The sequence below is a fragment of the Pseudomonas sp. H1_A03 genome, assembly GCF_054685145.1.
In genome coordinates this window covers 970,325-1,197,691 of record NZ_CP162829.1, presented here as the reverse complement: position 1 = coordinate 1,197,691, position 227,367 = coordinate 970,325, and the positions used below count along the sequence as shown (strand labels likewise).

The window sequence follows — 227,367 nt, the reverse complement described above, 5'->3', positions numbered from 1 at the left end:
GGGTATAGAAGGAAAGCTGCGCGCCCACCGCAACCGGCACAAGGAACGCCATGCGATCAATCGCCACGGTGGCGACACGCCCGCCTGCGACCTTGCTGGCCATGGCGGTGCCGGCGAGGTCCATCTGCGCGACCAGCCAGCCGCCGAAGATATCGCCGAAACCGTTGGTTTCACGTGGAAGCGCGGTGATTTGCAGGGCGAGATCGCCTTGCGGGATTGGATCTTCTTGTTCGAGTTCGATCATGCCGAGGGCCTCTGACCCGTGACGCTTCATGGGTATTTCAAGTGGATAGCCGTCTTATGGAAAAACGTTTCAGCACCAACATACACCGCGTGATGCGTTTCTCGTAAGGCGTACTAAAGGGAAACTCTGCCAAATCGGCTGGACGGCACCCAACAACGTTTTGGCACAGCAGCCCCTCAAGACTGCGGTTCTTGCGCCTGTAAGGGCCGAGTATATCGGGACCCTGGCGCCACGACGACCTCTGGGGGCTCATTTGGTCGGCAATTCGCGGCTGTATGGGGGCTTTTTGTGGCAACTGTGCTTCTGGTGTGCTTTTCCGGGCGATTTGCTATCTTGCCGAACCTGCTCCGGCCCTGCCAACACCTCGGGCTTGCCGTTCTGACTAATAAGAGAAGCCTTGCCATGTCCTCCGTGCCCGCAAGCAGTGCGCAACCTTCGCGCCCGCTGACCCGCAACGACTACAAAACCCTGTCGCTGTCTGCCTTGGGCGGGGCGCTGGAATTTTATGATTTCATCATTTTCGTGTTTTTCGCCACCGTGGTCGGAAAACTCTTCTTCCCCGTCGACATGCCCGAATGGCTGCGCATGATGCAGACCTTCGGCATCTTCGCCGCGGGCTACCTGGCACGCCCGTTGGGCGGCATCATCATGGCGCACTTCGGTGACCTGCTGGGTCGCAAGAAGATGTTCACCCTGAGCATCTTCATGATGGCCGTGCCGACCCTGATCATGGGCCTGCTGCCGACTTACGCACAGATTGGCCTGTGGGCCCCGGTCCTGCTGCTGTTGATGCGCATCATCCAGGGCGCAGCCATTGGTGGCGAAGTACCAGGCGCTTGGGTGTTTGTCTCCGAGCACGTACCACCACGCCATATCGGCTATGCCTGCGGCACCCTGACCAGCGGCCTGACCGCCGGCATTTTGCTGGGTTCGCTGGTGGCCACCGCCATCAACACGCTTTATAGCCCGGAGCAGGTCTCGGATTACGCCTGGCGGATCCCGTTCCTGCTTGGCGGTGTGTTCGGCCTGCTGTCGGTGTACCTGCGCCGTTGGCTGCATGAAACACCGATCTTCGCCGAAATGCAGCAACGCAAGACCCTGGCCGCCGAGCTGCCATTGCGCGCCGTGCTGCGCGACCACCGTGGCGCCATCGTCTTGTCGATGCTGCTGACCTGGCTGCTGTCGGCCGGCGTCGTGGTGGTCATCCTGATGACCCCGACCGTGCTGCAAACCGTCTACCACTTCAGCCCGACCGTGGCGCTGCAGGCCAACAGCCTGGCCATCGTCACCCTGAGCCTGGGTTGCATCGCCTCGGGCGCCCTGGCCGACCGCTTCGGCGCTGGCCGCGTGCTGATCAGCGGATGTGCGCTGTTACTGGCGACTTCCTGGACGCTGTATCACAGCCTGATGGCCCACCCGGACTGGCTGTTCCCGCTGTACGCCTTGACCGGCCTGTTCGTAGGCACCATCGGCGTGGTGCCATACGTGATGGTCAAAGCCTTCCCGCCCGTGGTGCGCTTCAGCGGGTTGTCGTTCTCCTATAACGTGGCCTACGCCGTGTTCGGCGGGCTGACGCCGCTGGCCGTGTCGCTGTTGATGAAAGAAAGCCCGATGGGCCCGGCCTACTACGTTGCCGCGCTGTGTGTGATGGGGATGGTAGTGGGTGGGTATCTGTGGAAGCGCGCCCGCTGATTGTTTGATAACGATCGCTCCCACGGCCTGCGTGGGAGTGATGGCCGTTCCTCGCTTTATCCCCTCCCTTGCCAATAGTGGCCTTTCATCTAACTGTCACATTCCCGACATAGAGTGTTCACACGGCCTCCTGATACTTGGCCCCGATCCAATTATCCCTATCTGCTAGGAGCAAGGCATGAAACTGAAACGTTTGATGGCGGCAATGACTTTTGTCGCTGCTGGCGTTGCGACCGCCAACGCGGTGGCCGCTGGTGTTGATCCGGCAATCCCGGCTTACATTAAGACCACTGGTGTGTCGGGCAACTTGTCCAGCGTTGGTTCCGATACCCTGGCTAACCTGATGACCCTGTGGGCCGAGGGTTACAAGAAGGAATACCCGAACGTCAACATTCAGATTCAAGCTGCCGGCTCCGCTACTGCGCCACCTGCGCTGACTGAAGGCACCTCCAACCTGGGCCCGATGAGCCGCAAGATGAAGGACACCGAACTGGCCGCCTTCGAGCAGAAGTACGGCTACAAGCCAACCGCTATCCCGGTTGCCGTGGATGCCTTGGCTGTATTCGTGCACAAGGACAACCCGATCCAGCACCTGACCATGGAACAAGTCGACGCCATCTTCTCCTCGACTCGCCTGTGCGGTGGCAAAGCCGACGTGAAAACCTGGGGTGACCTGGGCGTGACCGGCGACCTGGCTAACAAGCCAGTACAACTGTTCGGTCGTAACTCGGTGTCCGGCACCTACGGCTACTTCAAAGAAGAAGCCCTGTGCAAAGGCGACTACAAGCCAAACGTGAACGAACAACCAGGCTCGGCTTCGGTCGTGCAGTCGATCAGCTCCTCGCTGAACGGCATCGGTTACTCGGGCATCGGCTACAAGACCGCCAGCGTGAAAACAGTGGCCCTGGCCAAGAAAGGCAGCACTGAGTTCATCGAAGACAGCGAAGAAAACGCCCTGAACGGCAAATACCCGCTGTCGCGCTTCCTCTACGTTTACGTCAACAAAGCCCCGAACAAGCCTCTGGCTCCGCTGGAAGCTGAGTTCGTGAAGCTGGTGCTGTCCAAACAGGGCCAGGAAGTTGTAGTGAAAGACGGCTACATCCCACTGCCAGCCAAAGTCGCCGCCAAGGCACTGGCTGACCTGGGTCTGAAAGAAGGCAACTGATTGCCTCTGCGGGGCCGGCCTGCCGGCTCCGCATCCGAATTTTCCAATCCGCTGCCAGCTATGCTTCGCGGCGGATTTGTTGCGTCACTGCACTGTCATCTTTCTGTCATACAGGATCGCTAGGGTGTGCGCATGAATGATCTGGCCAATTCCACCATGACGACGACTTCTCCCCCCAAGCGCATTGATTTCAATACGCCTGAGCTGCAACGCAAACGCCGCATTCGCGCGCTCAAGGACCGACTGACCCGTTGGTATGTACTGGTCGGCGGCCTCGCTGTCCTCGGCGCCATCACCCTGATTTTCTTCTTTCTTGCTTATGTCGTCGCGCCCTTGTTCCAGGGCGCCTCATTGACCAAGGAAGACGCACTGACCCCGGCCTGGATCCAGGACGCCGGCAAGCCGCTGATGATCTCCCTCGAAGAACAGAACCAAGTTGCCATGCGGGTTTCCGACAAGGGCCAGGCGCTGTTCTTTGATGTGGCGACGGGCGCCGAACTCAAGCGTGTCGACCTGCCGCTGCCCGCCGGCACCAGCGTTGCGTCCATCGGTGAAGACCAACCCGGCAGCCCGCTGGTGATCCTGGGTTTGTCCAACGGCCAATCCCTGGTGTTCCGCCACACCTATAAGGTGTCCTACCCGGACGGCAACAAAACCATTTCGCCTGCAATCGAATACCCCTACGGTGAAACCCCGATCGTGCTGGATGACGCCGGCCGTCCGTTGGAGCACGTCGCCCTCAATGCCACGGACTCCACCTTGGTAGTCGCCGGTTCGGCCGGTTCGCACTTGAACGTGCTGTCCCTGAGCCGCGAAGAAAACATGATGACTGGTGAAGTCACCAGCGAGCAGAAGCGTATCGAGCTGCCGCAAATGACTGAGCCCGTGAAGGCGATCTTCATCGACCCACGCCAGCAGTGGCTCTATGTGATTAACGGCCGTGCCCTCGCCGATGTATTCAGCCTGCGCGACAACAGCCTCAACGGTCGCTACAAGCTGCTGGAAGACGGCAACGCTGAAGTCACCGCCAGCACTCAGTTGGTGGGTGGTATCTCGCTGATCATCGGTAACTCCAAGGGCGGCCTGGCCCAGTGGTTCATGGCCCGTGACCCGGATGGCGAGCAGCACCTCAAGCAGATCCGCACCTTCCAGATGGGCACCACGCCTATCGTTGAAATTTCCGCTGAAGAGCGTCGCAAAGGCTTCACTGCCCTCGATGCCTCCGGCAAGTTTGGCGTGTTCCACAGCACCGCGCACCGCACGCTGCTGGTTGACCCGGTCGTCGACGGACAAGGCGTGTATGGCCTGTCGCCCCGCGCCAACCGCGTGATCGTGGAAGCCGGCGGTAAGTTGCAGCCGTTGATGCTGGACAACCCGCACCCGGAAGTCTCCTGGAGCGCGTTGTGGAGCAAGGTCTGGTACGAAAACTACGACGAGCCTAAATACGTCTGGCAATCGACCGCCGCCAACACCGACTTCGAACCCAAGATGAGCCTGGCCCCGCTGACCTTCGGCACCTTGAAGGCTGCGTTCTACGCCATGCTGCTGGCTGCGCCGCTCGCCGTTGCCGCGGCGATCTACACCGCTTACTTCATGGCTCCGAGCCTGCGCCGCAAGGTCAAGCCGGTGATCGAGCTGATGGAAGCCATGCCAACGGTGATCCTCGGCTTCTTCGCCGGCCTGTTCCTGGCGCCGTATGTGGAAGGGCATCTACCGGGGATTTTCAGCCTGCTGATGCTGTTGCCGATTGGCATCCTGGTCGCCGGCTTCGTGTTCAGCCGCCTGCCTGAGTCGATCCGCCTGCGCGTTCCCGATGGTTGGGAAAGTGCGATCCTGATCCCGGTGATCCTGTTTGTGGGTTGGCTCTCGCTGTACATGAGCCCCTACCTGGAGACCTGGTTCTTTGGCGGTGACATGCGTATGTGGATCTCTCACGACCTGGGCATCACCTACGACCAGCGCAACGCCCTGGTGGTCGGTTTGGCCATGGGCTTCGCGGTGATCCCGAACATTTACTCCATCGCCGAAGACGCTGTGTTCAGCGTGCCGCGCGGCCTGACCCTGGGCTCCCTGGCCCTGGGCGCCACCCCGTGGCAGACCATGACGCGCGTGGTGATTCTGACCGCCAGCCCGGGCATCTTCTCGGCGCTGATGATCGGCATGGGCCGCGCTGTCGGCGAGACCATGATCGTGTTGATGGCCACCGGTAACACCCCGGTGATGGAAATGAACCTGTTCGAAGGCCTGCGCACGCTCGCGGCCAACGTCGCGGTGGAAATGCCCGAGTCGGAAGTCGGCGGCAGTCACTACCGCGTGCTGTTCCTCTCGGCGCTGGTGCTGCTGTTGTTCACCTTCATCATGAACACCCTCGCCGAGCTGATCCGTCAGCGTCTGCGCAAGAAATACTCGTCGCTTTAAGAAAGGTAGAAGTCTGTGAAACAGAACTCCCTGAATGGATGGTTCAAGAGCGGCGCCCCGGGCGTCTGGATCAGCGGTGGCGCGGTGTCCATCGCGGTCATCATGACCATTGGTTTGCTGGCTGTGATTGCGGTGCGTGGTTTGGGCCACTTCTGGCCAGCCGACCTGATCCAGGCCAACTACACCGTACCGGGCCAGGCCAATCACATCGTCATCGGCGAAGTGGTGCAGAAAGAAGAAGTACCGCGTGAGCGCCTGAAAAGCGCTGGCCTGCCCGTGCCGGACCAAGGCCCGGAATTCATGACCCGCGAGCTGATCAAGGTCGGCAACCGCGACCTGAACGGCAACGACTTCACCTGGATCGTCGGCGAGTGGCTCAAGGACCAGACCACGCCTGCGAACCTGATGACCATCGAGCGGCGTGAGTGGGGCAACTTCTACGGCACGCTGGTCAACGTCAAACAGGATGGCAAGGTCATCGCCGAAGGCGAAGCTGCGTGGCCAGAGCTGCAGGCCCGTGTCGACCGCGTCAACAAGCTGGCTGTCCAGCTCAAGACCCTGGAGAAGTCCGACATTGGCGCGATCAACGCCGGCCTTGAACGCATCCGCCTGCACGGTCGCAAACTGGAGCTGGAAGGCAAGCTCGACGCCGCCGCCCAAGCCGACATGGACGCTGACCGCGCCGAACTGAATGCCCGTTACCAAGACATCGAAGCACGCTTGGCCGACCTGCATGCCCAGTTCAACCGCGACTCGCTGACCGCCCGTGACGGCAACGGCAAGGAAGTGGAAATCGGCATCGGCAAAGTGGTGCACGCCTACCAGCCTAACGCCATGGGCACGATGACCAAGATCGGCTTCTACTTCAGCAAGGTCTGGGAATTCCTCAGCGATGACCCGCGGGAAGCCAACACCGAAGGCGGGATCTTCCCGGCCATCTTCGGCACCGTGATGATGACCCTGATCATGGCAATGATCGTGACGCCGTTCGGCGTGCTGGCGGCGGTGTACCTGCGTGAATACGCCAAGCAGAACACGTTGACGCGCATCATCCGTATCGCCGTGAACAACCTGGCCGGCGTACCGGCCATCGTCTACGGCGTGTTCGGCCTGGGCTTCTTCGTGTATGTATTGGGTGGCTCGGTTGACCGCCTGTTCTTCGCCGAAGCCCTGCCGGCGCCGACCTTCGGTACGCCGGGCCTGCTTTGGGCTTCGTTGACCCTCGCGCTGCTGGCGGTGCCGGTGGTGATCGTGGCCACCGAAGAAGGCCTTGCGCGGATTCCTCGCACCGTACGTGAAGGTTCCTTGGCACTCGGCGCGACCAAGGCGGAAACGCTGTGGAAGATCGTGCTGCCGATGGCCAGCCCGGCGATGATGACCGGCATGATCCTCGCCGTGGCCCGCGCCGCCGGTGAAGTGGCGCCGCTGATGTTGGTCGGTGTAGTGAAGCTGGCCCCGTCGCTGCCGCTGGACGGCAACTATCCGTACCTGCACCTGGACCAGAAGATCATGCACCTGGGCTTCCATATTTATGACGTCGGCTTCCAGAGCCCTAACGTCGAGGCGGCACGGCCACTGGTGTACGCCACCGCCTTGTTGCTGGTGCTGGTGATCGCCACGCTCAACTTGTCGGCGGTGTGGATCCGTAACCACCTGCGCGAAAAATACAAGGCGTTGGACAGCTAAGCGGGCCGGACACGGTCAATGTGGGGGCTGGCTTGCCTGCGATGCAGACGACTGGGTTTAGCAGGTACACCGCGGTGATGCCATCGCAGGCAAGCCAGCTCCCACAGGGGCCAGCGCCAGACACAGATTTTTGAGTAAACCGCCCCGGCGGTTCAACGAAACGAATTGGTAGCACAGGGAGCATCCCATGCAACAAGACACCCATTCCCACGGCATCAACATGTCTGCCCTGGGTCGCGACAAGCAGAGCCTGAGCCTGGCCCAGGAAACCGTGGCCATCGAAGTGCCGGGCCTGAGCCTGTACTACGGTGAAAAGCAGGCGCTGTTCGACGTCAGCATGAACATCCCCAAGCAGCGTGTGACCGCCTTCATTGGCCCGTCGGGCTGCGGCAAGTCGACGCTGCTGCGCACCTTCAACCGCATGAACGACCTGGTCGACGGTTGCCGCGTGGAAGGTGCCATCAACCTCTACGGCACCAACATCTACCGCAAGGGCGAAGACGTGGCCGAGCTGCGTCGTCGCGTGGGCATGGTGTTCCAGAAGCCCAACCCGTTCCCCAAGACCATCTACGAAAATGTGGTCTACGGCCTGCGCATCCAGGGCATCAACAAGAAGCGCATTCTCGACGAAGCGGTTGAGTGGGCACTCAAGGGCGCGGCGCTGTGGGACGAGGTCAAAGACCGCCTGCACGAGTCGGCACTCGGCTTGTCCGGCGGCCAGCAGCAACGTTTGGTGATCGCGCGCACCATCGCGGTGGAACCGGAAGTGCTGCTGCTCGACGAACCTTGCTCGGCACTCGACCCGATTTCGACGCTGAAGGTTGAAGAGCTGATCTACGAGCTCAAGTCCAAGTTCACCATCGTCATCGTGACCCACAACATGCAACAGGCGGCGCGGGTTTCCGACTACACCGCGTTCATGTACATGGGCAAGTTGGTGGAATTCGGCGATACCGATACCCTGTTCACCAATCCGGCGAAGAAGCAGACCGAAGACTACATCACCGGTCGCTACGGCTAGGACGCTGTGGTTCTCATCGCACTGACGCTGCGGTTCTCCGCACCTTACCGGACGCTCCAAGGACGCCAACATGATTAGCAAAGAAGGCCTTACCCACCACATCTCCGCGCAGTTCAACGCCGAGCTCGAGGAAGTGCGCAGCCACCTCCTGGCGATGGGCGGGCTGGTGGAAAAGCAAGTCAACGACGCCGTCACTGCGCTGATCGAGGCCGACTCGGGCCTGGCCCAGCAAGTGCGGGAGATCGATGACCAGATCAACCAGATGGAACGCAACATCGACGAAGAATGCCTGCGCATTCTCGCCCGTCGCCAACCGGCAGCGTCCGACCTGCGTTTGATCATCAGCATCTCCAAGTCGGTGATCGACCTGGAGCGCATCGGCGACGAAGCCACCAAGATCGCCCGCCGTGCCATCCAGCTGTGCGAAGAAGGCGAAGCACCGCGTGGTTACGTGGAAGTGCGTCATATCGGCGACCAGGTGCGCAACATGGTGCGTGATGCACTCGACGCGTTTGCGCGCTTCGACGCTGACCTGGCCCTGTCGGTGGCCCAGTACGACAAGGTCATTGACCGCGAGTACAAGACCGCGCTGCGCGAGCTGGCGACCTACATGATGGAAGACCCGCGCTCTATCTCGCGGGTCTTGAGCATTATCTGGGTACTGCGCTCCCTGGAGCGGATCGGCGACCACGCGCGCAATATCTCGGAATTGGTGATCTACCTGGTGCGCGGCACCGACGTACGGCACATGGGCCTCAAGCGCATGAAGGCCGAAGTTGAAGGTTCAGTCGATCAAATCCCTAATGTTCCGGGCGTAACTGACGATAAGTAAGGTTGCCCGAGAAATTAACGCCCGGCCTTTGGTCGGGCGTTTTCGTTTGCGGCAGCTGAATTTATTACGTTTCGGATGAAAGATAGTCCGAACGTGACTGCAGAGTTTTGGCAAAATGCCATCAGTCAGGCGTCTTGCGTGCCGAAGTTTTTATAGGATGAAGGGTCGATGAGTAAAGTCAGTGTATTGGTGGTGGATGACGCCTCGTTTATCCGCGACCTGGTGAAGAAGTGCCTGCGCAACTACTTCCCCGGGATCAAGCTTGAAGACGCGGTGAACGGTAAAAAGGCCCAGGCCATCCTGATGCGCGAATCCTTCGACCTGGTGCTGTGCGACTGGGAAATGCCGGAGATGTCCGGGCTTGAGCTGTTGACCTGGTGCCGTGAGCAACCTCACCTCAAGGCCATGCCATTTGTGATGGTGACCAGCCGTGGCGACAAGGAAAACGTGGTCCAGGCCATCCAGGCCGGGGTTTCCGGCTACGTCAGCAAGCCGTTCACCAACGAACAGCTGCTGAGCAAGGTCAAGCAGGCGCTGCATAAGGTTGGCCGCCTCGACGCCCTGGTCGCCAGCGCACCCACCAAGATGAACTCGGCCTTCGGCAACGACTCCCTGAGCGCCCTGACCGGCGGCAAACCCGAAGCGGTCAAGTCGGCACCAGTGGCTGCTGCTCCTGCTCCGAGCCGAGGCCTGCTCAACAGCCCAGCGGCTCAAGCGCCTGCCGCGGCATCCCCGGCCGGCGGTCGTGGTCAAGGTCAGTTGCGCCTGTCCAGTGGCACCCAACAATGCGTGATCAAGGCGTTGAGCATCAAGGAAGCGCTGTTGGTGGTCCGTCGCGGCGAAGTCCTGCCTCAGGTACTGGAAAGCGCCGTGCTCGACCTGGAACAAGGCGACAACGCTGAAGTGGCGCGCCTCAACGGCTACCTGCATGCCATCGTCGCCTTCGAACCCAAGCCTGATAGCGACTGGCTGCAACTGACCTTCCGGTTTATCGACCAGGACGCGCAGAAGCTCGACTACATCTCCCGCCTGATTGCACGCGGTACGGCGCAGAAGCATTTTGTGCCGGGTGCGTGATTTGTAGTGAGCGGGCTTGTCCCGCGCTGGGTGGCGAAGCCGCCCCAAAACCAGACGACGCGTTTCATCTGAAAAAATGCGGTGGCTGCATTAGGGCGGCTTCGCCACCCAGCGCGGGACAAGCCCGCTCACTACAGACTGTAACGATCGCTAGCTAATCTCCCGTGCAGTCATATCGGCAGGTTCACGCCATGCTCATGCGCTTACTACTGTGCTGCGGGCTGGCAGCGGTCGTCACTTCGACCCAGGCCATGACCCTCTACAAATCCACCGATGCCAATGGCGAGGTGTTTTTCAGTGACCGGCAAACCCCGGGTGCCCAGGCGTTTGTGATCCAGGAGCGTAGGGTCGAACGCGTGAAACCGCTGATGCCCCTGGCGCCCCAACCGCGTTATTCACAACAAGCCTACCGCTATCCCTTGCCCTGGCGCGGCGGCCCGTTCCGCCTGAGCCAAGGCCCCAACGGTAGCTTCAGCCACACCGACGCCAAGAGCCGCTACGCCATGGACATCGCCATGCCGGAAGGCACGCCGATCATTGCGGCGCGCAGCGGTGTGGTGGTGAAGACCGAGACTGAGCAGGAGGGGCGTGGCAGTGATGCCTCAGGCAATTTCGTGCGGGTGCGTCACGATGACGGCACCGAGGGCGTGTACCTGCACCTCAAGCAAGGTTCGGTGAGTGTCAGGGCAGGGCAGCGTGTAGCGGTGGGAAGCCCGCTGGCGTTGTCGGGCAATACCGGCAACAGCAGCGGGCCGCATCTGCATTTTGTGGTGCAGCGCGCCAGCGAGGCGGGGCTGGTGTCGATCCCGTACGAGTTCAACCAGCCAGTGGGTGCATTGCCCAACTTCGCGTTGGGCAATTGAGGGTTCAATCCAGCAGCAGCACCTTGGCCAACACGATTTTCGGCCCTTTCATCTTCTTGATGATGATGCGCAAGCCTTCCACCTCCAGCACTTCTTCCTCTTCCGGCACCCGCTTGAGGGTGTCGTAGATCAGCCCGGCCAGGGTTTCGGCTTCGATGTGGTCCAGGTCGACACCCAGCAGGCGCTCCACCTTGAACAGCGGGGTATCGCCGCGTACCAGTAGCTTGCCCGGTTGATAGGCCAGGATGCCGCGCTCGGCCTTACGGTGTTCGTCCTGGATATCGCCAACCAGTACTTCCAGCACGTCCTCCATGGTGAGGTAGCCGATGATGTTGCCATCGGCTTCCTCCACCAGGGCGAAGTGCGCGCCGCCTTTGCGGAACTGCTCCAGCAACTGCGACAACGGCATATGCCGCGACACACGCTCCAGCGGGCGGGTCAGCTCGGCCAGGTTGAAGGATTCGGGGATGTGGTCCAGGGCGGCCAGCTCCAGCAGCAAATCCTTGATGTGCAACAGGCCCACGAACTCGTTGCGCACCGCGTCATATACCGGGTAACGGCTGAATTTGTGACGACGGAACAGCGCGAGGATTTCCTTGAGCGGGGCGTTGAAGTCCAGGGTCACCAGGTCTTCCCGGGAGTTGGCCCAGTCCACCACTTCCAGCTCGCCCATTTCCACGGCGGAGGCGAGTACGCGCATGCCTTGGTCGCTCGGGTCCTGGCCACGGCTGGAGTGCAGGATCAGTTTGAGTTCTTCGCGGCTGTAATGGTGTTCGTGGTGCGGGCCAGGCTCGCCTTGGCCGGCGATGCGCAGGATGGCGTTGGCGCTGGCGTTGAGCAGGTAAATCGCCGGGTACATGGCCCAGTAGAACAGGTACAGCGGCACCGCAGTCCATAGCGACAGCAGCTCGGGCTTGCGAATTGCCCAGGACTTGGGCGCCAGTTCGCCAACCACGATGTGCAGGTAGGAAATCACGAAGAAGGCGGCAAAGAACGACACGCCTTTGATGACTTCCGGGGACTCGACGCCCATCGCGCCCAGTAGCGGCTCGAGGATGTGTGCGAAGGCCGGCTCACCGACCCAGCCCAGGCCCAGGGAGGCGAGGGTGATACCCAGCTGGCAGGCCGACAAGTAGGCGTCGAGCTGGCTGTGTACGGTGCGCAGGATCTGCCCGCGCCAGCCGTTGGTGTGGGCGATGGCCTCGACCCGAGTCGAGCGCAGTTTGACCATGGCAAATTCCGCCGCAACGAAGAAACCGTTGAGCAGTACCAGGACCAGTGCAAAAAGAATCATGCCGAAGTCGGCGAAGAGCGTAGCGAGGGTGATACCAGGGGAAGGGTCCATGATGGGGTTTTGCAGGTTCCGTGTTCAATAAAGGGTGGCAGGTGAGCCTGAAGGGCAGGCGCAAGTCGGCCAATGTAGCGGCTGACGGGGCGCTTGCCTAGTGCCCACTGCCGGGCGGGGCAAGGAATACAATCTCCAAAACAACTCATATCCCTGTGGGAGCGGGCTTGCTCGCGAAAGCGGTGGCTCAGTCAACTCATTCGTAGCTGACCCACCGCATTTGCGAGCAAGCCCGCTCCCACAGTTAGTCCAGCGTCGTTTTCGAGTTACTCGTCTGTGCCAACCACCCGCGAACGCGTCATCTGCGCCGGCGGAAAATGGCAGGTAAACGTACTGCCATGCCCCAGCACGCTACTGATTTCCAGGCGGGCGCGGTGGCGCAAGAGCACGTGCTTGACGATCGCCAGGCCGAGCCCGGTGCCGCCGGTGTTGGAGTTGCGGCTGGAGTCGACGCGGTAGAAACGCTCAGTCAGGCGCGGCAGGTGTTTGGCGTCGATGCCGATGCCGGAGTCCTGCACGCTCAAGTGTGCACCCTGTTCGTCGGCCCACCAGCGGATGCGGATATTGCCTTTGTCCTGGGTGTACTTCACGGCGTTGAACACCAGGTTGGAAAACGCGCTGCGCAACTCGCCTTCGCTGCCTTTGAGCAGCACGGTGGGGTCGGCTTCCAGGGTGATCTGCTGCCCGCGTTGACCGGAGAGGGCCTGGGCGTCGTTCTTGATGGTCTGCAACAGGCTTTGCACCGCCACCGGATGGTTATCCGACGGGTAGTCAGTTGCCTCAAGCTTAGCCAGCAAGAGTAGGTCGTTGAGCAGCGTCTGCATGCGCGAACCTTGCTGCTGCATCTGCTGCAGGGCCCGGCTCCAGCGCGGGTTGATCTCGTCGACGTTGTCCAGCAGCGTCTCCAGGTAACCGCAGATCACGGTCAGAGGCGTGCGCAGCTCGTGGGAGACGTTGGCGACGAAGTCTTTGCGCATCTGTTCCAACTGGTGAATGCGGGTCACGTCGCGCACCAGCATCAGGTGTTCGTTGTTGCCGTAGCGCGTCAGGTACAGCTGGATGCGTACGCGGTCATTGGTGGGCGAGGGGATTTCCAAAGCTTCTTCGTAGTTCTCCTGTTCGAAGTACTCCTTGAAGCGCGGGTGGCGCACCAAGTTGGTGACCGGCTGGCCGCTGTCCTGGGGCGTCTTGAGGCCCAGCAGGGTTTCGGCCGCGCGGTTCCACCATTCCAGGTTGCCGTCGCTGTCGAGCATGATCACCGCGTCTTTGAGCGCGGCGGTGGATTCCTGCACCCGGTCGATCACCGCCTGCAGGCGCCCGCGCACCCGTTGGTCGCGGCGTTGCAGGTGGTAGATGCTGTCGAACACCTCACCCCATAGACCGTAGCCATCGGGTGGTGCTTCGTCGGGTTTGTGCTGGCGCAGCCATTCGTGCAGACGCAGCAATTGCTTGAGGGTCCAGCCCAGGTACAAGGCGATGCCGACGGCCAGGCTCCAGCCGTAATAACCACTGACCAGGCCTACCAACAGGCAGCCGGTGATCAGCAAAAGCATGTGGCGGATCAGGGTGCCATGCCAGTTTTGATTCACTTGAACATGCGTCCTTGTCAGCTGTTAAGTCGGGCTCTTAAAAAGATGGCAGGCTCAGCCCTTGGTGGAAAACCGATAGCCAGTGCCGCGCACGGTTTGTACCAGATTCTCGTAGGCCTCGCCCAAGGCTTTGCGCAGGCGGCGGATATGCACATCCACGGTGCGCTCCTCCACATACACGTTGCCGCCCCACACTTGGTCGAGCAGTTGGCCGCGCGTGTAGGCACGCTCCTGGTGGGTCATGAAGAACTGCAGCAGGCGATATTCGGTAGGGCCCATCTCTGCCGGCGTGCCGTCGATGGTCACGCGGTGGCTGATCGGGTCCAGCAACAGGCCGCCGACTTCAATCGGCGCTTCGCCATCGGTGGGGCCGGCGCGGCGCAATACGGCTTTCAGACGAGCGACCAGTTCTCGTGGGGAAAACGGCTTGGTGATGTAGTCATCCGCGCCGACTTCCAGGCCCTGAATCTTGTTGTCCTCTTCGCCCTTGGCGGTGAGCATGATGATCGGGATGTCTCCGGTCAGCTCGTCACGCTTGAGACGGCGGGCCAGCTCGATGCCGGAGGTGCCGGGCAGCATCCAGTCCAGCAGGATCAAGTCCGGCTTGCGGTCGACGATAATGGCATGGGCCTGCTGGGAGTTCTCCGCCTCCAGGCAGTCATAGCCGGCCATTTCCAACGCAACGGCGATCATCTCGCGGATGGGCGCTTCGTCGTCAACAATCAGAATGCTCCTGCCAACCATGCTCAAAAATCCTCTTGTCATTTAACTGTCTTGCGCCGCATTAGATAACGGAATTATTGCAGTCGTGTGACAGTAATTTAGTCGCTCGGGCAATTCTCGCCTCTGTGGACTACGCTGTGGGTCCGAATCCTGACAACCAAAATAGGAAGGTTCCGATGACTTACAGCACGATTTCCTGGAAAGCCCTGCTGGTAACGGCCGTGTTAACGCTGCCGACCCTGGCGTTCGCGGCGGAGCCGGCGATGACTAAAGATGGGATGCTGGTCGACCACAAGGGCATGACCCTCTACACCTTCGACAAGGATGCTGACGGCAAGTCAGTGTGCAAGGACCAGTGCGCGACCAACTGGCCGCCGCTGAAGGCTGAGTCCACCGATACCTCCATGGGCAAATGGACCGTGATCACCCGCGACGACCAGACCAGCCAGTGGGCTTATGACGGCAAGCCGGTCTACACCTACAAGGATGATAAAAAGGCCGGTGACAAGACCGGTGATGGCAAGGGTGGGGCGTGGCATGTGATCAAGCCCTGACCACGCGGTGCTTCTGACGCCTTCGCGAGCAAGTCGAGGGCGTCAGTTCGATCACCACGAAAAACGGCGCTCAGCGAAACGCGTAGTCCGCCACAATTCCGACAAAAATCGCCAACCCCGCCCAGTGGTTGTGCAAAAACGCCTTGAAGCACTTCATCCGATCCTTGTCGCGGGTGTACCAGAACTCCCAGGCAAAACATCCAGCCGCCGCCAGCAACCCCAGGTGGAACCAGCCGCCCAGCTCAAACCGTGTACCGGCCAGCAACAGGCACACCAACGCCAGGCCCTGCAGGGTAAGGATAATCACGCGATCGGCATCACCGAACAGAATGGCGGTGGATTTCACGCCGATCTTCAAGTCGTCGTCACGGTCGGTCATCGCGTAATAAGTGTCATAGCCCACCGTCCAGAGCAGGTTCGCGATGTACAGCAGCCAGGCAGCGGCGGGCAAGCTGCCGGTCTCGGCGGTAAACGCCATCGGCATGCCCCACGAAAACGCCGCGCCCAGCACCACTTGAGGGTAATAGGTGTAACGCTTCATGAACGGGTAGCTCGCCGCCAACGCCAAACCACCGAGGGACAGCAGGATGGTGGTGGCGTTAGTCAACAGCACCAGCAGGAAACTGATGCCCATCAGCACTGCAAAAAACACCAGCGCTTCCTTGGAACTGATCTTGCCGCTCACCAGCGGGCGCTGCTCGGTGCGCTTCACATGGCCGTCGACCTTGCGGTCGGCCCAATCATTGATCACGCAGCCGCCTGCCCGGGTCAGCACCACGCCCAACACGAAAATCACGATGTTGATAAAGGACGGCGAACCCTTGCCGGCAATCCAAAGCGCCCACAGCGTCGGCCACAGCAGCAGGTAGATGCCAATGGGTTTGTCCATCCGGGTCAACTGAATGAAATCCCAGGCCCTCGGGTTAAGGCGGTTCAGGGATTTGAGCAGGCGTTGATACATCAGCAGTTCTCCGGATGGGCATGCAGCGCGTGCCAGAAGCTCGGCAAAAAGATCTCCGCCACCAGCACGCTCAGCGCACCGCGATCAAAGCGTGAGCGGCGTGCCCACAGCCCGTCGGCCTGGTCCGCCGTGGGCAACCACTGCCGCGGGTAATGGCACACCTCGATCGCCTGGCGGGTGAAGGCCTGGTCGCAAAACAGCAATTCGCCCAGTGATCGGCTGCCCAACTCATCCATGTGCAAGCCGTCGCCCTGCAAGGCACTGCGCGCCGCCACACTGCGCGCGAACACCCACGGCTGGCCCTGCCCACGCAAATACACTTCACGCACCCAGCCGATACTGGCCGGCGCCAGCGCCAGGGCAGCACATTCATCATCGCGCAGTGGCTGCCAGCCTTCGAACAGTGGCGTCACGCTGAAGCCGTCGTCCGACAGCCATGTCAGCCGCCGGGTGAGCGAGTCTTCGTTGAACAGCCAGTTGAGGGTCAAGGGCGCGGGCGCAGGGATCAAACGGCTCTGGGTCAGCCACTGGCAAGCATCGGGAAGGTCGATTGAGTGCGGCACGGTGAGTCAGTATTGGCAGCAAAAGAGGCGGCGAGCTTACCATGGCACCTTGGACTTTTGCCGCGCTGAACCGGTGCCTTGCGTCGATCGTGCTTGCATCTGCCGGCCCCGATCAGTACAAAACGCCCTGAGCCGCACGGCAACGCTGGATCCATCGACCGTCGGCCAAACTGCCTGGACCCTGAGGAAGCAAGTAATGAAGAAGTGGCAATGTGTAGTCTGCGGCCTGATCTATGACGAGAAAGACGGCTGGCCGGATGACGGAATCGCTCCGGGCACCCTGTGGCAGGACGTCCCGGAAGACTGGCTGTGCCCGGACTGCGGCGTGGGCAAAATGGATTTCGAAATGATCGAAATCGGCTGATCTGCAAATTTAAGAACCGTACTACAAGGAGAAAGGAATGAACGCACCTGTCGTGATCATCGGCACAGGATTGGCCGGTTACAACGTGGCCCGGGAGTTTCGCAAGCTCGACAGCGAGACCCCATTGCTGCTGATCACCGCGGATGACGGGCGCTCCTACTCAAAACCCATGCTCTCCACCGGCTTTGGCAAGAACAAGGAAGCCGATGGCCTGAGCATGGCCGAACCGGGCGCCATGGCCGAGCAACTCAAGGCCGAAGTGCGCACCCACACCCGCGTCAGCGGCATCGACCCCGGCCACAAGCGCCTGTGGATCGGCGAGGAAGCGGTGGCCTACCGCGACCTGATCCTGGCTTGGGGCGCAGAAACCGTGCGCGTACCGGTTGAAGGCGATGCGGCTGAACTGATTTTCCCGATCAACGACCTCGAAGACTACGCACGCTTCCGCGCTGCCGCTGCCGGCAAACGCCGCGTGCTGCTGCTCGGCGCAGGCCTGATCGGCTGCGAATTTGCCAACGACCTGATCCTTGGCGGTTATGAAATCGACTTGGTGGCGCCGTGCGAACAAGTCATGCCGACCCTGCTGCACCCGGCAGCGGCCGCGGCGGTGCAAGCCGGGCTGGAAGGCCTTGGTGCACGCTTCCACCTGGGCCCGGTGCTCAATCGCCTGCTGCGTACCGCAGGCGGCCTGGAAGCGCACCTCTCGGACGGTGAAGTGATCGCCTGCGACCTGGTGGTCTCGGCCATCGGCCTGCGCCCACGTGTCGACTTGGCCGCTGCTGCCGGCTTGCAGACCAATCGCGGGATCATGGTGGACCGCCACCTCAAGACCTCCCACGCCAACATCTACGCCCTGGGCGACTGCGCCGAAGTCGACGGCTTGAACCTGCTGTACGTGATGCCGCTGATGAGTTGCGCCCGCGCCCTGGCCCAGACCTTGGCCGGCAATGCCACGGCCGTCAGCTACGGCCCGATGCCAGTGACCGTCAAGACGCCGGTCTGCCCGCTGGTGGTTTCACCCCCACCACGGGGCACCGAAGGCGTGTGGAGCGTTGACGGCGAGGGTGCCGACATCAAGGCCCTGTGCCGCGACGCCAGCGGTCGCCTGCTGGGTTACGCACTGACCGGCACCGCCGTGATGGAAAAACTTGCCCTCAACAAAGAACTTCCGCCACTGCTGGCGTAAATACCGGTCGTTCTGTCGGAATAAGCACGTTTTTCACCCTAGAAAGGTCGCCGCGAGACTGGCGGAGCGTGCGAGGGCATGCCATCCTCACTCCCGTCTGCCGCAGAGTAGAGCCTGCGGCGCTTTGGGCGTTGCTCCAACGATGAGCAGCACGGACATAACAACAAAAAACCGTCAAAGAGGCTTCACTTATGCGTAAACCAGAACTCGCAGCCGCCATCGCTGAAAAAGCGGATCTCACCAAAGAACAGGCCAACCGCGTCCTCAACGCCGTTCTCGAAGAAATCACTGGCGCCCTGCACCGCAAGGACAGCGTCACCCTGGTTGGCTTCGGCACCTTCCTGCAACGCCATCGCGGCGCCCGCACCGGCAAAAACCCGCAAACCGGTGAGCCGGTGAAAATCAAGGCGAGCAACACTGTCGCGTTCAAGCCGGGCAAATCGCTGAAAGACACTGTTAACGCGTAATGGCGTTACCGTCTCGAAGGGGGCGGGGTGGTAGGAAAAATGGGCACGCCGACTGGATCGGGTGCCCATTTTTTGTTTAGGCTAGCAATCAATGGCTCTTTTTCTTTTCATCCAAATAAAAATTCAGATATTTCTTTGGTCTTTCTTGAAAGGCCCGTGCCTGACCGAACCCATACGCCTCATCAAAGGCTTTGTAAGCCTCGGCCTTTTTTCCCAATTCGAGAAATACCATTCCGACGTTTATCAGTGGGCCGGTATCAATATCTGACTCTCGGCCATCAAGCGTCTTTTGTGCCCATGACTCAGCTGCCTGGAAATCGCCGCTGTCGAAGTGAAGGTTGAAGAAAGAACCTGTAACCCACGACGATAAGGGCGCCCACTCAAGCTTTGGCTCAGGCAGTAAATCCCATGCCTGTTGGTACAGGACCTGCGCTTCAGTTTTTTTGTTTTGCTCATCGAGATCATTGCCCATCGCCATGACAGCCATGATTTTGTCTGCCAGTGTTGGATTTTCGTCTGCCAAGTCTTTCATACATAATCCTTACTAATATTTAGGCTTTTCTGCCGGGCCGATAAAGTCGCCGGGGTCCTTGTACCGGTCCGTCAGCAGTGCGCCTTTTGATCGGTTGTGGGAATAGTATTCCAGCTCATAGTTGTCAGGATCGCGCATCCAACCTCTCACTTCCTTGGTTTTAGCTCCGTGGTAACCACCTTTGCTGTTCCAATATTTAACAGCATCGGTTTTATGAGCCATATCAGCATCTTTGATCGAGTACCACTTTTTATCAGTGCTCTGGAACCGCATGTTTTTTCCGGAGCCAACTATTTTCCCTTCGGCTCTCATCCGCGCTATCACCGCTTTCCCTGTACGGCTGGCTTTGCCTGGTGTTCTACCCACGGAGTTCAGACGGCAGGACAAGCCGAGTGGGTCGATCCAACCGAACGGATTGGACGCGTACGCATAGAAATTCAAACCTCCGTGTAAACCTATCGGATCCGGCGTTGTAAACCGCCCCACATCCGGATCATAAAACCGGAACGTGTTGAAATGCAGCCCCGTCTCCCGGTCCAGATACTGCCCCTGAAACCGCAGGTTCTGCTCTTCAATGTAATAAGGCTCGCGCACTTCCTCCAGCGTGTTGCCCCACACCCGATAAGTCGCCTGCCAGACGCTGTGCCCATCGGCCTCGGTCAGTTGTTCGGGCAACCCGTTCAGGTCGTTGTGGTAGTAGCGAATCTTCTGCAACGGACCAGTACCGTCGACGCGGGCAAGGGGTTCATAGCCGTCATTGTCGTAAACATAAAGACTGGTCTGACTGTGCTTATGCTCCTGCAATAACCGCAGTCCGTCCCAGGTGAATCGAGTTTCTCCCAGCGGATAACCATCACTGCCATGCTCAGTTTTCTCGATGCGTCGACCCAGCGGGTCATAGGTCATCCTGACCACGCTGCCTTTTTCATTACGCACTTCGATCAGTCGGCTTTCGGCATCGTAGGCAAAACGTTGCAACCCGCGCTTGGCACTGCGCTTTTCAATCATCCGTCCAAACGCATCGTAGCGATAACGCTTGTCCTGATAAGTCAGCAGCTTGTTATGCACCACCAACCCGGCACCGGCCTGGGGACCGTCTAGCAAGTTGGCTGCGGCGTCGTAGGCGAAGGTTTCACGCTGGCCGTGCAGGCTGTCCTGGCTGGCGATGATGCGGCCGGTGGCGTCGTAGTGCAGCAACTGGCGGTGTTGCGCAGCGGGTTGTTGGTCGAGTTTGCCGATCAGGTTGTCGGCGGGGTCGTATTCAAACTGTTTTTGCGCCGCAGCGGGCAGCAAGGTTGACTGACTGGCGTGACGGCGCTGGCGTGAACGCAGGCGGCCGCTGCGGTCGTATTCGCTGCGGGTGCTGAGCTGGCCCTGGGTGCGCAGCACTTCGCGGTGCAGGCGGTCACGCTCGAAGTCGCTGATGACCTGGCCGTCCAGGTTGACCTGGTGCAGGTGGCCGCTGCCGTAGTACAGGCGGTTGAGCCAGCGGCCGTCCGGCAGTTGGGTTTGGATCAGGTTGCCAAGTTCGTCGTAGTGGTGTTGCAGGTTGCCTGCCGAACTCTGCTCGCAAAGCAGTTGGCCGAGTGCGTCGTAGGCAAAGCCCAGGGCTTGGGCGTTGCCCTGCGAATCGGTGAAGGTGACAGCCGTGAGCTGGTCCACCGCATCGTAGCTGTAATCGGTACGGCCATCGTCGGTGGTTTTGGCGATGAGCCGGCCAACCGCATCACGTTCCAGCCGATGAATGATGGGTGCGGGCGGCGTTTCGGGCACCAGGGCCAGCCCGTTTCCGTAAGGCGCCGGCACAGCAGTCACCGCCGTGACATTATCCAGCGGGTCATAGCTGTAGTGCTTGGCGCTGCCGTCGAGGTCTTGCTGTTCAGTCAGCCGATCCCCGGCGTCCCACGCAAAACGATAGCGTTCGCCGTTCTCGTTGATTAGCGCTTGCAGCCGTCCATAGCTGTCATAGCCGAACTGCACCTGCCGCCCATGTGCGTCGGTGCGTTGGCGCACTTGGCCACGGCGGTTGTGTTGGTAAAGCGTGGTGTGTCCGGCCGGGTCGGTGTAACCCACCAACTGACCGCTGACATCGCGCTGATAGTGCTCGGTGCGGCCGTCCGGCAGTTGGGTACTGAGCAAGCGCCCCTGAGCGTCGTAGATAAATTGAGTGCGCTCGCCAAGGGCGTCGGTGATGACCTGCAAATACCCCCGCTCGTCGTAGCTGAAGCGCGTTGGATAACCTGAGCAGTCGATGTGCTCGGCCAGTTGCCCGAACGGATTCCAGCGCAGTTTTTTGCTTTTGCCGGTGGCGTCAATAATTTCCACGGGCTGGCCATGAGCGTCATAGCGGTAGCGCGTGACGTTGCCCAGCGGATCGGTTTCGGCAATGCAATTGCCGCGCGGGTCGTAGCGATACTGCCAACTGTTATCGGCGGCGTCGGTTTCTACCAGCGGCAGCGCCCAGTGTTCCAGCCACAAAGTCGAGTCGCTGCGGCCCAGCGGGTCGGTCTCGTCTATCAGGTTGCCGCTTTCATCGTAGCTGTACTCATAGCGCCCACCCAGGGGGTCGGTGGCGCTGAGCAATTGGCGTTCGTCGTTCCACTCGAACAGCCAGGTCTGACCGAGGTTATCGCGGTACTGAATGATCTGGTGCTGAGTGTTCCAATGGCGAGTGCTGACGCGCTGCAAACCATCGGTGATGCGAGTGAGGCCAGCCTTCAAGTCATAGTCGAACTGGTAAGTGTCACCCTCATCGGTCCAGTGCCGAACCACGCGCCATTCCAAATCCTCAATCAAGGCCCATTCATAGAAGCAGCGCAACCCGGTGGGCAATTGATGCTCCACCATTCGCTGACCGATGTCGTAGGCAAAACGCCGTTGCACCTGGCCGGTTGCGTCACGCACCTCAGCCAGATTGCCGGCCGCGTCGTAGCCGTAACTGACGAGCACTTCGCGGCGTTGGTCGGGGTACAGGCGCTCAATCTGGGTCAGATGGTCTTGGTCACGTATCAGCTCAACCTGCACCAAGTCGAAAGTATCGCGCAGACGTACCAGGCGCCCTACTTCGTCATAGTCAATATGGATGCGGTTGTCGTTGCGATCGCCCAGTTGGCTCAGACGCAGCAGTGAGGGATTGGCCGGAGTGGGTTCGAACAAGCGGTATAGGCCGTCGTCGCTTTCAATCAACAACTGCCCATTGAGGTGTCGCCGCACGGCGAGCCCTTCACCGGGGCTGAATACCGCGCCGCCCAACGGGATCGAACCCATGTCAATCGGGCGTCCCTGCTCGTCGGTATAGATCAGCGTCTCGCCGCCTTCGGGATGCGGACGGATCTCTACGCACACTTCATAGGGCACGCTCCAGCCAGCGCCAAACAGGCTGCCCGAGCGTTCGTCGCGGCTGTTGTAGAAGCGTTGCCAGTCGATCGGCAGGATGCCGGGTAAGACGAAGTCCAGCTCTTCGACGTCGCCCAGTACCTTCGCGCCTGTCGCCGCATGTACCGGATTCGACGAACCCATCGCCGCGTTGGCCATCGCCCCCATCGCACTGCTGACCGCCATCGAAGTGGCTCCGCCGATCAGCATGCACGGCAACTTGCTGAAGAACTTGCCCTTGCCACCCTTGAGCATCAACAACGCCGTGACCGCCAACCCCACACCCGGGGTCTTGCCGCTGCGAATTTCCCGCACCACCACCGAACCACCGCCAATGGTCACGTTGGAAGAAATCAGGCCCGACGACACCACGGTTGCATCGCAGGTACTGCGATCACCGCTGCGCACCGCCGGCTGGCCGTTGACCGTGACCTTGTCCGACCCTTCGGCAAGAAACTGCGGCGGCATCGGTGGGTGCTTCATGCACACCACCAGGTCGAGCGGCTTGGGCACGGCGCCGGGCGCGGGAGTCGCAACCGTAGGGCGCCACATCTGCGAGAAGAAGCTCCCGGCCATGTCCAGGTAACTGGCTTCTGGCTCGGGCGCGGGCTCTTCTAACTCGGTCCCAGCTGGCGCGACATGGGAACTGATCGCCCCGGCGGCGCGGGCGGCGGGGATGTTGTTGGTCAGGGTGTTGGTGGAGCCGGTAAGAATATTGGCCTGCACCGTGGGCGGAAACAGCGCGTTGGCGAACGTGTCGCATAAATTCGTCAGGCCTTTGTCGGCCCCGGTCTTGCTCATGGCCAGGCCGACAATCGTGCCCACCACGGCACCCAGCAGGAAACAGCCAAGCCCACCGGTCGCAACGGTAATGCCAGTGGCGGCAACCACCGCAGCGGTTGCCACGGCGGTGATCGCGATATTGGCCGCTACCTCCAGCACCCCGCCAAGGATGTCCGCCATCATCGAGGTGTGGGAGAGCGCATCGCCCATCCGGGCAGCCCAGAGTGCATCAGACAAGGACTGCACTTCCGTGCCTGATTGAATTGAACGCACAACTTTCCATAGTCGCCGTGTCCTTGAGTGTCATGGCATACGCATCAGTGCTGTCTTCAACCGTTTTATCAGCGTGGGACTTTCCAGGCATGCCAGTGGGGTGATGTTGTCCAGTGCCGGAACCTTTTGCCCGATCCACCACAACCCCTCCTCAAGGCCCCGTTTCCCGCGCAGTATCACTGCCATGTCGAGATGGCCGCCCAAGGCCTTGGCCAGTTCACGCGCATCGTCGTCAAGGTAGTCTTCTTCATACAAGGCCACTGTGCTCTGCCAGTCCGCGTCACCCGGGTATTCGTTTTCCAGTCGTTCCATGTTCAAAAACCTGCAAAGGAGATCAAGTTGCTGCCGGTCGGGTTGCGTGCCGATGGCGCCAGGATTCCATCATAGCCGTTGGCCTTGGCCCAGTTGCCGATCTGATGGGTCTCGGTGTACTTCGAGCCGGTGATGCTTTTAAGGCTGACCCCTAGCTGTTTGCGCACATCGGCGCGGGTCAGGTCCAAGACATTATTGAGCTGCACTTTCTTGCTGACCAACACCCGTTTGGACAGGTCGACCTTCCAGTGCGTGACCTCGCCCAGCGCGGTTTTCCGTGAGTTCGCGCCATACACCCCGCCGACGCCTTTGGTGGTGTAGCGGTGTGTGGACTCCACATTCCACTTGTGCGCCTGCCAAGTGGTCCCGATGCGCCCCGGTTCCTCGAACCGATACACGGTGCGACTGACCTTGCGCCCCTTGGGTGGGCTGGAGCATTTCATCAGGCCCAGCGGGTCAATCCAGCTCAGCGGGTTGGGCGCATATTGATAGAGATTCAGGCCGCCGGCCAGACCGATGGGGTCGGGTGTGGTGAAGCGCCCGATATCCGGGTCATAAAAGCGCAGAGTGTTGTAGTGCAGCCCCGTTTCCCGGTCCAGATACTGGCCCTGGAAGCGCAGGTTCTGTTCTTCGATGAAATAGGGTTCTCGGCTTTCCTCGACGGTATTGCCCCAGACTTCATAGCGCGCTTGCCACACCGTATGGCCGTCGCTCTCGGTGAGGCGTTCGGGCAAACCGTTGAGGTCGTTGTGGTAGTAGCGGATTTTTTGAAGGTCACCTGTGCCATCGATACGGGCCAGTGGTTCGTAGCCCTCGTCGGCATAGATATAGAGGCTGGTCTGCTGATTGCAGTGCTCCTGCACGAGTTGCAGCGCGTCCCAAGTGAAACGTGTCTGGCTCCGCTGCACACCGTTGCGGTCGTAGGTGGTCTTGGCGGTGCGCCGGCCCAGCGGGTCATAGGTCATGATGACCCAGGAACCGTCCTCGTTGTGCACCTGTGCCAGCCGTTGCTCCGCGTCGTAGCTGAAGCGTTGGGTGCCGCGCCGAAGGCTGCGCTTTTCAACCATCCGGCCAAAACCGTCATAGCGGTAATGTTTGTCCTGGTAGGTCAGCAATCGGTTGTTGGCGACCTGTCCTGAGCCGTCCAGCAGGTTAGCCGCCGGGTCGTAGCGGAAGGCTTCCCGTTGGCCCAAGAGGTTGTCCTGGCTAGCCAGAATGCGGCCGGTAGCGTCGTAATGCAGCAATTGGCGGTGTGCCGCGCCGGGCTGGCTGTCGTAGCGTTCGACCAGTTGGTCGCTGTCGTCATAGCCCAAGCGTGTCTGCGCCGGTGGATGTAACAGCGAGTGGTCCGGTTGGCGGCGCTGGCGGACACGCAGACGTCCACTGCGGTCATATTCGCTACGCGTACTGATACGGCCCTGGGTGCGCAGCACTTCGCGGTGCAGACGGTCCCGCTCGAAGTCACTGATGACCTGCCCATCCAGGTTGACCTGATGCAAGTGCCCGCTACCGTAGCGCAGGCGGTTGAGCCAGCGGCCGTCGGGAAGTCGGGTCTGGGTCAGGTTGCCCAATTCGTCGTAGAGATGCTCCAGGCAACCGGCGGCGCTTTGTTCGAGGGTCAGCTGACCGAGGGCGTCATAACCGAAGCCCAGGGTTTGCTGCTCGCCATCGTGCCCTGTAAAGGTGATGGCTGTGACTTGGTCGAGTTCATCGTAGCGGTACGTCGTGCAACCATCTACGGTGCGCTTGGCGATCAGCCGGCCTGCTGCATCCCGCTCCAGATCATGAATGATGGCGGGCTCGGCGTCGGACGATGCGAGGGTTTCTACCTGTGTGACATTGTCCAGCGGGTCGTACGTGTACCGTTTTCGACAGCCGTCCAGGCGCTGTTCGAGCGTCAGGCGATCACCGTCGTCCCAGTCGAATCGGTAGTGCTCACCATTTTCGTTGGTCAGGCTGTGCAGGCGGCCATAGACGTCATGGCTCAACTCCACACGGCGGCCATGGGCGTCGATGCGCTGGCGCAACTGGCCGTTCGACGAATGCTCGAAGCGCGTGGTGTGGCCGGCAGGGTCGCTGTAGCCGATCAACTGGCCGCTGGCGTCACGCTGATAGTGCTCGCTGCGCCCATCGGGCAACTGCTTGCTGATCAGTCGGCCCTGATCGTCATAATTGAAGGTGGTGCGTTCCCCGAGCGCGTCGGTACTGGCCAGCAGCAAGCCTCGCTTGCAGTAGCTCAAACGGGTGGTAAGGCCCGTACAGTCGGTGTGCTCGCTCAATTGACCCAGTGGGGACCAGCGCAAGGTCTTGCGCTTGCCGCTGGCGTCGATGATCTCCCTGACTTGGCCGTGTCCGTCATAGTGATAGACCGTGCGGTTGCCCAGTGGGTCGGTTTCGCGAATGCAGTTGCCCCGCGAGTCGTAATCGTACTGCCAGGTATTGCCAGCGGCATCGGTCTCCGCCAGTGGCAGCGCCCAGTGCTCCAGCCACAAGGTCGATTCACTGCGCCCCAGGGGGTCGAGGGTCTCAGTCAGGTTGCCGGCATCGTCGTAGCTGAACTGATAATGCCCACCGAGAGGGTCGGTTGCGCCCAGCAGTTGGCTATCATCATTCCACCGGAAGGCCCAGGTTCGCCCCAGTGCATCGGTGGACGCGATGATCTGGTGTCGCTCATCCCAGTGTCGACTGCTGACGCGCGCCAGCCCGTCGGTGATACGGGTGATGCCTGTATCCAACGCATAGTCGAATGTGTAGGTGTTCCCGGCCTCCGTCCAATGCCGGACAACACGCCATTCAAGGTCGTCAACCTTGGCCCACTGATAGAAGCAACGAAGGCCGGTGGGCAATTGATGCTCGACCATGCGCTGCCCGGCATCATAGGCAAAACGGCGCTTCACGTGCCCGTCGGACTGGCGTACAGAGGCCAGGTCGCCACGGGCGTCGTAGGCGTAATGCATCAGTACTTCACGGTGTTGGTCGGGATACAGGCGTTCGATTCGGCTGACGCGATGGGGCCAAGTGTTGTCGTACGTCAGCTCGACCCTCACCAGGCCAAAGGTGTCACGCAGGCCCTGCAGGCGACCATCGTCGTCATAGTCGAGGTGGATTCGGTTGTCGTTGCGATCTCCCAGTTGGCTCAGGCGTAGCAACGATGCGTCCTGTGGCGCCGGATCGAATAGCCGGTACAAGCCGTCTGCGCTTTCGATCAGCCACTGGCCGCTCAAGTGACGCTTGACGCTGAGGCCTTCGCCAGCGCTGAACACGGCACCCCCCAAAGGGATCGAACCCATGTCGATACGTCGACCCTGCTCGTCGATGTACAACGCGTAGTCGCCCCCTTCAAGGTGAGGCAGCAGCTGCACGCTGACTTCATAGGGCACACTCCAGCCGGCACCAAACAAGCCATCGCGGCGTTCATCCCGGCTGTTGTAGAAGCGCTGCCAGTCGATGGGCATGATCCCGGGCAAGGCGAAATCCAGCTCCTCGGGGCCGCCCAGCACTTTGGCCCCCGTGCTCGCGTGCACCGGATTGGAAGAGCCCATGGCGGCGTTGGCCAGCGCGCCCATGGCCTGACTGACCACAAACGAGTTGACGCCTGCCAGCAGCATGCAGGGAAGATTGCTGAGGAACTTGCCTTTACCCCCCTTGAGCATCATCAGCGCGGTGACGGCCAGGCCAACGCCCGGCGTCTTGCCGCTGCGGATCTCGCGCACCACCACTGAGCCCCCGCCGATCGTCACATTGGGCGAAATCAGCCCCGACGACACCACGGTGGCGTCGCAGGTGCTCCGGTCACCGCTGCGTACCGCCGGTTGACCGTTGACCGTGACCTTTTCCGAGCCTTCGGCCAGAAACTGCGGCGGCATCGGCGGGTGTTTTGTGCAGGTCACCACGTCCAGCGGTTTAGGGACTGCACCGGGCGCTGGCGTGGCGACGGTGGGGCGCCACATTTGCGCAAAGAACCCTTTGGCCATGTCCAGGTAGCCGGGCTCTTCGCTGTGTTCCAGTGCTGGCGGCGTTGTTTCGGTTTCGGTGCCCGCAGGTGCAACGTGGGAGGGCACGACGCCGGCCGCGCGCGCAGCGGGCAAGGCGTTGATCAGTGTGTCGGTGGACCCGCTGAGGATTGTGGCCATGACCGAGGGAGGGAACAGCGCGTTGCCGATTCCCTCGCACATGGCGCTCAACCCCTTGTCGGCCCCGGTCTTGCTCATGGCGATGCCGACGATGACGCCGACTACCGCCCCCAGCACGCAGGCTCCCAGTCCACCGGTCGCGACGGTAATGCCGGTAGCCGCCACTACCGCAGCGGTTGCCAGCGCGGTAATCGCCACGTTAGCCGCCACTTCCAGCACGCCGCCGAGGATGTCCGCCATGACAGAGGTGTGGGACAGCCCATCGCCCAGGCGCGCAGCCCAGAGCAGTGCGTCAGACATGCAAAGGCCGCTTCACTGGGGGACGTCGAACACGAGCGAGCTCTTGATCGTCGACCAGTGCGCCGCCTCGGCGTCCCCAAGCTTGTCAGCCTTCACATAACTCAACGCAAGCATCTTGCGCGTACCCGGCAACACCAGCGCCAGTTGGTACTGGAACACCTTGTCATTGCCCTTATTGAACTGGCTGCGCAGCTCAATGCCTTCCACTTCTTGAGCCGCGCCCAGGCGCACGTCCACACCCGGTTGATAGCGCAAATCCTGCACCTGTTTTTCCAGGCGCTGGAGTTGGTCATTGAAGTTGCTGTGCAGGGTTTCACCCTCGGCGAGCAGGCTGCGGCTGACGATCAGGGACGTGCCCAATTCAGGGAACTTGAGGATATTGATCGTCGCGTCCTGCAACTCACTGGCGGGCAGCTGAAACTGAAATTCGTTGATCCGGTACGTCATGGCAAACAGGTCTCGTCAGGAACTTTTAGGCGCGGGGAACGCGGCTTTGATGTTGGCATCGATAGCGCCTTTCTGGCCTTGGCCATCGGGCGTGGCACCGGGGCCGCCGCCGTTGTTCAGGTGCAGCACGCCGCCGGTGTTGAACTCGGCGTCGCCGCTGGCGTAGAAGCTGATTTGCACGCCGGTGAGGTTGATCTGCCCGCTCGCATTCAACTCCAGGATGCTTTCACCGCAGACCAGGCGCAGGTTTTCGCCCACTTCGATGACGTAGCTCTGGCTGATGCTGTCGGTCTTGCGCTGGCCCACCGAGAGGATGTCTTCCTGCTTGACGATGCGCAGGCGGTTATTGCCGATGGTCACCGTCTCGTTATGCCCAATGCTCTTGTTGCGGTCATGCCCCACCGAATGGCTCTCATCCACCTCCACCACGATGTCCTGATTCCGCTCGGCATGGATATACAACTGCTCCAACCCCTTCTTATCCTCCATGCGGATTTCATTGAAGTTGGCCGGCGTGCCGCCCTTGCTGGAGCGGCTTTTCATACCGCTCTGGGTCGCATTTTCCGGCAGGTCGTAAGGCACTGTCTGCTCGGCGTTGTACACGCGGCCGGTGATGATCGGCCGGTCCGGGTCACCTTCAAGGAAGCTCACAATCACTTCCTGGCCGATCCGTGGAATCTGCATCGAGCCCCAGTTCTTGCCGGCCCAGGATTGCGACACACGAATCCAGCACGAGCTGTTCTCGTTGGATTGGTCGTGACGGTCCCAGTAGAAGTGCACCTTCACGCGGCCGTACTGGTCGGTCCAGATTTCTTCGCCTTTGGGGCCGACCACCAGCGCGGTCTGCGGGCCTTTGACGATGGGCCGATGTGTGTTCGCCAGCGGCCGAAAGCTCTGTTGGGCGTCGATGCAGGTGAGGCTGCTTTCAAACTGCGCCGAACCCGAGCCACCGCCGCTTTCCAGGCTTTCCTGGACGATGTAGTAGCGGCACCCGACGATCAGGTATTCGCGGTTCTGGTCCTGGCGGCTGAAGCCGGTGAGGCTGAACAAATGCCCCGAACCCAGGCCACGCGCATTGCCGCTGAACTCGATCTGCTCGTGCAGGGTTTGCAGGGCTTCGATGCGGGTGCGCGCATAGTGCTCGCCGTCTTCGCTTTGCACGTAGGTGCCGGGGTAGTCGTACAGCGGGTAGTCGCCGGCGGTGTGCGGGCGTGGCATGGCCGAGCGCACGTCGATGCTGGCGCTGGGGCGCTGGAAGTCGTAGTCGTTGAGCTCCAGCGAGCCTGGCTGCACTTCCTGCGCCAGGTGCCAGTTGTGCATGTGGTCGCGTTCGCGCTGCTGCTCGTCCTTGGGGTAGTACGGGATCGACGCGTAGCCGGGCACGGTAGTGTGGGCGCCATAGGCGTCGGCCAGCACCAGCACATGGCGGTCCTGTTCGTGGCGGAAGAAGTAGTAGATGCCTTCCTGTTCCATCAGGCGGCTGACGAAATCGAAGCTGGTCTCGCGGTACTGCACGCAGTATTCCCACTCGCGGTACGGCCGGCTCAGGGCGTCTTCGAAGTCGGAAAAACCCAGGTCGCGAAGCACCTGCTTGATGATCTGCGGAATGCTCAGGTTCTGGAAAATCCGGCAGTCCGACGTGCGGCTGAGCAGCCACAGCCACGGGCGCAGCGTCACCTGGTAACTGGCGAACTGGCCCTGATCGATGTTCTGGCTGCACCGCGCAACGATGCCGTGGAAATGCCGCTCGCCGCCGTCCGCCAGTTGCAGGCCCACGCTCATGGGTTTGCCGAGCAACTGGTTGAGGTCGATGTTGGCGTCCAGGGACGTCAGTTGCAGTTCGTAGTTGAACAGCCTGCCCAGCTCTTCACCGCCGCCCATTTCATTGAGCAACAGCACATCCGGCCCGAGGGGGCTGGTGATCTTGGCCAGGCGTGAGGCTTGGTTGAATAGCATTGGGCGTCCTGTAAAGGTCTTGATTACTGAAGGAACCGAATCCAATGTGGGAGCTGGCTTGCCTGCGATAGCAATTGAACATTCAACATTTATGTTGACTGATACACCGCTATCGCAGGCAAGCCAGCTCCCACATTTTGACCGTGTTCCGTCAGGTCAATCTGCGTCGCTGAAGTCGTAGTGCAATTCATTATCCCGACTGCTGATCCGCACCCCCGCCAACGCCTTGCCTTCGAGCATGCGCGTGAGGAATTCACGGCTCATGTCCGGCAGCAGGCTGTTGGTCAGGATGGTGTCGATCATGCGCCCGCCGCTTTCGGTTTCGGTGCAACGCGAGACGATCAGGTCGACCACCTCGTCGTCGTAGACGAAGGCGACTTTATGGGTGTTCTCCACGCGCTTCTTGATGCGGTCGAGTTGCAGGCGGGTGATCGCCTTGAGCATTTCGTCGCTCAGCGGGTAGTACGGAATCGTCACCAGTCGGCCGAGCAGCGCCGGCGGGAAAATCTCCAGCAGCGGCTGGCGCAGGGCCTTGGCGATTTCTTCCGGCTCCGGCACGTTCGCCGGGTCTTTGCACACCCGGGAAATCAGCTCGGTACCGGCGTTGGTGGTCAGCAGGATCAGGGTGTTCTTGAAGTCGATCACCCGGCCTTCGCCGTCTTCCATCACGCCCTTGTCGAACACTTGGAAGAAGATTTCATGCACGTCCGGGTGGGCTTTTTCCACCTCATCCAGCAGGACCACGCTGTAGGGTTTACGCCGTACCGCTTCGGTCAGCACGCCGCCTTCGCCATAGCCGATATAGCCCGGTGGCGCGCCCTTGAGGGTCGACACGGTGTGGGCTTCCTGGAATTCGCTCATGTTGATGGTGATGACGTTCTGCTCACCGCCATACATGGCTTCGGCCAGGGCCAGGGCAGTTTCGGTCTTGCCCACGCCGGAGGTACCGGCCAGCATGAACACGCCAATCGGCTTGCTCGGGTTGTCGAGGCCGGCGCGCGAAGTCTGGATCCGCTTGGCGATCATCTGCAGGGCATGGTCCTGGCCGATGATGCGTTTTTTCAGGTGCTGGTCGAGGTTGAGCACCGTTTCCAGTTCGTTGCGCGCCATGCGGCCGACCGGGATGCCAGTCCAGTCGGCGACCACCGAGGCCACGGCCTGGTAGTCCACGGTCGGCAGGATCAGCGGGGTTTCGCCTTGCAGTGCGCTGAGGCGCTGTTGCAGGTCGACCAGTTGCTCGCGCAAGGCGTCGTCGCCACTGTCTACGGCGCCGGCTTTCTCGCGCAAAGTCGCGCGGGTAGCGAGCAGTTCGTCCACCAGGGTTTTCTCTTCGGCCCAGCGGCTTTCCAGCGTGGCGAGGCGCTCACGTTCAGCGCTCAGCAGCGCTTCGCTGTTGGTCTGGCGCGCACCAATCGCAATACCGATGGCATGCTCGCGGGCGATGATTTGCAGCTCGGTTTCCAGCGCTTCGATGCGACGGCGGCTGTCGTCCACTTCCGCCGGCACCGCGTGCAGGCTGATGGCGACGCGTGCGCAGGCGGTGTCCAGCAGGCTCACGGATTTGTCCGGCAACTGACGCGCCGGGATGTAGCGGTGGGACAGCTTGACCGAGGCTTCCAGCGCCTCATCGAGGATCTGCACCTGATGGTGTTTCTCCATGGTCGAAGCCACGCCGCGCATCATCAGCAGCGCCTTGTCTTCCGACGGCTCGGCAACCTGCACTACCTGGAAGCGGCGGGTCAGGGCCGGGTCTTTCTCGATGTGCTTCTTGTACTCGGCCCAAGTTGTGGCGGCCACGGTACGCAAGGTGCCGCGCGCCAATGCAGGCTTGAGCAGATTGGCCGCATCGCCAGTGCCTGCAGCACCACCGGCACCCACCAACGTGTGGGCTTCGTCGATAAACAGGATGATCGGCTTGGGCGACGCCTGCACGTCCTCGATGACCTGGCGCAGGCGCTGTTCGAACTCGCCTTTCATGCTGGCGCCGGCTTGCAGCAGGCCCACGTCGAGGCTGCGCAGTTCCACGTCTTTGAGTGCAGGCGGCACGTCGCCGGCGACGATGCGCAGGGCGAAACCTTCGACCACGGCGGTCTTGCCCACGCCAGCTTCGCCAGTAAGGATTGGGTTGTTCTGGCGGCGGCGCATCAGGATGTCGACCAGTTGGCGGATCTCTTCGTCACGCCCCACGATAGGGTCAAGCTTGCCGCTGCGTGCCTGCTCGGTCAGGTCGACGGTGAAGCGTTTGAGCGCTTCCTGCTTGCCCATCGCGCTCGGCGCCATGGCACCGCTGGCTTCGCCCGGCACGGCGCCGGCATTGAAGCCATCGCTGGCGCTCAGGGCGTTTTCCGGTGAGTCACCGACGTATTCGTCAAAGCGTTCGCTCAGGGCTTCGGCCTTGATCTTGTCGAACTCCGACGACAGGCCCAGCAACGCATTGCGCAGGCTCGGCGTCTTCAAAATACCCAGCACCAGGTAACCGGTACGCACCTGGCTTTCGCCAAACATCAGGCTGCCGTAGACCCAGCCGCGCTCCACGGCTTCTTCCACATGGGACGACAAGTCAGTGATCGAAGTCGAGCCGCGCGGCAGGCGGTCCAGGGCTTCGGTCAGGTCACGGGCCAGGCGTGCCGGTTCCAGGTTGAACTGGCGGATGATGCGATGCAGGTCCGAGTCCTGCAGTTGCAGCAATTGATGAAACCAGTGAGCCAGTTCCACATACGGGTTGCCCCGCAGCTTGCAGAACACGGTGGCGGCTTCGATGGCCTTGTAGGCCACGCTGTTGAGTTTGCCGAACAGTGCGGCGCGACTGATTTCACCCATGCTCTGGATTCCTTGAGGTGGTGGCCTGATCGGCGTAATGCCGGGCCAGGATTAGGTCGTTGGCGTCGTGCGCAGGGCTACCGAGCCAGGTGTTGAAGCCCAGGCGGAACTGGCCGTTGAGTTGCAGCGCCGGGACTTCGGGTTGTTGCAAAACCAGGTTCAGGTCCCAGTCCAATTCATGGCCCAGGTACTCGGCCACCCACGCCACCAGCTCGTTGAACGGCTGATGGCCGGGCAGCATGCCCATGTAGTCATCCAGCTTGAGCGGACCCAGGCGGATACGGAATTTGTGCTGGCGGTCCCACACGAAGCTGCCCAGGCAAAAGTCCACACCCAGCCTGTTGGCGCTCACGCCCACGCGGCTGCGTTCGGGCAATTCCAGCCATTGGCCGACGTATTCTTCTATCTCCACCGGCAGGCCGAAATACTCGCCGAGGATCGCCTTCAAACCGTCCGGGTAACGGGTTTGCGCCGATAGGTGGCCGCTGTAATGCAGCTTCGCGGTATCAGGGATGAGTCCCTGATTGAGCAGGCTCGGCATCCCACGACCGCTCAAGGCCGCCAGGCGTGCAGACCAGTAATCATCGTCCGGGCGGTCGTGGCTGACCGTCGGCCGTGCCTCGGCCCAGGCCCGGTAAAACAGGCTCAGCAGGCGATGGTGGAACACATCCAAAAACTGCTTGCTGGTGCTGTCAGCGTTGTTGCGCTGGCGTTCGCGTACGTATTCGGTGATATGCAGCGGCAACGGGCCGTTGGGGCCGCCGAGGCCAAAGAAGAATTGCTCCAGTCGCGCCGGCTTGCCATCGCCACCCGGATCGACCGAGGCCAGTGTGGCCGGGGCGAAGGTGCAATCAGCCTGCTGGCCCAGGCGCAACGGGTCATCCGCCAGGCGCAGGGAATGGCCCAGGCGCGGCAGCTCGGGCGATTCACACTCGATACGCCGCAGCGCCTGGAAGAAATCGTATTCCCAGGGCGCCTGATGCATCGCATCCAGGGTACTCACAGGGTCGGACGACGTCCGGGCTTGGCTTTCCATCGCATGATCTCGCCGCGTTCGGTGGTACGGATCACCGTCTCGGTAAAACTGTTGATCGACACGTAGCGTGCCAGGAAGCGTTCCAGTACTGCACCCAGCAGGAACACGCCGGTGCCGCGAAACGCGTTTTCATCAAATTCCAGGGTGATTTCCAGGCCACGCCCAAACACAATCGGGCCGGGCATGGGCAGGCGTCGGGTCACGGCTTTGCTGCTGACTTCGCGCAGGCCTTCGATCTGCAATTGCAGGGCTGCGTCGTTGCTGTCGCCATACAGGCGCAGCAGTTCGCGCAAGGCCGCCGCGCCTTGGCCCTGTTCGCTCAGGGACAGATAGTTGAGCGAGAGTTGGCTGATCAGGCGCCAGGCCTTGGCGTCATGGGCATGGCTGGCGCGAGGGCGGCTTGGGCCTGCCACACACCGCACGGACAACACTGGGGCGCTGTCGGCCAGGGTGAAGTCGGTCTTGCCGTTGCCCACGCTCATGAACAACGGCAAATCGCGGTTGGTGCACAGCGCCGTCACGCCGAGTTGGCGCAGGTCATGGCGGTACGGCGACTGCCGGCTGTCCACCAGGCTGACAAAGGTTTCGCTGCCCACGTACGTGGAGCGCGGGCCGTTGCGGCGCTGGTCGCTGGACAGCACGCGCGGCTCACGGCGCACCGTGTAATAGGCCTGGTCGCGGCCGTAGCGGGATGGATCGCGTACCGCGTAGAACGGCAAAAACGGCTGTTCCGGCCCGGTGCCGTGGCCGGTGATGCCGCTCAAGGAGTGAATCTCGAAATCCATCGGCCGCGTGCGGTCAGCGATCACATGGTGTTCGTTGACGCGGTCAGACAGGTGAATACGGTCCACCCGTTTCGGGAACAGGTTGATCGCCGGGGTGCAAAACGGCAGGAACTGCGCCGCGCCGACGCTGCCTTCCAGGCTCGGTTCGTGGCGGTCAAACAGTACGATCAGTTCCAGCTCCTGGCCGTCGCAGCGCTTGACCGCACGGCTCAGTTCGGCGAATTCGACGAACAGGAAGCGATGGGGCAGGGCGAAGTATTCCTGCAACAGGCGATAGCCCTGGAACGCGCGGGCAACCACCGGCATGGCCGCGTCGGCATCGTCAAAACCACGGGAACGCAGCGCGTCTGGCGGCAGGCGCTCGACCCAATCGCCACCGGGTTTGCGCGCGAACACCGCGCAGGCGTTGCCCAGCAACTGTTCGTAAAGGCGAAACGGTTGCTCATCGGCACCGCTGAGGTACAGCGGCAGGTTATCCAGGTCCAGGCTGTTGAACGGCAACTCGGCGCCGGTGCGCAGGGTCAGGCGTAAGCCCGCTTTGGCCTTCGGCTCGCTCGCAGCCAGGCGCCCGAGCACGGCGGCGGGGTTGCCGAAGTACTCGGCGTTGCTCACCTGCAACGGCCACAACGTCACCGGGTGGGCGGTGCGGTACTCGCAGCAAGTCTGGGTTTCACGGCCCAGCGCGGCACGCAATACCGTGTCGCGGGGCAGGGGGAAACCGCTGGCCAGCGAGCCTTCGTCCGGGTCGGTCTGCAATTGCACCACGGTCATCGACGGCGTCGGTGCCAGGTAGTGCGGGTAGGCGATTTCCAGCAGGTTATGCGTGAAGGTCGGGTACTCGGCGTCGAGCTTGAGCTGCACGCGGGCCGTGAGGTAGGCAAAGCCTTCGAGCAAGCGTTCGACGTACGGGTCGGCGCAGTCCATACCGGACAGGGTCAGCCGACTGGCGATCTTCGGGTATTCCTTGGCGAACTCGGCGGCGCTTTCGCGCACGTGGTGCAGTTCCTGGTTGTACAGCTCCAGCAGGCGCGGGTTCATGGGCGTCTCCGCTGGTCGGCGTTGACCACACGTACATGGCCGGACTCCAGGTCCAGGTCGGTTTGCAGCAACAGGCGCAACGGCACCGGCTGCGCCCACAGGTCGCCTTCGATCTCGAAACTCAGCGCGTTGTGGTTCATCTCGCCATGGCCGACGCGGGCTTTGACGCGCAGGGTGTGGCGCAGAATGCGTGGCTCAAAAGTGGCAATAGCCTGGTAGATCAAGGCTTCAAGCGCCTTGATGTCCACGCTGGAAACGCTGTTGCCCGCGAGCGCCGGCAGGCCGTAATTGACCACCGAGGTACCGGCCGGGGTGTGCAGCGTGGCGTCGGCATCCAGCAACGACGTGGTGTTGAGCAGCCACGCCAGGTCGCGCAGCACCGAGGCTTTTAATTGGGTCAGGGACAGCACGCGTTTGTCGGCGCTTTCCTTGGGGTTGGTTGGGTCGTCGTCAGTCAGCCGGTCCAGCAGGGACGGTTGCAGACGGTCGCGGGAAGCGATTTCAGTTACCACCAAAGCAGCTCCACGGACGGGTTGTGAGGGGACGGTTTTTCAGCGGGGCGGATGCTTGTGGCCATGGCGCGAAGCCATGGCCACAAGGGCTATCAGCGCTTGGTGTTGGAACGGATGTTCCAGCCAAACTTGATCGCGCCGCCGTCTTTGGTGCCGTCGGCTTTCTGCGGCTGGTAATCAACCATTACTTGGGCGAAGTTCAGGGTGACGTTCTCGGTCAAGCGGTCATCGGTGCCCGAACCGCCGGTGCTCAGCGAGGTGACCAGCACTTCTTCCAGGTTGATCACCATGTACTCGACCTGGCTTTCGCCACCGGCCTTGCGCACGGTCAGCTTGACCTTGTCGATGTGCTTGCCGCTGGCGCAGTGCATCATCAGGTTCGGCGAAGCCTTGTCGACGTATTTGGTCAGCGACAGGTCCTGGATATTCACCTTACCCGCGCCGCCGCCACCGCCAACGTGCATGTTGCCGGACTGGGCCATGCCCCAGCTCCAGTTCAGTACGTCGATTTCGTCCTTGTGGGCTTTGTCCATGGACTCGCCCTTGATGTCGCCGATCTTGATGAAAATATCAACAGCCATGTTTTCTCCCTGTGTGGCCCAAGCCACGAAATTTGGTTAAGCCCAATGGGGCTTTGCTTTTCTGTGGGAGCTGGCTTGCCTGCGATTGCATCACCGCGGTCTGACTGGCAGACCGCGTCGCCTGCATCGCGGGCAAGCCCGGCTCCCACAGAGGAGCCGGTTCATGAGTCAGTTAGGCGCTTTTAGCGGAAGGCAGCTTCGATACCAGGCGCAGCGACACGGTCAGCCCTTCGAGCTGGTAGTGCGGGCGCAGATAGAACTTGGAGTTGTAGTACCCCGGGTTGCCTTCCACTTCTTCCACGATCACTTCGGCGGCAGCCAATGGGTGCTGGGCCTTGGTGGTTTCGGTGGAGTGCGCCGGGTCACCGTCCACGTAGTTGAGGATCCAGTCCTGCAACCAGCGTTGCATCTCGTCCTTCTCTTTGAAGGAGCCGATCTTGTCGCGCACGATGCACTTCAAGTAGTGAGCGAAACGGCAGGTGGCGAACAGGTACGGCAGGCGCGCGGCCAGGTTGGCGTTGGCGGTGGCGTCCGGATCGTCGTATTCGGCCGGTTTCTGCAACGATTGCGCGCCAATGAACGCGGCGAAGTCGGTGTTTTTCTTGTGCAGCAGCGGCATGAAGCCGTTCTTCGCCAGTTCCGCTTCACGGCGGTCGCTGATCGCGATTTCGGTTGGGCACTTCATGTCCACGCCACCGTCATCGGTCGGGAACGTGTGGGCCGGCAGGTTTTCCACTTCGCCGCCGGACTCGATGCCACGGATGCGCGAGCACCAGCCGTAATGTTTGAACGAACGGTTGATGTTCACCGCCATCGCGTACGCGGCGTTGGCCCAGGTGTACTTGGAGCTGTCGGCACCGTCGGTGTTTTCTTCGAAAGCGAAGGCTTCTACCGGGTCGGTCTTGGCGCCGTACGGCAGGCGTGCCAGGAAGCGCGGCATGGTCAGGCCGATGTAGCGCGAGTCTTCCGATTCACGCAGCGAGCGCCAGCCCGCGTATTCCGGGGTGGTGAAGATCTTGGTCAGGTCGCGCGGGTTCGACAGTTCCTGCCACGAGCCCATGCCCATCACGGTCGGCGAAGCCGCAGCGATGAAAGGGGAGTGCATGGCGGCGCAGACTTTCGACAGCTCGCCCAGCAGCTCTACGTCGGGAGGCGACTGGTCGAAGTAGTAGTCGCCCACCAGGCAACCGTACGGTTCGCCGCCGAACTGGCCGTATTCTTCTTCGTACATCTTCTTGAAGATCGGGCTCTGGTCCCACGCGGTGCCCTTGAATTTCTTCAGGGTCTTGTGCAATTCGGGCTTGGAGATGTTGAGCACGCGGATCTTGAGCTGCTCATCGCTCTCGGTGTTGTTGACCAGGTAGTGCAGGCCACGCCAGGCGCTTTCCAGCTGCTGGAAATCCTGATGGTGGATGATCTGGTTGACCTGGGCGGTCAGCTTGGCGTCGATGGCGGCGATGATCGATTCGATCGACTTGATCGCGTCATTGGACACCAGGTCGGTTTGCGCCAGGGCCTGTTCGGCCAGGGTGCGCACGGCCGTTTCGACGGCTTCGCGGGCACGCTCGGTCTTTGGCTTGAATTCCTGCAGCAGCAGGTTCGCGAACTCGCTGGCTTCTTCGGTCTGGGTACCCAGGATCTGGGAGCCTTCGCGGGCGGTATTGTCAGTCATGATTACTGGTCCCCTGCAGGCTTAGGCGCGCTGGCAAGTGCCTGAAGCAATGCCGGGTCCTTGATCGCCTTCATGATGATTTCTTCAGCGCCGGTCTTGCCGTCCATGTAGGTCAGCAGGTTGGCCAGCTGGGTGCGGGCTTCGAGCAGTTGGTTCAGCGAGTCGACCTTGCGTGCCACGGCGGCCGGGCTGAAGTCGTCCATGCTTTCGAAGGTGATGTCCAGGCTCAGGTTGCCTTCGCCGGTCAGCTCGTTCGGTACGTGGAAGGCCACGCGCGGCTGCATGGCCTTGAGGCGTGAGTCGAAGTTGTCGACGTCCACTTCAAGGAACTTGCGGTCAGCCACCGCCGCCAAAGGCTCGGCAGGCTTGCCGGCGAGGTCGGCCATCACACCCATCACGAAGGGCAGCTGGACCTTTTTCTCGGCGCCGTAAAGCTCGACGTCGTACTCGATCTGCACTCGAGGCGCGCGGTTGCGCGCGATGAATTTCTGAGAACTTTGCTTCGCCACGTTGCTGCTCCTGGTCGCTTGAGCGACGGTGTTGTTACTGGACTGCCGGGCGGCTTACTCGCCGTCCGGGCCGCGCAGGTTTTCAAATTGGGACATGCCGTCGGGAATCAGATTGCGCACGATGGCCGCGAAGTCGGCGTGCACCAGATGCTTCGCCCGGTTCAACAGCACCGGCAACGGGCTCGAAGGCTCGTGCCGGGTGTAGTACGCAAGGATCTTGTCGAGGCTGCGCAACACATCGTCGCGGTTGGCGATATCGCCAGCGGGGCGCGGTGCTGCGGGGGCGGCGGCGAAGTCGACCGAGGGGGCATTGTCGTCACTGACGGCCTCGGGTTCGCTGCTGCTGTCGGTGCCAGGCACCGCTTGATTGAGTATCTGCAACGCCTGTTTAAGCGGCTGCTTCAAGGCACTGAGGTCCACGCCCTGGGCGGAACCGACCTGATCATTGACTTGCTGTTCGATGGCTTCGCACGCCGCACGCGCTGCAATCAGGGCGTCACGGGTGGCTTGCAGTTGCTCGGGGTCGCTGTCGAGGAACGCGGCGGTGAGTTGCTGGGCGCCGAGTTGTTCATCGGGGAAACTCAGCAGGCCGCTGGCGTTGAGCGCAGCGCGCAGGCTCACGGGGCCGAAAGTGCGTGAACGCGTGAGGATGCTTTCGCGCAGCAGGCGAATGTTGGTGTCGCAGGTCAAGCCGGTGAGGGCGTTGATGCGCACAGTGGGGTCGTTATCGTCGTCGGCATCCAGACGCGGGTGCAGGTCGGCCCAGTAGTCGCGCAGCAACGCGTTGATCAGTGTCAGGACTTCGGCTAAGCCAGCCACGCCCTGCAGGGCGAGGGAGCTTTGCAGCAGGAAATGGGTGATGCGCAGGTCTTTGCTGCGCGCCAGCAAGTCGAGGCTTTGCTGCTGGATGCTGCGCCATTCCGGCGGTTCAGCGGGCAGGGTGGAGTCGCCCATGCTGCGCTCGGGTTGGCCCTTGGCATCACGCTCCAATTGCAAAAATTGCGCGTCATATTCCATGTCTTCGCCACACGGCGAAGTCGTAGAAACGGCGGTGAGCAGCAACGGCACATCCACTGAAATCGATCTCCCTATCAGCCCGTTAGATGACGGGCAATTCATGCGTTAGTTGCGCGAGGAACTTTGCATGTTTTCTTGGTCATATAGGCGCACTGCTATTAATGTGCCATTACTGGTATTCAAGAAGTTGTGCATTTTTGGTGTAGTACTTATGCCTTGTCAAGGTAAGCTATTCGCCCTCTGTGACAGATGTGCGGTGCTTAACAACCTGGGCGACTGGTGGGTCGAACGACGCACCGGGGCAGGATTTTTGTTACAGAGCCCAGTTAAGATCAGCGATCATGCTGGCATTGGCAGGTTATAGGGTCGGTTGCTCGACCTGATGAGGATATCCCGGAGGCGCAGTTCCGGGAATCGACCGCGCGCGAAGTATCAGCAAGGAGGCAAGATGTCGCTGTGTTTGACTATCACTAGTTATCACAAGATTACCCCTGGGCAATGCTCCGAAAAGTCCATGAACCAGGGCGCGATTGCTATCGGCCGCAGCTCGGAAAATGACTGGATCCTGCCTGACCCTGAGCGCCTGGTTTCCTCGCAACACTGTGTTATTCAATACAAAGACGGCCGTTATTACCTAACCGATAACAGCACTAATGGTGTGGAGTTGGTTAAAGCGGGTGTTCGTATGCGCCGGGGTAACAGCGAGCCGCTGCAAGATGGTGAGTTGATCCGTATCGGCGATTACGAGATCCAGGCACGTATCGATTTCAACGTGCAGGCCGTCGAGAGCCAGCCGTTTGCCGGTGATTCGCCGAACAGCTTTGAAGCGCTGCTGGGCGCCGTGGTGAGCATGCCCACGCCAATCCCAGCACCGGTTATCGCGCCCCAGTTCCAGGGCGCTTCGTCGATGGACACCCTGCCGGACCTGTTTGACTTCCTCAGTCCCACCGCCGTGCCGCCGCCGACCGTGGCGGATCACGTGCCCTCTGAACAGCATGACTTCCGCCCGCCGACGCCCGTCACCGTGCCAGTGGTCGAGAAACCTGTGGTGTCAGGTTCGGTGATTCCTGAGGATTGGGACCTGCTTGGCGATGCGCCGGCGCCGGTGGTCAGCGCACCACCCACTCCACCGCCCGCGCCGGCGATCCAGCCGCCACCCGTGGTCGAGCCTGTGCGCCCAGTGGCAGACAGCCAACAACCCGATCTCCTGCAAGCCTTCCTGCGCGGTGCTGGTCTCGATCAACTGAGCCTCGATAAAACCCAGGCGCAAGCCCAGATGGAAAGCATCGGCCGCAGCTACCGTCTGATGGTCGAAGGCCTGATCGACGTGTTGCGTGCCCGCGCCAGCCTCAAGGGCGAATTCCGCATGCAGCAGACGATGATCCAGCCTGCAGAAAACAATCCGTTGAAATTCGCCCCGAATGCCGACGAAGCGTTGCTGCTTTTGCTGCGTCACGGTAACCAGGCGTTCATGGCACCGGACCTCGCCGTACGCGACAGTTTCAACGACCTGCGTGCCCACCAACTGGCGGTGATGGCCGGCGTGGAGGCGGCGATCAAGCACCTGCTCAGCCGTTTTGAACCCGCGCAATTGGAAGAACGCATGGGCAAGCCCGGCGGGCTGTCGAGCATTTTCAACGGCTCGCGCCAGGCCCAGTACTGGCAGCAGTTCACCGAGCTCTACAGCAATATTTCCCGCGAGGCCCAGGAAGATTTCCAGGACCTGTTCGGCCGCGAATTCAGCCGGGCCTACGAAGAACACAGCGCACGACAGCGTCGCTAAACCCGCGCCGCAACACATGGATTAACGGATAGCTAAGTACGTCATTGAGGACGCAGGATGATTCCCAGGTTTTTACTCGCAGTCGCCACCTTGCTACTGCTGACGGCGTGTGCCAAAGACGCCGCGAAACCCGAAGCGGTGGCAGAAGCAGAGGCCGATACAGCTGCTGTCGAGCTGCACTTCCACGCGATCAACGGGCTTAACCCCGGCGCCAACGGCCAGGCCGCCCCGGTGCGGGTGCGTATTTTCGAGCTGAAAAACGCCGCCACCTTCGCACGCGCCGATTACTTCGCCCTGGCGGATCGCGCGCAATCCACCCTCGGCCTGGACCTGCTGGACCAGGACGAAGTGATGGTGCAGCCCGGCGAGCAACTGAGCATCCAGCGCGACCTCGACCCGTCCACGCGCCAGATCGGGCTGTTGGTGGGCTATCGAGAGTTGGACCGCGCGCAATGGCGCACGGTGATCAACGTGCCCGCGCGCCAGTACACCGAATACCAGATCAGCCTCGATGTACGTGCCGTGCGCGCCGACGTCGTGGTCTCCCCATCCAGCCCTGCCCAATAAGAAGCAATCGGAGCCCCCATGTCCTGGAACAATCGCGTGGTCTGGTCGGAAGGCATGTTCATTGGAACGCAGCACTTCCAACAGCATGACCGTTACCTGGAAAACCTGATCGACGCCCGCAGCCGCCCGTTGTCCGCAGGCGCCTGGGGGTTTTCCGAGTTGCTGATCGATCAGGGCCTGCTGGCCCAGGGCAAACTGGCAATCGTCTCGGCGCGCGGCCTGTTGCCCGACGGTACGCCCTTCAACATCCCCCATGATGACCTCGCGCCGAGCCCGCTGAATATCGACGACAACCTGCGCGACGGCCTGGTGTACCTGGCCTTGCCGCTCAAGCGCGCCGGCGCCCGCGATACCGTGGACGAAGGCGAGGCCCTGGAAGCCGCGCGTTATGTGAGCCAGGTGCGGGAAGTACGTGACGACAACGCCCCCTTCGAAAACCGTGCGCCAGTGGCTGTCGGCTCTCGCGCCCTGCGCCTGTTGACCGCCCAGGATGGCGTCAGCGATTACGCCGCTATCGGCCTGGTGCGCATCAAGGAAAAACGCGTCGACCGTGCGCTGGTGCTCGACGACACTTACATCCCGCCCGTACTGGACGTGGCCGCAAGCAAACCGCTGACGGCGTTTCGCAGCGAGCTGCTCGGCCTGCTGCACCAGCGCGGCGAAGCCCTGGCCGGCCGCGTAGTTGCCTCGGGCGCGGGTGGTGCTTCGGAGATTGCCGATTTCATGCTGCTGCAATTGGTCAACCGGGCCCAACCGCTGATCCAGCATTTGAGCCAGTTGAGCCCGCTGCATCCTGAACGCTTCTTCAGTGAATTGGTCAGCCTGGCCGGCGAGTTTTCGACGTTCTCGACCTCGGGCCGGCGCCCTCAGGAATACCCGCACTACCAGCACGACGACCTGGTGCTGAGCTTCGCCCCGGTCATGGCCGCGCTGCGTGAAGCGCTGTCGATGCTGATCGACAGCAAAGCCACGCCGATCCCGATTGTGGAGAAAGCCTATGGCATCCACGTGGCGATGCTGGCCGACAAAACCCTGATCGACAGCGCCAGCTTCATCCTGGTGGTGCGCGCCGATGTGCCCGGTGAAACCCTGCGCGCGCGCTTCGGCCAGCAGAGCAAAGTCGGTTCGGTGGAGCACATCCGCGACATGGTTAACCTGCAACTGCCGGGGATCGGCCTGTTGCCGTTGCCGGTGGCGCCACGCCAACTGCCGTACCACGCAGGCTCGACGTATTACGAGCTGGATCGTGGCAGCGAGCATTGGCAACAGCTGAGCAATTCCGGCGGTTTCGCTTTCCACATCGCCGGGCAGTTCCCGGGCTTGAACCTGGCCTTCTGGGCGATCCGAGGATAATCCGCGATGCATCCCAATGATGATGACCGCACCCAGTTCATGCCGCGCCCCGGTGGCCGCGCGCCGGAGCCTGTGCGTGCTGAACCCTCGCCGCTGGCGATGCCGGCTGCGCCGATGCTCACTGGCAAGAGCCAGGGCCTCAACCCGCTGGAAAGCGCCGCCGGCCCTTTGCTCGCCTTGCTGACGCGCCTGCGCAACACCATCGCCCACCCGGCGCCGGCCAGCCTGCGCGCGCAATTGCTGGCCTACCTGCGCCAGTTCGAAGAGCGCGCAGAGGCGGCCGGCATCGCCCGCAACGAAGTGCTGTTGGCGCGTTACGCGTTGTGCACCGCCCTTGATGAAGCGGTGTTGAGCACGCCTTGGGGCAGCACCAGTGATTGGGGCAAGCAAAGCCTGTTGATCACCGTGCATAACGAAGCCTGGGGCGGGGAAAAAGTCTTCCAGTTGCTTGATCACTGCTTGCAAAGCCCACGGGAACGCCTGTATCTGCTGGAGCTGTTATACCTGTGCATGTGCCTGGGTTTCGAAGGCCGCTACCGCGTGATGAACGACGGTCGCAGCCATTTGGAAACCCTGCGTGAACGCACCGCCGCCGCTATCCGCAGCGCCCGTGGCGAACATGAGCGCGAGCTGTCGCCGCACTGGCGCGGCGTGACCGTGGCACGGGATCGCCTGGCGCAATTCATGCCGCCGTGGATCGCCGTGGCCATCGGCGTCGCGCTGTTGCTGGCGTTGCTGTTTGGCCTGCGCCTCAAGCTCGCTTCGGATGCCGAGCCGGTGTTCAAGAATATCCATGCACTGGGCGAAATCCCGGTGCAGGCCATCGACCGTCCCGTGGCACAGCCGAAAGTGATCGAACGCCCGCGCCTGGCTGGCTTCCTGGTGGAAGACATCAAGGCCGGCCGCGTTGCCGTTGAAGATGCCGTCGACCGTTCCGTGGTGACCATCCGTGGCGATGAACTGTTTGCGTCCGCCAGCTCAAGCATCGTGGATGACTACCAGCCGCTGATGCTGCGCATCGCCGACGCCATCCGCAAGGTCAAGGGCCAGGTGCGCGTTACCGGGCACAGCGACAACCGCCCGATTGCCACGCTGCGCTTCCCGTCCAACTGGGCGTTGTCCGAAGCACGGGCCAAGTCAGTGCTGGAGATCCTCGCGGCCAAGACCGGCCAGGCGGATCGCTTCAGCGCCGAGGGCCGAAGCGACACCGAGCCGGTAGCCACCAACGCTACAGCCGAAGGCCGCGCCCGTAATCGTCGGGTTGAAATCACCGTATTGGCGGAGGGCGTCGAGTGAAGGCGTTTTTCAGTTTTATGATTCGCTGGGTGATCCCCGTGCTGGGCCTGATCGCCCTGAGTTTGATCATCTGGTTTGTCGGGCCGTTGCTCGACGTGCTGGTGCCGGAAGGGCGCCGTTGGGCGCTGATCATCCTGGTGTTTGCGCTGTGGATTGCCTACCGCGTGTTCCGCATCATCCAGGCCCGCCGCCAGGCCGCCGAAGTGATGCGCAGCCTGGCCGCCGAAACCCCGGCCGACCCCAACAGCGTCGCCACGGCCGAAGAACTCACCACCTTGCGCCAGCGCATGGACGAAGCGCTGACGCTGCTGAAAAAGGCCAAGCTCGGTGGCGATGAGCGCCGCAATCTTTACGAGCTGCCATGGTACGTAATCATCGGCCCACCGGGTTCGGGCAAGACCACCGCGCTGGTCAATTCCGGGCTGCATTTCCCATTGGCCGCGCAGTTGGGCGCGGGTGCCGTGCGTGGTGTTGGTGGTACACGTAACTGCGACTGGTGGTTTACCGACCAGGCCGTGTTGCTCGACACCGCTGGGCGCTACACCACCCAGGACAGCAACTCCACGGTGGATAAAGCCGCGTGGCTGGGCTTCCTCGACCTGCTGAAAAAGCAGCGCTCGCGTCGGCCTATCGATGGCGCTTTTATCGCCATCAGCCTGTCGGACTTGCTGCTGGGCACCGATGCTGAACGTGCCGCCCACGCCGCGGCCATCCGCCTGCGTATCCAGGAGCTGTACACCCAACTGGGCGTGCGTTTCCCGATCTACCTGATGCTCACCAAGCTCGACCTGGTGCCGGGCTTCATGGAGTTCTTCGACAACCTGAGCAAGGAAGACCGCGCCCAGGTGTGGGGCATGACCTTTGCCCTGGACGATGGCAAGAACAGTGACAGCCCGCTAGCGCACCTGCAGAGCGAATTCTCCGGCCTGGAACAGCGCCTCAACGAACGCCTGGTCGAACGCCTGCAACAGGAACGTGACCCAGCGCGGCGCGACCTGATCTACGGTTTCCCGCAGCAGTTCGGCGCGTTGAAGGATTGCCTGCAAAGCTTCCTCGAAGGCGTGTTCAAGCCCAATGCGTTTGAGGAGCGCGTGTTGCTGCGCGGTGTGTATTTCACCAGTGGTACCCAGGAAGGCAGCCCGATTGATCGCTTGATCGGCGCGATGGCCCAGAGCATGAATCTGGACCGCCAGCACCTGGCACGCCAGAGCGGCACCGGCCGCAGTTACTTCATCGAAAAACTCTTCACCGCCGTGGCGTTTGCCGAGCGTGGCCTGGTGGGGGTGAACCCCAAGGTCGAGCGGCGGCGCAAGTGGATTGCTCGTGGTGTCCTCGCCGCCACCGTTGCGTTGGTGGTGGTGGTCAGCAGCCTGTGGTGGGTGAGTTATCGCGCCAACCAGGCGTATATCGCCCAGGTCGACCAAAAGGTCGCGCCGCTGGGCCAGACCGTCCAGAACCTGAGCCCGGCGCAGCGCGAAGTGCTCGCCGTGCTGCCGTTGCTCAACGCCGTGAAGAACCTGGCAGGCGACTCGCCGAGCTGGTCCGAAGGCCTGGGGCTGTACCAAGGCGACATGCTCGAAGCCGAATCCGCCAGCGTCTACCGCAAGCTGTTGATCGCCGTGTTCGCGCCACGCCTGGTGACGCGTATCGAAGAGCAACTGCACGGCGGCGGCAATTCCGACTTCCTCTACGAAGGCCTCAAGGCCTACCTGATGCTCGCTGACACCGAGCATTACGACCCGGACTTCATCAAGGCCTGGATCGCCCTCGACTGGGACCGCAACCTGCCGCGCGACCTGCCGGCTGATCAGCGCCAAGCATTGGCCGGGCACTTGCAGTCGTTGTTCGAGCGCCATCCGCCAAGCGCGCGCCTCGACCCACGTTTGATTGATGACCTGCGCCGCCAGTTGCAACAACTGCCGGTGGCCCAGCGCGTCTACGACCGGGTCAAGCGCCAGAAACTGCCCGAAGGCATTCCGGATTTTCGTATCAACGAAGCCGCCGGCCGTGACGCGGCGCTGGTGTTCAGCCGTAAAAGCGGCAAGCCGTTGGGCGAGCCGCTGAGTGGGTTCTTCACCGCCAAAGGCTATCGCCAGGCGTTCCTGCTGAGCAGCCTGAACCAGACCGGCACCCTTGCCGAAGAGCAATGGGTGCTGGGCCATGAACAGGCCGACCAGCAGAACGTGGTGAGCCTGGCCGCCGATGTGCGCCGCTTGTATTTCCAGGACTACCAGCGCCAGTGGGATGCCTTGCTGGCGGACATCGACTTTGTGCCGATCACCAGCGTGGCCCAGGCGGCCGACGTATTGCGGGTGATATCCGGCCCGACCTCGCCGCTGAAAAAACTGCTGGTGGCGGTGGCCAAGGAAACCGACCTGCAAGCCGAAGAACGCCAGTTGGCCGCCAAAGGCGTGCCGGTAGAAGGCGGCGTCGACAAGCTCAAGGAGCGCCTGGGCAGTCTGCTCGGCCAGGAACAACCGACCCCCAATGCACCGCAAGCAGCGGATGATCCGGTGACCGCGCACTTCGCCGAACTCAACAGCATCGTCAGCAAGGGCGAAGGCGAACCGGCGGCCATCGACGGCCTGCTCACGGACATGAACGCGCTGTATGTGCAGGTCAGCGCCATGGTCGGCGCCAGCGGCGATGCGTTGCTGGGCGAGGCGAAGAACCAGGCGGCGGCTGCGGCCACGCGGGTCAGCCTGAATGCCGAGCGCCAGCCGCCGCTGGTGCAGGGCATGGTCAAGTCGGTGGTCAATTCCACCACCAACAGCATGATGGGCGGGGTGCGTAACCAACTGAACGCGGCGTGGGTCAGTGAAGTGGTCAACGTGTATCGCCAGTCCCTGGCTGGGCGTTATCCGATGTCGCCGGGCAGCGCGCGCGATGCCACCTTGGACGACTTCGGCCAATTTTTCGGCGTGGGCGGGGTGATGGACAACTACTTCCGCAAATACCTGCAGCCTTACGTCGACACCTCCGCACAAACCTGGCGCTGGCAGCCGGGCGCGGCGCAGAAACTCGGGATTGCACCGGGCGTGCTGCAAACCTTCCAACGTGCGGCGACCATTCGTGATGCGTTCTTCAGATCGGGGGGCACGCAGCCCGTCGTGCGTTTCGAACTCAAGCCCGTGTCGATGGACCCGACCATCACCCAGTTCCTGCTCGACCTCGATGGCCAGCAATTGAGCTACGACCACGGCCCAAGCCGACCGGTTGCGATGCAATGGCCGAACCCCGGCAGCATTGGTGTGGTGCGTATTTCCATCATGCCGCCGTCGGCCAGTGGCCGCTCCGGTGTGACCCTCGACGGGCCGTGGGCGTGGTTCCGTTTGCTGGAGCAATCGGACCTTACCGCCGGTAATTCGCCGGACCGTTTCAACCTGCGCCTGCGGGTCGACGGCGCGAGCATCGCCTACGAGTTGCGCGCCAACAGCGCCTTCAACCCGTTCAAGAGCCGCGTGCTCAGCGGCTTCAGCCTGCCGGAGCGGCTATGACGACGCTGGGTTTCTACGGCAAGTTGGCCAGCCGCGGCGACTTTGTCAGCCGCGCCTTGCCCCAGAGTTTTATCGGCCCGTGGGACAGCTGGCTGGCGGCAGGCTTGCTCGCCAGCCAAAACAGCCTCGGCGGTGATTGGCTCAATGTGTACCTGGTCAGCCCGTTGTGGCGTTTTGTATTGGCGCCGGGCGTATGCGGGCCGGATGCGGCGGCGGGTGTGGTGATGCCGAGCATTGACCGGGTCGGGCGGTATTTCCCGCTGGCCGTGGTGGCGCTGCTTGATCACGACACCAATCCAGCGTCCCTCGTGGGCGGGCCGGACACCTGGTTCGAGCAGGCCGAAGAACTGTTGCTCAGTACCCTGGATGCCGGCGCCACCTTTGAGCGTTTCAATGACGGCCTCGACACCCTGGGCTTGCCGGCGACTGAGCCGCGCGCAGTGGACAGCCGCTTCGCCGGCCTGCAGCGCGTGAGCGCTACCGTGCCCCATGGGCGCATGACCGCACTCGCCGAACAGGCCTGTGAAGGCGCGAGTTTGTGGTGGGGCCGTGGTTCGCAACAGATTTCCCCTGGTTTATTGCGGTGTCAGGGCCTGCCTGCCGCTGGCGATTTTGCGCAGTTTTTGCTCGGACAAGAAGGTGTGGTGTAGATGGGGTCGACGTACAAATCCGCGAGCAAAAGCCATGTGGGCATGGTCCGCCAGGTCAACGAAGACGCCTGCCTGGACCTGCCGGAAAACCGCCTGTGGGTAGTCGCCGACGGCATGGGCGGGCATGCGGCGGGGGATTATGTCAGCAGCCTGATCGTCGACAGCCTGCGCGGTGTGGCGCTGGGCCGTTCCCTTGAAGAATATTGCGCGGCCTTGCGCAATGACCTGATTCGCATCAACGCTGCCGTGCGCGAAGAAACCGCCAACCGTGGCGTGACCATGATGGGCAGCACCGTGGTGTTGCTGGCGGCGCGAGGCTTGCGTGGCGTGTGCCTGTGGGCCGGTGACAGCCGCTTGTATCGCCTGCGTGACGGCGTGCTTGAAGGCATTTCCCGCGACCACAGCTACGTGCAGGACCTGCAAGACAGCGGTCTGCTCAGCGAAGCCGATGCGCGCACGCATCCGCGCGCCAACATCGTCACCCGCGCGGTGGGCGTGGAAGCCCAGCTGGAGCTGGCGGCGGTTGACCTGCTGATCGCTCCCGGCGACAGCTACCTGCTGTGCAGCGATGGGCTGAACAAGACCGTCGAAGACCATGAAATCCGCGAAGTCCTCAGCCATGACACACCGGATGAAATCGTGCGCAGCCTGGTGCACCTCGGGCTTAGCCGGGGCGCGCCGGACAACATCACCGCCATCGTCGTGAAGGTATCGTCATGAACATCGTCATCCCGGGTTATGACATCGAAGGCGAGATCGGCGAAGGCGCCATGGCCAGCGTGTACCTGGCGACCCAGCGTTCGCTGGAACGCAAGGTGGCGTTGAAGGTGATGGCGGCGGCACTGGCGGCCGACCCGAGCTTCTGCGAGCGTTTCCTGCGCGAGGGCAAGACCCTGGCGCGCTTGTCGCACCCGCACACGGTGACCATCCATGACATCGGCAATGTCGGTGAGCTGTATTACATGGCGATGGAATACCTGCCCAACGGCACGCTCAAGGAGCGTATTGCCGCTGGCCTGACGCCGGAGCAGGGCGTGACGCTGATCCGCCAGATCGCTTCGGCGTTGGGCTATGCCCACGCTCAAGGCCTGGTGCACCGCGATGTGAAGCCGGCGAACATTCTGTTTCGCGCCGATGGCACGGCGGTGCTGTCCGACTTTGGTATCGCCAAGTCGTTGGATGACCGCACTCAATTTACCCAGGCCGGTTTTGCCGTGGGCACGCCGAGCTATATGAGCCCGGAACAGGCGCGGGGCCAGGAGATCGACGGCCGCGCCGACCTGTATGCGCTGGGCGTGGTGCTGTATGAAATCCTTGTCGGCAAGCTGCCCTACAGCGGCACCGACGCGCTCTCGACGGCGCTCGCACACCTGACCGAGCCGTTGCCGGAATTGCCGGTGCACCACGGCCGTTATCAGGGCGTGCTGCGCAAGCTGTTGGCCAAGGACCCGGCGGAACGTTTCCCGGATGCGGCGGCGTTGTTGCTGGCGCTGGACCAACTGCCGGCGGACTCACCGGAAGCCACGCTGGTGCGGCCGCTGCCGATCCCGCTGAGCTTTGATCTGGCGGGCATGACCCCGGTCACCATCGATATTCCGACCGATAAACCACAGCCGCAACCTGCAGTGCGCCAACCTGTGGTGACTCCGACGCAACACAAAGCCGTGTCCGAGCAACGCCGTGGGCCGGTGTTGGCCCTGGCCGCTGTTGCGGTAGCGGTTGCATTGGCCATTGGTGGCGCCAGTTATTGGTGGTTGAGCGGCAGCGATGAGCCGGCCAAACCGCCTGCTGCGGTGGTGCCCAAGGTGACGCCACCACCACCGCCAGTCGCTGAAGTGGATGGCGGTCAGCGCCCGCTGTTGATGGCGGGTAAGAAGACCCTGTTCCAGCGCGTGCTCAGCAAGCCCGGTGCGAAGCTTTCAACGGACGCCGGCAGCGCGCCAGGAAAGGCGCTGCCGGCGTTTTCCGTACTCTATGTTTACCAGCGCAAAGACGTCGACGGCAGCCCGTGGGTACGCGTCGGCGCGGCCACCGATGGGCGCAGCGATGGTTGGTTGCCGGCCGCGCAGGTCAGCGACTGGAAGCAGAGCCTGGTGCTGAAATTCACCGAGCGCTCGGGCCGGGCGCCGGTGATGTTCCTGCGCCAATCGGGCGAAGTGGAAAAGCTGTTGGCTGACCCGGCCGCCGCCAAAGGCGTGCTGGCCAAGGCGCAGAAAAACAGCGAAGACAATGGCCAGGTCCTCGCGTTGGAACCGACTGCCAGCGCTGTGCCGCAGAACCAGTTCTACCTGTTGCCGATCTTCGATTCCAAAGAGAGCTTCGACGAAAACGGCCAGCCGGTGCAGTTGCTCAATGTCGCTTCCATCGACCCAGGCACCAGTGCGGTTAAACCGGCCACGCCTGTGATCAAGGCGAATGCCGACGCCTTCCGCACGGCCGTTGTGCTGGTGGTCGACACCACCGTGTCGATGCAGCCCTACATCGACCAGATCCGTGACGTGGTGCACGAACTGCAAACCCGCATCGGCGAGCGCGGCGAGTTAGACAGTGTCAGCTTCGGCATGGTGGGTTTTCGCAGCAGCATCAAGAAAACCCCTGGCCTGGAATACGTCGCCAAGACCCTGATCAGCCTCGATCAAGGTCGCGACCCGCAACGCTTCCTCGACATGGCGCGCCAGGTCAAGGCGTCCACCGTGTCCAGCCATTCGTTCAACGAAGATGCGTTCGCCGGGGTGATGCAGGCGGTGGACGGCATGGATTGGTCCGGTTACGGCGGGCGCATCATCCTGCTGGTCACCGATGCTGGCGCACTGCGCAAGAACGACCCGTTTGCCGCCACCCAGATGAACGAGGCGGAAGTGCGTCAGGCCGCGCTGGGCAAGCAGATCAAGATCTACGCCCTGCACCTGCGCACCGATGCCGGCAAGAAAACCCACGCCGGCGCCGAAAGCCAGTACCGCATCCTCACCGCCGACGCCAACCCGCAGATCGGCGACCTCTACACGCCGGTGCCGGGTGGCGACGTGCGCAAGCTGGGCGAGCGCGTCGACGAGATCGGTACGGTGTTCGCCAACCTGGTGCACCAGGTGCGCAGCAATACGCCGCAGCCGGTGCCGTTGCTGAGTTCTGCACCAACCTTGGCAGACAAATCCGCAGCAGTCGGCTATGCCATGCACATGGATTTCCTGGGGCGCAAAACCGCAAGCCAGGCGCCGCAACTGGTCAGCGCATGGACCGCCGACCGCGACCTTACCAACCCGGCGCTGCCGGCGTTCCAGGTGTGCGTGATGCTGACCAAATTGCAGCTCAACGACCTGCAGCAGTCGCTGAAACTGATCGTCGATGCAGCGCGCAAGACCCAGACCTCACCCAAGGATTTCTTCCAGGAAATTGCCAGCGCCTCGGCCTACATGAGCCGCGACCCGCAAGCCTTGCGCAAGGGCGGCAACCTCGCCGACGGCGGCATCCTCGGCGAATACCTCGAAGGCCTGCCGTACCGCAGCAAATCGCTGAACATGACCCAGGACCTGTGGTTGTCGTTGAGCGTGGCCGAGCAGGAAGACTTTATCGACGAGCTGGATTCGAAAATCCGCCTCTACGAGACCTTCCACAATGACGTGGCCAATTGGGTCCGTTTCGGCGATGCCGAGCCGGGTGATGCGTTGTACCGCGTGCCGTTGTCGACGCTGCCGTGATGCTGAACCTGAACGCGGTGCACAAGAGCCGGGGCGTCGGCAGCCAGCGCTATAGCCTGGTGATTCCGGCGCTGGCGCTGCGCGCGGGTGAGCAATTGGCGATCGTCGGGCCCAGCGGGTGTGGCAAAAGCACGTTGCTGGACCTGTTGGCGCTGGTCCTGGCGCCGGATCAGGTCGGGCAGTTTGAATTCAATCAGCACGATATCCGTGGGCTGTGGCGCAGCGATCAGCAATCCACGCTGGCCGCATTGCGCAGCCAGCATTTGGGCTATGTGCTGCAAACCGGTGGCTTGCTGGGCTTTCTCGATGTGCGCGGCAATATCGCCCTGTCGCGGCAACTGCTGGGTTTGAAGGATGACGGCAGCGTGGCACGCCTGGCCGAGCAGCTGGAAATCAGCGACCAGTTGGCCAAGAAACCGGCGGCGCTCTCCGTGGGCCAACGCCAGCGCGTCAGCTGTGCCCGTGCGCTGGCGCATGCACCGCAACTGGTGTTGGCAGACGAACCGACGGCGTCGCTGGACCCCTTGAATGCCGAGCGCGTGATGCAGGCGTTGCTGGCCCAGGCTCGCGAACACCGCGCGGCGTGTGTGATCGCCACCCATGACGAGCCCCTGGCGCGCGCCAGTGGCTTGCAGGTGCGGCATATCAGTTGCCGTCGCGACACCGACGGCGGCGTCACCGCCACCCTTGGGGAGGCGTGCTGATGCGCATCGGCCTGGTGGCATCGCTGGCCTGGCAGGATTACCGCAACGATGCGTGGCTGTCGGCCTGTTCGGTGCTGGCGCTGGTGGCGGTGATCGCGCCGTTGCTGGTGTTATTCGGCCTGAAATTTGGACTGGTTAGCAGTTTGACCGAACGTTTGCAGACCGACCCCGCCACCCGTGAAATTATTCCGTTGGGCGGTGGTCGATTCAGCAGTGCATTTATCGAGCAGCTCAGTCAGCGCAGTGACGTGGCGTTTGCCGTGCCCCGTACGCGGCAGATTGCAGCGACGGCGCAAGTGGGTACGCTGAGCCTGGAAATGCTGCCGACCGCGGCGGGTGATCCGTTGTTGGGCGGTCTGCCGGTGCCAAAGGGCCTGGAGCAGATCGTGCTGAGCCACACCGCTGCTGAGAAGCTCGCGGCGCGGCCCGGCGATTGGCTGGAGACCAGCTTTGCTCGGCAAGTGGCAGGGCGCGTAGAAGCCCAGCGCATGCGCGTGCAGGTGTTGGCGGTATTGCCGCTGGAAGCCTTTGCCCGTGACGGTTTGTTTGCTGAATTGAGTTTGCTGGAAGCGGTTGAAGATTACCGCGATGGCCGTGCAGTGCCGACGTTGGGTTGGGCCGGTGATGAGGCGGGCGTGAGCGAACAGCGCGTGTATCCCGCGTTTCGGCTGTATGCCCGCAACCTCACCGATGTGGAGCCGCTGCGGGTGTATTTCGCCGGGCAGAATGTGTTGGTGTCGACCCAGGCGCAGACCATTGCGCAAGTGCAGTCGTTAAGCCGCAACCTGTCGATCGTATTTTGGGTGATCTGCGGGCTGGCGTTGGCGGGAGCGTTTGCGGCGATCTTTGCCGGAGCGTTGGCCGCCGTGGCGCGCAAGCGTCGAGAGTTATCCGTGTTGCGCCTGTTGGGGTTTTCCACGGGCGGGCTGTTGGTGTTTGTGGTGGTGCAGGCGCTGTACAGCGCAGGTTTTGCGGCTGCGCTCAGTGCCGGGTTGTACGGCCTGGCCGAGGCCGCTTTGAATCAATTATTCGTGCAGGTGCCGGGCGAATACGCCAGCCATCTGCTGGCGCGTCATTACGGCCTGGCCCTGGCTGCTGTGCTCGGCGTAAGCGCCGTGGCGGCGGTGTGTGGCGGTTGGCGAGTGGCGCGTATCCAGGCTTCTGAAGGAATCAGAGATGTATAAGTTACTGGGCGCCGCCGTGGCGCTGAGCCTGGCCTCAATGGCCTGGGCTGATGAAGCGAGTGACAAACTCGACAACCCCAAGCCGTTGCCGGATGACGTGAGCCTGCCGCTGCCGTGTGAAGGCAACATGGTGTTTCGCTACGCCTACGTGCTGGCCCAAGGCACCCTGGACGATCGCGAAATCAGCCTCGGCTACCCCTTTGCCGAAGGCGAGGCGGGCTATCAGCAGTCGTTTATTTCCGGTTACCGCCGCGACTTCATCAACGGCCAGTTCACCCTCAAGGACTTGCCCAAAGACTGGAACAAAGTCATCGCGCCATTGATGCCGAAGACTGACGCCAAGACCCCGCTCAAGCCCATGCTGTATTTCATCGGCAAGTACGAAGTGACTGCACGCCAATACGCCCAAGTGATGGCCCAGGCGCAGTCACTGGCCAGTGGCGAACCGGCGCCTGCGTGCGACGCGCCCACCGGCATGGCCGGGCGCTTGCCCAAGGTGAAACTGTCGCGCTTTGAAGCCGAGCGCTTCTCGGCGGTGTACAGCGCCTGGCTGATGAAATACCACCGCGAGTTGCTGCCGGTCAGCGGGCGCGGTTCGTCAGCGGAGGATGGCGGGCTGGGCTTTGTGCGCCTGCCCACCGAAGTGGAATGGGAATATGCCGCGCGCGGTGGCCAAGCCGTGAGCCGTCAGGACCTTGAAGGGCGCCTGTTTCCGCGCCGTGTCGAGGGCAGCGAAAGCGACGGCCCGCTCGGCGATTACGCCGTGTTCAACCAGGTCGCCGGCGGCACTGGCCAGGCCGCACGCCTGATGCCCATCGGCACCAAATTGCCTAACCCGATTGGCCTGTTCGACGTGATCGGCAATGCGGCGGAAATGGTCCAGGAATCCTTCCAGCTGGTGCATGCCGGGCGCCGTCAGGGCACCTATGGCGGCTTTGTGGTCAAGGGCGGCAACTATTTGGAAGGCGAGGGCACGCTGTTCACCGGCATGCGCCGCGAGTACCCGCTGTTTGCGGCCGACGGCACCGAGCAAAGCAACGAGACCACCGGCTTTCGCGTGGCGATTGGCGCATTGTCGGCGCCGCGTTCGCGCTACAAGGAACTGTTCGCGCAGTGGCAAAAGGAGGGCCGCCTGGCTTCGCTGACTGACGCCATCGACGACGCCCAGGACCCGACCAAACGCCTGGACAGTATTATCGCTGCCAGCGTCGACCCCAAGCTGCAAGCCGAGCTTGGGCTGGTCAACGAAGAACTTAAGCGCAACGTCTCGCTGATCGCCCAGCAACGCGAAGAAGCGGCGGGCAACCTGATTCAGTCCGCCGCGTTGGTGGCCGAAACCATCAGCAACTACAACATTCGCTTGGCCAATCTGCAAAAGAGTCGCCAGCAGGCTATCGACAACAAAGACGAGGCCAGCGCGCAGCTGTTTGACATGGCGATTGCCAACGGCCGCAGCGCGCTGGATGGCGCAGTGGCGATCTATATCGACAACCTGGCCACCGGCACGCGCTATACCGATGCGGTGATCCAGGCGCAGTTTCAACGGATCAAGGAAGAGTTGGATCGCAAGCCTGTGCTCGGCAAGAGCCTGGTGACGCGCGCAACACTGTTCGTTCGTCATGTCGGCAACTACCGCAAGCAACAGCGGGCCGACCCGGCGACGATCTTGAAGGAATTGCTCGCAGCGAGCGGTCAGCGATGATCGCTGGCTGTATGGCGAGCTTGGAAGGGACTCAGGCGGCGGTGGGCCGTGCTGGGCAAGTCAAACTTAAAAGAGAACACACCTATGCTTTTTTCCCGTAAGGCGGTTTCCAAGCGTCACTTGCTGCTGATCGCGGCCGGCTTCAGCACTGTGCTGACCGGTTGTGCCACGTCGCCGGCCTCCAAGGTCGCGTCGAGCACCAAGGTCGAGTACTACCCGAACTGCTACGAGCCGGTGCAGCACCTGCGCGCGACTGATTCGGACATGACCAAGTCGGTTGTCACTGGCGCGGCCATCGGCGCTGCCGGCGGTGCACTGCTGGGGGCTTTCACTGGCGACAAGGAAAAGCGCGGCCGCAACGCCGCGATTGGTGCTGCGGGCGGCGCCCTGGCTGGCGGCGCGGCGGGTTACTACACCGAGCGTCAGAAGCAGATCAGCGATGACAACCAACGCATTGCTTCCTACTCCACAGACTTCAACAAAAGCGCGTCCGACATCGACCGCAGCACCGCTTACGCCAAAGCCTCGCAGCAGTGCTACCAGAGCGCATTCACCAAGCTGGTGGCCGACCGCAAGGCCAAGACCGTCAACGACACCGAAGGCCGCAAGCGCCTGGCGGAAATCGTTTCGGGTCTGAAGGAATCCAATGACCTGATCGTCGCGGTCAACGGCAAAGCCAGCGAAGACCTGAACAACTACACCCAGGCCTACGAGAAAGACCTGCAGCAAGTGGGCGTGCAGCGTAATGACGTGGTCACCGTGGCCCAGGCCGACGTGGCGCCGCCGGTTGTACCGGCCAAGAAAGGCAAGAATCCGCCAAAAGTCGCGAAGAAGAAGGACTTGCCGGTCGTGCCTAAAGAAGCGGTCACTACCGAGAAGAGCATCCAGACCGTGCAGGCCAAGCAAGCTGAAAGCAAGCAGGTCGCCAGCGCCGGTAAGGCTCAGATGGAAGGCGCCTGCCGCGATCCAAACCTGGTCGACTGGGCACCGGTACCTTGCCCAAACGTTTAAGTAACATGCTGCTATAAGCGTCAAACGCCAGCCGATCTTCCGCTAATGCGCAAGATCGGTGGCGTTCTCTTTGCAAATCGTTAAACTGCTGCGGCCACTCAATAATTACACCGAGGCCGTGTGCATGAAATTTCGTCTTCTGCTGTGGGTGCTTGGCCTGATGATGGGCAAAGCCAGCCGCACCAATCCTGCCTTTCAGCAGCAACTGGGTGATAAAGACCTGGCTTTCCAGCTGCAAACCCTCGACGGCAAGGTTGCCCGTCACTTCATCGTCAAAGACCAGCGCATCACCAGCCGCTCAGGTGTTCACCCTGCGCCGGCGTTTGCCATTGCCTTTAAAGATGCCGCCTACGGCTTCGCCACGATGCAGGCGAAGAACAAGCAACTGGCGTTCATGACGGGGATTCAGGACAAGTCGATCCAGATCAAGGGCAACCCGGCGCTGGTAATCTGGTTCCAGGGGTTGACCAAGTATTTGAAGCCGAAGAAAAAGAAGTAGTCTTACAGGTAGACCGAGGTGGATTCATCGCAGGCAAGCCAGCTCCCACATTCGACCGCATTCCAAAGAATGTACTCGGTCAAAATGTGGGAGCTGGCTTGCCTGCGATAGCGGAGTAACAGGCAATAGACTCAGCCCTGGCTGAACTGGGAAGCCAGTTCGCGGAGCAACACCTCGGCATCCAGCACTTTGCCGACTACCTCTTCAGCCTTGTCCCGCGTCAGCCCCAGGCGCTCAAGCAGCGCATCCGGAATCGTCTCATCCGGCCCGGAACCAATCCCCCGGCTGCGCAACAAGCGCACGGCCAAACACACCAGGTTCGGATACTCAGCGTATTGCCCGTCATAAGTCGGGTCGTGCTGGAAGCGCAGCGCGGTGGATAACTCATCCGGCATGTCCCAGTAGCGCATCAGCCAGGCACCGATCTGCTCGCGGCTGATGCCCAGCAGGTGTTGCTCGACATAGCTGTGGCACAGGTGCGGGTTGACCTCCAGGTGGCGGCAGATCAGCGAGAAGTGCGGCGGGAACACGTGCGCCAGCAGCAGGTAACCGAAGTTGTGCAACAGACCCGCGAGGTAGGTCAGGCCGGCTTCCGGGCGCTGGGCGCGCGGCATGGCGCGGGTCAGGCCCTCGATCACGGCGGCGGTGTAGATCGACTGATGCCAGTACGGCGTGGCTTGGTGCGGGTTGTCCTTGGGCAGGCTCAAGGTCTTGCCCAGCGCGAGGCCCAGCGCCAGGTTGATCACCAGGTCAAAGCCGAGCACGCGCACGATGGCGTCTTCAACGGAGCGGATCTTGCCCGGCGACGCGTAGTACGGCGACGCGGCCCAGCTCACGACTTGCGCGGCCAGGGCCGGGTCGGTCTCCACTACGCCGGTGATGTCATCGATGGTGGCGTTGGGGTCGACACGCAGCTTGATAATCTTCTGCGCAGTGTCGGCCAGCGGGGGAATCTCGATGGTCGCTTCCAGGCGCTGCTGGATGCGGCGCGCGGTGAACGCCTGCATGGCCTGGGTGATTTCCTCACGGTCATCATTCGGGCGGTCAAGGTTGGGGCGGATGTTGCTCAGCGGCTCGCCGAAGTGGCCGGCGCTGGCCTTGGTGAGCATGGTCTTGAAGGCGTCGCTGGAGATCTCCAGCAACAGGCCTGCTTCACCCGAATGCACCAGCAGGCTCGGCTCGTTGAGCAGGCTGCCTTCGTACAGGCACGGCGAGCTGGTAAGCGGCGGCAGGCCCGGCAACAGGCTCAGCTCATGTTTGCCGAGCATGCGTGCGACGCGGTCCGGCGACACGGCGATAAGGCGGCGGCCAGTGAGCTCGGCGAGGCGGTTGAGGTCGAGCAGCTGGTTCTGCGGGAACAGCACCATCAGCGCGCCCACTGCATCTTCCAGCAGCACCGCCTGGACCTTTTGCGCAGGATTCAGGCCCGGTAGATCGCTGACTTCCGTGTAGGGGATGGCGAGTTTTGCGAGCAGAGCCCGAATGACCGGCGGGGCGGTCAGTGGGGCTGTGGCGAGGGCGACTTCTGACATGGCCTGATCCAATTTCGTACAGTCATCGAAGTATAACCAGCTTGATACACCTGTAGGTCGGTTAAGTGCGTCGCACCTTACACTTGACCGTATTGCTGCCCGTGCCTGAGCCAGCGATCCAGCAACGGGCTGACGTGTTCCGGCCAGCGTTCCATCAACGCTTGCGCCGCATCGCGCACGGCGGGGAGCAAGTCGGCGTCGCGCATCAGGTCGGCAACCTTGAATTGCAGCAGGCCGGTCTGGCGAGTGCCGAGCATTTCGCCGGGGCCGCGCAGTTCGAGGTCTTTTTCGGCGATGATAAAACCGTCGTTGGTTTCGCGCATGATGCCCAGGCGCTGACGGCCGATCTGTGACAGTGGCGGGTGGTAGAGCAGCACGCAATGGCTGGCGGCGCTGCCCCGGCCAACACGGCCGCGTAACTGGTGCAGTTGCGCCAGGCCAAGGCGCTCGGGGTTTTCGATGATCATCAGGCTGGCGTTGGGCACGTCCACCCCCACCTCGATCACGGTAGTGGCCACCAGCAGTTGCAGGTTGCCGGCCTTGAATTCGGCCATCACCGCGGCCTTTTCCGCAGGTTTCATGCGCCCGTGGATCAGCCCGACCTTGAGCTCACCCAAGGCGCTGGTGAGGTCTTCAAAGGTGGTTTCGGCCGCCTGGCAGGTCAGTTCTTCGGACTCCTCGATCAGGGTGCACACCCAATACGCCTGGCGGCCTTCGGCACAGGCACCGCGTACGCGCTCGATCACTTCGACACGGCGGGTGTCGGTGACCAGCACAGTGTTGACCGGGGTACGGCCGGGCGGCAATTCGTCTAGGATCGAAGTGTCGAGGTCGGCGTAGGCGCTCATGGCCAGGGTGCGCGGGATCGGCGTCGCGGTCATGATCAACTGGTGCGGGTTCATCCGGCCACCCACGCCTTTCTGGCGCAGGGCCAGGCGCTGTTGCACGCCGAAGCGGTGCTGTTCGTCAATGATCACCAGGGCGAGGTTCTTGAACTTCACTTCGTCCTGGAACAGTGCGTGGGTGCCCACCACCATCGGTGCGCCACCGGCGATTTGCTCCAGCGCGGCCGCACGCACCTTGCCCTTGAGCTTGCCGGCCAGCCACGCGACTTCCAGGCCCAGCGGTTCGAGCCAGCGCTTGAAAGTGATGAAGTGCTGTTCGGCGAGAATCTCGGTGGGTGCCATCAGCGCTACCTGGTAACCGGCTTCCAGTGCTTGCAAGGCAGCGAGGGCGGCGACCACGGTCTTGCCCGCGCCCACGTCGCCCTGGATCAGCCGCAGCATCGGCTCTTTCTGGCTGAGGTCGTAGGCGATTTCATTGCCGACGCGCTGCTGGGCACCGGTCGGCGCGAAGCCGAGGTTGGCCAGGTATTGGGCAGGCAAACGCGTGGCCTTGGGCATCGCCGGCGCGCGCAGGGAACGCATGCTCTCGCGCAGGCGTTGCTGGGACAGTTGGTGGGTCAGCAGTTCTTCAAAGGCCAAGCGGTGCTGGGCCCAGTGATGACCCAGCGCCAGTTCATCGACATCGGCGTCGGCGGGCGGGTGATGCAGGTAGCGAATCGCATCGTCCAGCGGCGCCAGTTGATAGTCGCGGGCCAGTTCCAGGGGCAGCCAGTCGGGCAGGCTCTTCGGGCCAAGCATCGCCAGGGTCTGCATGCACAGTTGGCGCAGGCGCTGCTGGGTCAAGCCTTCGGTGAGGGGGTAGATCGGGGTGAGTGTGGTGTCGACCGGCGGCGGTTCGTCGCCAGTGATGGCGCGGTATTCCGGGTGGTAGATCTCCAGGCCCGACGCGCCGGGCCGCGCTTCGCCATAGCAACGCACGCGGGTGCCGCGTTTGAGGCCCTCCTTCTGCGCGTTGCTGAAATGGTAAAAGCGCAGGCTCAGGCCGCCGGTGCCGTCCTGCAGGCGCACGACCAGGCTGCGGCGCTTGCCCATCACCACGTCGGCGCCGCTGACGGTGCCTTCGACCACCGCATCCTGCCCAGGGCGCAGATGGCCGATGGGCACCACGCGGGTGCGATCCTGGTAGCGCAGGGGCAGGTGAAACAGCACGTCCTGGAGGTTCTCCAGGCCGACCTTGGCCAGCTTCTCGGCCATGGCCTCGCCGACACCCTTGAGTGCCGTCACCGACACCTGCGACAGCTCTGTCATACCGTTGCTCAGCTCGCGGCAGGCGGCTTGGCCACCGAACACAGGCGAATCGAGTCGGCGAGGATCTCAATCGCTTTGGGCCGTGGGAAGCTGGCGCGCCAGGCGATCGCCACGGTGCGGAACGGCACCGGCGGCGTCAGTGGGCGCACTGCGATTACGCCGGGGGCGTAGTGATGGCTGTCCACTGCCGACAGCGGCAGGATTGAAATGCCCAGGCCGGAAGCGACCATGTGGCGAATGGTTTCCAGGGAACTGGATTCCACCGTGGTGTGCTTGGCGCCGTCGTTGCCTTTGGTCAGCGTCGGGCAGGCTTCCAGCACCTGGTCGCGGAAGCAGTGGCCTTCGCCGAGCAGCAGCAGGCTCTTGTCGTTGAGCAGGCCGGCATCGATAGTGTCTTTTTGTGTCCACGGGTGGGAGGCGGGCATCAACACGTAGAACGGCTCGTCGTAGAGCGGCAGGGTCAGTACGTCTGCTTCGTTGAACGGTAAGGCGATGATGATCGCGTCCAACTCGCCGTTGCGCAGTTTGTCGCGCAATACGTGGGTGAAGTTTTCTTCGATATACAGCGGCATCTGCGGCGCGACGCGATGCAGTTGCGGGATCAGGTGCGGAAACAGGTACGGGCCGACGGTGTAGATGGCGCCGACTTTCAGCGGTGCAGTCAGCTGGTTTTTGCCGGCCTGGGCCAGTTCGCGAATGCTTTGCGCCTGCTCCAGTACCTTCTGGGCCTGGGCCACGATGCCTTCGCCCACCGGGGTGAGGCGCACGGCGCTCTTGCTGCGCTCGAAAATCAGCACACCGAGTTCGTCTTCAAGCTTTTTCACGCCCACCGACAGCGTCGGCTGGCTGACGTGGCAACGCTCGGCCGCGTGGCCGAAGTGCTGCTCTTGGGCGAGGGTAACGATGTAGCGTAATTCTGTAAGAGTCATAGCGGGCGTCCATGAAGTTGCGGGCCAAGCATACCGGCTGCAATCGATAGACGCACGTTATCAGAACTTTGCTGGGGATTGAGCGGGGAGTGCGGAGGATTTAGCTAAAAACGGATTTTTTGAGGCAGTGAATTCAAATGTGGGGCTTGCCCGCGATGCAGGCACCTCGGTCTATCAGTTGCACCGAGGTGATGCTATCGCAGGCAAGCCAGCTCCCACACAAGCTGACTCCTGCAACCTTTAGCGACGGCGTTTCTCGATGTTGTACACGAACGGTGCAACGATCTCGATGCTGCCGCCTTTCAACATATCGGCTGGCGGCTTGGGCAGCGGCTGGGCACGACGGATCATGTCCAGGGTTGCGCGGTCCAGGTCAGCGTTGCCGGAACGGCCCACCAACTCGTAGGACAGCACGTTGCCTTCGGCATCCACCACAAATTTCAGGCGGTTCAAGCCTTCTTTGCCACGGGCCTGGGCACCTGGCGGGTACTTTTTGTACTTCTGCAAGTGCGCCAACAGTGCGCCTTCCCAGGACGCTTTGGCGGCGACCTGTTGCGGCGACGGGCCAGGTACGGGCTGGGCCGATTTTTCCGCTGGCGTGTTAGTCGGTGGAGCGTCGCTCGGCGGTTCCTCGGAGGGTTTCTCCTTGGGTGGCTCGATCTTTTTCTCCACAGGCTTGGGCGGCTGCGGTTTTGGCTTGGGCTTGACGGGCTTGGGCACCTGGATCGTCGGCTTGGGTGCCTCGGCCAGTTTCGGCAGGGGCAGCTCTTCGACCGGGGCAGGCGGTTGCGGCGGCGTGACCACCTTGGGCGGTGCCGGCGGCGGTGGGGCTGGCATCGGTGCCAGGTCGATGACCATGGCAGCCGGTGGCAACTGCACCGTACGCGGCGCTGACCAATGAAGCGCGATAGCGATCGCGACGGCATGCACGCCCAGTACGACGGCGAGGCTGGTGCCATAACGCGTCAGTTTGTGGCGCGTTGTGATCATTTCTTGGCTGCCGTCTCAAGTCCGACCAGGCCTACCTTGAGGTAGCCGGCTGCCCGCAGGGCATCCATCACGCTCATCAGGTCGCCGTAGTCCACGCCTTTGTCGGCCTGGAAGAAGATCGTCGTGTCTTTCTTGCCTTGGGTCTTGGCGTCGAGCACCGGCCCCAGGGTTTCAGTCTTGACTTCTTCTTCACCCAGGAACAGGCGTTGGTCCGCCTTGACGCTGAGGAAGATCGGCTTCTCCGGCCGCGGCGCAGGCTTGGCGCTGGACGCGGGCAGGTCGACCTTGATGTCCACGGTCGCCAACGGTGCGGCCACCATGAAGATGATCAGCAGCACCAGCATCACGTCGATAAACGGCGTGACGTTGATTTCGTGGTTCTCGACGAGTTCGTCGTCGCCTTGATTCAAATGCAGGCCCATGGCCGATTACCCCACTTTCACCATGTGCGGTTGCGAGCTGCGCTCGGTAGGCAGGTGATCGAGGTCGCGGCTGACCAGCAGCAGGACTTCTGCCGACGCGTCCGATACCTGGGCCTTGTAGCCGGCAATCGAACGGGCGAAGACGTTGTAGATCACCACCGCAGGAATCGCGGCAACCAGGCCCAGGGCAGTAGCCAGCAAGGCTTCGGCGATGCCGGGGGCAACGACGGCGAGGTTGGTGGTCTGGGTTTTAGCGATGCCGATGAAGCTGTTCATGATGCCCCACACGGTACCGAACAGGCCGACGAAGGGCGCGGTGGAACCGATGGTTGCCAGCACGCCGGTGCCGCTGCTCATGTTTCGACCGCAGGCCGCCACCAGGCGCTCCAGGCGGAAGGCCACGCGTTCCTTGATGCCTTCTTTCTCGCGGGCGTTGGCCGACAGGCGCATTTCTTCCAGCGCGTCGTGCACCAGGGTGTTGGCCAGGGTGCCTTTCTTGGTCGCGCTTTCGCTCGCTTCCTTAAGGGTGGTGGCCTTTTTCAGGTGGACGATTTCAGCGCGCAGGCGACGCTTGGCGCCCAGCAGCTCGAAGCCTTTGGCGATCCAGATGGTCCAGGTGATGATCGAGGCAATGGCCAGGCCGATCATGACGGCTTTCACTACAACGTCGGCGTTCTGATACATGCCCCACGGCGACAGGTCGTGGGCCATGCCCAAGGTGTTGTCTTCTTCCAGAACTACGCCGGTGTCGTCGGTGGAGGCTGGGTCAGCAGCCTGGGCCGGGTCGGTAGCGGCTGGCGCGGCGGGTGCGGCAGCAGCAGGCGGGGTCGTCGGCGCGGTGGCATCAGCAAAGGCGGCGGTCGGTGCCAGCAGAACGCTGAACAGCAGCGCAGCAATCGCGCGCCAGGCGCGGGACGGGCTGTGAAGCTTGGTTGGCGAAGCGGGGGTTGTATTACGTGTCATGCTGGCCGGACCTGAGTAAAAAAATGAGTGATCGTCCTTCCAGACCCAAGGGGTCGAGGACAAATGGGCGGTTATTATTGCAAGTAATTCTTGTTAACAGAAGTAATACAGTAACTTTATTTGTGCTTTTTCTGGCCGTCGGTCTACCGCGACGGCTAACCTAGACCTTTCAATACGGAGTTTTGTGATGTCAGCGCCTTCTGTTGTGATTGCCGGATGTGGCGATGTGGGTAGTCGGCTGGCTAGCCAATTGCTCGCCTCGGGATGGGAGGTGCACGGCTTGCGGCGGGATATTTCGCGGCTGCCCGCCGGCGTGATTGGCATTGCCGGCGACCTGTTCAACAAGGATTGCCCTGACACCTGGCCGATCGGCGGGGTGGATTACCTGGTGTATTGCGCCGCTGCGACAGATCACGACGAAGCCGGCTATCGCGCCGCTTATGTAGAAGGGCTGAAACACGTACTGGAGTGGTTGGGCGACTACGGTCAGGAGCCGAAACACTTGCTGTTTGTTTCCAGCAGCAGCGTCTATGGGCAGCAGAATGGAGAGTGGGTCGACGAAACGTCGGAGACTCAAGCCAAGGGTTATTCCGGGCAAGTGATGCTGGAGGCTGAGCAAGTGGCGCTCAATAGTGGCATCCCGGCCAGCATCGTGCGTCTGACCGGTATTTATGGCCCAGGCCGCGAATGGCTGCTGACCCAGGTTCGCCAGGGCTACCGTGTCGCAATCGATCCGCCTTTATATGGCAACCGCATTCATGCGGATGACGCGGCGGGCTTGTTGGCGTTTTTGTTGCGGCATGTGGAGCAGGGTGGCTCGCTGGATAAGGTCTACATCGGCGTCGACGATGCGCCCGCACCGCTGGCGGAAGTGGTGGCGTGGTTGCGCGAGTATCTGGGTGTGACGGAGTGGTCCGAGGATGCGAGTGTGCGTCGTGCCGGCAGCAAGCAGTGCAGCAATGCGCGAGCGAAGACGCTGGGCTGGGCGCCGACCTACCCAACTTACCGCGAAGGCTACGCGGCGATCCTCAAAGGCTGAAACACAGTCAAAAAATGTGGGAGCTGGCAAGCCAGCTCCCACATTTGGATCTGTGTTTGGCTACCTAATTACTTTTCCAGCAACCACTGCCGCGGTCCGGGCGTAAACGAAGGCACTTCATCCGCTCGCGCAGTATTGATCGCCTGGAAGATTTCCAGCTGCTTGCCTTTGCGCACGAAAATCCACGGGTTGCCCTGGCCGTTGAGTTGCAGCCAGATGCTGTCATAGCCGCCGCTCATGGAGGCGCAATCACCTGCCAGGCACAGCGAGTACCGATCAACATTAGGCAAGCCGACAACCTTGCCGTCAGCCTGGAACTGCACGATGGCGCCGCTACCGAAGCCGTCGCTGATCTTCCAGTCGCCGCCCATGTAGGCCGCGTACAGCGCACGCTCAAAGTTGGCGCCTATGGGGGCACCTTCCGGCGCGGGGTCCTTGGCGCGGGCAAACAGCTGTTCCGGCTCGTTGTCGTTGGCCGATTGCAGCAGTTGTTTGCCTTTGCGCTTCAGTTCGGTAGCTGAGCTGCCGTAGAAATCCACGCTCCAGGCGCCGGATTTTTCACCCAGCAATTTGCCTTCGGCTACTTCAAAGCCGTTGTAGTAGCGCGCCTGCGAAGCCTTGGTATTAACCTCCCATTCGAGGTTAGGGCCATAGCTTTGCAAGGCTTCACGCAAAGGGCCGCCTTTGGCTGCCGCATCGATGGCGACCTGGTTGATCCAGGTGCCGCTCACGTCCAGGTCGGCAGGGTTGCTGGCGCAGCCGCCGAGCAGCAGGGCGAGCAGTGATGAGGCTACAAGCGCTTTGCGCATCATGAAATCCTTTTAAAACGAAGTCGGCGCAGCCTATGGGAGGGCCGCGCCGGGTGTTTTACTCGATGACCAGAATCGCGTCCATCTCAACCTGTGCACCCTTTGGCAGGGCAGCAACGCCGATGGCAGCGCGGGCTGGGTACGGCTGTTCGAAGTACTTGCCCATGATCTCGTTGACCTTGGCGAAGTGGCTCAGGTCGGTGAGGAAAATGTTCAGCTTGACGATGTCCTTGAACGAACCGCCAGCAGCTTCAGCAACCGACTTGAGGTTTTCGAAGACCTGCACGGTCTGTGCTTCAAAGCCTTCCACCAGTTCCATGGTCTTTGGGTCCAGCGGGATCTGGCCAGACATGTAGACGGTATTGCCCGCCTTGATCGCCTGGGAGTAAGTGCCGATCGCGGCCGGGGCTTTATCGCTGGTGATAACGGTCTTGGTCATTTATGACTCCTTGTAAGAGGTGATGACGTATTTGAAGGCCTATGCCCGCATACGGGTGATGCGGATCACACCGATCAGGGCGCGCAGTTTCTTGATCACGCGGGCGAGGTGCACACGGTCGTGCACGCTGACCACCAGCTGGACCACGCTGATGCGACCATCGCGCTCGTCCATGCTGATTTTCTCGATATTGCCGTCGGCCGCGTTGACGCTGCTGGCCAGCAGGGCGATCAGGCCGCGTTGGTGTTCCAGCTCGACGCGCAACTCGACGTTGAATTCGCCGGTGACATCCTTGGCCCACGAGAGCTGGATGCATTTTTCCGGATTGTGACGGACTTCGGTGATGTTGCGGCAGTTGTCCAGGTGCACCACCATACCTTTGCCCGCCGACAAGTGGCCGACAATCGGGTCGCCCGGGATCGGCGTGCAACACTTGGCGTAGCTGAGCACCAAGCCTTCGGTGCCGCGAATCGCCAGTGGGCCTTCCGGGCTTGGTAGCTGCTCACCTTCGCCGAGCAAGCGGCGGGCGACGACGTAGGCCATGCGGTTGCCCAGGCCGATATCTTCCAGCAGATCTTCGATGGTTTCCTGGCGATACTCGTGAAGCATCGCTTGCACACGCTCTGTAGGAACTTTGTCTAGGGCACTGTCGAAACCATTAAGTACCTTGTTCAGCAGGCGTTCGCCGAGGCTGATGGATTCGGAGCGGCGCTGTAGCTTCAGGGCGTGACGGATATGTGTGCGCGCTTTGCCGGTGACCACAAAGTTGAGCCAGGCTGGGTTCGGGCGTGCGCCCGGCGCGCTGACGATCTCGACCGTGGAGCCGCTTTGCAGCGGTTCGGACAGCGGCGCGAGGCGGCGATTGATCCGACAGGCAATGCAGCTGTTGCCCACGTCGGTGTGCACCGCGTAGGCAAAGTCGACCGCCGTGGAGCCTTTGGGCAGCTCCATGATCCGGCCTTTGGGCGTGAACACGTAGACCTCGTCCGGGAACAGGTCGATCTTCACGCTTTCGATAAATTCGAGGGAGTTGCCGGCACGTTGCTGCATTTCCAGCACGCCCTTGACCCACTGGCGGGCGCGGGCATGGGTGCCTTTGGGCTGCTCGTCGCCGCTGGATTTGTACAGCCAATGGGCGGCGATGCCGTTGTTGGCCATCTCTTCCATTTCGCGGGTGCGGATCTGGATCTCGATCGGCACACCATGCATACCGAACAGCGTGGTATGCAGCGATTGGTAGCCGTTGGCCTTGGGAATCGCGATGTAGTCCTTGAAGCGGCCGGGCAGGGGCTTGTACAAATTATGTACAGCGCCGAGCACGCGGTAGCAGGTGTCAACCTTGTCGACGATGATCCGGAACGCGTACACGTCCATGATCTCGTTGAAGGCCCGACGCTTGCCGCGCATCTTCTTGTAGATGCCGTAGATGTGCTTCTGCCGCCCGCTGACTTCGCCTTCGATCTCGTCGATCGCCAGGCAATGGCTCAGCGACTCTTCGATCTTGTTGACGATTTCCTTGCGGTTGCCCCGGGCGCGTTTCACCGCCTGGTAGATGCGCGCCGAACGCATCGGGTGCATGGCCTTGAAACCGAGGTCTTCAAACTCGATACGGATGGCATGCATGCCCAGCCGGTTGGCGATGGGCGCGTAGATTTCCAGGGTTTCCTTGGCGATGCGCCGGCGTTTTTCGCCGGACAGCACTTCCAGCGTGCGCATGTTGTGCAGCCGGTCGGCCAGCTTGACCAGAATCACCCGAATGTCGCGGGCCATGGCCATGGCCATCTTCTGGAAGTTTTCCGCCTGGGCTTCGGCCTTGGTCTCGAAGTTCATCTGGGTCAGTTTGCTGACCCCGTCGACCAGTTCGGCCACGGTTTCACCGAACTGCGCTTGCAGCGCTTCTTTGGCGATACCGGTGTCTTCAATCACGTCATGCAGCATTGCGGCCATCAGGCTTTGATGGTCCATGTGCATGTCGGCAAGAATATTTGCCACCGCAAGGGGATGCGTGACATACGCCTCGCCACTACGGCGGCGTTGGCCGTCGTGGGCTTGTTCGGCGTAGAAATACGCTCGGCGGACCAGGTTGACCTGGTCTGGGCCGAGGTAGGCCGATAAGCGATCGGCGAGGGCGTCTATGCTCGGCAAAGTGTGAACTCCTGCCGTTGGCTGTGACCCCGCGCCGTGCTACGTCGACCAGGCATAGGCTTAGACGGCCTCGTTGGACTCGTCCTCGAACGCTGCAAACAGCGGTTCGTCTTCAACGATTTCGGCGTTGGCGATGAACTCGTAGCTCATCAGGCCTTCAGCGATTTCACGCAGGGCTACAACGGTAGGCTTGTCGTTTTCCCACTGGACCAGGGGCTCTTTGCCGCCAGTGGCCAGTTGACGGGCACGCTTGGTAGAGAGCATGACCAGCTCAAAGCGGTTATCCACGTGTTCTAGGCAGTCTTCAACGGTTACGCGGGCCATGGTATTCCTCGGAGCGAATGCAAGATGCGCGCTGCCCGGTTGGGCGAGCGGACTAAACAGTTTAAAAAATCACCAGCGTTTAGGGAAGCGCTGATTTTTCGCAGGCCCTCGCAAAACCGCTACAAGCGCCAATGTAAAGCCCTTGCAGCGGTTTTGGGAAGAGCCAATCAGCCGAGCAGTTCGGCCAGTAATTTGCCGAAACGCTGTTGTTGGCGCTTTTGCTGGAGCTGGTTGGTGCGAAAAATCGCCTTCAAATCGTCCAACGCGTGGGCAAAATCGTCGTTAATGATCAGGTAGTCATAGTCGACGTAATGGCTCATTTCGCTGACGGCCTCACGCATACGGCCTTCGATGATCTCGTCGCTGTCCTGGCCGCGATTTTTCAAGCGCTGGTGCAAGGCTTCAAGCGACGGCGGCAGGATGAAGATCGAACGCGCCTTGGGCATCAGTTGGCGCACTTGCTCGGCGCCCTGCCAGTCGATTTCCAGAATCAGGTCGTGGCCTTCGTCCAGGGTCTGCTGCAAGTGGCTTTGCGACGTGCCGTAGAGGTTGCCGAAGACTTCGGCGCGCTCGAGGAAGTCGCCGTGCTCGATCATCTTGACGAACTCGGTGCGTTCGACGAAGTGATAGTGCACGCCGTTCACCTCACCCGGGCGCATGGCGCGGGTGGTGTGGGAAACCGAGATGCGGATCTGCTCGTCAGCGTCGGTCAGGGCCTTGACCAGGCTGCTTTTGCCCGCGCCCGAGGGGGCGGAAATGATGTAAAGGGTGCCGGTGCTGTGGGTCATGGAGGTTGCCTTACTCAATATTCTGTACTTGTTCGCGCATCTGCTCGATCAACACTTTGAGGTTGACCGCAGCCGTGGTACTACGCGGATCGAACGCCTTGGAGCCCAGTGTATTGGCTTCGCGGTTGAGTTCCTGCATCAGGAAGTCCAGGCGCCGACCGGCGGCACCGCCCGATTTGAGCACGCGGCGCACTTCAAGGATGTGGGTGCTCAGGCGGTCGAGTTCTTCGGCGACGTCGCTCTTCTGCGCCAGCAACACCATTTCCTGTTCCAGGCGCACCGGGTCGAGGTCGGCCTTCATGTCGGTAAAGCGGTCGAGCACCTTCTGGCGCTGGGTGGCGAGCATCTGCGGCACCAGCTCGCGCAGGGTGACCACGTCTTCTTCGATGGAGGTAAGACGCTCGCTGATCAGGCGTGCCAGCTCGGCGCCTTCGCGCTCGCGGCCGGCCTTGAGCTCCTTCAAGCCCTGGTTGAACAGGGCGAGGGCTTCGGCGTTGAGGGCTTGCGGGTCGGTGGCGTCGGCCACCAATACGCCAGGCCAAGCCAGCACTTCCAGTGGGTTGAGCGCGGCAGGCTGCTTGATCAGGCCGGCGATGGTCTCGGCGGCGGCCACCAATTGTGCCGCGCGGTCGCGATCAACCTGCAGCGGCTTGCCGGTGGTTTCTTCGGTAAAGCGCAGGGTGCATTCCAGCTTGCCTCGGGAGATGCCCTGGCGCAGCGCCTCACGCACGGCGCCTTCGAGGTCGCGGAATGACTCCGGCAGACGCAGGTGCGGTTCCAGGTAGCGGCTGTTGACCGAGCGCAGCTCCCAGCTCAGGGTGCCTTGTACGCCGGCTTTTTCGACGCGGGCGAAGGCGGTCATGCTGTGCACCATGGAGGTACCTCGCGTTGCAGTCCCGCAAACACGGGCTGATGGTTAAGAAGGCGCAGGATTGTAGCGCAGTGGGCGAGCACGCCCAAACTCGACCATTCGTAACCGGATTTTTTAGCAGTGCCCCGAATCGGCTCGCGGCTCTATAATGCTCGGCAGTTTTTCGTCCTCAGTACAGGTGTCTCCCTATGAAACGTCCAAGTGGTCGCGCTGCCGATCAGCTCCGCTCGATCCGCATCACCCGCAACTACACCAAACACGCCGAGGGGTCTGTACTGGTCGAGTTTGGCGATACCAAGGTGATCTGCACCGTCAGCGTCGAAAACGGCGTACCGCGTTTCCTTAAAGGCCAGGGCCAGGGTTGGTTGACCGCCGAGTACGGCATGCTGCCGCGCGCCACCGGTGAGCGTAACCAGCGTGAAGCCAGCCGTGGCAAGCAAGGCGGCCGCACCCTGGAAATCCAGCGCCTGATCGGTCGTTCCCTGCGCGCAGCCCTGGATATGTCCAAGCTGGGCGACGTGACCCTGTACGTCGACTGCGACGTGATCCAGGCCGACGGCGGCACCCGCACCGCGTCCATCACCGGCGCCATGGTCGCCCTGGTTGATGCACTCAAAGTGATCAAGAAGCGTGGCGGCCTGAAAGGCGGTGACCCGCTCAAGCAAATGATCGCTGCCGTATCGGTAGGCATGTACCAAGGCGAGCCTGTGCTGGACCTGGACTACCTGGAAGACTCGGCCGCCGAGACCGACCTGAACGTGGTGATGACCAGCACTGGTGGCTTCATCGAAGTGCAGGGCACTGCCGAAGGCGCGCCATTCCAGCCGGCTGATCTGAACGCCATGCTGGCCCTGGCCCAGAAAGGCATGACCGAGATTTTCGAACTGCAGAACGCCGCCCTGGCTGACTGAGTCGGCCTCAAGGAGAAACGCCATGAATGACAGCCAAATGCCGGTGCCTACGCCTTCCTACGAAGTGCGTCAGGGGGCAATGTTGTGCCATCTCGCGGCGTTTCTGGGGTTTGTGTTCCCTTTCGGCAGTGTCGTAGGGCCGCTGATCCTGTGGCAGATGAAGAAAGAAGTGGACCCGTTCATTGATGATCAGGGCAAGGAAGCCCTGAACTTCCAGATCACCGTGGCCATCGCCTGGATGGTTTGCATCGTGCTGGCCTTTGCGGTGGTTGGGTTTTTCCTGATGTTTGCGCTGGCGATTGCCACTGTGGTGCTGACGATCATCGGCAGTATCAAGGCTAACAAGGGCATTGCCTATCGCTACCCCTTGACCTGGCGCGTGATCAAATAATGAGCAGGCACAAAAAAACCGACAGCGATGCCGGTTTTTTTGTGCCTGGAAAAAGACCTCAGATGGTCAATGTCCAGTCGTAGTCCACGATCAGCGGCGCGTGCTGCGAGAAGCGCGGCTGGCGCGGCAGGCGTGCGCTGCGAACGAACCGGCGCAGGCCTGGGGTCAGCAACTGGTAGTCGAAACGCCAGCCCAGGTTGAGCATCTCAGCCTGTTCGTTGTCCGGCCACCAGCTGTACTGGTCGCCTTCGCGGCTGACTTCGCGCAGGGCATCCACGTAGCCCATGTTGCCGACAATCTCGTCCATCCAGGCGCGTTCTGGCGCCAGGAAACCAGGGGATTGCTGGCTGTCGCGCCAGTTCTTGATATCCAGCTTCTGTTGCGCCACGTACAGCGAGCCACAATAAATGTACTCGCGACGTTTGCGCCGCTGTTTATCCAGATAACGGGCGAAATCGTCCATTAGCTTGAACTTCTGGTTCAAGTCTTCATCGCCGTTCTGCCCCGAAGGAAGCAGCAAGGTCGCGATGCTGACCTTATCGAAATCGGCTTGCAGGTAGCGCCCGTAGCGGTCGGCTGTCTCGAAGCCGAGGCCGCTGATGACCGCCTTGGGTTGCAACCGCGAATACAAAGCCACGCCACCTTGGGTGGGCACTTCGGCATCGCAGGCATAAAGGAAGTAGCCATCCAGTTGGAAGGCTGGGTCGTCCAGTTCAAAGGCGGAGGCGCGGGTATCCTGCAGGCAGATGACGTCGGCATTCTGGGCTTGCAGCCAACTGAGCAAACCACGCTCGACTGCAGCCTGAATACCATTAACGTTCACACTGATGATCCGCATAAATGGCCCCAAAAATCGCGTGCGTGTATGATACACGCCGTCTACCTAATTAGCTAAATCCGTGGTATCTGAGGCTTTTTTCATGCAGGCGTATCAACGCGATTTCATTCGTTTTGCCATCGATCGCGGCGTTTTGCGCTTCGGTGAGTTCACTCTAAAGTCCGGGCGCACCAGCCCGTACTTTTTCAATGCGGGCTTGTTCAACTCGGGTTCGGCCCTGGCTCAGCTGGGTCGTTTCTACGCGGCAGCCATCGTCGAAAGCGGTATTTCCTTCGACGTTTTGTTCGGCCCGGCCTACAAAGGCATTCCCCTGGCGGCTGCAACTGCCGTGGCCCTGGCTGAACATCACGGGCAGGACCTGCCGTGGTGCTTCAACCGCAAAGAGGCCAAGGCCCATGGCGAAGGCGGTAGCCTGGTGGGCGCGCCGCTGACTGGCGATGTGTTGATCATCGATGACGTGATCACGGCCGGTACTGCTATCCGCGAAGTGATGCAGATCATCGCGTCCCAGGACGGCGCCAAGGCCGCCGGCGTGCTGATCGCGCTGAACCGCCAGGAACGTGGCAACGGTGAATTGTCGGCGATCCAGGAAGTGGAGCGCGACTTCGGTATTCCGGTGGTGAGCATCGTGTCGTTGAACCAGGTGCTGCAGTTTCTGGAAGATGATCCGCAGCTCAAGCAGCACTTGCCGGCTGTGCGTGCGTACCGCGAACAATTCGGCGTCTGACACAGATCTCCTGTGGGAGCGGGCTTGCCCGCGATAGCGGTGTATCAGGCAATAGAATTGTTGAATGTGTCGCCGCCATCGCAGGCAAGCCAGCTCCCACAGTGGGACTGCGTACAAACACGAAGGCCCCCGCTCAATTGAGTTAAGCGGGGGCCTTTTTGTTTGCAGCTACGGACGCTTGCGGTTACTGATCAGCGTGCCCACACCCGTGTCGGTGAAGATTTCCAGCAGGATCGCATTCGGTACCCGGCCATCCAGGATCAACGAGCTGCCCACACCGCCTTGCACCGCTTCCAGCGCGCAACGGATTTTAGGCAGCATGCCGCCGTAGATGGTGCCGTCGGCGATCAACTCGTCCACTTGTTGAGTGGTCAGGCCAGTCAGCACCTTGCCTTCCTTGTCCATCAGGCCAGCGATGTTGGTCAGCAGCATCAGCTTTTCAGCCTTCAGTGCTTCAGCCACCTTGCCGGCCACCAGGTCGGCGTTGATGTTGTAGGACTCGCCGTTTGCACCCACGCCGATCGGCGCGATCACCGGGATGAAGTCACCTTTCACCAGCAGGTTCAGCAGGTCGGTGTTGATGCCGATGACTTCACCCACTTGGCCGATGTCGATGATTTCCGGCTGGGTCATCTCTGGCGTCTGGCGGGTCACCGTCAGTTTTTTTGCGCGGATCAGCTCCGCGTCCTTGCCGGTCAGGCCGATGGCGCTGCCGCCGTGGCGGTTGATCAGGTTGACGATGTCCTTGTTGACCTGGCCGCCGAGGACCATCTCCACCACGTCCATGGTTTGCGCGTCAGTGACGCGCATGCCATCGATGAAGTGACTCTCGATCGACAAGCGCTTGAGCAGATCGCCGATTTGCGGGCCGCCACCGTGGACTACCACCGGGTTGATCCCCACGGCTTTCATCAACACGATGTCGCGGGCAAAGCCGGTTTTCAGCTCTTCGCTTTCCATGGCATTGCCGCCGTACTTGATCACCAGCGTCTTGCCGACGTAGCGTCGGATGTAAGGCAACGCTTCGGAAAGGACCTTGGCAGTGTTGGCAGCGGCTTCGCGTTCGAGGGTCATTCAGGGCTCCGGTTAAAAATCAGAACGGTAATTGGAGATCAGGGGCAACACGTTTCAACTGGGCGTGGAACACGTCCTTGATGCGCTGCAACTCAGCCTCGGTATCCGCCTCGAAACGCAGGACCAGCACCGGTGTGGTGTTGGACGCGCGAACCAGGCCCCAGCCTTTGGCGTAATCGACTCGCACACCATCAATGGTGGTCAGGTTGGCGCCTTCGCCCCATTGCGCATCGTGCAGTGCGTCAATGATGCTGAATTTGCTCTCCTCGGTCACATGGATATTGATCTCTGGCGTAGAAATATCATTCGGGAAGGTCTGAAACAGCTCTTCGGCCGTGGATTTTTCCTTGCTGAGGATCTCCAGCAGGCGTGCGGCACTGTAAATCCCATCGTCAAACCCGAACCAGCGTTCCTTGAAGAACACATGGCCGCTCATTTCGCCGGCCAACAGCGCGCCGGTTTCCTTCATTTTCTTTTTGATCAACGAGTGACCGGTCTTCCACATTAGCGGGCGACCGCCATATTCCTTGATCAGCGGCGTGAGGCGGCGGGTGCACTTCACGTCGAAGATGATCTCGGCGTTGGGGTTGCGCGCGACCACGTCGCGGGCGAACAGCATCAGCAGGCGATCCGGGAACACGATTTCACCGGTTTCGGTCACCACGCCTACGCGATCGCCGTCGCCGTCGAAGGCCAAGCCCACATCAGCCCCGGTTTCCTTGACCTTGGCGATCAGGTCCACCAGGTTTTCAGGCTTGCCCGGGTCCGGGTGATGGTTCGGAAAGTTGCCGTCAACGTCGCAGAACAATGGGATCACTTCGCAGTTCAGGGCTTCGAGCAGCTGCGGCGCGATCACGCCGGCCGCGCCGTTGCCACAGTCCACCACCACTTTCAGGCGGCGCGCGAGTTTGACGTCACGGGTGATTTCATCAGAGTAGCGTTGCAGGATGTCGACTTTGGTGACGGTGCCCTGGCCGCTGGTCAGATCGTTGGTCTTCAGGCGGTTGTGCAGGGCCTGGATCTGTTCGTTGGCCAGGGTGTCGCCAGCGATGACGATCTTGAAGCCGTTGTAGTCCGACGGGTTATGGCTGCCGGTGAGCATCACCCCGGACTTGCCGGCCAGTACGTTGGCTGCGTAGTACAGCGCAGGCGTCGGCACCAGGCCCACGTCGCTGACATGGCAACCGCTGTCGGCCAGGCCCTGGATCAGTTGTTCCACCAGCTCCGGGCCGGACAGGCGACCGTCACGGCCAACCGAGACGTTGGGCTCGCCCTGGGCCAGGCTCTGGGAGCCGATGGCGCGACCAATCCAGTAGGCCGTTTCGGCAGTCAGGGTCTTGGGCACCACGCCACGAATGTCATAGGCGCGAAAGATGCTGTCGGGGAATGTCGGGGCTACGCGGGCTGCGGTACTCATCGCGGGGGGAAACTCCATCTGAAGGGGGCAAGGCTGGCCTTAATGTGACTGACCGGCAGGCTCAAACTGAAGGGTATGACGGTGTTTTCGGCAGAGAGTTCGTGGTGCAAAAATGCCATCGGAGTGCTGGCCCCGACTTGTTGTCTGCGTAATGCGTTGATTTCTATGGAGAAAACTCGCTGATAAAATCCGCGCATTCTTCGTCCTGAAAGCCCAGCGGTGGCGTCGGGCCGGGCAACGGCGCCCGGCCAGATTCAGCTTAGTCAGTGGCTGCCGGAATGCCCGAACCCGCCCGCGCCGCGCTGGGTTTCGTCGAATTCCTCTACCAGTTCGAAATGTGCCTGTACGACCGGCACCAGTACCAACTGGGCAATGCGCTCGCCGACGGCGATGTTGAACGCGGTCTGGCCACGGTTCCAGCATGACACCATCAGCTCGCCCTGATAGTCCGAGTCGATCAGGCCCACCAGGTTGCCCAGCACGATGCCGTGTTTATGACCCAGGCCGGAGCGCGGCAAGATCAGCGCAGCGAGGCCAGGGTCGCCGACGTAGATCGACAGGCCCGTGGGAATCAGAATGGTCTGGCCCGGCTCAAGCACTGTGTCTTGCTTGAGCATGGCGCGCAGGTCGAGGCCGGCGGAGCCCGGGGTGGCATAGGCTGGCAGCGGGAATTCGTTGCCGATGCGTGGGTCGAGGATCTTGGCTTGCAAAGCGTGCATGGACATTAAACCTGGTTCAGCCGTTGGGCGATAAAAGAGATCAGTTGGCGGGCAATCTTGCCTTTGCTGGTCTGGGCGAAAAGGGTGGCGTGCAGCTCGCGGTCGATCACGCTGCAGGCGTTTTCCTCGCTGTTGAAGCCGATGCTCGGGTTGGCGACATCATTGGCAACGATCAGGTCGAGGTTTTTGTCTTTCAATTTGCGTGCTGCGTAGTCCAGCAAATGCTCGGTCTCGGCGGCGAAGCCGACACTGAACGGGCGGTCCGGGCGCGTGGCGATGGTGGCCAGAATGTCCGGGTTGCGCACCATTTGCAGGAGCAGGCCGTCACCGCTCGTAGGGTCTTTCTTGAGCTTTTGCGGGGCGACGACTTCCGGGCGGTAGTCCGCAACCGCTGCCGAGGCGATAAACAGGTCGCACGGAATGGCCGCCTCACAGGCCGCGAGCATGTCGCGGGCGCTGACTACGTCGATTCGCGTGACCCGATCCGGGGTCGGCAAATGCACCGGGCCGGTGATCAAGGTAACGCGTGCGCCTGCCTCGACCGCCGCTTCGGCCAGCGCAAAGCCCATTTTTCCTGAGCTATGGTTGGTGATGTAGCGCACCGGGTCGATGTTTTCCTGGGTTGGGCCAGCCGTGATCAGCACATGCTTGCCAGTGAGTGCCAAGTGCTGGAAGCACTCGGCGGCGCACTGGGCCAGGTCGGTGGCTTCAAGCATGCGACCCATGCCGACGTCGCCGCAGGCCTGGCTGCCGGAGGCCGGGCCGAATACCTTGAGGCCACGGCTTTGCAGGAGTTGGGTGTTGGCCTGGGTGGCCGGGTCGCGCCACATGGCCTGGTTCATGGCCGGGGCGATGGCGACGGTGGCGTCGGTGGCCAGTACCAGGGTGGTCAGCAGGTCATCGGCGATGCCTTGGGCCAGGCGCGCGATCAGGTCGGCGGTGGCCGGGGCGATCAGCACCAGGTCGGCCCATTTGGCCAGCTCGATATGGCCCATGGCGGCTTCGGCCGCCGGGTCCAGCAGATCCAGGTGAACCGGGTGCCCGGACAAGGCCTGCATGGTCAACGGCGTGATGAACTCACTGCCGCCGCGAGTCATGACCACGCGCACTTCGGCGCCTTGGTCCAGGAGCCTGCGGACCAGCTCTGCGCTCTTGTAGGCGGCAATGCCGCCGCCAACGCCGAGAACGATGCGTTTCCGATACAGACGCTGCATTGGTTTGCCTTTCCAGTTCAGTGATGCCAGTTCAGTGGCGCCTGCGATGCCCCCTCCCCAGGGGAAATCGCGGCAAAAAAGAGGGCCTACGATAACACAGCGTCCGCGAGGCAACAGCGGTGCACGTGGCGCATAGGACGCATAGGGAAAGGGAGGCGGGATGAGTATTCGCGATTGGCCAGCAGCAGAGCGGCCGCGAGAGAAGCTTTTGGAATGGGGCGCGGCGAGCCTGTCGGATGCCGAGCTGCTGGCGATCTTCCTGCGTACCGGGGTCGCTGGCAGGAGCGCTGTGGACTTGGCGCGCCATCTGTTGGCGCAATTCGGTGGCTTGCGCCCATTGTTGGAGGCCAGCCAGGTGCTGTTCAACCAGCAATTGGGCCTTGGGCCGGCGAAATTTGCCCAGTTGCAGGCAGTGCTGGAAATGTCCCGGCGACATATGGCCGAGCGCCTGCGTAAGGATTCGGTGCTGGAAAGCCCGGTAGCCGTGCGTGATTACCTGAAGGCTTTGCTGCGCCATGAGCCTCACGAGATCTTCGGTTGCCTGTTTCTCGACTCAAAACACAGGGTGCTGGGTTTCGAAGCGTTATCCCAGGGCACCATTGACGCGGCGATGGTTTACCCCCGGCAAGTGGTCAAGCGCGCCCTGGCGTATAACGCGGCGGCCTTGATCCTGTGCCACAACCATCCTTCCGGCAGCGCAGAGCCCAGTGCGGCTGATCGAAAATTGACCAAGTTGCTGCAAAAGGCCTTGGAAGTAGTGGACGTGCGGGTACTGGATCACATCATTGTGGGCGATGGCGATCCGTTGTCGATGGCGGAATACGGGTGGATGTAAGCCCGCCCATGGGGGCGGGCTTGGTTGTCAGGGCTTGACGCTGACCTTGGAGAAGTCCTGGCGCCCGAACGGGCTCACCTGATAGCCCTCGACATTCTTGCGGGTCAGGGCAAATGCCGTAGGGTGCGCCAGCGGCAGCCACAACGCTTGCTGCTGGATCTGCGCCTGGGCCTGCTGATACAGCTTGCTGCGTACTCCCTGCTCGCTGGTGGTCTTGCCGGCGCTGATCAGCTTGTCCAGGGCGGGGTCGCAGTAGCGGGCGAAATTGGTGCCGGATTTGACTGCCGCACAGGAGAACTGCGGGGTAAGGAAGTTATCCGGGTCGCCGTTGTCGCCGGCCCAGCCCATGAACAGCAAGTCGTGCTCGCCGGCTTTGGCGCGGCGAATCAACTCGCCCCATTCGATCACGCGGATCTCGGCCTGGATGCCGACCTTGGCCAGGTCAGCCTGCAGCAGTTGTGCGCCGAGGTTCGGGTTGGGGTTCAGCAGGCTGCCGGTGGGGCGGGTCCAGATAGTGGTCTTGAAACCATCCTTGAGCCCGGCACGGTCCAGCAGCCCCTTGGCCTTGGCGAGGTCCTGTGGATAACCGGGCAGCTCTTTGGCGTAGCTCCAGGTGTTGGGCGGGAAAGGTCCGTTCGCGGCTTCGGCAGTGCCTTCAAACACGGCCTTGAGGTAACTGCCCTTGTCGAAGGCCAGGTTGATCGCCTGGCGTACTTCGGGCTTGTCCAGGGGCGGGTGCTGGCTGTTGATGGCCACGAAGGCGGTCATGAAGGCGGCGGTTTTCTCCACCTTGAGCGCCGGGTCCTTTTCGGCCTCGCCCACGTCCAGCGGCTTGGGCGAAAGGGCAATCTGGCATTCATTGCGGTGCAATTTCTGCAGGCGCACGTTGGCGTCCGGCGTGATCGCGAAGATCAAGTTATCCACAGCCGGTTTGCCGGCGAAGTAGTCCGGGTTGGCCTTGTAGCGCACCACGGCATCTTTCTGGAAGCGGCTGAAGATGAACGGCCCGGTGCCGATGGGCTGGCTGTTGAGCTTCTCCGGCGTGCCGGCCTTGAGCAGTTTGTCGGCGTATTCGGCCGGGTAGATCGAGGCAAAGCCCATGCTCAGGGCGGCGAGGAAGGTGGAGTCGGCGTGATCCAGGGTAAAGCGCACGGTCAGCGGGTCAAGAGCGTCGATCTTCTTGACCAGTGCGGGCAACTGCAGCGACTGCGCATGGGGGAAACCGCTCTGGGCGATCTTGTGCCACGGGTTGGCCGGGTCGAGCATGCGTTCGAAGCTCAAGCGCACGTCTTCCGCGGTCAGGGTACGGCTTGGGGTGAAGTATTCGGTGCGATGAAACTTCACATCCGGGTGCAGCTTGAAGGTATAGGTCAGGCCATCCGGCGAGACTTCCCAGCTGTCTGCCAGGCTTGGCACCAGCTTGCCGCTGGCCGCGTCGTAGTCCACCAGGCGGTTCATCAGCACGTCGGCTGAAGCATTGGTGGTGGTCAATGAGTTGTATTGCACCACATCGAACCCTTCGGGGCTGGCCTCGGTGCAAACGCTCAGATTGGTGGCAGCAACAGCCGCCGGAGCGATAAATAGAGGGGCAAGCAATAGCGGTAGGGCAGCGAGGCGCATGTTCGGTTTCCTTTGCAGATCGAAGGCCCATCTGCGAGTGCAGTCTGGAAAAGTCCTACCGTAGAGGTCTGACAGATAAATGACTAGCCCATTTTTGCCTGTGCTTTTGCCTGAAATGCTGTTTTGATGGCGCCTCAGCGCGTTCCGCCGTGCGCTTCACTGCGCGCGCGGGCGCTGTAAATCATTCTGTGCGACGAGTGGTCGATTGTTACTGCGGCCCCTATTAGCAACGGTTCAGGCGTTTGCCGCCGAGATTTACGCCGGTAAAAACACACGGGCTGTTGTTGCACTAGGGTCTTTCTGGTATAAAGCAGCGCTCTTTTCTAGGGGCCCGGTTCCTTCGCTTGTAGGTGTAGCCGGTAAGACCCTAAAGAAACGCGGCGCCTGGCGCCAAATGACTGAGAGATTAAGCGGCCAACCCATGCCGGGTTGGGCATGTGGTTTTAGAGGGCTGAGGCATGTCGAGAGTATGTCAAGTTACCGGTAAGGGTCCGGTGACTGGGAATAACATTTCCCACGCAAATAACAAAACCCGTCGTCGTTTCCTGCCAAACCTGCAGCATCACCGCTTCTGGGTTGAAGAAGAGAAACGTTTTGTCCGTCTGCGCGTATCTGCTAAAGGCATGCGTATCATCGACAAGCGTGGCATCACTGTCGTGCTGGCCGAAATTCGTGCCGCTGGCAAGATTTAAGGAGCTATATCATGCGTGAATTGATTCGAATGATCTCTAGCGCCGGTACTGGTCACTTCTACACTACCGACAAGAACAAGCGTACTACCCCGGACAAGCTCGAAAAGAAAATGTTCGACCCGCGCGTTCGCAAGCACGTGATCTACAAAGAAGGCAAAATCAAGTAATTGGTTTTCTTCAATGTGAAAAAAAGCCCGTCTCTCACGATTCGGGCTTTTTTTTGCCTGCAATTTGCTGATCAGGCTTTCTGTTCAAACACTACGTAGATCTTGCGGCACGGCTCCAGCACTTCCCAGGTGCCGCTGAAACCGGCCGGGATCACGAAGCGGTCACCGGCGCGCAAGGTCTTGGCGTTGCCGTCGGCATCACGCAGGACGGACACGCCCTGCACAATCTCGCAGTACTCATGCTCGCTGTAGTTGACCTTCCAGTGCCCGACCTCACCTTCCCAGACCCCGGCGCTCATTTGGCCGCACGGGCTGTTGTAGTGGTTGTAGACCGTTTGCTCGGGATCGCCCTTGAGGATTTTTTCGGCAGCAGGGCGGTAGCGCTCGGCGGCGGTCTTGGCTTGGCTGAAGTCGACGATGTCCTGGATGCTCATGTGCGGTTCCCGTCTGGCCTGCGGTTGGAGAGCCCAAAGTCTATGTTTATTAAAATGAACATCGCAAGGGCGTTTACTGGCGTTATGTCAAATATATTGAAACACCCCCAGCCGCTGGTTTAGGGTGGCAGCTGCCTTGAGCCGAACAGATGGCTGGCGGGGCAAGCATTCTTTGAGGCTGCCGGGGGACATCGCCTGGCCCTCGTGTTCAATAAGAGGAGGACACTCGCATGACCACCCTGACCCGTGCCGACTGGGAACAACGCGCCAAGGAACTGAAGATCGAAGGCCGCGCCTACATCAATGGTGAGTACACCGCCGCCGTTTCCGGTGACACCTTCGAATGCATCAGCCCGGTCGATGGCCGCCTGCTGGCCACTGTTGCCAGCTGCGACGCCACCGATGCCCAGCGCGCTGTGGAAAACGCCCGCGCCACGTTCAATTCCGGTGTGTGGTCGCGCCTGGCACCGGCCAAACGCAAAGCCACCATGATCCGTTTCGCTTCGTTGCTCAAGGCCAATGCCGAGGAGCTGGCGCTGCTTGAAACCCTGGACATGGGCAAGCCGATCAGCGACTCCCTGAACATCGACGTACCCGGCGCGGCGAATGCCCTGAGTTGGAGCGGCGAGGCCATCGACAAGATCTACGACGAAGTTGCCGCCACCCCGCACGACCAACTGGGTCTGGTGACCCGCGAGCCTGTCGGCGTGGTGGGCGCTATCGTGCCGTGGAACTTCCCGCTGATGATGGCCTGCTGGAAGCTCGGCCCGGCGCTGTCCACCGGTAACTCGGTAATCCTCAAGCCGTCCGAAAAGTCCCCGCTGACCGCCATCCGTATCGCGGCCCTGGCCGTTGAAGCCGGTATTCCAAAAGGCGTGTTCAACGTGCTGCCGGGTTACGGCCACACCGTGGGCAATGCGCTGGCGCTGCACATGGACGTCGACACCCTGGTGTTCACCGGTTCGACCAAAATCGCCAAGCAACTGTTGATTCGCTCCGGTGAATCGAACATGAAGCGCGTGTGGCTGGAAGCGGGCGGCAAGAGCCCGAACATCGTGTTCGCCGATGCGCCGGACCTGCAAGCGGCCGCCGAATCTGCCGCTGGCGCCATTGCGTTCAACCAGGGCGAAGTGTGCACCGCGGGTTCGCGTCTGCTGGTGGAGCGTTCGATCAAGGACACTTTCCTGCCGCTGGTGATCGAAGCCCTCAAGGGCTGGAAGCCCGGCAACCCGCTGGACCCAGCCACTAACGTGGGCGCGCTGGTGGATACCCAGCAAATGAACACCGTGCTTTCGTACATCGAAGCCGGCCATGCCGATGGCGCCAAGTTGGTAGCTGGCGGCAAGCGCACCCTGGAAGAGACGGGCGGCACGTACGTCGAGCCGACGATTTTCGACGGCGTGACCAACGCGATGAAGATCGCCCAGGAAGAGATCTTTGGCCCAGTGCTGTCGGTGATCACCTTCGACAGCGCAGAAGAAGCGATCAAGATCGCCAACGATACCGTCTACGGCCTGGCTGCCGCGGTGTGGACGGCAGACATCTCCAAGGCGCACCTGACCGCCAAAGCCCTGCGTGCCGGTAGCGTGTGGGTCAACCAATACGATGGCGGCGACATGACCGCGCCGTTTGGTGGCTTCAAGCAGTCGGGCAATGGTCGCGACAAATCGCTGCATGCGTTCGACAAGTACACCGAGCTGAAGTCGACCTGGATCAAGCTCTAAGCAACACCGCAGTCCAAATGTGGGAGCGGGCTTGTGTGGGAGCTGGCTTGCCTGCGATGCAGACACCTCGGTATGTCAGTCATACCGAGGTGATGCGATCGCAGGCAAGCCAGCTCCTACACAAACTCAGCTCCCACACTGTTTTGTATGACCTTAAGAATTATCCACAGGAGCGGGACATGCGTTGGGCGACCTATTTCGCCGTCTTGGCCTCGGTGCTCAGTGTCGGCCTGGCGCTGGGCGTCAGTATGCCGCTGGTGTCCCTGCGCCTGGAAAGCTGGGGTTATGGCAGTTTTGCCATCGGCGTGATGGCGGCGATGCCGGCCTTCGGTGTGCTGCTCGGCGCGAAGGTGTCCAGTCGCATGGCCTCCTGGCTCGGAACCGCCAACCTCATGCGCCTGTGTTTGTGGGCGGGCGCGGTGTCCATCGGCTTGTTGGCGATCCTGCCCAGCTACCCGGTGTGGCTGGTGCTACGCCTGATGATCGGGGTGATCCTGACCATCGTATTTATCCTGGGCGAAAGCTGGATCAACCAGTTGGTGGTGGAGCAATGGCGCGGCCGTCTGGTGGCACTGTATGGCTGCACGTATGCCCTGAGCCAACTGTCTGGCCCATTGTTGCTGGGCTTGATCGGCACCGACCATGACTACGGTTTCTGGGTCGGCGTCGGTCTGTTGGTGGTGGCGCCGTTGCTGTTGCTGGGACGCTCCGGCGCACCGACTGCCGAGTCCTTCAGCGTGACCTTCGCTGACTTGTGGCGTTTCTGTCTGAGCCTGCCGGCGATTGCGTGGGCGGTGGCGTTATTCGCTGCGTTCGAGGCGATGATTCTGACGTTGTTGCCGATTTACTGCCTGCAACAAGGCTTTACCGCCGAAATCGCCTTGGCCATGGTCAGTACGGTGGTGGTCGGCGATGCGTTGCTGCAGTTGCCCATTGGTGCACTGGCCGACTACCTGCCTCGGCGCACGCTGTTCCTGAGTTGTGCGGTGCTGTTGCTTGCGTCGAGCCTGGCGATTCCGTTGTTGATGCATACGTCGTTGATCTGGCCGATCTGGGTGTTGTTCGGCGCGAGTGCTGGAGGCTTGTTTACCCTGTCGCTGATCCTGATCGGCGAGCGTTATCGCGACGATGCCCTGGTGCGCGCCAATGCCCACGTGGCGCAACTGTGGGGCATCGGTTGCCTGATCGGCCCTTTGGTGGCAGGGGCGGGCAGCCAGTGGATCAGCGGGCATGCACTGCCGCTGCTAATGGCAGCCGGTGCGTTGGGATTGGTGGTGCTGTTGCTGCGCCAAGGCGCGTTCGGCGTGGCGCAACCGGCCTGACCCTGAAATGCGATCAATATGTGGGGGCTGGCTTGCCTGCGATAGCGGTGGGTCAGCAGTTTATCCGTTGCCTGGCACTCCGCCATCGCAGGCAAGCCAGCTCCCACAGTTGATCTCCTCTGGCTCTAGAGCATGCGTTCCAAGCCAACTGACGTTGCAAACCACGCATTGAACCGTCGCCACCAACTGCCCGGCTCGCGGGTCAGGGTGTGCAGTTGGCCGTTATCCTCGGTCACCCACACTATTTGGCCATCCTGCAATTTCGCCTCATAGCTCAAGGCCGGTGCCATGCCTTGCAGCGCTAGGTTGCGCACGTGCTCCGCCAGCTCGGGGCTGTCGACCAGCACGCCGACTTCGGTATTCCACAGCACTGAGCGTGGGTCGAAGTTGAACGAGCCGATAAACGATTTCTGCCGGTCAAAGATCATCGCCTTGCTGTGCAGGCTGGAGTCCGAGCCGCGGAAGGTGCCGCGCCGGAACAGATGCGGCCCGCTGCCTGCGCTGGGGTCACCGGGTTGACGGCGCAGTTCGTAGAGCTTCACGCCGTGTTCCAGCAGCGCCTTGCGATAGGGCGCATAACCGCCGTGTACAGCCGGCACGTCAGTGGCTTCCAGGGAGTTGGTCAGCAGGCTGACCGACACCCCCGCATCGGCGCGCCCGGTCAGGTACACCAGCCCCGGTTGCCCCGGCACGAAATACGCCGAGATCATCATCAGCTCATGGCTGACCCCTTCCAGTTCCGGTGCCAGTTGAGTGGTGAGCAGCAACCGAGGGTCTGGGTCGGCTTTGGACAGCACCTTGCTTGGTGCGTCCCACAGCGCCTGGTTCCAGGCCCAGATCAGTTCGCGGCGCCAGATGTCCATGCGCGGTTGGGTCTGGTAGGTGCGCAAGCGGTTGTAGAGTGCATGGTTCTGCTGGCGCGATTCGGCCAGCGATGCTTCCAGGTACGCGCGCGCGTCGGCGAGGTCGCCTTTGGAAGGTGTATTGGAAACGAAGTTGTCGATGGGCTTGCTCAGGGCGCTGTTCCAGTACTGGTCGAAACTGTGTCCAAGCTGCTCGGCTACCGGGCCCACGCTGAGCATGTCGATATCGGTGAAGTTCAGGTTGGGCTCTGCATCGAAATACTCATCCCCCAGGTTGCGTCCGCCGACGATGGCCACGCTGTTGTCCGCCAGCCATAGCTTGTTGTGCATGCGCCGATGCTGCAGCGACAGGTTGAACAAGCGGCCCATGGCGCGCGTCACGCCGGTGCTGCGCCCCAGGTGCAGGGGGTTGAACAGGCGGATTTCGATTTTGGGGTGGGCGGCGAGCGTGGCGATGATCTGGTCGAGGCCGTCGCTGGTGGTGTCGTCCAGCAGGATGCGCACGCGCACGCCACGGTCGGCGGCCTTGAGCAGTTCGTCCACCAGCATGCGCGTGCTGATGCCGTCGTGCACGATGTAGTACTGCAGGTCCAGGCTGGTCTGGGCGTTGCGGATCAGTTCGGCGCGGGCCATGAAGGCCTCGCTGCTGTTGGGCAGCAGGCGAAAACCCGAGCGCCCTTGATACGGCGCGGCCTGGGCCTGGATAGAGCGGCCGAACGACGACTGCGCCGCGGGCAGGGCATCGCTCGGGATACGCGGTGCAGGCGCCGTGGCGCAGCCGCCCAGAGCCAGGGCTCCCAACAGGAAAAACGGTAATAGCCGTTGCATCATCAAGGGAGTTGCTTCCAGATCAGGGCGGTTGTCGGCATATGACGGCGATTTTCTGCGAAAGGTCAGTCGGCTGCCTCGGCCAGCATTTTGCTCGCGGCAGCCCCCACCTTGCGCACAGCTTCTTCAATCTGCGGCGTAGGCTTGGCAGCGTAGTTCATGCGCAGGCAGTTCCGGTACTTGCCCGATGCAGAAAAAATGCTGCCTACGGCAATCTGGACGCCTTGCTCCATCAGCACGCGGTTGAGCTTCAAGGTATCAAAGCCCTCTGGCAGCTCGACCCATAGCATGAAGCTGCCCTGGGGCCGGCTGGCGCGGGTGCCTGTCGGGAAATAGCGGCTGACCCAATCGAGTATCAAGTCGCGATTACGCTGGTATTGGGTGCGCATCCGCCGCAAATGCGGCTCGAAGTGCCCGTTTTTCAGGAATTCGGCAATGGCGATCTGCGGTTGTGTCGCCGTGGAACCCGTGCTGATGTATTTCATGTGCAGCACGCGCTCCAAGTATCGACCGGGAGCCACCCAACCAATGCGCAAACCGGGCGCCAGGGTTTTCGAGAACGAGCTGCACAGCAGTACACGGCCGTCTTCGTCGAAGGACTTGATGGTGCGCGGGCGCGGGTAGCTATAGGCCAATTCGCCGTACACATCGTCCTCAATGATTGCCACGTCAAAGCGCTGGGCCAGGGTGAGTAGTGCCCGCTTGCGCGCCTCCGGCATGATGTAGCCCAGGGGGTTGTTGCAGTTGGGGGTTAGCTGGATGACCTTGATCGGCCACTGTTCCAGCGCCAGTTCCAGCGCTTCGAGGCTGATGCCGGTGATCGGGTCAGTAGGGATTTCCAAGGCTTTCATGCCCAGGCCCTTGAGGGTCTGCATGGCGCCGTGAAAGCTCGGCGAATCCACTGCGACGATGTCGCCAGGCTCGCAAATGGCATGGATGCTGGCGGACAGCGCCTCATGGCAACCGGTGGTGATCACGATGTCCTCGGCGGTCAACTGGCAGCCGGAATCCAATGACAGTCGCGCAATTTGCTCGCGCAGCTCCATACAGCCGAGGATGTTGTCGTAATACAGGCCGGGCAGGTCCTGGCGGCGGCTCACGCGGGCGAGGCTGCGCAGCAAAGGTTTCAGGGTGGGGGACAGCACATCTGGCATGCCGCGCCCCATCTGTATGACATCTTTGCGCGGCACCGCGCGAATCAGCTCCAGCACCTGGTCCCACTGGGATATCTCTACCGGTCGTTGGGCCGGTCGACCAATCTCGGGCAGGGCTGGCAGCTCGCGGCCGACCGGTACGAAATAGCCGGATTTCGGCTTGGGCATAGCGAGGCCGTTATCTTCCAGCAATCGATAGGCCTGCTGCACGGTGCTCAGGCTGACCCCATGTTCCACACTCAAGGCCCGCACAGACGGCAAGCGATCACCGGGGCGATAGAAGCCTTGTTCGATGCGCGTGCCCAATAATTCGGCGAGGTTCACATAAAGGGTCATGGTGGTCGCTCCCCGGGGACCAGTACAGATTGGGCGAAAATACAGGATTCAGGCGCCAATAGGCAGTGTCTGTATGGATTTAATATAAGCAGGTTGAATCTGTATTGGTTTGTGCTGCGCACTCATGCTTGTCACTCAAGGCGACAACGCAAATGAGGGGCAGCAAAATGAACGGTATGAGCGATGTGCGGCTGGCGTTACACAGCCAGGAACTGGAGGCTGGGCAGGAGCGGGCGACGGCGCCGCGCAACGTCAGCCGCTGGAACCTGTTCTGGCACCGCCGTCAAACGCGCAAGGCTTTGCTGCACTTGACCCGTGAGCAATTGCGCGACGTCGGGCTGAGCGCTGAACAGGCGCGCCAGGAAGGGTTGAAACCTTTCTGGCGCAGCTGATTCACACCAGCTCTTTGAAGCGGTGCCAGAGCATCCCCAGCGCCAACAGTGGCGAGCGCAGGTGCTTACCGCCAGGGAACGTCATGTGCGGCACCTGGGCGAACAGGTCGAAGCGGCCCTGTTGCTGGCCGCTGATGGCTTCAGCGAGCAGCTTGCCCGCCAGGTGCGTGGCGTTGAGCCCATGGCCGGCGTAGGCCTGGGCGTAATACACGTTGGGCTGCTCCGCGAGCCGGCCAATCTGGGGCAGGCGGTTGGCGCCGATGCCGATCATGCCGCCCCATTGATAGTCGATTTTTACATCGGCCAACTGCGGGAATACCTGCAACATTTTCGGGCGCATATAGGCGCCGATGTCCTGGGGATCACGGCCGGAATAGTGGCAGGCACCGCCGAACAACAGGCGGCGGTCGGCGGACAGTCGGAAGTAATCCACCGTTACCCGCTGGTCACACACCGCCATGTTCTGAGGCAGCAGTTTGCTGGCCTGGGCTTCGCTTAACGGCTCGGTGGCGATGATGTAACTGCCGGCGGGCAACACCTTGCCGCTCAGGTGCGGGTTGAGGCCATTGAGGTAGGCGTTGCACGCCAGCACCAAGGTCTTGGCGCGCACGTTGCCCTGGGCGGTGTGTACGTTGACCTCGGGGCCGTAGTCGATGCGCGTGACCTGGGACTGCTCGAACAGCTTCACGCCCAATTGCTGCGCGGCGGCGGCTTCGCCGAGGGCCAGGTTGAGCGGATGCAAGTGGCCCGAGCCCATGTCGATCATGCCGCCCACGTAGCGCTCGGAGCCGATCACGCTGCTCATCTGGTCTGCTTGCAGCAGGCGCACCTCATGGCGATAACCGAGGCTGCGCAGTTCTTCGGCGTCGTCCGCCAGGCCTTTGAGGTCTCGGGGTTTGTTGGCGAGGTCGCAGTAACCCCAGGTCAGGTCGCAGGGGATCTGAAAACGTTCGACGCGCTCACGCACGATCTCCACGGCTTCCAGGCCCATCAGCTTCATTTGGCGCACACCATCGGTGCCGATCACATTGGCGAACTGGTCCAGGCCATGGCCGACGCCACGAATCAACTGGCCACCGTTACGTCCGCTGGCGCCCCAGGCGATCTTGCGCGCCTCCAACAGCACTACGCTGAACCCGCGCTCGGCCAGCTCCAGCGCCGTGTTCAGCCCGGAAAAACCGCCGCCGACCACGCACACATCGGCAGTGACTTCGCCTGCCAACACGGGGTAATCCGGTTGCGGCACGCTGCTGGCGGCGTAGTAAGAGGCGGTGTGCCGGGCGCTGGCGGTCATGGGAGCATCCCTGTTTGGAAAATTTGACGCAGGATACAGCGGTCGGACGAAGCTGTCTGCGCAGGGCGTTTTACGGCAGAATCCACACTTAGTCGCCGTTCGGTAAATGTTTCGATGAGTTGCAACAGTCAGAAAATCAGCGCGCTGCGTCGGCAGATACCTTCGTTCGAGTGCGTCCCCGGTTGCCACGATTGCTGTGGGCCGGTGACCACTTCGCCCGAGGAAATGTCGCGCCTGCCGCGCAAGACTGCTGCCGAGCAGGACGCGGCCATGGATGAGCTGAACTGCGTGCACCTGGGGCCCAACGGGTGCACGGTGTACGACGAGCGGCCGTTGATCTGTCGGCTGTTCGGCACTACCAAGACTTTGCCGTGCCCTAACGGGCGGCGGCCGGTGGAGCTGATTCACCCGCGGGTGGAAAAGCAGATCCACGAATACATGGCGAGCACGCGGCAAGTGCTGGTCTGACTCGGTTAATGTGGGAGCTGGCTTGCCTGCGATAGCGGTGTGCCAGGCCCGCATGTGCCGATTGATACACCGCTATCGCGGGCAAGCCAGCTGACACAGTTGACGGTGTTGTGTCAGTCAGTCCGGGATCGGAAGGTTCAGGCTCTCCTTCACTTCTTCCATCACGATATAGCTCTTGGACTCCCGCACATGGGGCAACTTGAGCAGGATATCGCCGAGCAGTTTGCGGTACGACGCCATCTCGGAGATCCGCGCTTTCACCAGATAGTCAAAGTCTCCAGATACCAAATGGCACTCCAGCACGTGCGGCAGTTTCAGCACGGCGCGGCGGAATTCCTCGAAGGTGTCGCCGGATTTGTAATCGAGGCTGATCTCGACAAATACCAGCAAACTGCCCTTCAAATGCTGGGGATTGAGCCGCGCGTTGTAGCCCATGATGATCCCTTCACGCTCCAGACGGCGCACTCGCTCGGTACAGGGCGTGGTCGACAGCCCGACCTTCTCCCCCAATTCCGTGAACGAAATACGTCCGTCGGTTTGCAGGATGCGCAGGATGTTGCGGTCGATCTTGTCCAGCTCCCGCTTGGTCTGGGTGTTGGTACGCATAGGGGATACGCCTCTGTGAAAAGGGTTTTTGCCGAGAATTGTCGCCAAATATAGGCAGTTATATAGTGAAATGCACTGGCAATTGTTTTTTACACTGCGCTCATCATTGCTCGAATAACACACGTCAGCGGCCATGCCCGCGATGAGGATATAAAAATGCGCGTTCTGGTCTTGGGTAGCGGCGTGATTGGTGTGACCAGTGCCTACTATTTGGCGCGGGCCGGCTTTGACGTCGTAGTCGTTGACCGTCAACCTGCCGCCGCCATGGAAACCAGTTTCGCCAACGCCGGCCAGGTGTCCCCAGGCTATGCATCGCCGTGGGCCGCGCCGGGCGTGCCGCTCAAGGCCATCAAGTGGCTGCTGCAACGCCACGCACCGCTGGCGATCAAGGCCACCGCCGATATCGACCAATACCTGTGGATGGCGCAGATGCTGCGCAACTGCACGGCCAGTCGTTATGCGGTGAACAAGGAGCGCATGGTCCGCCTGTCCGAATACAGCCGCGACTGCCTCGACGAACTGCGCGTTGAAACCGGCATTGCCTACGAAGGCCGCAGCCTCGGTACTACCCAACTGTTCCGCACCCAGGCACAACTCGACGGTGCCGCTAAAGACATCGCCGTGTTGAAAGAGTCCGGCGTGCCGTTCGAACTGCTCGACCGCGCCGGCATCGCCCGCGTTGAACCGGCCCTGGCCAGCGTCACGGATATCCTCGCCGGTGCCTTGCGCCTGCCGAATGACCAAACCGGCGACTGCCAAATGTTCACCACGCGCCTGGCCGATATGTGCACGCAACTGGGTGTGGAGTTCCGCTTCGAGCAGGATATCCAGCGGCTCGACTACGCCGGTGACCGCATAAACGGCGTGTGGATCGATGGCAAGCTGGAAACTGCTGACCGCTACGTGCTGGCCCTCGGCAGCTACTCGCCGAAATTGCTCAAGCCGCTGGGGATCAAGGCGCCGGTCTACCCGCTCAAGGGTTACTCGCTGACCGTGCCGATCACCCACCCGGCGATGGCGCCGACGTCGACCATTCTCGACGAGACCTACAAGGTCGCGATTACCCGTTTCGATAACCGCATCCGCGTCGGCGGCATGGCTGAAATAGCCGGTTTTGACCTGTCGCTTAACCCGCGTCGGCGCGAAACCCTGGAGATGATCGTCAACGACCTTTATCCTCAGGGCGGCGATTTGACCCAAGCTTCGTTTTGGACCGGCCTGCGCCCGACCACGCCCGACGGCACGCCGATTGTCGGTGCCACCCCGTTCAAGAACCTGTTCCTGAATACCGGTCACGGCACGCTCGGTTGGACCATGGCGTGTGGCTCCGGCCGCTTGCTGGCTGACCTGATGGCCAAGAAAACCCCACAGATCAGCGCCGAAGGCCTCGATATTTCCCGTTATGGCAACCACCAGGAGTCCGCACGACATGTCAATCCAGCGCCAGCTCACCAATGAGCGCATGAGCCAGATCGTTGTCCACGGCGGTACCGTGTATCTGGCCGGGCAAGTCGGCGACGACATGACCGCCGGGATTGAACAGCAAACCCGTGAAACCCTGGCCAATATCGAGCGTTTGCTGGGCCTGGCCGGCACCGACAAGACCAAGCTGTTGTCGGTGACGATTTACTTGAAAGACATCGACGCCGATTTCGCCGGCATGAACGCGGTGTGGGACAAGTGGCTGCCCAAGGGCGTTGCCCCGGCCCGTGCCACGGTTGAAGCCAAGCTGTGTGAACCGGAAATCCTGGTGGAGCTGTCCGTCGTGGCGGCCCTGCCTTAAGCAAGATCCCTCTCCCGGTGCCGACGCTGTCTGTCGGTACCGGTTTTTCTTCACTCTGCCGCCTAGAAGCCTGCCGCCATGCGTCCAGCCCGTGCCCTGATCGACCTCCAAGCCCTGCGTCACAATTACCAACTGGCCCGTGAAGTCACGGGGGCCAAGGCCCTTGCCGTGATCAAGGCCGATGCCTACGGCCATGGTGCCGTGCGCGTGGCACAGGCGTTGGAAGCCGAGGCTGATGGATTTGCCGTGGCATGCATCGAGGAAGCATTGGAGCTGCGCGCCGCCGGGATTCGTGCGCCAGTGCTGCTGCTGGAAGGCTTTTTCGAAGCCGACGAGCTGCCGCTGATCATCGAGCATGATTTCTGGTGCGTGGTGCATTCGCTATGGCAACTGGAAGCCATTGAACAGGCCAGGCTGACCAAGCCGCTGACCATCTGGCTCAAACTCGACTCCGGCATGCACCGCGTTGGCCTGCACCCCAAGGATTATCACGAGGCTTATCAGCGCCTGCTGGCCAGCGGCAAAGTGGCCAAAATCGTACTGATGAGTCACTTTGCCCGCGCCGATGAACTCGACTGCGTGCGCAGTGATGAACAAGTTGAGGTGTTTGAAGCAGCGCGCCAGGGCTTGTCGGCCGAGGTCAGCCTACGCAACTCACCGTCGGTCATGGGCTGGCCGACTGTGTCCAGCGACTGGGTTCGCCCCGGCATCATGCTTTACGGCGCCACGCCGTTTGGTGAAGACCAGGCGGTGGCGGCGCGTTTGCAGCCGGTGATGACGCTGGAATCCAAGGTGATCTGTGTACGGGAATTGCCGGCCGGTGAGCCGGTGGGCTACGGTGCGAAGTTCATCACGCCCAAGCCGATGCGCATTGGTGTGGTTGCCATGGGTTATGCGGATGGCTACCCGCGTCACGCGCCGACGGGAGCCCCGGTGCTGGTGGCCGGGCAGCGCAGCCAATTGCTGGGCCGCGTGTCGATGGACATGCTGTGTATCGACCTGACGGACGTACCGCAGGCCGGGCTAGGTTCTACAGTGGAGCTGTGGGGCAAAAACATCCTGGCCAGTGATGTGGCGGTTGCCGCCGAAACCATTCCCTATCAGCTGTTCTGCAATCTGCGCCGCGTGCCAAGGCTCTATTCCGGGGGCCTGATCGTCAGGCACGAACACAACCGTCCGGGATTTAGGCCCAAGTGTTGTAAATACTGAACGCTGTCGCCATGATAACGCTCAATTACAACAAAGCCTGAATCCTAGGAGGCACCTGCATTGGACGTCGGCGAACGACTGCAATCCATCCGTAAACTGAAGGGTCTTTCCCAGCGTGAGCTCGCCAAGCGCGCGGGTGTCACCAACAGCACCATTTCGATGATCGAAAAAAACAGCGTCAGCCCCTCGATCAGCTCCTTGCGCAAGGTGCTGGGCGGCATCCCCATGTCCATGGTCGAGTTCTTTTCCGAGGAGATCCTCCAGGAAATACCGACGCAGATCGTCTATAAAGCCAATGAGCTGATCGACATCTCTGACGGCGCCGTCACCATGAAACTGGTCGGCCGGGCTCACCCCAGTCGGGCGATTGCGTTTCTCAACGAAATCTACCCGCCGGGCGCCGACACGGGCGAAGAAATGCTCACCCACGAAGGCGAAGAAACCGGGATTCTGGTGGAAGGTCGCCTGGAGTTGGTGGTCGGTCTTGAAACTTTTGTGCTCGAAGCTGGCGATAGCTACTACTTTGAAAGCACCAAGCCCCATCGTTTTCGCAACCCGTTCGATGTGCCGGCGCGACTAATCAGCGCAGCCACACCCGCGAACTTTTAAGAATAGAGGCGCCCTGCCAGCATTGCAGAGGTTCCCGTAGCAGTATTCCGTGAAGCTGAATCTCCCTTTGTTTAATAGGGTTGTTTCGGCCAGGCGGGCTAACCGTTATACTTTCGCCGCCTGCGAAACCGTGGCCGCAGGCGTGAATAGCCACCATTGAGGGTGAACGCGTGAACCTAATTATGAAAATGCTGGCTGCACCAGCAACCGTACTGGCCCTATGGGCTGTCAGCGCTCAAGCTGCGACCAATGATGACATTGCCAAGCGCCTGGAGCCTGTCGGCCAGGTGTGTGTTCAGGGTCAGGAATGCAAGGGAATGGAAGTCGCCGTGGCAGCGGGTCGCGGTGGGGCGAAAACCCCCGACGAAATCATCGCCAAACACTGCAACGCATGTCACAGCACCGGCCTGCTGGGCGCGCCAAAAATCGGTGATACCGCCGCCTGGAAAGAGCGAGCCGACCACCAGGGCGGCCTCGACGGCATTCTGGCCAAGGCGATCACCGGTATCAATGCCATGCCACCTAAGGGGACTTGCGCTGACTGCTCGGATGATGACCTTAAAGGCGCCATCAAGAAGATGTCCGGCCTCTAATCAGCCGATCTTCGCCAAAACAGCCGCTTACGAGCGGCTTTTTTGTGCCCGCAAATTGTGTTTCACCACTGTTCTTTGCAGCAAAGACCCGCCACTCTCTGTCCAACCCCTAATCACGGAATGTTCAGGAGGGTCGGATGGTGCAGTTGTGTTCAATCGAGCAAGCAGTTGATGACGTACTGGCGCGCTTGCCGGCGCATATCCACATGGGCATGCCGCTTGGCCTGGGCAAGCCCAACCTGTTTGCTAACGCGCTGTACCGGCGCATCGCTAAATTGCCGGATCGGGCGCTGACGATCTATACCGCCCTAAGTCTTGGCCGGCCGACGATGGGCGATGGCCTGCAGAAACGCTTTCTCGAACCCTTTATCGAACGAGTGTTTGGCGATTACCCCGAGCTGGATTTCCTCGCTGACCTGCATAAAGACAGTCTTCCAAAAAATATCCACGTGCAGCAGTTCTTCATGCAGCCCGGCAGCTTGCTCCACAGCGAGTCGGCGCAGCAGGACTATGTCAGCAGCAACTACAGCCACGCTGCCCGCGACATCAACGCCGCCGGCCTGAACTTGGTGGCGCAATTGGTTGCGAGCAGCGCCGAACACCCTGATCGCCTGAGCCTGAGCTGCAACCCGGACATCACCCTCGACCTGCTGCCGATGATCGCCAAGCGACGTGATGCGGGGGAAACCGTGCTGATCGTTGGCCAAGTCCATAGCGATTTGCCCTACATGCCCGGCGATTCCGAGTTGGGCATGGACGCCTTCGACTACCTGATCGATGAAAAAGACAGCACCACGCTGTTCTCCACGCCGAATATGCCGGTGGGTTTCCAGGATCACTTTATCGGCCTGCATGCCAGCACCCTGGTGCGCGATGGCGGCACCTTGCAGATTGGTATCGGCTCGATGGGCGATGCGCTGACCGCCGCGTTGCTGGCGCGCCAAGCCGACAACGAGGCCTACCGGCTGCTGCTGACCGACATCGATGTGTATCAATGGGCGCCTTTGATCAGCCGGGAAGGTGGTGTCGATCCGTTTGCCCGTGGCCTGTATGGTTGCAGCGAGATGTTCGTCAACGGCCTGCTGGTACTGGCGGACGCGGGGATTATTCGCCGTAAGGTTTACCCGGATGTAACGACCCAGGAGCAGGCCAACGCCGGCACGCTCGACGATGCGGCGCAGCCTGATGGCATCTCGATCCACGGTGGTTTCTTCCTCGGCCCGAGAAGTTTTTACCAGCGCCTGCAGGAAATGACCCACGCCAAGCGCCTCGAATTCAACATGACTCGCATCAGCTACATCAACGAGCTGTACGGCCAGGAAGAACTCAAGCGCCTGCAACGCCGGGATGCGCGGTTTATCAACAGCGCGATTATCGTCACGTTGCTTGGCGCGGGTGTAGCCGACCAGTTGGAAGACGGTCGCGTGCTCAGCGGTGTGGGCGGGCAGTACAACTTCGTGGCCCAGGGCCATGCACTGGAAGGCGCGCGTTCGATCCTGATCCTGCGCAGCTGGCGCGAGTCAGCGGGGGAGGTCAGTTCCAATATCGTTTGGGACTATGGGCATTGCACGATTCCCCGGCACCTGCGGGATATTGTCATCACCGAGTATGGGATCGCCGATTTACGTGGGCAGACGGATGCCCGGGTTATCGAGGCATTGCTTAACATTACTGACTCACGCTTCCAGGACGATTTGATCGAACAGGCGCAAAAAGCCGGCAAGTTGCCCAAGGATTTCCAGCTGGATCCGCGCTTTGCCGATAACACGCCCGAGCGGCTACAGGCGATTCAAGCGCGCCATCGTCGGTTGTTTCCGGAATATCCACTGGGCAGTGATTTCACCGATGAGGAACGAGATTTGTTGCGGGCGCTGAACTGGCTCAAGAGCAAATTCAAGCTGACGGAGATGCTGGAGTTAGGCAAGGCGGCGTTGGATGCGCCTGAACCGGAGGCTTATCCGGAGCATTTGAAGCGGATGCGGTTGGATAAGCCGGAGGGGCTGAAAGAGGATCTGTATCAGCGGTTATTACTCGCCGGCCTCCAGGCCACCGGGCACTAACGAACATCCAGACCAAATGTGGGAGCTGGTTTGCCTGCGATGATGGCGTGTCAGGCGACAAAGATGTCGACTGACAGGCCATCATCGCAGGCAAGCCAGCTCCCACATTTAATTGCGGTGTTATCAAGTTATTCGATGAAGGTGACCACGCCACCGGCCAGCGATTTCACGCGCGCCAGCGACTCCACCCGATAACCCTGCGCATCCAGCTCCGCGCGGCCACCCTGGAACGACTTCTCGATCACAATCCCCAAGCCGGCAACGGTCGCGCCCGCCTGTTTGATGATCGAGATCAGCGCCTGGGACGCTTTGCCATTGGCCAAAAAGTCATCGATCACCAGCACGCGGTCGCTGCTGGTCAGGTGACGTGGCGAGATGGCTACGGTGCTTTCGGTTTTCTTGGTGAACGAGTACACCGTCGCCGACAGCAGGTTTTCCGTCAGGGTCAACGATTGCTGCTTGCGCGCGAAGATCACCGGTACGCCCAGGTTCAGACCGGTCATGATCGCCGGTGCGATGCCAGAGGCTTCGATGGTGACGATCTTGGTGATGCCCGAATCCTTGAACAGCGCGGCGAATTCATCGCCGATCAGTTTCATCAGTGCCGGGTCGATCTGGTGGTTCAGGAAGGCGTCGACCTTGAGTACCTGATCGGAAAGCACGATGCCTTCTTCGCGAATTTTCTTGTGCAGTGCTTCCACGGAAAGCTTCCTCTAATGGCGCGGTGCGCGCCGAAAGTAGATTAAAAAGTAGTCGATTCTAGCGCTTTAACATCGCGCGTATATCCGCCAAGGCGGTGTTGCCGCGAACGGCCTTCACCTCGGTCGGGGTGTCGTCATTGCCTTCCCAGGCCAGGTCGTCCGGCGGCAGTTCATCCAGGAACCGGCTGGGCGCGCAATCGATGATTTCGCCGTACTGCTTGCGCTTGGCTGCAAAGGTGAAGGCCAGGGTCTGACGCGCGCGGGTAATGCCCACGTAGGCCAAGCGGCGCTCTTCTTCGATGGTGTCGGCTTCGATGCTGGAGCGGTGCGGGAGGATTTCCTCTTCCATGCCCATGATGAACACATAGGGAAATTCCAGGCCCTTGGATGCATGCAAGGTCATCATCTGCACACCTTCGGCGCCGTCTTCCTCTTCTTGCTGGCGCTCGAGCATGTCGCGCAGCACCAGCTTGCCGATGGCATCCTCGACGGTCATCTCGCCGTCTTCGTCTTTTTCCAGGGTGTTCTTCAACGCTTCAATCAGGAACCAGACGTTGCCCATGCGGTAATCCGCGGCCTTGTCGCTGGAACTGTTGGTGCGCAGCCAGTTTTCATAGTCAATGTCCATGACCATGCTGCGCAGGGCGCTGATCGGGTCTTCGCCGGCGCATTGCTCGCGCACCTTGTCCATGAAGCGCTTGAAGCGCGCCAGGCGGTCGGTGAAGCGCGTGTCCAAGTGTTCGCCCAAGCCGATTTCGTCGGTAGCGGCGTACATCGAGATCTTGCGTTCCGTGGCGTAGTTGCCGAGTTTTTCCAGGGTCGTGGAGCCGATCTCCCGGCGCGGCACGTTGATCACGCGCAGGAACGCGTTGTCGTCGTCCGGGTTCACGATCAGACGGAAGTAGGCCATCAGGTCTTTCACTTCCTGACGTCCGAAAAAGCTATTGCCGCCCGACAGTCGATACGGAATCTGGTGGTGCTGCAGCTTCAGCTCGATCAGCTTGGCCTGGTAGTTGCCGCGATACAGGATCGCGAAGTCGCTGTAGGGGCGGTCGGTGCGCAGGTGCAAGGTCAGTAACTCGACGGCCACGCGCTCGGCTTCGGCGTCTTCGTTGCGGCAGCGGATCACGCGGATCTCGTCGCCGTGGCCCATCTCGCTCCACAGTTGTTTTTCAAACTCGTGGGGGTTGTTCGAGATCAGCACGTTGGCACAGCGCAGGATGCGGCTGGTGGAGCGGTAATTTTGCTCCAGCATCACCACTTTCAGGGACGGGTAGTCGTCCTTGAGCAGCATCAGGTTTTCCGGGCGGGCGCCACGCCAGGCGTAGATCGACTGGTCATCGTCGCCGACCACGGTGAACTGGTTGCGCTTGCCGATCAGCATCTTCACCAGCAGATACTGGCTGGCGTTGGTGTCCTGGTATTCGTCCACCAGCAGGTAGCGCACCTTGTTCTGCCATTTTTCGAGGACGTCGGCGTGTTCCTCGAACAGCTTGACCGGCTGCAGGATCAGGTCATCGAAGTCCACCGCGTTGAACGCCTTTAGCGTGCGCTGGTAGTGGGTGTAGACGATGGCGGCAGTCTGTTCCTTGGGGTTGCGTGCGTTTTGCAGGGCCTGGGCGGGCAGGATCAGGTCGTTTTTCCAGGCGCCGATCATGTTCTTGATCTCATCCACGCCGTCGTCGCCTGCGTATTCCTTTTGCATGATGTCGGTCATCAGCGACTTCACGTCGGTCTCGTCGAAAATCGAGAAACCTGGCTTGTAGCCCAGACGTGCATGCTCCTTGCGGATAATGTTCAGCCCCAGGTTGTGGAACGTACACACGGTGAGCCCGCGGCCTTCGCCACCCTTGAGCAGGGTGCCGACACGTTCTTTCATTTCCCGCGCGGCCTTGTTGGTAAAGGTCATGGCGACGATGTACTGGGCGCGGATGCCGCACTGCTGGATCAGGTGCGCGATCTTGCGGGTGATCACGCTGGTCTTGCCGGAGCCTGCACCGGCGAGCACCAATAGAGGGCCGCCGACGTAGTTCACGGCTTCTTGCTGCCGGGGATTGAGTCGGGACATACGGAATTCAGGGAGTCGTTATTCAAAAGGGCGGGCATTTTAACAGGCTGGCAGGATTCTGCCCTGTCAGAACGACAGTGTGACGTACCACTCGATCTAAATTTGCCGGTTTTGATACTTTGCCGCAGGATGTGGGGGTTGTTTGAGACTAATGTTTACATTTTGAGTGTTTGATAACCCCTATCATTGGTGATTCTAAGGGCGCACGTCATAATGCCCGCCGCCAACGAAATATTGCAGAGTCTAGGGAGCTAGCTTGTCTACGCCTGTCGAACCCTTGCGTTTGCTGCTGCTGGCCGATGAGCCCGCGTGGGCAGCGTTATTGCGCGAGTGCCTGGCGCCGATGGGCGATGGGGCTGTGCTGATCAGCGCGCCAAACTGGGAGTCCGTGAGTCGTTTGTTCGATGACGACCACAGCGCCGTGCTATTGACCACGCCCAGCCTGCAACCCGGCCCTGGCCGCTGCAGCCTGCCGTGCGTGTTACTGCTGGAGCAAGAGCCCCTGGTGTCGCCCCTTGGCGTCAGCGATTGGCTGGTCAGTGATGTATTGGACGCCGATACACTGCGCCGCTGCCTGCGCCACGTTCGCGAGCGCGGGCTGCTGGAAAATACCTTGCAGCGCCTGGCCGAACAGGACCCGCTCACCGGCATTGCCAACCGCCAGGGCTTCCAGACCCTGCTGGCCGCGCGGCTGGCCGAGAATGAGGGGCGCGGCCTGGCCCTCGGTCACCTGGACCTCGACAACTTCCGGCACGCCAACGATGCCCTCGGGCACCAGGCTGGCGACCGGCTGATCCTGCAAGTGGTCTCACGGCTCAAGAGCCGGCTTGAGGTCGGAGACCAATTGGCGCGCCTGGGCAGCGACGAATTCGCCCTGCTGATCGACACCCGCCGTGCACCCCAGCGTGCCGAGTGGATGGCCGAGCGCATCACTGAAGTCATGGCCGAACCCTACTGGGTGGATGGCGAAAGCCTGCTGATCGGTTGCAGCCTGGGTGTGGCGCATGCTCGGGCTCGCGCCGGTGCCGACCCGCTGATGTGGCACGCCCATATCGCCATGCAGCAAGCCAAGAGCACCCAGGGCTGCACCTTTCATATCTTCAACGAACGCATCAACCGCAACGCGCGCAGCCTGGCCGACCTGGAAAGCGAGCTGCGCCGCGCCTTGCGTCGTGATGAACTGGAGCTGCATTACCAGCCGCGCCTGGACCTGGACGACGGGCACATCGTTGGCCTGGAAGCCCTGGTGCGCTGGCGTCATGGCGAGCGGGGCCTGTTGCCGCCGAGTGAATTCGTACCGTTGGCCGAGCAAAGCGGTTTGATCGTGCCGCTGGGCTACTGGGTGATTTCCCGAGCCCTGCGCGACATGCAGGACCTGCGTGAACGCGGCCTGCCGCCGCTGCACATGGCGGTCAATCTGTCGTTTCGCCAGTTTCAGGACAGCCAGTTGCTTTCGACCCTCAGCCGGCTGATTTCCGAGCGTGGTGTGGAAGCGCAATGGTTGGAGTTCGAGCTGACCGAAACGGCGGTGATGCGTCGCAGTGACTTGGTCAAGCAGACCATGGATGCGCTGGGTCGCCTTGGCGTGCGGTTTTCCCTGGACGATTTCGGCACCGGTTTCTCATCGTTCGTGCACCTCAACAGCCTGCCGATTGCCTTGTTGAAGATCGACAAGAGCTTTGTCGGTGGGATGGAAGAGCGTGAAGAAAACCGCAAACTGGTGCACGCCATGATCAACCTGGCCCACAACCTCAACCTGGAAGTGGTTGCCGAGGGGGTGGAAACGCCTGAGCAGCTAGCGTTGTTGAGGCTGTTTGGGTGTGACCAGGCGCAGGGTTACCTGATCAGCAAGCCACTGCCATTACCGGAGTTAGTGGATTACCTGACGTTTGGCAAGGGACAGCAGGCTTTGCTGGGTTGAGCGGTAAACCCAATCCAAATGTGGGATTTCTAGTCAGGCTGCATCGCCTGGAATCCAGTGCGAACCTCCGGCTCCCGCCGAATCATCCGCTTCATCTTCACTTCAAACGCCCATGTCAGGCTGACCGCCGCACACGCCAGGCCCAGCGCCAAACCCCACCACACGCCGGTCGGCCCCCAGCCCAGGGTGAAGGCCATCAGCCAGGCCGAAGGCGCACCGATCAGCCAGTAGCAGCCTAGGCCGACCAGGAAGGTGGTCTTGGCATCTTTCAACCCGCGGATACAGCCCATGGCGATGGTTTGTACGCCATCGAACAACTCGAACCAGGCCGCGACGGCCAACAGGCTGACGGCCAGCACGATCACGTCGTGAAACGCCGGGTCGTTATGGTCGAGGAACAGCCCGATCAGCGGGTCGGAGAATAGCCAGAACACCAGCGCAAATCCCAACATCACGGCAGCACCAAAGCTGATCCCGACGCGACCGGCCATACGCGCCTGCAACAACTGACCGGCACCGTAGTGCTGGCCGATGCGCATGGTGATCGCGTAGGACATCCCCGCCGGCACCATGAACGCCACCGAGACGATCTGCAGCGCGATCTGATGCGCTGCCAATTGCGTGCTGCCCATGGTGCCCATGCACAGCGCCGCAAAGGCAAACAGCCCGACTTCCACCGCGTAGGTGCCCCCAATCGGCAGGCCCAGGCGCCACAATTCGCGCAGGTATCGGGTGTTGAGACGTAGCAGGCCGTTGCTCAGCGGGTACGCCGCGTAGGTGCGGTTGTGGGAGATGTACCACATCAACGCCAGTGCCATCCCGTTGGCGACGATGGCCGTGACCAGCCCGATGCCCATCAGGCCGAGCTTCGGCAGGCCAAACATGCCTTCGATCAGCGCGTGGTTGAGCAGGTAGTTGGCCACCGCACCGCCGAGGCTGATCACCATTACCGGCGTCGCCTTGCCTATCGCGCTGGTGAAGCCGCGCAGGGCCATGAAGCTCAGGAAGCCGGGCAGGGCGAACGGCAAAATCGTCAGGAATTGCCCGGCGGAGTGCACATTGGTTTCGGTCTGGCCAAACAATAGCAACAGCGGTTTGAGGTTCCACAGCAACAGGCCGGCCGCCAAAGCCATCAGCCAAGCCAGCCATAGCCCGGCCTGGGTCAGCCGAGTGGCGCCTTCGATATCGCCCGCGCCGTGACGAATAGCCACCAGCGTACCCACGGCGGCGATCACGCCGATGCAGAAAATCGACACGAACGAATAGCTCGCCGCACCCAGGCCGCCACCGGCCAGGGCTTCGGGGCTCAGGCGGGCCATCATCAGGGTGTCGGTCAGCACCATCAGCATGTGCGCCAACTGTGAGGCAATCAACGGCCCTGACAGCCGCAGAATGGCCCAGAGTTCGGTACGTGCCGGATGCTGCATGATCATCACGCTCGAAAAGTCAGAGGGGTGGGGAAGGGTTGATTCTCGGCGCTCTCCGACCGTTGCACAAAGGGATAAATGCGATCGTTCGCATGACTAAAACTCATGGTAGGGTGCTGCATTGTTCTGTAGGAGGTTTCCATATGTCGCGTCGTCTTCCTCCGCTTTATGCGTTGCGCGCATTTGAAGCCGCGTCCCGGCACAACTCCTTTACCCGCGCGGCAGAGGAGCTTTCGATTACGCAAAGTGCAGTGAGCCGACATATCCGCACATTAGAAGAGCATTTCGCCTGCCGCCTGTTCCAGCGCAGTGGGCGCACCTTGCAACTCACCGAAGCCGCGCGCCTGCTATTGCCCGGTGTCCGCGAAGGTTTCGCCGCGCTGGAACGGGCCTGCCATACCCTGAACGCCGAAGATGACATCCTGCGCATGAAGGCACCGTCGACCCTGACCATGCGTTGGCTGTTGGCGCGGCTCAGTCGCTTCCGCGCATTGCAGCCGGGCAACGAAGTGCAATTGACAAGCGCCTGGATGAACATCGACGAAGTGGATTTCAATCAGGAGCCGTTCGATTGCGCGGTATTGCTGAGTAATGGCCACTTCCCGGCAGATTGGGAGGCGTGTTACCTGTTTGCCGAAATGCTGATACCGGTCGGCGCCCCCAACCTGCTGAACGACGGCCCTTGGGATGTGGCACGGCTGGCAGCCACCGAGCTGCTGCATCCGACGCCAGATCGTCGTGACTGGCGTTACTGGTTGGAGCGCATGAGGTTGTCATCCGAAGTGTCGCTCAAGGGCGGCCAGGTATTCGATACCCTCGAGCTGGGCATGATCGCCGCCGCACGGGGTTATGGTGTGTCGATGGGCGACTTGCTGATGGTGGCCGAAGACGTGGCCCAGGGGCGGCTGAGTTTGCCCTGGCCAACCGCCGTGGCCAGTGGCGAAAATTACTACCTGGTGTGGCCGAAAACCCGTCCCGGTGGCGAGCGTTTGCGGCGCTTGGCGGAGTTTCTGCAGGCGGAAGTCAAGGCGATGGAGTTGCCCCGGGTCGAATGCCTCGATTGAGGGATGGCAAACCGTTCGTGCAATCGTTTGCGCGATACCCCTGTAGATCGCTCAAGTATTGTCTCGACCTGCCGAAGTAGGTGTGTTGGAACCTTCGTGCACAACGTTCCCCACCAGATAATTTGCCGAGCAGCGCTATGAGATCAGGATGATCCTGGCCTCGGCCAGGAGCCTTCATGTCTCAACCTCGCGCCCGGATAGCCTCACAGTTAGGTATCGCTTTAGCCTTGATTCTGGCTGTCGCCATTGGTGGCAGCACTGTCTTTGCCCTGCGCTCCCTCGACTCAGCCAACCTCGATACCCGCGAGGAACACCTGGCCAGTGAAGCGCGGCTGCTCGCCGACCAACTCAACACGTTCCACAGCACGCTGCGTGAGAGCACCGAGCGCCTGACCGGGTTGTTCGAGAAGCGCTTCAGTGCCGGCTTGAGCGTACGGGCCGATCAACCAGTCGCGGTCGCCGGCGTACAGACCCCGAGCCTCTTCCTGGGCAGCGATCTCCTGAACAACAACTTCCAGGAAGTGGACGAGTTCAAGCAGATGTCCGGTGGCGTGGCCACGGTATTTGTGCGCAGCGGCGACGACTTCATCCGTGTCAGCACTTCCCTGACCAAGCAGGATGGCAATCGCGCTATTGGCACTGTGCTTGACCGCAATGGGCCGGCCTATCCGCGTGTATCCAGTGGCCAGACCTACATCGGCCGAGCGGTGTTGTTCGATCGTTCCTACATGACGCAATACAGCCCGGTGCGCGACACCAGCGGCAAAGTCATCGCGGTGCTGTTCATCGGCTTTGACTATACCGACGCCCAGAACGCGCAGTTCGAGAACCTCAAACGCTTCCGTATCGGTAAGACCGGTTCCCTGGCGTTGCTGGATGAGCAGAAGCGCTGGTTGGTGCCGCCGGCTGGCGTGCAGGCGCCGGATCAAGCGGTGCCCGTTATGTTGGATCTGGCTAAGGCGCCCAGTGTTGGCCGTTTTTGGGCTGACAAAAATGAAGACTTCTACAGCGTGTCGGTACCCTTCGAAGGCGGGCCGTGGGCCGTGATTGCGAGCATGCCCAAAGCCGAGATTCGCTCGGTGACGTGGGATGTCGGCATCCGGCTGGTGATTGGCAGCGTGCTGGCGATGCTGCTGGCAGTGGGTGCAACCGTCTGGCTGCTGCGCAGCAAACTGGCGCCACTGGGCGACCTGGTGCGCCAGGCCGAAGCCTTGGGCGCGGGTGATTTGAGCGCACGCCTGAATGTGTCCAGCCATGATGAAATCGGCCAGCTGGCGCGCAGTTTCAACCAGATGGGTGAAGCGCTGTCGACCATGGTCTCGCACATCCGTAACGCCGCCGGAGAGGTCAACAGCCGGGCCCAGGCGTTGTCCGGTTTGTCCGGTGGTGCCTATGAAGGCATGGAGCAGCAGTCCGGCGAGATCACCAGCATGGCCGGCGCGGTAGAAGAGTTCAGCGCCACCTCGCTGAACATCGCTGACAACATGGGTGCCACCGAGCGCCTGGCCCAGGAAAACGCTCAGCAAACCCGCATCGGCCGTAACTCGATGCAAGAGGCGTCGTCGTCCCTGGAGCACATCGCCACGGCCCTCAACAGCACGGCCACGGTGATCAACACCCTGGGCCAGCGCTCCCAGGAAATTGGGGGGATCGTCGGGGTGATTACGTCGATCGCCGATCAGACCAACCTGCTGGCACTCAACGCGGCTATCGAGGCCGCACGGGCCGGTGAGCAAGGGCGTGGTTTTGCCGTGGTCGCCGATGAAGTACGCAACCTGGCGTCGCGCACCCGAGAGGCTACGGACGAAATCTCTGGGATGATCCAAAGTATCCAGCAAGAAACCGGCAATGCCATCAGCACCATGGAGCACGGTAACGTGCTGATGCAGGAAGGTCTGTCGCGTAACGCCGACGTGGCTTCGGCCCTGGCGCGTATCGATGAGCAAAGCCGCTCGGCCGGTGAGCAGTTCGCTGCGATCACCACGGCCACCCAGGAACAGAGCAGCACGGCGACCTTGCTTAGCAGCAACTTGCAAAGCATTGCGCTGGCCAACAGCGAGCAGCGTGAAGTGGTGTCGAACCTGGCAATTACCGCCAAGGAACTGGAGACGCTGGCGGCGGGTTTGCGGCATGAGGTGGATCGGTTCCGCTGAAACTGCGCAGATCAATTGTGCGACCTGGCTCGTGTGGGAGCCGGGCTTGCCCGCGATGCAGGCACCTCTGGTTTTCGGATGTACCGAGGTGACGTTAACACAGGCAAGCCAGCGCCCACATTTTGGCACTGTGCCAGGCTCAAGTGATCGCTGCCGGCCGGTATTGCAGGGCTTCTTTCAGATGATCGCGGGAAATGGCGTCGGTCTGTTCGATGTCGGCCAACGTGCGCGCAACCTTCAACAGCCGGTGGGCCGCGCGCAGCGAGAGTGTCAGTCGTTCGCAGGCGGTCTCCAGCCAGCCCTCATCGACCTTGGTCAGCTTGCAATGCTTGCGTAGCCCAGGCAGATCAAGAAACGCGTTGGCACACCCCTGGCGTTTTTGCTGATGCTCTCGGGCCTGGGCGACCCGCGCCGATGCATGAGCCGTTGTGTCGCCAGCTTGGTGGATTGGGTTCAGCGCAGTCGTTTCCCGTGCCACCGTCAGGTGCAAGTCAATCCGGTCCAGCAATGGCCCGGAGAGTTTGTTGCGGTAGCGTTGAATCTGCTCCGGCGTACAACGACAACGCCCGCTGGGTTCGCCCAAGTAGCCGCAAGGGCAGGGGTTCATGGCGGCCACAAGTTGAAAACGCGCCGGGAAACTCACGCGGTCGCGAGCGCGGGAAATCACGATATGGCCAGACTCCAATGGCTCTCGCAGCACCTCCAGCACCTTGCGATCAAACTCCGGCAACTCGTCCAGGAACAGCACCCCGTGGTGAGCCAGGGTGATCTCCCCCGGTTGCGGCTTCGACCCGCTGTAGGACTCAGAAATAGAAGCGACGGCCGCGTGCCACAGGCCCCGGATTCAGATATGCTGGTTCGGCAATAGCTGCGTCAATTATCGACAATAGCTGCGACGGACCTACGAATGGTTAGAAATAGCTGCGACGGAAATAAGCCGCGTCCTGTGCGCTCGATCAAGCCCACCAAGCGCAGCGTCTCCGGTGTATTCCCCTTTAGAGGCGAAGGTGGGATTCCTTACGAATCCATGCTTGAACGAGACTTCCTATTTCGGACTGAATTCTCAGGTGAAGTCTTGGAGATCATTCACCAGCCAGTGCTGATCCCATTTCAGAAGAATGGTCGGTCATACAACTACACCCCCGATTTCCTGGTTTATTACCGGCTCGGTAATCGACATTACGAGAACTATCCAAAGCCGATGCTCGTGGAAGTGAAGCCTCAGGAGGCTTGGCAGGAAAATTGGAGAGGGTGGCTTTCAAAATGGAAAGCCGCCTGGCGTTATGCGAGAGATCAGGGTTGGGTATTTCATATCCATGATGAAACGAGAATTCGCGACACAGCCTTCTTCAACATCCAGTTTCTCGAGCGTTACGCGCGGATGAATTTTGCTCCAGAAGATAGCGCTTGGATTATCGATTCCGTACGCGATATGGGCATTGCGCCTGTGCACTATCTCCTGGCAACGCATTCCTGCTCGCACTACCGAGGCCAAGGCATCAGCCACCTCTGGCACCTCATCGCCACGCGCAGACTGGAGTGCGACATCCGACTTCCTCTCAATGAGTTTTTGGAAGTTTGGGTGCCAAATCGATGAGCAAAAACACACCGCTTGATGAAGATCTAATCCCGTTTGAACCAAACAGGATTCAGATGGCGATTGAGATCGGAGCGATGGTCGGTCACGGTGACTATGTGTACCGAATCGCACAAATTCTTGATTTCAAAACCGTCGTTGGAATTGAAGTCGAGTCCGGCAAGGCTTCAGCACTGCCTATCGGCGCATTAAATCCGTTGAAGAGGCAGAAGGTAGATGGGCTGTACGTAAACTACGATGTCGCTTCTATCGGTGTGAAGGATTGGGCCACTGCTCGTGAGCGATTTGCCACGATAGAGCCTCTCTTGGGGGGAGGCATCGTTGGCCGGCGTGAGGTCCAGGCGAGAAGCGAGGCTACGGGAGTCGACGTTTCTACGATTTACCGTTGGCTCAAGCTCTACAAAGAGTGGGGAGAACTCCTGTCGCTAGTCCCACGCAAGCGAGGTTGGCAGGAGGGAAACGCTCGGATTTCACCTGAGGCAGGTCAGATCATTGAGCGAGTGCTCAAAGACTTTTACCTGAAGAAGCAACGACCTACGATCCAGGCCACTATCAAGCGCATCAAGGAAACCTGTGAGGCGGAAGATGTTACTGCTCCCGGCGTTTCAACCATCAGAGAAAGAATCAAGAGCGTACCTGATCGGGAGTTCCTCCGCGGTCGAGGTTTTGCTGAGAAGGCTAGGAACAAGTATTCGCCATCGCCAGGCTCATTCCCCGGAGCATCTTATCCTCTAGCTGTAGTACAGATTGACCATACGCCTTTGGACGTTCTCCTGGTCGATGATGTCCACAGAAAATCAATTGGCAGGGTCTGGGTAACGTTCTCGATCGACGTCCATACCCGCATGATTACTGGTTACTACTTAGCACTGGATGCGCCTGCTGGCATTTCCGTTGCGATGTGCGTAGCTCATTCCATTCTCCCTAAGGAAGAGTGGTTGATAGCGCATGGCATTGACGGCGAATGGCCGGTGTGGGGAATCCCAAAGATTTTGCACTCGGATAATGGGCCCGACTTTCAGTCAGGGGATCTGAAACGGTCGTGTTCCAATTACGGCATCGAAAACCGTTTCCGGCCGGTAAAACGTCCTAAATTCGGCGGCCACATTGAGCGCTTGATGGGTACGTTTGCGCAGACTCTGAAAGACCTGCCCGGCAAGACTTACAGTAACAAAGAGGATCGGGACGGCTATGATTCTGATGCAAACGCAGCACTGACTTTCAGCGAATTTGAGAAGTGGCTGGTCAGGGAAGTCCTGATTTACAACGAGTCTTACCACTCCGGGATCTACATGAGTCCCAGCAGAAAATGGCACCTCGGCATTTTCGGTAATGCTGACCTCGACCCCCTTGTGGGGGTGCCGCCAAGACCGTCTGATGCTTATACGATCCAGCGAGATTTTCTGCCTTCATTTGAACGTACGATTCAGCACTACGGTGTGCAGTTGGACGTCTTTTATTACTCCGAAGCGTTACGGCCCTGGATCAATGCCAAGGACGAAAAAACCGGGAAGACGCGCACTTTCATTTTTCGTCGGGATCCGCGTGACATCAGCATGCTTTGGTTTTTCGACCCCTTACTCAAGCAGTATTACAAAATTCCTGTGGCGAACCAGGCGTTCCCCGCCGCAAGCGTATGGGAGTTTCAGGCGGCTAAGAAAAAGGCCGTCGATGAAGGTCATGCAAATGTGAACGAGGCTCTCATCAAAAGGTACATCTTGGAAAATCGCGAGCTCGTTAATCATTCAGAGTCGACAACCAAGAAAGCTCGACGCCAGGCGCAGCGCCAACGGGTTCACTCCAAGGGCTCGACGCCTGCGAATCCAACTCCTAAGCCGGTCCAAACAGCAACTCCTCTTCCTATCGAGTTCAGCGACCTGATCTCCGGAGATCTGGATGACTTTGGAGATATTTCATGAGTGAGTACGCGCACATCCACCCCGACTTTCGAGCTGTGTTAAGCCTTTCCGATAAGGAGCGCATCCATTTTCTAAATGAGCCACGCTGGATCGGCTACCCGGCGGCGCAGAAACTCATCGAGTTGCTAAGGCACATGATGGAGCTGCCTACTCGTGCACGTATGCCGAACTTGCTGATCGTCGGCGATTCAAACAATGGCAAGACGACCATACTCGACCGCTTCAAAGAATTGCACGGTAAGGGCTATGTCAACGAAAACGCAGAACCTGTAAAGCCTGTCATCATCGTTGAATCCCCGCCCACGTCAGATGAGAAAGCGCTGTACGCATCAATACTCGAAGAGTTTTGGACGCCTTACCGAGTGACCGACTCCGTAATCAAGTTGCGCTATCAGGTTATTCACCTGTTGCGTGAATGTAATGTGAAGATCTTGATTATCGATGAGCTGCATTCGCTGCTAAGCGGCTCTGCGATCAAGCAGCGCGAGCTGATGAACACGATAAAGATGTTGTGTAATGAGCTGAAAATTCCGGTGGTGGGAGTCGGAACCTCCGATGCGGTGCGTGTACTGCATGCTGACCCTCAGCACGCCAGCCGTTTCGATGTCCTGTCGCTACATCCATGGACGCTCGGGGTCGATTTTCAGCGGTTTTTAAAAGGTTTCGAATCAGTGTTGCCGCTGAGACAAGCTTCTGAACTTTTTCGCCCAGAGGTCGCTAAGGCGTTGCATGCAATCTCCGAAGGAAATACGGGCAACCTTCACCGGCTGCTCATTGAATGCGCCACGGAAGCAATCAATTCCGGCAAGGAAAAGATCGACGTAGAATTGATTAATCGAAAATCATGGCTGCAGCCTACACGTGGCATCCGCGAGTTGATGTAACGAACGCTCGGTGGCCGCTTGCTCAGAATCTGCTAGAAGATGAGCTGTTGACCTCATGGCTTGTTCGCAATGCGTTTGCTCATGGGTGCTCGCCTCTGGTTTTGACCGGGCACCTTTGGCCGTCGTGGAGGTGTTGGACGGTCGACCTCGACAGGGGGCTGGCGCCAGATCAATCTCATATTCTCTCGAAGGCCGCGGGCATTTCGATTAGTGATATTTCATCGTGCACGCTACGGCCTATAGCTCAGTCTGTTTCGCCGTGGATCGACGCTAAGACGGCAACGTGGCCATGGATACTGGTGATTGGTGGGCGCAACCGACGTCATGCTGGAGGTCTTCAGTGCTGCCCCCTCTGCCTAGAGGAGGGAGTGCCGTATTACCGGTTGTCTTGGCGCTTGGCGTGGCATACCTGTTGTGAGCAGCATATGATCAGGTTGATAGACAGCTGTCTCCACTGTGGTGCTCCCTTGCAGCCACATCGTCTCAACTATGAAGTAGCTGATTGCTCAAAATGCTATCGCTGTGGTCATCGGTTGGCAGGGCCTGATGGGCTGTGTTTGGACCCGCCAGCATTGGCCTTTCAAGTTGACGGGGATCGTTATTTAAATGGTGATCAGCGTGTCGCTGAGGGCGGGTTTGGTGATTCGCAACAATGGTTCTACCATTCGCGTTTCGTGTGGGGTTTGCTTCGAGAATCAGCTGTTCATGATACGAAAGCCTTCACTAGGTTTCGGGAGATGTTCAGCATCGGAAAGCTGAGCTCTCCTAGCTCCGGATTAGCCATTGAAATGCTGTCAGTGACTGAGCGAGTACCTTTCCTGAGTGCGGTTTGGAAGATCATGGCGACCGGGCAAGACCAACTGTACGAAGCAATTATGGAAAGCTCGATGACCCGTACCTCCGTTTCTCTTCCCGCCGGCGAATCCCCAGTAATGCTGAGGCGAGTCCTGAGTGAGCTGCCCCTAGCGCGCCCTTATAAGAAGTCGCATGCGCCTGTGCTTAAAAGGGCCACTCCGCGAGCAGTGGTTATGAGGATGTGGGCCCGATTAAAAAGAAAGGTTTTGCGCGATGGATAACTCAGCGGTTCACCCTAACTGTGATGGTTGCGGTAAGCCCATGGCCAAAGCCAAAAGAATCTATGAAGGGCTGCGCTACTGCGAAGGGTGTTATAGCAAGAAGTTTAAAAAGCGCGTTTGCCATGGCTGCGGCAATCAAGCTCGCTTGTTCGTCAAGGATCCATTAGCGACCTGCACCAAATGCCTGAACGGTCGCCCTTGTATTCGCTGCAGAAGAGTAGGCCGTCCGGTGGGCAAGGTGACCGCGCAGGGGCCTGTGTGCAATTCCTGTGCAAACTATTTCGAAGCGTCGGGGCGCTGTGAAATTTGTAATAAGTTCAGCATTCGGTTGGCCAACAAAACAATCGATGGTCAGGTCCGACGTTTCTGCACCGGATGCAGTAACGTCTCATCTGCGACGTGTCCGTGCTGCAGGCGCTATCGCGTTCTGGTGGAGTCAGCTAGTGGTGCCATGCAATGCAAACTCTGCGCAGAATTAGGTGAGGTTGCGTGCGAGGTTTGCAGCAAAAGCATGCCCGCCGGGTTAGGGCGTGAGTGCACGGTTTGCTACTGGAGAAGAACCTTTCACAAACGGTTGGAAATCAACAGTGAAGGCTTCAGCAGTCAGACCTTTAGGGAAGAGTTTAAGGCTTATGGGCTATGGTTCATCGACCAGATCGAAGCCAAAAAAGGTGCGCTTTTAATCAATAAGCACATGCTCTTTTTCGTCGAGATGGCTCAGCATTGGAGTTCCTTGCCGTCTTATGATCAGATGTTGAAGGCGTTTGGCGCAGACTGGGTACGCCGGGCGAGGTATCCCGTCCAGTGGATGATCGCCTGCAGGAATCTGGTGATCGATGACGAGCTTAAACAGAGCGAGACTGAGCTCCGGCGCATAGAGGTGATCTTAGCGTCTGCTCGGTTAGGTTCATCAAGCGCATTACTGAAGGGATATCATGACGTCCTCACCGCGCGTGCCGCGGTGCGCAAAACTTCATTGGCAACGATCAGGACTTCACTTCGTAGTGCTGCGAACCTGCTTGCACTGGGTGAGGCATCTAAATCAGGACTGTCATCCAAAACCCTGCGGTATTTGTTGATCGACACTCCGGGCACTGCTGCCTCGCTCGTGGCATTCGTCAATTACCTGAACAAAACGCTGAACCTGTCGATTGAGTTTCCCGACCCTGGCGAAACAAAGAAGCTAACGCGAAAGAAGCAGGGTCATGGTTTGCTTGCTCTCACACAACAGGCCCTGACAGGCACTGACGTCATGGAGCAGTGGTTGCCCGAGGCGCTTAGCTATTTTCACGGGGTTTCGAGGTTCAAAAAATCTGAAGTGACCACTGTGAGCGACGACGATGGTTTACTGGTGACCGTGGGGGAAGCGGAGTTCTGGATTCCATCACCAACTACCGGCTTCAAGATGGAGTAGGGGCTGCTGTCGTTTTTTCCTTCCTCTGCAGATGCATACCCAACTGCCTGAATTTTTTCACTAGGACGTTTTCATAAACGATATCGCCAGGATTCTCATCATGATCAAATCTTGTATGGCCGTATTTGGACATAGGGCCTAATTCGGAAATGGTGTCTTTAGGAATACGTCCGTGGCAGGCACATAACTTTTGTAAAATTAGCTTTATTTCATATTTGGCTGCCGTACCGTCACTGGGTAGCTCCACCATCAGGCCTCGATAGCTTTCTTCATTAAAGGATGTCAATTTCTTTCCTGAAGTTGAGAAATGTCTGATTCTTTGAATCTCAAATATGTAAAACGTGCGTGACCCGCACGTGACCCGGACGATCATTACTCCACGTATATTTCTGGTCTTCGCGCTTAAATAAGACCAGGCTTTCGCATCGGCAGCGATTGGCTCTTTTGATGCGTGCGGTCGAATCGGTTCAAGACCTGGAGTTCCCCCCTCCACGAATTCATCATCAGAAGTGAACCATTCGACTTTGGTGATTGCTTCATATTCAGTCTTCAGATCGCTGCAGCTCTTCCACATTTTCGCAAGCGCACCCTCAAGAAAGTGTTCGGGTGCATTGCCTTCGCCCTTATGGGTTCCCTTACCCCCGCCGAAAGCATCACCGGTTGAAACCTTTTGAGCGTCGTCATCACCTTGTAGGGCGGCACCTAGTTTTCCAGGTGCTTTTCTGCGCTTGGTTACGCGCGGACGCTTTTCCCCCAGTCGTTTGAAGGGAGGATCATAAAAAACTCTCGGTGAGTCTGAATCAGGAGGCTCGGAGTCGGTGAGATCCAATACTTGGTCAATTGGAATATCTCTAGAGGATTGGGTATAGACGCGCTCACCTTGCTCGCCACCGGTGGAGTCCGTCCCTTGTCGTTGTATGACGATTATGTCTCCAACGGGTTCACTCATCCCTTTGATATCAAGCATCAGAAAGACTTTGCCTTCCTCCAACCAAATACCTTTTCCCTCAATCAGTGCAGCGCCTCTGAACCAGGGCCCGGTGTCGAGGCAGGGGAGAGAGCCTTGCTTCTTTTTTTGCTTGTCGAAGCCTGCTGCAAGGGTCGCGTAAAACCGCTCGCAAATGTCTTTGGTGTAGTCATCGTAAAGCGCGTGATGTAGGAACACAGCTTCGCTGGATTTGACCCGGTGGTTTAGCTTTACCCATTTGTTTGCGTCAGGTTCGGCATCAAAATAGAACCTATTTTGTGCTTCCTTCCATGGGAAGCGTAAAAGTGTACGAACTGTTTCAGTGCTCCTGCCGTACGCGCGCACGAAAAATTCCGCGCAGGGGACGAGAATCTTCATGCCATCGTCGCTCATTAGCTCGATCAGCATGGTGTAATTGTCGGAATGATGAAGGTGTAGAGGGTGTACCAATCCTGCTTCTCGGGCAGAAACCACGCTCCAGTCGCCTTCATTAAAGGAGACTTTTCGTTCGGTGAGATAAGGCACTTTCAAGTGGCCGACTAGGTTGCCATTAGTCCAGGCACTACCGAATCTCAAACTTCCTAAATGGGTCATAGCCGCGGGAAATCGCTTGAGGTTACCCAGCATGCCATTTGGCAGCAGCCTTCGGAAAAGTACGGAGTTGAGCGGTATTGTTCCTTCGTCCCCGTTTTTCGAGAGAGCGCCGTACCACCAGACGATCCACGTCCCGTCCTCCTCCTGGAGTTTTCCTTTCAGCGTGACTCGAGCTACGGATTGGCTTGGTGGAAGCAGCTGAATGGGTGATTGCCCAAGTGAATTTATGTTTTTAATCAATTGCCCAACTCTTCCCTTATAGCTTGATATTCCCGGCTTTAACACCCAGCCATGATCGAATCAGCGATCGCGATGGAGTACAAAAAAACTTCAGCATACTGGCAGGGTCCAGGTCGCAGCTGAGCTTTTTCCGTGCAGCGGCGTATCAGGAGGAGTGGTACGCAACCGTGGGAAAACACACTAGACGGTATGCTGGCAGTTTGATAGCTTTTCAGGTTCTTCATCCTGGATGAGCGGTGCGTTAGGTCTAGGAATCGAAAGATCACGTCCACATAGGGGATGCTTTCGGCCTCGAAGTTTTTCGTGATGCGCTCGTACCACCAGACCACGACAGTTCCGCTGCGAAAGTGCCTGATGGCCTCTCCGTCATTGGTGGTGCAGAGATTCTCGCGAGGCGGGATTCGCTTTATTCGTCGATGCAATTCACAACTCCAATCGGCAAACGCTTGGAGTTTTTCTCAGTTGTGCTTGCGTCATGTCAATGCCCAAATTGCCGACCCTAAGTAATTCTAGGGTCGACAGTACGCATTGCAGTAGATATCAACGGGTACGATGTTGATAGCCGGCAGTCGTTTTTACCCATACAGCTTTGATGGGTGCTGCATTCCCGATTTGAGCAACGTACTCAATAGAGCTAGGCTCGAATTTTTCGGCGGCTTTTTTCAAAAGCTTTTTCAATTCATCCGCGACTACATTATCTTGATTCTGAACGTAGTTATAGGTTCTATGCCAAACGGTATCGACTTCGTTCAGCTTTTCCCAGCTGTTTTCAGCCAGATAGCCGTTGAAGTAATATCGCTGATTATCAATATCCGACAAATCAAGTGACAGCATTACATGAAGCGTCATCGATGCAAACTCCTAGAGTATGCAGGCATTTTTTGCCTGCCGTTTGATCTATTTGCTGACTGTCAGAGTCAGCCTTATTAGTTGTGCCAGATGAATATTGCTGTCGTCAATCGTCATAAGTATTAATCTTAAGAGGTTTAGGCTTTGTTTTGATAAGTCATCATTCGTGGTTGTGACAATTTCTGCTTGTGTGAGTAGTCGGAAGCGATCTGTAATAATTTGATGTCTCTTGTTTTTATAGGTTTATGAGGTTTGATTATTTACACAATTGAATGAAAGTGGTATGGCATTCTGCCTTTATTCTGTGGTATTGCTAAGGATTCAATCGACTCGCAAAGGGAAATGCTTATGTCTGGTTCCGGTGGTAGCTACCTGGGTCCGTCTACTCCGACCACGTCCTGTACTGCTCTTCAGTTCGATACCCAGCTCGCCTCACCGAAGGCGCAAGTGATCGCGCAACTGAGCGTCGACGACATTCTCGACATCGTGTTCGCACTGCCGGGCAATCAACAGGTTGTTTCTGCGTTGTGGAATGGAGCGGAGGCAGGAGGAATTGTCGATCCTCACTTAAATCAACTTCGCAATTGCATGAGTCAGGGCGAGCAATACGTTGCGCGTGTATTGCGCCTTGGTGGCGGACAGGTACGCGTTCGAATTTATCACGTTTAATTTCAGAGCAAGGAGAGCTCCATGATCACCATCGTGGGAGGTGTTTACCGCGAGCGATGCATGCGTCCAGCTTGGGATGATGTTTTCGGGTCGGCCGGTCGAGCGGCGACCGCAATTGCGCGTTTCGGTGGGCAGGCTGAGTTGCAGGCCTATGTCGATAGCAGCAGTCAAATCGTCATCGGCGCCCGCGCCGGCGCCGAAGGTTTTCAGTTCAACGCTGCCGGCATCCAGGCAGGGGTGACTTTCGAATACATTCATGGGCTCGCCACTCCGGATATTCGGGGTGGTGCTCAGCTCAACTCAGTGTTGCAGGCCAGCGCTGAGAAGGTTCTTCGCTTTGGTATGATCGATGGGACGGCTATCGTTGATGCTAAGCAGGCCGTGTTTGATCCGCAGAATGCTGAAGGGCCTGAATCCTTCAGAGCAAATGGTTCCTCAGCTGAACACTTGGCACTAGTTCTGAATCGTCATGAGGCTCATCTGCTGGTTACTGGATCTCGCGGGCTGTCCGCGAAGGAATTGGCCATTGCGCTGGCGACCCAAGAAGGCGCGGAGGTAGTTGTCATCAAGATGGGGCCTCTTGGGGCTTTGGTATATGACAACGGTGCTATCTCCACTGTCCCAGCTTACCGGACTGAGCGGGTTTGGAAGATTGGTTCGGGAGACACTTTTGCAGCCCACTTCGCGCTAGCCTGGATGGACAACGGTCTTTCGGCTCATGACGCTGCTGCCCTCGCGTCAAATGCGACGGCCTTCTACTGTGAGAACCAAGGATTTCCCGATCCTGCCTTACTCGCAGGCTTTAATCCGCAACCGCTGCAACCTTCCTTGAAGTATCGCGAAGGGCGCATCCCAAAGGTTTATCTCGCTGGTCCATTCTTCACGCTCGCGCAGTTGTGGATGGTTGGCCAAGCCCGTAGAGATCTGTTGGCGATGGGGTTGGAGGTTTTCTCCCCCTACCATGATGTGGGCCTTGGCTCCGCCGAGGACGTAGTGAAGAAGGATCTGGAAGGTGTGCGTGACTGCGATGTCCTCTTCGCGATTGGTGATGGACTCGATTCGGGCACGATCTACGAGATCGGCTACGCCCGGGCTTTGAACAAGCCGGTTGTTTTCTACGCTGAAAATGAATCCAAGCAGGACATGAAGATGATGGAGGGGTCTGAATGCCATATCACCGATGATTACGTCAGCGCGATCTATCAGACGGTCTGGGAGGCAGTGGTGCTATGAAGACGGGACTTTTGCTGTCTGGTGGTATGGATTCTCTGGCGCTGGCCTGGTGGAAGCGTCCCGACATTGCATTCACCCTGAACTATGGCCAGCTAGCGGCACAGGCTGAAATTGAGGCATCAAGGACGATCTGTCAGGAACTAGGCATTCCTCATCACTTGATCGAGGTCGACTGCCGCCAGTTGGGGTCGGGAGATATGGCAGGCAGTCAGGCTGATAGCTTGGCTCCCGCTTCGGATTGGTGGCCTTATAGGAACCAGATGCTGGTTACCTTGGCGGCGATGAAGGCTATCTCATTCGGTGTGACGCATCTGTGGCTTGGCACCGTGAAATCAGATGGCTTCCACAAAGATGGCTCTCCTGAGTTCATGTTGGCGATCAGTCATCTGCTCTCTCTGCAGGAGGGTGCAATGGTGGTTGAAGCACCTGCTATTGGGCTTTCCACGGCGCAACTCGTCCGTAAATCAGGGGTTTCTCCAGGGATGTTGGCGTGGGCACACAGTTGCCATAAATCGCATGTGGCCTGCGGTAACTGTCGCGGGTGCAACAAGTACATGGAGGTGTTTCAGGAGGTGGGGTATGACTTGGATCGACCTGGGTGATCCTCTACCTAGATCTTCACCTGAGCGGTATGTGCCCATTGATTGGGAAGTGGGAGAGGTCTCCTTGCTTCCGATCTGCTCAAGCGGATTGACCCAAGAGTTCGGCGAGGTGTTGGATGCGCGTACATCGCAGCGTGATTTCGGCGTTGTGAATGACCAGCAGCTTGGTGCATTTCTTTGGCATGCCTGCAGAACGCGAGGAGTTGGAGCATCAGAACTGGGCTTTGATCTTGAGCATCGGGCATCACCCTCGGCGGGAGCTATTCATCCAATCCATGTCGTTCTGAAGCGCCCTAGGTGCGAGCGGTGGTGGCTATACCAGCCTGGGGCTCACGAGCTTCGCGAGCTCAAGCATGCGGCCGGTAGACTGGCAGGGCTCTACGAGCAAAGTCTGAAAGTGCTTGAGGGGGATGATGCGGTTCGTATTCTCTTCTTGGCCGAGCCCGGGAAAACCTTGGGCAAATACCAGGACGGTTGTAGCCTCGTTTGGCGCGATGCAGGAGCTCTGCTGGCCGTGATGGCGCTCACCGCGACTGCCCAGGGTCTGAATTTCTGCTCGCTGGGTATCACTGGTGAGCCTTGGGCCAGCACTTTAGCCGATCAGGGAAAGCTGGCCGGAGTTGGTCTTGCTCTTCTTGGTGCGGCTGCGGGAGCCTGAGTCGGGTGCGTGGTGCCCGGTGCCCATGATACTTTGCACTGTGGAAGGGGAAGACATCATTTCCAACCACATCAGAGCATCAAGCTCCGAGGCTCTGACACCAAGCCCTTTGCTGAAGCGGATAAACTGTTCCTCAAGTTCGAGGTAGTGTCGCTCGACGGTGAGATTGCTCTCGAAAAACCTGCCCAGCAAACCTGCCCGCAAAATGTGGATGTCGAGGATGGCCACATCATCGGCGTCCAGCCAGTTGCGGGCCACCCATGAGGCGGTTTTGTAGCCGATCCCCGGAACGTCCAGCAGCCAGTTGCGCAGCGCTTTGCCCGTGCCAAGTGGTGGGTGTTCAGCGGACAGTTTCTGAAGGGCTGCGCAGAGGTAGCGAGCCTTCTGTTTGGCAAACCGGTATCGAACAAAACGATCTTCGATTGCCAGAGGCTCTCTAAGCCACTCGAGCAGGGTTTCCTCTGTCGGGGGCTGATCGCCAAAGGCTCCGCGCTCTTTCACATGGTGAAAGGCAGCCAAGCCAACGCTGGCAGGGATGCCGTGCCCTCCAAGGAGGCAGGCTCCGACTTCCTCTTTAAGGGTTGCTCCGAGCTTGTAGTTGATTCGATCGCCCGTCAGCCGGCGAGCATATACCTGATAGGCCCAATAAGCGGGCGTCGGGAACGCTTCCATAGCTCCCCAAGGAACGCCTGGAATGACCTCTTCGTCTGCCTTGGGCAGTTCAACGTTGAAGACCACTTGGTCCATGAAAATTGCGCCCAGCTGCATCAGGCGGCCTCCTCGGCATTGCCGTAGTGATCCTGCATCCACTGCAGTAGCTCGTGTCGTTCAATAGGGTCCAGGCTCTCAATGCGATTACGAAGTCTGGATTGGCGACGTTGAATGGTTTGACGGTCCCGAAATGTCTCGCCCATGTACCGGCTGTCGTGGAGGCGATCGGCTGGTTCAAAGTTCATCCATACCGTTTCCTCGCGGATCTCTACATGGGTCTTGGCCGGAAAATTCATCTTGCGCCATCCGTCGAGCTCGCGGTTGTAGAGATCACAGTCATAGCCCGAAAGCATCACTTTGCAAGGTAACGCGACGAGGCAGCGTAGCAAGCGGATGTGATCCTGCTCCGTGTAGTCACAACGATAGACCTTCTCTCGGCGACGTGTTTCCGCCATGTAGGGAGGGTCTACGTACACCAGTTCTTCGCCTTCAAACAAATAGCTTTGCAGGAACGTCACTGCGTCGGTCTGATGCAGTTCGCACGTGCGGGGAAGCTCCTTCTGCCATCGCTCAATAACTTTGGCGTCCAGATCCAGGCCAATGTTCCGTTGCGCCGCTTTTTTATTGCGCATGACGGCCCCGCCACCAAGGTGGGATTCGATGTATGTCTGATGCGGTGGCATCAGGTTGATCAAGCGCTGGTAGCACTTGCCTTTTCCGCCTGGATATCTCATGGGCCCAGCATCGTCAGAAATGACGATGATGTCAATGATGAGGCGCTGAGTGGTTATCGCCCGGAAAAGTAGCAGTGGTCTGAAATGCAAAAAGGCCCCGAGGGGCCCTTGCGGAGCAAAACGGCTCTCACTGTGTCAGCGTGTATTTGCGGTCTTGGCAGGCGGCGTTTGCGCTGGAGTCGCAGCGGCAAGAGGTGTTGTGGGTACGCTTGCCTGAGGCGCTGCTGGAGGCTCAGTAGTCTTGTCTGACTTGTAGTAGGCCATGGGGGCATAGATCGCAGCTATTACGCAGGCAAGGCATGAAATTCCTGTAAGCCACGTAGAGAGGGACTGGTTGCTCTGGCGTTTAAGTGCCTTGAGCAGGTCCTCGCGATAGAGGTCCAGTTTCTTCTGAGCTTTGCGCAGATTCTCGAGATGTTCCGAGCATTTCTCGTAATAGGCTTCTCGTTCCTCCGGGGCGCGCGGCTCTAGGATCAGGTCTCGAGCCTCAATGGCATCTGCCTTGATCTGGTTATAGTCCAGAATCGTTTCGCTGATGATCAGTAACCGAAAATCATCTTGGAATTTCGCGATGACTTCTAGCTGGTGCGTGACCCCGGCTTCCACAGCGTCATAGATCGCCCGCTTGCAGTGGCTTTCAGCCTTACGCAGCTGTTCTTCCGCTTTCTCATCGCCCGCAAGAAACTGGGTCATGTGAAAACCGGCGTATCGCAGTTCGTTGATGGCGGGAATCGAAAGTGCTTGGTTGAGGTTCTCAACCAGCTTGATTTTCTCTTCGGCCAGCCGGTATAGACGCACAAGCTCAATTGCTTGGGTGCGCAACTCCGGCTCCTGCGCAGCAGGAAGGGTCAAAATATTCACGGGGCAGGTTTTCTCAGAACGCGTGTTGGGCAAGCTTTTGCTTGCGGACTTCTAGCTGTTCCGAAGTGAGGTATCGGCCACGCTGAAGATTCACGTTACCGCGAGCGTAAGAGCACACGATATTGTGAGCAGCAATGTCTGCCGCTTCTTTTGAGGATTTAGCGGGTATTGCAACCCGTGAAGGGAAAAGCGCTCTTAAGAGCTTCTGGAACCACATCCTATGATCCTTCATCTGTGACTTGCCTTATAGCGCCTGCCTTGGAGCGGCAAAGTCAGCGGTTCAAAATACAACCCAAAGGGGTCTGCTGGTGATGATGTTTGGCCATCATCGTGTTTCAAAAATGCGCGCAAATTATAGAGATTGCGCAGCACTATTTCTACCACTTTGTGGAGTCATAGTGCCATTATTGTGGCACCACTATTCATGCATACCATGATTTATCTGGTTTGTATTGGTGCGTCAACACACCTCAATATCCCAGCCTCTTGAATGGTGTCCTCTTTAGAGGTGGACTGAGTCTATAGGTTCCTTGCGGCACCGCCTGCTACTAGGCTTTGAGTCTGAGCGTGGTGTCTCTGACATTAGCTCAATTGCGTCAATTTGAAACCTGGTCGCTACTATTGAATCGATGCGGTTTATGTCAGGAGTAGCCGCCAAAGAGATCAATCTTGTTAGTTACCGTTCGTCGGATACGCATGTGCTCGCTCTCCTTGCAGGGGTGATTCACAAAGCGCCGTGAGGATCGTTGGGGGCCGTTCAGCTGATCCCTGAACGGCCTTTAGCTCTGGGATTGAAGCGTTAGGCTCCTCGTCACTAGGCGACTTCGACATCCGTATCTGCTGCGTTTAATAGCACCTCCAATGCTTCGTAACCCTCATCGCGACGCATCAGGAATCCAACGATGTCTTCCGCATCAAAACTGAATGGCTCGGTAATCATGACCGTTCTGAAGAACGTATTAGCGAGGACGACGCCTCCCTGATTTAGGAATCTTTGTTCGTTCTCGCCGGTTAGCTGCTCAAAAAATGTCGACAACACTGCTGTCGCGAGTGGACGCATATCGATTGACGAGGACGATAGTTCCCAATGCCAGCGACCCTTGGTTGGGCAGAACGTAGGGCTGTCGTCGTTGAGCATGTAATTCCAGTGATCGCAGTCCCACATCCACTGTGCCGGCAGCAATGGATGGGGTGCCGCATCTTGTCGATAAACCATCACCTCGTGGGTGCGGCCATTACCCCAGATCGTCATTGGGCGCTTGCGCAGGAAGTCGAGTGCGCGCTGGCGTAACTTGAAAGCAGCCAGTTGAGAGTTGATGCCGTTTTGTACCTGTCCCGGTTTCATACCTTCGGCCACGCTCATTACGGCCATCCCGAGATCGATGTTCAGTTGGTGTAGGGGTTGCAGATTTAGGTAGAGGCGACCAGCCAGAGGGGCGGGCAGGTTGTCAGTGCATCCGTTTTCAAGAATGAGAGGGACGATACGAACTCCCGGCTCGTCGGCAATCTTGGTCAGCATCTGCAACTCGCGGAACAGCCCCGAGCCCTCTAGACGAGCAGCCCTCACATAGTCCTGGTCACATAGACACAGAACCAGTATCGGGCGCTTGGCCAATGCCTGACCAATAACAGCGTCGATTGATTCCCCATAGGCGATGCTGTCCCGATCCCAAAATACGTCGTGGTTCCAATCCACACTGCTAACGATGCGCTGACGTACCCATTCCTTGTTTTCTAATCCATTGCCCCATGCGTAGGAAATGAAGATCGAGCCACGGTGTTCTACTTCTGTCATTTTTCACTCTCTGGGATTTGTTGAGAGCGGCAACAGCCAGGCCGCTTGACTGGATTGACGGCATAGGAGCAAGCATCAATGAAGGAGACCCTACTTGGAAAAAATTAGAGCAGCTATCAGTGTCATGGGGCTCGCGCGCGCCGCAGAGGATTTCTCAGAGAGGGGTGTCGGCTCTGCACCCGTCTAGGCATAGGTACGTGATTAGCACTATTCTAAATCGTGGATAGCAACGAATTAGAATGGGTATACTCCCAACATGAGATTTGTACCTGCCCAAGTCAAAGAAGCCATCGGAATCTCCGAAGAGACATTCCGGCATTGGCGACAAACACTTGCACCCTTGAAAGGGAAGCGGGGTTACGGCCCTTGTTTTTCCTCTGGTGATCTACTCTCGCTTAAGGTCGTGGCTCAGTTGCATGCATTGGGTATTCAAGTGCGCCACGTCGCCCCCTATGCTGATGCTTTATTCCAGAGCTGCTCTCAAGTGGCCTGGTTTGGTCTTGAGGACAAAGCAGTAGTTTTCGATGGGGAGTCCATTGAGTTAACTAGCTTAGCTGCTGAGCCAAAATGGGATACGCGCGCGCGCATCGTGATACCGTTTAGCCCGTTGATCTCAGCGCTTCGCAAATGTCTCTCCGTTGAGGAGGGAAGCCCTCAATCCAACTTAGTGTTTCCTCCGCTCGAAATGATGAAAGGAAGGCCGGCGTGATGCCAATACAAAGCTGCTCATCACTTTGCTTGCGGGTAGAGAAGCCAGTCTACACAGTGCGAAAACAGGGAAAAGTTTACGATGTTGCCTGCTGAGTTAACCCGCCAATCCATTGCTACTGCCTTGGGCACGCAGCCTGAGACAGTGGTGACTTTTGCGCAGGCGTCATTTGCACTTCGGCCAGAGCACCTAGATTTCTTGGGTCTGGTCAATGCACACGCGCGTGAGGAGCCTACACCGGATGCAGTGGTTCTTAAGGACGATCAGCCACTGTTTTACATCTGGGACCTTAGGCATGAGCCCCTGCAGCATTCTCAAGATCGATGCCGGGACATGTCTCGCCTTGCACTAAGGGCGGATGCTCCCTATGTCGTATTTCTGCGTCCTGGCAGTGTGCAGGTCTACGCGCTAGGGCAAGCTCGCGATGTAAATGCCTCGCCGCTATTGGAGACTGCGGATCTGCATCCAGGTCTACTCGCCAAACTAGCTTTTGGGGATGTGTCGGGGCGCTCAGACGGTATCAGCACGCATGACCTAATGCTCGAGTTGCTGAATGTCGTCACTGAGGAGTTGATTGAGTTCCGAGGAGTCAGTGCAACTGAGGCATTGGCAATGACGGGGCGGGCGATTTTTCTTCGATTCCTCTACGACCGGGGGATTCTTGATGATCAAAACCCCTTCCCCGGCGTACCACGTTTTATGGATTGCTTGTCTACACCAGAGTTTGCCGCGATCAGTTCAGCGTGGCTTGACGAGACGTTTAACGGCGATTTGCTGACCCTCCCGAATGATGGAAGTGAGGCCTATTTTAAGGGCCTGAATGTCAGCAACGGAACATCGGCTTTGGACGATCTGAGCGCGATAATCAGAGGCGACAAGCCTGTGGGTGATGGTGCTTATCAGACACAGTTTTCCTGGAGCGATCTGCATTTTGCCTATATCCCCGTAGGCCTCCTTAGTCAGGTGTACGAGGAATACATCCATCGCTTTGAGACGGCAACTGCAAAAGCGCAGAGCGTCTATTACACGCCCCGGCACTTGGCAGAGTACGTTGTAGACCAAGCGTTGGGTATGCTGGGCCAAGATGCCTACAAGGCCAGGGTATTGGACCCTGCTGCAGGTGGTGGCGTGTTCCTGCTTGCCGCATTTCGACGGCTTGTCCAAGGCTACTGGAGGGCTACAGGCAAGCAGCCAACTACGAAGGTAATACGGCACATACTGAACAACCAGTTAGTCGGAATGGATATCAACCCGGCAGCGCGGCAGTTAAGTGCTCTGGCCTTGTACTTGACCGCTTTGGAGCTGGATCCTGATGTCGCCAAGTTACAGGATCTAAAGTTTGACCACCTTCAAGGGCGCGTCTTGCTTGACGCTGAAAACTGGGTGGATGAGACCAGTGGCCTGTGCCTAGGCAGTCTGAGTAGGCCGGCCAACGAGTTCTTGTGCGGACAGTTTGATGTGATCGTCGGTAATCCACCTTGGACCTCCGTTGCCGCGCTTAAGCAAAAGAAAGCGTTTGACCAAGTCTCGCGTCAGGCAATGGTCGAGCGTGGCATAACTCCTGTGGCCAATCCTGATGGGGTCCCAGATTTGCCATTCGTTTGGCAGTCAACCCGCTGGGCAAAGCCCGATGCCGTGTTGGCTTTCGCTCTCCACGCCCGTTTATTGATCAAAACGACACCGCAGGGTCTGGATGCGCGCAAGGCGCTTTTCAGTGGATTGGATGTCAAATACGTTCTGAACGGAATGGAGCTGCGTAATACCCTTGTCTGGCCTAGCAACGCCGCATATTTCTGTCTTCTTTTCGCGCGCAATCGCGCCGCTGAGGCGGGAAGCCAGTTCTATGCAGTGACGCCTGCAGTTGACCGAACACTCAATGCTGAGGGCCGTATACGTATCGATCACAAAGATGCTTGGGCATCTGATGCCGATATGGTCGGGCAAATGCCTCATCTGTTTAAAACGCTGGCGAAAGGCAATGGCTTGGATGTTGCCTTGCTGGAGAAAATACAGCGTGACGTTAAGCGACCTCTCAAGAGCTCCGAAAATCGCGAGTCCGGCGTACAGCCCGATGCGCAGCGACCAACGTTAAAAGCCTACGCCGATAGTGTCGGCATCCATCATGGCCATGGATATCAGACCAGTAGCGAAGACGAAGACGCAGGGTTCCTCACTGGTTTGCCGATGATGCCGGACCCGAGGGAAGCGCTGTGGCACGTAGTACCTACTCAAGATTTGCTCCCGTTCGAACTTGATCGTGTGCACCGTAAGCGTCATTCCAATATCTATGATCCGCCGTTGGTGTTGCTGAGGAAGTCACCTAGTACTCAGGACAACGCGCCTACTGCAATGCTGGCTCTTGACCGAGTCGCCTACCGCGAATCGTACATTGGATACAGCTGCGCAGCAGTGGCAGAGCCTCATCTTATGTCCGTGTACCTGTGGGCTTTGATGAACAGCAAGCTGTTTCTGTACTACGCATTGATGACCAGTAGCATTTTTGGCTGCGAGCGCGAAGCTATACAGAAATCGGATATCGAGCAATTTCCGGTGATCCCGCTCGATTCGCTACCCAAGAAGAGTATCGATCTCTTACACGAACTCCTCGCGAAGGCCGAATCTCGTGGTTTCGTAATGCAGGACGTTGATTCGATTGTCAGCTCTATCTATCGATTAGCGCCGGCGGATATCACTCTCGTTGAGGATCGCCTGTCCACTGCTCTTCCTTTCTCTCGGGTGAAACGGTTCGCTGTATCCCCACCCAATGAGGCGGATGTAAACCGTTATCTGGAGTCGCTCGAAAAGATCCTTACGCCTTTCGATCTTAGTGATGAGCCGCTTGAGCTGACTGCGTACCCACAGAGTCCGCTTTCGCCATGGCGATTCATAAGGGTGGGGGAGCGCAGTCTTGATGACATGCCCAAAACTTCTGATTTGCTTGGGGCGCTGAACATGGCAGATGACATGGGATGCACACTGGTGGAGTTCCATCAGGAGCGCGCTGTCTATTTAGGTATCTTAAATCAGCGTCGATACTGGACCCGAACCGCCGCACGTACGCTTGCTTTGGATTTAATCAAACGTAACGATGCAATCCTCAATCGTGTGACAAGGAGCAGGGTCGCTAGATGATTGGTCCACATGGAAGTCCTGGAAAATTGATCTCTGTTAATGCCGGATTCCCCGTTAGGGTCTCCCCGAATGTCTTGGCCGTAGTGATCCAAGCATTGCAGCAGGCATGGTCCGTCATCTGCTCAGACCCGACAGAGCACCTCTCGCCTGTCACGCCAGGCAACCCAGAGGAAGACCGCTACACGGACGCTCTTTGCGAAATACTTTCTCATTTTCTGGATTCTGACGACTGTCCTATCGATGGTTTTACGTCCGATGTGTTTGAGAATGTCGAACGCTCACCCAACATTGGAAACTTCGATTTAAAAGTCATCAACAAACAGCCAGACCTTGTGATCCGTCTTGCTAACCGTCCGATCTCTAATACTCGCCGTTACGTTGGCATATTTGCGGAGACAAAAGTCGTATCCCAAAAGAAGAGTCTCACCAATTACACCAAGGAAGGCGTTTCTCGATTTGTGCGTGGTGATTATGCTTGGGCAATGCAAGATGGCCTCATGATCGCGTACCGCAAGCAGCCCCATCGGGGAATAGCTACGCTGGAGGCACCGCTGAAAAAGGATCAGTCATTGCTGGTAGTTCAGGACAATGCGCAGCATCTCATTCGGTCCGGACTGCCGGTGCCTGCCTGTGGCAAGAGCACGCATGAACGTCAGTGGAATTACCAGGCTGGTGGGGCGCCCGGGGAGATTAGCCTCTGGCATCTCTGGGCTTTCGATATTCCTTAACTGCGAAATTGCAGTAAGCGTCTGCCAAAGTCACCTTGTATGACTCAGAACGGTATAAGCAGTCCTTCAGAAAGCCGTAGGACGGCTGATAATCCATGGCCTGACCTCATCCGGCGACATGAAAAGCCTCGTTTATCGCGTTGAGCAAAGTAGCCCTTATAGGCGCGTCACCCTCTCACCTACCAATCCTCAAATACCCGAAAGTCATTCTCTCGGGCATTTGAGCATCCGGTAAAAAAACTTGTAACTCAGTTCACCTTGAACCGTCCCACCAGCCCCTGCTGTTGCTCGGCCAAGCGGGCTAACTCGCGGCTGGTGACGGCGGTTTGTTCAGCACCGGCGCTGACCTGGATAACCAGAGTGTTGATGTCGTTTACGTTGCGGTGGATCTCCTCGGCAACCTGACTCTGTTGTTCTGCCGCCGAGGCGACCTGTATGTTGCTGTCGCTGATGGTCGCGATGCCCTCGGCTATTTCTTCTAGCAACTCCCCTGCGCGCACTACGTTGCTCGCGCCTTCTTGAGCCTTCCCTAGAGTTTCCTGCATGGAAGTGGCGGCACGGTCGGAGCCGGATTGCAGATTGGCGATCATCTTCTGGATACTGACGGTGGAATCCTGAGTCTTTTTGGCCAGATTCCGCACCTCATCGGCGACCACGGCAAATCCACGACCCTGCTCACCGGCACGGGCAGCCTCAATGGCAGCGTTCAAAGCTAGCAGATTGGTTTGCTCTGCTACACCACGAATCACATCCAAAACCGAGGAGATGGAATAGCTTTCACCCTTGAGCTCCTCAATGATTCGGGATGTTTGTTCGGCCTGAACCTCAAGCCCTTTGATCAAGCTGATGGTGTTCTCGATTTCAGCCTTGCCCTGCATAGTGCTGGCATTAACGCGCTGCGACATCTCTGCGGCGTCGGTAGTGCTGCGCGCCACGTCTTTGACCGTGGCGCTCATCTCGCTGATGGCAGTGACCACCTGATCGGTGCCTTGACGCTGCTGGACGACGTTATTGCTAGTTTGCAGGGCCACAGCCGAAGACTGCTCGGCGGCGGTCGCGACCTGCGCCGTGGCACTCCCGATCTCACGGATCACTTCACCGATCTGTATGGCCATGTTATCCAGGTTACGCGAGATCTCGCCAAACTCGTCTCTGCCGGTGTAACGGGTTCTGGCAGTTAGGTCACGCGTGGATAGCGAAATAAGGGTGCGGTTCACGTCGACCACAGCGATTTTGATATTGCGAATAATCACCGAAGCGAGCCACAGCACCGCAATCAACATCAGAATGACGGTGGCTATTGCGACATACAGACTGCGCTGGGCATCGGTACGCGCGACATTGGCTAGGCTCACGACCGTCTGGCCCAGTTCAGCCTCGACCTGAGCCATCATGTCGATACGGCTGGTGGAAAGGTTGAACCAGTCTTCGGGTTTGATATTAAGCGGATCGCCTAGAGGCGTATCAAATCCGAGTTTTTGCAGGCGAGCTACATCGACGGATGCGGGCTGTTGTAGAACCGCATCCAGCTTATTTTTGAACACGGCAGGAGCCCAGCGTTGAAAGGCCTCGAAATAGCCGGAGAACTCGCCCATGTTGCGGCTGAAACGTGACAACAGCGGCGCATCAAAACGGTTTTGGTTGAATGCCAGGCCAAGCAGTACACGCTCTCGACCAGAGCGCTCTTTCATGTCTACGAACTGATTGAGTGAACTCAGCCCACGCAGGATTTCCGGATCCTCAATGCTGGTTTCCAGTGAGTAAGAGAAGCCGATCAAATTTTTGATAAGATCGGTGAATCGGGTGCCGGACTCGCCGTTATTGATTGCGAGCGTGTCCACCTGCTGACGCAGTCCGGCCAAACCATCAATTGCGCGCAGCATCTTGTCAGGCGCGATAAGACCCTCGGTCGATTGCGCATGCATCGCGCTCACCGCACGGTCGGTTTCTTGGCGTAAGACTTTCAACTTGTCCTGCATCGTCTTACCACCGCTGCCCAGAAACACGCCGCTTGCGCCGCGCTCACGCTGGATAGTGGTTACTACGTCACTGAGTTTCTGCGCGGTGCCGGTAGCGGTGACCGCTCGGTTCATCTCGCTCAGTGTCTCTCGTTTGTCAGCTACAAAAATCCCGGCGAAGACCAGAAAGCCCAACAGGGGAAACATCAAAATAAGCAGTAGCTTTGTACTCAAAGGAGCATTTCTAAGCATGGCAGGCCTCAGGGCTTGAAGATGTTGTTTAAAGCTATCCAAGGCGAACGTTCTATGAAGTCGACGTCTGATAGAACCCAGGATGGTTCAGTAGTAGCCTGCCGTAGCCAGTTTTTTCTCCGTTCGGAATGTTTCGGCTGAAACCAGCAAAGCTTTACCTGTAGCTAAGCAGGCGCCCAGCTATGTGGTAGCAGTCGCTCGATCTCGCTGGCCCGCTGCGTCGGCAGCTGCGTCAGCACATCCTTGAGATAAGCATACGGATCATGCCCGTTCATACGTGCCGACTGGATCAGGCTCATGATCGCCGCCGCCCGTTTGCCGCTGCGCAGCGACCCAGCAAACAACCAGTTCGACCGCCCAAGCGCCCACGGCCGGATCAAGTTCTCGATCTGGTTGTTGTCGATGGGCACAGCACCATCGTCCAGGTAGCGCGTCAGCGCTACCCAGCGTTTAAGGCTGTAATCCAGGGCCTTGGCCGTAGCAGAGCCCTCGGGCACAAGTTCGCGTTGGGCCAGCATCCACTCATGCAGTTTTTCAGCGATGGGCACCGCCGTTTCCTGGCGTAATCGCCAACGGTCTTCGTCGCTCATTTCCTTAGCGTGTCGCTCGACTTCGTACAGCCCGCCAATCGAGTGAAGCGCCTGCTCAGCCAACTGGCTTTTATTCGCGACGTGCAGGTCGAAGAACTTGCGGCGCGCGTGGCCGAGATCATTGGGTCTGCCTAGAAGCGCAGTCTTTCACGGCTATGCAGTTCACTTGCCTGAGTCGGATGAGTTTCTAGCGGGACATACCGATCGCAACGACAGCCTGATGCGCGAGTGGTCAAAAGGTCCTGCCGGGCTAAGCCAGTCCAGCTTCACCTTGAGCAGCAGCACAAATCTTCAACATCATAATTTAATTAATGCGATATGAAATAGAAGTGTTTTGGCCAAACCCGCACACAGCTCTATCTTCTTTTTTTAACCGGCGGCTTTTTCAAGCGATAATTTTTATTATTAATGAAAGAACTACTTTCCTGCATGATTTCTGCAAGAAATTTCTCAACATCACTGTAGTAAATTAGCAGCGATTGAAGAGCTACATCCCGCCCGAACTCTTCGAATGATTTATTACCATGCGCTAAGGCGTTACGCCCATCCTTTATAACCTGTAACTTACCCCCGTGGGTTTTGGAGATTTCAATCCCATACTTCCCCATTACCTTTCTAATTATTCTTGCATCTAGATTCCCGCTATACAGCTGATAGCTTTCGGTCATTTCCTTATAGTCGATCGAGAAGAACCCTTTCCCCCGAATCAAATCCACCGTATGATGCAAAACCTCTAAGGAATCGTGGATATTGGCCCTTTTTGCTTTATGCTTGTAAAAATATACCAAAGCCAAATCTTTTAGATTCTGATTAAGATTATTATAGTTAACTTTGCTGGTATTGATTACGTCATGGAGCCTGGCCAAAGTTTGGGTGATAGCGGCCTCGATAATATTATAAAGAGAAAGAACCACAGCAGCCCTTAACACGGGCGTATTGATCCTTTTGTCGCTTGTAAACTTACCACTTTCTATAGACGTAATTAGGTCCAACAGGTCCATGGTCTCAGAGAGTCTAAGGCTAACGTCTTGCTGTATCGAATACAATGATCAATCCCCGGAAAGCATGCTGCGAATATAGTTCACCCGATCCGTTAGCTTTTGCTTCTTATGGAGCTGATTGGGTACATGAGTATTCTTCTTGAACTCATCATTCTGTAGCACCGTCGCGATTTTTTCAGGCGTTAGACTCTCTTTGATCTTACCGTCTTGCAACGCTTTCCAAACCCCGATAGATATAGCTTCGAAAACTGAGCGCTTAGTCTGCGGATTCGACTTGTGTCGATAGCCGAATGGGAATATTGATTTAATTACTTTGTTTACGCTTTCAATTTTTTCTTCATATGAATTCACTTCCACTTGAGCAGCAGCGGGGCTCAGCTTAGCTAACTCATTGTTTTTACGCTCTATATACCTGTCTAGAAAATCAGACAGGCTACCAGGAACGCCTTGCATGTACGCATCATTCTCGGATAGTGCAAAGAACCGTAGTAATAGCTCTTGTCGCTCCTGTCTATTTTCAAGCCATTTGTCGATCAGTAGCAAATCTTTGAATGTTGAGCTTTTCTCAACGTAATCGTATATAAAGGTCGTGAAGATCCCAGTATAAATCCCTTTTCTTTTCTCCATAGGCTTGAGCAGATCACTTCCGCGGTTGATCCGCTCAAACATATCTTTCTTAACGTCATCTGTCGTCTCTTCCGACAGTATGATCAACCTCAGAGCCGTATCAAGAAATTTTCCTTGCCGACCTTTCTCTAGTTTTTCAAATGTCAAACCATTTGCTTGGCTCAACGATTCAAGCCCAGAAAGCATGAGTTTGTTTTCGGTAAAATGATATATGGCCCTGATGCGTTGCGAGCCGTCTACGATTTCCCAAGCACCATCGCGATTTTCCGCAACGAAGATAAAAGGAATAGGCAGGCCCAGAAGAATTGATTCAATTAGCTTGGACGATCTTCTTTCGTCCCAAGTAAAATCTCGCTGATAATCCGGTATAAAAAGCACATTTCTCTTCGTTTGAATGAGGTTTCGCTCGTCGTCGTCAGCATTTGAATATTCTATGCCATCCCGATACTTGTCTGAGATATATTCAACGGTCAGGTCACGCATGTCATATCTGACTTCACGTCTCTTTGCGTAAATTTGTTCTTCAAGCTTGGCGATATCAGCCATCTAAAATCCCTTTTTCGAGAGTGGATTGGTAGCCCAGCCGAGAAAATAGCAATCGGCTACTTCGAGCAAATACATTACGTCATCTGCAGTCATGGTGCCATAGTGGAATCACAGAGTTTAGTACCATTTTTATGCTTTGGCAGTCCTGCTCGATTAGCATCTGCTCAGGAAATCACCCTTCCGCACTGTATCGTTCGAGCTTTATCTAGATGTAGCTGCAAGAGCCAGGAACACTATCTTCGTACCTGATTTCGGAACTCAAGAAATGGACCTGTCGGCGCCGATGCCGGGGTGACCCAGTTGCCGAGATTTCACTGCCCCAGTCTGACTCCTCGTGAATCATTCAATCCAGGGGCAGCGCCAACAATCGTAAGCATCTCCTAGCAAGAGACAAAGTGCTGTGGCGCTTTTCCGATCCAACTCTGAAGCCGGCTTCACAGACCTGGCAGTAAGCCAGCTCTCGGATCCGCTACTCCCTAGTTGCAGAGGTCTTGCCCAGGCCCATCCAAATCATTTGTATGCAAGGGAAAAAACGTAAGCGCGCTTCAGGGCGAAGAGTCAGTTCCGATGAACCCGTCGCAACCAAATCGTCTAAGGACAAGACCAGCGATTGGTAGGGGTATTAACCTGCCCCGATAATGCTTCAGATCAGCTTGCTGAATGGCAAGACGCACTTCTCCCGCCTACGCTATGTCAGCATGCGACGAACACATATCCGTCGCGGCATAGAGGAAGGAATCCTGTGCTAATCGAATCTGTCGTCCTGTCTGGTTTTCGCTGCTTTGGCCCCGATCCAATCAGCGTAACAATCTCGCCAAAGATCACGACCATCGTCGGCCCCAACGCGGCAGGGAAAACTGCGCTTCTACACGCGTTAGCGAAGCTGTTTGGAGTGACTCGGGCACAACGCACCGTACGTCGCTCGGACTTTCACCTGGGACCTGATGACGATCCCACCAGTCTTGAATCAAAGCACCTCTACATTGAGGTTCTGATCACCCTTCCCGAACTGATTGATGGTACTGCAACGCCAGAATCAATCGCACCTTCATTTCGGCATATGCTAATCGAGCGACCAGACGATGCTCCCGTCTGTCGTCTTCGGCTTGATGCTCAGTGGGAGGACGATGGAACCGTGGAAGGCGAGGTTTCGCAAACCCTGCACTGGGTCGACACGCTCGACGATGAACCGCAAGAAGACAAGTGCCACCCCGTCTCCGTGGCCGATAGGGGACTAATTCAGTTGTATTACACACCGGCAAGCAGAGACGCTGCGGCTCAGACCCGGGCGACAGCAGGAGCATTGGCGGCTCGTTTGTTACGCGCGATCGAGTGGTCTTCCGATACCGAAGAGGCGGTTCATGACGCTACCGAAAATCTTGCCTCTGCCTTCGAGGGAGAAGCGGCAATTGCCGCAATCACACAAGCTCTGCAGACGCGGTGGTCGGCACTTCATGATGACGTCGTCGACACTAATCCGCGACTGAGTCTGGTAAGTCGCAGGTTCGAGGAGGTCGTCAACAAAATTGCAGTCATGTTCGAACAGGGGCCTGACGGTCAGGAACGCGGTATCGAGGCGCTCAGCGACGGTCAACAATCGCTCTTTTACTTCGCTCTGGCTGCGGCAGTCTTCGACCTAGAGCGAGAGGTTGTAGCGGGGTCAATTGAGGGCTTCCGAAGTGACGCTTTGCGGATACCGGCGTTGACGATCTTCGCTTTGGAGGAACCAGAGAATCATCTTTCGCCATATTTCCTTGCTCGCATCATCCGCCAAGTCCGATCACTCACAACCGATGGCAGCGCGCAAGCCATTGTCACCAGTCACTCACCGGCAGTGCTTAGCCGCGTCAATCCGACGGAAGTTCGATACTGTAGATGCGACCCCAAAACGCGCGTGTCTACGGTCAAGCGGATTAAGCTTCCAGTCAACGACGTGGAGGCTAGCAAGTTTGTACGGGGTGCGATGTTGGCCTACCCAGAGCTTTATTTTGCGCGGTTTGTTTTGCTGGTTGAGGGAGATTCGGAAAGAATTGTCTTACCAAGACTCGCAGAGGCGCTGGATTTGCTGATCGATCCAGCCTTTGTCGCCATTGTCCCATTGGGTGGACGCCATGTTCAGCATTTTTGGCGCTTGCTTAAACATCTGGGTATTCCTCACGCCACGCTGCTGGATCTTGACCTAGGGCGCGATGGGGGCGGTTTTGGACGAGTCAAAACGGCGCTCGAAAAGCTGATCGAGTTCGGTGCACCGAAAGCCGAAGTGCTGAGAATTACAACTGGCATCTTGTCCGATGCTGACTTAGCGAACATGCATAATTGGTCTGATTCGGTCGATCATAGCGTCCTCCTGTCATGGATCAACAACAACCTAAAAGCTCATGGCGTGTATTTCTCCTCACCGCTGGATTTAGATCTAGCAATGCTGGAAGCATTCCCTGCCGCCTATACAGCCATCGTCCGCGAGGGTGGGGGTCCTCGCATGGCCGCTGACAAAGCCGCCGAAGTGGCCTTGGGAACGGCAGGCCCCGGGCTAAAAGTCTACACCGGCCCCTTTGAGAATTATCCCCCTCAATTCCCGAGTTACCGCTACCACTTTCTCACCAACAGCAAGCCTGCAACCCACCTTGCAGCGCTGACTCGGATCACAAAGGCGCAACTGGTGGAGAACATGCCGGAGGTGCTTGCTTCAGTGCTTAAGCACATTTCCGCGTCGTTAAGGCGGGACTAAACATGACCTTATCGTCACGCAGAATCCGCTCAGTAGACTGGAAACCCATAGGGGTAAAATCGCTCGAAACGCACGCACTGGAGGTGGTTCGTTCACACGAGAACCGATCCGTCATCGCAGGCCCCGGCGCGGGCAAGACGGAATTGCTCGCGCAACGCGCTGCTTATTTATTGCAAACCGGCGCGGCACCTGCGCCTAGACGTATTCTTGCGATCAGTTTCAAACGCGATGCTGCCTCCAACCTCGCCGCGCGAGTGCGAAAACGCTGCCATCCTGACCATGCCGTACGCTTGGATTCCATGACGTTTGATGCGTTTGCAAAGAGCCTGGTCGACCGCTTTGGCCAGTCACTGCCCGAACGTTGGCGACCCCGACCCGATTACGACATCACCAGCTACTACGAACGCGACTACAAGGACTTCCTCTTTCAAGAAGTTGGCTTGCCCCCAGCAACAGTTGGCACAAGGGCTGATCTGCGCGCAATAGGACCGAAAACCTTCGAACGCAGCCATCTGCTCGGTCAGCCGCTGCCGATTGATGGATGGTCGTGTCCGACTGTCGGCCAATGGGCTGCGGATTGGTTCTGGCAGGCATCCCTGCACGGTGGGGAGAAAAGCGTCTTGTCCTTCCCCATGATAGGCAGGCTCGCGGAGCTCTTATTGCGAGTCAATCCCATGGCACGGGATGCGCTGCGGCTGACTTACTCACACCTGTTCATGGACGAGTTCCAGGACACAACACAGGTCCAATACGATCTTGTAAGCACCATCTTCCGAGGTACCGACACTGTGTTAACCGCCGTCGGTGACAACAAACAGCAAATCATGCGCTGGGCGATGGCCATGGATGATCCTTTCTCCGAATTCGACGCAGATTTTGCGGCTAAGCGGACATCCCTCTACAACAACTACCGCTCTTCACCCGACCTGGTGCGGATCCAGCACGTTCTAGCTCAGGCTTTGGACGCCGCAGCCGTTGCGCCTGTTTCCCAGACGGCAGGTACGATAAGCGGAGAAAGTTGTTCAATATTCGACTTCCCCAGCCCGCATGCAGAAGCACGCAATCTGGCCATATCCGTAGCGTCGAACATCGCGACGGGCAAGCTCACGCCACGCGATTTTGTTCTCCTTGTTCGCCAGAAAGCGGGGGAATATGCCGAAGTGTTGGAGCCGGCTTTTACAGCCCATGGGCTGAGATTGCGAAACGAGGCGGGATTGGCCGGAACGATCATGCTGCAGGAGCTGCTTGTCGAAGAGGTATCGGTACTCCTGGTTTTGCTACTGCGCCTTGCCATGACACCGCGGGCAGGACGCTACTGGTCTGAGTGCCAAAAATGGATGGCATCTCTGCGAGGCATTGCGTCCGATGACGAACTCGGTCACTCCAAACTTGCACGCGAATTGGACGCCTGCGCGATCTGGTTTGGCGCAAACAGGTCAAGTCCACCGACGACGCTCCAAGCCGCACGATCACTTCTTGATGAGGTTCTGGGTTTTGTCGGGCTCGAACGCCTCAAGAGCCAACACCCTGCTTACGCGCAAGGAGAATGGCTCGAAAAGGTACTCGACTCAGCGGCAACACATTTATTCGCCTCATCAATTCAATGTGGAGATTGGTCTTCGGTACTCGACACTTATGAAGGCGTCAACGCTATTCCACTGATGACCATTCACAAAAGCAAAGGGCTGGAGTATCACACTGTCATCTTTGTTGGCTTGGACGACGGGGCTTGGTGGAGCTTTTCCAACGATGAGATTGAAGCCACCGCCGGATTCTTTGTCGCGTTCACCCGTGCCAAACAGCGCGTGGTTTTCACGTACTGTGCCAAACGCGGCGGGCGCACGAAAATTGCTACGTTGTACCACCTGCTCAAGGAAGCAGGTGTTCAAATTACACAAGCATCCTGACTTTTCGGAGAGACTGTAACGGCGTAAAAAGTCTCGGGGGGACGCGCGCGCGTGCTTGCAAGCGACAACGCTGGCAGGCATGGTTTCTACTGAGGCGCCGAGTTACTTGACAGCAAAGGAATCAAGCGAGGCCTTGCCCCGCTCATAAAGTTGCCCACCAACGATCCCGAAATTACTGAACACTAGGAGCGATGTATGCTGCACGTAATGCTGTCCTTGGATTTGTCACAAGCGGAGTCTGAGCGCTACGACTTTTACAAACACCTTCAGGAGCTTGGATGGGAGAAGTTTGGCGACGTAGATACTGTGTGGCGTCGGGAGTTCCCAAGCCGGCCCACTGACGAAACGACCGCAATGGGAACAGCGGGCGAAATCTCAGAAGAGTTGGCAGCTGCGGCCGAAAAGTTTCGGCCGGAACAAATCAGCTACGTGGCGCAAATCGGAAATCATCCGGCCTACGCCAGAGTTGTGAAGAAGATGACGAGCAGATACGGCGTTTATGACGCCTGACGTATTGGTACTTTCGCCTGAGCTTGAGTGAATGACTCCTTTATCAAAGAAGAATGCAAACGCAAATTTCTTTGATAAAGCTTAGGACCGCTATGCTCATGGCGTTATCTGCTAAAATTTCCGCGATAACTCAGCTGGCTGTTCGCTTCTCCGTCGCTGCTCGACAGCTGGTTTAGAACTTACTCACGCACTGCTCAATTAGTGGCAAATAAGACGCATCGATGTTCTGCTGATCGTTCGTTATGTTATGACTATTAAATTCTGGGATGTTTTTTGTAAGTGCATTTTTGAGACGATCAAAATTTGGCTCCGCGATAACAATATTTCTTTGAGCTAATTCCAGTTTAGCGATTACATCCTCTAACCCTATGATTGCAACCCTAAGACCTGCGGCAGTAAACTCCATACCCTCAGGAATTTCCGCAACTACCCGTTCAATGCAACGCATTGCATCACTGGCCTTAAGAAAATTTTCGGATTGGACTTTGATTTGGTAATGTTCGGTATAAAAGGCTGAAACGCCGGCTAGACCTCCCCCTTGGTACACCATGGCCTTAGACCCGGACAAAGCTCCGGCGACTCCCAGCAGACCACCAATTACTTTCCCCCCATCACTAGCATTCATTGTGTTGGCCATATCTCGATATTGGGTCAAATAAAAGTCGCGATAAATACCAGCATTGAGACGTAAATCAGCAATATTTTTTGGAGTGTTCAGGCCTGAACCATTTTTTTTCAGCCAATCATGCCTCACAGTGCGCGGCGACTTATTTTCTTCAACTGCATCAGCTTCTGAGACCCTTGCTACTGGTTGTGGGTATGGGCTTATGCAGCCTGCAATAAAGCTGGCGGCCAAAATTAAACACGGTTTAGTCACACTCACCATAAAATCACCTCGCCGCCTAACACAAAGAGGAAGTTTATTACGAGCTAGATAATTAGCGAGCGGCCATAAGCCTGAATCTCATCGAAGGTACGCGTGTCCGCGAGGTTTGCGGAGCCAGCAATGATGTCGTACAAAACCCCATAGGGTACGCCTACACGCACTTTCCCATTTTTCCAGGGGTCGCAACCTAACGCTTGGTTTGCACATACGGAGGCTTCCCCGATACGCTTTACACCCCCGACATCAGCGAAGATGGCGTAGACCGAATAAGCTTTATACGTAAGCTTGGCTATATCACCTAGTTGGCACGGGATACCTGTGACCTCTTTCCAGTTACCTGGAAGAACAAAATAGGGAATCACTAAAGAGTTAACGTACTCTCCCTCTCCACTCCAGCCGTTGCTCCGACGCAAGGACGTTTCCAATTGGCCCGTAGGATCAATGGCAGGTGCATTAGGTGCTCCGTCGGTATCAGTACTCGCGTTGGAGAGGATCTGAACGCGCTTTGGCTCAAGTATGGTGACAACAGGAAGAGGATCACTTGGGTCTTTCGAACATTTCCAAGGGTGAGCAATGACTGGCATGAGATTCCCCTATACGCGTGCTTGTAGTCAGACCGATAATTTCGAGAGTAGTAGCGGATTTCCGGAAGTCAATCAGAGGCAAATTTATTTTTTATAATGTAACGCTCGTGTAACACATTTAATCTGAAGCCCAACAAGCGGGAATAATTCGGTAATGTCACCAGCCGACTGTAGCAACTCGGCGCCTCAATAATTTTGGCCAATTCACAATCAACTACCTAGGGCTGCGCAACTACCATTTTTAAGTATGAATTTTATATTTTTGCGCTAAATAAAATTCGCCTCTATTAGTATGCATGTCGGCGCCGATGCCGAGGTGATGTTGGCGCTGCCCCTGGATTGATCCAGTTGCCGACGCAAGACTGCCCCATCTCCAAACCTGCAAAAATCCAGCACAGACAATGATTTACGAAAAGTCAGGCTGGGGCATTGAAATCTCGGCAACCGGGTCACCTCGGCCTCGGCGCCGACAGGTCGCGCACAGTTTGCGGTTCTCAAGTCATTGAGGAATAAGACAGTTGTGCATGATGAAAATTCGTACACGCAAGGCGCCGTGTTGGTGCCAATTGACAACCCCGATGGACCAGTCGCAAAGAGGGGCTCACCAGCTGTGACTCTCTTTAAGGCATCAACGCTCGATGATTGGCACATCAGCAATCTACGGCTACTTACCTTGGCATCAATCACTTACGTGAATTCAGCAATTGCAGCTGCTTCAGCAGAAGTCGAGGCTTACTTGTGTTCGGTTTCCCGTGCCGATCTTGTGGCTGCTGGTCCGTACCTCTATACATCACCTTCCGTAGAAACGGTAAACCGGCGCAGGATCGATTGAGCGATTCTAGGCCTGCCGTAGTCGCATAATTGCGTCTGTAATCGCTTTTGCATTTGTGTCCAGGGTTTCCATGGCCGCGACCGCGTTATCTGTAACACTCTCTACGCCATTTTCTGAAAGCCACTTAATAATCTCTTCTATCGCCGCACCCAAGGCATGTTGGTTGTGCAGGAGCAATGTCAGAGCGTCAGCAGCGGCGATCTTGCAGTCTGAGTTATCTCGCATGGCAGTCGTCCTTGATGAGTGGTGCAGAAAGCCTAGTTCACGCGGCCCCGAACCGCGTCCTGGCGCAAGCGAGGACGTTTGAGTCCATCGTCTTAATTACCACTATTTACGCACCAAAACAGAGCGGCAGTCCCATATCAGTCCCATATGGCCTTTTCTCAGACGCCGAAAACCACAAGCTCCCGACTTTCTCTAGGAAAATCATGGGTTTGCGTCTTCAAAATTTGGCGGTGAAGAAGAGATTCGAATCCTCATCACCTCAGGCGTCCACACCTCCGATTCAGCGCCTAAGCAATGACAGCTCTTGGCCGACTTCTGCCGGTCAAGGCGCACCCGTGCGCTTGTCAAATCCGATGCAAACAACAGGTCACGTCGAATGCAAATGGGTGGTCAAGCCCATGCAATTACGCAGCAGCGGTGGGCACTATTTTCGGCCACTAGGGTGATTTGACGTAGTGGAAAGCATCTCGTAAGGTTTTCTACCATCCAATCGTTTCTTTGGCTTTGAGAGCTATTGCACGGCTTTTGTTGAGTCGCCGAGAATTGCCTCCGCTATGGCTGTGACGTGCACAAGCCTGAAGAACCGGTCGCTCTCTTTTACCGTCAAACGCTGGTTTTGTGCCGCTCTAACTTTCAAAGCTTTGTTGGAAACGATCTATCGCATTCTGACGAGAGGGAATCCACGAACTCGGGCCTACATGAAGCTGCTGTTCAAACGATAGGGCCGTACTGATCGCCCAGGTGTACATCATGACCCACATGCAGAAAGCGGCCGATGTGCTGGCAGTAGCGAGGCGAATCGTGTTCTTCACGGGGGCGGGTATATCAGCCGAGAGCGGCATACCGACCTTCCGAGACAAACTCACCGGATTGTGGGCAAAGCATAACCCACAGCGTCTGGAAACCTCTGACGCGTTTCGAGAGAACTCCGCCCTGGTATGGGGGTGGTATCTGTGGCGTCGGCGCCAAGTCACTCTGGCCCAACCTAACGCGGGTCATCACTCAATCCGCAAGTTTGCGAAGGCTGGCTGGGACGTATCGGTGATCACCCAGAATATTGACAATCTGCATGAGCGGGCCGGAGTAGATGCAGTTGTCCATCTGCATGGCACCCTGCTGAGCGTGAAATGCTTTGCATGTCACCGTCCGATTGTATTGGAGCCGGAACAGTTGGGAATTTCCAAAGAGGGCGAGTTGGTTGAGCCGCCTAGGTGCAGCCGCTGCAATGGTCGAGCCCGACCGGGAGTAGTCTGGTTTAGGGAGAATTTGCCTGAGGATGCTTGGCTGTCGGCTGTGCGGCTCGTCAGGACCTGCGACGTGCTTATCTCCGTAGGGACATCTGGTGTAGTGAGGCCGGCAGCGGACCTGCCTGAGATGGCCATCAAAGCGAAAGCCACTGTGATCCACGTAAACCTTGAGGATGTGAGCCTGGGAGACGATAGGGAGATCATGTTGATAGGCAGCGCTGCGCAAGTGCTGCCGGAGTTGCTCGGATGTTTGGGAGTGAAGTAGTGATCTTGAGCGATCCAGCGAGCCGAGGTGGAATTAACTCATATTTCAAAGCGGCTGATCACTACAATGAGAGAGAAACGGATTTAATCTGGCATACAGAGCATTGGGAGTCAGTCCAATGAGTTCTTCAATCTTGAGACCTCAAACAGGGGCCGCAGCTCAACCGCCGACGTTCCAGTTGACCCATGCTGAGACAGGAAGCTTGAGTCATCTGGACATCCTGCGCCTTGTCCAAGCTGGTTTTGCCCTCAGTGATGTTCAGGCTATGGTCCGCTCATCAAGCCTGTTCAAAGCTCACAAGCTCCTAGAGCGAATCATGGGGAAGTCCGCTCGGACCATCCAACGGCTGGGTAATCCCCAGAACGAAGTCCGATTGAATCCCCAGCAGAGCGCTGTAGCGCTCCAATACGCCCAGGGGCTTGAGCTTGCAGTGATGGTCTTCGGCTCTCAAACGCTCGCCGAGAATTGGCTGGGAAGGTCATGTAAGCATCTGTCAGGGATTGTTCCTTTCGAGATGCTCAATACCTCGGTGGGTTTCAAGGTTGTGGTGGAATACCTGGAGCGCGCTCGCTTGGGTGTTTATCAGTAGCGGCGTGCCCCTCCACGCGATACGGTCACTCGGGGCTCATCTGCTTTCATACGCTTGCTGACGTGAGGAGATAGGAGATGAAAGTTATCGGTAAGGTCGAAATTGATGGTGTCAGAGACGTTGTTTGCGATGTCTGTCGACTCACCACCAAGGTACACAACGGTGGGCTTCAATTTGCAACGTTGCAGGCACATTGGGGCTATGGAACGAAGCATGACGGTGAGCGGTACGAGATACACCTGTGTGAAGGCTGCTTTTTCCAAGCTGTTGCCGGCCTCAAGCAAGAGCGGCGTACTCAAGGGCTCTTCGACGATGATGGCGGAATGCCGGATGACGATTTCGGTTTGATTACGAAGGATGATTTCTTCAAGGACAGAGGTTGATGCAACGTGGCCACAACGGCCGTTTCCGCAGAAGAAAATGGTAGTTCACTTCGATTGCAGGTTCTTGTTCAGAACGTACTAATCAAGAGGGAGCGGACCCATTGATGACCTGGGTCGCCAGTAATACGTGCGTCATATCAGTGTCCCAGTGACTGTCTGCGCACCTTCTCATCAAGGCGAGAAGGTTCACCACGAACCTAGACCATTCGGCACTTTTTGACGTTGTGCAGACATTACTCATTGCCAGGGTGTCCGAAAATCAGGCTTTCCATTTCTTCGGCAGTCTGCCTGGGCGCACGGCCGAGAGCATCGGTAGCCTGTAAACGTAGAGTGCTGACCTAAGTCCCTAGCCCATTTGGATGGGACAAGCGTGAACAACCTGCGAGTATTCCGATAGGCTCTTAGTCTATGTCCAATGCGGCGGCAGCCTCCAGGAATCGTTGTTGGGTTTTTTGAGACCGACTCGCCAAGAGGCACTTAGCTTGGATCTTCAGTTGTTCTTTCAGATACCACTTAGTGGTCCTAACTTTGCGTCTGCCTTTCATCGCCATTGCTCGAATTAGAATCAGCAGGCCGCGAGGCGGCAGCCGTGGGAGGCATGAAAATTCGCTCACCTTACGATTAAAAAGGTAGTGGATCTGTTAGCCCGATCAGCAACCGCTCCACCTGCCCAATGCCTGGGGTAGTGGAAAGCATCTCGTAAGGTTTCCTACCAGCAAATCGTTTCTTTGGCTTAGAGAGCCATCGCACGGCTTTTGTTGAGTCGCCGAAAATTGCCTCCGCCATGGCTGTGACATGCACAAGCCTGAAGAGCCGATCGCTTTCCTTTAACGTCAAACGCTGGTGTTGTGTCGCTCTAATTTTCAAAGCTTTGTTGGAAACGATCTGATCGTATTCTGACGAGAGAGGAAAGTGGTGATTGTTGAGCGACATGACGGTGTCAGGCGTGAAGCCGTGCGCGATTAACTCATGGATTTCAAGATCAGAGGCTGAGCAGGGGATGCCTAGCAAAGTTTCCAATCGAGTCCGATAAAAACGGTAAGCATCTTTTTGAAGGACTTCGGCAAGCATCGCGGCACCTGTCACACGGTACGATCTGCAATCAGCATCCAGCAATTCAGGGACCTTGTGAAGTCAGTAGTCATTGAAAAAAGAATGCAGGCGCCGCGATTATTTCGGGATAGAGAAACGGGAGCTGCCGAATTCACCCGCGACAAACCCACGAAAATTCGTCGCATTAATTTCCAAAACGTCGCATTAATTTCCAAATCCTACACCCGCCGCCCACCAACGCCGGGCCTGAAGCCGAGTGATGGGGCTGGCGAAATGGCCGATGCGGCCAATGACTCAGCGGGGCCAGGCTGACCACGGATTGAATCGCTGCCACCTCCAAGGCTTCCTGCTCACTCAAGGGCGGCAGCAACCCTGGAAGGCGACTGGCGAGCAACGTTTTACCGGTACCAGGCGGACCGCTGAACAGCAGGTTATGCGCCCCCGCCGCCGCTATCAGTAACGCCCGCTTGGCCGCCAACTGGCCCTGTACTTCACTCAGGTCCGGGTAAGGCTTATTCAAATACAGCAATCCGTCGGACTTGTACGGCTCAATCGGCTGGTGCCCATTCAGGTGCGCAACCACCTGAAGCAAGTGATCCACTGCGATCACTTTCAACCCCGACGCCAGGCACGCCTCTTCGGCATTCGCCCTGGGCACTATCACGGTACGCCCGGCCTTGCGCGCCGCGAGCGCCGCCGGCAACACGCCTTTCACGGCCCGGACTTCACCGGACAGCGCCAACTCGCCCAGGCATTCCACATCATCCAGCATCAACGCCGGCACCTGCACACTGGCCGCCAGGATGCCCAGGGCAATCGCCAGATCAAAGCGCCCGCCGTCCTTGGGCAGGTCGGCGGGCGCGAGGTTGAGGGTGATGCGCCGGGCCGGGTATTGCAGGGCGGAGTTGAGGATGGCGCTGCGCACGCGGTCCTTGCTTTCCTTGACCGCCGTTTCCGGCAGGCCCACCAGCGTCAGGGACGGCAAACCATTGGCCATATGCACTTCAACGGTGACGGCGGGGGCTTCGACGCCGATCTGGGCGCGGCTGTGGACGATCGCGAGGGACATGCTCGTTCCTTGAATGGGAGGCCGCTTCCTGCGGTTTTTCAAGGGTAGACGAGGGGTGGCGGGGGTAAGGGATCAGACTTTTACAGGACGTATCAACGCGCAAAGGCGTCGGGATATTTATCCAGATAAGCATCGCTGAGTTGTGTGTCGGGGGAGCGCATGAAGGTGCGGAAATCGGGAATCAGGAACACCAGCAGCGATAACCCCAGCACCATCGCACCCAGTGACGTGATGGTCAGTGCGACACCGAGGTGAGCGATCAGGCCGTTCATGGCAAAACTGCCCAGCGGGCTGGCGGCTGCGGAGAGGAAGGACACGGTGGCAAAGATCCGATTGCGATGCTGCTTGGGTGTCGCCAGCAACCTGACGGCAGAGGTCGGAATGTTGATCAGCATCAGCCCGACCCCGCCGCAGAAAAACGCCAGCGGTACCACGAACGTCGACGAGAGCGTACCGGCCACCCACATATTGCCCCCCAACAGTGCAAACCCCGCAGCGACACAGAGGTCACGGGGCACACGCTCGCCCAGCCAGCCGACGATCTTGTAGCTGCCCGCCAAAATGCCCAGGCCGAAACACGCATCCAGCAGGCCGAGGTAGGTCACCGGGTACTGGATAACCGTCTTCACATACAACGGCAGCAGGATGGTAAAGAACGGAAAGAGGGCAAAATTGACGAGCATCGCCACGAGGGCGAGGTAGAACTCGACTTTCACGCCATAGACCGCCTTGAATCCCGAATAAATCATTCTGAAGCCGTTGGAGGTTGGCGCTTGTTCATCCGGAGCACTGGCGCCGAGCTGGCTTGGGACCGTTGCAACCAACAGTGCCGCTCCCAGCATCGCAAAACAGTCGACGGTAAAAGTCAGCGTGGTTCCAAAACCGAAAATCAGCGCGCTGGCAATGACGGGGCCAAGCAAGTTGGCAATGGACGACAGCATGCTTTTGGTGCGAACGGCGAGTGAGACCTGATCGGCGCCTGCGAACAACGGAATAATCGACGATTGCAGCGGGTCGCGCACGCCGGCGACGGCACTGCCGACCAGCATCAGGGCGCCGACGCTCCACGGGTTGAACAACTGCGTAGCGGATAGCACAACCATCAGCAACGCGGTCAGCACGCTTGTCAGGGAGGCCAGCTTGAGGATCAGAATCTTGTTGTACTTGTCACCCAGCCATCCCAGCAGTGGCCGGGCGAGCACTTCCGCCGCGATTGAACAGGCGATCATGTTGGCGAAGGCGAGGGCGGAACCGGTTTCCTGCAAGGCCCACCACGCTACAGCCAGCTGGTTGCAGCGTCCACCCAGCACCACCAGCAAAAAGCTGAATTGTATTTTCAGCAGGCGCCGGTCAAGGGCGGGCAAGCCCCACATGGAGGATTTGATGCCGGTTAATCGCCCGCTGGCGTCAACCGTGCTTCCAACTCCGCGACTTTAGCCTCCAGGGTCTCCAATCGCGCACGCGTGCGGGCAAGCACCACCATCTGGCTATCGAACTCTTCCCGGCTGACCAGATCAAGTTTGCTGAAGCCGCTTTGCAGTAATGCCTTGAATTGGCTTTCGATCTCATTGCGAGGCAACGGGGTATCACCGTTGAACAAGCGAGAGGCGTGGCCGCTCAGGGCGTCGAGGAGGTCTTTGGGCGCGAGCATGGGAAATATTCCGGAAAACTGTTGGCCGGCAGTGTATCACGCAGCGTCTATAGTCTTTTTCATGGCGGCGCACGCACGCTTTTCGCGCAGAGGGTTGGGCGCTGGCGCACTGTTTTTGTGCGCATTGCCGCCGCCATTAGGTCCTGCAGGTGGGCATAAGTGGGCAAAGGACTGATTTCAGTGATTTTTACGGAGCTGGCAAGGTTTCTGCTTAGACGATCATGACCCATGCACTGATGCAGTCGCTGTGACGAATGCAGTGCGCCGACGGATCAGGGGTACAGGTTTCGTCACCAGTGGTTTGCTGGCGTCGCAGAGGCAAATGCCGAGGCGACGACGCGTTACAAAGCCAGGCACTGCGCTTAGACTTGAGACGGGTTTGTTTTCCTGGGGCAAGTCCACCAATTCGGGAGAGAGTTTTCATGAAGCTAGTCACTGCCATCATCAAGCCGTTCAAGTTGGACGATGTACGCGAGTCGTTGTCCGAGATCGGCGTGCAGGGCATTACCGTTACTGAGGTCAAAGGCTTCGGTCGGCAGAAGGGTCACACCGAGCTGTATCGCGGCGCGGAATACGTGGTCGATTTCCTGCCAAAGGTGAAGATTGATGTCGCCATTGACGACAAGGATCTTGACCGGGTTATCGAGGCGATAACCAAGGCCGCCAACACCGGCAAGATCGGTGACGGCAAGATCTTCGTGGTCAATCTGGAACAGGCTATTCGCATCCGTACCGGCGAAACCGATACCGACGCAATCTAAGCCGCCAAACCCCAACGCCCCAGGAGAAAACAATATGACTCTGCGTAAATTCGCAGGGCTCGGAGCCCTGTTGTCCATCGTAATGCCAAGCCTGGCCATGGCGGCAGACGAAGTGGCGGCTCCAGTCCTCAATTCCGGCGACACCGCGTGGATGCTCACGTCCACCGCGCTGGTGCTGTTCATGACCATTCCAGGCCTGGCGCTGTTCTACGGCGGCATGGTGCGCTCCAAAAACATTCTTTCCGTGATGATGCAGTGCTTTGCCATCACCGGCCTGATCAGCATCCTGTGGGTCGTCTACGGCTACAGCATCGCGTTTGATACGACTGGGATGGAGCAGGGCGTCGTCAACTTCAACTCCTTCTTCGGCGGCATGGGCAAGGCGTTCCTGGCGGGCGTTACCCCGGCCAGCATCACCGGGCCTGCGGCACTGTTCCCTGAAGCGGTGTTCATCACCTTCCAGATGACCTTCGCCATCATCACCCCGGCGCTGATCGTCGGTGCCTTCGCCGAGCGCATGAAGTTCTCCGCGATGCTGATCTTCATGGCTATCTGGTTCACCCTGGTCTATGCGCCAATCGCGCACATGGTCTGGAGCGGTAACGGTGGCCTGTTGTGGGACTGGGGCGTGCTGGACTTCGCTGGCGGCACCGTGGTGCACATCAACGCCGGTGTGGCTGGCCTGGTAGCGTGCATCGTGCTCGGCAAGCGCAAAGGCTTCCCGACCACCCCAATGGCACCGCACAACCTGGGTTACACCCTGATCGGCGCGGCCATGCTGTGGGTGGGCTGGTTCGGCTTCAACGCCGGTTCCGCTGCTGCCGCCAACGGCACCGCCGGCATGGCGATGCTGGTTACCCAGATCGCTACCGCTGCTGCGGCGCTGGGCTGGATGTTCGCTGAGTGGATCACTCACGGTAAGCCAAGCGCACTGGGTATCGCCTCGGGCGTAGTGGCTGGCTTGGTTGCAGTGACCCCGGCTGCCGGCACCGTCGGCCCGATGGGCGCCCTGGTGATCGGTCTGGTCGCCGGTGTGATCTGCTTCTTCTGCGCCACCAGCCTTAAGCGCAAGCTGGGCTACGACGACTCCCTGGACGCGTTCGGCGTGCACGGTATCGGCGGTATCGTCGGTGCGATCCTCACCGGTGTGTTTGCAGCCCCGGCACTGGGCGGCTTCGGCACTGTGACTGACGTGGCTGCACAGGTCTGGATCCAGTGCAAAGGCGTAGGTTTCACCGTGATCTACACGGCTATCGTGACCTACATCATCCTCAAGGTGCTGGACATGGTCATGGGCCTGCGTGTCACCGAAGAGGAAGAGGCTGTCGGCCTCGACCTGGCGCAACACAACGAGCGCGGTTACAACTTGTAATTACGCGAAAAAAAGATGCCCGGCTTGCCGGGCATTTTTTTGCCTGGCGTTTGTCAGTCATACCAAGCTGTACCGGTTTTTAAGCAGCGTTTGTGATGGGATGCACACGGCGCTTTTCAGCGTGCCAATGTCTTACAGGCATGTAGGCGTATTCGGCACTTTGTTTTTTCCCAGAGCGCGCTAGAATGCGCGCCGATGGGCGGAGAACTGTATGTGGCAACAGACCTTGATTACCCTGCGGGCCAAGCCCCGGGGCTTTCACCTGGTGACCGATGAGTTGCTGGCCGGCTTGCCTGAATTGAAGGCCTGTCGCGTGGGCTTGTTGCATTTGTGGCTGCAGCACACCTCGGCCTCGTTGACCATCAACGAGAATGCCGACCCGGCGGTTCGCCGTGACTTCGAACGTTTTTTCAACTCGCTGGTGCCGCAAGGGCGTGCAGGGTTCGAACACAACGACGAAGGTCCGGATGACCTGCCGGCGCATTTCAAGGCCAGTCTCCTGGGCTGCCAGCTGAGTTTGCCGGTGCAGGCCGGCCGCTTGGCGATAGGGACCTGGCAAGGTGTTTATCTGGGCGAGCACCGTGATCATGGCGGTGCTCGTAAAGTCCTCGCCACCTTGCACGGTGATGGGGCGTAAGCCACTGGTTATCCGGTGGATGTTGATTTTTTTCCGGCAGCCGTCGACAGAGGGTGAAGCTGGGCTATAACTAATCTGCTTTTCGCAAGTCATGAGGTAGAACATGAGCGACGATGATCTGGAAAACGACGAACTCGAAGTAGGTGACGACGACGAGACCGAGGAAGGTCTTGAAGCGGCGGTCGAAGACGTTGCTGACGAAGGTGATGACGCTGGCGATGACGCACCTGTCAAAGCAGTCAAAGGCAAAGCCAAGGCAGCTGTGTCGGTAGATGAATTGCCAAGCGTTGAAGCCAAGAACAAAGAGCGCGACGCCCTGGCCCGTGCGATGGAAGAATTCCTCGCTAAAGGCGGCAAAGTGGTCGAAGTCGAGGCTAACGTGGTGGCAGACCCGCCGAAGAAGCCTGATAACAAGTACGGCAGCCGGCCTATCTAAGGTCAATTGCATGCTTGCGTGAAAAGCCCGCCGTCGCTGCGGGTTTTTCATGGGTGGAACAAAATTCGCGGTCTGCCGTAATACTCTGTGGGAGCAGGCAAGCCAGCTCCACATTGGGTTCGGTGTTAGTTCCAGCTACCCAGCAATGCTGGCAACTCCGTCAGGCTTCGAATCTGCGCATCCGGGCGTTTTTCCCCCTCCCAAGCCTTGCCCGCCGGATTGAACCACACCGCCCGAAGCCCCGCCTGCTGTGCCCCGGCAATGTCATCCCCTGGATGATCGCCAATATGCACCGCTGCGCTGGCGTCCACGCCACCGCGCTGCAACGCTTCCTGAAACAATCGCGCATCCGGCTTGGCGATGCCTATGTCTTCGGCACGCAGCGCAAAGTGGAAATAATCCGCCAGGCCCACCCGCTGCACATCGGCGTTGCCGTTGGTGATCACCCCCAGCAGAAAGTGCTGGCGTAGCGCTTGCAGCATCGGCTCGGCTTCGGGGAATGGGGTGATCTGGTGCCGCGCATGGATGAATGCTTCGAAACACACGTCCGCCATCTCCCTGGCCTGAGGCTGTGGATAACCGGCCTCTTCAAATGCATGCATCAACACCCGGTGGCGCAGCAGGCTGATACGGTGTTTCAGCTCAGGATGACGCTCCAGCACCTGTTGGCGCAGAGTGGCGAAATGCTCCAGAGGCAGGTCGCCGACCTTGGACGCGTGGGTGACCAGCCATTCACGCATCGACGCTTCGGCGCTGATGATGACGGGTACGTTGTCCCAGAGTGTGTCGTCCAGGTCGAAGGTGATCAGCTTGATACTCATGAGTCGCCGCCCTTGATGCGTTTGGCCCTTGGATGGGCGCTGTCGTACACGGTTGCCAAGTGTTGGAAATCCAGATGGGTGTAGATCTGCGTGGTCTTGATGTCAGAGTGGCCGAGCAGCTCTTGAACTGCGCGCAAGTCTTGAGACGATTCCAGCATATGGCTGGCAAAGGAGTGTCGCAGCATGTGTGGGTGCAGGTTTTGCCCCAATTCGCGCTCACCCGCCGCCTTGACCCGCACTTGAATCGCCCGTGGCCCCAGGCGGCGGCCTTGCTGGCTGACAAACACCGCGTCGTCTGCCGGGTTGGTCAATAGACGTAGCGGTAGCCACAACTGCAAGGCCTCCCGCGCTTTGCGGCCTACGGGCAGCACTCGGGTCTTACTGCCCTTGCCGAGCACTTGCACCAGGCCGTCCGCGAGGTCGAGTTGATCCAGGTTCAGGCCGGTCAGCTCCGAGAGACGCAAGCCTGATGAATAGAACAGCTCAAGGATCGCCTGGTCGCGATGGGCCAGGAAGTCATCCTCGACGGCACCCTCGAGCAGTTGCAGGGCGCGGTCGGTGTCCAGGGTCTTGGGCAGGCGCCGCTCGCCCTTGGGCGGCGACAGGCCATTGGCCGGGTCGTGGTCGCACAGGCCTTCACGGTTCAGATAATGATAAAGCCCGCGGACCGCCGAGAGCAGGCGCGACAGGCTGCGCGAAGATTGGCCCGCCTGGTGCAGGCGCGCGACCAGGCTGCGCAGGCTCTGGATATCCAAGGCCTTCCAGCTGCTGATCTGTTGTTTTTCGCAGTACGCCAAGACCTTGTTCAAGTCCCGTCGGTAGGCTTCCAAGGTATGGGGCGACACCTGGCGCTCGTTGCGCAGGTGAGCGCAGTAAGCGTCCAGTTGCCGTTCCATCGCTAGCGCACCGCGCGCAGGGCGGTGGTGAAGCGCGGCAAGACGCGGCCCAGCACTTCCGCGATGTAGGTCAAAAACAGCGTGCCTACTGAGCTCTTGTAGTGCTGAGGGTCGCGACTGGCGATCGCCAGCACGCCGTGCAAGCCTTGATGGCTGAGGGCGACCACGGCGGTGGAGCCGATCTGCTGGCGCTGTTCGGCGCCAAACAGGAAGTCCAGCTCATGCTCGCGCAAGGTGCCGCTGATCGTCTTGCCTTCGGAGAGCAGGCCGCCAATCGCCGTTTGTGCTTCGCTGCCGCTGACCCAACGACCTACCGGCATCGGGTTGTCGCTGAACAGGATCAGGCTGACAAAGGGCACCTGGAAGTCCTGGCGAAGGCTGTCTTCCACGGCGATCACCGTTTCTTCCAGGCTGGTGGCGTCCATCAGCGTAAGAATAAGACGGCGAGTCTTGTCGAACAGGCGGTCGTTGTCGCGGGCGACGTCCATCAGGTGCGAAAGCTTATGGCGCATTTCGATATTGCGCTCGCGCAGGATCTTCATCTGCCGCTCCACCAGCGACACGGTGTCGCCGCGCTGGTGGGGGATGCGCAGGGCCGGCAGCAGTTCTTCGTGTTCGACAAAGAAGTCCGGATTCGCCTCAAGGTACGCCGCGACGGCAGCGGCCTCCAGGCTGTCGCTCGGGGTAGCGTGTGCGGGTACTTGAGGCTTATCGGTCATTGGCTTGGCTCACTCATAGACGGACCTGTCCTTCGTATACGCGCGAGGCCGGCCCGGTCATCATCACCGGGTGGCCAGGGCCTGCCCACTCGATGGACAACCGTCCACCGGGCAGGTCGATCAACAGCGGCGAATCCATCCACCCCTGGCTAATCGCGGCCACGGCAGCGGCGCAAGCACCGGTGCCGCAGGCCTGGGTTTCGCCGGCGCCGCGTTCCCACACACGCAATTGCGCGCGGGAACGGTCGATCACCTGCAGGAAGCCCACATTGACCCGTGCCGGAAAGCGCGGGTGGTGTTCGATCTTCGGCCCCAATTCATGCACGGGCGCATTGTTGATGTCGTTGACCCGCAGGACGGCATGGGGGTTGCCCATGGACACGGCGGCCAGGTCGACGATCTTACCGTCGACCTCAACGGCATAGCTGGAGGCTTGTTCAGTGGCCTGGAACGGAATGTCCGCTGGCACCAGGCGTGGCGCGCCCATGTTGACGCTGATCTGGCCGTCGCTGCGGATGTCCAGCTCGATCACGCCGCTCTTGGTCTCAACGCGGATCTGCCGCTTGGCGGTCAGGCGCTTGTCCAGCACAAAGCGCGCGAAGCAGCGCGCACCATTGCCGCACTGTTCCACTTCGGAACCGTCGGAGTTGAAGATCCGGTAACGGAAATCCACCTCCGGGTTGGTCGGTGCTTCCACCAGCAGCAATTGGTCGAAACCAATGCCGGTATGACGGTCGCCCCACTGTTTAGCGTGTTTGGGCAGGATGTGCGCGTGCTGGCTGACCAGGTCGAGGACCATGAAATCATTGCCCAGCCCGTGCATCTTGGTAAAACGCAGCAGCATGGCTTACTCCGGCAGCAGGCTTTCGCCAGCATACAACTCGGCTACCGTCTCGCGGCGACGCACTTCAATCGCTTGTTCACCGTCCACCAGCACCTCGGCGGCACGCCCGCGGGTGTTGTAGTTGGAACTCATGACAAACCCGTAGGCACCGGCCGAATGCACGGCCAGCAGATCGCCTTCCTCCAGCGCAAGCTGACGATCCTTGGCCAGGAAGTCGCCGGTTTCGCAGATCGGGCCGACAATGTCATAGGCGCGGGCCTCGCTTGCGCGAGGCGTCACGGCGGTGACATTCATCCAGGCCTGGTACAGCGCCGGGCGGATCAGGTCGTTCATCGCCGCATCGACGATGGCGAAGTCCTTGTACTCGGTGTGCTTGAGGTACTCGACCTGGGTCAGCAGCACGCCTGCGTTGGCGACGATATAACGGCCCGGCTCGAACATCAGGGTCAGGCCGCGGCCTTCAGTGCGCTCGCGCACAGCCTGGATGTAATCGGCGATCAGCGGCGGCTCCTCGTCGCGATACTGCACGCCCACACCACCCCCCAGGTCGATGTGTTGCAGGTAGATGCCGCACTCGCCGAGGCGGTCGGTCAGCGCCAGCAGGCGGTCGAGCGCATCGAGGAATGGAGGCAGGCTGGTCAGTTGCGAGCCGATATGGCAGTCGACGCCCAATACTTCCAGGTTCGGCAACTGCGCGGCGCGGATGTATACGTCTTCGGCGTCGGCAATGGCGATGCCGAACTTGTTCTCTTTGAGACCGGTGGAAATGTACGGGTGGGTGCCGGCGTCAACGTCCGGGTTGACGCGCAGGGAGATCGGCGCGCGAACGCCCATCTCGGCGGCCACGACTTGCAGGCGCTCCAGCTCGTCGGTGGATTCGACGTTGAAGCAATGCACACCGACTTCGAGGGCGCGGCGCATGTCTTCGCGGCTCTTGCCGACGCCGGAGAAGACGATCTTGTCAGCCTTGCCACCGGCAGCCAGTACGCGTTCCAGCTCGCCACGGGACACGATGTCGAAACCAGCGCCCAGGCGCGCCAGGACATTCAGTACACCCAGGTTGGAGTTGGCCTTGACCGCGTAGCACACCAGGTGCGGCACGCCGTTCAGTGGGTCGGTGAAAGAGCGGTACTGGGCTTCGATATGCGCACGGGAGTACACATAGGTCGGGGTACCAAAGCGCTCGGCAATCGCGGACAACGCCACGCCTTCCGCGAACAGCTCGCCGTCCCGGTAGTTAAAAGCGTCCATGGGGTTCCCTTAGTAGGTGTCGTGCTTATGCGCTTTGGCTGGTTTCTGCGACGATTGCGCCTGTTCATTCGGGTCTTTGCTGTCATCGGGCAGGTACAGCGGGCCTTTTTGACCACAGGCACTAACGAGGCAAGCGACCGCGACGAGCGCAGCAAGGGAAGAGATCAGGCGCTTCATGGCGAAATCCTTGAATATGCATTAATTGCGCCCGAGTATACCGACCACCCGCCAGCTTGCCTATGCGCCGGAATACCCGTCTGGCGGGGGTTTGCCGAGATAGTCGGGAAGCGCACTACGCTGTTTGAGGATATTTCACGCCGTCAATCGTGTTGAAATCGGTATCCTTTGCAATCGGCGGGGCTCGCCCGTATCGTGCGGCGCTTGAGCAAAACCAGACACTTTTGAGGTTGCCACAATGAGTTTGACCGAAGCCCGTTTTCACGACCTAGTGGATTCGACCCAGGAGAAGTTGGAAGATATTTTCGACGACAGCGGCCTGGACGTGGACCTGGAAAACTCGGCCGGCGTGCTGACCGTCAAGTTTGAGAATGGCTCCCAGTTGATCTTCAGTCGCCAGGAGCCGCTGCGCCAGCTTTGGCTGGCCGCGCGTTCCGGTGGCTTTCACTTCGACTTCAACGAAGAAGACAATAACTGGCAGTGCGATAGCAGCGATGAGCTGCTCAGCGAAATGCTCGCGCGCCTGGTCTTGGAACAAGCCGGTGCCGACCTGGATTTCGACGAGATCTGATAGTGAGCCAGCCAGCCCCCGTACGCCCGCCGAAACCGCTGTTCAGCAATGTCAGCCCGGCGGTGCCGTCACCTTGTATCAGTTTGTGTCGCCTGGACGAGCAGAAAGTCTGCCTCGGTTGCTTCCGACACGTGGAAGATATCCGCGAATGGCGCTCTGCCGACGACGCGCGGCGCCGAGTGATCTGTGCCGAGGCTGAGCAGCGCCGGGCCCACGCCTGAGGCCGTCTTGTTTATTTGTGACGCTGTGGTAGTGTCCGGGTACGCCTCAACTCATCGAGGCCCGTGAGAACCCCGCCTTTTCCTGGCGGGGTTTTGCTTTTTTGTGCAGAAAAAAGGAGTCTGCCTGAATCATGACCACCGCACCGTCCATCATCCTCACCCGTCTTGACGTGCAGCGTCTGGAGCAACTGATCGACCGCTTGGGCGACGAGTTTCCCGGTGTCGAAGCGTTGCAACACGAACTCGACCGCGCCGAAGACGTGGTTGGCCACGATGAAGTGCCTGCAAGTGTCGTGACCATGAACTCCAGCGTGCATTGCCGCGAGCAAGGCAGCGGCAAGGACTATCACCTGACCTTGGTTTATCCCAAGGACGCCAACGCCGACGAAGGCAAGATTTCGATCCTGGCGCCGATGGGCAGTGCGTTGCTCGGCCTGCAAGTGGGCCAGCATATCGACTGGCCGGCCCCCGGCGGCAAGACCCTCAAGCTGGAATTGCTCAGTGTGGAAGGTCAGCCCAAAGACGGCGGCCCTTTCTCTCTTTAAAACAGAGTCGCTCTAAATCTGGCTCAGCGCCTCATTGAGCGACAGCTCCAGTTCGGCCTTGTAACGCAAGTAAAGGTTGCTCGGGCTTTGTACATCACCGAGCAGGCCGGACAGGTCCAGATCGGTGATGTAACAGCGGTAACGCTCTGTTTCCTGGCGTTGCCCGACGATTTGCTGGGCGACCACTGCAAACAGCTGGTCGCCAAACTCCAGTTCGGAAAACTCCCGCTGATTGCAATACAGGGTGATGCCCACCTGGCCCGGCGCGGCCTTGCCGATAATTGCCTGCACGTCATAAAACGGTTTGTTTGCCAGATTCACCGGTGCTGGTCGAGGCTCGATGCTCCGTGCGCGACCGCTGCCGGAGGGCAATAGCTGGTAATACATGACTTGCACGGCCCCCAGCGGTTCTTGCTGGTCCAATGGCGACAACGCATCCCGTCGATAAATAATCGACTGCAAAAAGCGCTGCAACGGCGCCAGCAAGCTCTGCTCATCATGAAACGGCAGACGTTGTTGCCAGAGTGCGTTGAACTCATCCAGCACATACAATTCGGCAGAGCCTTCGCTGACCCGATAGAACACCTGCACGCAATCGGGCATGCCCATCGGCAGCAGCAGCGCCAGGTCGTGCTCTTCCAAGGCCATGGCATCCAGGTGCAGCGGGCTGTAGCTGGCAAGTTCTTCGCTGAGGTAGGCGATCAGCGCCTCCTGGGTCGCCAGGGAAACGTGGGTGGCTTGGCCTGGCATCAACTCCATCACGTGATAGTGCTGCTGCACTTGCAGCAGGTAGCGATGATTGGACTGACCCAGCAGCAGGTGCTGCGCAGTGTCGAAGATTTCTTCCACGCGTTGGGCAATGAACTGCGCACGGTTGTGACAGAAGCAGCGCACTCGTAGCCGTGGCAGGTGGTCCGGCGGCAACTGGTTGAGGTAGTCGCGCAGGCAGTCGAGCAGGGCGTGGGGGCCGTCGTAGCGGCTGACCATCACTTCGTTCCAGCTATTGAGCGTGACCTGGTCCAGGGTCAGCACCAGGTTGTCGCGCACGCCGGCATAACTCAGGGAGTCGGTGCGCTCGGTGGTCATCAGGATATTCAGGTCGCGGTGGTGCTTGAGCGGATCAACGCCAACGTTGATCAGCAGCAACACTTCCTCGGGCACCGCCGAACGCAGCAGGCGCTCTTCATCAACGCTGGCCAGGGGCAGGGCGACGGTCTGTTGCAAGCTGCCCAGCAGGTTGAACAACTCGAACTCAGTCATGTCGCTGGTGCCGGGGTGCAAGGCCAGGCGGGTGCTGCTGTCGATCACGCCGTTGCGGTGGCACCAGGTGAGCATCTCCAACAGGTCACGGCTGCGCTTGATCGGCGCGAAGTGTTCCCATTCCAGTGCAGTGAGGTTGCCGTTGTACAAACCCCAGTGGTGCTGACCGGGCTCCTTGCGGTTGGGCGATTGCACCAGGGTCAAGGTGTCTTCGGCCAAGTCCGGGGCGATGCCGGGGTTTATGAACTCGACTTTGCCGGCCTTGCGTTCAAAGGCGGCGTACAGGCGCCTGCCCAGCACATTGAGGTCACGCTTGTTGATCAGGCTGACGGTCTGCTCGGTGCGGGCGAACTGGGTCAGGAAGCGGTAGCTGTAATTCAGTTCGTTGACCAAGGCGCGACGCTCGGAGGCGACTTGGCGCACTTTCCACTGGCTGCGGCTGTCCAGCAGCGCCAGTTGGCGTTGGTCCCAGTCCCACTCATGTGCCAGGCGTTCGAGCAGCAAGCGCTGCCAACTGGTGCTACGTTGACCGGCGGTGAGCTTGCAGTTGACCTTCAGGTACAGCGCACGCCGCACCAGTTCCAGGCGCTCGGGCTCGTTTCGGGCCTTGAGGTATTCCTCGATGCGGCGGTACACCACGATGTACGGGTCCAGCTCGTCCAGGTCCATCTGGTTGGCGAACACCGCCCGCTTGAAGCGCAGGCTCAGGCACTGCACGTTAGGGTGTTCGCTGGCGTAGACCTCGATCAGCAGCAGTTTGAGCACCGATTTGTAGGGTGACTCGATGCCTTTGAACAATTGCCACAGCCCGGCACCGATGAATTCACCTGGGGGAATCCGTGCCAGATGGCCAAGATCGAGGGTTTCATCGGCGCGGATAAAGCGCTTGGAAATCAGCGTGTGGGTGAACTCGGCGTAGCGGGGTTCTTCATACACCGGCACCAGCCACCAGATTGGCGTACGCCCGGCCAGCCAGATGGCGGTGCGGTAGAACTCGTCCAGCAGCAGGTAATGCTGGGTGGTGCCGCAGTCTTCCGAGCTGAGCTGGGTGTCGCGCTCGCCGAGCACAAAGCGTGTCGGCTCGATCAGGAAAAAGTGGGCCTCTGCGCCCATGGTCAGCGCCCAGGCTTCCAACAGTTGGCATTTCTTGCGCAGTTCAGCCAGTTCATTTTCGCTGAGGTCCGCCGCGTGGCAGACCCACACGTCCATATCGCTCTGGTCGGCCTGGGCCAGGGTGCCGAGGCTGCCCATCAAAAACAGTCCGTGAATCGGACGTGGCGGGTTGCCGTGACGTGGTTTGTAGGAGAACGAACGGGTGAGGCGCTGGGCTTCTGTCAGGGCTTGGGTGTCGGGCTCAAAGTTGGATAATCCGGCCGGCGTACTGCCCGACACATAGCCCGGCAGCAGTGGATGGTTGACGTGGAAAAACAGCGGCAATAGGGTCAACACGCTTTGCTGGCGTGGGGTCAGTCCCTCGATGGCGCGCGCCATGCGGCCTTCGTTGAGGGCCATGAACCGCGCGCGCAGTTGGGCCAGCACCTTGCGGTCGATGCCTTCGTCCAGGTCGGGGCGGATTTCATGGGTGCGGGTCATGTCGAAGTCGGTGGCTCGCAGAGCCCGACGTGGGCGGCCATGTAGGAGTTTACAGCCAGTAGCGTAGGAGGTTTAGCGGGAAATGGTTTTTGACGTCAGAATTTTCGCACTTGCGCAGCAACACCCGCGGAATCCGCAAGTGGCGGACTCCATGGGCGTATCAGGTATCAGGCGGCTTCTTTGGCGGTGACGGTGGTCAGGATGGTCAGCAGGGTTTTGGCTTGTTCTGCGGCATCCCGGCCAAGTGGGGTCAGGTAGCCCCCGTCTTTCTGATCGATCAGTCCTTTCTCGAACAGGCGCTTGGCAGCGGCGATGGCAGTAGGGGCAGCGGTCTGATGGACTTTCAGACCTTCCTGGGTGCTATCCAGGCTGAAGAGTACAAGGATTTCCAGTTCGGCAACCAACTCAGGGGTAAACGACATAAGGACTCCAGACTTTCTAAGAATTTATTAGAGGCTAGCAGGCCATAAGGTGAACGCACTTTGCCGAACTGTCCAGTGTGTTGCTGCGTGTTGGATTTATTGCTTTTCGGGCGGCAATTCCGGCAGTGCACGCAGTGCAGTTTCATACCATTCGGTATTGAAAGCACGGTCCTCTTCCAGTAGCGCATCTATCTCGACAGCGAGCACGTGGGCCATCAGTTGCAGGATTTCTTCACGCTCATAACCCACCAGGGTCAGCTTGTTGAAAGTTGCCTTGGCGGCGGGTGGGTTTTCGCTCTCGATCTGGTTTTCGATTGCTTCGATCAGGGTGGTTTCAGTGAATTCTTCTTCGTCGTTGTCGATATCGGTCGGCTCGCTCATGGCAGGCTCCTCTGGGAAAGGGCGCCAGTCTACCCCCATTCAAGCCGGTGATGCTGCTGGCAAGGCCCGGCACGGGGAGCTATAACGCATGCAGCCAACCCCATTCCCGGCTCGGAGGCAACCGCAATGCTCAAACTCTACGGATTCTCGGTCAGCAACTACTACAACATGGTCAAGCTGGCGCTGTTAGAGAAAGAGCTAGCTTTCGAAGAGGTGCCTTTTTATGCCGGACAAACCCCCGAAGCCCTGGCAGTCAGCCCACGTGGCAAAGTGCCGGTGCTGGGCGTTAAACAGGGTTTTATCAACGAGACCAGTGTGATTCTCGAATACATCGAGCACACCCAAGGAAGGGCCTGCACTGCTGCCGGCCGAGCCGTTCCAGCGTGCACAGGTGCTGGCGCTATGCCGGGAAATCGAGTTGTACATCGAACTGCCCGCGCGGGCGTGTTTTGCCGAGGCGTTTTTTGGTATGCCGGTGCCGGAGGCGATCAAGGAGAAGTCCAAGGCCGAATTGCTGTTGGGCTTGAGTGCGCTGGGCAGGCACGGCAAGTTCGCGCCGTTTGTGGCAGGGGAGCGTTTCACGATTGCGGATTTGTATTTCATGTACAGCGTGAACCTCGCCTGTGCGGTGGGCGAGAAGCTGTTTGGAATGGATTTGCTGGCAGAGATGCCGGCGGCCAAGGCGTTGCTGGAAAGGTTGCATGCCATGCCCAACGCTCAGAAAGTGGCAGCGGACAGGGAGGCCGCAATGCCGGCGTTTATGGCGATGATCGCTGCCAAAAAATAGACCTTTGGCGTCTGGCAGGACGCTATCGCGGGCAAGCCCGGCTCCCACCTTGGAATGCGATTTCCTGTGGGAGCTGGCTTGCCTGCGATGCTTTTATCGGCTGGCGAGGAGGGCCTGGCCGCGCACGACAGCTGCCTTCACCTGCGCCGGCGCAGTACCGCCGATGTGATTACGGGCATTCACCGAGCCTTCCAGGGTCAGCACGGCAAACACATCCTGTTCGATCTGGTCGCTGAACGTGCGCAGTTCTTCCAGGCTCATTTCCGCCAGGTCCTTGCCGGTGTCCACGCCATATTTCACGGCGTGGCCGACGATTTCGTGGCAGTCGCGGAACGGCAGGCCACGGCGCACCAGGTAGTCCGCCAGGTCGGTCGCGGTGGAGAACCCGCGCAGTGCCGCTTCACGCATGATCGCGTGCTTGGGCTTGATCGCCGGGATCATGTCGGCAAACGCGCGCAGCGAGTCACGCAGGGTGTCGGCGGCGTCGAACAGCGGTTCTTTGTCTTCCTGGTTGTCCTTGTTGTAGGCCAGGGGTTGGCCTTTCATCAGGGTCAGCAGGCCCATCAGCGCGCCGAATACACGGCCGCTTTTGCCACGTACCAGTTCTGGCACGTCGGGGTTTTTCTTTTGCGGCATGATCGAGCTGCCGGTGCAGAAGCGGTCCGGCAGGTCGATGAACTGGAACTGCGCGCTGGTCCACAGCACCAGCTCTTCCGAGAAGCGCGACAGGTGCATCATCGCGATGCTGGCCGCGGCGCAGAATTCAATGGCGAAGTCACGGTCTGACACACCATCCAACGAGTTGCCACCGACGGCATCGAAGCCCAGCAGCTGCGCGGTGTATTCGCGGTCGATCGGGTAGGTGGTGCCAGCCAGCGCGGCGCTGCCCAAGGGCATGCGGTTGGCGCGCTTGCGGCAATCCACCAGGCGCTCGTAGTCGCGGCTGAGCATTTCGAACCAGGCCAGCAGGTGGTGGCCAAAGGTCACAGGCTGGGCGGTCTGCAGGTGAGTGAAGCCCGGCATGATGGTGTCTGATTCGCGCTCGGCCTGTTCCAGCAAACCTTTCTGCAGGCGGGTGATTTCGGACAGGATCAGGTCGATTTCATCACGCAGCCACAGGCGAATATCGGTGGCCACCTGGTCGTTACGGCTGCGCCCGGTATGCAGCTTCTTACCGGTCACACCGATGCGGTCGGTGAGGCGCGCCTCGATATTCATGTGCACGTCTTCCAAGTCGACGCGCCAGTCGAACGTGCCAGCTTCGATCTCACCACGAATGGTGGTCAGGCCGTCGATGATGCTGTCGCGCTCGGCGTCGGTCAGCACGCCGACCTTGGCCAGCATCGTCGCGTGGGCGATGGAGCCCATGATGTCGTGGCGGTACAGGCGCTGGTCGAAGGTGACGGAGGCGGTGAAGCGGGCGACGAAGGCGTCGACGGGTTCACTGAAGCGGCCGCCCCAGGACTGGTTGGTCTTGTCGGTGCTCATGGATTCGCTCGTGATCTGCTTAATAAAGAGGCATGGAGTTGTGCCGGCGATGATAACAGGGTTGCCCGTGGAGGCGGGGCTGCGGGTCGTCGGCATTTTTATTTATGCAAACGATGGCTAAGTGCCTTGCCGCCGACCGCGTCCGGGACGAGACTGGGTACAGGGGCTTATTGAAACGATATTTGTCGATTCAGCAATGTCGTCTCAGCGAGCGTCTACAGTTGGACTGATAGTGTGTGAATGCACCAAAGTCGGGTGATGCGGTCATAGCCCAGACTATCCATTAGAAAGGGGGGTATTCGATTGTGTATCAGCAAACCCTACGACGATGCCCGAAGGCAGCAGGTCTTGGGCGCTATTGAACAGGTCCGGGTAAATATGGGTGCCACTCTCAGGGCACTTTTTGCCGCTCGCGCTAGTCTTAGCGTGGATCGCTGTGACGCAAGTCACCGCACCTGTCTACGCTATCCTTGTGCGAGACTCACGCAGGAATCCAGCGCAATATGAATGTCCTGATCGTTGATGACGAACCCCAAGCCCGCGAGCGACTGAGCCGTCTGGTCAGTGAACTCGAGGGTTATGCAGTATTAGAGCCGAGCGCCACCACGGGCGAAGAGGCGTTGACGCTGATCGACAGCCTCAAGCCTGACGTGGTGTTGCTCGATATCCGTATGCCGGGCCTTGACGGCCTGCAAGTTGCCGCCCGACTGAGCGAGCGAGAGTCCCCACCGGCCGTAGTGTTCTGTGCAACGGGCGAAGAGTTTTCTGCGCAGACGCTGGAAGACAGCGGAGTCAGCTTTCTCATCAAACCGGTGGCGGGCGAAGCATTGCTCAAGGCCCTGAAAAAGGCCGAGCGCCCAACCCGCATACAGCTCGCCGCGCTCACTCAGCCAGCCGCTCAAAGTGGTAATGGGCCACGCAGCCATATCAGTGCCCGTACACGCAAAGGCATTGAACTGATCCCTCTGGGCGAGGTGGTCTATTTTATTGCCGATCACAAGTATGTGACCTTGCGCCACCAAGGCGGCGAAGTGTTGCTTGATGAGCCGCTCAAGGCGCTTGAGGATGAGTTCGGCGACCGCTTCGTGCGTATCCACCGCAACGCGCTGGTGGCCCGCGAGCGAATTGAACGCCTGCAACGCACGCCCCTGGGTCATTTTCAGCTATTCCTGAAAGGCCTTAACGGCGATGCGTTGATCGTCAGCCGAAGGCATGTTGCCGGCGTGCGCAAGATGATGCAGCAGCTTTAGCCTAGCGTCTGTGGCGAGGCCTGCATTCCTTATCCCGGTGCGTCGTGGCCAGGGAGGCCCCGCACTTGCTGATTCAAATCAAAGCGTATTTCCCTGAGCTGTTATTATCCGTCATATCTTTTCAGTACGGATTGATCCATGTCCTCTCGCGAAATCCGCATCGCCACCCGTAAAAGCGCCCTGGCCTTGTGGCAGGCCGAATACGTCAAAGCACGCCTGGAGCTGGCCCACCCTGGCCTCAAGGTGTCCCTGGTGCCTATGGTCAGTCGTGGCGATAAGCTGCTCGACTCGCCTCTGTCGAAGATCGGCGGCAAGGGTTTGTTCGTCAAGGAACTGGAAACAGCGCTGCTGGAGAACGAAGCCGACATCGCCGTGCATTCGATGAAAGACGTGCCCATGGACTTCCCTGAAGGCCTGGGTCTGTTTTGCATCTGCGAACGCGAAGACCCGCGCGATGCTTTCGTTTCCAACACTTACGCGTCCCTGGAAGCATTGCCCCTGGGCAGCATCGTCGGCACTTCGAGCCTGCGCCGCCAGGCACAGCTGCTGACCCGCCGCCCGGACCTGCAGATCCGCTTTCTGCGTGGCAACGTCAACACCCGCCTGGCGAAGCTGGACGCCGGCGAATATGACGCGATCATCCTCGCAGCGGCGGGCCTGATCCGCCTGGGTTTCGAAGACCGTATCACCTCGGCCATCAGCGTCGAGGACAGCCTGCCCGCAGGTGGGCAAGGCGCCGTTGGCATCGAGTGTCGTACCGCCGACAGTGAAATCCACGCCCTGCTCAAACCCCTGGATCACCACGACACCGAAGTGCGCGTCACGGCCGAGCGTGCCCTGAACAAGCACCTCAACGGTGGCTGCCAGGTGCCAATCGCCTGCTACGCCGTGCTCGAAGGTGAAAACCTGTGGTTGCGCGGCCTGGTAGGGGACCCGGAAGGTGGCACCTTGCTGACGGCCGAGGTGCGCGGCCCGCAGCGTGACGCGACGGCACTGGGCATCCAGGTGGCCGAAGAGCTGTTGGACAAAGGCGCCGGTGCCATCCTGCAAAAAATCTACGGCGAGGCCGGTCCGCAGTGACCGAATGGCGTGTGCTGCTGACGCGGCCTGCCGAGGAGTCGTTGGCCCTGGCGGGGACGTTGGCCGGCGCCGGCATTTTCAGCAGCAGCCTACCGTTGTTGGACATCGAGCCGCTTCCCGTTACACCTGAACAGCTGGCAGTCTTGCGCGACCTGGGCCGCTATTGTGCGGTGATTGTCGTCAGTAAGCCCGCCGCGCGCTTGGCCGTGCGACAGCTGGATCGAGCATGGCCGCGACTGCCGTGGTTCAGCGTCGGCGCAGCCACTGCGCAGGTACTGGCCGAACACGGCCTCAACGTTCACTATCCCCCTACTGGCGATGACAGCGAGGCCTTGCTTCAATTGCCTGCGTTGCGCGAGGCTATCGCTCGCCCGGATGCACGCGTGTTAATCCTGCGGGGCGAGGGCGGTCGCGAGCTGCTGGCGGAGCGTTTGCGTGCGAGTGGTGCTAGTGTCGACTATCTGGAATTGTATCGCCGTTTCCTTCCGGCCTACGACGCCGGGGTACTGATGCAACGCATCCAGTTGGAACGCTTGAACGGCCTGGTGGTCAGCAGTGGGCAGGGTTTTTTGCACCTGCACGCCTTGGCCGGAGCCGATTGGCCACAGGTGGCACAGCTGCCGTTGTTCGTGCCGAGCCCGCGAGTCTTCGAGATGGCGCGGGGCGCTGGCGCAGAAAAAGTTGTGGATTGCCGCGGTGCGAGTGCCGCGGCTTTGTTAGTGGCGTTACGCAGCGTTGCCCTATGAGGCATGCCGTAGTCACTCTCTGAAACGCAAAGGACGGATACGTGAGCGAAACAGCCTTGCCTAAAGATGAAGCCCAACCCGCACTTGGTGCGCCGGTTGAGTCACCGGTCACCGCGCCGCGCCGTGGCAATGGCCTGGCAGTCGTCGCCTTGCTGCTCGGCGCCGCCGGTGTTGCCGCCGGCGGTTGGGGGATCTGGCAGGTCCGCGCCCTGCAAGCCAGCAGCCAGCAACAGCTGGGCCAAGTGCAGACCCTCGATGACCAATCCCAGTCTCTCAAGCAGAGCCAGCAACAACTGGCCGCGCGGCTGGCGCAGTTGCCGGGTGCGGATGAGCTGGAGGAGCGCCGTCGTCTGGTGGCCCAGTTGCAGGGCGATCAGCAGCGCCTGAGCCAGCGCCTTGAGACCGTGTTGGGATCCAGCCGCAAGGACTGGCGTTTGGCCGAGGCTGAACACTTGATTCGCCTGGCGAGCCTGCGTCTGTCTGCCTTGCAAGATATCAATAGCGCCCAGGCGCTGGTGCAGGGCGCCGACGAGATTCTTCGCGAGCAAAGCGATCCAGGTTCCTACGCCGCCCGTGAGCAGTTGGCCAAGAGCCTTGCAGCGCTGCGCAGCACCGAGCAGCCGGATCGCACTGGGCTGTACCTGCAATTGGCGGCCTTGCGTGACCAGGTCGTGCAGCTGGCGGCGATTGCGCCGGAATATCAACTGACCGAGCCTGCTTCCGACGGGCGTCCGACCACGGATACGGACAGCCGTTGGCGCCAATGGTGGGAGCAGATTTCCCGTTATTTCCGCATCGACTTCAATCCGGATGACAACATTCGCCCACTGCTGGCCGGCCAAGGCCTGAACCAGGTGCGCCTGGCGTTGAGCCTGGCCCTGGAGCAGGCGCAATGGGCGGCGCTCAACGGGGAGTCGGCTGTGTACAGCCGCTCCCTCGGCGAGGCGCGTAGCGTGTTGCAGGATAACTTTAACCAGGACAACCCGCAGAGCAAGGCGATGCTCGCGCGTATCGCCGAACTTGAGCCCAAGACGGTGTCGGTGGTGACGCCGGACCTGGCCGCGAGCCTGGCTGCTGTGCAGGCGTATCTTGAGCGTCGTCATCTGTCTGCTGACGAAGCCAAGGCAGCGGCCACACCGGCGGCTACGTCGGCGAAGCAGGAGTAGAGCCGATGAAACGTTTCTATGTGATCCTGGTGCTGGCGATTGCAATCGCGCTGGCGCTGGCTGTGGGCATTTCGAAACACACCGGCTATGTGTTGATTACTTACCCTCATGTGCTGCACTACGAGTCGAGCTTGTGGGCGACGGTGGTGGCGGTGTTTGCCATTGGTTTGGTGATCTACCTGATCCGTGTGCTCTTGAGCCTGGTCACCACCTCCGGTGGCGTGGTCAACCCGTGGTCGCGGCGTAACCGCAGCCGCCGCGTGCAGATCGCCATCGAGCAAGGCCAGATGGACCTCGCCGAGGGCCGCTGGGCCAGTGCCGAGCGCCACCTGCATCGCGCCGCCGAAGCCGAGCGCCAGCCATTGCTGTACTACCTCGGCGCCGCGCGCGCTGCGAATGAGCAGGGTCGTTATGAAGAGTCCGACGGCTTGCTGGAGAGAGCGCTGGAGCGTCAGCCCCAGGCCGAGCTGGCAGTTGCCTTGAGCCATGCGCAACTGCAACTGGACCGCGGCGATACCGACGGTGCACTCACCACCTTGCAGGCGATGCACGAGCGTCACCCGCATAACGGCCAGGTCTTGCGTCAATTGCAGCGCCTGCATCAGCAGCGGGGCGATTGGTCGTCGGTGATCCGCCTGTTGCCGGAGCTGCGCAAGGATAAAGTCCTGCCTGCCAGCGAATTGGCTGAGCTTGAACGCCGTGCCTGGGGTGAGAACCTGAGCCTGGCTGCCCAGCGAGAAGAGCAGGGCGAAGCCGGTTTGCAGTCCCTTGAGCGGGCCTGGCAGCAACTCACTTCAGCCCAGCGCCAAGAGCCGCAACTGGTTCTGGCTTACGCCGAGCAACTGCGCCAATTGGGCGCCGATGCCAAGGCCGAGGAAGCGCTGCGTGGCGCCATCAAGCGTGTCTACGACAGCCACCTGATCCGACTATACGGCTTGCTGCGTGGCAGTGATCCAGCTCGGCAGTTGAAGTTTGCCGAGGGCTGGCTCAAGGACCACCCGGGTGATGCCAGCCTGCTGCTGACGTTGGGCCGCCTGTGCCTGCAAAACAGCCTGTGGGGCAAGGCGCGGGATTATCTGGAGAGCAGCCTTCAAGTGCAGCGTAATCCCGAGGCCTGTGCCGAGCTCGCCCGCTTGTTGGCCCAACTGGGTGACACCGAGCGTAGTAACCAGCTGTTTCAAGAGGGACTTGGACTGCTGGATAACCGTTTACTGGCGTCTCCGCTACCTGTCCCGGCTCGGGTTTGAAGTAGGACAGTTGGCAAGGGTTGGCTCAGACGTATCTGACAGCCAACCTTTCGTTAGCTCGAAAAGACTGGGGGGCAAGCGTTCGGCGGCAAAGTCCGACGCTCGATTGCCCAAGGTCTTCCATCTTCTGACGGAAAGTCCTTACCTTCTCGCGGAATCGTCTGCTCTGGCATGTATTGAAAGCGGTCAGGGCTTTCCTCTACCGTAGCGACCTATCTTTCGCGATGCGGATAAAGCATGTCTTTGGCCCCTTCACGCTCCTTGTTTTTCCTCGCGTTCCTGGCGGGTACGCTGACGTTGGGTGCGTCCTTTTACCTCGAGTTCGGTGTCTCGTTGCGTCCGTGTTTCCTATGCCAGATGCAAAGGGGGTTCCTGGCCGCTTTCACATTGATCAACCTGGTCGCCGCCCTCCATAACCCCAAGCGTTCCGTTATCTGCCTGTATGGGCTGGCAAGCATGGGCTGTGCCTTGCTCGGCGCCCTTACCGCCGTGCGCCAGGTGCTGCTGCAAAATGCCGCGCCGGATGAGGCTGCCGATTGCTGGCCCAGCCTGCACTACATGATCGAAAACCTATCGTTTTGGCAGGCCCTGCAGTTGACGTTCAAAGGCACTGTCGACTGCGTGGAAACCAACTGGACGCTGTTTGATTTGAGCCTTCCCGAGTGGAGCCTGCTGTTCTTCATCGGGATGTTGATCCTGGGCATCATGCAGTTCTCACGGCTGTTTTTGAGCCAGTGTTCGCGCCCGGCGAGGCGCTGAAAGCCCGTCGCAGTTTGGAGAGCGGGATTAAACACTTGTATGAACTTTCTGTCCTGCGTACCTTGAAGCCATAGTCATGCGGGCATAATCTGGCCCGCACGTGTTATTGAAACCGTTTGTCAGATGTGGCCTTGTCCGGCGCCGCTTTATCCTTGAAGTGTTGCGCGGGCACCAGGCGGCAGCGCCCCTATAGGGAAGAGAGATCATCATGCTGGAAAGTTGTCAGAATGCTCAGGAACGCTGGGGTGGGGTGCACAAGCTGATCGACAATTGGCTGAAGGCGCGTCACGAACTGGTTCTGTCCTTTGATGCGCTGGGCGCCAAGCCCGAGGCACTGGCTGAGAACCGTGAGCCGTTGCAGGACTTCTGCGCGGTATTGGTGGACTACTTGTCGGCTGGCCATTTTGGTGTCTTCGATCAACTGACCAAGGAGGCTGAAGCCTTCGATGATCAGCGTGGCCTGGACCTGGCTGAGACCATTTACCCGCGCATCGATGTCATCACCGAGAAGCTGCTGGCATTTACCGACCTGTGTGATGCCGGAAACTGTGTTGCTGAAAAATTCAAAGAGTTGGGCGCGTTGCTGCACGAGCGATTCGAGTTGGAAGATTGCCTGATCGAAGTGCTGCACAACGCTCACAAAGAAGAGCCTGCTACCCAGGCCTGACCCTCGACAGCGGTACGAAAGACGGTGCGCATGGCGCGCCGTTTTTTATGGGGTCAAGGACGGGTACCGAGCAACTCGATCTCGAATACCAGCGGTGTATAAGGCGGGATCAACTCGCCGGCACCGTCGGCGCCATAAGCCTGGGCCGATGGAATCACCAATCGCCATTTCTGCACCCACGGGCATTTGTTGCAACGCGCTGCTCCAGCCGCTGATCACACTGTCCAGACGAAACCATTGAGGTTGCGTGCTCTGGTCGAACACTGTCCCATCGGGTAATCGCCCCATGTATTTCACTTCAATCTGGTCGCTGGCCTTGGGCTTTCCACCCGTGCCGGGAGTGAGTTCGGTGAGCAGGATTCCATCCGCCAATTCGCGCACGCCTTTTACGGCTTTTTCTTTGCTCAAAAATTGTTGTTCGGCCGCCAGGGCTTTTTCGCTTTGAGGTCCCTGTGCTTCGGCTGCATTTTGTGCTTCGTGCTGGGCAAGAATCTGTTCGATACGTGCGTTGTCCAGCGCCAGCGGCTTGCCTTGATAGGCTTGCTTTAGGCCGTCGATCAACGCCTGGATCTGCAGGTCAGGGACCTCCCGGCGCAGGCGTTCACCGAGGCTTGCGCCCAGGCTGTAGGCGAGGTCATGCTGATTTTTGTCAGTGGTTTTGGACGGTGATTGCTCGCTCGCATTGGCCACCGAAATCGCCAGGCCAAGCACAAGAAAAAGGTAACGCGACATGGGTGGTCTCCCGCCGAAAGTGCGACGGATTATGCCAGTGTGAGAGGGTAAAAAGTGCCGCGTACTTTCGTTATAACGATAAGAATTTTCGTACGGTGCAACGCAAGTCAAACGATACTGTCAACATGCCCTAGCGGCGGTAAGAGCAGAGGGCTAGTATGAGCCGCACCCAAGTCAGCCAGGAGGTAAACCATGTCGGCCAAACAGAAGCCTGTTAATACCCCGTTGCATTTACTCCAACAACTCTCGGGCAGTTTGCTCGAGCATCTGGAAAGCGCTTGTTCCCAAGCCTTGGCCGATGCAGAAAAACTGCTCGCCAAGCTGGAAAAACAACGCGGTAAAGCGCAAGAAAAGCTGCACAAATCCCGCACCAAACTGCAAGATGCCGCCACTGCCGGCAAGGCCAAGGCTCAAGCCAAAGCCAAAGACGCTGTCAAAGAACTTGAGGACCTGCTCGACGCCCTCAAGGATCGCCAAGCTGAAACCCGCACCTACATTTCCCAACTCAAAAAAGATGCCCAGGAAAGCCTGAAACTGGCCCAGGGCGTTGGTCGTGTGAAGGAAGCTGTAGCTAAGGCGTTGGGCGCCCGTACGCCTGCAAAAGCTGTTGCAGTAAGCGCGGCGAAGAAGCCTGCAAGCAAAGCTGCTGCCGCCAAGGCACCTGCTAAAGCAGCCGCGAAGCCAGCTGCCAAAACCGCTGCTGCTAAACCGGCCGCCAAGCCAGCTGCTAAAACTGCTGCTGCAAAGCCAGCCGCGAAGCCAGCTGCTAAAACCGCTGCTGCAAAGCCAGCCGCGAAGCCAGCTGCTAAAACTGCTGCTGCAAAGCCAGCCGCGAAGCCAGCTGCTAAAACTGCTGCTGCAAAGCCAGCCGCGAAGCCAGCTGCTAAAACCGCTGCTGCAAAGCCAGCCGCGAAGCCAGTTGCTAAAACCGCTGCTGCAAAGCCGGCCGCGAAGCCAGCTGCTAAAACCGCTGCTGCAAAACCAGCCGCCAAGCCAGTTGCCAAAACCGCTGCTGCAAAACCAGCCGCCAAGCCAGTTGCCAAAACCGCTGCTGCAAAACCAGCCGCCAAGCCAGCTGCTAAAACGGCTGCTGCAAAACCGGCCGCGAAGCCAGCTGCTAAAACCGCTGCTGCAAAACCAGCCGCGAAGCCAGCCGCCAAACCTGCTGCTGCAAAACCAGCCGCTAAGCCAACTGCCAAACCTGCTGCCAAGCCAGCCGTTGCCAAACCAGCTGCCGCAAAACCAGCACCGGCCAAGCCAGCAACATCTGCTGCTGCCCCGGCAGCGTCGAGCGCTCCAACTGCACCGGCCACCAACACGCCTGCCCCGGTAGCGCCAAGCACCACCCCAACCAGCGCTTCCTAAGTGCTGGTGACCACGACGCGCAGCTGCTGCAGCGCGTCGTGGTCAAGGTTGGCGGCATCCTCGGCCGCCAGTCCTTCCAGCCACTGTTGATGACCCATCGCCTCATCCGTCGGCCACATTCGCGCCAGCGTTTCCAGGCGCGCGAGCAATTGTCGTTCGGCCTCCAGCTCCAGGGCTTTGACCCGTTCACGTAACCCCGCCAAATCCTCGTCCTGCTGCGCCATCGCACGCCATTGCATGCGCACCCGTCGTAACGGCTCAATCACGTGCGCCTGCCAAGGTTCGGCGATCTGTTTCAGCGCCTGGATGCGTTCGGCCGTCACGGCCACAGCGCGCTGTTCCAGCCACGCGCCACAGAGCAATAGGCACACATCCGCCCCTTGCTCCTGTAAACGCAGGCAAGCAGCTTCGACGCCCGGGCGGGCGTAAGTCGAGAGGGCAAAGCTCCATAGGTCAGCGCACATATTCACACCCAAGCCAGCGGGCAACGAAGCTGGTAGACTCCGCCGCCATTATGATCCGACTTCAAAGCCTAACATTACAGCGTGGCCCGCAACGTCTTCTCGAAGACGCCGAGCTGACCCTGCACGCCGGTCACAAAGCCGGCTTGATCGGTGCCAATGGCGCCGGCAAATCCACGTTGTTCGCCCTGTTGCTGGGCGAGCTGACCCCGGATTCCGGGGACTGCTTGCTGCCGGCCGACTGGCGCATCGCCCACATGCGCCAGGAGATCGACACCCTGGACCGCATCGCGATCGACTACGTGCTCGATGGCGACCTGCGCCTGCGCCAGGTGCAACACGACCTCGCCGAGGCCGAGAAAGCCCAGGACGGCGCCGCCCAGGCGCGCCTGCACTCGGAACTCGACAGTGCCGACGGCTACACCGCCGACGCCCGCGCCCGCAAAATGCTCGCCGGCCTTGGTTTCACCAACGAACAGATGGACCGCCCGGTCGCTGACTTCTCCGGTGGCTGGCGCATGCGCCTGAACCTGGCCCAGGCGCTGATGTGCCCCTCGGACCTGTTGCTGCTCGATGAACCGACCAACCACTTGGACCTTGATGCGATCTTGTGGCTGGAAGACTTCCTCAAGAATTACCAGGGCACGTTGCTGCTGATTTCCCACGACCGCGATTTCCTCGACGCCGTGGTCGACAACATCGCCCACGTCGAACAGAAGAAAATCACCCTGTACCGTGGCGGCTATACCGCATTCGAGCGCGCCCGCGCCGAACGCCTAGCCCAGCAACAACAGGCGTTCGAGAAGCAGCAGGCGCAGCGTGCGCACATGGAAAGCTACATCGCCCGGTTCAAGGCCCAGGCCACCAAGGCCCGCCAGGCCCAGAGCCGGATCAAGGCCCTGGAGCGCATGGAAGAGCTGTCGGCGGCCCATGTCGATTCGCCGTTCGACTTTGTGTTCCGCGAGTCGGTGAAGATATCCAGCCCGTTGCTGGATCTTTCAGATGCTCGCCTGGGTTATGGCGACAAAACCATCCTGGAAAAAGTGAAGCTGCAGCTCACGCCAGGTGCGCGCATCGGTTTGCTAGGCCCTAACGGTGCGGGCAAGTCGACGCTGATCAAGAACCTCTCGGGTGAGCTTGAGCCCCTGGCCGGTCGCTTGACCCGTGGCGAGAACACGGTGGTGGGCTACTTCGCCCAGCATCAGCTGGATTCCCTGGACTCCAAAGCCAGCCCGTTGCTGCACTTGCAGCGTCTGGCGCCGACCGAGCGCGAACAGACCCTGCGCGACTTCCTGGGTGGTTTCGACTTCCGGGGTGCGCGCATCGACGAGCCGGTGCTGAATTTTTCCGGCGGCGAAAAAGCCCGACTGGCCCTGGCGTTGATCGCCTGGGATCGTCCGAACCTGCTGCTGCTCGACGAACCGACCAACCACCTGGACCTGGAAATGCGCCTGGCGCTGACCATGGCCCTGCAGGAGTTCAGCGGTGCGGTACTGGTGGTGTCTCACGATCGTCACTTGCTCAAGAGCACCACCGACAACTTCCTGCTGGTGGCCGATGGCAAAGTCGAAGAGTTTGACGGCGACCTGGATGATTACGCGCGCTGGCTGACGGATTACCGCCTGCGCAACGCGCCGGTCAGCAATACGCCCGTCAACCCGGACAAGACCGACAAGAAAGCCCAGCGTCAGGCCGCCGCTGCACTGCGTCAGCAGTTGGCGCCGCACAAGCGTGAAGCCGACAAGCTGGAAGCCGAGCTGGGCAAGGTGCACGAGCGTCTGGCCAAGATCGAAACCAGCCTGGGCGACAGCGCCGTTTACGAGGCCGCCCGCAAGGACGAGTTGCGTGACCTGCTGGCTGAACAGGCCAAACTCAAGGTGCGCGAAGGGCAGTTGGAGGAAACCTGGATGGAAGCTCTCGAGCTGCTGGAAACCCTGCAAGCGGAGCTGGAGGCGCTGTCCTGATGGAAGCGTTGCATCTGCCGTTACCGGCGCAATGGGTCGAGCCCGTATGGATCGGCGTGCAAATCCTGCTGATCCTGCTGGCCGGCTACCTGGCCCAGCGTTTTGTGGCCAAAGGCCTGACTCGCCTGGGTGAGCGCTACCCGTTCCCCCCGCAACTGCTGATGCCGCTGCGCGGTGGTTTGCGCTGGTTGATCATGGGCAGTGCGCTGATCTTTGTGCTGGGCCGCCTGGGTGTCTCTGCCACCGTATTGTGGACGGCGCTTTCCGGGTTTGTCGCGGTCGCCGCCGTGGCGTTCTTTGCCATGTGGTCGGTGCTGTCCAACCTGCTGTGCGCCATTCTGATCTTCACCGTCGGGCCGTTTCGCCTGGGTGATATTGTCGAGCTGGTGGATACCGTCGACAAACCGGGCGTGAAGGGCCGGGTCGTGGCGATCAATCTGCTCTACACCACACTGGTTGAAGTGGCGGAAGCCGGCACCGACAGCGCGATGGTGCAAGTGCCTAACAGCCTGTTCTTCCAGCGCTCGGTGCGCCGTTGGCCGGGTACCCACGTGTTTCCGGGCGACCGCTAGCGTTCACATCTTGTAAAAATCTATAGCCATCCGTTGGTCGGCGGAGTTAGCTTAAGGCACAACAGCTAACTCCCCCTGAGGTGTGTAATGGCACTCGACACGTGGCTGGCCTTTTTCCTGGCCAGTTGGATCATCTCCCTTTCCCCTGGCGCTGGCGCCATCGCCTCGATGTCCAGCGGCCTGCAATACGGTTTCCTGCGCGGTTACTGGAACGCCATTGGCCTGCAACTGGGCCTGGCGATGCAGATTGCCGTCGTTGCTTGCGGCCTGGGTGCCATTCTGGCGACGTCGTCCACGGCCTTCTATGTGATCAAATGGTTTGGCGTGGCGTACCTGGTGTACCTGGCCATCAAGCAATGGCGCGCGTTGCCCATGGACATGACCGACGACGCGGCCGTGCGCCCGATCGGCAAACCGATGGCGATGATGTTCCGAGGCTTTCTGGTCAATGCCAGCAACCCTAAGGCCCTGGTGTTCATGCTGGCGGTGCTGCCGCAGTTTGTGAACCCACAAGCGCCGTTGCTGATCCAGTACCTGATCCTGGGTGCGACGATGATTTGCGTCGATATGGTGGTGATGGCGGGGTATACGGGGCTGGCGTCGAAAGTGTTGCGTTTGTTGCGCACGCCTAAGCAGCAGAAGCGTATGAACCGTACGTTTGCCGGGTTGTTTGTGGGGGCGGCGGGCTTTCTGGCCAGTCTGCATCGCGCAACGGCTTGAACTGAAGAAACCAGATCAAAAATGTGGGAGCTGGCTTGTCGGGTCGCCGCACCGCTGCGATAGCATCACCTCGGTGTATCAGTTACACCGAGGTGCTCGCATCGCAGCGGTGCGGCGACCCGACAAGCCAGCTCCCACATTGGTTTTGTGTTGCTTGTGAAATCGGGTTTCAGCGCAGGATCTTCGGCGCTTCATCCCTCGGCAGGTTGTTACGCAACACCGGCTGGCCAGGCTCTTGATACCCGCCACCCAATTGCTCCGCCAACTGCCGCGCCACATCTTCCCCCAGCGCTTTCGACACTTCTTTCACTACCCGCGGCCGATTCAGGCTCACACGCACATCGCGGCTGCTCACCAGCTTGGTGTCCTGGCCTTCACCCATGGCGGTAAATGCCGAGGTGATCTCGTAGGTGCGGGTGTTGATCAGGCTGAAGTCCGCCACCAGCGTCAGGCCCAATACCGCCGAGTAGCTGTTGGTGTGGTCCAGGGCGTTGATGTCCTGGGTGAAGTCGATGTCTGACAGCGTGCCGAACAGCACATAGTCAGCCCCCTTGAAGTGGCCGGCCTTGATGCGCTTGATCACATCGTAGACGTCACCCTTGGCATCGGCGGTGTAGGGCGTGCCCTGCACCAGCTGGAACTGGTGGGACTTGAGGATCTCGCCCTTGATGTCACCGCTGAATTTACGCAGCTCGGTCTGTTCGATGTAGCTGGTACGGCTTTCGTACTCGCTGTAATTCGATGCGCCGCTGGCGTGGTAAGCGCTGGCCTGGAAGTTATTGCTCGCCGACACCTGGTGAATGTATTCCTCGACCCGCGCCTCGTAGGCCAGGTCGGTCACCGCGATCTTCGGGGCGGCCGAGGCGCCGAAGGCGCACAGCAGGCCGATCATGCCGATCCATGCACGCATTGCTTAGCGCTCCGTGGTCTTGCGGATTTCTTTTTCGTCCATCCATTCGGCCAGGCCGCTCTCGACGTCGATCAGTTGCAGGCTGAACTTGTAGAACACGTCCTTGTAGTCTGAGCTGCGCTTGACGATGGAGCTGATGGAGCCTTCCAGGCGGTACTTGGCGGCGACCATGTTGCCGGTCTTGCTGACGGTGGACTTCTTGTACAGGCCGCTCTGGTTCTGCAGCTTGAGCTGGTCAACCTGGCTTTGCATGTCGGTGTTGTCGCTGGCAAAGCGCGCGGTGCCGGTCTTCATCAACTGGGTCTTGATCGACGTGGTGATCTCGCGGGTATCGATGTACTCGCTGGTCTTATTCTTCACGTCGTACACCTGCACCACCGGGCGGCCTTGCAGGATGCCGGACTGGGCCAGGGAGCGGGTCATGCTTTCGGCGATCATCTGCAGGTCGGTGGAGCCGAACTCGTTGGTCACCAGTTCTACGGCCTTGGTATCGCCGTAGCTGATGTTTTTACCGCCCAGTACCGGCGAAGTGTTAGAGCAACCGCTGGCCAATACGGCAACTACGGCGAGGATCGAGAAGCGTGCAAACATGGGGAAATCTCTCAGTAGCAAAAAGGGTGAACGGCTCAAGGCGTTTTCACTTCAAGGCGGAAGTCCGCCGCCTGGGGCAGGTTGGCGATGGCCGGCAGAAAGGTCGCCTGGTTGGCGTACAGGTTCAGCACCTTCCAGGTTTCTTCATCGCCCACCGGGAAGCCATCGGCGCCCAGCCAGGCAAAGCGGTAATACATCATCTGGTTGCTGCTGGTGATGTTGCTCAACTGCACCTTGGCGGTGAGAAAGCCGTTCTCGCGGGCAACACGAATGGCACCGACCGCGATGCCCTTGAACTTGCCCATCACTACGATTTTGCTCGCGGCGCTGCCGGGCTCCGGCGGCGGCGGGGTGGCGCAACCGGCAAGCAGGACCAGCGCCAGGGCGCCAGGGATGAAATGACGCATAGCGTGCTCCTTAAGGTTGTTTGAGGGCGATGGCCTGGGTGGCCGTGCTCGGCACCACATGGGCGGCCAGGCCGCCCGCGAACACTTGGTTACCAACCACGCGCAGGGTGATCACTTGATAGCGCTGATCAGCCTTGACCGTTACCAGCGTGCCGCCCAGGGCATTGGGCAGGCTGACCTGGTGTTCGCCGTGCTTGAGGCGCAGGCGGGTCACCTGGGTCATGTCCGGCAGGGTGCGCCAGGTGCGGGTGTCGGCGCCTTCGGTGACGGCTGAGGCGATACCCAGCACCAGGCCCGCCATCGGGTTGGTCTTGTTCAGGTTGTTTTGCGCCACGCCACGGGTGACCGCACGCACGGTGGTGCGCAGGATAATCCCAGGCATGTCATCACGCAGTGCGCGGCGGGACATGGCCGTAGTGCTGTTGAGTATGGTGAGGTTCTGTTGCTGGCCGTCGACGCCGATCTGGGCGAAGGTCGCGGTGGACGTATCCGCCTTGATCACCGGGAACGACAGCGGTGTGATCACCAGGTTGCCATTGATCGGAATCGGCAGCGGCAGGCGAATCGAATCGCGAGCCGGTGCCAGGCCACTCTGGACCACGATCAGCACGTCGGTTTCATTGGCGCCGACCTTGGGTTTATCCAGGTTCAACAGCGCCTGTTCCAGCAACGGTGTATTGGGGCGCAACTCGGCGGCCTTGCGGTAACCGGGGGCTGCCAGGTCTTTTTCGCCCAAGGCTTCGTAGACGAAACCGGCCAGGTAATGACTGAACGCACTCTGGTAGCTGTTTTTCAGACCGACCACTTCCGGCGCATCCAGGGCTTCCACCGGGTAGCCGCGCAAGTCTTTCATCTGGGTGGTCACGCCCTCACGCTGGGCTTCGTTCTCGCGCTTGAGGTATTCCTTGTCCCGCAGGTCGGCGATCACCGCTTCGCGTTCATGGGTCTTCTTGATTTCGGTGCGCGCGCCGTCGAAGTCGTTCAGGGCCAGGAGGTTCAGGGCCATCTGCGTGGTCAGCATGACCTTTTCGTAGTCATAGCCTTCGTAGCGCCGCACTTTGTCGTTGGCAACGAAACTGCCGAACTGGGCGAGATACCTGGCGCTGTCGAACTTGACCGAATCCTCCCACTTGGCGACTTGCAGGTCGGCGCTGCGCCAGGCGGTCTGGCTGCCGGTCATGTCGCCCTTGGCCCGCAGCAACTCGCCCTTTTCGAAGAAATAGAGCAGGTCTTTGTCGTCGCCGGTGTTGTTCTTTTCCAGCAGGGTCAGCGCGGCGTCGACATTGCCGGTGGCCAATTGCTGGTTGGTGGCTTGCAGTTCGGTGTCGTAGTTGCGGAACATCGAACAGCCGGACAGCAAGGTGACCGCCGCAAGCGCGAGCGAAGGTAAGGCGCGAAATGCCATGCAAACTTCTTCCCTGAAAGTATCAACCGATGTGGTAATTCCTCATAAAAACGAGGAACAAAATTCCCTTTCGCACTAACAGGGCGCGGCATTATAGGCACCATTACTGGCAAAACAATGGCTATTTGATCCGGTGAAATCGGCTGGAGTGCCACCATCCCGCATCTAAAACGCTCCGCCCCCACAAACGACAAATCACTTACGCCTTGAGTCAAACTCGTAAAGCCCTAACAATGTGTTACTTCGTATTTCCATTTGAGATTCGTTCATGACTGCCCCCTTCCGTTTTCTCGCCTGGCTGATAGTGCCGGCGTTGATGTCGTGCAGCTTCAACCTGTTGGCCGCGACTGCCGAGGGCGCCCCACAAGCCCTGCATTTGCTGGACTACATTGGTGCTGACTATCCTCCGACGGTGGAGGCGGGCAAGGTTATCGATGAACCCGAATACCGCGAACAGCTGGAGTTTCTCGGGGTGTTGCAGGGCCTAGTGGCAGAGTTGCCACAGCGCCCGGAACGCGTGGCGTTGGTCAAAGGTGTTGATGAACTGTTAGCGGCTGTAACCGCTCATCAGGACGGCCCGACAGTCGCCCGCCAGGCCCGGCAATTGGGGGCTCAACTGGCGGTGGCCTATGAAGTCAGCCAGGCACCGGCGATCACGCCTGACCCAACCCGCGGCGCGCCGCTTTACGCCCAACACTGCTCGGTCTGCCACGGCACAGCGGGCGCCGGTGATGGGCCGGCCAGTGTTGGCATGACGCCGCCGCCCGCTAATCTGCGGGACGCCGTGCGCCTGGATCGCCTGAGTCTCTACGCGATCTACAACACGCTGGGCCTGGGTGTGGAAGGCACTGACATGCCGTCTTTTGCCGACCAACTGGACGATCGCCAACGCTGGGACCTGGCCACTTACATCGCCGGCTTCACCGCCGACCCGGCCGCCGCCAAAAGCGAGCAGCCGTTCAATCTCGCTGACCTTGCTCGCCAGACCCCCAATGAAGTGCTGGCCGCCAATGGCCCGGCTGCCGCCGCGACGTTCCGCGCCCAGCGTGCGCAACCGCCGCAGGTCAAGCGTGGCCCGGCGCAACTGCTTGAATACACCGCTACGACCCTGGACAAGAGCCTGGCCGCGTTCCGCAGCGGTGATCACGAACAGGCCTACGATCTCTCGGTAGCCGCGTACCTGGAGGGCTTTGAACTGGTAGAAAGCTCCCTGGACAACGTCGACGCCAACGTGCGCAAAGACACCGAGAAGGCGCTGATGGCCTACCGGCAGTCGTTGCAGGACGGTTTGCCGGTCGAGCAGGTGCAACAGCGTCTGGACGTGGCCAAGGGCAAACTCACCGAGTCCGCCGGCTTGCTGGGCAGCGACGGCCTGAGCTGGTCATTGAGCTACATCTCCGGTTTGTTGATCCTGTTGCGTGAAGGCCTGGAAGCGATCCTGGTGCTGGCCGCGATCCTCGCGTTCCTGCGTAACACCGGCCAGCAGTCGGCGGTGCGCAGCGTCAACGTAGGTTGGGGCTTGGCGCTGTTGGCGGGTTTGGCGACCTGGGCGTTGGCCGCGTACGTGATTGACGTGAGCGGCGCCCAGCGCGAATTGCTTGAGGGCTGCACGGCGCTGTTCGCCAGCGTGATGGTGCTGTGGCTCGGCGTGTGGATGCATGACCGTCGCCACGCTGCGGCTTGGCAGGATTACATCAAGAGCAGCCTGGTGGGCGGTGGCGGGCGTTTTGGCTTTGCGATGCTGGCGTTCTTCTCGGTGTACCGCGAGCTGTTCGAGGTGATCCTGTTCTACGAAACCCTGTGGCTGCAAGCCGGCCCGGCCGGGCACAACGCAGTGCTGGCGGGTGGCGCCACGGCGCTGGTGCTGCTGGTGGGCCTGGCGTGGGTGATCCTGCGGGGTTCGGCGAAGCTGCCGTTGGCGTTGTTCTTCGGAATCAACGCGGCGCTGTTGTGTGCACTGTCGGTGGTGTTTGCGGGGCACGGCGTGAAGGCGTTGCAGGAAGCCGGGATCTTCGGCACGCGGCCGGTGGCATTCTTTGACTTTGATTGGCTGGGGATTCACGCCGATGCCTACTCGCTGAGTGCGCAGGCAGTAGCGATCCTGGCGATTGTGGTGCTGTATGGCCGCAGTCGAATCGCGGAGAAGCGCCGGGTGGCGGCATAACATGCGCGTGTGGATCGATGCCGACGCCTGCCCTCGGGCGGCCAAGGACCAAGTGGTGAAGTTCGCCCTCAAGCGCCAGTTCGAAGTGGTGCTGGTGGCCGGTCAGAGCCAGATCAAGCCGAGCTTTGCCTGTGTGAAGCTAATTGTGGTGCCCAGTGGCCCGGATGCGGCGGATGACTACCTGGTAGAGCACGCAGAGCCCGGTGAACTGGTGATCTGCAGCGATGTGCCGCTGGCTGACCGCTTGGTGAAAAAGGGGGTCACGGCCCTCGATCCACGAGGCAAGGAGTTCAGCCCGGCCAACATGAGTGAGCGCCTGGCAGTGCGCAACCTGTTCACCGATCTGCGCGAGCAGGGCCAGATGGGCGGCGGTCCACCGCCCCATGGCGAGAAGGACAAGCAGGCGTTTGCCAATGCCCTGGACCGAATCCTCACCCGGTTGATGCGCCAAGCCTGACCTGTGTAGTGAGCGGGCTTGTCGAATCGTCGCACCGCCCGCGCTGGGCTGCGTAGCAGCCCCAATAAAGACACCGCAGAGTTCCAGATAAAACCAGGTCGTCTGGTTTGGGGCGGCTTCGCCACCCAGCGCGGGGCAAGCCCGCTCACTACATTAAGTGTTTGGCAAGCGGGTCAGTCGTTTTCGTGGGTCAACTCCAGCACCCGATCCACCAGCTTGTTGATCCCCGAAGCGACCTCGCTGATGTTCTTGCCGAGCATATAGGCCGGGGTGCTCACCAGCTTGCGCGCCTGGTCTTCGACGATATCTTCCACCGCGCACTCCTGGTGGGTGGCGCCCATCTTGTCCAGCGCGGCGGCGGTGTCGGCACAGTTGCCAATGGTGCAGGTCACGCCAGGACCGTAGATTTTCGCCGCCAGGGCCGGGGAGATGCAGATCAGCCCCACGGGCTTGCCCGATTCGGCAAAGGCCTCGGCCAGCTCCAGAACCTGCGGGTTGACGCTGCAGCCGGCGCCTTCCACGGCAAAGTTCGACAGGTTCTTCGCCGCACCAAACCCGCCGGGCACGATCAGCGCATCGAAGTCTTCGGCATTGGCTTCGCGGATGTCTTTCACGTCCCCCCGGGCGATCCGCGCCGACTCCACCAGCACATTGCGTGACTCGGGCATCGTTTCGCCGGTGAGGTGGTTGATCACGTGCAGTTGCGCGATGTCCGGGGCAAAGCATTGGACCTGAGCGCCGCGCTGGTCCAGGCGCAGCAGCGTGATCACGCTTTCTTGGATCTCTGCGCCGTCGTACACGCCACAGCCGGAAAGGATCACTGCTATCTTTTTGCTCATGGGCATTTCTCCTGGGTTCTTGGCGTTAAATGTCTACTAATTTGTCATCTGTTGCCAATGGGATCTCGCGCCGCTGCACCTAATCTGATGTAACAAAAATAGACCGGACCAGACCATGGACTTCGTGCCTTACGCGGTACCGTTTTTCATCGCCCTGATTGTGGTGGAGCTGCTCGCTGATCATTGGCGCGGCCAGCGTAACTACCGGGTGGCGGACGCCATCAACAGCCTCAGCACCGGTGTGCTGTCTACCACCACGGGGCTGCTGACCAAGGGCGTGGGGCTGTTGACCTATGCGTTCGCCCTCAAGCACCTCGCGGTGATCGAGCTGTCGGCCCACAGCGTCTGGACCTGGGTGTTCGCCTTTGTGTTCTACGACTTCTGCTACTACTGGCTGCATCGCATGGGGCACGAACGCAACATCTTGTGGGCCGCGCACTCGGTGCATCACCAGAGCGAGGACTACAACCTCAGCACTGCCCTGCGCCAGACCAGCACCGGTTTCCTGCTGAGCTGGATCTTCTACCTGCCGCTGGCCGTACTCGGCGTGCCGTTGGTGGTGTTTATCAGCGTGGCGTCCCTTAACTTGCTGTATCAATTCTGGGTGCACACCCGGCATGTGCCCAAACTCGGCTGGTTCGAATGGTTTTTCGTCACGCCATCCAATCATCGGGCCCACCATGCACAGAACGCTCTCTACATGGATCGCAACTACGGCGGGGTGTTCATTATTTGGGACCGCCTGTTCGGCTCCTTCCAGGAAGAAGACGACAACGAGCCGGTTATTTTCGGCGTGACCACGCCGTTGTCCAGCTGGAACCCGCTGTGGGCTAACCTGCAGTTTTATGCACAGCTGTGGAGTGATGCGCGGCGCACAGAGCGCTGGTGGGACAAGCTGCGCATCTGGTTCATGCGCACCGGCTGGCGCCCGGCGGACGTGAAGGCTAAGTACCCGCTGGCGAAACATGACTTGAGCCTGTTCCGTAAGTTCGAGGTAGCGCTGGATGTGCGCCAACAGGTCTACATCGCCCTGCAGTTCGCGGCGTATGTGAGCTTTGGTAGCTATTTGATGAATTTCGGCGAAGGCTTGCCCACGGCGGCGCTGATCCTGGGTTGGAGTGCCATGGCGTTGGGGCTGTTTACATTGGGTGTGGCTTTGGAGAACCGCCCATGGGCGTTCAAGGCCGAGCTTTCACGGCTGGTGCTGAATGTGCCGCTGGTATGGCTGGCGCCTTTGGTCGGTCTGTGGCCGGCCAGCAACCTGGGCTGGCTGGGCCTGCTCAGTTACAGCCTGCTCAGCGTGATTGGCCTCTACTGCTGCAGCAGCCGGTTTACTCGACTGGTGTCTTAGGCGCTTCAACCCGTGCAGGCTCGGCGGCAAGCCGGGCCTTTTCATCGGCACAGGCCTGACGAGCGATACGGGCGTTCTTGAAGCGGCGGCGCAGCCAGAGGCCAAAGCCCAGCAGCAGCAACGCGCCCAATACCCATAACTCATATTTCTTCACGCTACCGAGCATGCCTTCCAGCACGGCGCCGAAATGGTAAGCCGCTGCGCCCAACGCGGCCGCCCAGATCGCGGCACCAATACCGTTGAGGATGAGGTAGCGCAGCGGTGGGTAGCCGGAAAGACCAATCGCCACTGGCATGACCGTGCGCAGCCCGTAGACGAAGCGAAAGCTCAATACCCAGATATCCGGGTGCTTGCGGATATGCTCCAGGGCTTTGTCGCCCATCAATTGCCAGCGCGGCTTGCGCGCCAACAGCTTGCGGCCGTGCTTGCGGCCCATGTAATACCAAAGCTGGTCGCCGGCGTAGCTACCGAAAAAGGCAACCACCACCACCAGGTTGATATCCATGTACCCACGGAACGCCAGGAAGCCTGCGAGAACAAGAATGGTCTCGCCTTCAAAGAAGGTGCCTAGGAAGAGGGCAAAGTAGCCGAAGTCATGCAGAAATTGTTGAAGCATGGTCTGGGTGCTGGCGAAATGAACGCGCAGCCTACGCCTTCACGAAGATTCATGAAAGTATCGAGATGTGTCACGAAGTGAACAATTCCTACGTAAATCGCGAATGCGACTACAGGTCGCATCGTTAAGCACAACTGTCATACCTTCGTCATAATGGCCGCTTATAACTGCAACGCTCGCCCGTGAACCCGGGCTCAGGAGTCTGTCGTGAGCTTTACCCCTGCCAATCGCCTGTTTCCCGCCACTCGTCTGCGTCGCAATCGTCGTGATGATTTTTCTCGTCGTCTGGTGCGTGAAAATGTACTGACGACCGACGATCTGATCCTGCCGGTGTTTGTGCTGGACGGTGAAAATCGTCGGGAAGCGGTGGCTTCGATGCCAGGTGTGGAACGCCTGAGCATTGATCTGCTGCTTGAAGAAGCCGCGGGCTGGGTTGAGTTGGGGATTCCCGCGCTGGCGCTGTTCCCGGTCACGCCTCCTGAACTCAAGTCCCTGGACGCTGCCGAAGCCTGGAACCCGGAAGGGATCGCGCAGCGTGCCACGCGTGCGCTGCGCGAGCGTTTCCCGGAGCTGGGGGTGATCACTGACGTGGCGTTGGACCCGTTCACCACCCACGGCCAGGATGGCATTCTTGACCGGGACGGCTATGTTGAAAATGACGTCACCGTGGATGCCCTGGTCAAGCAAGCCCTGTCCCACGCAGCAGCCGGTGCCCAGGTGGTTGCACCGTCGGACATGATGGACGGCCGCATCCAGGCGATCCGCGAATCCCTGGAGCTGGCTGGCCACGTCAACGTGCGGATCATGGCCTATTCGGCCAAGTACGCCAGCGCCTATTACGGCCCGTTCCGCGATGCGGTGGGCTCGGCGCTTAACCTGGGCAAGGCCAACAAGGCTTCGTACCAGATGGACCCGGCCAACAGCCATGAAGCCCTGCACGAAGTGGCGGCCGACTTGGCCGAAGGCGCTGACATGGTGATGGTCAAGCCGGGGATGCCCTACTTGGACATCCTTTATCGGGTCAAAGAAGAATTCAAGGTGCCGACCTTTGTGTATCAGGTCAGTGGCGAATACGCCATGCACATGGCAGCAATACAGAATGGATGGCTGAGTGAAGGGGTGATCCTTGAATCCCTTACAGCCTTTAAACGCGCCGGGGCTGATGGCATTCTGACCTACTTCGCCGCCCGCGCCGCCCAATTGCTTAGAGAGCAACAATAGCCCTCACAGGAACACTCGATGAATACCGAAGGACTCACAGAAGTTGCCGTAAAAGACGCTCACCCGGTGGTTGAACAAGTCACCGAAACGCCGCCGGAGCACGAGCCCGCCGTGCCTGTCGTGGTGGCTGAGCCGCCCGCGCCGGTCCCGGTGGTCGCTGTGACCAACCTGGATGACAGCAGCCTGTACATCCACCGCGAGCTGTCACAACTGCAATTCAACATCCGCGTGCTGGAACAGGCGCTGGATGAGTCCTATCCGTTGCTGGAGCGGCTGAAGTTCCTGTTGATCTTCTCCAGCAACCTGGACGAGTTCTTCGAGATCCGCGTCGCCGGCCTCAAGAAGCAGATCACGTTCGCCCGCGAACAAGCCGGCGCCGATGGCCTGCAGCCGCATCAGGCACTGGCGCGGATCAGCGAACTGGTACACGGCCATGTGGACCGCCAATATGCGATCCTCAACGACATTCTATTGCCGGAACTGGAAAAACATCAGGTCCGCTTCATCCGTCGCCGTCACTGGACTACCAAGATCAAAACCTGGGTGCGCCGTTATTTCCGTGACGAGATTTCGCCGATCATCACCCCGATCGGACTCGACCCGACGCACCCGTTCCCGTTGCTGGTGAACAAGAGCCTCAACTTTATTGTCGAGCTGGAAGGTATCGACGCCTTCGGTCGTGACTCAGGCCTTGCGATCATCCCGGCACCGCGTCTGTTGCCACGGATCATTAAGGTACCGGAGGAGGTGGGGGGCGCTGGCGATAATTATGTATTCCTGTCGTCGATGATCCATGCGCACGCCGATGACCTGTTCCAGGGCATGAAGGTGAAGGGCTGCTACCAATTCCGCCTGACCCGTAACGCCGACCTGGCGCTGGACTCCGAAGACGTCGAAGACTTGGCCCGTGCCCTGCGCGGCGAGCTGTTCTCGCGGCGCTACGGCGATGCGGTGCGCCTGGAAGTGGCCGACACCTGCCCTAAACACCTGTCGGACTACTTGCTGAAGCAGTTCAACCTGGCCGAATCCGAGTTGTACCAGGTCAATGGCCCGGTGAACTTGACACGCCTGTTCAGCATCACCGGCCTGGACAGCCATCCGGAACTGCAATACACCCCGTTCACGCCGCAGATCCCGAAATTGCTGCAAAACAGCGAGAATATCTTCAGCGTGGTGAGCAAGCAGGACATCCTGCTGCTGCATCCGTTCGAGTCCTTCACGCCAGTGGTCGACCTGCTGCGACAAGCCGCCAAAGACCCACACGTGTTGGCCGTGCGCCAGACCCTGTACCGTTCCGGCGCCAACTCGGAAATCGTCGACGCCCTGGTCGACGCCGCGCGTAACGGCAAGGAAGTCACGGCGGTGATCGAGTTGCGTGCGCGGTTCGACGAAGAGTCCAACCTGCAATTGGCCAGTCGCCTGCAAGCAGCCGGCGCGGTGGTGATCTACGGTGTGGTCGGCTTCAAGACCCACGCCAAGATGATGCTGATCCTGCGCCGCGAAGCCGGTGAGATCGTGCGCTACGCACACTTGGGCACTGGTAACTACCACGCCGGTAACGCCAAGCTCTACACCGACTACAGCCTGCTGACGTCCGACGATGCCTTGTGTGAAGACGTCGGCAAGTTGTTCAGCCAGTTGATCGGCATGGGCAAGACCTTGCGCATGAAGAAGCTGCTGCACGCGCCGTTCACCCTCAAGAAGGGCATGCTCGACATGATTGCCCGCGAAACCCAGTTCGCCCTCGACGGCAAACCGGCGCACATCATTGCCAAGTTCAACTCGCTGACCGATCCGAAGATCATTCGCGCGCTGTACAAGGCCAGCCAGTCAGGCGTGCGCATCGATCTGGTGGTGCGCGGCATGTGCTGCCTGCGTCCTGGCATTGTCGGGGTTTCGCACAACATTCACGTGCGCTCGATCATCGGCCGCTTCCTGGAGCACACGCGGGTCTTCTACTTCCTCAACGGTGGCGAAGAACAGATGTTCCTCTCCAGTGCCGACTGGATGGAGCGCAACCTCGATAAGCGTGTGGAAACATGCTTCCCGGTGGAAGGCAAGAAGCTGATCATGCGGGTCAAGAAGGAGCTGGAAAGCTACCTCACCGACAACACCCACAGCTGGAGCCTGCAGTCGGACGGCCGCTATATTCGCAACACGCCGACCGGCAACCAGAACCCGCGCAGTGCGCAGGCGACGTTGCTGGAGAAGTTGGGTAGCCCGATCCTGTCGGTGAACTGAAGCCGACACAAACCAAATGTGGGAGCGGGCTTGCTCGCGAATGCGGTAGATCAGTCAGTACATCTAGTGACTGACACTCCGCATTCGCGAGCAAGCCCGCTTGTGTCTTGAACCAGGCTTAAACTGAAGGTGAGAGCGGTGAGTGACAAGCTGAATGCCCGAAGTGCTTAAAGCACGTGTGGGAGCCCATGCTGTCACTCACCTCTCCACTCTGGTCATTGAGCCCGAACAGTTGAACGAGCCCACCTCGAACAGTTACAAGCGTGGGCCAAGCCAGAGCGCTCTCACCTTGAGTGTAAGAGGATTTGGCTATGTTTTCCTATCCAGCAGGTATTGATGTCTCCAGCGGTAGCCTCGAGATTCGGGTTGATCAACTGGATGTAGCGATGAGTTGTTCCAATTCGCAGAGTGATTTTCCTGGGTTAATTGGATGGCTAACCCTGCATCGCGTGGGTCGAGTGTTGCTGGAGGCCACTGGCGGTTACGAGCGCAAAGTCATGAAAGCGCTTCAAGCTGCGGGCTTTGAAGTCATACGGATCAACCCTTGCCGAGCCAAAAGCTTTGCCCGGGCTATGGGGCAACAAGCCAAAACCGATCCGATAGATGCACGCCTTCTTGCGCAGTTCGCAGCGGTCATCAAATCGCCCGATAGCCGGGTTACCAGCGCCGAGCAGGATGATTTACGCGCCCTAGTCCAACAGCGAGAGCACTTTGTTCAGCAAAGAGATGACGACAAACGGCGGCTTAAAACGGCCTCCTCTGACGTGGTCAAGCCTGCGCTGCAGAGTCATATCGACTATTTGCAAAAAGTGCTGAAGGAGCTGGAAAGCCTGATCCGCCAAAGTACAGAACGTCTGGATCGTAAAAAAGTAGCCCTTCTGTGCTCAGTCAAAGGCATAGGACTTGTTACAGCGGCCAGCTTGATGTCCTATCTTCCGGAGCTAGGCGAGGTGGGTAGACATCAGATTGCAGCATTGAGCGGCACTGCGCCCTACAACGACGATAGCGGCAAGCACAAAGGCAAGCGTCATATCAGCGGCGGCAGGTTCGCCGCGAGGCGCTCACTGTATATGGCCTGTTGGTCAGTGATCCGGTTTCAGCCTGAGTTCGCCGCGCGATATAAGGCGCTGCGCGAGAAAGGAAAATGCGCCAAAGTGGCACTCATCGCGTGTATGCGTGTTTTGCTGGTACGCCTAAACGCAATGATCCGTGATGGATCTGAATGGAAAGAGCAAGCCGCCTAAAATCCTGCAGTAGCTATTTCCTAAAGCAGTTACACGGAGTACAGCCGTGGGAGCGTTGCCGCCTCTGGAAAAAATGGCTTGATGAAAACCATCAAGACAGTTGCTCCCACATTTGCTTTTGCAGTGTTCTTTGGGCCGGGTTAACGCAGGTTCAGGCTGAACCCCACCCGCGTCAGCCACTCCGCTTCCTGGGCGAAATCCGCCTGGGTCAGCTGATTCTCATCCAGCCAACCTTTCGGGAACACTACGTCCAGGCTGTCGCCGTCGGCGCGCAGGGTCACTTGGGGCATTTCCTGGGTGCCACGGATATGGTGGAACAGGATTGCAAAGCGCAGCAGCACGCACAGGCGAATCAGCTTGATGCCCTCGTCGCCGAACTCAGCAAATTTATCCTTGGGGATGTTACGGCGATGGCCACGCACCAGCAGGGCGAGCATTTGCTGGTCTTCGCGTGAGAAACCGGCCAGGTCCGAGTGCTCGATCAGGTAGGCGCCGTGCTTGTGGTAATGGTAGTGGGCGATATCCAGCCCCACTTCATGCACCTTGGCAGCCCAGCCCAACAGCTCGCGCCATACGCCGTCTTCCAGGTCCCAGTCCTCGGCCACCTGGTCGAAGGCGTGCAGGGCTTTACGCTCCACACGGGCGGCTTGTTCCAGGTCGACGTGGTAACGCTCCATCAACGAGGTGAGCGTGCGCTCCCGCACGTCCTCGTGGTGGTGTCGGCCCAGCAGGTCGTAGAGCACACCTTCGCGCAGGGCACCGTCGCAGTGGTCCATGCGTTGCAGCTCGAGGGCGTCGAAGATCGCTTCGAGAATCGCCAGGCCGGCCGGGAAGATAGTACGACGGTCGGGCTTGATGCCGTCGAAGTCGATTTTCTCGGCGTCCCCCAGCTTGAACAGTTTGCGCTTGAGCCACGCCAGGCCTTCGGCGTTGACCTCGCCGGTGCCGTGGCCGCCGGCTTTCAGGGCCAGGCCGATGGCGCGGATGGTGCCGGATGAACCGATGGCCTCATCCCAGGTCAGGCGGTGCAGGGCGTGCTCGATGCTCATGATCTCCAGTCGCGCCGCCGTGTAGGCCTGGGCATAGCGCGCCGGGGTGATCTTGCCATCCTTGAAATAACGCTGGGTGTAGCTGACGCAGCCCATCTGCAGGCTTTCGCGCAGTAGCGGTTCAAAGCGCTGGCCAATGATGAATTCGGTACTGCCACCGCCGATGTCGGCGACCAGGCGTTTGCCGGGCGTATCGGCCAGGGTGTGGGACACGCCGAGGTAGATCAGGCGCGCTTCTTCACGGCCAGAGATGACTTCAACGGGATGCCCAAGGATCTCCTCGGCGCGGCGGATGAATTCGCCACGGTTGCGGGCTTCGCGCAGGGCGTTGGTGCCGACGATTCGCACGGCACCCAGGGGCATGCCGTTGATCAATTGTGCAAACCGCTTGAGGCAATCGAGCCCGCGCTGCATGGATTCTTCGTTGAGTTGGCGCTCATCGTCGATTCCGGCAGCCAGTTGCACTTTTTCGCCGAGCCGCTCAAGGATGCGGATTTCGCCGTTCTGGGCCTTGGCCACGACCATGTGAAAGCTGTTGGAGCCCAGGTCGATGGCGGCGATCAGGGACAGATTCTTGGCTTGGGATTGCGGCATGGTTAGGGGGTCTCGGTCGATAACCCAGCCATCGTGCCACGATCGACCTTTGGTGCCAACGCGTACGGCTTCGGTAATTTTCCTTTGACTGTCTGTAAGGAATTCTTGTGGGGAATGTAGGGCGGTTTTCTAGGCCCGCAGCGAATGATGTTTCATTTTTGTAGGCGTAATTAAGCGTTTGTTGTTTTCAGGCTGTTTATGATTTTGCCTACACTGAGTTGGATATTCACTAGTTGGTTTTGTACTTAAGCTTACTCGACGATGAATTCTGGCCCACTTTATCTATCTACGCCTCCCACGAAGAGTGGCGTGTTCTCTCATTCTTTATTCGGGGGGTAAAGCGACAGACTGTCACTCGGCAATTTCGCCGTGGTGTTATTTATGTGTGGTCATATGTTAAAGGATGAAGAGAGGGGTAAAGGATACCCGCCCATCGTAAACGCACCTGCCCACTATAGATGACAGGATAAACATGAAAAAAATGCTTGGTTTGACAGTCAGTACTCTGTGTCTGGTCGCGAGTATCGGCGCTCATGCAACAACGGCTGCTGAACTGATTGTACGAGGGACGATCAAGCCGTTGGCTTGCAACCTCAGCCTCGCCGGTGGCGGCATCGTGGATTACGGAATAATTCCCTCCGGAAGTCTGTCCGCCACTAACTTCAATCCTCTAACAGAGAAACCTGTCGCCTTGTCCGTCAGTTGCGGCAAGACGCCAGCCCAGTTCGGCCTGGCGCTGACTGACCTGCAATCGGGCAGCAAGGTGACCGGGATTCTCGGTTCCGGGTTCACCGAGGCGCAGAACTTCGGGCTTGGCCTTGCCAACGGCAAGCGTACGGGTGGCTACTCCGTGACTCTGACGAATCTACGCTCGTCCACCGGGGCCCTGAGCCCTCTCGTGCGTGTTGGTACCACAGGTTCCTGGCAGCGCAGTGACGGCAAAGTCGCGCAAAAGCCGAGTCAATATTCGTGGGGCAACGGCTCCAGCCTGCAACCCGCATCCATCACCCAACTTACGGGCACTCTGGCTGTGAAAGCCGTTATCAACCGCACGCAAGATCTGGACCTGACCCGCGATACGACACTGGACGGCCGCGCCACTCTGGAATTGAGTTACATCTAAATACGTTATTAACGGCCGACCTTAATGCACAGGCAGTGACGCGTCTCTGTTAAGTGTCGGCTGTTTTTGCGTGGGTGTTCGTTAATTGTTGGCTTTATGGCTGTGAGGAAACTCAGTGAAGGCTCTTTCAATAATAGTGATGGCGTTTCTACGGTATATAAGCGTGTGCCTTTGCTTGTGTGGTATGGCAGTAGCTGACGGGATGCAACCCGAGACAACAGTTGTGATTTTGAATGAAGAGGACGGTGAAGCGACACTTAATATAAAAAACACTGATCCTGGCGCGGCGTTATTGCATTCGGTCATACAAAACATACCAGAAGATTTGGAATCCTTATTGATCGTTACGCCGCCCATTACTCGGGTCGAGTCGGGCGACACTCAACTTGTACGCTTCATCATGACCGCGAAGGCACCGCTCAAGACCCAACGCCTGAAGCGAGTCTCCTTTGAAGGTATCCCCCAGGCTCGCACGCCCGGCGGTGCGACCATTGGTATCACCCTGCGCCAGAACCTGCCGTTGATCCTGCATCCCAAAGGCCTGCCCAAGCACGATGCGCCGTGGCAGTTGCTCACCTGGAAGCGCGAAGGTGACCAGATAAAGGCTTATAACAACAGCGCTTACGTTGTGCGGATGGCACTCGAAGTCCAACTGCATCCGCTGGCGCGTCTGGGAAAGTTACCGCGTACCTACATTCTGCCGGGTGAAGTGCTCACAGTCGTGACGGACGACTCAGTGGCGGGAGTGGTCGCGGTGGAGATTCAACCGGCCACGGTCTACGGGTTTACGGTGGACAGCTACCGCGCACCCGTTACGGCAGATGCGGACTGACGAGCCTATGAAAAAGATCAGGCACTCAGGTCGCTCTGCCAAAAGCGCGCCTGGCAAGGTATTACAGGCGCGTTCCAGGGTCTTGCTGGGGCTCGCGACGCTGTGGGGGTTGCCAGGCTCCAGCGCGGCCTTGGAGCTCGGAGAAGGTTTTGACCTGGCCGCGTTGACAACCCTTGGGATCGACCCGCAGGTGTCCGAATACTTTCGCAGCGCGGCGCGCTTTCGCGAAGGTGTGCATGTGGTCGGGCTGCGGGTCAATGGCACCCCGCTGGGGTTGGTGGACGCGCGGTTCGATTACCAGGGCCAGTTGTGCTTCACCGAGGCGTTACTGGCGAAGGCGGGTCTGGTCACACCCTCCCGTGTGCTACGCGAAGGCATCAGTCCTGACCAGGCCTGCCATGATTTCGTTGGGGAATACCCGGCGACCATGGTACGGCTGCGCCCGAGCAGCGATGAGGTCACCCTGGTAGTGCCGACCCAGTCCCTGCGCGCGCCAGAGTGGGAGGCCGGGAATTTTTCTCAGGGCGGCGCGGCAGCCATCTTCAACTATGACGTGTTGGGTTTCGATACCCGCTCGCGAAGTGGGCCAAGTCGCTTTGTATCGGCCTATACCGAGGCAGGGTTCAATCTGGGTAACTGGATTGTTCGTAGCCGCCAGTTTTTTATCTCTGACAATGGCCAGACGCGAACCGAGCAGGTGGACGCCTACGCCCAGCGTGATATCGCGGCGTTGCAGTCGACTTTCCAGGTCGGGCAGATTTCCAGCAACAACCCTATATTTGGCGGGGTACAACTGGCTGGCTTGCAGTTTTTTCCGGATGGTCAACAACGCGCGGGCGGGGGCAGCAGCGAGGTAGTGGTTGAAGGGCTGGCCCAAAGCCAGTCACGGGTCGAGGTGCGTCAGTCGGGTGCATTGATCCATACCACGCTGGTACCGGAGGGGCCGTTCAGGCTCACCGGATTACCGTTGCTCAACAGCACCAGCGACCTCGATGTGAGCGTGATTGACGTGCGGGGCGCAAAGCGCAGTTTTGTCGTACCCGCTGCGTCCTTTCGAGGTGGGGCTCCTGTTACGCCGGGGTATTACTTTTCCGTCGGCAAGGTGCGTGACACGTCCTTCGACAGCCGGGAAGCGCCCGTTGTTGCCATGGGCAGCGGCACCTGGGGGCTGGGCCAGAACGCGTCACTGGGTTTCGGTTTGCTGAGTACCGACGAGTATCAGTCGGCAGGTGGCTCACTGAGCAGTGTGTTTTTCCATCAAATGACGGTGGGCATGCGCCACAACCTGTCCCGTGATGGCCAAGATGGCGTAGGGGGCGCACGCAGCACACTCTCTGTGGGCAGCCCGTTGTTCGCCAACCTCGACATGAACCTGAGCGCCTCTACGCAAAGCCGAGGCTATCGGGAGGTGCTGGACGCAGGCCAGGCGTCGCGTGGGTACGACTTCGATGCGCGTTTCAAGCGCCAGTACACGGCAGGTTTAAGCTGGGCGGATCCGTTTGTGGGTGGTTTTTCCATCAGTTTCACGCGTAGCTCGCAGTTTGACGGGCAGTCCGCCGATCACCTCTTTGCCTCGTGGAACAATACGTTTAACGGTGTGGGGGTGGCGCTGATCGCCGACGCCCAGGTCGGTGGGGCCAGGCCTCGACGCCGTGACGCGGTTGCGGGTGGCCGACGCGACGACCGGCTGGACGAAGACACCTCCCTCAGGCTGCAGGTCACGGTGCCCCTGGGCGGTGATCGCCGAGTCAGTTCTTACGTCAGTCGTCGAGGCGACCGACTGGATGCGGGTACCGCTCTAAGCGAGCGGGTCAACGACTATGTGAACTACGAGGTCGGTGTTGATCGAGACGTGAACGAGCGGGAGCAGAGCGTGCGCGGCCGGGTGGACGTATTGCCGCTTTATACCCGCGTGAGCCTCGGTGCCAGCCGTGATCCGTCAAGCACCAGCTATTCCGGGCAACTGCAAGGCGGCATCGTCGCTCATGAACACGGCGTGACGTTCTCGCCGTATGCAGTGCAGGACACGTTTGGCATCGTCTCGGTGGGCGATATTGCTAAGGCCAAGGTCTCCACGGCCCAAGGGCCGGTATGGACGGATTTCAGCGGCCAGGCGGTGATCCCCGGGCTGCAGGCCTACAGCAACAACCATCTGCAGGTACAGACCCAGTCGCTGCCCAAGCGCGTCGACTTGAAGAACGGGACCAAGGTGCTCGCCGCTGGTCGTGGCTCAGTCAACATCCTCAACTTTGATGTGGTGAAAGTCCGTCGCCTGTTGCTTGAAGCTCAGGATGAACAAGGTCGGCCCTTGCCTCAAGGGGCTGCTGTGTTTGGCCAGGACAACAACTTTGTAACCAGCGTGGTGGGTGAGGGCATGATTTTCCTCAGCAACATTGATGGGCCGCAAACCCTGAAGGTTTCATTGCCGGATTCGCAATCCTGCCTGCTGCAAGTCAACCCGGAGCAAGAGCCTGACGATGACCAACTCTACGACACCGCACCCGTGGTATGCCATGTTCGCTGAACGGATGTACGGCCCGCGTGCCGCTGGCGTGTGTCTGGTGGTAGTCGCCCTGCTGGTGAACCAGGCGCGGGCTGAAGACTGCCGGATGACCTTGAGCGAGCCCCGGGTCGATTACGGGGTAATTCGTCCCTCGCAAACGTCGTCCGGTCGCTCGACGCTGAGGCTGGATACGCAGCGTACGCTGCACCTAAGCGTGCTCTGCGCCAACCCGGCGGCAATGGCATTGCGCTTCAGTGGTGCGCCTGCCGATGCCCAGGGTTTTCAGTTTGGCCGACAAGGACGCTTCATGTTGAGCCTGAGGCGGGCTCAGGTCGACGGCAGGCCGGTGGCGTGGCAAACCGATGAAACGGCTGACGGGCGGCTGTTACCTGGCCGCACATTGGTTGCGAGCGCAGCCGGTGTGCCAATGATGGGCCGCCGGTTGACGGCCCAGGTAGAGGTTGAGGTTCACTTGCCCGCCGATGCCCTCTCGGTGCGCCGGGAGGTGCTGCTGGAGGGGCATGGCCAATTCGTACTGGTCAGTCCTACTGTTCCGTAGAGCCGATGAAGTTGGCCAGTTCGGCAGTTTGCGGGTTGGCGAACAGCTGCTTTGGGTCACCCACTTCATGCACCTTGCCCTGGTGCATGAACACCAGCTTGTCGCCGACTTCCCGCGCAAAGCGCATCTCGTGGGTCACCATGATCAGGGTCATGCCGTCCTTGGCCAGTTGGCGCACCACACTGAGCACCTCATTGACCAGTTCTGGGTCGAGGGCCGAGGTGATTTCATCGCACAGCAGCACCTTGGGCGACATCGCCAGTGCGCGGGCAATCGCCACACGTTGCTGCTGTCCGCCGGACAGGCGATCGGGGAAGGCGTCGAATTTCTCCCCCAGCCCGACGCGCTCCAGCATTTGCTTGGCCAGCAGCGCAGCCTTGGCCTTGGGCACTTTTTGGACGACTTGCGGCGCGAGCATCACGTTTTCGCCGACGGTCAGGTGCGGGAACAGGTTGAACTGCTGGAACACCATGCCGACTTTCTGCCGCAGGCTGCGCAGGTCAGCGCGGGCGGCGTCGAGGTATTCGCCGTCGACTTCAATCACGCCGTCGTTGATCGATTCCAGGCCGTTGAGGGTGCGCAGTAGTGTGGATTTACCCGAGCCGCTGCGACCGATGATCGCCACCACCTGGCCTTCTTCAACGGTCAGGTCGATGCCCTTGAGTACGTGGTGATCGCCGTAATACTTATGCAGGGCGGAAATTCTAAGCAGAGGCATGCAGTCTCCTTTCCAGGTAGCGCGCACTGAGGGATAGGGGGTAGCAGAGCAAAAAGTAACCAAGCGCTACCAGGCCGTAGACCATGAAGGGCTCGAAGGTGGCATTGGCGAGCATGCCGCCGGTCTTGGTCAGTTCGGTAAAGCCGATGATCGAGGTCACGGCGGTGCCTTTGACCACCTGCACCGAGAAGCCCACGGTGGGCGCCACGGCGATGCGCAGGGCTTGGGGCAGGATCACGTAGCGCAGTTGTTCAAGCGGGTTGAGCGCCAGGCTGGCCGACGCTTCCCATTGCCCGTGGGCGATGGAGTCGACGCAGCCGCGCCAGATTTCAGCCAGGTAGGCGCTGGTAAACAAGGTCAGGGCGATTGCCGCCGCGAGCCAGGGCGAGATATCCACACCCAGCAGAGCAACGCCGAAAAACACCAGGAACAACTGCATCAGCAGCGGCGTGCCCTGGAACAGTTCGATATAGGTGCGCGCAACGTTGCGCGGGAACGCCTTGCGGCTGATGCGCATGGTCATCACCAGCAAGCCGATCACGCCGCCACCCACAAACGCCACCAGCGACAGCAACAGCGTCCATTGCAGGCCCGTGAGCAGGTTGCGCACGATGTCCCAGAAAGAGAAATCACTCATCGGCTGTTCCTCATCACAAACCGGCGGCCGATCCAGTTGAGCAACTGGCGAATCATCAGCGCCATGCACAGGTACACCAAGGTGGTCAGGGCATAGGTTTCAAAAGCGCGGAAATTGCGCGACTGGATAAAGTTGGCGGCGAAGCTCAGCTCTTCAGTGGCGATCTGTGAACACACTGCCGAACCGAGCATCACAATGATGATCTGGCTGCTCAGGGCCGGCCACACCTTGCCCAGCGCCGGCAGCAGCACCACGTGGCGGAACGCTTCGAAGCGTGTCATCGCCAGCGCTGCGGCAGCTTCCAACTGCCCGCGTGGAATCGCCTGGATGCCGGCGCGGATGATCTCGGTGGAATAGGCCCCCAGGTTGATCACCATCGCCAGTACGGCGGCTTGCCATTCGGTGATCTTCAGTCCCAGGGACGGCAGGCCGAAGAAGATGAAGAACAACTGCACCAGAAACGGCGTGTTGCGGATCAACTCGACGTACACACCGAAGAACCACGCAAACGGCTGGATCTTCCAGGCCCGCACCACCGCGCCTACGGTGCCCAACGCTACGCCGAGAATCGCGCCAATGGCTGTCAGTTCAAGGGTGAACAGCGCACCGCGCAACAGCAGGTCGGTATTGGCCAGCACCGGCAAAAAGTCGAATTGATACGCCATGAATCAGCTCCGCTTTTAGAGGTCGGCAGGCAATGGTTCTTTGAGCCACTGCATCGCGTTCTTTTCCAGGCTGCCATCGGCTTTAGCAGCGACCAGGATCTGGTTGACCTTCTCCAGCAGCGCCGGCTCGTTCTTGTTCACGCCCACGTACACCGGCGAGTCCTTGAGCTTCACTTTCAGTGCAGGCACGCGTTTCGGGTTGCGTTCGCTGATCGCCACCATCACCACGTTGCCGCTGGCGATCAGGTCGACCTGGCCGGCCAGGTAGGCGGCGATGGTCGAGTTGTTGTCTTCGAAGCGCTTGATGGTCGCCTCTTTGGGCGCGACGGCAGTCAGCTCGATGTCTTCGATAGCGCCACGGGTCACGCTGATGGTCTTGCCCTTGAGATCGTCCAGGGTACTGACGGCGGCATCAGGCGGACCGAACACAGCCAGGTAGAACGGTGCGTAGGCCTTGGAGAAGTCGATGACCTTTTCGCGCTCGGCGTTTTTACCCAGGCTGGAAATCACCAGGTCGACCTTACCGGTGGTGAGGAACGGGATACGGTTGGTGCTGTTGACCGGGGTCAGTTCCAGCTTGACCTTGAGTTGGTCGGCCAGCAGCTTGGCGGTGTCGATGTCCAGGCCACGCGGCTTCATGTCGGGGCCGACCGAGCCGAACGGCGGGAAGTCCTGGGGCACGGCGACCTTGAGGGTGCCACGGGCAACGATGTCGTCCAGACCATTGGCCTGGGCGGGTGCCTGGCTCAGCATCAGGCTGGCAAACAGGGCAGTAAGCAGGGCGCTGTAGCGCTTGGTCATGGCAACTCTCCGAGAAGGGCGAAGGAATTTTCTGGATTTGCTCAGTGCACAGCCCATGCCATTACCTCTGGAATCGTCTGCGAGGCCGGGATTTGTTGAGCTTCCGTGGTCTTACTGGTCTGAACAGTGACTCGGCGTTTCGCACCCTTTTCGAGCGCCGGTAAAACCTGGCGAGCCCCTTTGGGGCGTGGCTTGCCGCCCGCCCCGAATAGCTTTACAACTAGCCGCTCAGTTGACTGGAACATTGAGTTTTCTATGAATTCCATCGCCCAAGCCGTACCGGAAGCGGCCCTGCAGGCCATCCGCAAACTGATCAAGGAGCAAGGCTTCGGGCCGGGCGATGCCTTGCCGTCCCAGCGCGATCTTGCGCTGCAGTTGGGCGTGAGCCGGGCGTCGTTGCGCGAGGCGTTGTCGTCCCTGAGCGCCTTGGGCGTGGTCAATGTGCAGCCGGGCAAGGGCGTGTTTGTACAGGCTGCTGACGAGTCGCCGGGGTTTGCCTGGCCGTTCGCGGCACAGGCCACGCCGCTGGATATCTTCCAGTTGCGCTACGCCCTTGAAGGCTTTGCAGCGGGGTTGGCGGCGGTGACCTTGACCCTCGATGAGCTGGACAGCCTGGAGGACAACGTCGAGGCCATGCGCAAGGTGCTCAAGGCCGGAGACTTCGAGGCGGCTGCCAGGCTGGACTTCGAATTTCACCAACGCATCCTGCTGGCCAGTGGTAATCAGGCGATGGTGAGTATTTTGAGTGCGAGTGCCGAAGTGTTCCTGGAGAGCCAGAAACTACCGTTCATCCGGCCGGAGCGGGCCATGGAAACCTGGCAGGAGCACCGCAGGATAGTGCGTGCCCTGGCCCGGCGCGCCAGTGCGGCGGCGCAGAAAACCATGCAGGAACACGTGCGCAATGCGGCGTTGCGCACGGGCATCGCTTTCGTGACTCCCGTAACCCCCTGAGTGGGGCGATACCCAAACTCATGCGGCACCATAGCAAGACTCAATCAGAGGCGGCTTCCTGAACGGGGGAAGGGCGGCTATGATGGGCCACGTTTTTTTTGCTTACAATCCGGAGACATCCATGAGCAACGATCTTATCAAGCACGTCACCGACGCGACCTTTGAGGCCGAAGTACTCAAGGCTCAAGGCCCGGTGCTGGTTGACTACTGGGCTGAGTGGTGCGGCCCTTGCAAAATGATCGCTCCAGTCCTGGACGACATTGCAACCACTTACGAAGGCAAGCTGACCATTGCCAAGCTGAACATCGACGACAACCAGGAAACCCCGGCCAAGCACGGCGTGCGTGGTATTCCGACCCTGATGCTGTTCAAGAACGGCAACGTCGAAGCCACTAAAGTAGGCGCGCTGTCGAAGTCTCAGCTGCAAGCTTTCCTCGACGCGAACATCTAAGCGTCGTCAAAAAAGCCCCGCAAATCGCGGGGCTTTTTCGTAAAACAGGGCTAGACGCTCCGAAATTCAGGTGGTACATTCGGCCCCGCACTGGTTTCTCCACTGCCCCCTGCAAGCCGTCGCCGACGCATTCCTTTTCGATTAGTACGCGATCCTGTCGCCTTCTCTGCGGCGCGGCCTCATTAAGCCAAAAGCTTAATTTCCCCCCTCCATAAATGATTACGTCATTCCTATATGAATCTGACTGAACTCAAGCAAAAGCCGATTACCGACCTGCTCCAACTGGCCGAAGAAATGGGCATAGAAAATATGGCCCGTTCGCGCAAGCAGGACGTGATTTTCTCCCTGCTCAAGAAGCACGCGAAAAGCGGCGAGGAAATCTCCGGTGATGGCGTGCTGGAGATTCTCCAGGACGGCTTCGGCTTCCTCCGCTCTGCAGACGCCTCCTATCTTGCCGGCCCAGACGATATCTATGTCTCGCCGAGCCAGATCCGTCGCTTCAACTTGCGCACCGGTGACACCATCGTTGGCAAGATCCGCCCTCCTAAGGAAGGCGAGCGTTATTTCGCCCTGCTCAAGGTCGACACGATCAACTTCGATCGTCCAGAGAACGCGAAAAACAAGATTCTCTTCGAGAACCTGACCCCTCTGTTCCCGACCGTGCGCATGAAGATGGAAGCCGGTAACGGTTCCACCGAAGACTTGACCGGTCGTGTGATCGACCTGTGCGCCCCGATCGGCAAAGGCCAGCGTGGCCTGATCGTCGCACCGCCGAAAGCCGGTAAGACCATCATGCTGCAGAACATTGCAGCGAACATCGCACGTAACAATCCAGAAGTTCACCTGATCGTATTGCTGATCGATGAGCGTCCGGAAGAAGTAACCGAAATGCAGCGCACCGTGCGCGGCGAAGTGGTTGCCTCTACGTTCGATGAGCCGCCAACCCGCCACGTGCAGGTTGCCGAAATGGTGATCGAGAAGGCCAAGCGCCTGGTCGAACACAAGAAAGACGTGGTGATCCTGCTCGACTCCATCACCCGTCTGGCCCGTGCCTACAACACCGTGATCCCGAGCTCCGGCAAGGTATTGACCGGTGGTGTCGATGCCCACGCCCTGGAGAAACCGAAGCGTTTCTTCGGCGCCGCGCGGAACATCGAAGAAGGCGGCTCGCTGACCATTATCGCCACCGCGCTGGTTGAAACCGGCTCGAAGATGGACGAAGTGATCTACGAAGAGTTCAAGGGTACCGGCAACATGGAACTGCCCCTGGACCGTCGCATCGCGGAAAAACGCGTGTTCCCGGCGATCAACATCAACCGTTCCGGCACCCGCCGCGAAGAGTTGCTGACCGCCGACGACGAACTGCAGCGCATGTGGATCCTGCGCAAGCTGCTGCACCCGATGGACGAAGTCGCCGCCATCGAGTTCCTGATCGACAAGCTGAAAGCTACCAAGACCAACGACGAGTTCTTCTTGTCGATGAAGCGTAAGTAATACGACGTTTCAGGTCCGAAAGAATGGCGCCCTCAGGGGCGCCATTTTTTTTCGTCGGTTTTTTAAGCATTCTCTGTACCCAAATGCACCGCGATAAGCTGCCAGCCGCCGTCATAGCAGGTAGGATGTACGCCTATTTTACGGGTGGCATGGTTAATGAAATTCAAGGATCTTCGGGATTTCGTGCAGCAACTTGAGCAGCGCGGAGAGTTGAAACGTATCCAGATGCCGATTTCCCCGGTGCTGGAAATGACTGAGATTTGCGACCGTACCCTACGCAACAAGGGTCCGGCGCTGCTGTTCGAGAACCCGACCGGCTTTGATATCCCGGTGCTCGGCAACCTGTTCGGCACGCCTGAACGCGTGGCGTTTGGCATGGGTGCCGAGGCGGTCAGCGAACTGCGCGAGATCGGCAAGCTGCTGGCCTTCCTCAAGGAGCCCGAGCCGCCCAAGGGGCTGAAGGATGCCTGGTCGAAGCTGCCAATCTTCCGCAAGATCATTGCCATGGCTCCAAAGGTGGTCAAGGACGCGGTGTGCCAGGAAGTCGTCATCGAAGGCGATGACGTCGACCTCGGCATGCTGCCCGTGCAGACCTGTTGGCCAGGCGACGTTGGCCCGCTGATCACCTGGGGCCTGACCGTCACCAAAGGCCCGAACAAAGACCGCCAGAACCTCGGTATCTACCGTCAGCAAGTGATCGGCCGCAACAAGGTGATCATGCGTTGGTTGAGCCACCGTGGCGGCGCCCTGGACTTCCGCGAGTGGTGTGAAAAGCACCCCGGCAAGCCGTTCCCGGTTTCCGTGGCCCTGGGTGCCGACCCGGCCACCATCCTCGGCGCCGTGACCCCGGTGCCGGACAGCCTCTCCGAATATGCGTTCGCCGGCCTGCTGCGCGGCAACCGCACCGAACTGGTGAAGTGCCGTGGCAACGACCTGCAAGTGCCGGCCACTGCCGAAATCATCCTCGAAGGCGTGATTCATCCGGGCGAGATGGCCGATGAAGGGCCGTACGGCGACCACACTGGCTATTACAACGAAGTCGACAGCTTCCCGGTGTTCACCGTCGAGCGCATCACTCATCGGATCAAGCCGATCTACCACAGCACCTACACCGGCCGTCCGCCAGATGAGCCGGCTATTTTGGGTGTGGCGCTGAACGAAGTGTTCGTGCCGATCCTCCAAAAGCAATTCCCGGAGATCACCGACTTCTACCTGCCGCCGGAAGGCTGCTCGTACCGCATGGCCATCGTGACCATGAAGAAGTCGTACCCAGGCCATGCCAAGCGGGTAATGCTCGGTGTGTGGTCGTTTTTGCGACAGTTCATGTACACCAAGTTCGTTATTGTCACCGACGACGACATCAATGCCCGCGATTGGAACGACGTGATCTGGGCCATCACCACGCGCATGGACCCCAAGCGCGATACGGTGATGATCGACAACACGCCGATCGACTACCTCGATTTCGCCTCGCCAGTGTCGGGCCTGGGTTCGAAGATGGGCCTGGACGCCACCCACAAATGGCCGGGTGAAACCACCCGCGAATGGGGCCGGGTAATCGTCAAGGATGAAGCCGTCACCGCCCGTGTCGATGCGATCTGGAAAGAATTGGGAATAGATTGATGCGTGTAACCCTGCAACCTTCCGGCGCCGTGCTGGAGCTAGTCCCTGGTGAGCGAATCCTCGAAGGCGCTCGCCGCCTGGGCTACGACTGCCCTCAGGCCTGCCGCAACGGCGTATGCCACGTGTGTGCCGCGCTGCTGGTGGAAGGTCGGGTGCAGCAAGCCGGTGAGGTGCGCGACCACGGGGAGTTCTACACCTGCATCGCCGAGCCGTTGGAAGATTGCATTGTGCTGTGGGATGGCGTGCTGGCGCCGGGAGAGTTGCCATTGCGCAAGTTGTCGTGCCAATTGAGTGAATGCGTAGAAGTCGGTGGCGATGTATGGCGCGTGCGCCTGCGCGCGCCGGCTGGCAAGGCGGTGCGTTACCACGCCGGGCAATACTTGATGATCGAGCGCGACAATGGCGAGAAATCGGCATTCTCCCTGGCGTCGGCACCCCATGCTGGACGCGAGCTGGAGCTGCATGTGCTGGTCCGCGAGGACAGTGCGCGCACCCTGTTGGAGCAACTGCAGCGCAACCAGATGGCTCGGATCGAAATGCCCTTTGGTGACACCCACTTGGCCGAGCTGCCGGATGGGCCGCTGGTATTGATCGCCGCCGGTACCGGCATGGCGCAGATGCACAGCCTGATCGAACATTGCCGCGCCTCTGGCTTCAAGCACCCGGTGCACCTGTACTGGGGCGTACGTCGCCCGGAAGATTTCTACGACATTGAGCATTGGGACCAGTGGCTGCAACTGCCCAACCTGTTCCTGCACAAAGTCGTCAGCGACTTGTGTGGTTGGGAAGGGCGCTGTGGGTTGTTGCATGAAGCGGTGTGCGAAGACATCACCGACCTCAAGTCGGTGCATGTCTACGCCAGCGGTTCACCGGCCATGATCTACGGCACCCTGGACGCGCTGGTGGATGCCGGTATGGATGCGCACCAGATGCGTGCCGATGTGTTCGCCTACGCCCCCCGGCCCTGATCTGACCGGAATCTAATGTGGGAGCTGGCTTGCCTGCGATAGCGGTGTATCAGTTGCAAATAGGTGGCTGACACACCGCTATCGCAAGCAAGCCAGCTCCCACAGTATTTTGCGTTGCGGTCAGAATCGTAATCCAGTCGTCACCATCGCCGCATTGAACCCCAGCAACACCACCTCCGCCGCCACGGGCCCATAATGCGTACCCACTGAGGGAATGATCACCGGCGCCACGCCGTAACGATTCAATGGGATCTTGTCACGGTACTTGCCGCGATAACCCTGGATCGCTCCGCCGGTCAGCTTCAAATACACCGGATAGTTCGCCATATCGTAGCGCTTGCCCGCGTACGCGTAATACGAGCGCTGCCTGAACGAATTGCGAAATGTCGCCCCGCCATACACAAAACCTGACGCTTCGTTGCGCTCCAGGCCGATCAGGTCCTGGTTGTTGTTGTGCTCCGGGTCGGGCGCGAAATGCCGGGTGTAGACGCTGGTCTGCGCGTACCAGAAGCCTTTGTCGTCCTCGCTCGCGAGTGTTTCGCCAGCCAGTGCGGTGGTGGCCTGGGCCAGGAACAACAGGCCAGGCAGTCGGAATCTTTTCATGGGTGCGACCTCGATAGTCGATTTGGTGGGCGGCTAAGTGGGTCGTGATGTGTGCGCTATTTTGATGGGTTGGCGGGTGCCCAGGCTGAACCGGGGCTGAAAGCGACGGGATTGGCACGGGTAATGCTGACGAATGGCAGTGGCGCTTATATCCGTACTTATTCGCTTACGGTATTTAGTGTCTCAGGCAAATGTCCTTAAGCTATATCTGAGACGGGCGGCTTATTGCTGCGGGTTTTATTACGGTAGAGTTGCTTACAACTGGTAATACATAGGAGGCGTACCGCTTTTCGCCATGACCGCCATTGAAACTGATCTTTTGCAATTGGCTTACCCTCCGCGTCTCGATCTTGGGCCGCAACTCACTCACGAACAATTGATGAGCTCGATGCAGGCCACCATGGCCCGGCATAAGGGTGGGCCGGTCTGGCTATTTGCGTATGGTTCGCTGATCTGGCGCCCTGAATGCTCGTCGACCGAGCGCATGCGGGCACGGGTCCATGGTTATCACCGGGGTCTTTACTTGTGGTCCCACGAGCACCGGGGTACGCCGGAATTACCAGGTTTGGTCTTTGGTCTGGATCGCGGCGGCTCTTGCAGCGGGTTTGCCTACCGCTTGCCGGAAGATCAGCTGGAGGCCTCGCTTTACGCCTTGTGGCAGCGCGAGATGCCTTACCCCTCTTACCGGCCGCACTGGCTCAGCTGTCGCCTGGAAGATGGCAGCACGGTGCAGGCATTGGGGTTTGTGTTGGAGCGGCACTTGCCCAGCTACGCCGGCAACTTGCCAGATATCGTGCTGAACCACGTGCTGCAAAGCGCTTGCGGGCGTTACGGCACGACTCGCGATTATGTCGAGCAGACCGTCAACGCCCTGCGTAGCCACGCCATGCCAGATAAAAACCTGGAGGCGCGGCTCAAGCGTTGTGCAAAGGATTGCTCAGGCGGCGGTTAACGCGCCGAGCTGACGCTGTTGGTGTGCCACAACGTTGGGATCAGGAAGGCGATCGCCAACACGCACGCGCCGATCAGCAGCACAAAACCACCGTCCCAGCCGAAGTGGTCCACGGTGTAGCCCATGGCCGCACTCGCTGCTACCGACCCCCCCAGGTAACCGAACAAACCAGTGAAGCCCGCCGCGGTGCCGGCGGCTTTCTTCGGTGCCAACTCCAGCGCCTGCAGGCCGATCAGCATTACCGGGCCGTAGATCAGGAAGCCGATGGAGACCAGCGCGATCATGTCGACCATCGGGTTGCCCGGCGGGTTGAGCCAGTACACCAGGGTCGCCACGGTCACCAGTGCCATGAACACGATACCGGTCAGGCCACGGTTGCCACGGAAGATCTTGTCCGACATCCAGCCGCACAGCAGCGTGCCCGGGATACCTGCCCACTCATAGAAGAAGTACGCCCAGGACGATTTGTCGACCGTGAAGTGCTTGGCTTCTTTCAAGTAGGTCGGCGCCCAGTCCAGTACGCCGTAGCGCAGCAGGTAGACGAACACGTTGGCGAAGGCGATGTACCACAGCATTTTGTTGCGCAGCACGTACTTGACGAAGATTTCCTTGGCGCTGAATTCTTCTTCGTGGCTCGCGTCGTAGCCTTCCGGGTAGTCGTTCTTGTACTTCTCGATCGGCGGCAGGCCGACCGATTGCGGGGTGTCGCGCATGGTGATGAAGGCAAACGCCGCCACTGCCAATGCCACCGTCGCCGGTACATAGAACGCTGCGTGCCAGTCGTTGAACCAGGCCATGCCCAGCAGGAACAGCGGGCCGATCAGGCCGCCGCCGACGTTGTGCGCCACGTTCCATACCGACACCACGCCGCCGCGTTCTTTCTGCGACCACCAGTGCACCATGGTCCGTCCACTGGGCGGCCAGCCCATGCCTTGAGCCCAGCCGTTGATGAACAGCAAAATGAACATCATGGTCACGCTGGACGTCGCCCAAGGTGCGAAACCGAAAATGAACATGACCCCAGCTGAAACCAGCAAGCCGAAGGGCAGGAAATAGCGCGGGTTGGAACGGTCGGACACCAGGCCCATGAGGAACTTGGACAGGCCGTAGGCGATCGCGATGGCCGACATCGCCAGGCCCAGTTCACCACGGGTGTAACCCTCGTCGATCAAGTAGGGCATGGCCAGGGAGAAGTTTTTGCGCAGCAGGTAGTACCCGGCATAGCCGATGAAGATACCGGCGAAGATCTGCCAGCGCAGGCGTCGGTAGGTACTGTCTATTTTTTCTTCAGGCAGGGGCGCCTGATGTGCGGCAGGACGAAAGAAAGCAAACATTCAAGAGCTCCAGATTTCTTGTTTTGACTGCGGATGCGAATGTTACAGTTTCGTTACCGAAAATAGCATCGCCTCTTATCTGCAAACACAGGAAATCAGAGCAATTGCATGTTCTCTTATGAACATGTCGCGAATAGATAAGTGCTGGTCGGGATTGGGTCTAGAGACCACTGATTAACTAACGTGGGAGCAGGCAAGCCAGCTCCCACATTGACCGCATTCAAGTCCGTTAGCGGATTTGGACGACGACCTTGCCCACCGCCTTGCGCTGCCCCAAATCATTGATCGCCTGGGCGGCCTGTTCCAGCGGGTACACCTGCGACACCAGCGGCTTCAACTTACCCTCGGCATACCACGTGAACAACTGCTGGAAATTCGCCGCATTCTCCTGCGGCTGACGCTGCGCAAATGAACCCCAGAACACCCCGACCACTGCCGCGCCCTTGAGCAGCGCCAGGTTCACCGGCAGCTCCGGAATACGCCCGCTGGCAAACCCCACCACCAGCAAACGCCCGTTCCAAGCGATGGCGCGGATGGCCTGGTCAAACAGGTCGCCACCCACCGGGTCGTAGATCACATCGGCACCGTTGCCGTCGGTGAGGCGCTTGATCTCGTCTTTCAGGCTGGCTTCGCTGTAGTTGATCAGCTCATCGGCGCCGGCGGCTTTGGCCACCGCAAGTTTATCGGCGCTGCTGGCGGCAGCGATCACCCGCGCGCCCATGGCCTTGCCGATTTCAACGGCGGCCAGGCCCACGCCACCCGAAGCGCCGAGCACCAGCAGCGTTTCGCCAGGTTGCAGGTTGGCCCGTTGTTTCAACGCGTGCATCGAGGTGCCGTAGGTCATGCTGAAAGCGGCAGCGGTGTTGAAGTCCATGCTCGGCGGGATCGGCAGCACGTTATAGGCCGGCACCGCGACCTGTTCGGCAAAGCTGCCCCAGCCGGTCAGCGCCATGACCCGGTCACCGACTTTCAGGTGACTGACCTTTTCGCCCACTTCACTGACCACGCCCGCCGCCTCGCCGCCCGGCGAAAACGGGAAGGGCGGCTTGAACTGGTACTTGCCCTCAATGATCAAGGTATCCGGGAAGTTGACCCCGGCGGCATGCACGTCCAGCAGGATTTCGTTCTTCTTGATCGCCGGGCTGGCGATTTCTTCCAGCACCAGGGTTTCGGCGGGGCCGAAGGCTTTGCACAGCACAGCTTTCATCGGACTATTCCTTTTGGCGTCGTGGCCGATAAGTGTAGGAGGGTACGCCCGTGGGTCAACGAGCATGCCCGGGCCTGATAAGTCGCCATAAGCTTGTGCTCAGCCTTGCTAGCGTTATGCTACCTGGCAACCGAATGTGAGGAATGAACTGTGAAAGCGTGGATCCTGTTGATGCTGGCCCTGACCTTGCCGATGGCAGCCCAGGCCGAAGAGGCCAAAGAAGGGGAGGCGCCGAAGGTCAGCTATATCAGCCTGAGCCCGCCGTTTGTGGGCAACTACGGCCTGGATGGCACGGCGAAGCTCAAAGTATTCAAGGCCGACATCGCGCTGCGCGTGACCGGCACTGAAGCTGCCGCTGCGGTCAAAGCCAACGACGCGTTGATTCGTAACCAACTGGTGGCGCTGTTCACCCAGCAGACCAACGAGAGCATGAGCACCGTTGAAGGCAAGGAAAAACTGCGTCAGGAAGCGCTGAAGCAGACTCAGCAGGTAATGAATGACGAGACCGGTAAACCGGTAGTGGAAGACTTGTTGTTCAATAACCTGATCATTCAGTAGCAGGCGGTGTCGCTCTCCAGATCTTGAGCAAGGTCGCTATGAAGTCGGGCTCCAGCACGCGGTTGCCGTGGCCGCTCAGGTGGTTGGAGTCGAAATACAGCGGCTTGGCGTTTCGGTCATAGGCCCAACAGGTCACGCCGGGGCACAGCAGCGGCAGCGGGTCCCACACCCTCAGCGCCGGATACTCGACGCTCAGCTCCTGCAACAGTTGCATTTGCGGTGCGCGCAGTCGTTCAAGCTGTGCGCGTTGCATTGTCAGACCTGGCGCGCATACCGGGTTCATGCGGTTGAACCCATCGGAACAACGATTGGGCGCGGCCTTGAACAGAGGCTTGGGCGCATCGATCAGCACAGTCAGGCGTGCCGCCTGCAATCGGTTCAACAGGGTTTGGGCGTCAATGCGCGCCGCTTCCATCGTTGAAGCGGTCAGTTCGGTCAGCGCCTTATCGACCATCGCCTGCTCACCCTCTCTCCATTCGCGGCCCGCAAGCTCCGGCATGCGCAATGAGGCCAGAAACACGATGTCACCTGGCTTGGCCCGCGCTTCGATCTCCTTCAACTGGACTTCGCGGGAGGCCGCGCAGTGTTTCGGATCGGGGCCTATCAGGCTCACGACCCCGCAGCCGCCTTGTTCATAGTCATGCACCTTGATGCCCAGCTTCAGCGACACGAGGTTCAGCAGGGTGCGATAGGCCGCCGTGTGTGAGTCGCCGATGACGAACAACTGGCGACCGGCCAGGTGCGGGTCCTTGAGGACCTCGAAGTCTTCCCGGGGATAATGTTTATAGGCGTACCAAGTGTAGGTATCGCGGGTCTGGCTGATCGACAGTACGGCAGGATCCTCCGCTACCCACATCGCGCCGCGCCAGAGCAGGCCGGTCACCAGCACGGTCGTGGCCAACGTCAGCCATGCGCTGCGCTGGGTCACGGACCTGCTGCTGCGGATCGGCGTCTCGATCCAGTGGTAGGACGCTGCGGCAAGCGCCAGCACCAGGCAAGGATAGAGCAGCTGTACCGCCAGCAATTCCAGCCCGGTGGTCCAGCGTAGGAACACCAGTACCGGCCAGTGCCACAGGTACAGCGAATAAGACAGCCGCCCGATGTAGGTGAACAACGACGTTTGCAGCAGACGCTGCAAGGGGCCCGGCGATGCGTCACCTTGCTGCACAATCCCTGCGATCATTAGCAGCGTGCCCGCAACCGTCACCAGCGCCCAGGGAAACGGAAATTGGCGCGGATCGGCAAAGATAAAGCCCATTACGACCAGCACAAGTCCACCGCCCAGTAACCAGGGCGCGATACGCGCCGCCGGAGCCCGCGTGCACATCAGCTGAAACAACATTGCCCCGGCAGCCAGTTCCCAGAATCGCCCTGGCAGCAGGTAAAACGCTGCCAGCGGTTGGTCATTCACCTGGTAGGCAGCGACCAGCAGCGACACAAGAGCCGCCAACGGCAGCAACGCGCGCGGTCTGGCGCGCAGCCAGATGAAAAACAGTGCCGGGAAGATCACGTAGAACTGTTCTTCAACGCCCAGCGACCAGGTATGCAGGTAGGGATTGAGTTCGGCGCTCGGCGAAAAGTAGGTATCGGTGTTCCAGGCCAGCACAAAATTGCTCAGGCCGAAAAACGCCGCCAGGCCGGTGCGGTTAAACAGGTCGCTGAGCCAGAAGGGCGGCATCAGCATCGCTGAGAGCACGCTGCTGACGCACAGCATCACAAGCAGAGCTGGCATGATGCGCAGCATACGACGCCGGTAGAAATCTGCCAGGTAGCGGCCCAAGGTCAGCTCCCGCCGCTCCCATAGCGACTGGCTGATCACATACCCGGAAATCACGAAGAACATGTCCACGCCGGTAAAACCGCCCGGCAGCCATTGGAAATAATCCAGATGGAAGACGATCACACTCAGCACGGCGATCGCCCGCAAGCCGTCGATGGCTGGCCTGTAGGTGGAGGTGGGGCAGGACACGTGGGCTTCCTTTGCTCAGTGGGTGGGGCACTGATTCTGCCCCAACCTGGCGAGCGCGACGACTGGTCGTTCGGACAGGTGTAAGTCCGCTTATTTCGCGAGCAAGCTCGTTCCTGCTGATGCGGGGGTTAACGCAGCGCCAGCACTGCCGTCCACTGTTCAGGGGTCACCGGCATTACCGAAAGCCGGCTGCCTTTTTGCACAAGGGGCAGTTCGGCGAGGGCGGCTTGCTGTTTCAGGTAGCCCAGGCCCAGTACCTTGGGAAAGGTTTGCAGGTGCGCGACGTTGATCGCACTCCACGGGTTTTTTTCCGAGGTGGCCTTGGCGTCGAAATAGTGGCTTTCTGGTTCCAGCGCGGTGGGGTCCGGATAGGCCGCCTCGACGATTTTGCCGATGCCGGCAATGCCAGGCTCGGGGCAGCTGGAGTGGTAAAAGAAAAACTCGTCACCCACCGCCATCGCGCGCAAAAAGTTGCGTGCCTGGTAGTTACGCACCCCGTCCCAGCGCGCTTCACCGAGCTTTTCCAGGCCGTTGATCGAGAGTTCGTCGGGCTCGGATTTCATCAGCCAATAGGCCATTTTTGGGCTCCTGAAACAGGGAGTGGGTAAGTTGTCAGGCAATTTGATGACAAACCGACAGTCGGTTGGCGCCAAGGTTTGCGTGTTGGTTCACGTTACCGCAGAATGCCGGCTTTTAAAGCTTGGCGCAGCTGCAACGGACTTCTTTGGAACGTTGTTGTCATCGTGTACGAGGTGCCTGCAGGGGGGCAATCGATGCAACGTAAACCGGATTTACTATGGATTTTGGTGATTTTGTTTGGTCTGGGCGTCGTGACCACCGGGTATGCCCAAAGCTTGTGGTCGAACAAGACCGATGCTCCCGTTGAACTGGCTCAGCAGCAGCCGCAACCGTTCAAGCGTTAACTCTTCCTCAAGGCGCCGCTGATTCCAGTGGCGTCTGTGCGATATACCAAGTCTTATCTGTTACGGTGCCAGCCAACGGCACGTCCCAGCTCGCTTGCGCCAAACGATCGACTTTCTGGCATTCATGGGCCAGGCCCAGCAGCGTCGGCTTGCGCCAGCTCTGGCGGCGCGCCAGGTAGGCCAGGCTACGGTCGTAAAACCCGCCGCCCATGCCCAGTCGCCCACCGGCATCATCGAACCCCACCAACGGCAGCAGCACCAGGTCCAATGCCCAGACCTTGCGTTGGCGGCTGATATTCACCCGTGGCTCCAGAATGCGAAAACGGTTCGGCAGCAGTTTTTCCCCAGGTCTTACGCGCTGGAACACCATCTTGGTCCGCGGCCAGGCGCTGAGTACCGGCAGGTACGTGGCCTTGCCCCGGCGCTGGGCTGCGCGCAGCAGCAAGCGCGGATCGATTTCACCGTCCGTCGGTAGATACAAAGAGATATGTTTGGCCCGGCGAAACAGCGGGTGCTGTGCCAGTTGCCGATACAGGCCGTGGGCGGCCTTGCGCTGCTCGCTCGGCGTGAGGGCGCGGCGGGCCTGGCGCAACATGCGTCGAAGTTGCGGACGGGAAAGCGGCGCAGGTTCGGTCATGGTTTCCGGCTCATAAAACAATGCCAGTCCGAGGACTGGCATTGAGTTTGGGAATTCAGGCTCCCCGACAGAGCCGCTGTCGACTTAGCCCTTGAACCCGAAAGTTCAAGGTGGAAGATGCAGTAGGCTTTAAGGCTTTCCGTCTAGCGGACATGCACACCAGCCCAACGTGCAACTTCCAGGGTAGTGCGAATCGGCTCAGGGACATCGCCGACTGGCAAACACGCCAGGGAGTGGGGCGAGTATACCTTAAAGAGTCGCGGCAATCAGCCCTTGGGTGCGTCTGTGTCGCTGGAAAGCGCCAGATCAACACGCTCCAGCAGGTCACGCACCTGCTCACGGGTGGAGCCGCTGGCCTGCACGTCAGGGCGTTCCTGCTTATGCAGTAAATCGTGAGTAATATTCAGCGCGGCCATCACGGCGATGCGGTCGGCGCCGATGACTTTGCCGCTGCTGCGGATTTCACGCATCTTGCCATCCAGGTAGCGGGCGGCGCTCACCAGGTTGCTGCGCTCTTCCTGGGGACAGATGATCGAATATTCTTTGTCGAGGATCTGCACGGTGACGCTATTGCTTGAACTCATGAGTCTTGCTCCAGGGCCTTCAGGCGCGAAATCATCGATTCGACCTTACGCCGGGCGATTTCGTTTTTTTCAATGAGGTGAGCGCGTTCCTCGCGCCAGGTCTTTTCCTGAGCTAATAGGAGTCCGTTTTGACTCTTTAGTTGCTCGACCCGGGTAATTAGCAATTCGAGTCTGGCCATCAGCGCTTGCAGGTCGGTGTCTTCCATTGGGTTCCACTGGATTTGTCTGATGAATGGCAACTGCAGGATAAACGATCTGACGCCCTTGATAGTCTTGGTACGTCTGCCGGTGCTAGGATACAACGCTCCATTCTAGACATTGCGCCGTCTGGCGCCTAGCTCACCATGCCTATTCAGAACTCCCCGTACGATGCTTTTTCCAAACTGCTGAGCACCAGCGGCCACCCCTGCTCGCCTGCCGAACTGCACGGCGTGCTGCTGGGCCGTAGTTGCACCGGCGTTGGCTTTGACGCTGATAACTGGCTGGCCGATGTGGCCGAGCTGCTCGAAACCGAGCCGACCGACAACGTGCGTAACGCGCTGATCGGCTTGCAAGAGATGGTCAAGGGCGAGCTAACCGGTGATGACGTCACCGTGGTCCTGCTGCTGCCGACTGACGACGCGCCGCTCACCGAACGCGCTGCTGCCTTGGGCCAATGGTGCCAAGGTTTCCTCCACGGCTTTGGCGTAAACGCCGGCGGCCTGGAACTGAGCACCGACGCCAAGGAAGTGTTGCAGGACCTGGCAGCCATCTCCCAGGTGCAAGACGCTCTGGAAGAATCCGAGGACGGTGAAGGCGACTACATGGAGGTGATGGAATACCTGCGCGTCGCGCCGCTGCTGCTGTTCACAGAGACCAAGAAGTCTGCTGAACCCGCTGCACCCAAGCCGTCGCTGCATTAAGAAAGGAAGCCCATCTGTCCATGATTCATATCCCCCGAGCGGAATACACGCGGCGCCGCAAGGCGCTCATGGCGCAGATGGAACCCAACAGCATCGCGATCCTGCCGGCCGCCGCCGTGGCGATCCGCAACCGTGATGTCGAACACGTGTACCGCCAGGACAGCGATTTCCAGTACCTGAGCGGTTTCCCCGAGCCGCAAGCGGTGATCGTGCTGATGCCCGGCCGCCAGCACGGCGAGTACGTGCTGTTCTGCCGCGAACGCAATGCCGAACGCGAACTGTGGGACGGCCTGCGTGCCGGCACCGAAGGCGCAATCCGCGACTTTGGCGCCGACGATGCCTTCCCGATCACCGATATCGACGACATCCTGCCCGGCCTGATCGAAGGCCGCGACCGGGTGTATTCGGCCATGGGCAGCAACGCCGAATTCGACCGGCACCTGATGGAGTGGATCAACGTGATCCGCTCTAAAGCGCACCTCGGCGCCCAGCCACCGAACGAATTCGTTGCTCTGGATCATCTGCTCCACGACATGCGTCTGTATAAATCGGCGGCAGAAGTGAAGGTGATGCGCGAGGCCGCACGAATCTCCTGCGCCGCCCATGTGCGGGCGATGCAGGCCAGCCGGGCCGGTTTGCACGAGTTCAGCCTGGAAGCCGAGCTGGACTACGAATTTCGCAAGGGCGGCGCGAAAATGCCGGCTTATGGCTCCATCGTCGCCGCCGGGCGCAACAGCTGCATCCTGCATTACCAGCAGAATGACGCGTTGCTCAAGGACGGTGATCTGGTGCTGATCGACGCCGGTTGCGAGATCGACTGCTACGCCAGTGACATCACCCGTACCTGGCCGATCAACGGCAAGTTTTCGCCCGAGCAGAAGGCAATCTACGAGATTGTGCTGGCCTCCCAGGAAGCCGCCTTTGCCCAGATCGCCCCCAACAAGCATTGGAACCAGGCCCACGAGGCCACAGTGCACGTCATTACCGCCGGGCTGGTGAAGCTGGGGTTGTTGCAGGGCGACGTCGACGAACTTATCGCCAGTGAAGCCTACAAACCCTTCTATATGCACCGCGCCGGCCACTGGCTGGGCATGGATGTGCATGATGTGGGCGAGTACAAAGTGGGCGGAGAATGGCGTGTGCTGGAAGTTGGCATGGCGTTGACCGTTGAGCCGGGGATCTACATCTCGCCGGACAATCAGAACGTGGCAAAGAAATGGCGTGGCATTGGCGTACGCATCGAGGACGACGTGGTGGTAACCAAGCAAGGCTGTGAAATCCTGACCGGCGGCGTGCCCAAGACCGTCGCCGATATCGAAGCGCTGATGGCGGCTGCGCGATGAGCCGGGTCAACCTGGCGATCATCGGCGGTGGCCTGGTCGGTGCCAGCCTGGCGTTGGCGTTGCAGGCGGGGGCCAAGGCGCGCGGTTGGAAGATCGTGCTGATCGAACCGTTCGCGCCGGGCGACAGCTACCAGCCGAGCTACGACGCGCGCTCTTCGGCGCTGTCCTTCGGCGCCCGGCAGATCTATCAGCGTTTGGGCTTGTGGCAGGACATTTCCCGCCGCGCCGAACCGATCAAGCAGATCCATGTGTCCGACCGTGGGCGCTTCTCCACGGCGCGTTTGTCAGCCATGGAAGAGGGCGTGCCCGCCCTTGGTTACGTGGTGGAAAACGCCTGGCTGGGCCAGTGCCTGTGGCAAGGCCTGGATAAAGACGTGGTCAGTTGGCGCTGCCCGGCGGAAGTCACGCGCATGGAGCCGCTGTCCGATGGCTACCGTCTTACCCTCAACGATGAAACCGTGCTGGAATGCGACCTCGCGGTGCTGGCCGATGGCGGCCGTTCCGGCTTGCGCGAGCAACTGGGCATCGGCGTTAAAACCCGCCCGTATAACCAGAGCGCGCTGATCGCCAACATCACCCCAAGCGAAGCCCATAACGGCGAAGCATTCGAGCGTTTCACCGATGAAGGCCCAATGGCCTTGCTGCCGCTGCCGGACAACCGTTGCGCGCTGGTGTGGACGCGCATCGGTATGGATGCCCAGCGCCTGGCCAACCTCGATGAACGCAGCTTCTTGAGTGAATTGCAGGGCGTGTTCGGTTACCGCCTGGGCACCCTGAAGCAAGTCGGCGCACGTCATCTGTATCCGCTGACGTTGGTTGAGGCCGAGGAACAAGTGCGTTCGCACCTGGCAATCCTTGGCAACGCCGCCCACAGCCTGCACCCGATTGCCGGGCAGGGCTTCAACTTGTCCCTGCGCGATGCGAACGCCTTGGCCGAGGCCTTGCTGGCCGGGCCGCAAGTACCGGGCGACCTGGCAACCTTGCAGGGCTATCGCGAGCGTCAGCGCCTCGACCAGAAACTCACCGTGGGCTTCTCCGACCAGGTCACGCGCCTGTTTGGCAGCGCCCAACCGCTGGTAGCGCTGGGCCGCAACATAGGCCTGCTGGGCCTGGACCTGTTACCGCCGGCCAAGCGCTGGTTCGCCCGTCAGGCCATGGGCCTGGGCACGCGTCCCGATGCGTAAGGGGTTGATCGAGCGCCTGGGCAAGGCGCGGTTGTTGCGTTGGATCATGACCCTGTATCCGCCATATTTGGGCGCCGGGATCAGCGTGCAGCAGATGAGCGCCGATTTTCGCCACGTCAAAGTGCGCATGGGCCTGGGCTGGTACAACCGCAATTACGTCGGCACACAGTTCGGCGGCAGCCTGTATTCGATGGTCGACCCGTTCTACATGCTGATGCTGATGGAGAACCTGGGCCGCGACTACATTGTGTGGGACAAGGCCGCGAGCATCGATTTCATCTCGCCGGGCAAAGGCCCGGTGTACGCCGAGTTTTCCATCGACGACGCCTTGCTCGATGAGGTGCGTCGACACACCGAAGGTGGCGAGAAGTACTTGCCCCACCTCAAGGTCGAGATACATGACGGCTCCGGCACCCTGGTGGCGCGGGTCGACAAAACCCTTTACGTGCGGCGCAAGCCGCCAGCGAGACAGGCTTAAAGCATGGACATGCGCGCAGATGTGCTGGTTGTCGGGGCAGGAATGGTCGGAAGCGCCCTGGCGCTGGCGTTGCAGGGCCGTGGCCTGCAGGTGCTGCTGCTCGATGGCAGCCCGCTGAGTGTCAAACCGTTCGACCCTGACGCGACTTTCGAGCCGCGGGTGAGCGCCTTGTCGGCCGCCAGCCAGCGCATCCTCGAGCGCCTGGGTGTGTGGGACGGCATCGTGTCGCGCCGTGCCAGCCCTTACGGCGAGATGCAGGTATGGGACGGCAGTGGCACCGGGCAGATCCACTTTTCGGCGGCCAGCGTGCACGCTGAGGTGCTCGGGCATATCGTCGAGAACCGCGTGGTTCAGGATGCCTTGCTCGACCGTCTGCACGACTGCGACCTGGGCCTGTTGGCCAACGCGCGTCTTGAACAGATGCGCCGCTCCGGCGATGACTGGCTGCTGACCCTGGCCGATGGGCGCAAGTTGCGTACGCCGTTGGTGGTTGCCGCCGATGGCGCCCACTCCGCCGTGCGCCGCCTGACCGGCACGGCGACCCGCGAATGGGATTACCTGCATAACGCCATCGTCACCAGCGTGCGTAGCAGCGAGCCGCACCAGCGTACGGCGTGGCAACGCTTTACCGATACCGGCCCGCTGGCGTTCCTGCCACTTGTGCGGGATGGGCAGGAGGATTGGTGCTCGATTGTCTGGTCGACCACGCCCGCTGAGTCTGAGCGCCTGATGGCGCTGGATGATCAAAGCTTCTGCCGTGAACTGGAGCGGGCTTTTGAAGGCCGACTCGGCACAGTGCTGAGCGCCGACCCGCGCGTTTGTGTGCCGTTGCGCCAGCGTCACGCCAAACGCTACGTGGCCGAAGGCCTGGCATTGATCGGCGACGCGGCCCACGTCATCCATCCATTGGCGGGGCAGGGCGTGAACCTGGGCTTTCTTGACGCAGCGACACTGGCTGAAGTGCTGTTGTCGGCGACCGAGCGCGGTGAGCGCCTGGCGGATGTGAAAGTGCTGAGCCGCTACGAACGCCGACGCATGCCGCACAACCTGGCGTTGATGGGGGCAATGGAAGGCTTTGAGCGACTGTTCCAGGCCGACCAATTGCCGCTGCGCTGGCTGCGCAACGCGGGGTTGAAGCTGGTCGACCAGATGCCCGAAGCCAAGGCCGTGTTTGTACGCCAGGCGCTGGGCCTGACCGGCGATCTTCCTGACCTGGCAAAACCCTGACATTGACGCCCGGTCCCCTGTGGGAGCGGGCTTGCTCGCGAAGAGGCCATCAGCTCCACCGCAAAAAGTTGACTATGCAACATCTGGTAACGCCTCCAGCAAGCACCACCAAATGTGAGTCCTTATCATTTGCCCTCTTTTTGCAAATGAGAGACCGCACCCATGTTGGCACCCAAGCGCCTCCTGACTGCCCTGGCACTCACCCTGATCGGCAGCACCACCGTGCAGGCCGCCGACGAAGTGGTGGTCTACTCCTCGCGCATCGACGAACTGATCAAGCCAGTGTTCGACGCCTACACCCAGAAGACCGGCGTGCAGGTGAAGTTCATCACCGACAAGGAAGCCCCGCTGATGCAGCGCATCAAGGCCGAGGGCGAGAATGCCACCGCCGACCTGCTGCTCACCGTGGATGCCGGCAACCTCTGGCAGGCCGAGCAAATGGGCATCCTGCAACCGTTCACCTCAAGTGTGATCGACAAGAATATTCCGCTGCAATATCGCTCGTCGGCCCACGCCTGGACCGGTTTGAGCCTGCGCGCGCGGACCATCGCCTATTCCACCGACCGGGTAAAACTGGGTGACCTCACCACTTACGAAGCCCTGGCCGACAAACAGTGGGAAGGCCGTCTGTGCCTGCGTACGGCGAAAAAGGTCTACAACCAGTCGCTGACCGCCACCCTGATCGAAACCCACGGCGCGGCCAAGACCGAAGAAATCGTCAAGGGGTGGGTCAACAACCTGTCCACCGACGTATTCTCCGATGACATCGCCGTGCTCGAAGCCATCAATGCCGGCCAGTGCGACGTAGGGATCGTCAACACCTACTACTACGGTCGCCTGCACAAGCAGAAGCCGGACCTGGCGGTGAAGCTGTTCTGGCCGAATCAGGGCGACCGTGGCGTGCATGTGAACCTGTCGGGCATTGGCCTGACCAAGTACGCGCCACACCCGGAAGCCGCCAAGGCGTTGGTGGAATGGATGACCACGCCTGAGGCGCAGAAGATCTTTGCCGACGTGAACCAGGAGTTCCCGGCGAACCCGGCGGTACCGCCGTCGGCCGAAGTGGCAACCTGGGGTAAATTCGTGGCGGACACCTTGCCGGTGGAAGTGGCGGGCAAACGTCAGGCTGAGGCCATTCGGTTGATGGATAGGGCTGGCTGGAACTGATACAAGTTTAAAAACACTGCAGTCCAAATGTGGGAGCTGGCTTGCCTGCGATAGCATCACCTCGGTATGACTGATATACCGAGGTGTCTGCATCGCAGGCAAGCCAGCTCCCACATTGGTTAGCGGCGACTTCAAAACCTTCATTTCTCTGAGAGCTTTTCCTTGGCCCACCCCGCCCAACGCCGCTGGTACCTGCCGGTCTTCACCGTCGCTGCCCTGGTGCTGCTGCCGCTGAGCGTGATGTTGCTGTCCTGGCAAAGCATCGACGCGCAAATCTGGTCCCACCTCTGGGAAACCCAGATGCCGCGCCTGCTGGGCAACACCCTCACCCTGGTGTTGGGCGTCGGTGTCGGTGTGACCTTGTTGGGCGTCAGCCTGGCCTGGTTGACCAGCCTCTGCGAATTCCCCGGACGGCGTTGGCTGGATTGGGCGCTGATGTTGCCCTTCGCCATTCCCGCGTACGTGCTGGCTTTCGTGTTTGTGGGCCTGCTGGATTTTGCAGGCCCGGTGCAAACCCTGCTGCGCGAATGGTTTGGCAGTGGTTTGAGGCTGCCGCGCGTGCGCTCGACCAGCGGGGTGATCATCGTTCTGGTGCTGGTCTTTTACCCGTATGTGTATTTGCTGGCACGCACCGCGTTCCTGGCCCAGGGCAAAGGCTTGATGGAAGCGGCGCGGGTGCTGGGGCAATCGCCATGGCGAGCGTTCTGGCACGTGGCCCTGCCCATGGCACGGCCGGCGATTGGTGCCGGGGTGGCGTTGGCGCTGATGGAAACCCTGGCGGATTTCGGTGCGGTCTCGGTGTTCAACTTCGATACGTTCACCACCGCCATCTACAAAACCTGGTACGGCTTCTTCAGCCTTTCCAGCGCGGCACAGTTGGCCAGCCTGTTGCTGCTGGTGGTGATGTTGGTGCTGTACGGCGAACGTCGCGCACGCGGTGCCAGCCGGTCGAGTAATGAGCGGCCACGGGGCAAGGCGCTGTATCACTTGCGTGGGCTCAAGGCAGCGGCGGCCAGCGGCTGGTGCGGGCTGGTGTTCGCCTGTGCGTTTGTCATCCCGATGCTGCAACTGGTCGTCTGGTTCTGGCAGCGCGGCCGCTTCGACCTGGATGAGCGCTATTCGGGCCTGATCGTCCACACGCTCTACTTGGGCGGCATCGCAGCGTTGATCACCGTAAGCGTGGCGTTGCTGCTGGCATTTGCCAACCGCCTGGCGCCGACCCGGGCGATCCGCTCCGGCATCAGCCTGGCCAATGTCGGCTATGCCTTGCCGGGCTCGGTGCTGGCGGTATCGATCATGTTGGCGTTCAGTTATCTGGATCGTGAGCTGGTGGTGCCGCTGTCTGGTTGGCTCGGTGGTGCGGGCAAGCCGTTGCTGCTGGGCAGCCTGTCGGCATTGGTGCTGGCGTACCTAGTGCGTTTCCTGGCGGTGGCCTATGGGCCGCTGGAAAACAGCCTGGCGCGCATCCGCCCGTCCTTGCCGGAAGCAGCACGCAGTCTGGGCGTCAGTGGCCCGCGACTGTTTTGCAAAGTGTATCTGCCGTTGCTGCTGCCGGGGACCTTAAGTGCGGCGCTGCTGGTGTTCGTCGATGTGCTCAAGGAAATGCCCGCCACCTTGCTGATGCGCCCGTTCGGCTGGGACACCCTCGCGGTTCGTATTTTCGAAATGACCAGCGAAGGCGAGTGGGCACGGGCTTCTTTGCCGGCGTTGACCCTGGTGCTGGTGGGGCTGTTACCGGTGATCGGGCTGATCCGACGCTCTGCCCGGCAAATCGGTTAGGTGCCAGTCCTACAGCTTGCAGCTACAATGCGCGGCATTCGGTGCGGCCCGTCTTTCGGGTCGAGTCGCTGGGCGTGGCTGCGGGCCTTGTAATTCAAGGTGTTTGGCACGAACGGCAACGCTGCGCACCTTCGCCACGCCCGGAAGGAGAAACCCATGGGACAGCGTACGCCTCTGTACGACCTGCATCTCGCCCTCGGCGCGAAAATGGTCGATTTTGGCGGTTGGGATATGCCTTTGCACTACGGCTCGCAAGTTGAAGAACACCACCAGGTGCGACGCGACTGCGGGGTGTTCGATGTATCTCATATGACCGTGATCGATGTCAGCGGCCCCCAGGCCAAGGAATGGCTGCAGTATTTGCTGGCCAATGATGTCGAACGTCTGCATTGCTGCGGCCGTGCGTTGTACAGCGCCATGCTCAACGAAAAGGGCGGCGTGGTGGACGATATGATTGTCTACCGCACCGAGGACGCCTATCGGCTGGTGGTCAACGCCGCCACCCGCGATCAGGACATGGCGTGGATGCACGCGCAACTGGGTAATTATCAGGTGCAGCTGCATGAGCGGCCCGAATTGGCGATGCTCGCCATTCAAGGCCCCCACGCCCGGCAGAAAATTGCCGAGTTGGTCACCCAGTCCCGCGGCACCCTGATTCACCAACTCAAGCCCTTCGAAGGCCACGCCGATGGCGATTGGTTTATCGCGCGCACGGGCTACACCGGCGAAGATGGCCTGGAGATTGTCCTGCCTGCTGATCAGGCGCCAGGCTTTTTCAACGATCTGGTGGGCGCGGGTATTTCACCCATCGGTCTCGGCGCCCGGGATACCCTTCGCCTGGAGGCGGGCATGAACCTGTATGGTCAGGACATCCACCAGGACGTTTCGCCCCTGGCATCGAACATGGCCTGGAGTATTGCCTGGGAACCTGCCGAGCGAAATTTCATTGGTCGCACCGCACTGGAAGCGGAAAAAGCGGCGGGTGTGCAGTTCAAACTGGTCGGGCTGGTACTGGAGGAACGCGGGGTTCTGCGTGCTCACCAGGTGGTTCGTATCGCCAATATTGGCGAAGGGGAGATCACCAGTGGTAGTTTCTCTCCTACGCTGAGCAAATCCATTGCCCTGGCGCGTGTACCGACGGCCACCGCCGATCGGGCCGAAGTGGAAATCCGCGGCAAGTGGTACCCGGTTCGAGTGGTCAAACCGACCTTCGTGCGCCATGGCAAGACCTTGATCTAACCTATTCCCGGCAGGCCGAAGGCCGCTGACATTACTTCTTGAGGACACAGACTATGAGCGATATCCCTGCCGACCTGCGTTTTGCCGAAAGCCACGAATGGGCACGCCTGGAAGCTGACGGCACCGTGACCGTCGGGATCTCCGACCATGCCCAGGAAGCGTTGGGTGATGTGGTGTTTGTTGAACTGGCTGAAGTTGGCGCTACGTTTGAAGCCGAAGGCCAGGCGGGTGTGGTTGAGTCGGTGAAGGCTGCTTCGGATATCTACGCCCCGGTTGCAGGCGAAGTGATTGCAGTCAATGAGGAGCTGAGCGGTAGCCCTGAACTGCTGAACTCCGACCCGTACGGCGCGTGGATCTTCAAGCTCAAGCCAAGCAACCCGACTGATCTGGAAAAACTGCTGGATGCTGCCGGTTACAAAGCCGCCATCGGCGAGTAAACGCAAAGAGTTACAACAATGCAAATCAGTGTGGGAGCTGGCTTGCCTGCGATGCAGACACCTCGGTGTATCAGTACACCGCAGTGATGCCATCGCAGGCAAGCCAGCTCCCACATCTTATTGTGGTGAGCCAGATTTTTCAGCCTGCGTTCAAGACTGCCTTGACCGCTGCCACCGACCGCTCCACATCCGCCTCTGTCATCGCCGTAAACATTGGCAATGATACGATCAAGCGCCCAACCTTTTCCGCCACCGGAAACATGCCTTCCTTGAACCCCTGCGCCCGATAAAGACTCAGCAGATGGATCGGCGGGTAGTGATAGCCAATGCCTACGCCGTGGGCCTGCATCTGCTCCATGAAGGTGGCGCGGGCCGGCAGACCGTCCTGACGCTCCGGCAGTACCAGTTGGAACAGGTGCCAGTTGCTGTTTTCGAAATCCGCCGGCGGCAGTTGCGCGCCGTATTGCGCTTCAAAGTCATCGCCAAAGCATTTGAAGTAGTGCTGCGCCAGGTTCTGGCGGTGAGCGGTGATCTTTTCGATATGGGCAAATTGCCCCAAACCGATGGCTGCGGCGATGTCGGTCATGTTGAACTTGCCACCCAGCACATCCACATCCAGGCCGTCGAAGCCTGTGCGGGTAACGCCTTGCAGGCGGTATTTTTCTGCCAGCCGCGCTTCTTCGGCATTGTTCAACACAAGGCAGCCGCCTTCGGAAGAGGTGATGTTCTTGTTGGCCTGGAAGCTGAACGACACAAAATCCCCGGTGGCGCCGATACGCTCGCCATCCCAGCTTGAACCCAGCGCCTGGGCAGCATCCTCAACGATACGCAGGTTGTACTTGTTGGCCAGTGCATACAGCATCGGCATGTCCAGGGGTAGGCCAGCGAGGTACACCGGGATGATCGCCTTGGTGCGCGGGGTAATCGCAGCCTCTACCTGGGCCAGGTCGATATTGCGAGTAATCGGGTCAATATCGGCAAACACTGGCGTAGCGCCGACTTCCAGGATCACGTTGGCCGTGGCAACCCAAGAGATCGGCGTGGTGATGACTTCATCGCCCGGCCCGATACCGGCAATGCGCAAGGCAATCTCCATGGTGCAGGTGCCCGAGTTGAAGGTACGCACCGGGCGGCCGCCAAAGTATTCCGATAACTTAGCCTCGAATGCCTGCACTTTCGGCCCGCTGGTGATCCAGCCCGAGCGCAATACATCGCCAACCGCCGAGATGGTGGCTTCGTCAATGGTAGGTTTGGAAAACGGCAGGAAGGGCTGTTGGCTCATGACGACGAAGGCATCCGTTTCAGATTGGCGATGAGTGAGCGAGGTATCAGTACGGCATGGTTGCACGGCTTGACTGAATATAGCCTGTCGTCCGTGAATGAATTGTCATACTGCGGGTTAAAACGCGGGCAAAAAAATGCCGCTTCAACAGCGGCATTTTTCAGAGCGATGAAATCACTCGGTAACGGCGTTTTTCGCAAGGATAGCGTTGGCCAGCTCCATATCCGTGGCCTGTAGGCCAGGGTTATCGGCGCGGACTTTCTGCATTGCGGCTTCCAGGTATGGACCACGGATGCCGCCGTCGCTGGCAACAAAGCTGCCGGCGTCGTCTTGTGCGGCAACCACCAGCTTGTGGTCCTTGAAGGTCAGGTACGTCGAGCCAGTAGTGGCGCCCGACGAGATGACATTGCGCCAGAAACTGTCGGCCATGGCTGAACCGACAGGAAGGGAAAGCACAGCAAGGGTTGCGACAGCATATTTGAGACGCATGATGGGTGACTCCGGTGGGTTATCTGTACATTATGATTGTAGATAGCCCAGCCGAGTTCCATCACTGACTAAACAGTTTCAACCTTTAACACCACGCCCTCCTGACTAACCACACGGACTTGGGCGCCTACAGGGCTGTCCGGGCCGGTCACCATCCACACGCCATCGCCGACTTTCACTTTGCCACGGCCGTCCACGATCGCCTGATGCACGATAAACATACGGCCGATAAGCTCCGAGCCCCGTTCGTTCAGCCCGGGTTGGTCACTTGCCTTGGCGCTGCTGCGCTGACGCTTCCACCAATACACCGCCGTCAGGATCGATAACACGGCAAACAGCAGCAACTGCCACTCCAGCCCCAGGGGCGGCACCAGGAACTTGATCACGCCCACGGCAGCCGCTGCGATACCCATCCATAACAGGTACCCACCGGCGCCAAATACTTCAAGAATCAACAGCACCGTACCCAGTGCCAGCCAATCCCAGAACGACAAATGCTGCAGGAAATCCCACATGGTGCTGGCCTCAGCCTTTCTTGTTGTCGAACGTCGCCTTGACGATCTCGCCGATACCGCCGACCGCACCGATCACCTGGCTGGCTTCCAGCGGCATCAGGATGACCTTGCTGTTGTTGGCGGACGCCAGCTTGCCCAGTGCGTCGATGTATTTTTGCGCGACGAAGTAGTTGATGGCTTGAACGTTACCGGTGGCGATCGCCTCGGAAACGACTTGAGTCGCACGAGCCTCAGCTTCAGCCTGACGTTCACGGGCTTCAGACTCCAGGAACGCAGCTTGGCGCCCACCTTCGGCCTCAAGAATTTGTGCCTGCTTCTTGCCTTCTGCTGTCAGGATCGCCGACGCCCGCAGGCCTTCGGCCTCCAGGATCTGCGCGCGCTTGATCCGCTCGGCTTTCATCTGGCCCGACATGGCTGCCATCAGGTCGGCGGGCGGGCTGATGTCCTTGATCTCGATACGGGTGATCTTGATGCCCCATGGCGCAGTAGCTTCATCAACGGTGCGCAACAGTTTTTCGTTGATACCGTCACGCTGGCTGAGCATGGCATCCAGCTCCATGGAGCCGAGCACAGTACGGATATTGGTTTGCAGCAGGTTGCGGATGGCGTGTTCGAGGTTATTGACCTCATAGGCCGCCTGGGCGGTGTTGACCACCTGGAAGAAGCACACGGCGTCGATCTGCACGGTGGCGTTGTCGGCTGTGATCACTTCCTGGGGCGGGATGTCCAGCACGCTCTCCATCACGTTGATCTTGCGACCGATGCGGTCCATGACCGGGATGATGATGTTCAGGCCAGGCTTGAGAGTGTTGGTGTATCGGCCAAAACGCTCGACTGTCCACTGGTACCCTTGGGGGACGACCTTGAAGCCCATGAACAGGATGGCGATGGCCAAGCCCACAAAAAGAAGCAGTACGGTTCCGATCTGCATAGCGATTCCCTATCTGATGGTGTCAGTGAAACGACGTTCGGCCGATTGTAACGGTGTTGTCACCGATAAGAACGGTTTCACCGCGTAACAAACAAAGGATTTGTTACCGAATCCCCAGGCGTCACCCGCAATACTTCCGCCAGAGTGGTCAGCCCCGCTTCGACCTTTTGCAAGCCAGCGCGGCGCAGGCTGCACATGCCTTGTGCAACCGCTGCCTGGCGCAGGGCCTGCACGTCGGCGCCGGGCGTGATCAGCGCCTTGAGCGCTTCGTTCAACACCATGATTTCGTAAACGCCGGCTCGCCCCCGATAACCGCTGTTTCGGCATTCAACGCACCCGACGGCCTCATGGCCCTCACCCTGCGCACGTTTGCAGTGAGGGCACAAAACCCGCACCAACCGCTGCGCCATTACGCCCAGCAAGGTAGCCTTGATTAAATAGTGAGCAATGCCTAGCTCCTGCAAACGGCTGATGGCGCTGGGTGCATCGTTGGTATGCAGTGTGGATAGCACCAAGTGCCCGGTCAGCGCGGCCTGGATTGCCATTTCCGCAGTTTCCTGGTCGCGGATTTCGCCGATCATGATGATGTCCGGGTCCTGACGCAGCAGGGCGCGGATGCCGCTGGCAAAGGTCAGGTCGATGTTGTGTTGCACCTGCATCTGGTTGAACGCGGGTTCGACCATCTCGATCGGGTCTTCCACGGTGCACAGGTTGACCTCCCGGGTCGCCAGTTGCCTGAGCGTGGTGTAAAGGGTGCTGGTCTTGCCCGAACCCGTAGGGCTGGTGACCAGGATGATGCCGTTGGTCTGGCCAGTCATGGCGAGCCAGCGTTGTTGGTCCTCACTGGACAGGCCTAACTGGTCAAAGCCCTTGAGCAGCACTTGCGGGTCGAAAATCCGCATCACCAGTTTCTCGCCAAATGCCGTCGGCAACGTGGAAAGGCGCAGTTCGACTTCAGCCCCCGTCGGGCTTTTGGTCTTGACCCGGCCGTCCTGTGGCCTGCGTTTTTCCGCCACGTTCATGCGGCCCAGGCTCTTCAGGCGGCTGACCACGGCCATCGTGACCTGTGGCGGAAACTGATAGACATCATGCAGCAGCCCATCGATGCGAAAGCGCACACGGCCCTGTTCACGGCACGGTTCAATATGGATATCGCTGGCGCGCTGGGCAAAGGCGTACTGCAGCAGCCAGTCGACGATGTTGACGATATGCGCATCGTTGGCATCCGGCTCCTGGT

The 227,367-nt window shown here is 59.6% G+C and carries 201 protein-coding genes, 1 other RNA gene and 7 pseudogenes (2 of these 209 only partly in view); 108 read left to right on the top strand and 101 right to left on the bottom strand.

The features are described from left to right. Positions 1-244, bottom strand: the 5' portion of a protein-coding gene (locus tag AB4O35_RS05630) for an acyl-CoA thioesterase (protein ID WP_003176975.1). The gene continues 161 nt to the left of window position 1, outside the view; only the first 244 of its 405 coding nucleotides appear in the window; its start codon is at positions 242-244; the stop codon falls past the left edge of the window. A gap of 402 nt (positions 245-646) precedes the next feature. Between AB4O35_RS05630 and AB4O35_RS05625 the strand changes: the two genes are divergently transcribed. The 8 genes from AB4O35_RS05625 (at position 647) to AB4O35_RS05590 (ending at position 10,998) form a co-directional block, all read left to right on the top strand. Then, complete coding sequence (locus AB4O35_RS05625) at positions 647-1,936, top strand: MFS transporter (RefSeq protein ID WP_065875515.1); 1,290 nt, start codon at positions 647-649, stop codon at positions 1,934-1,936. 178 nt (positions 1,937-2,114) lie between these two features. Further along, positions 2,115-3,101, top strand: coding sequence for a phosphate ABC transporter substrate-binding protein PstS (locus tag AB4O35_RS05620; RefSeq protein ID WP_460149568.1), 987 nt, complete (start codon positions 2,115-2,117; stop codon positions 3,099-3,101). A gap of 384 nt (positions 3,102-3,485) precedes the next feature. Beyond that, on the top strand, positions 3,486-5,519 hold the full coding sequence (locus tag AB4O35_RS05615) for an ABC transporter permease subunit (protein WP_175403037.1): 2,034 nt from the start codon (positions 3,486-3,488) through the stop codon (positions 5,517-5,519). A gap of 15 nt (positions 5,520-5,534) precedes the next feature. Further along, a complete protein-coding gene (gene pstA / locus AB4O35_RS05610) occupies positions 5,535-7,205 on the top strand; it encodes a phosphate ABC transporter permease PstA (RefSeq protein ID WP_065875513.1) in 1,671 nt (556 codons plus the stop codon). A 187-nt stretch (positions 7,206-7,392) separates the two neighbouring features. Further along, a complete protein-coding gene (gene pstB, locus AB4O35_RS05605; protein ID WP_049710890.1) occupies positions 7,393-8,226 on the top strand; it encodes a phosphate ABC transporter ATP-binding protein PstB in 834 nt (277 codons plus the stop codon). A 70-nt stretch (positions 8,227-8,296) separates the two neighbouring features. Next, positions 8,297-9,058: a phosphate signaling complex protein PhoU gene (gene phoU / locus AB4O35_RS05600; RefSeq protein WP_049710891.1), complete on the top strand. Its 762-nt coding sequence runs from the start codon at positions 8,297-8,299 to the stop codon at positions 9,056-9,058. Between the two features lie 168 nt (positions 9,059-9,226). Next, positions 9,227-10,135 carry a response regulator gene (locus tag AB4O35_RS05595; protein ID WP_065875512.1) on the top strand — a complete coding sequence of 303 codons (909 nt, stop codon included), beginning with the start codon at positions 9,227-9,229 and terminating at the stop codon, positions 10,133-10,135. Positions 10,136-10,326: 191 nt separating this feature from the next. Continuing rightward, a complete protein-coding gene (locus AB4O35_RS05590; RefSeq protein ID WP_065875511.1) occupies positions 10,327-10,998 on the top strand; it encodes a M23 family metallopeptidase in 672 nt (223 codons plus the stop codon). A 4-nt stretch (positions 10,999-11,002) separates the two neighbouring features. On the opposite strand, the gene AB4O35_RS05585 is transcribed toward AB4O35_RS05590, so the two are convergent. The 3 genes from AB4O35_RS05585 to phoB all read right to left on the bottom strand — a co-directional run bounded on the left by AB4O35_RS05585 (position 11,003) and on the right by phoB (position 14,676). Next, positions 11,003-12,343 carry a hemolysin family protein gene (locus AB4O35_RS05585; RefSeq protein ID WP_065875510.1) on the bottom strand — a complete coding sequence of 447 codons (1,341 nt, stop codon included), beginning with the start codon at positions 12,341-12,343 and terminating at the stop codon, positions 11,003-11,005. A gap of 266 nt (positions 12,344-12,609) precedes the next feature. Beyond that, positions 12,610-13,932 carry a phosphate regulon sensor histidine kinase PhoR gene (phoR, locus tag AB4O35_RS05580; RefSeq protein WP_065946069.1) on the bottom strand — a complete coding sequence of 441 codons (1,323 nt, stop codon included), beginning with the start codon at positions 13,930-13,932 and terminating at the stop codon, positions 12,610-12,612. Between the two features lie 54 nt (positions 13,933-13,986). Beyond that, entirely contained in the window at positions 13,987-14,676 is a 690-nt protein-coding gene (gene phoB / locus AB4O35_RS05575; protein ID WP_010207570.1) for a phosphate regulon transcriptional regulator PhoB, read from the bottom strand. A 155-nt stretch (positions 14,677-14,831) separates the two neighbouring features. Here phoB and AB4O35_RS05570 point away from each other — a divergent pair, with 155 nt between their 5' ends. Next, complete coding sequence (locus AB4O35_RS05570; protein WP_065875508.1) at positions 14,832-15,209, top strand: COG4315 family predicted lipoprotein; 378 nt, start codon at positions 14,832-14,834, stop codon at positions 15,207-15,209. A gap of 70 nt (positions 15,210-15,279) precedes the next feature. On the opposite strand, the gene ubiA is transcribed toward AB4O35_RS05570, so the two are convergent. Together ubiA and AB4O35_RS05560 are read right to left on the bottom strand one after the other, a co-directional pair. Further along, the gene (gene ubiA, locus AB4O35_RS05565) at positions 15,280-16,170 is read right to left on the bottom strand and encodes a 4-hydroxybenzoate octaprenyltransferase (RefSeq protein ID WP_065875507.1); all 891 of its coding nucleotides are present in this window, start codon (positions 16,168-16,170) and stop codon (positions 15,280-15,282) included. Continuing rightward, positions 16,170-16,733 (bottom strand): chorismate--pyruvate lyase family protein, encoded by a 564-nt coding sequence (locus AB4O35_RS05560; RefSeq protein WP_065875506.1) that lies wholly within the window; start codon positions 16,731-16,733, stop codon positions 16,170-16,172. Before AB4O35_RS05560 ends, ubiA begins: the two co-directional genes overlap by 1 nt. Before the next feature lie 196 nt (positions 16,734-16,929). On the opposite strand from AB4O35_RS05560, the gene AB4O35_RS05555 reads away from it, so the two are divergent. From AB4O35_RS05555 to AB4O35_RS05545, 3 genes are all read left to right on the top strand, one after another. Beyond that, positions 16,930-17,097 (top strand): rubredoxin, encoded by a 168-nt coding sequence (locus AB4O35_RS05555; RefSeq protein ID WP_003213373.1) that lies wholly within the window; start codon positions 16,930-16,932, stop codon positions 17,095-17,097. A 37-nt stretch (positions 17,098-17,134) separates the two neighbouring features. Continuing rightward, positions 17,135-18,283 carry an NAD(P)/FAD-dependent oxidoreductase gene (locus AB4O35_RS05550; RefSeq protein ID WP_065875505.1) on the top strand — a complete coding sequence of 383 codons (1,149 nt, stop codon included), beginning with the start codon at positions 17,135-17,137 and terminating at the stop codon, positions 18,281-18,283. Positions 18,284-18,474: 191 nt separating this feature from the next. After that, positions 18,475-18,750, top strand: a complete 276-nt coding sequence (locus AB4O35_RS05545) for an HU family DNA-binding protein (protein WP_003176958.1) — start codon at positions 18,475-18,477, stop codon at positions 18,748-18,750. 88 nt (positions 18,751-18,838) lie between these two features. Here the strand turns inward: AB4O35_RS05545 and AB4O35_RS05540 are convergent, their stop codons facing one another. The 14 genes from AB4O35_RS05540 to tssA form a co-directional block, all read right to left on the bottom strand. Then, on the bottom strand, positions 18,839-19,282 hold the full coding sequence (locus AB4O35_RS05540; protein ID WP_065875504.1) for a tetratricopeptide repeat protein: 444 nt from the start codon (positions 19,280-19,282) through the stop codon (positions 18,839-18,841). Positions 19,283-19,294: 12 nt separating this feature from the next. Next, entirely contained in the window at positions 19,295-23,677 is a 4,383-nt protein-coding gene (locus AB4O35_RS05535) for an RHS repeat-associated core domain-containing protein (protein ID WP_139132517.1), read from the bottom strand. Between the two features lie 66 nt (positions 23,678-23,743). Next, positions 23,744-24,025, bottom strand: a complete 282-nt coding sequence (locus AB4O35_RS05530) for a hypothetical protein (RefSeq protein WP_065875503.1) — start codon at positions 24,023-24,025, stop codon at positions 23,744-23,746. A 2-nt stretch (positions 24,026-24,027) separates the two neighbouring features. Further along, positions 24,028-28,458: an RHS repeat-associated core domain-containing protein gene (locus tag AB4O35_RS05525; protein WP_065946068.1), complete on the bottom strand. Its 4,431-nt coding sequence runs from the start codon at positions 28,456-28,458 to the stop codon at positions 24,028-24,030. Positions 28,459-28,470: 12 nt separating this feature from the next. Then, positions 28,471-28,905 (bottom strand): DcrB-related protein, encoded by a 435-nt coding sequence (locus AB4O35_RS05520; RefSeq protein ID WP_065880297.1) that lies wholly within the window; start codon positions 28,903-28,905, stop codon positions 28,471-28,473. A 15-nt stretch (positions 28,906-28,920) separates the two neighbouring features. Then, positions 28,921-30,861 carry a type VI secretion system Vgr family protein gene (locus AB4O35_RS05515; protein ID WP_065946067.1) on the bottom strand — a complete coding sequence of 647 codons (1,941 nt, stop codon included), beginning with the start codon at positions 30,859-30,861 and terminating at the stop codon, positions 28,921-28,923. Positions 30,862-31,017: 156 nt separating this feature from the next. Then, on the bottom strand, positions 31,018-33,681 hold the full coding sequence (gene tssH / locus AB4O35_RS05510) for a type VI secretion system ATPase TssH (protein WP_065875499.1): 2,664 nt from the start codon (positions 33,679-33,681) through the stop codon (positions 31,018-31,020). After that, on the bottom strand, positions 33,674-34,717 hold the full coding sequence (tssG, locus tag AB4O35_RS05505; RefSeq protein ID WP_065875498.1) for a type VI secretion system baseplate subunit TssG: 1,044 nt from the start codon (positions 34,715-34,717) through the stop codon (positions 33,674-33,676). The genes tssH and tssG overlap by 8 nt, the downstream gene beginning before the upstream one ends. After that, entirely contained in the window at positions 34,681-36,540 is a 1,860-nt protein-coding gene (tssF, locus tag AB4O35_RS05500) for a type VI secretion system baseplate subunit TssF (protein ID WP_049710907.1), read from the bottom strand. Before tssF ends, tssG begins: the two co-directional genes overlap by 37 nt. After that, positions 36,537-37,052 (bottom strand): type VI secretion system baseplate subunit TssE, encoded by a 516-nt coding sequence (gene tssE / locus AB4O35_RS05495; RefSeq protein ID WP_005792513.1) that lies wholly within the window; start codon positions 37,050-37,052, stop codon positions 36,537-36,539. The genes tssF and tssE overlap by 4 nt, the downstream gene beginning before the upstream one ends. Before the next feature lie 92 nt (positions 37,053-37,144). Beyond that, a complete protein-coding gene (locus AB4O35_RS05490; protein WP_005792512.1) occupies positions 37,145-37,633 on the bottom strand; it encodes an Hcp family type VI secretion system effector in 489 nt (162 codons plus the stop codon). A gap of 172 nt (positions 37,634-37,805) precedes the next feature. Beyond that, on the bottom strand, positions 37,806-39,305 hold the full coding sequence (gene tssC, locus AB4O35_RS05485) for a type VI secretion system contractile sheath large subunit (protein ID WP_065875497.1): 1,500 nt from the start codon (positions 39,303-39,305) through the stop codon (positions 37,806-37,808). A gap of 2 nt (positions 39,306-39,307) precedes the next feature. Then, positions 39,308-39,814, bottom strand: a complete 507-nt coding sequence (gene tssB, locus AB4O35_RS05480) for a type VI secretion system contractile sheath small subunit (protein ID WP_003231688.1) — start codon at positions 39,812-39,814, stop codon at positions 39,308-39,310. A 54-nt stretch (positions 39,815-39,868) separates the two neighbouring features. Further along, entirely contained in the window at positions 39,869-40,888 is a 1,020-nt protein-coding gene (gene tssA, locus AB4O35_RS05475) for a type VI secretion system protein TssA (protein WP_065946066.1), read from the bottom strand. A 391-nt stretch (positions 40,889-41,279) separates the two neighbouring features. On the opposite strand from tssA, the gene tagH reads away from it, so the two are divergent. From tagH to AB4O35_RS05410, 13 genes are all read left to right on the top strand, one after another. Continuing rightward, positions 41,280-42,614, top strand: coding sequence for a type VI secretion system-associated FHA domain protein TagH (tagH, locus tag AB4O35_RS05470; protein WP_065946065.1), 1,335 nt, complete (start codon positions 41,280-41,282; stop codon positions 42,612-42,614). 57 nt (positions 42,615-42,671) lie between these two features. After that, positions 42,672-43,181, top strand: coding sequence for a type VI secretion system lipoprotein TssJ (gene tssJ / locus AB4O35_RS05465; RefSeq protein WP_065875494.1), 510 nt, complete (start codon positions 42,672-42,674; stop codon positions 43,179-43,181). Positions 43,182-43,199: 18 nt separating this feature from the next. Next, positions 43,200-44,534: a type VI secretion system baseplate subunit TssK gene (gene tssK / locus AB4O35_RS05460; RefSeq protein WP_065875493.1), complete on the top strand. Its 1,335-nt coding sequence runs from the start codon at positions 43,200-43,202 to the stop codon at positions 44,532-44,534. Between the two features lie 6 nt (positions 44,535-44,540). Further along, complete coding sequence (locus AB4O35_RS05455; RefSeq protein ID WP_065875492.1) at positions 44,541-45,830, top strand: DotU family type VI secretion system protein; 1,290 nt, start codon at positions 44,541-44,543, stop codon at positions 45,828-45,830. Further along, entirely contained in the window at positions 45,827-49,327 is a 3,501-nt protein-coding gene (gene tssM, locus AB4O35_RS05450) for a type VI secretion system membrane subunit TssM (protein WP_065946063.1), read from the top strand. Before AB4O35_RS05455 ends, tssM begins: the two co-directional genes overlap by 4 nt. Next, a complete protein-coding gene (gene tagF, locus AB4O35_RS05445) occupies positions 49,324-49,977 on the top strand; it encodes a type VI secretion system-associated protein TagF (protein WP_065875490.1) in 654 nt (217 codons plus the stop codon). The genes tssM and tagF overlap by 4 nt, the downstream gene beginning before the upstream one ends. After that, on the top strand, positions 49,978-50,697 hold the full coding sequence (locus AB4O35_RS05440) for a PP2C family protein-serine/threonine phosphatase (RefSeq protein WP_065875489.1): 720 nt from the start codon (positions 49,978-49,980) through the stop codon (positions 50,695-50,697). After that, positions 50,694-53,672 carry a serine/threonine-protein kinase gene (locus AB4O35_RS05435; protein WP_065875488.1) on the top strand — a complete coding sequence of 993 codons (2,979 nt, stop codon included), beginning with the start codon at positions 50,694-50,696 and terminating at the stop codon, positions 53,670-53,672. The genes AB4O35_RS05440 and AB4O35_RS05435 overlap by 4 nt, the downstream gene beginning before the upstream one ends. After that, entirely contained in the window at positions 53,672-54,376 is a 705-nt protein-coding gene (locus AB4O35_RS05430) for an ABC transporter ATP-binding protein (protein WP_065880289.1), read from the top strand. Before AB4O35_RS05435 ends, AB4O35_RS05430 begins: the two co-directional genes overlap by 1 nt. Next, entirely contained in the window at positions 54,376-55,560 is a 1,185-nt protein-coding gene (locus tag AB4O35_RS05425; protein ID WP_065891310.1) for an ABC transporter permease family protein, read from the top strand. The genes AB4O35_RS05430 and AB4O35_RS05425 overlap by 1 nt, the downstream gene beginning before the upstream one ends. Continuing rightward, positions 55,553-57,262: a formylglycine-generating enzyme family protein gene (locus AB4O35_RS05420; RefSeq protein WP_065891311.1), complete on the top strand. Its 1,710-nt coding sequence runs from the start codon at positions 55,553-55,555 to the stop codon at positions 57,260-57,262. Before AB4O35_RS05425 ends, AB4O35_RS05420 begins: the two co-directional genes overlap by 8 nt. A gap of 84 nt (positions 57,263-57,346) precedes the next feature. Then, entirely contained in the window at positions 57,347-58,273 is a 927-nt protein-coding gene (gene tagQ / locus AB4O35_RS05415) for a type VI secretion system-associated lipoprotein TagQ (protein ID WP_049710921.1), read from the top strand. A gap of 124 nt (positions 58,274-58,397) precedes the next feature. Beyond that, positions 58,398-58,772, top strand: coding sequence for a hypothetical protein (locus AB4O35_RS05410; protein ID WP_003195530.1), 375 nt, complete (start codon positions 58,398-58,400; stop codon positions 58,770-58,772). Between the two features lie 131 nt (positions 58,773-58,903). Here AB4O35_RS05410 and AB4O35_RS05405 read toward each other — a convergent pair whose 3' ends face one another. From AB4O35_RS05405 to exbB, 6 genes are all read right to left on the bottom strand, one after another. Further along, the gene (locus tag AB4O35_RS05405) at positions 58,904-60,304 is read right to left on the bottom strand and encodes an aminoacyl-tRNA deacylase and HDOD domain-containing protein (protein ID WP_065875484.1); all 1,401 of its coding nucleotides are present in this window, start codon (positions 60,302-60,304) and stop codon (positions 58,904-58,906) included. A gap of 77 nt (positions 60,305-60,381) precedes the next feature. Beyond that, entirely contained in the window at positions 60,382-62,457 is a 2,076-nt protein-coding gene (gene recG, locus AB4O35_RS05400; protein ID WP_065875666.1) for an ATP-dependent DNA helicase RecG, read from the bottom strand. Between the two features lie 8 nt (positions 62,458-62,465). After that, the gene (locus AB4O35_RS05395) at positions 62,466-63,386 is read right to left on the bottom strand and encodes a hydrogen peroxide-inducible genes activator (RefSeq protein ID WP_003213305.1); all 921 of its coding nucleotides are present in this window, start codon (positions 63,384-63,386) and stop codon (positions 62,466-62,468) included. Positions 63,387-63,626: 240 nt separating this feature from the next. Beyond that, positions 63,627-64,376, bottom strand: coding sequence for a TonB family protein (locus AB4O35_RS05390; protein ID WP_065880286.1), 750 nt, complete (start codon positions 64,374-64,376; stop codon positions 63,627-63,629). Further along, positions 64,373-64,798, bottom strand: a complete 426-nt coding sequence (exbD, locus tag AB4O35_RS05385) for a TonB system transport protein ExbD (protein WP_017526806.1) — start codon at positions 64,796-64,798, stop codon at positions 64,373-64,375. The genes AB4O35_RS05390 and exbD overlap by 4 nt, the downstream gene beginning before the upstream one ends. Positions 64,799-64,804: 6 nt before the next feature. After that, positions 64,805-65,761, bottom strand: a complete 957-nt coding sequence (exbB, locus tag AB4O35_RS05380) for a tonB-system energizer ExbB (RefSeq protein WP_065880285.1) — start codon at positions 65,759-65,761, stop codon at positions 64,805-64,807. Between the two features lie 187 nt (positions 65,762-65,948). Between exbB and AB4O35_RS05375 the strand changes: the two genes are divergently transcribed. Next, a complete protein-coding gene (locus AB4O35_RS05375; RefSeq protein ID WP_065875481.1) occupies positions 65,949-66,800 on the top strand; it encodes an SDR family oxidoreductase in 852 nt (283 codons plus the stop codon). A 68-nt stretch (positions 66,801-66,868) separates the two neighbouring features. Here the strand turns inward: AB4O35_RS05375 and AB4O35_RS05370 are convergent, their stop codons facing one another. The 6 genes from AB4O35_RS05370 to AB4O35_RS05345 form a co-directional block, all read right to left on the bottom strand. Further along, positions 66,869-67,609 (bottom strand): hypothetical protein, encoded by a 741-nt coding sequence (locus tag AB4O35_RS05370; RefSeq protein WP_065875480.1) that lies wholly within the window; start codon positions 67,607-67,609, stop codon positions 66,869-66,871. Between the two features lie 58 nt (positions 67,610-67,667). Beyond that, positions 67,668-68,048: a RidA family protein gene (locus AB4O35_RS05365; RefSeq protein ID WP_003176922.1), complete on the bottom strand. Its 381-nt coding sequence runs from the start codon at positions 68,046-68,048 to the stop codon at positions 67,668-67,670. 39 nt (positions 68,049-68,087) lie between these two features. After that, the gene (spoT, locus tag AB4O35_RS05360; protein WP_065875478.1) at positions 68,088-70,193 is read right to left on the bottom strand and encodes a bifunctional GTP diphosphokinase/guanosine-3',5'-bis pyrophosphate 3'-pyrophosphohydrolase; all 2,106 of its coding nucleotides are present in this window, start codon (positions 70,191-70,193) and stop codon (positions 68,088-68,090) included. Between the two features lie 60 nt (positions 70,194-70,253). Further along, positions 70,254-70,517 carry a DNA-directed RNA polymerase subunit omega gene (rpoZ, locus tag AB4O35_RS05355; RefSeq protein ID WP_003176920.1) on the bottom strand — a complete coding sequence of 88 codons (264 nt, stop codon included), beginning with the start codon at positions 70,515-70,517 and terminating at the stop codon, positions 70,254-70,256. Positions 70,518-70,684: 167 nt separating this feature from the next. Beyond that, positions 70,685-71,305, bottom strand: coding sequence for a guanylate kinase (gene gmk, locus AB4O35_RS05350; RefSeq protein WP_065875477.1), 621 nt, complete (start codon positions 71,303-71,305; stop codon positions 70,685-70,687). Positions 71,306-71,315: 10 nt separating this feature from the next. Continuing rightward, a complete protein-coding gene (locus AB4O35_RS05345; protein WP_049710930.1) occupies positions 71,316-72,179 on the bottom strand; it encodes a YicC/YloC family endoribonuclease in 864 nt (287 codons plus the stop codon). Between the two features lie 185 nt (positions 72,180-72,364). On the opposite strand from AB4O35_RS05345, the gene rph reads away from it, so the two are divergent. Beyond that, the gene (gene rph, locus AB4O35_RS05340; protein ID WP_003213280.1) at positions 72,365-73,087 is read left to right on the top strand and encodes a ribonuclease PH; all 723 of its coding nucleotides are present in this window, start codon (positions 72,365-72,367) and stop codon (positions 73,085-73,087) included. A gap of 22 nt (positions 73,088-73,109) precedes the next feature. Then, the gene (locus AB4O35_RS05335) at positions 73,110-73,478 is read left to right on the top strand and encodes a DUF4870 domain-containing protein (RefSeq protein ID WP_065875476.1); all 369 of its coding nucleotides are present in this window, start codon (positions 73,110-73,112) and stop codon (positions 73,476-73,478) included. 58 nt (positions 73,479-73,536) lie between these two features. Here AB4O35_RS05335 and AB4O35_RS05330 read toward each other — a convergent pair whose 3' ends face one another. Further along, on the bottom strand, positions 73,537-74,316 hold the full coding sequence (locus AB4O35_RS05330; RefSeq protein WP_003195493.1) for an exodeoxyribonuclease III: 780 nt from the start codon (positions 74,314-74,316) through the stop codon (positions 73,537-73,539). Between the two features lie 82 nt (positions 74,317-74,398). Here AB4O35_RS05330 and pyrE point away from each other — a divergent pair, with 82 nt between their 5' ends. After that, on the top strand, positions 74,399-75,043 hold the full coding sequence (pyrE, locus tag AB4O35_RS05325) for an orotate phosphoribosyltransferase (protein WP_003195489.1): 645 nt from the start codon (positions 74,399-74,401) through the stop codon (positions 75,041-75,043). A 168-nt stretch (positions 75,044-75,211) separates the two neighbouring features. On the opposite strand, the gene argB is transcribed toward pyrE, so the two are convergent. The 4 genes and pseudogenes from argB to coaBC form a co-directional block, all read right to left on the bottom strand. Further along, the gene (gene argB, locus AB4O35_RS05320; protein WP_017735763.1) at positions 75,212-76,117 is read right to left on the bottom strand and encodes an acetylglutamate kinase; all 906 of its coding nucleotides are present in this window, start codon (positions 76,115-76,117) and stop codon (positions 75,212-75,214) included. Positions 76,118-76,136: 19 nt separating this feature from the next. Beyond that, positions 76,137-77,543 (bottom strand): annotated as a pseudogene (locus tag AB4O35_RS05315) (phosphomannomutase/phosphoglucomutase); the annotation flags it as partial. A 254-nt stretch (positions 77,544-77,797) separates the two neighbouring features. Next, positions 77,798-78,253, bottom strand: a complete 456-nt coding sequence (gene dut / locus AB4O35_RS05310; protein WP_003213270.1) for a dUTP diphosphatase — start codon at positions 78,251-78,253, stop codon at positions 77,798-77,800. A 5-nt stretch (positions 78,254-78,258) separates the two neighbouring features. Then, positions 78,259-79,467: a bifunctional phosphopantothenoylcysteine decarboxylase/phosphopantothenate--cysteine ligase CoaBC gene (gene coaBC, locus AB4O35_RS05305; RefSeq protein WP_043048060.1), complete on the bottom strand. Its 1,209-nt coding sequence runs from the start codon at positions 79,465-79,467 to the stop codon at positions 78,259-78,261. A gap of 160 nt (positions 79,468-79,627) precedes the next feature. On the opposite strand from coaBC, the gene radC reads away from it, so the two are divergent. Further along, a complete protein-coding gene (gene radC / locus AB4O35_RS05300) occupies positions 79,628-80,302 on the top strand; it encodes a RadC family protein (RefSeq protein ID WP_065875475.1) in 675 nt (224 codons plus the stop codon). A 27-nt stretch (positions 80,303-80,329) separates the two neighbouring features. On the opposite strand, the gene AB4O35_RS05295 is transcribed toward radC, so the two are convergent. Continuing rightward, complete coding sequence (locus AB4O35_RS05295) at positions 80,330-81,922, bottom strand: ABC transporter substrate-binding protein (protein ID WP_065946061.1); 1,593 nt, start codon at positions 81,920-81,922, stop codon at positions 80,330-80,332. A 458-nt stretch (positions 81,923-82,380) separates the two neighbouring features. On the opposite strand from AB4O35_RS05295, the gene rpmB reads away from it, so the two are divergent. Together rpmB and rpmG are read left to right on the top strand one after the other, a co-directional pair. Further along, entirely contained in the window at positions 82,381-82,614 is a 234-nt protein-coding gene (rpmB, locus tag AB4O35_RS05290) for a 50S ribosomal protein L28 (protein ID WP_003176907.1), read from the top strand. 11 nt (positions 82,615-82,625) lie between these two features. Further along, on the top strand, positions 82,626-82,781 hold the full coding sequence (gene rpmG, locus AB4O35_RS05285) for a 50S ribosomal protein L33 (protein ID WP_003176906.1): 156 nt from the start codon (positions 82,626-82,628) through the stop codon (positions 82,779-82,781). Positions 82,782-82,852: 71 nt separating this feature from the next. On the opposite strand, the gene AB4O35_RS05280 is transcribed toward rpmG, so the two are convergent. After that, complete coding sequence (locus tag AB4O35_RS05280) at positions 82,853-83,215, bottom strand: cupin domain-containing protein (protein WP_065875473.1); 363 nt, start codon at positions 83,213-83,215, stop codon at positions 82,853-82,855. Between the two features lie 230 nt (positions 83,216-83,445). Here AB4O35_RS05280 and AB4O35_RS05275 point away from each other — a divergent pair, with 230 nt between their 5' ends. Beyond that, entirely contained in the window at positions 83,446-84,939 is a 1,494-nt protein-coding gene (locus AB4O35_RS05275) for an aldehyde dehydrogenase (protein ID WP_065946060.1), read from the top strand. A 179-nt stretch (positions 84,940-85,118) separates the two neighbouring features. Further along, on the top strand, positions 85,119-86,261 hold the full coding sequence (locus AB4O35_RS05270; protein ID WP_065875471.1) for an MFS transporter: 1,143 nt from the start codon (positions 85,119-85,121) through the stop codon (positions 86,259-86,261). Between the two features lie 125 nt (positions 86,262-86,386). On the opposite strand, the gene AB4O35_RS05265 is transcribed toward AB4O35_RS05270, so the two are convergent. Together AB4O35_RS05265 and AB4O35_RS05260 are read right to left on the bottom strand one after the other, a co-directional pair. Then, positions 86,387-87,955, bottom strand: a complete 1,569-nt coding sequence (locus AB4O35_RS05265; RefSeq protein WP_065875470.1) for a phospholipase D family protein — start codon at positions 87,953-87,955, stop codon at positions 86,387-86,389. A gap of 62 nt (positions 87,956-88,017) precedes the next feature. Next, positions 88,018-89,442: an aminotransferase-like domain-containing protein gene (locus tag AB4O35_RS05260; RefSeq protein WP_065875469.1), complete on the bottom strand. Its 1,425-nt coding sequence runs from the start codon at positions 89,440-89,442 to the stop codon at positions 88,018-88,020. Positions 89,443-89,609: 167 nt separating this feature from the next. Here AB4O35_RS05260 and AB4O35_RS05255 point away from each other — a divergent pair, with 167 nt between their 5' ends. Further along, positions 89,610-89,834 carry a DUF1127 domain-containing protein gene (locus AB4O35_RS05255; RefSeq protein WP_065875468.1) on the top strand — a complete coding sequence of 75 codons (225 nt, stop codon included), beginning with the start codon at positions 89,610-89,612 and terminating at the stop codon, positions 89,832-89,834. Between the two features lies 1 nt (position 89,835). Here AB4O35_RS05255 and AB4O35_RS05250 read toward each other — a convergent pair whose 3' ends face one another. Continuing rightward, entirely contained in the window at positions 89,836-91,128 is a 1,293-nt protein-coding gene (locus tag AB4O35_RS05250; protein ID WP_065880282.1) for an NAD(P)/FAD-dependent oxidoreductase, read from the bottom strand. A 114-nt stretch (positions 91,129-91,242) separates the two neighbouring features. On the opposite strand from AB4O35_RS05250, the gene AB4O35_RS05245 reads away from it, so the two are divergent. Next, the gene (locus AB4O35_RS05245) at positions 91,243-91,596 is read left to right on the top strand and encodes a YkgJ family cysteine cluster protein (RefSeq protein WP_016975913.1); all 354 of its coding nucleotides are present in this window, start codon (positions 91,243-91,245) and stop codon (positions 91,594-91,596) included. Positions 91,597-91,713: 117 nt separating this feature from the next. On the opposite strand, the gene AB4O35_RS05240 is transcribed toward AB4O35_RS05245, so the two are convergent. After that, complete coding sequence (locus AB4O35_RS05240) at positions 91,714-92,202, bottom strand: Lrp/AsnC ligand binding domain-containing protein (RefSeq protein WP_003176896.1); 489 nt, start codon at positions 92,200-92,202, stop codon at positions 91,714-91,716. Between the two features lie 156 nt (positions 92,203-92,358). On the opposite strand from AB4O35_RS05240, the gene dadA reads away from it, so the two are divergent. The 6 genes and pseudogenes from dadA (at position 92,359) to AB4O35_RS05210 (ending at position 98,456) form a co-directional block, all read left to right on the top strand. Further along, positions 92,359-93,660 (top strand): D-amino acid dehydrogenase, encoded by a 1,302-nt coding sequence (gene dadA / locus AB4O35_RS05235; protein ID WP_065875466.1) that lies wholly within the window; start codon positions 92,359-92,361, stop codon positions 93,658-93,660. Then, entirely contained in the window at positions 93,632-93,985 is a 354-nt protein-coding gene (locus AB4O35_RS05230) for a RidA family protein (protein WP_065875465.1), read from the top strand. Before dadA ends, AB4O35_RS05230 begins: the two co-directional genes overlap by 29 nt. A gap of 78 nt (positions 93,986-94,063) precedes the next feature. Further along, positions 94,064-95,131 (top strand): annotated as a pseudogene (gene alr / locus AB4O35_RS05225) (alanine racemase); the annotation flags it as partial. A gap of 123 nt (positions 95,132-95,254) precedes the next feature. Next, positions 95,255-95,803 carry a cupin domain-containing protein gene (locus AB4O35_RS05220; protein ID WP_003176893.1) on the top strand — a complete coding sequence of 183 codons (549 nt, stop codon included), beginning with the start codon at positions 95,255-95,257 and terminating at the stop codon, positions 95,801-95,803. Between the two features lie 182 nt (positions 95,804-95,985). Beyond that, on the top strand, positions 95,986-96,396 hold the full coding sequence (locus AB4O35_RS05215; protein WP_065946057.1) for a c-type cytochrome: 411 nt from the start codon (positions 95,986-95,988) through the stop codon (positions 96,394-96,396). A gap of 137 nt (positions 96,397-96,533) precedes the next feature. After that, positions 96,534-98,456, top strand: coding sequence for an acetyl-CoA hydrolase/transferase C-terminal domain-containing protein (locus AB4O35_RS05210; RefSeq protein ID WP_065946056.1), 1,923 nt, complete (start codon positions 96,534-96,536; stop codon positions 98,454-98,456). A gap of 128 nt (positions 98,457-98,584) precedes the next feature. Here the strand turns inward: AB4O35_RS05210 and AB4O35_RS05205 are convergent, their stop codons facing one another. Beyond that, positions 98,585-99,157 carry a xanthine phosphoribosyltransferase gene (locus AB4O35_RS05205; protein WP_003195447.1) on the bottom strand — a complete coding sequence of 191 codons (573 nt, stop codon included), beginning with the start codon at positions 99,155-99,157 and terminating at the stop codon, positions 98,585-98,587. A 58-nt stretch (positions 99,158-99,215) separates the two neighbouring features. Then, complete coding sequence (gene rep / locus AB4O35_RS05200; protein ID WP_460149567.1) at positions 99,216-101,225, bottom strand: DNA helicase Rep; 2,010 nt, start codon at positions 101,223-101,225, stop codon at positions 99,216-99,218. Between the two features lie 256 nt (positions 101,226-101,481). Here rep and AB4O35_RS05195 point away from each other — a divergent pair, with 256 nt between their 5' ends. Beyond that, positions 101,482-103,146, top strand: a complete 1,665-nt coding sequence (locus AB4O35_RS05195) for a putative bifunctional diguanylate cyclase/phosphodiesterase (protein WP_065946055.1) — start codon at positions 101,482-101,484, stop codon at positions 103,144-103,146. A 29-nt stretch (positions 103,147-103,175) separates the two neighbouring features. Here AB4O35_RS05195 and AB4O35_RS05190 read toward each other — a convergent pair whose 3' ends face one another. After that, positions 103,176-104,579 (bottom strand): NorM family multidrug efflux MATE transporter, encoded by a 1,404-nt coding sequence (locus AB4O35_RS05190; protein ID WP_065880279.1) that lies wholly within the window; start codon positions 104,577-104,579, stop codon positions 103,176-103,178. Positions 104,580-104,716: 137 nt separating this feature from the next. Here AB4O35_RS05190 and AB4O35_RS05185 point away from each other — a divergent pair, with 137 nt between their 5' ends. Further along, on the top strand, positions 104,717-105,637 hold the full coding sequence (locus tag AB4O35_RS05185; protein WP_065875460.1) for a LysR substrate-binding domain-containing protein: 921 nt from the start codon (positions 104,717-104,719) through the stop codon (positions 105,635-105,637). 176 nt (positions 105,638-105,813) lie between these two features. Beyond that, complete coding sequence (locus AB4O35_RS05180) at positions 105,814-107,790, top strand: methyl-accepting chemotaxis protein (RefSeq protein WP_065880278.1); 1,977 nt, start codon at positions 105,814-105,816, stop codon at positions 107,788-107,790. A 139-nt stretch (positions 107,791-107,929) separates the two neighbouring features. Here AB4O35_RS05180 and AB4O35_RS05175 read toward each other — a convergent pair. Continuing rightward, positions 107,930-108,583, bottom strand: a pseudogene (locus tag AB4O35_RS05175) (ATP-binding protein); the annotation flags it as partial. A gap of 234 nt (positions 108,584-108,817) precedes the next feature. On the opposite strand from AB4O35_RS05175, the gene AB4O35_RS05170 reads away from it, so the two are divergent. Genes AB4O35_RS05170 through AB4O35_RS05150 form a run of 5 tightly spaced genes read left to right on the top strand, consistent with a single transcriptional unit; the run spans position 108,818 to position 114,680 of the window. Further along, a complete protein-coding gene (locus AB4O35_RS05170) occupies positions 108,818-109,387 on the top strand; it encodes a heteromeric transposase endonuclease subunit TnsA (RefSeq protein WP_065880384.1) in 570 nt (189 codons plus the stop codon). Beyond that, complete coding sequence (locus AB4O35_RS05165; protein ID WP_065880277.1) at positions 109,384-111,306, top strand: DNA-binding domain-containing protein; 1,923 nt, start codon at positions 109,384-109,386, stop codon at positions 111,304-111,306. Before AB4O35_RS05170 ends, AB4O35_RS05165 begins: the two co-directional genes overlap by 4 nt. Further along, positions 111,303-112,190: a TniB family NTP-binding protein gene (locus AB4O35_RS05160; RefSeq protein WP_065880276.1), complete on the top strand. Its 888-nt coding sequence runs from the start codon at positions 111,303-111,305 to the stop codon at positions 112,188-112,190. The genes AB4O35_RS05165 and AB4O35_RS05160 overlap by 4 nt, the downstream gene beginning before the upstream one ends. Next, positions 112,151-113,266 (top strand): TniQ family protein, encoded by a 1,116-nt coding sequence (locus AB4O35_RS05155; RefSeq protein WP_083228065.1) that lies wholly within the window; start codon positions 112,151-112,153, stop codon positions 113,264-113,266. Before AB4O35_RS05160 ends, AB4O35_RS05155 begins: the two co-directional genes overlap by 40 nt. Before the next feature lie 40 nt (positions 113,267-113,306). Beyond that, on the top strand, positions 113,307-114,680 hold the full coding sequence (locus AB4O35_RS05150; protein ID WP_139114614.1) for a hypothetical protein: 1,374 nt from the start codon (positions 113,307-113,309) through the stop codon (positions 114,678-114,680). Here the strand turns inward: AB4O35_RS05150 and AB4O35_RS05145 are convergent. Both AB4O35_RS05145 and AB4O35_RS05140 read right to left on the bottom strand, forming a co-directional pair. Then, positions 114,667-116,481, bottom strand: coding sequence for a hypothetical protein (locus AB4O35_RS05145; protein ID WP_460149566.1), 1,815 nt, complete (start codon positions 116,479-116,481; stop codon positions 114,667-114,669). The genes AB4O35_RS05150 and AB4O35_RS05145 overlap by 14 nt on opposite strands. A gap of 540 nt (positions 116,482-117,021) precedes the next feature. Continuing rightward, positions 117,022-117,330: a hypothetical protein gene (locus AB4O35_RS05140; protein WP_065880271.1), complete on the bottom strand. Its 309-nt coding sequence runs from the start codon at positions 117,328-117,330 to the stop codon at positions 117,022-117,024. Between the two features lie 348 nt (positions 117,331-117,678). On the opposite strand from AB4O35_RS05140, the gene AB4O35_RS05135 reads away from it, so the two are divergent. Genes AB4O35_RS05135 through AB4O35_RS05120 form a run of 4 tightly spaced genes read left to right on the top strand, consistent with a single transcriptional unit; the run spans position 117,679 to position 120,492 of the window. Beyond that, positions 117,679-117,999, top strand: coding sequence for a hypothetical protein (locus AB4O35_RS05135; protein WP_065880383.1), 321 nt, complete (start codon positions 117,679-117,681; stop codon positions 117,997-117,999). A 21-nt stretch (positions 118,000-118,020) separates the two neighbouring features. Further along, complete coding sequence (locus tag AB4O35_RS05130; protein WP_065880270.1) at positions 118,021-119,232, top strand: PfkB family carbohydrate kinase; 1,212 nt, start codon at positions 118,021-118,023, stop codon at positions 119,230-119,232. Then, the gene (locus tag AB4O35_RS05125; protein ID WP_065880269.1) at positions 119,229-119,834 is read left to right on the top strand and encodes a 7-cyano-7-deazaguanine synthase; all 606 of its coding nucleotides are present in this window, start codon (positions 119,229-119,231) and stop codon (positions 119,832-119,834) included. The genes AB4O35_RS05130 and AB4O35_RS05125 overlap by 4 nt, the downstream gene beginning before the upstream one ends. Beyond that, positions 119,812-120,492 (top strand): nitroreductase family protein, encoded by a 681-nt coding sequence (locus AB4O35_RS05120; RefSeq protein ID WP_139114613.1) that lies wholly within the window; start codon positions 119,812-119,814, stop codon positions 120,490-120,492. The genes AB4O35_RS05125 and AB4O35_RS05120 overlap by 23 nt, the downstream gene beginning before the upstream one ends. Here AB4O35_RS05120 and AB4O35_RS05115 read toward each other — a convergent pair. The 4 genes from AB4O35_RS05115 to AB4O35_RS05100 form a co-directional block, all read right to left on the bottom strand. Then, positions 120,427-121,260: an 8-oxoguanine DNA glycosylase gene (locus tag AB4O35_RS05115; protein ID WP_065880268.1), complete on the bottom strand. Its 834-nt coding sequence runs from the start codon at positions 121,258-121,260 to the stop codon at positions 120,427-120,429. The genes AB4O35_RS05120 and AB4O35_RS05115 overlap by 66 nt on opposite strands. Continuing rightward, the gene (locus tag AB4O35_RS05110) at positions 121,260-121,898 is read right to left on the bottom strand and encodes a DNA adenine methylase (RefSeq protein WP_256548020.1); all 639 of its coding nucleotides are present in this window, start codon (positions 121,896-121,898) and stop codon (positions 121,260-121,262) included. Before AB4O35_RS05110 ends, AB4O35_RS05115 begins: the two co-directional genes overlap by 1 nt. Positions 121,899-122,072: 174 nt before the next feature. Beyond that, a complete protein-coding gene (locus AB4O35_RS05105; protein WP_460149565.1) occupies positions 122,073-122,798 on the bottom strand; it encodes a hypothetical protein in 726 nt (241 codons plus the stop codon). Between the two features lie 814 nt (positions 122,799-123,612). Then, positions 123,613-124,593 carry a toll/interleukin-1 receptor domain-containing protein gene (locus AB4O35_RS05100; RefSeq protein ID WP_065880265.1) on the bottom strand — a complete coding sequence of 327 codons (981 nt, stop codon included), beginning with the start codon at positions 124,591-124,593 and terminating at the stop codon, positions 123,613-123,615. Between the two features lie 1,042 nt (positions 124,594-125,635). On the opposite strand from AB4O35_RS05100, the gene AB4O35_RS05095 reads away from it, so the two are divergent. Together AB4O35_RS05095 and AB4O35_RS05090 are read left to right on the top strand one after the other, a co-directional pair. Then, positions 125,636-128,434: an HsdM family class I SAM-dependent methyltransferase gene (locus tag AB4O35_RS05095; RefSeq protein WP_175406740.1), complete on the top strand. Its 2,799-nt coding sequence runs from the start codon at positions 125,636-125,638 to the stop codon at positions 128,432-128,434. Then, positions 128,431-129,162 (top strand): hypothetical protein, encoded by a 732-nt coding sequence (locus AB4O35_RS05090; RefSeq protein WP_065880262.1) that lies wholly within the window; start codon positions 128,431-128,433, stop codon positions 129,160-129,162. The genes AB4O35_RS05095 and AB4O35_RS05090 overlap by 4 nt, the downstream gene beginning before the upstream one ends. 248 nt (positions 129,163-129,410) lie before the next feature. Here the strand turns inward: AB4O35_RS05090 and AB4O35_RS05085 are convergent, their stop codons facing one another. The 4 genes and pseudogenes from AB4O35_RS05085 to AB4O35_RS05070 all read right to left on the bottom strand — a co-directional run bounded on the left by AB4O35_RS05085 (position 129,411) and on the right by AB4O35_RS05070 (position 134,136). Further along, the gene (locus tag AB4O35_RS05085) at positions 129,411-131,327 is read right to left on the bottom strand and encodes a methyl-accepting chemotaxis protein (protein ID WP_043205934.1); all 1,917 of its coding nucleotides are present in this window, start codon (positions 131,325-131,327) and stop codon (positions 129,411-129,413) included. A gap of 209 nt (positions 131,328-131,536) precedes the next feature. After that, positions 131,537-132,079: pseudogene (gene tnpC, locus AB4O35_RS05080) on the bottom strand (IS66 family transposase); the annotation flags it as partial. A 239-nt stretch (positions 132,080-132,318) separates the two neighbouring features. After that, positions 132,319-133,008: an MAE_28990/MAE_18760 family HEPN-like nuclease gene (locus AB4O35_RS05075; protein WP_256548019.1), complete on the bottom strand. Its 690-nt coding sequence runs from the start codon at positions 133,006-133,008 to the stop codon at positions 132,319-132,321. A gap of 3 nt (positions 133,009-133,011) precedes the next feature. Then, positions 133,012-134,136, bottom strand: a complete 1,125-nt coding sequence (locus AB4O35_RS05070; protein WP_065880260.1) for a DUF262 domain-containing protein — start codon at positions 134,134-134,136, stop codon at positions 133,012-133,014. Between the two features lie 742 nt (positions 134,137-134,878). On the opposite strand from AB4O35_RS05070, the gene AB4O35_RS05065 reads away from it, so the two are divergent. The 3 genes from AB4O35_RS05065 (at position 134,879) to AB4O35_RS05055 (ending at position 139,281) form a co-directional block, all read left to right on the top strand. Next, complete coding sequence (locus tag AB4O35_RS05065; RefSeq protein ID WP_065880259.1) at positions 134,879-136,864, top strand: ATP-dependent nuclease; 1,986 nt, start codon at positions 134,879-134,881, stop codon at positions 136,862-136,864. A 2-nt stretch (positions 136,865-136,866) separates the two neighbouring features. Next, positions 136,867-138,771, top strand: a complete 1,905-nt coding sequence (locus tag AB4O35_RS05060) for a UvrD-helicase domain-containing protein (RefSeq protein WP_065880258.1) — start codon at positions 136,867-136,869, stop codon at positions 138,769-138,771. 195 nt (positions 138,772-138,966) lie between these two features. Next, a complete protein-coding gene (locus tag AB4O35_RS05055; RefSeq protein ID WP_065880257.1) occupies positions 138,967-139,281 on the top strand; it encodes a hypothetical protein in 315 nt (104 codons plus the stop codon). Between the two features lie 172 nt (positions 139,282-139,453). On the opposite strand, the gene AB4O35_RS05050 is transcribed toward AB4O35_RS05055, so the two are convergent. The 3 genes from AB4O35_RS05050 to AB4O35_RS05040 all read right to left on the bottom strand — a co-directional run bounded on the left by AB4O35_RS05050 (position 139,454) and on the right by AB4O35_RS05040 (position 141,808). Then, positions 139,454-140,164 (bottom strand): hypothetical protein, encoded by a 711-nt coding sequence (locus AB4O35_RS05050; RefSeq protein ID WP_139114611.1) that lies wholly within the window; start codon positions 140,162-140,164, stop codon positions 139,454-139,456. Between the two features lie 47 nt (positions 140,165-140,211). Then, positions 140,212-140,751, bottom strand: coding sequence for a glycoside hydrolase family 75 protein (locus tag AB4O35_RS05045; protein ID WP_139114610.1), 540 nt, complete (start codon positions 140,749-140,751; stop codon positions 140,212-140,214). 838 nt (positions 140,752-141,589) lie between these two features. Then, positions 141,590-141,808 carry a hypothetical protein gene (locus AB4O35_RS05040; protein WP_065880254.1) on the bottom strand — a complete coding sequence of 73 codons (219 nt, stop codon included), beginning with the start codon at positions 141,806-141,808 and terminating at the stop codon, positions 141,590-141,592. Positions 141,809-142,558: 750 nt separating this feature from the next. Between AB4O35_RS05040 and AB4O35_RS05035 the strand changes: the two genes are divergently transcribed. The 3 genes from AB4O35_RS05035 to AB4O35_RS05025 all read left to right on the top strand — a co-directional run bounded on the left by AB4O35_RS05035 (position 142,559) and on the right by AB4O35_RS05025 (position 144,292). After that, positions 142,559-143,320 carry an SIR2 family NAD-dependent protein deacylase gene (locus tag AB4O35_RS05035; protein WP_460149564.1) on the top strand — a complete coding sequence of 254 codons (762 nt, stop codon included), beginning with the start codon at positions 142,559-142,561 and terminating at the stop codon, positions 143,318-143,320. Between the two features lie 118 nt (positions 143,321-143,438). Next, on the top strand, positions 143,439-143,909 hold the full coding sequence (locus tag AB4O35_RS05030) for an antitoxin Xre/MbcA/ParS toxin-binding domain-containing protein (protein ID WP_460149563.1): 471 nt from the start codon (positions 143,439-143,441) through the stop codon (positions 143,907-143,909). A 77-nt stretch (positions 143,910-143,986) separates the two neighbouring features. Beyond that, positions 143,987-144,292 carry a hypothetical protein gene (locus AB4O35_RS05025; RefSeq protein WP_457241787.1) on the top strand — a complete coding sequence of 102 codons (306 nt, stop codon included), beginning with the start codon at positions 143,987-143,989 and terminating at the stop codon, positions 144,290-144,292. Between the two features lie 621 nt (positions 144,293-144,913). Here AB4O35_RS05025 and AB4O35_RS05020 read toward each other — a convergent pair. From AB4O35_RS05020 to AB4O35_RS05005, 4 genes and pseudogenes are all read right to left on the bottom strand, one after another. After that, on the bottom strand, positions 144,914-145,363 hold the full coding sequence (locus AB4O35_RS05020) for an antitoxin Xre/MbcA/ParS toxin-binding domain-containing protein (protein ID WP_065880250.1): 450 nt from the start codon (positions 145,361-145,363) through the stop codon (positions 144,914-144,916). A 199-nt stretch (positions 145,364-145,562) separates the two neighbouring features. Then, positions 145,563-146,414: pseudogene (locus AB4O35_RS05015) on the bottom strand (YifB family Mg chelatase-like AAA ATPase); the annotation flags it as partial. A gap of 92 nt (positions 146,415-146,506) precedes the next feature. Continuing rightward, positions 146,507-147,787, bottom strand: a complete 1,281-nt coding sequence (locus AB4O35_RS05010) for an MFS transporter (protein ID WP_065880249.1) — start codon at positions 147,785-147,787, stop codon at positions 146,507-146,509. A gap of 17 nt (positions 147,788-147,804) precedes the next feature. Beyond that, positions 147,805-148,065 (bottom strand): accessory factor UbiK family protein, encoded by a 261-nt coding sequence (locus tag AB4O35_RS05005; RefSeq protein ID WP_065880248.1) that lies wholly within the window; start codon positions 148,063-148,065, stop codon positions 147,805-147,807. A 422-nt stretch (positions 148,066-148,487) separates the two neighbouring features. On the opposite strand from AB4O35_RS05005, the gene glnK reads away from it, so the two are divergent. The 4 genes from glnK to sutA all read left to right on the top strand — a co-directional run bounded on the left by glnK (position 148,488) and on the right by sutA (position 151,271). After that, positions 148,488-148,826, top strand: a complete 339-nt coding sequence (glnK, locus tag AB4O35_RS05000) for a P-II family nitrogen regulator (protein ID WP_002555808.1) — start codon at positions 148,488-148,490, stop codon at positions 148,824-148,826. 34 nt (positions 148,827-148,860) lie between these two features. Then, positions 148,861-150,198, top strand: a complete 1,338-nt coding sequence (locus AB4O35_RS04995; RefSeq protein ID WP_049710955.1) for an ammonium transporter — start codon at positions 148,861-148,863, stop codon at positions 150,196-150,198. Between the two features lie 211 nt (positions 150,199-150,409). Further along, complete coding sequence (locus AB4O35_RS04990) at positions 150,410-150,835, top strand: secondary thiamine-phosphate synthase enzyme YjbQ (protein ID WP_049710956.1); 426 nt, start codon at positions 150,410-150,412, stop codon at positions 150,833-150,835. Positions 150,836-150,938: 103 nt separating this feature from the next. Next, positions 150,939-151,271 (top strand): transcriptional regulator SutA, encoded by a 333-nt coding sequence (sutA, locus tag AB4O35_RS04985; protein WP_065880247.1) that lies wholly within the window; start codon positions 150,939-150,941, stop codon positions 151,269-151,271. Between the two features lie 125 nt (positions 151,272-151,396). On the opposite strand, the gene AB4O35_RS04980 is transcribed toward sutA, so the two are convergent. The 6 genes from AB4O35_RS04980 to lptM are packed head-to-tail and all read right to left on the bottom strand — an operon-like array spanning position 151,397 to position 155,979. Continuing rightward, complete coding sequence (locus AB4O35_RS04980; protein WP_065875454.1) at positions 151,397-152,092, bottom strand: HAD family hydrolase; 696 nt, start codon at positions 152,090-152,092, stop codon at positions 151,397-151,399. Beyond that, positions 152,089-152,988: a tyrosine recombinase XerC gene (xerC, locus tag AB4O35_RS04975; protein WP_065875453.1), complete on the bottom strand. Its 900-nt coding sequence runs from the start codon at positions 152,986-152,988 to the stop codon at positions 152,089-152,091. The genes AB4O35_RS04980 and xerC overlap by 4 nt, the downstream gene beginning before the upstream one ends. A gap of 2 nt (positions 152,989-152,990) precedes the next feature. Beyond that, positions 152,991-153,707, bottom strand: coding sequence for a DUF484 family protein (locus tag AB4O35_RS04970; protein ID WP_049710960.1), 717 nt, complete (start codon positions 153,705-153,707; stop codon positions 152,991-152,993). Between the two features lie 13 nt (positions 153,708-153,720). Beyond that, positions 153,721-154,551: a diaminopimelate epimerase gene (gene dapF / locus AB4O35_RS04965; RefSeq protein ID WP_065875451.1), complete on the bottom strand. Its 831-nt coding sequence runs from the start codon at positions 154,549-154,551 to the stop codon at positions 153,721-153,723. 3 nt (positions 154,552-154,554) lie between these two features. Then, entirely contained in the window at positions 154,555-155,802 is a 1,248-nt protein-coding gene (gene lysA, locus AB4O35_RS04960; RefSeq protein WP_065880245.1) for a diaminopimelate decarboxylase, read from the bottom strand. Between the two features lie 9 nt (positions 155,803-155,811). After that, complete coding sequence (lptM, locus tag AB4O35_RS04955; protein WP_017845169.1) at positions 155,812-155,979, bottom strand: LPS translocon maturation chaperone LptM; 168 nt, start codon at positions 155,977-155,979, stop codon at positions 155,812-155,814. A gap of 238 nt (positions 155,980-156,217) precedes the next feature. On the opposite strand from lptM, the gene cyaY reads away from it, so the two are divergent. From cyaY to rnk, 3 genes are all read left to right on the top strand, one after another. Beyond that, entirely contained in the window at positions 156,218-156,550 is a 333-nt protein-coding gene (cyaY, locus tag AB4O35_RS04950) for an iron donor protein CyaY (RefSeq protein WP_065875449.1), read from the top strand. A gap of 2 nt (positions 156,551-156,552) precedes the next feature. Continuing rightward, positions 156,553-156,771 carry a DUF1289 domain-containing protein gene (locus AB4O35_RS04945; RefSeq protein WP_082224400.1) on the top strand — a complete coding sequence of 73 codons (219 nt, stop codon included), beginning with the start codon at positions 156,553-156,555 and terminating at the stop codon, positions 156,769-156,771. 131 nt (positions 156,772-156,902) lie between these two features. Next, positions 156,903-157,316 (top strand): nucleoside diphosphate kinase regulator, encoded by a 414-nt coding sequence (gene rnk, locus AB4O35_RS04940; RefSeq protein ID WP_065875448.1) that lies wholly within the window; start codon positions 156,903-156,905, stop codon positions 157,314-157,316. Between the two features lie 12 nt (positions 157,317-157,328). Here the strand turns inward: rnk and AB4O35_RS04935 are convergent, their stop codons facing one another. The 3 genes from AB4O35_RS04935 to AB4O35_RS04925 form a co-directional block, all read right to left on the bottom strand. Further along, positions 157,329-160,169 carry a class I adenylate cyclase gene (locus tag AB4O35_RS04935; protein WP_065875447.1) on the bottom strand — a complete coding sequence of 947 codons (2,841 nt, stop codon included), beginning with the start codon at positions 160,167-160,169 and terminating at the stop codon, positions 157,329-157,331. Positions 160,170-160,336: 167 nt separating this feature from the next. Then, positions 160,337-160,591: a TIGR02647 family protein gene (locus tag AB4O35_RS04930; protein ID WP_049710966.1), complete on the bottom strand. Its 255-nt coding sequence runs from the start codon at positions 160,589-160,591 to the stop codon at positions 160,337-160,339. Between the two features lie 96 nt (positions 160,592-160,687). Continuing rightward, entirely contained in the window at positions 160,688-160,972 is a 285-nt protein-coding gene (locus AB4O35_RS04925; protein WP_065875446.1) for a hypothetical protein, read from the bottom strand. 126 nt (positions 160,973-161,098) lie between these two features. Here AB4O35_RS04925 and AB4O35_RS04920 point away from each other — a divergent pair. After that, positions 161,099-161,759, top strand: a pseudogene (locus AB4O35_RS04920) (glutathione S-transferase family protein). 93 nt (positions 161,760-161,852) lie between these two features. On the opposite strand, the gene argH reads toward AB4O35_RS04920, so the two are convergent. Next, positions 161,853-163,247 carry an argininosuccinate lyase gene (gene argH, locus AB4O35_RS04915; RefSeq protein WP_065875444.1) on the bottom strand — a complete coding sequence of 465 codons (1,395 nt, stop codon included), beginning with the start codon at positions 163,245-163,247 and terminating at the stop codon, positions 161,853-161,855. A 503-nt stretch (positions 163,248-163,750) separates the two neighbouring features. Here argH and AB4O35_RS04910 point away from each other — a divergent pair. From AB4O35_RS04910 to AB4O35_RS04880, 7 genes are all read left to right on the top strand, one after another. Then, a complete protein-coding gene (locus AB4O35_RS04910; RefSeq protein WP_065875443.1) occupies positions 163,751-164,497 on the top strand; it encodes a LytR/AlgR family response regulator transcription factor in 747 nt (248 codons plus the stop codon). Positions 164,498-164,635: 138 nt separating this feature from the next. After that, positions 164,636-165,577 carry a hydroxymethylbilane synthase gene (gene hemC, locus AB4O35_RS04905; protein WP_065875442.1) on the top strand — a complete coding sequence of 314 codons (942 nt, stop codon included), beginning with the start codon at positions 164,636-164,638 and terminating at the stop codon, positions 165,575-165,577. Continuing rightward, the gene (locus AB4O35_RS04900) at positions 165,574-166,323 is read left to right on the top strand and encodes a uroporphyrinogen-III synthase (RefSeq protein ID WP_065875441.1); all 750 of its coding nucleotides are present in this window, start codon (positions 165,574-165,576) and stop codon (positions 166,321-166,323) included. The genes hemC and AB4O35_RS04900 overlap by 4 nt, the downstream gene beginning before the upstream one ends. Before the next feature lie 41 nt (positions 166,324-166,364). Next, positions 166,365-167,489 (top strand): uroporphyrinogen-III C-methyltransferase, encoded by a 1,125-nt coding sequence (locus tag AB4O35_RS04895; RefSeq protein WP_065880241.1) that lies wholly within the window; start codon positions 166,365-166,367, stop codon positions 167,487-167,489. Between the two features lie 5 nt (positions 167,490-167,494). Next, positions 167,495-168,736, top strand: coding sequence for a heme biosynthesis protein HemY (locus tag AB4O35_RS04890; protein ID WP_065880240.1), 1,242 nt, complete (start codon positions 167,495-167,497; stop codon positions 168,734-168,736). 237 nt (positions 168,737-168,973) lie between these two features. Next, complete coding sequence (locus AB4O35_RS04885) at positions 168,974-169,495, top strand: disulfide bond formation protein B (RefSeq protein WP_065875438.1); 522 nt, start codon at positions 168,974-168,976, stop codon at positions 169,493-169,495. Between the two features lie 208 nt (positions 169,496-169,703). Beyond that, positions 169,704-170,162: an Rsd/AlgQ family anti-sigma factor gene (locus tag AB4O35_RS04880; RefSeq protein WP_065875437.1), complete on the top strand. Its 459-nt coding sequence runs from the start codon at positions 169,704-169,706 to the stop codon at positions 170,160-170,162. Between the two features lie 53 nt (positions 170,163-170,215). On the opposite strand, the pseudogene AB4O35_RS04875 reads toward AB4O35_RS04880, so the two are convergent. Next, positions 170,216-170,894 (bottom strand): annotated as a pseudogene (locus tag AB4O35_RS04875) (FKBP-type peptidyl-prolyl cis-trans isomerase). Positions 170,895-171,086: 192 nt separating this feature from the next. Here AB4O35_RS04875 and AB4O35_RS04870 point away from each other — a divergent pair. Further along, positions 171,087-172,259, top strand: a complete 1,173-nt coding sequence (locus tag AB4O35_RS04870; protein ID WP_083207148.1) for an AlgP family protein — start codon at positions 171,087-171,089, stop codon at positions 172,257-172,259. Here the strand turns inward: AB4O35_RS04870 and AB4O35_RS04865 are convergent. Further along, positions 172,256-172,723, bottom strand: coding sequence for a TIGR02444 family protein (locus AB4O35_RS04865; RefSeq protein ID WP_065875433.1), 468 nt, complete (start codon positions 172,721-172,723; stop codon positions 172,256-172,258). The two genes, AB4O35_RS04870 and AB4O35_RS04865, sit on opposite strands and share 4 nt — an antisense overlap. 50 nt (positions 172,724-172,773) lie before the next feature. On the opposite strand from AB4O35_RS04865, the gene AB4O35_RS04860 reads away from it, so the two are divergent. The 3 genes from AB4O35_RS04860 (at position 172,774) to AB4O35_RS04850 (ending at position 175,976) form a co-directional block, all read left to right on the top strand. Then, positions 172,774-174,684: an ATP-binding cassette domain-containing protein gene (locus AB4O35_RS04860; RefSeq protein ID WP_065875432.1), complete on the top strand. Its 1,911-nt coding sequence runs from the start codon at positions 172,774-172,776 to the stop codon at positions 174,682-174,684. Then, positions 174,684-175,256 carry a mechanosensitive ion channel family protein gene (locus tag AB4O35_RS04855; RefSeq protein ID WP_065875431.1) on the top strand — a complete coding sequence of 191 codons (573 nt, stop codon included), beginning with the start codon at positions 174,684-174,686 and terminating at the stop codon, positions 175,254-175,256. Before AB4O35_RS04860 ends, AB4O35_RS04855 begins: the two co-directional genes overlap by 1 nt. Before the next feature lie 87 nt (positions 175,257-175,343). Further along, positions 175,344-175,976: a LysE family transporter gene (locus AB4O35_RS04850; protein WP_015886481.1), complete on the top strand. Its 633-nt coding sequence runs from the start codon at positions 175,344-175,346 to the stop codon at positions 175,974-175,976. A 169-nt stretch (positions 175,977-176,145) separates the two neighbouring features. Here AB4O35_RS04850 and AB4O35_RS04845 read toward each other — a convergent pair whose 3' ends face one another. From AB4O35_RS04845 to AB4O35_RS04830, 4 genes are read right to left on the bottom strand one after another with little or no spacing between them, the layout of a single operon-like run. After that, entirely contained in the window at positions 176,146-176,886 is a 741-nt protein-coding gene (locus AB4O35_RS04845) for a penicillin-binding protein activator LpoB (protein ID WP_065880238.1), read from the bottom strand. A 3-nt stretch (positions 176,887-176,889) separates the two neighbouring features. After that, on the bottom strand, positions 176,890-177,477 hold the full coding sequence (gene lpoB / locus AB4O35_RS04840; protein ID WP_049710984.1) for a penicillin-binding protein activator LpoB: 588 nt from the start codon (positions 177,475-177,477) through the stop codon (positions 176,890-176,892). Between the two features lie 35 nt (positions 177,478-177,512). Further along, the gene (locus tag AB4O35_RS04835) at positions 177,513-177,884 is read right to left on the bottom strand and encodes a YcfL family protein (RefSeq protein WP_065875429.1); all 372 of its coding nucleotides are present in this window, start codon (positions 177,882-177,884) and stop codon (positions 177,513-177,515) included. A gap of 10 nt (positions 177,885-177,894) precedes the next feature. Further along, entirely contained in the window at positions 177,895-179,289 is a 1,395-nt protein-coding gene (locus AB4O35_RS04830; RefSeq protein ID WP_065880237.1) for a COG3014 family protein, read from the bottom strand. Between the two features lie 268 nt (positions 179,290-179,557). Between AB4O35_RS04830 and AB4O35_RS04825 the strand changes: the two genes are divergently transcribed. Beyond that, a complete protein-coding gene (locus tag AB4O35_RS04825) occupies positions 179,558-181,453 on the top strand; it encodes an FTR1 family protein (RefSeq protein WP_065875427.1) in 1,896 nt (631 codons plus the stop codon). Between the two features lies 1 nt (position 181,454). Beyond that, positions 181,455-181,910, top strand: coding sequence for a YaiI/YqxD family protein (locus AB4O35_RS04820; protein ID WP_065875426.1), 456 nt, complete (start codon positions 181,455-181,457; stop codon positions 181,908-181,910). Between the two features lie 173 nt (positions 181,911-182,083). Here the strand turns inward: AB4O35_RS04820 and elbB are convergent, their stop codons facing one another. Then, positions 182,084-182,749: an isoprenoid biosynthesis glyoxalase ElbB gene (gene elbB / locus AB4O35_RS04815; protein WP_065875425.1), complete on the bottom strand. Its 666-nt coding sequence runs from the start codon at positions 182,747-182,749 to the stop codon at positions 182,084-182,086. A 115-nt stretch (positions 182,750-182,864) separates the two neighbouring features. Between elbB and AB4O35_RS04810 the strand changes: the two genes are divergently transcribed. Further along, positions 182,865-184,100 carry a sterol desaturase family protein gene (locus tag AB4O35_RS04810; protein WP_065875424.1) on the top strand — a complete coding sequence of 412 codons (1,236 nt, stop codon included), beginning with the start codon at positions 182,865-182,867 and terminating at the stop codon, positions 184,098-184,100. On the opposite strand, the gene AB4O35_RS04805 is transcribed toward AB4O35_RS04810, so the two are convergent. Further along, positions 184,081-184,716: a DedA family protein gene (locus AB4O35_RS04805; RefSeq protein WP_065875423.1), complete on the bottom strand. Its 636-nt coding sequence runs from the start codon at positions 184,714-184,716 to the stop codon at positions 184,081-184,083. The two genes, AB4O35_RS04810 and AB4O35_RS04805, sit on opposite strands and share 20 nt — an antisense overlap. Before the next feature lie 207 nt (positions 184,717-184,923). On the opposite strand from AB4O35_RS04805, the gene hemB reads away from it, so the two are divergent. The 3 genes from hemB (at position 184,924) to AB4O35_RS04790 (ending at position 189,422) form a co-directional block, all read left to right on the top strand. Beyond that, the gene (gene hemB / locus AB4O35_RS04800; RefSeq protein WP_065875422.1) at positions 184,924-185,937 is read left to right on the top strand and encodes a porphobilinogen synthase; all 1,014 of its coding nucleotides are present in this window, start codon (positions 184,924-184,926) and stop codon (positions 185,935-185,937) included. Positions 185,938-185,955: 18 nt separating this feature from the next. Continuing rightward, complete coding sequence (ppk1, locus tag AB4O35_RS04795; protein ID WP_065875421.1) at positions 185,956-188,178, top strand: polyphosphate kinase 1; 2,223 nt, start codon at positions 185,956-185,958, stop codon at positions 188,176-188,178. Between the two features lie 311 nt (positions 188,179-188,489). After that, on the top strand, positions 188,490-189,422 hold the full coding sequence (locus AB4O35_RS04790) for an IS110 family transposase (RefSeq protein ID WP_065889165.1): 933 nt from the start codon (positions 188,490-188,492) through the stop codon (positions 189,420-189,422). 140 nt (positions 189,423-189,562) lie between these two features. On the opposite strand, the gene ppx is transcribed toward AB4O35_RS04790, so the two are convergent. Beyond that, the gene (gene ppx / locus AB4O35_RS04785) at positions 189,563-191,065 is read right to left on the bottom strand and encodes an exopolyphosphatase (protein ID WP_028618414.1); all 1,503 of its coding nucleotides are present in this window, start codon (positions 191,063-191,065) and stop codon (positions 189,563-189,565) included. Positions 191,066-191,537: 472 nt separating this feature from the next. On the opposite strand from ppx, the gene AB4O35_RS04780 reads away from it, so the two are divergent. The 4 genes from AB4O35_RS04780 (at position 191,538) to AB4O35_RS04765 (ending at position 196,082) form a co-directional block, all read left to right on the top strand. Beyond that, positions 191,538-192,188 carry a DUF1120 domain-containing protein gene (locus tag AB4O35_RS04780; RefSeq protein WP_065874455.1) on the top strand — a complete coding sequence of 217 codons (651 nt, stop codon included), beginning with the start codon at positions 191,538-191,540 and terminating at the stop codon, positions 192,186-192,188. Between the two features lie 139 nt (positions 192,189-192,327). Beyond that, the gene (locus tag AB4O35_RS04775) at positions 192,328-193,020 is read left to right on the top strand and encodes a fimbria/pilus chaperone family protein (RefSeq protein ID WP_083207167.1); all 693 of its coding nucleotides are present in this window, start codon (positions 192,328-192,330) and stop codon (positions 193,018-193,020) included. Positions 193,021-193,027: 7 nt separating this feature from the next. Further along, positions 193,028-195,544: a fimbria/pilus outer membrane usher protein gene (locus tag AB4O35_RS04770; protein ID WP_065880235.1), complete on the top strand. Its 2,517-nt coding sequence runs from the start codon at positions 193,028-193,030 to the stop codon at positions 195,542-195,544. A 4-nt stretch (positions 195,545-195,548) separates the two neighbouring features. Further along, positions 195,549-196,082, top strand: a complete 534-nt coding sequence (locus AB4O35_RS04765; protein ID WP_065874458.1) for a DUF1120 domain-containing protein — start codon at positions 195,549-195,551, stop codon at positions 196,080-196,082. On the opposite strand, the gene AB4O35_RS04760 is transcribed toward AB4O35_RS04765, so the two are convergent. The 4 genes from AB4O35_RS04760 to AB4O35_RS04745 are packed head-to-tail and all read right to left on the bottom strand — an operon-like array spanning position 196,069 to position 198,903. After that, complete coding sequence (locus AB4O35_RS04760) at positions 196,069-196,800, bottom strand: amino acid ABC transporter ATP-binding protein (protein WP_065874453.1); 732 nt, start codon at positions 196,798-196,800, stop codon at positions 196,069-196,071. The two genes, AB4O35_RS04765 and AB4O35_RS04760, sit on opposite strands and share 14 nt — an antisense overlap. Then, positions 196,787-197,437, bottom strand: coding sequence for an amino acid ABC transporter permease (locus tag AB4O35_RS04755; RefSeq protein ID WP_065880234.1), 651 nt, complete (start codon positions 197,435-197,437; stop codon positions 196,787-196,789). The genes AB4O35_RS04760 and AB4O35_RS04755 overlap by 14 nt, the downstream gene beginning before the upstream one ends. Next, positions 197,434-198,102: an amino acid ABC transporter permease gene (locus tag AB4O35_RS04750; RefSeq protein WP_065874451.1), complete on the bottom strand. Its 669-nt coding sequence runs from the start codon at positions 198,100-198,102 to the stop codon at positions 197,434-197,436. Before AB4O35_RS04750 ends, AB4O35_RS04755 begins: the two co-directional genes overlap by 4 nt. A gap of 15 nt (positions 198,103-198,117) precedes the next feature. Then, positions 198,118-198,903: a transporter substrate-binding domain-containing protein gene (locus AB4O35_RS04745; protein ID WP_065874450.1), complete on the bottom strand. Its 786-nt coding sequence runs from the start codon at positions 198,901-198,903 to the stop codon at positions 198,118-198,120. Between the two features lie 255 nt (positions 198,904-199,158). Between AB4O35_RS04745 and AB4O35_RS04740 the strand changes: the two genes are divergently transcribed. The 5 genes from AB4O35_RS04740 to AB4O35_RS04720 all read left to right on the top strand — a co-directional run bounded on the left by AB4O35_RS04740 (position 199,159) and on the right by AB4O35_RS04720 (position 204,390). After that, positions 199,159-199,854 carry a FadR/GntR family transcriptional regulator gene (locus AB4O35_RS04740; RefSeq protein ID WP_065880232.1) on the top strand — a complete coding sequence of 232 codons (696 nt, stop codon included), beginning with the start codon at positions 199,159-199,161 and terminating at the stop codon, positions 199,852-199,854. Positions 199,855-199,975: 121 nt separating this feature from the next. After that, positions 199,976-200,305, top strand: coding sequence for a thioredoxin TrxA (trxA, locus tag AB4O35_RS04735; RefSeq protein ID WP_003213989.1), 330 nt, complete (start codon positions 199,976-199,978; stop codon positions 200,303-200,305). A gap of 234 nt (positions 200,306-200,539) precedes the next feature. After that, entirely contained in the window at positions 200,540-201,799 is a 1,260-nt protein-coding gene (gene rho, locus AB4O35_RS04730) for a transcription termination factor Rho (protein WP_048729328.1), read from the top strand. Positions 201,800-201,955: 156 nt separating this feature from the next. Beyond that, positions 201,956-203,422 (top strand): 4-hydroxy-3-polyprenylbenzoate decarboxylase, encoded by a 1,467-nt coding sequence (gene ubiD, locus AB4O35_RS04725; RefSeq protein WP_049711003.1) that lies wholly within the window; start codon positions 201,956-201,958, stop codon positions 203,420-203,422. Next, on the top strand, positions 203,422-204,390 hold the full coding sequence (locus AB4O35_RS04720; protein WP_065874447.1) for a CDP-6-deoxy-delta-3,4-glucoseen reductase: 969 nt from the start codon (positions 203,422-203,424) through the stop codon (positions 204,388-204,390). The genes ubiD and AB4O35_RS04720 overlap by 1 nt, the downstream gene beginning before the upstream one ends. A 120-nt stretch (positions 204,391-204,510) precedes the next feature. Here the strand turns inward: AB4O35_RS04720 and AB4O35_RS04715 are convergent, their stop codons facing one another. Further along, on the bottom strand, positions 204,511-204,993 hold the full coding sequence (locus AB4O35_RS04715) for a sn-glycerol-3-phosphate transporter (RefSeq protein ID WP_065874446.1): 483 nt from the start codon (positions 204,991-204,993) through the stop codon (positions 204,511-204,513). Between the two features lie 295 nt (positions 204,994-205,288). Here AB4O35_RS04715 and AB4O35_RS04710 point away from each other — a divergent pair, with 295 nt between their 5' ends. Then, on the top strand, positions 205,289-205,945 hold the full coding sequence (locus AB4O35_RS04710; protein ID WP_065874445.1) for a gamma-glutamylcyclotransferase: 657 nt from the start codon (positions 205,289-205,291) through the stop codon (positions 205,943-205,945). On the opposite strand, the gene glpT is transcribed toward AB4O35_RS04710, so the two are convergent. Together glpT and AB4O35_RS04700 are read right to left on the bottom strand one after the other, a co-directional pair. After that, positions 205,942-207,279, bottom strand: a complete 1,338-nt coding sequence (glpT, locus tag AB4O35_RS04705) for a glycerol-3-phosphate transporter (protein WP_065874444.1) — start codon at positions 207,277-207,279, stop codon at positions 205,942-205,944. The two genes, AB4O35_RS04710 and glpT, sit on opposite strands and share 4 nt — an antisense overlap. 229 nt (positions 207,280-207,508) lie before the next feature. Further along, a complete protein-coding gene (locus tag AB4O35_RS04700; protein ID WP_065874443.1) occupies positions 207,509-208,486 on the bottom strand; it encodes an NADPH:quinone oxidoreductase family protein in 978 nt (325 codons plus the stop codon). 150 nt (positions 208,487-208,636) lie between these two features. On the opposite strand from AB4O35_RS04700, the gene AB4O35_RS04695 reads away from it, so the two are divergent. Further along, positions 208,637-209,044, top strand: coding sequence for a flagellar basal body-associated protein FliL (locus tag AB4O35_RS04695; RefSeq protein ID WP_049711009.1), 408 nt, complete (start codon positions 208,637-208,639; stop codon positions 209,042-209,044). On the opposite strand, the gene AB4O35_RS04690 is transcribed toward AB4O35_RS04695, so the two are convergent. Together AB4O35_RS04690 and AB4O35_RS04685 are read right to left on the bottom strand one after the other, a co-directional pair. Further along, complete coding sequence (locus tag AB4O35_RS04690) at positions 209,034-211,013, bottom strand: acyltransferase family protein (RefSeq protein ID WP_065874442.1); 1,980 nt, start codon at positions 211,011-211,013, stop codon at positions 209,034-209,036. The genes AB4O35_RS04695 and AB4O35_RS04690 overlap by 11 nt on opposite strands. 128 nt (positions 211,014-211,141) lie before the next feature. Next, the gene (locus tag AB4O35_RS04685; RefSeq protein WP_065874441.1) at positions 211,142-211,591 is read right to left on the bottom strand and encodes an EVE domain-containing protein; all 450 of its coding nucleotides are present in this window, start codon (positions 211,589-211,591) and stop codon (positions 211,142-211,144) included. A gap of 195 nt (positions 211,592-211,786) precedes the next feature. Here AB4O35_RS04685 and AB4O35_RS04680 point away from each other — a divergent pair, with 195 nt between their 5' ends. Beyond that, positions 211,787-211,936, top strand: coding sequence for a hypothetical protein (locus AB4O35_RS04680; protein ID WP_010207387.1), 150 nt, complete (start codon positions 211,787-211,789; stop codon positions 211,934-211,936). Positions 211,937-211,943: 7 nt separating this feature from the next. Here AB4O35_RS04680 and AB4O35_RS04675 read toward each other — a convergent pair whose 3' ends face one another. From AB4O35_RS04675 to AB4O35_RS04660, 4 genes are all read right to left on the bottom strand, one after another. Next, on the bottom strand, positions 211,944-212,573 hold the full coding sequence (locus tag AB4O35_RS04675; protein ID WP_065874457.1) for a 5-formyltetrahydrofolate cyclo-ligase: 630 nt from the start codon (positions 212,571-212,573) through the stop codon (positions 211,944-211,946). A 57-nt stretch (positions 212,574-212,630) separates the two neighbouring features. Next, positions 212,631-212,809, bottom strand: a non-coding RNA gene (gene ssrS, locus AB4O35_RS04670) — 6S RNA. Positions 212,810-212,839: 30 nt separating this feature from the next. Then, positions 212,840-213,157 (bottom strand): cell division protein ZapA, encoded by a 318-nt coding sequence (locus tag AB4O35_RS04665; RefSeq protein WP_049711015.1) that lies wholly within the window; start codon positions 213,155-213,157, stop codon positions 212,840-212,842. Further along, positions 213,154-213,363, bottom strand: coding sequence for a TIGR02449 family protein (locus AB4O35_RS04660; RefSeq protein ID WP_007982902.1), 210 nt, complete (start codon positions 213,361-213,363; stop codon positions 213,154-213,156). The genes AB4O35_RS04665 and AB4O35_RS04660 overlap by 4 nt, the downstream gene beginning before the upstream one ends. A 138-nt stretch (positions 213,364-213,501) precedes the next feature. Between AB4O35_RS04660 and AB4O35_RS04655 the strand changes: the two genes are divergently transcribed. The 9 genes from AB4O35_RS04655 (at position 213,502) to gcvH (ending at position 222,913) form a co-directional block, all read left to right on the top strand. Further along, the gene (locus AB4O35_RS04655; protein WP_015886444.1) at positions 213,502-214,059 is read left to right on the top strand and encodes a YecA/YgfB family protein; all 558 of its coding nucleotides are present in this window, start codon (positions 213,502-213,504) and stop codon (positions 214,057-214,059) included. Positions 214,060-214,079: 20 nt separating this feature from the next. After that, positions 214,080-215,402 carry a Xaa-Pro aminopeptidase gene (gene pepP, locus AB4O35_RS04650; protein WP_065874440.1) on the top strand — a complete coding sequence of 441 codons (1,323 nt, stop codon included), beginning with the start codon at positions 214,080-214,082 and terminating at the stop codon, positions 215,400-215,402. After that, entirely contained in the window at positions 215,399-216,586 is a 1,188-nt protein-coding gene (ubiH, locus tag AB4O35_RS04645) for a 2-octaprenyl-6-methoxyphenyl hydroxylase (RefSeq protein ID WP_065891328.1), read from the top strand. Before pepP ends, ubiH begins: the two co-directional genes overlap by 4 nt. Further along, positions 216,579-217,064: a DUF4442 domain-containing protein gene (locus AB4O35_RS04640; RefSeq protein ID WP_065874438.1), complete on the top strand. Its 486-nt coding sequence runs from the start codon at positions 216,579-216,581 to the stop codon at positions 217,062-217,064. The genes ubiH and AB4O35_RS04640 overlap by 8 nt, the downstream gene beginning before the upstream one ends. Before the next feature lie 9 nt (positions 217,065-217,073). Further along, positions 217,074-218,291, top strand: coding sequence for a 2-octaprenyl-3-methyl-6-methoxy-1,4-benzoquinol hydroxylase (locus tag AB4O35_RS04635; RefSeq protein WP_175403044.1), 1,218 nt, complete (start codon positions 217,074-217,076; stop codon positions 218,289-218,291). Between the two features lie 162 nt (positions 218,292-218,453). Then, positions 218,454-219,458 carry an extracellular solute-binding protein gene (locus AB4O35_RS04630; protein ID WP_065910054.1) on the top strand — a complete coding sequence of 335 codons (1,005 nt, stop codon included), beginning with the start codon at positions 218,454-218,456 and terminating at the stop codon, positions 219,456-219,458. Positions 219,459-219,620: 162 nt separating this feature from the next. Next, the gene (locus AB4O35_RS04625) at positions 219,621-221,237 is read left to right on the top strand and encodes an ABC transporter permease (RefSeq protein ID WP_065874435.1); all 1,617 of its coding nucleotides are present in this window, start codon (positions 219,621-219,623) and stop codon (positions 221,235-221,237) included. A 156-nt stretch (positions 221,238-221,393) separates the two neighbouring features. Continuing rightward, positions 221,394-222,476, top strand: coding sequence for a glycine cleavage system aminomethyltransferase GcvT (gene gcvT, locus AB4O35_RS04620; protein WP_065946134.1), 1,083 nt, complete (start codon positions 221,394-221,396; stop codon positions 222,474-222,476). 53 nt (positions 222,477-222,529) lie between these two features. Then, complete coding sequence (gene gcvH, locus AB4O35_RS04615; RefSeq protein WP_065874433.1) at positions 222,530-222,913, top strand: glycine cleavage system protein GcvH; 384 nt, start codon at positions 222,530-222,532, stop codon at positions 222,911-222,913. A gap of 139 nt (positions 222,914-223,052) precedes the next feature. Here gcvH and AB4O35_RS04610 read toward each other — a convergent pair whose 3' ends face one another. The 5 genes from AB4O35_RS04610 to AB4O35_RS04590 all read right to left on the bottom strand — a co-directional run. Further along, positions 223,053-224,195, bottom strand: coding sequence for a DegT/DnrJ/EryC1/StrS family aminotransferase (locus AB4O35_RS04610; RefSeq protein WP_065874432.1), 1,143 nt, complete (start codon positions 224,193-224,195; stop codon positions 223,053-223,055). 174 nt (positions 224,196-224,369) lie between these two features. Then, complete coding sequence (locus AB4O35_RS04605; protein WP_003176799.1) at positions 224,370-224,684, bottom strand: DUF2388 domain-containing protein; 315 nt, start codon at positions 224,682-224,684, stop codon at positions 224,370-224,372. Between the two features lie 68 nt (positions 224,685-224,752). Continuing rightward, positions 224,753-225,199: an NfeD family protein gene (locus AB4O35_RS04600; protein ID WP_065874431.1), complete on the bottom strand. Its 447-nt coding sequence runs from the start codon at positions 225,197-225,199 to the stop codon at positions 224,753-224,755. Between the two features lie 10 nt (positions 225,200-225,209). Next, a complete protein-coding gene (locus AB4O35_RS04595) occupies positions 225,210-226,130 on the bottom strand; it encodes an SPFH domain-containing protein (RefSeq protein ID WP_046381704.1) in 921 nt (306 codons plus the stop codon). 77 nt (positions 226,131-226,207) lie between these two features. After that, positions 226,208-227,367 carry the 3' portion of a GspE/PulE family protein gene (locus AB4O35_RS04590; RefSeq protein ID WP_065946133.1) on the bottom strand. It continues 520 nt past the right edge of the window, so only the last 1,160 of its 1,680 coding nucleotides appear in the window; the start codon falls outside the window, past its right edge — the gene reads right to left on this strand; the stop codon is at positions 226,208-226,210.

What these genes read in the sequence shown, in the direction of transcription:
- AB4O35_RS05625 (WP_065875515.1), top strand. Translation starts at nt 647, where the DNA reads ATGTCCTCCGTGCCCGCAAGCAGTGCGCAACCTTCGCGCCCGCTGACC.
- AB4O35_RS05620 (WP_460149568.1), top strand. Translation starts at nt 2,115, where the DNA reads ATGAAACTGAAACGTTTGATGGCGGCAATGACTTTTGTCGCTGCTGGC.
- pstB (WP_049710890.1), top strand. Translation starts at nt 7,393, where the DNA reads ATGCAACAAGACACCCATTCCCACGGCATCAACATGTCTGCCCTGGGT.
- phoU (WP_049710891.1), top strand. Translation starts at nt 8,297, where the DNA reads ATGATTAGCAAAGAAGGCCTTACCCACCACATCTCCGCGCAGTTCAAC.
- AB4O35_RS05595 (WP_065875512.1), top strand. Translation starts at nt 9,227, where the DNA reads ATGAGTAAAGTCAGTGTATTGGTGGTGGATGACGCCTCGTTTATCCGC.
- AB4O35_RS05590 (WP_065875511.1), top strand. Translation starts at nt 10,327, where the DNA reads ATGCTCATGCGCTTACTACTGTGCTGCGGGCTGGCAGCGGTCGTCACT.
- AB4O35_RS05585 (WP_065875510.1), bottom strand. Translation starts at nt 12,343, where the DNA reads ATGGACCCTTCCCCTGGTATCACCCTCGCTACGCTCTTCGCCGACTTC.
- phoB (WP_010207570.1), bottom strand. Translation starts at nt 14,676, where the DNA reads ATGGTTGGCAGGAGCATTCTGATTGTTGACGACGAAGCGCCCATCCGC.
- AB4O35_RS05570 (WP_065875508.1), top strand. Translation starts at nt 14,832, where the DNA reads ATGACTTACAGCACGATTTCCTGGAAAGCCCTGCTGGTAACGGCCGTG.
- ubiA (WP_065875507.1), bottom strand. Translation starts at nt 16,170, where the DNA reads ATGTATCAACGCCTGCTCAAATCCCTGAACCGCCTTAACCCGAGGGCC.
- AB4O35_RS05555 (WP_003213373.1), top strand. Translation starts at nt 16,930, where the DNA reads ATGAAGAAGTGGCAATGTGTAGTCTGCGGCCTGATCTATGACGAGAAA.
- AB4O35_RS05550 (WP_065875505.1), top strand. Translation starts at nt 17,135, where the DNA reads ATGAACGCACCTGTCGTGATCATCGGCACAGGATTGGCCGGTTACAAC.
- AB4O35_RS05545 (WP_003176958.1), top strand. Translation starts at nt 18,475, where the DNA reads ATGCGTAAACCAGAACTCGCAGCCGCCATCGCTGAAAAAGCGGATCTC.
- AB4O35_RS05540 (WP_065875504.1), bottom strand. Translation starts at nt 19,282, where the DNA reads ATGAAAGACTTGGCAGACGAAAATCCAACACTGGCAGACAAAATCATG.
- AB4O35_RS05530 (WP_065875503.1), bottom strand. Translation starts at nt 24,025, where the DNA reads ATGGAACGACTGGAAAACGAATACCCGGGTGACGCGGACTGGCAGAGC.
- AB4O35_RS05525 (WP_065946068.1), bottom strand. Translation starts at nt 28,458, where the DNA reads ATGTCTGACGCACTGCTCTGGGCTGCGCGCCTGGGCGATGGGCTGTCC.
- AB4O35_RS05520 (WP_065880297.1), bottom strand. Translation starts at nt 28,905, where the DNA reads ATGACGTACCGGATCAACGAATTTCAGTTTCAGCTGCCCGCCAGTGAG.
- AB4O35_RS05515 (WP_065946067.1), bottom strand. Translation starts at nt 30,861, where the DNA reads ATGCTATTCAACCAAGCCTCACGCCTGGCCAAGATCACCAGCCCCCTC.
- tssH (WP_065875499.1), bottom strand. Translation starts at nt 33,681, where the DNA reads ATGGGTGAAATCAGTCGCGCCGCACTGTTCGGCAAACTCAACAGCGTG.
- tssG (WP_065875498.1), bottom strand. Translation starts at nt 34,717, where the DNA reads ATGGAAAGCCAAGCCCGGACGTCGTCCGACCCTGTGAGTACCCTGGAT.
- tssF (WP_049710907.1), bottom strand. Translation starts at nt 36,540, where the DNA reads ATGAACCCGCGCCTGCTGGAGCTGTACAACCAGGAACTGCACCACGTG.
- AB4O35_RS05490 (WP_005792512.1), bottom strand. Translation starts at nt 37,633, where the DNA reads ATGGCTGTTGATATTTTCATCAAGATCGGCGACATCAAGGGCGAGTCC.
- tssC (WP_065875497.1), bottom strand. Translation starts at nt 39,305, where the DNA reads ATGACTGACAATACCGCCCGCGAAGGCTCCCAGATCCTGGGTACCCAG.
- tagH (WP_065946065.1), top strand. Translation starts at nt 41,280, where the DNA reads ATGTCGCTGTGTTTGACTATCACTAGTTATCACAAGATTACCCCTGGG.
- tssJ (WP_065875494.1), top strand. Translation starts at nt 42,672, where the DNA reads ATGATTCCCAGGTTTTTACTCGCAGTCGCCACCTTGCTACTGCTGACG.
- tssK (WP_065875493.1), top strand. Translation starts at nt 43,200, where the DNA reads ATGTCCTGGAACAATCGCGTGGTCTGGTCGGAAGGCATGTTCATTGGA.
- AB4O35_RS05455 (WP_065875492.1), top strand. Translation starts at nt 44,541, where the DNA reads ATGCATCCCAATGATGATGACCGCACCCAGTTCATGCCGCGCCCCGGT.
- tagF (WP_065875490.1), top strand. Translation starts at nt 49,324, where the DNA reads ATGACGACGCTGGGTTTCTACGGCAAGTTGGCCAGCCGCGGCGACTTT.
- AB4O35_RS05440 (WP_065875489.1), top strand. Translation starts at nt 49,978, where the DNA reads ATGGGGTCGACGTACAAATCCGCGAGCAAAAGCCATGTGGGCATGGTC.
- AB4O35_RS05435 (WP_065875488.1), top strand. Translation starts at nt 50,694, where the DNA reads ATGAACATCGTCATCCCGGGTTATGACATCGAAGGCGAGATCGGCGAA.
- AB4O35_RS05430 (WP_065880289.1), top strand. Translation starts at nt 53,672, where the DNA reads ATGCTGAACCTGAACGCGGTGCACAAGAGCCGGGGCGTCGGCAGCCAG.
- AB4O35_RS05425 (WP_065891310.1), top strand. Translation starts at nt 54,376, where the DNA reads ATGCGCATCGGCCTGGTGGCATCGCTGGCCTGGCAGGATTACCGCAAC.
- AB4O35_RS05420 (WP_065891311.1), top strand. Translation starts at nt 55,553, where the DNA reads ATGTATAAGTTACTGGGCGCCGCCGTGGCGCTGAGCCTGGCCTCAATG.
- tagQ (WP_049710921.1), top strand. Translation starts at nt 57,347, where the DNA reads ATGCTTTTTTCCCGTAAGGCGGTTTCCAAGCGTCACTTGCTGCTGATC.
- AB4O35_RS05410 (WP_003195530.1), top strand. Translation starts at nt 58,398, where the DNA reads ATGAAATTTCGTCTTCTGCTGTGGGTGCTTGGCCTGATGATGGGCAAA.
- AB4O35_RS05405 (WP_065875484.1), bottom strand. Translation starts at nt 60,304, where the DNA reads ATGTCAGAAGTCGCCCTCGCCACAGCCCCACTGACCGCCCCGCCGGTC.
- recG (WP_065875666.1), bottom strand. Translation starts at nt 62,457, where the DNA reads ATGACAGAGCTGTCGCAGGTGTCGGTGACGGCACTCAAGGGTGTCGGC.
- AB4O35_RS05395 (WP_003213305.1), bottom strand. Translation starts at nt 63,386, where the DNA reads ATGACTCTTACAGAATTACGCTACATCGTTACCCTCGCCCAAGAGCAG.
- AB4O35_RS05390 (WP_065880286.1), bottom strand. Translation starts at nt 64,376, where the DNA reads ATGATCACAACGCGCCACAAACTGACGCGTTATGGCACCAGCCTCGCC.
- exbD (WP_017526806.1), bottom strand. Translation starts at nt 64,798, where the DNA reads ATGGGCCTGCATTTGAATCAAGGCGACGACGAACTCGTCGAGAACCAC.
- exbB (WP_065880285.1), bottom strand. Translation starts at nt 65,761, where the DNA reads ATGACACGTAATACAACCCCCGCTTCGCCAACCAAGCTTCACAGCCCG.
- AB4O35_RS05375 (WP_065875481.1), top strand. Translation starts at nt 65,949, where the DNA reads ATGTCAGCGCCTTCTGTTGTGATTGCCGGATGTGGCGATGTGGGTAGT.
- AB4O35_RS05370 (WP_065875480.1), bottom strand. Translation starts at nt 67,609, where the DNA reads ATGCGCAAAGCGCTTGTAGCCTCATCACTGCTCGCCCTGCTGCTCGGC.
- AB4O35_RS05365 (WP_003176922.1), bottom strand. Translation starts at nt 68,048, where the DNA reads ATGACCAAGACCGTTATCACCAGCGATAAAGCCCCGGCCGCGATCGGC.
- rpoZ (WP_003176920.1), bottom strand. Translation starts at nt 70,517, where the DNA reads ATGGCCCGCGTAACCGTTGAAGACTGCCTAGAACACGTGGATAACCGC.
- gmk (WP_065875477.1), bottom strand. Translation starts at nt 71,305, where the DNA reads ATGACCCACAGCACCGGCACCCTTTACATCATTTCCGCCCCCTCGGGC.
- AB4O35_RS05345 (WP_049710930.1), bottom strand. Translation starts at nt 72,179, where the DNA reads ATGGTGCACAGCATGACCGCCTTCGCCCGCGTCGAAAAAGCCGGCGTA.
- rph (WP_003213280.1), top strand. Translation starts at nt 72,365, where the DNA reads ATGAAACGTCCAAGTGGTCGCGCTGCCGATCAGCTCCGCTCGATCCGC.
- AB4O35_RS05335 (WP_065875476.1), top strand. Translation starts at nt 73,110, where the DNA reads ATGAATGACAGCCAAATGCCGGTGCCTACGCCTTCCTACGAAGTGCGT.
- AB4O35_RS05330 (WP_003195493.1), bottom strand. Translation starts at nt 74,316, where the DNA reads ATGCGGATCATCAGTGTGAACGTTAATGGTATTCAGGCTGCAGTCGAG.
- pyrE (WP_003195489.1), top strand. Translation starts at nt 74,399, where the DNA reads ATGCAGGCGTATCAACGCGATTTCATTCGTTTTGCCATCGATCGCGGC.
- argB (WP_017735763.1), bottom strand. Translation starts at nt 76,117, where the DNA reads ATGACCCTCGAACGCGAAGCCGCTGCCAACACTGCCAAGGTCCTTTCC.
- dut (WP_003213270.1), bottom strand. Translation starts at nt 78,253, where the DNA reads ATGCACGCTTTGCAAGCCAAGATCCTCGACCCACGCATCGGCAACGAA.
- coaBC (WP_043048060.1), bottom strand. Translation starts at nt 79,467, where the DNA reads ATGCAGCGTCTGTATCGGAAACGCATCGTTCTCGGCGTTGGCGGCGGC.
- radC (WP_065875475.1), top strand. Translation starts at nt 79,628, where the DNA reads ATGAGTATTCGCGATTGGCCAGCAGCAGAGCGGCCGCGAGAGAAGCTT.
- AB4O35_RS05295 (WP_065946061.1), bottom strand. Translation starts at nt 81,922, where the DNA reads ATGCGCCTCGCTGCCCTACCGCTATTGCTTGCCCCTCTATTTATCGCT.
- rpmB (WP_003176907.1), top strand. Translation starts at nt 82,381, where the DNA reads ATGTCGAGAGTATGTCAAGTTACCGGTAAGGGTCCGGTGACTGGGAAT.
- rpmG (WP_003176906.1), top strand. Translation starts at nt 82,626, where the DNA reads ATGCGTGAATTGATTCGAATGATCTCTAGCGCCGGTACTGGTCACTTC.
- AB4O35_RS05280 (WP_065875473.1), bottom strand. Translation starts at nt 83,215, where the DNA reads ATGAGCATCCAGGACATCGTCGACTTCAGCCAAGCCAAGACCGCCGCC.
- AB4O35_RS05275 (WP_065946060.1), top strand. Translation starts at nt 83,446, where the DNA reads ATGACCACCCTGACCCGTGCCGACTGGGAACAACGCGCCAAGGAACTG.
- AB4O35_RS05270 (WP_065875471.1), top strand. Translation starts at nt 85,119, where the DNA reads ATGCGTTGGGCGACCTATTTCGCCGTCTTGGCCTCGGTGCTCAGTGTC.
- AB4O35_RS05265 (WP_065875470.1), bottom strand. Translation starts at nt 87,955, where the DNA reads ATGATGCAACGGCTATTACCGTTTTTCCTGTTGGGAGCCCTGGCTCTG.
- AB4O35_RS05260 (WP_065875469.1), bottom strand. Translation starts at nt 89,442, where the DNA reads ATGACCCTTTATGTGAACCTCGCCGAATTATTGGGCACGCGCATCGAA.
- AB4O35_RS05255 (WP_065875468.1), top strand. Translation starts at nt 89,610, where the DNA reads ATGAACGGTATGAGCGATGTGCGGCTGGCGTTACACAGCCAGGAACTG.
- AB4O35_RS05250 (WP_065880282.1), bottom strand. Translation starts at nt 91,128, where the DNA reads ATGACCGCCAGCGCCCGGCACACCGCCTCTTACTACGCCGCCAGCAGC.
- AB4O35_RS05245 (WP_016975913.1), top strand. Translation starts at nt 91,243, where the DNA reads ATGAGTTGCAACAGTCAGAAAATCAGCGCGCTGCGTCGGCAGATACCT.
- AB4O35_RS05240 (WP_003176896.1), bottom strand. Translation starts at nt 92,202, where the DNA reads ATGCGTACCAACACCCAGACCAAGCGGGAGCTGGACAAGATCGACCGC.
- dadA (WP_065875466.1), top strand. Translation starts at nt 92,359, where the DNA reads ATGCGCGTTCTGGTCTTGGGTAGCGGCGTGATTGGTGTGACCAGTGCC.
- AB4O35_RS05230 (WP_065875465.1), top strand. Translation starts at nt 93,632, where the DNA reads ATGTCAATCCAGCGCCAGCTCACCAATGAGCGCATGAGCCAGATCGTT.
- AB4O35_RS05215 (WP_065946057.1), top strand. Translation starts at nt 95,986, where the DNA reads ATGAAAATGCTGGCTGCACCAGCAACCGTACTGGCCCTATGGGCTGTC.
- AB4O35_RS05210 (WP_065946056.1), top strand. Translation starts at nt 96,534, where the DNA reads ATGGTGCAGTTGTGTTCAATCGAGCAAGCAGTTGATGACGTACTGGCG.
- rep (WP_460149567.1), bottom strand. Translation starts at nt 101,225, where the DNA reads ATGTCCCGACTCAATCCCCGGCAGCAAGAAGCCGTGAACTACGTCGGC.
- AB4O35_RS05190 (WP_065880279.1), bottom strand. Translation starts at nt 104,579, where the DNA reads ATGATCATGCAGCATCCGGCACGTACCGAACTCTGGGCCATTCTGCGG.
- AB4O35_RS05185 (WP_065875460.1), top strand. Translation starts at nt 104,717, where the DNA reads ATGTCGCGTCGTCTTCCTCCGCTTTATGCGTTGCGCGCATTTGAAGCC.
- AB4O35_RS05180 (WP_065880278.1), top strand. Translation starts at nt 105,814, where the DNA reads ATGTCTCAACCTCGCGCCCGGATAGCCTCACAGTTAGGTATCGCTTTA.
- AB4O35_RS05170 (WP_065880384.1), top strand. Translation starts at nt 108,818, where the DNA reads ATGCTTGAACGAGACTTCCTATTTCGGACTGAATTCTCAGGTGAAGTC.
- AB4O35_RS05165 (WP_065880277.1), top strand. Translation starts at nt 109,384, where the DNA reads ATGAGCAAAAACACACCGCTTGATGAAGATCTAATCCCGTTTGAACCA.
- AB4O35_RS05160 (WP_065880276.1), top strand. Translation starts at nt 111,303, where the DNA reads ATGAGTGAGTACGCGCACATCCACCCCGACTTTCGAGCTGTGTTAAGC.
- AB4O35_RS05155 (WP_083228065.1), top strand. Translation starts at nt 112,151, where the DNA reads ATGGCTGCAGCCTACACGTGGCATCCGCGAGTTGATGTAACGAACGCT.
- AB4O35_RS05150 (WP_139114614.1), top strand. Translation starts at nt 113,307, where the DNA reads ATGGCCAAAGCCAAAAGAATCTATGAAGGGCTGCGCTACTGCGAAGGG.
- AB4O35_RS05140 (WP_065880271.1), bottom strand. Translation starts at nt 117,330, where the DNA reads ATGACGCTTCATGTAATGCTGTCACTTGATTTGTCGGATATTGATAAT.
- AB4O35_RS05135 (WP_065880383.1), top strand. Translation starts at nt 117,679, where the DNA reads ATGTCTGGTTCCGGTGGTAGCTACCTGGGTCCGTCTACTCCGACCACG.
- AB4O35_RS05130 (WP_065880270.1), top strand. Translation starts at nt 118,021, where the DNA reads ATGATCACCATCGTGGGAGGTGTTTACCGCGAGCGATGCATGCGTCCA.
- AB4O35_RS05125 (WP_065880269.1), top strand. Translation starts at nt 119,229, where the DNA reads ATGAAGACGGGACTTTTGCTGTCTGGTGGTATGGATTCTCTGGCGCTG.
- AB4O35_RS05120 (WP_139114613.1), top strand. Translation starts at nt 119,812, where the DNA reads ATGACTTGGATCGACCTGGGTGATCCTCTACCTAGATCTTCACCTGAG.
- AB4O35_RS05115 (WP_065880268.1), bottom strand. Translation starts at nt 121,260, where the DNA reads ATGCAGCTGGGCGCAATTTTCATGGACCAAGTGGTCTTCAACGTTGAA.
- AB4O35_RS05100 (WP_065880265.1), bottom strand. Translation starts at nt 124,593, where the DNA reads ATGACAGAAGTAGAACACCGTGGCTCGATCTTCATTTCCTACGCATGG.
- AB4O35_RS05095 (WP_175406740.1), top strand. Translation starts at nt 125,636, where the DNA reads ATGTCTCGCCTTGCACTAAGGGCGGATGCTCCCTATGTCGTATTTCTG.
- AB4O35_RS05090 (WP_065880262.1), top strand. Translation starts at nt 128,431, where the DNA reads ATGATTGGTCCACATGGAAGTCCTGGAAAATTGATCTCTGTTAATGCC.
- AB4O35_RS05085 (WP_043205934.1), bottom strand. Translation starts at nt 131,327, where the DNA reads ATGTTTCCCCTGTTGGGCTTTCTGGTCTTCGCCGGGATTTTTGTAGCT.
- AB4O35_RS05070 (WP_065880260.1), bottom strand. Translation starts at nt 134,136, where the DNA reads ATGGCTGATATCGCCAAGCTTGAAGAACAAATTTACGCAAAGAGACGT.
- AB4O35_RS05060 (WP_065880258.1), top strand. Translation starts at nt 136,867, where the DNA reads ATGACCTTATCGTCACGCAGAATCCGCTCAGTAGACTGGAAACCCATA.
- AB4O35_RS05055 (WP_065880257.1), top strand. Translation starts at nt 138,967, where the DNA reads ATGCTGCACGTAATGCTGTCCTTGGATTTGTCACAAGCGGAGTCTGAG.
- AB4O35_RS05045 (WP_139114610.1), bottom strand. Translation starts at nt 140,751, where the DNA reads ATGCCAGTCATTGCTCACCCTTGGAAATGTTCGAAAGACCCAAGTGAT.
- AB4O35_RS05040 (WP_065880254.1), bottom strand. Translation starts at nt 141,808, where the DNA reads ATGCGAGATAACTCAGACTGCAAGATCGCCGCTGCTGACGCTCTGACA.
- AB4O35_RS05035 (WP_460149564.1), top strand. Translation starts at nt 142,559, where the DNA reads ATGACCCACATGCAGAAAGCGGCCGATGTGCTGGCAGTAGCGAGGCGA.
- AB4O35_RS05030 (WP_460149563.1), top strand. Translation starts at nt 143,439, where the DNA reads ATGAGTTCTTCAATCTTGAGACCTCAAACAGGGGCCGCAGCTCAACCG.
- AB4O35_RS05025 (WP_457241787.1), top strand. Translation starts at nt 143,987, where the DNA reads ATGAAAGTTATCGGTAAGGTCGAAATTGATGGTGTCAGAGACGTTGTT.
- AB4O35_RS05020 (WP_065880250.1), bottom strand. Translation starts at nt 145,363, where the DNA reads ATGCTTGCCGAAGTCCTTCAAAAAGATGCTTACCGTTTTTATCGGACT.
- AB4O35_RS05010 (WP_065880249.1), bottom strand. Translation starts at nt 147,787, where the DNA reads ATGTGGGGCTTGCCCGCCCTTGACCGGCGCCTGCTGAAAATACAATTC.
- AB4O35_RS05005 (WP_065880248.1), bottom strand. Translation starts at nt 148,065, where the DNA reads ATGCTCGCGCCCAAAGACCTCCTCGACGCCCTGAGCGGCCACGCCTCT.
- glnK (WP_002555808.1), top strand. Translation starts at nt 148,488, where the DNA reads ATGAAGCTAGTCACTGCCATCATCAAGCCGTTCAAGTTGGACGATGTA.
- AB4O35_RS04995 (WP_049710955.1), top strand. Translation starts at nt 148,861, where the DNA reads ATGACTCTGCGTAAATTCGCAGGGCTCGGAGCCCTGTTGTCCATCGTA.
- AB4O35_RS04990 (WP_049710956.1), top strand. Translation starts at nt 150,410, where the DNA reads ATGTGGCAACAGACCTTGATTACCCTGCGGGCCAAGCCCCGGGGCTTT.
- sutA (WP_065880247.1), top strand. Translation starts at nt 150,939, where the DNA reads ATGAGCGACGATGATCTGGAAAACGACGAACTCGAAGTAGGTGACGAC.
- AB4O35_RS04980 (WP_065875454.1), bottom strand. Translation starts at nt 152,092, where the DNA reads ATGAGTATCAAGCTGATCACCTTCGACCTGGACGACACACTCTGGGAC.
- xerC (WP_065875453.1), bottom strand. Translation starts at nt 152,988, where the DNA reads ATGGAACGGCAACTGGACGCTTACTGCGCTCACCTGCGCAACGAGCGC.
- AB4O35_RS04970 (WP_049710960.1), bottom strand. Translation starts at nt 153,707, where the DNA reads ATGACCGATAAGCCTCAAGTACCCGCACACGCTACCCCGAGCGACAGC.
- dapF (WP_065875451.1), bottom strand. Translation starts at nt 154,551, where the DNA reads ATGCTGCTGCGTTTTACCAAGATGCACGGGCTGGGCAATGATTTCATG.
- lysA (WP_065880245.1), bottom strand. Translation starts at nt 155,802, where the DNA reads ATGGACGCTTTTAACTACCGGGACGGCGAGCTGTTCGCGGAAGGCGTG.
- lptM (WP_017845169.1), bottom strand. Translation starts at nt 155,979, where the DNA reads ATGAAGCGCCTGATCTCTTCCCTTGCTGCGCTCGTCGCGGTCGCTTGC.
- cyaY (WP_065875449.1), top strand. Translation starts at nt 156,218, where the DNA reads ATGAGTTTGACCGAAGCCCGTTTTCACGACCTAGTGGATTCGACCCAG.
- rnk (WP_065875448.1), top strand. Translation starts at nt 156,903, where the DNA reads ATGACCACCGCACCGTCCATCATCCTCACCCGTCTTGACGTGCAGCGT.
- AB4O35_RS04935 (WP_065875447.1), bottom strand. Translation starts at nt 160,169, where the DNA reads ATGACCCGCACCCATGAAATCCGCCCCGACCTGGACGAAGGCATCGAC.
- AB4O35_RS04930 (WP_049710966.1), bottom strand. Translation starts at nt 160,591, where the DNA reads ATGTCGTTTACCCCTGAGTTGGTTGCCGAACTGGAAATCCTTGTACTC.
- AB4O35_RS04925 (WP_065875446.1), bottom strand. Translation starts at nt 160,972, where the DNA reads ATGAGCGAGCCGACCGATATCGACAACGACGAAGAAGAATTCACTGAA.
- argH (WP_065875444.1), bottom strand. Translation starts at nt 163,247, where the DNA reads ATGAGCACCGACAAGACCAACCAGTCCTGGGGCGGCCGCTTCAGTGAA.
- AB4O35_RS04910 (WP_065875443.1), top strand. Translation starts at nt 163,751, where the DNA reads ATGAATGTCCTGATCGTTGATGACGAACCCCAAGCCCGCGAGCGACTG.
- hemC (WP_065875442.1), top strand. Translation starts at nt 164,636, where the DNA reads ATGTCCTCTCGCGAAATCCGCATCGCCACCCGTAAAAGCGCCCTGGCC.
- AB4O35_RS04890 (WP_065880240.1), top strand. Translation starts at nt 167,495, where the DNA reads ATGAAACGTTTCTATGTGATCCTGGTGCTGGCGATTGCAATCGCGCTG.
- AB4O35_RS04885 (WP_065875438.1), top strand. Translation starts at nt 168,974, where the DNA reads ATGTCTTTGGCCCCTTCACGCTCCTTGTTTTTCCTCGCGTTCCTGGCG.
- AB4O35_RS04880 (WP_065875437.1), top strand. Translation starts at nt 169,704, where the DNA reads ATGCTGGAAAGTTGTCAGAATGCTCAGGAACGCTGGGGTGGGGTGCAC.
- AB4O35_RS04870 (WP_083207148.1), top strand. Translation starts at nt 171,087, where the DNA reads ATGTCGGCCAAACAGAAGCCTGTTAATACCCCGTTGCATTTACTCCAA.
- AB4O35_RS04865 (WP_065875433.1), bottom strand. Translation starts at nt 172,723, where the DNA reads ATGTGCGCTGACCTATGGAGCTTTGCCCTCTCGACTTACGCCCGCCCG.
- AB4O35_RS04860 (WP_065875432.1), top strand. Translation starts at nt 172,774, where the DNA reads ATGATCCGACTTCAAAGCCTAACATTACAGCGTGGCCCGCAACGTCTT.
- AB4O35_RS04855 (WP_065875431.1), top strand. Translation starts at nt 174,684, where the DNA reads ATGGAAGCGTTGCATCTGCCGTTACCGGCGCAATGGGTCGAGCCCGTA.
- AB4O35_RS04850 (WP_015886481.1), top strand. Translation starts at nt 175,344, where the DNA reads ATGGCACTCGACACGTGGCTGGCCTTTTTCCTGGCCAGTTGGATCATC.
- AB4O35_RS04845 (WP_065880238.1), bottom strand. Translation starts at nt 176,886, where the DNA reads ATGCGTGCATGGATCGGCATGATCGGCCTGCTGTGCGCCTTCGGCGCC.
- lpoB (WP_049710984.1), bottom strand. Translation starts at nt 177,477, where the DNA reads ATGTTTGCACGCTTCTCGATCCTCGCCGTAGTTGCCGTATTGGCCAGC.
- AB4O35_RS04835 (WP_065875429.1), bottom strand. Translation starts at nt 177,884, where the DNA reads ATGCGTCATTTCATCCCTGGCGCCCTGGCGCTGGTCCTGCTTGCCGGT.
- AB4O35_RS04830 (WP_065880237.1), bottom strand. Translation starts at nt 179,289, where the DNA reads ATGGCATTTCGCGCCTTACCTTCGCTCGCGCTTGCGGCGGTCACCTTG.
- AB4O35_RS04825 (WP_065875427.1), top strand. Translation starts at nt 179,558, where the DNA reads ATGACTGCCCCCTTCCGTTTTCTCGCCTGGCTGATAGTGCCGGCGTTG.
- AB4O35_RS04820 (WP_065875426.1), top strand. Translation starts at nt 181,455, where the DNA reads ATGCGCGTGTGGATCGATGCCGACGCCTGCCCTCGGGCGGCCAAGGAC.
- elbB (WP_065875425.1), bottom strand. Translation starts at nt 182,749, where the DNA reads ATGAGCAAAAAGATAGCAGTGATCCTTTCCGGCTGTGGCGTGTACGAC.
- AB4O35_RS04810 (WP_065875424.1), top strand. Translation starts at nt 182,865, where the DNA reads ATGGACTTCGTGCCTTACGCGGTACCGTTTTTCATCGCCCTGATTGTG.
- AB4O35_RS04805 (WP_065875423.1), bottom strand. Translation starts at nt 184,716, where the DNA reads ATGCTTCAACAATTTCTGCATGACTTCGGCTACTTTGCCCTCTTCCTA.
- ppk1 (WP_065875421.1), top strand. Translation starts at nt 185,956, where the DNA reads ATGAATACCGAAGGACTCACAGAAGTTGCCGTAAAAGACGCTCACCCG.
- AB4O35_RS04790 (WP_065889165.1), top strand. Translation starts at nt 188,490, where the DNA reads ATGTTTTCCTATCCAGCAGGTATTGATGTCTCCAGCGGTAGCCTCGAG.
- ppx (WP_028618414.1), bottom strand. Translation starts at nt 191,065, where the DNA reads ATGCCGCAATCCCAAGCCAAGAATCTGTCCCTGATCGCCGCCATCGAC.
- AB4O35_RS04780 (WP_065874455.1), top strand. Translation starts at nt 191,538, where the DNA reads ATGAAAAAAATGCTTGGTTTGACAGTCAGTACTCTGTGTCTGGTCGCG.
- AB4O35_RS04775 (WP_083207167.1), top strand. Translation starts at nt 192,328, where the DNA reads ATGGCGTTTCTACGGTATATAAGCGTGTGCCTTTGCTTGTGTGGTATG.
- AB4O35_RS04770 (WP_065880235.1), top strand. Translation starts at nt 193,028, where the DNA reads ATGAAAAAGATCAGGCACTCAGGTCGCTCTGCCAAAAGCGCGCCTGGC.
- AB4O35_RS04765 (WP_065874458.1), top strand. Translation starts at nt 195,549, where the DNA reads ATGTACGGCCCGCGTGCCGCTGGCGTGTGTCTGGTGGTAGTCGCCCTG.
- AB4O35_RS04760 (WP_065874453.1), bottom strand. Translation starts at nt 196,800, where the DNA reads ATGCCTCTGCTTAGAATTTCCGCCCTGCATAAGTATTACGGCGATCAC.
- AB4O35_RS04755 (WP_065880234.1), bottom strand. Translation starts at nt 197,437, where the DNA reads ATGAGTGATTTCTCTTTCTGGGACATCGTGCGCAACCTGCTCACGGGC.
- AB4O35_RS04750 (WP_065874451.1), bottom strand. Translation starts at nt 198,102, where the DNA reads ATGGCGTATCAATTCGACTTTTTGCCGGTGCTGGCCAATACCGACCTG.
- AB4O35_RS04745 (WP_065874450.1), bottom strand. Translation starts at nt 198,903, where the DNA reads ATGACCAAGCGCTACAGCGCCCTGCTTACTGCCCTGTTTGCCAGCCTG.
- AB4O35_RS04740 (WP_065880232.1), top strand. Translation starts at nt 199,159, where the DNA reads ATGAATTCCATCGCCCAAGCCGTACCGGAAGCGGCCCTGCAGGCCATC.
- trxA (WP_003213989.1), top strand. Translation starts at nt 199,976, where the DNA reads ATGAGCAACGATCTTATCAAGCACGTCACCGACGCGACCTTTGAGGCC.
- rho (WP_048729328.1), top strand. Translation starts at nt 200,540, where the DNA reads ATGAATCTGACTGAACTCAAGCAAAAGCCGATTACCGACCTGCTCCAA.
- ubiD (WP_049711003.1), top strand. Translation starts at nt 201,956, where the DNA reads ATGAAATTCAAGGATCTTCGGGATTTCGTGCAGCAACTTGAGCAGCGC.
- AB4O35_RS04720 (WP_065874447.1), top strand. Translation starts at nt 203,422, where the DNA reads ATGCGTGTAACCCTGCAACCTTCCGGCGCCGTGCTGGAGCTAGTCCCT.
- AB4O35_RS04715 (WP_065874446.1), bottom strand. Translation starts at nt 204,993, where the DNA reads ATGAAAAGATTCCGACTGCCTGGCCTGTTGTTCCTGGCCCAGGCCACC.
- AB4O35_RS04710 (WP_065874445.1), top strand. Translation starts at nt 205,289, where the DNA reads ATGACCGCCATTGAAACTGATCTTTTGCAATTGGCTTACCCTCCGCGT.
- glpT (WP_065874444.1), bottom strand. Translation starts at nt 207,279, where the DNA reads ATGTTTGCTTTCTTTCGTCCTGCCGCACATCAGGCGCCCCTGCCTGAA.
- AB4O35_RS04700 (WP_065874443.1), bottom strand. Translation starts at nt 208,486, where the DNA reads ATGAAAGCTGTGCTGTGCAAAGCCTTCGGCCCCGCCGAAACCCTGGTG.
- AB4O35_RS04685 (WP_065874441.1), bottom strand. Translation starts at nt 211,591, where the DNA reads ATGGCCTATTGGCTGATGAAATCCGAGCCCGACGAACTCTCGATCAAC.
- AB4O35_RS04680 (WP_010207387.1), top strand. Translation starts at nt 211,787, where the DNA reads ATGCAACGTAAACCGGATTTACTATGGATTTTGGTGATTTTGTTTGGT.
- AB4O35_RS04675 (WP_065874457.1), bottom strand. Translation starts at nt 212,573, where the DNA reads ATGACCGAACCTGCGCCGCTTTCCCGTCCGCAACTTCGACGCATGTTG.
- AB4O35_RS04665 (WP_049711015.1), bottom strand. Translation starts at nt 213,157, where the DNA reads ATGAGTTCAAGCAATAGCGTCACCGTGCAGATCCTCGACAAAGAATAT.
- AB4O35_RS04660 (WP_007982902.1), bottom strand. Translation starts at nt 213,363, where the DNA reads ATGGAAGACACCGACCTGCAAGCGCTGATGGCCAGACTCGAATTGCTA.
- AB4O35_RS04655 (WP_015886444.1), top strand. Translation starts at nt 213,502, where the DNA reads ATGCCTATTCAGAACTCCCCGTACGATGCTTTTTCCAAACTGCTGAGC.
- pepP (WP_065874440.1), top strand. Translation starts at nt 214,080, where the DNA reads ATGATTCATATCCCCCGAGCGGAATACACGCGGCGCCGCAAGGCGCTC.
- ubiH (WP_065891328.1), top strand. Translation starts at nt 215,399, where the DNA reads ATGAGCCGGGTCAACCTGGCGATCATCGGCGGTGGCCTGGTCGGTGCC.
- AB4O35_RS04640 (WP_065874438.1), top strand. Translation starts at nt 216,579, where the DNA reads ATGCGTAAGGGGTTGATCGAGCGCCTGGGCAAGGCGCGGTTGTTGCGT.
- AB4O35_RS04635 (WP_175403044.1), top strand. Translation starts at nt 217,074, where the DNA reads ATGCGCGCAGATGTGCTGGTTGTCGGGGCAGGAATGGTCGGAAGCGCC.
- AB4O35_RS04630 (WP_065910054.1), top strand. Translation starts at nt 218,454, where the DNA reads ATGTTGGCACCCAAGCGCCTCCTGACTGCCCTGGCACTCACCCTGATC.
- gcvT (WP_065946134.1), top strand. Translation starts at nt 221,394, where the DNA reads ATGGGACAGCGTACGCCTCTGTACGACCTGCATCTCGCCCTCGGCGCG.
- gcvH (WP_065874433.1), top strand. Translation starts at nt 222,530, where the DNA reads ATGAGCGATATCCCTGCCGACCTGCGTTTTGCCGAAAGCCACGAATGG.
- AB4O35_RS04610 (WP_065874432.1), bottom strand. Translation starts at nt 224,195, where the DNA reads ATGAGCCAACAGCCCTTCCTGCCGTTTTCCAAACCTACCATTGACGAA.
- AB4O35_RS04605 (WP_003176799.1), bottom strand. Translation starts at nt 224,684, where the DNA reads ATGCGTCTCAAATATGCTGTCGCAACCCTTGCTGTGCTTTCCCTTCCT.
- AB4O35_RS04600 (WP_065874431.1), bottom strand. Translation starts at nt 225,199, where the DNA reads ATGTGGGATTTCCTGCAGCATTTGTCGTTCTGGGATTGGCTGGCACTG.
- AB4O35_RS04595 (WP_046381704.1), bottom strand. Translation starts at nt 226,130, where the DNA reads ATGCAGATCGGAACCGTACTGCTTCTTTTTGTGGGCTTGGCCATCGCC.